Genomic DNA, 230686 nt, shown 5'->3' on the forward strand with positions numbered 1-230686 from the left:
TTGCCACAAGCTATTCCAACTGCTTGTCGTAGAGAATTCATTCAAAAAAGACTACAGGGAATCATCCATAGATTGTCTGCTCCGGACCCTGTTTAACAAACTGCTTGAGTCTTACTTTCAAGAGGAAATTAGTCCTCAGCACTATAATCTTTTAAAACTTCGGGCGGCCATCCACAACAATCCCAGCCACCCTTGGACAATATCGGAAATGGCTAAAATCATTAGCATCAGTCCGGGATACCTGCAGTTAATTTACAAGAAATTGTTTGGCCTCTCGTGTATGGATGATGTTATTCATAGTCGAATTCGCTTAGCCAAAGAATACCTCAGACATAATCTTTACACGGTTGCGGAGATTGCAGACCGGTGCGGTTACCGTAATGTGGAGCATTTCTCCAGGCAGTTCAAACAAATGACCGGTTCGTCGCCAAAGAGATTTCACAAACACACCGGCAGCTTAACTGCCGGCACAGCAGATTCCGATGAGATCAACCCTTGATTCCGGTCATCGTAATCCCCTGAACAAAATATTTTTGTCCGATGAAGAAGAGGATCAGCACAGGAATAACTGTGATCAGGGAAACCGCCATCAACATCTGTATTTGCGAGGAGCCAAAAGAATTCTGGAAGAACTGCAGACCGATAGCCAGCGTGAAATTCTCATCGCTGTTCAAATAAATTAGCGGAGACATATAGTCATTCCAGTGAAAGGTAATCGACATGAGACCCACCGTAATCAAAGCAGGTTTGATTGCCGGCAGCAGGATTTTGTAATAAATCTGGAAGGCATTTGCACCGTCAATATAGGCGGCTTCATCCAAATCTTTCGGGATCGTTTTGAAGAATTGTCGAAGAAGGAAAATGTTAAACGCGCCTCCCCCAAAAAAGGAGGGAATGATAAGAGGCATCAAGGTATCAAGCCAGCCAAGTTTGGTGAACAACAGGTAAGTAGGAACGAGAGTCACCTGACTGGGGAGCATCATGGTAGCAAGCACCATGGTAAACAACAATCCGCTGTATCTGGATTTAAATCGTGCAAATCCATAGGCTACAAATGAAGCGGAAAGAACCGTCCCAAGCGTTGCCAGCCCCGTTACAATTAAGGTATTCCATGTATAGCGTGTGAAATCCGCATACTGCCAGCCCTGAATGAAATTATCCCACGTAAAAGTTCCCGGAATGATTTTGGGAGGCAGCGTATAGGCTTCCGAGGGGATTTTAAAGGCGGTGGAAAGCATCCATATAAACGGAAAGATAAATACGATTGCAACGATCGTCAATACCACATAACTCAAGCTGACTCTGATCCGGTCGCCGGTTCTTTTACTTTTATAATAAGCCTCCATGGCTGCACCTCCCAAATTAGTTATCGTAATAAACCCAGTATCTGGAGGTCCGGTTTACGATTAGAGTGATGATCATAATAACGATGAATAATAACCAGGCCAAAGTTGAGGCGTAACCCATCTCGTTATATTTAAATCCGCTGTTATAGATATGCATCATGTACGTATAGGTGGAGTAACTTGGGCCGCCTTCGGTCAGGATGTAAGGTTGCATAAAGATTTGGAAACCACCGATGATCCCCATGACCAGATTAAAATAAAGCGTTGGCGTTATCAGGGGCAGGGTAATCCGCGTAATTTTAACTAAACTGCTCGCTCCATCCATTTCAGCGCTCTCATATAGGGCTTCCGGAATATCCTGCAGCCCCGCCAGTGTAATGATGATGGAATTTCCGATTGTCCAGACCCCCATAATAATAATTGCCGGCATTGCCCATTTGGCATCGCTTAACCAATTCGGTCCTGTAATGCCGAAGAGAGAAAGGAAATAGTTAACGAGCCCGAATTGAGCATTAAAAATCCAACCCCAAAGTAAAGTAACCGCAACGCCGGATGTGATATAAGGGATATAAAAGCTGGTCCGGAAAAAACCAACCCCTTTAATTTTTTGATTAAGCAGAAGAGCAATCAGAAAAGACAAGAGCAAACTGGCCGGAACGGAAACCACCACAAAATATAGCGTGTTCAGCAAAGAACGATAAAATAGCGGATCCTGTGTAAAGGCCCTGATGATATTATCTAAGCCAATAAATTGGCCTGAGCCGGTCATATCCATATTTGTGAAAACCAGAATGATGGAATAAGCCATGGGATATAAGGTGAATATTAAAAAACCCAAAAGCCATGGCGAGATAAAGAGGAAAAATGGTTTCTCCTCCCTTTTTTCAATGCTGTTGTTTCGAGCCTTCATTCTTTCGCCTCCATAAATGCCTCCATTTGAGACCGGATTATGATAGAAAGGGGGAAAGATCCCCCTCCCTTTTGTTAAACCGGGTGTTCGTTCTTCTATTATTTATTCTGATGGATGGAGTCGAGAGCGGCCTGGATTTGTGAAGTATAGGCTTTAGCCGCTTCCTCAGCCGATTTCCCCTGAACGGTGACCTGCTGCCAGGTTTGCTCGTAGAGATCCCCTGCCTTGGCAATGGAGCCCCCCCAGGGGAAGGTTATGGCATCCTGCAGCCCCGTTACAAAATCCACCATGGAGATATCTGTACCTTCAATTTTCAAATTGGCAAACGTACTTTCAGCCGATTCGTTCGCTGCAGGCAGGTTTACCTTACTGTACAAATCGCCTACCTCTTTATTCAGGGATACGGTTTTTATATAAGCCCAAGCAGCTTCTTTGTTTTTAGAATCCTTATTCATGGCGAAGCCGGTCTGAAATTTAATGTTGACGGTCTTTCCGGACGGGTCTTTCGGAGGCATCACGATTCCCCATTTAAAGTTTGATCCGATATTTTTGGCGATCGTCGAAGCTTCAAATACACCTAGCGGATACATAGCAGCTTTACCTGCGGCGAACATTTGGTCCATGGGCATGCTCTTGGCGGCTGCGTCATCCGGCATTGCCTTTGCGTTCACCAGGTCGCCAAACAATTGGTAACCCTTAAGGGTATTGGGATCATCCAAAGTCTGTTTGGTCCAATCCTCGTTATATGGCATCCCGCCGTATATAAAGGGAGCGAAGCTTTGCCAAATCCAATGGGACACAATACCGTAGACCCGATTTACTCCTTCACCCGAGGAGACCTGCTTGGCTGTTGCTGAGAAATCATCCCAAGTCCAGTCATTTGTTGGATATGGGATACCCGCCTTGTCAAAAATGTCTTTATTGTAAGCAATCATAAAATCCGAGGCTGTTGTCGGCATACCTTTGCGTGTACCGTCCGGATCTACATATCCTCCGTCAACTCCCTGCGTAAACAAAGCTTCGAGGTCTAATTGATCCTTTTCAATATAAGGATTTAAATCTTCGAACCATTTGGATCTTAACCCTTTCCAGTCTGGAGACATCATAATCACATCACCGGCATTTCCCGCAGCCAGAGCTGCATCCAGCTTAACATCGATGTTATCTGCCGGGAGCCAAACTTCATGCACCTTCACTTTAGGATAAAGCTTCTTGAAAATTTTGGTTGCTTCCTTCCGGGACTGGAGCTCCTCACCGCCGCCCCACCCGAATACGGTAAGGTCGCCAGAAATTTCTTGCCCCGGATTAGTACTTCCCGCAGGGTTTTCCTCCGCCTGATTACCGGTTCCACCACAAGCGGTGAGCGCTGTCATTAATATCCCGATGAATAGAATGGCTGAAAATCTTCTCATATTTATCCTCCTTTGTACTTAGGCCATGGCTAGTGTTGTAACCCGATGAATGACTTAAAATCCTGATTACATTCGAAAAAACTGAAGAGGGAATTACTGATCTATTCTTATTTAATACAAAGACACTATGACCTTCCCAAACCTGAATTCGTCACAAAATGGCAAGGTAAAATTCCAGACATCGCATATTAAAACACCACTCCTTCTGTTTTGTTAGCGTTTTCTTTCGTTATTTAAAAGTAAGGTTTCTGACTGTTTGATTCAATGACCTATCCTAAAGAATTATTGATCAATAGTCATATTCAAAAATTTGATATTCAGGACTGAAGTTAAACTCTTGCAAGAACGACGACTGAGTTCTCCGCTGTTTATGCCGGTTAGCATTTTCCATTGTTCTCACAATTCCCTGTTTTCCGATCTCAGCCAATCAGACACCCATGAGGAAAAATAATCTAATCATTGAGCTACTCTCTGTGAAGGAATGTTACTAAAGAAGCGAAACAAAAAAGGGACTCGATGCAATCATCGAATCCCTTTTCCCCAATATGGATTATTTGGAGGTAAGACTTACTTGTGCAGCCGATTGATCATTCCCTGTGTTTGTGGTGGTGTCTAATGAGGCTATCACAACAAAAAGTAGCCCGGCAGGCCGAACACCTGCTGGGCTACTTTTTCAAACGTTACAGCTCGGTTACGGTCACTCCCGGCGCCTGGTAATAATCCTCGGTTACATTGTTGAGCATGTTGCCTTTCAGCAAAATGCCAACCCCCGCAAAGAGACCGATCCCGTTCGTATTACCTTCGATTTGGTTATTCTCTATCTTCACGTTCTCGGGATTCCCTTGGCCGATATTGCCCGCTCCGGCATCTCCGTTGTCGTAATCAAGCCGTACTCCCCAATAGCTACTGGCAATATTATTGCGGATCACATTGCCACGGATCACTGTGCCAGGTCCGTTCAGCACTTTAATTCCTATTGCATCCGCAACTGTGGATGTGTTTTCAATAATATTGTTCTCGATTAACGTATCTGGCGTGCCCATAATTACCGAAATGCCGATTTGGCTGTTTTGGATCGTATTGTCATGAATATAATTTCCTTTGCCGGATTTGCTGTGGTTACTTGGTGCTGAACCTCCAGTATTGCCGAGTCCAATCCCGGCGCCTGCCAGTACATCCGTAATCACGTTGCCGGAAATTTCATTCAAATACTCCAGTTCACCATGGAGATCGATGGCATCCAGCTTCGTTCCGATAAATGTGTTGTTACGCAGTACGTTGTTGTGGGCCACAAACTGAATCAGTGCTCCATGTCTGAGATAAGGGCCCTCAAATGTACTATCCTCCACCACATTCCACAACGTATCATTTTCAAAGCCAAGCCGGTCTGTCTTGGCCGTCCCCTGAATGGAAATGCCGTAACCTGAACCTCCAGGCCCAAGATCGGTTGCATTGCGGAATGTTGCATGCCTCACAACCACATCACGGCTGTGCTCAATACGGATCGCCATGCGTTTGAATTTCTCCACAATCACGCCGTCTATGGTAATGTTGTAGGATGGTGTCTCCCCATGGTTAGCGATGTGAATCATGCTATCGGGCCCCCCTGCGGAGGGATTATTGGATTTGTGATCGGTCGTGTAGCTGCCGGACCAGGATGAAGTAACCGTCAGGTTGGTTACGAGGATATTATTCTCAGCCGATGCTTTCAGGACGGTGCTGCCCGTCACCTGATCCAGCGATGTCTTGAGCACAGTCCCTTGGCTGCTCTGGCCTCTCAGGTTAACCCCCGTCTTAAGCATTAGATTCGTCATTGCATCCGGTCCCGATAACAAATTGTACACACCGTCGGGCAAAAACACCTCATCCCCAACGTTTGCATCATCAATGGCGGCCTGTATAGCTGGGCGATCATCGCTTGCATTGTCCGCAGGATCTGCTCCGTAATCCCGCACATCAATGGTACGTCCGGTTACGACATTCGGAGAATGAACAGCATGTGGCGTTCCGTCCGTCTCTGTTAAACCTGGAGCACTGAATGCCACCGTCCCTTCAGGCGGCTCTGGCACGACGTATGGAATCAGGGCAACAGGCGTGCCTTCGCCTGCAAAAGGTGCATACAGATGGACGTCGGTTAAACTCGTATAGATGCTTGAATCGGAATTACCATGCCCGGTAATCCGCACATAACGTGCGGAAGTGTCCGGGATATTGAACGCCTGCATTTCCGTTGTATCCCCACTGCTTTCTCCGCTGAACACTTGTGCCCACTGCTCTCCGTCAACTGACGTTTCAATCTCAAAAAAAGTCTTCCGTACATCACCTTTATAAAATCCGATGCCCACATAACCGACTTGCTGTTCCTCGCCCAGATCATACGAGATCCACGGTCCTTCTCCAGCAGCTGACCAGCGTGTATAGCTGTTATTATCAATGGTGTTGGTTGCCAGATTACCATCGCTGCCGCTTGCGCCAACTGAAAGAACAGGCAGCGCTGACACAGGAACAGTTAAGGTGGTTATATCGGTTGTTAGGGCAGAGCTAACGTTACCAGCCTGGTCAATTGCCCTCACTTGAAAGGTATACGATGCTCCTGCTGCAAGCCCGTTGGCCCTGAATGACCGGTTCGCCTGTTCGGCCAACAACGTTCCTCCCTGATAGATCCGGTATGCAGCTACAGCCGTATCATCGCTTGCTGCAGGCCAACGCAGATCGGCAAAATCCGTTCCCCAGTTGCGAAGCTCCAGCATCGCATCCGGCTCCCATTCAGGCTCAGTCGAGTCGCCTTCCTCGGTTAAAGCAATGACCGCTAGCTGGGGTCTAGGATTGCTCGTTCCGTTGGCTTCCTTGGTGTACACGTTGACGGAGACACCTGTCGCTCCGGCATCGGCAAGCAAAAAAGCCACCTGCCCTGCATCCGGACGATTCTTCACATAATCGGTCACGTCAACTTCATAGACTGCCGGGCTTCCGCCGCGATCCGCCGTGACCTCGAATGCGCCAAGAAGTGCACTCTCGCTCAGACTCTTGACGGGGGCATTCTTCCAGGTCACGGAAGTTTCGCTCCACTCCGTTGCATCCAAGCCGTATAGAGACAACACCGTGTCCGTATTCGACGTGCCTTTCTTGGCAGCAATTCGCAGTCGGTACCGATCTCCTTCGCTTTCATTGCCAGTCATGTCATACTTGAAATATGCATATTTTGGGGTCGACGACGTGGAGGAAATGCTGAGCAATCCGGTACTGGAGCCCGTAGCCTGATTGAAATTCTGATCCGGCTTGCCACTGTCGATCGCTGCATCGTCGCTTGGCAGCTTGTTGGAGATCACCTTCTCCATCCATGTCGATCCTTCTTCCTCCTCAGACGGCGTGTCTTCCCGATTGCTTTTAAATATAATTGGCTCTGTCACGACTCTGTTTTTCACATGATCATCCAGGAATGCCCATGCCTCCGCATTGGCAGTCTCGGAAGCCGCCCCTGTAAATCCATGCCCTTGACCGGGTACGATTTTCAGATCCACAATCGGTACACCCGCGGATTGAAGCTGGCCCGCAAAAGTAATGCTGTCCGTATAGGGAATGGTGGCATCGGCATCGCCGTGCCTTATCCAGATTGGCGGATCATCCGGTGACGCATAGGTGCCCGGCATAGCCAATCTGGCCTGCTCAGGGACATCCAATGCACGATGTCCGCCTAGAAGAGCTGTGACGGAGCTGTAGTTATTGGCAAATGCAGTCGTAAAATCAGCAGGCCCGTACCAGTCGGCTACTGCCTGCACTTTGTCCGAATACTCCGGCCATCCGCCTGAACCTTCGAGATCAGGCACCTCTACCGTTGCGCCCGTATCCAGCTCTACCGTCTCGCCGGCAACCATATCCCCTGTGGTTCCAAGCAATGCAGCCAAGTGACCGCCTGCCGATGAGCCCCAGACTCCGATTCGACTCGGGTCGAGATTGTACTCAGCTGCATGGGCCCGCAAATAGCGGATGGCAAGCTTCACATCCTGAATCTGGGCAGGAAAAGGCGCCTCAGGCGTAAGTCGGTAGTCCAGAGACACGCCGATGTAACCGCGCTTGAGTACATAATTGCATATGGAGTTCAGTGCTTGCTTTCGGTCTCCATGATTCCAGCCACCTCCATGAATATAGACCATGACCGGCATCGGTTCGGATGCAGCTGTCTCTGGTACGGCAATGGAGGAATATATGGCCCGACTGCCAGCCGTACCGATCTCTACATCTTCATAGAGGCTCACCCCCTGTGGAGGCGTAAATTCCGTATTCTCTTCCCCCGGCGGCACAGGGGAAGAAGGAGGAGTTATGCCAGGAATCGCCTGACCATAAATGGCGACATTGTCGATGTACATGTTGGCCTGCATGACGTCTCCCGTCCGAAATCGAATTTTGACGGTACTGTTATTGTTCGCTTCCGAACCCAGCAACCAGCTTTTCAGCGTATTTCCTTCTTTGTTTTTCAGGTCCGGAGTACCTGGCGGGAGTTCAAACGTCTCCAGCGTCGTCCAGGAAGTCCCCCCATCCTTCGACCACTCGATAATGACACTTCCACTTATATAGGATGAAGCACGTGTGTAGTAGCTCAGCCGGATATTACCATATCCGGTCAGATCGAGCGGCAGTGCGAGATCATCGGTTCCATCGATCTTGATCATGTTGGGTAGCGATGGCGCGGTAGTCGAGGAGGACGTTTTGGCTTTGCTTCCTCCTTCTCCTTCCTGAAGCCATGGAGACCTCAGGGCAATTCCGCCAGTCGATCCGAAGTTATCCGGATCATCGAAGTTTTCCGCATAAATTTCCAGTTCAGGGCCCTCCGGATCCGGGATATCTCCTTCCAGCGTGGCGTTTAAGGCATGATGAGGAATCGTGTCCATGGCTGCATGAGCTTCATGCACAGGAACGACGGTACTGTTTATGAGCAAGACAGACATGGCAACAAGTACAACCCACTTCTTCCACGTTTTGAACAAGTCAATCACTTATATCCCCTCCATATTCACCTGACTCCCTGCACTGCTTCCATCCATCCTGCAAGCCTAACGACGCGGTAAGGACACCCCTTCGCCATTCTTGAATTTCTCCGTGGCTTCCTGAATGGCCTGATCGCCGCCTTTGGATTTCCATTCCTCGATCACTTTTGGCCAGTCGGAGATCGGTTCTTTGCCGTAAACCATCTTGATCATATGGGTCAGCAGTACCTGAGGAGGCGTATCCGAATTGGGTGCGATATCCGGATTCTGTACAAAGGCTTCCAAACGCGGATCAAAGGTGATGCCATCCCTGCCCTCTTTTGCCAAAACGGTATCGTAAATGTTCATCAGCTTCTTGCCTTCCTCGGTCAATGATAGGGAGCCTTTGTTGTACGTCGTATCCTGTACGAACCATAGAAACGACTGACGATAACGTTCCTCATCCACCCCGGCCGAATCAGTTGGAGCATTGTACGAAATCACCCCATTATCCTCCGTGTATGTCTCACCTTCTGTTCCGTACGTGAAGAACTTCTCTGCTTCATCCGATACCATCCAGTTAAAAAAACGAATGATGGAAGCCGGATCGGCGGCATCCTTATTAATGAAATAGGCACGTGTCACCGGTCCGTACAAGTAGTAACCACCCTTGCCGTCCGGACCAACAGGTGAAGGGATAATCTCGACTTCTGCATCCGGAACCGAAGCTTTGATCTGCTTCTCCCACTGAATGAGCTCGTTCGCGTTCATGGACCACATGCCAGCCTTACCGGAAAGGATCGTATTTTTGAATACCGTTGAATTGATGGTTGCAAACTCTTTGTTTATCAGTCCTTCGTCATACATGGTCTTGTACACGGTCAGCGCCTTCTGCATATTCTCGTTATCCATAAATTTAGGTACGATCTGATCGCCCTGCTGCTCCATCATCGATAGGAACTGCTGCACGTCATAGGCTCCAAAAAAGGTATCGGCATATTTGAAATCTTCACGCCCCATATAGGGATTTTCCACACCCAGCTTCTTGAAAGCGCGCAGAACCTCCAAGGTTTCCTCTACCGTAGTCGGCACGGGCAGGCCGGTTTGGTCCAGCAGATCTTTGCGAATCCAGGTAGCCCGGCGGGAAGGGTTGGATAGGTATTCAGGGATGGCATAAATATGGCCGTCATGGGTTACCTGATCCCAGGCTTCCTGAGGCACGGCCTTAAGCAAGTCTGGACCATACTGCTTGAGCAGATCATCCAGCGGCTGAAATACCCCGGCTTCAACAGAGCCTGCCATCTCCTTGCCGTTGATGCCACCGTCGCCCTGCACAACATCAGGAATATCGTTGGTCGCAAACATTTGGACCATTTTCTGCTCGTATTCCTTATGAGGCACCAGGACAATCTTCAGATCCGTATCGGTCATATCCTCCAGCTTTTTCACCCATTTGTCCTGGTTAATGTCTGGCGACTTCTCCACATAGGTGTAAGCCAACGTACGTAAAGATATAGAGAAACTGGTTTTGCCGTCTCCACCATTTTCACCGGATACCGTCCCGCTTCCTTTGCTGCATCCTGCCATGACGCTTGCCGCCAACAACAAGGCCATGCCTGAGGCCATCCACTTTTTCATGCTACCCCTCTTTTCATCCCGTTTTAGGTACCACCATGCAGTAAAGCGCTTTCACAATATCGATGTTAAAACATCCCCACCTTCTGCAACAATGGGGATGTTTTAGATCGAATTGCGTTTTCTTTAGGTTCAATACTAGTATGCCTTGGATACCTCAATCTTCTTGGTTACACCGTTATCCGTAAAATAGAGATGGATACCGTGATCCTGATCATCGATGAAATAAGGAACATATTTAGGCTCCTCGAGCCGATACGGCACAAGCAGCGTCACGATCCTGTGACTTGAAGCAGGCCGCGTTTCCGCACTTAGGTGATAATGTCTCGGCAGGCCTTCGTACTCCGCAGGGTCCACACCTGCGAATTGGTCCGTCTGGCTGAGTGACATCTCGCCGGACGACGTGTAGACAAACGTCCCCTCTAGCCCTGCCTTGCTTCCGTTCAATCTAAAATTTTGTCCTTTCAGCTGCAACGGATGCAGTGCGTGGAACAGCCATTGGACGCTGTCCGGCTTCTCCAGATCAATGTGGTCGACTATAACGAAGTATGACGATTGAAGAAAATGAATTTCTCGCACAACCCGCCGTACATGCGGTACAGTGTTAGCATAAGCATCAGTTGCTGCCGCACGTACATAGCCATCGCCGTTTCGCCAGTAGGCTTCTTCGATCTTTCCGGTTGCCGCCATGTTCAGCACTTTGTTGTTCTCGGCATATTGCCCGGTTCCACCAATCAGGATGTTATTTTTGGAGCGTGTCTGCCTGCGCCATTCCCGGTGAAAGGAACTGCCGTGGGCGATATAATAGCCGGTATCTGCCGCAAGCGGCTCACCGAACGCATGCAGTGTGAAGCTATTTTGATCCGCATGGCTATGGCTGATCGAGCCATACCGGCTCGACTTGAGCAGGAGCATGATATGCTCTTCCGGATCATCCATCCGGTGGTGCATGGCTACCCATCCTACATCACGAAACCACTTAACCGGCTCGATGTCTACAGGCGCTTCTTCCTGTACCCGAGGATAATTATGTCGGTATACCAGATCGTCAAAACGAAAATCCCACCAACCGTAGTTATAGAACGCCCCCTCTGTCCCAGGGTCCATGCGGCGTACATTTTCAAAATACCACTGGTACCAGCGGTTCCCTGTTACACCTGCAAACTGGCGAACAAGATAACCGGTCTTCAAGTTTACCGGGTCACCCAAGGTAGACTGATCTCCAAAGCTGGCCCGCCGGACATCCGGCGGATACACGTAAAGCGGGAAATCACCCGTACGCTGAAAGAATGGCCGGCGGAAGAAGTCGATGCCTGTGTAGCTTCGTAACAAATTCATGGCATCGGTTACATAAGCCATGCCTGTTGTCCAATACATCGGTCCTTCTGCCCACCCGCCATCACTTCCTCCCCACGGCGAGTATAGGCAGGCGTAGTAGTCAACCGCATAATCCAGCCAATCAGCAGCCTGCTGTTCTTCATGCAGCAAGGCAATACAGCAGGGTACAAGCACCGAAGACAATGAACGCACGGCGTGGCTATCGTAAGGGACGTGATGAATCTTGGAGCGAACCATCACATGCTGTGCCACCTGCTCTGTCCTGCGAAGCAAGCTGCGTCTCACCACATCGCGCTCCTCACTGTTCAACTCGTCATACAGCCAGTCGTAGCCCCAGGCCAGACCTACGGCGACCCGAAAGGCAGCCTCGTCGTTATAATCGCGTGATGTTGTACCTTCCGGATCCCAACCCGCGACATGCAGCAGCCAGGTTTTCCCCGCATCCAACAGCCTTCTGTCACCAAGCACACGTCCCGCAACACTGAGGTGCCGAATGGCATACAACACTTCCTGACAATCGATATACATTTGCCTCCATAGTGAGGCAACTCGCTTGTTCTCCGGGTAAGGCGTTGGTTCGCTGATCAGTTCGCGGGTGACCCAGGGCTCTACTGAATCGGAAAGAAATACATTCCAGCTGCAATAAGTTGGATCGGATGCAACGCTTTCTGATAGTTCATTCAATTTGCTCTCATCAAGCCATAGCCGAGGATGGGCAATATTCGTGGAGGCATAGCGCTGAACGCGGTCCGGGATCGGTGTCTCGGGTAATCCGGCTGGCACGGTGAATTGACGTACCTCACTCCACGACGTTCTTTCCCGAGTTTCATCCTTCATCGCATCCGATTCTACGGCCACTTCCTGCAGTACAGAGCGATCCAGAATCAATGCATAACGCCAGTAATACTCTCCTGGTACAAATACCCGATTCGGCGTAAAAAAATTATAGGGAAGCGGTGCAAATGTCATCGTTTCCTCTTCCTGAAATGTAGGCACGGTCGATACCTGCAGCATATACGCATTCTCATCCTCCTGCTGTGCCGCCATCCAGGTAAACCTCGGTGGATTCTCTCGGAGCATGGATTGTTCGTCAGGTGCATAATCCACATGGAACGGTCCACTCATCGGTTGATACAACGGTCTTTCTGCAGGCATCCGTTTAACTTCCATGGATAAGTTCACTCCTCTTTACTGATGGATGTGGTATTAACGCATGAACATTCCGCCATTGATCTCAATCGTTTCTCCGGTGATGAAGGAGCCCAGCTCGGAACAGAGGTACAATGCTGCTCCAGCCACATCATCCGGGTTGCCTTCCCGTCCGAGCGGTATGCTGCTTATGGTTGATGATCGTCCTTCTTCCGAAGTGAACGTCGCATGGAACGCCGTTTGGCCAATGAAGCCCGGTGACAGGGCATTAACCGTGACACCAGCAGGCGCCATTTCCTTGGCAAGACCTTTCGTGAGTGCAATGATTGCCGCCTTGGATGCTGCATACATCGCCGCACCCGGGCCCCCACCGTTATGGGCTGCTACCGAAGTCAGATTGATAATCCGGCCGCTTCCGATCGCTTTCATGCCTGGAATGACCGCTTTGGAGACAAATACCGCGCTCTTCAGATTGACGTCCATAATACGGCTGTATAGCTCCTCACTCATGGTTTCAATCGGACTTCGCTGCACCAGATGGCCCGCATTATTGACTAATAGCTCGACCGGACCCCCGAAGCGGTAAGTGATGTCACCGATCATAGCCTCAATGGCTTCCGTATCTGTCACGTCCGCCCGGAACGCTGCTGCTTCCCCGCCTGCAGCACGAATGGCGGCCACTACCTCCTCAGCACGTTCCATATTATTCAGTCCGTTCACCGCAACCTTGGCCCCGCAACGGGCCAATCCCCCGGCAATCGCTGCGCCAATGCCTCCACTTGAACCTGTCACCAGTGCAATTTTGTTCTGCAAATTGATATTCATGTATCATCTTCCTCTCTTAATTCGAGCTAGATTCGCTTGCTATGCTGATCCGCCGGAAGCGCCATCGTAATGATCGTTCCGACACCTTCCATACTCTCGATCATCAATCCATATGTTTCTCCAAACACCAGTTGTATACGTCGGTGGACATTCATTAGTCCGATACCTCCACGATGGTACACGTCATTTTGATCCTCGCCTGCAAGGCGGTTCAGTTCAAGACGGTAACGCAGCTTCTCCAGTCGTCCCTCACTTATCCCCTTGCCGTTATCCTGGATCATGACGAGAAAACGTCCTTCCACTCGCCTTGCATCAATGCGGATGAAGTGACCAGGTTTCATGCCCTGCGGAAAGGCATGTTGAATTACATTTTCCACAAGCGGCTGAAGTGTGAGTCGGACCATTTTCTCCAGCAGCAGATCCGGGGCAATGACCACCTCAACTTCGAGTTCCCGGTCCATGCGATGCTTCATGATCGAAAGGTAGGCCAGTACATGCTTCAGTTCATTTGCTACCGTAATTTCTTCCAGATTCGTCTGAATGGAATAACGGAGCATATGGGCCATGGATTCCACCATCTGCGTAATTTCTTCCGAATCCTGGACGACGGCATAACATTTGATCGTCTCCAGCGTGTTATACAGAAAATGTGGATTGATCTGCAGCTGAAGTGCCTGAAATTCGGCACGGTGCCGTTCCAGCGCCTCCTGCTGAAGCTCAATCTCCGATTTTTGCCGGCGCAGTTCAGACTCGTACACACGCTCAATCATGTCCGACAAGCGGCTGACCATCAGATTATAGCTGCGGATCAGCACACCGATTTCATCACGCCTTTCCTTCATCTCCACTTTGTTCCAGATTCCCTTCTCGGTCTGTCTCATTCCGTTCATCAGCACACGAATCGGCTCCACTTGTGATGCTCCAATCCGATAAGCCACCACAAGTGCTGCAAGCAAAGTCCCTGCCCCGACCCATAGCGTAGCTGAACGAATCGTCGCAATCGGTCGCTGAAGCTCTGCCAAGGGTACGGAAGCGACAAAGCGCCAGCCCGAATAGGCAGAGAGCTCAGAGATCAACAATCTTGTTGTGTCATTTGTATTCCATTCCAGCGATCCGGCAGACATATCCATAAGCTTGCTTACGATACCGGATGGCATGGCTGCCTTCGCTTCTGCCTCCCCTGGTGTGTATATGACGGTACCGTTCTGGTCCATCACATACTGATATCCGCCCTGACCAAGATCGAGTTCGCCCCAGATCTTGTCGAGATCAAGCACGTTAATCTCCATCGCCAGTACACCACTAGGTGTATAGGAAGATAACCCCCTGATCCGGCGTGCAATCGTAATCACGTTGGTACTCTGTTCACTTCGAATACTGCGGGTAAGCAATATTGAATCGCCATTTGCTGGCGTCAATGCCAGCAGCTCCTTATATTGAAGATCAGCATCCACATCCGGAATGCCTGTGGAATTCTGGTTGTCGTCAATGACAACACGCCCATTTTCCCCGATAACATACAGGAACTTGATTTGCGGGTATAACATAAAAACAGGGGGGAACACGTTTCTTTTAATTTGACGGCTGTACTCGTAGTAGGCATAACTATCCTCCGGCTTCATGTCCAGAAAATGCTTGACGCTCCCATTTGAGAGAATGGAGTAGGTCGCCCGGTCATAGTTTTGCAAATACAGGTCTGTCTGGTATGCCGTATTGCGCATCGTCTGTGCAATGTTTCCAGCAAGCTGGTCATTCATTTCGGTGGAGGCATAGGTGTAGGTAAACAAGCCAATGGCTGAGAGGGAAAGTGTTATGACTACTGCAAAATGAAAGAAAAGGCGGATCGACAGGCTTCGTTTCATCATCATTCAATGCCCAGTCGGCTGCGGTACTCGGACGGTGTCAGTCCGGTAATTTTCTTGAACGTCTTCGTAAAATGGGGATGATCCGCATACCCCACTTCGTAAGAGATATCCGTAATCCGGTTACCCGGCTGTTCGAGCATCCGCTTGGCCAGCTCCATTTTGCTGCGAATACGATACTGAATAAAGGTCTGACCTGTGGTCTGTTTGAACAATTGGCTGAAATAGGACGGATTAAGGCCAAGCTTGGCCGCAATCTCTTCAAGCGATACTTCGCGGCGCAAGTTTTCCTCCAAATAAGCTTTCGCTTCTTCTACGGGATGCTTCCTTTTACCGCTCCGCCGTTCCTTGATCCTGCTCATCAGCATTTCGATAGCATAGGCCAAGGATTCAAAATATTTATTGTGGGAAACGCTTACAAATATGTCGTGAGGCAAATTCAACGTTCCATTACCACGTGCATTCATTCGGGCAACGATTAGTTCCAGCATTTCCTGAAAAAGCTCTGCAGTCTGTTCAGGCATCAGGGAAAACGCCGGATACCGCCTGGACCAAGCTTCCAACAGTTCCTTCACATCCGGCAGTCTGAGCTCCCATATTGCACTTTCCAGACGCATCGCCCAATCATTCAGTTCTCTAACGGGTACAAGGGATAAGTTCGGCTTCTCCTCCTCTGTTGCCCGCAATTTAAGAAGAAGCTCATGGAGCTCCTGCCGGCCAACAGGCTTCAGCAAATACCGCTTCACACCATAATCCATACATGCTCTGGCATATTCGAAGTCCGAATAGCCTGAGACAACGATAATACGCATTGAACGGCCTTGCTCAGACAATCGTCTGCACAGCTCGATGCCATCCATCGTTGGCATCCGGATATCTGTAAACAGGATGTGCGGCTGAAATGCCTCTACCACCTGAAGGGCTTCCTCCCCATGCGCAGCCTGCCGAATCTCGCAGTCAAACAATCCTGCTTGCTTGATCATTTTTGCCAGGCCCATCCGTATCATCGGCTCATCATCCGTAATCAAGATTCTGAACATCGCCATCCTCCGTTCCGTCAGATCTGTGTGCTTCTCGTACTTAAGATTTGACGGAACCGACCATGATTCCTTTTACAAAATGGCGCTGTAGAAAAGGGTAAATGATGATAATCGGCAAGGTAGCGATAATAATGGTCGCCATTTTGATGCCTTCCGGAGAAGTATGCGCAAGGGTGCTGTAGACGGCGGAACCCGGATCAACGGATATATCGTCACTCTCAAACAGCTTCTTGAGCGTCACCTGAATCGGCCACCAGGCCGGATCATTCAGATAATACAGTGCAGTGGAATACGCATTCCAGTGGCCGACTGCATAGAAGATGCCGAGTGATGCCATAGCCGGTTTGGATAACGGAATGACAATGCGCCAGATAATGCCGAACTCCCCACATCCATCAATACGCGCAGCGTCAATCAGTTCACCAGGCAGTTGGGCGAAGAACGAGCGCATCACGAAGAAGTTAAAGGCATTGATGGCTCCCGGCACGATAAGAACCAGTGGATTGTTGACGAGATGGAGCTCCTTCATCAGAATAAAGTTTGGAATTAATGGTGCTGAGAACACAACCGTTACAAGGACGAACATAACAACCACGGAACGTCCCTTATACTCCGGGCGCGAGACCGGATAAGCCAGTGAGGCTGTTGCGGCGAGGTTGACCAGCGTACCCAACAGTGTAACGCCAACCGATACCGCGAAAGCCCGCCAGAATGAAGCATCCCCGAAGACATATTCATAGTTGATCCAGGTAAATGCAACAGGCCAGAAGCTAACCTCGCCTCCCATGATCGCTTCCGAACTGCTGAGTGATTGGGCTAGCACATTAATAAATGGCAGGATCATCGTTAACGAAAGCAGTGTAAGAAAAACGAGGTTTCCAATGCGGAAAATACGGTAGCGAACACTGGGGGTACGCATAGATCTCGCCTCCTAATACAGGCTTTCGCCAGTTGTTTTTTTGCTAATGAAATTACCAATTAAGATCAGCGCCAATCCGACGACAGACTTGAACAACCCGATGGCCGTTGTGTAGCTGTACTGCTGTGATAGAAGGCCAGCCTTGTAGATATACGTATCCAGAATTTCACCGGATTCCAGATTGAGCGGATTAAGAAATACGAACACACGCTCAAAGCCCAGGTCCAGAAACTTCCCGATGTGCAGCAGCAGCAGAATCATGATCGTTGGCAGCAATGAAGGCAGCGTAATCGACCAAATTTGTTTCAAGCGCCCAGCTCCATCCACCTCTGCAGCCTCATAAAGATCGGGATTGATGCCAGCAATGGCAGCCAGAAAAATAATCGTGCCATACCCTGAATCCCGCCAGATTCCCGAACCAATCAGAATGGATCGAATATATGAATCCTCGCCAAGGAAGTAGATCGGCTGAAAACCCAGGAATTCGAGCGCTTTGTTTACCACACCTGCATCCATGGAGAAAATGCCCATAAAAATGCCACTGATGACGACCCAGGATAAAAAGTGTGGCATATAGACGATGGTTTGAAGTGTTCGCTTGAACATGATCATCCGTACTTCGTTGAGCAGAATGGCCAGTATGATGGGGACAGGAAACGCAATCACAAGATCATATAATCCAAGCAGAAGTGTGTTATTAAGAATCCTCAAAAAGTCATAATGACTAAACATCTTCTGAAAGTGCTCCAGTCCTACCCAATCACTTCCCGTTATGCCTTTGAAAATGTTATAGTTCTGAAAAGCAATGAACGATCCGAACAGTGGCACGTATTTGAAGATAAAAAAATAAAGGATCCCCGGTACCGAGAGCAGATAAAGGATCCGGTACCGCCAGAGGTAACGCCCGGCATCACCGATTCGTGCGCTGATGCCGGATGACCTGTGAAGTCCGGTTGAACCTTGGCTGGACGGCACGATGTCCGCGGGCTTCACGTCTTTTCCCCTCCCTGTTTCTGTGAATGCATGCTTCTCAAATTGTCAGGAACATTCTCGTCCCATGGGATCTCGTTGAATGACACGGAAATATACTCCGGCTCGCGGTCGATAATACGCGAGAGCTCGCGCGTGAACACCTCGACGATCTCCTGCTTTTGCTCATCCGTCCTGCCTTCATACAATCTGATCGTAATCTCTGGCATCCGAGTTGGGCTCCCTTCGATATATAATGTAAACGCTTTAACAATTTCATCTTAGCGTTCCTGTGGAAGGTCAACAATGGACTGTTTTTTCGTTCACTTGTGTTTTTTTTAGGTTAGGATTGTAATAAATAATCAAAAAACCCCCTCTAGTTTCCAGTGTTGAGTTCATGGGAACATGACCTCTTATTCACCGTCTACTATGAGGGGATTAATGTAATCGGGTGTTTCTATTTGGAACCCCAGATCGATTGATTATTGGAACCGATCAGCGAGAATGTCATCACTTCGTTATGGCTGGACAACTCATTCTTCTGTTTAAAGAATATACCTTTGTACGTCACACCGTTAATGACCATCGTGCAGTAATACGTACCGGAAGTATTCGACCATGTACCGGTTACCGCACCGGATATCGTTCCGTTTGCATTCAGCGTGACGCTCTGGGTCGGAAGCATGCCTACGCCGCTAATGAATGCATCCAGCCCCATGTTTACGAACTGGTACGTTCCCGTCATGTCGCTTGCGCTATAACCCGTGGAAGAGATGCTGCTTCCCAAAAATTCGTACACGGCTGTCACCGGCCATTTGTCGGCATTCAGGAATTGCTGATGCGCACGAACCTCATGATACTCGGTTCCGTTATTGAAACGGGTATGATAGATCAGATACCTTGCGCCATCAGTATCGACAAATGCGGAGTTGTGTCCTCCCGATTTGTAACCAAGCGGTATACCCGACAGCGCATAGTTGCCGAACAGCTTCACGCCGCGACTTGACTGATCAACCGAAGCAGAGGCATATACGGCCTGATTGCCAGCAGCATCCGTATATGTTCCGTCAATCGTGGTGGAACGATACACGCGGATATGATAACCGCCCTCATTGGCCAGCCCACCGTACGTTACATACAGGTAGTAATAACCTGCATCCCTGTCATACACGATATAGGGAGCTTCTCCCGTTTTCCCATAACCTCCCGCGATGCGTTTACCAAAGTAACGGTCCGTATTGCCGCTGTCCGATCCCGGATAGATCGGCTGGCCCGTGTCCGGATTAATTTGAAGAATATAGATTCCTCCTGACCAGGATCCGTAACTCATCCACAGTTTGCCGGAACTGTCGTAGGTCAAGGTAGGATCGATGGCGTTGGGAAACAGTGTATTATTAAATCCGCCATTGCTCAGGAACCAGCCGCTTCGCGTGCCTGACAACGTTCCTTTGTCAATCAGCTCGGGAATATTGGTATTCTGGTACCATGTGTTCACGGTTTTTGTTCCAAGAGATGACGTGGTCGTGATCGGATTGCTTCCGCTTGTGAATCCCGAATAGATAATGGTATCGATGTACTCGTAAGGTCCCTTAACAGACTTGGACACACCAAAACCGATGGCTGAGCGAATATAGGTGGAAGAGGTGGAGTAATACAACATGTAAGCACCCTTGGAGCCGTCCGCCCATGTATATGAAGCATTGTAGATCGGCGATGCCGGAGCCCATAACGCGTGACCACCGGAGCTGTCCTGATCGTTATATCCGGCCCAGGCATAGGATACAGCCAGAGCGGATGTCAAGGCAGCACCCGAGCTTCGGGATGCATTGCCGGTTCCGCCTGCTTTGACCAGCTCCCATTTCTGCATCTCTCCGCCCCAGTAGTTCCATTGCTGTACATTGGCACCGGCAGTGGTGCTTCCGTCCGCCACATCCAGCGCACTGGTATATCCGGAAGCCTTGGTCAGGAAAGCAACCGAGCCATCCGCATTTTGCTGAATCCGGAACAACTGCATGGTACCACCCCAATACGCCCACTGCTCAATGAGAGCACCGTCGGCAGCCGATCCGCCATTGACGTCGATAGCGCTCTTGTAGGTCGAATTTCCGGTCAGCAGGTAATAGTCCCCGTTCCCGTAGTGCATAATTCTGAACTTCTGCGCGTCAGACCCGTTATAGGACCACTGCCGAATGCCTGTCCCATCAGCAGAAGAGCCATCGGTGACATCCAGGTATAGGTTGCTGTTTTTATTTTTGATGTAATAGTAGCCTTCAAAGGTAGAGGGTGCATATAAGGTACTGTTGGCATACCCCTGCGTTCCCTCGTAAGACCAGTTTCGGAGATCCGTGCTGCTGGCCTGAGCCAGATGCGAGCCGTAAATGTAATACTTGTTCGTGGACGAATCATAATAAATGGACGGGTCATGTACGGACACCCGGGTTGTATTCGAAGTTGTCGATGAACTTGCTGCCCCTAATGCATTTCCACTGCCTACGCTGACAGCCATAAGCACAAATACGAGCATCATTGCGCCAAGCTTGTTCCATAACTTGTACATACGCTGCATGATCGGATCGAACTCCCTTCATAGTGGCGTGATTATATAGCATTAATAATAATTTCTGTATCAATTGAGGTTGTGAAGCGCTTTCATATTTTAGATAAAAAAATAAATCCTCTCTCTTTCCCCCATCCATTGTTAGATGGAAGCAATCTTGTTACTTTATGAACGGATATATTAACCTCCTTTCACAATGCTAAGCTGCATAGCGATTCTGGATTCGAATACTACGCTACACCCATATTAAGGGGATTACATTGTCGAAGTAAGGGGAATAATGTCGTTTCTAAAAATAAATATATGTATTAATAAATTCGTGATTATATAATCTTTAATTTTACTCCCACTAATAAGAAGTCCTCCTCTTGAACTCTTGTCAGCACGTCACTTAGCTGAAAGTAGCAATGAACTTGATCCAAAAAAAAGTGGTGCTCCATGTTTAATGGAACACCACTTTTTTCATTCTATTTGCATTTAAGAATCTACTTCAACCCGCTGAAGAAAGGTCCGTGTGCGATCCAACTTTGGATTGCCAAAAATCTGTCCTGGCGGGCCCTCCTCAGCGATTTCGCCGTTATCCATGAAGAAAACCCGATCCGCAACATCACGGGCAAAACTCATCTCATGCGTGACGATCATCATCGTCATATTCTCCTGCGCCAGCTGCTTAATGACGCGCAGTACTTCCCCGGTTAACTCAGGATCGAGTGCTGATGTTGGCTCATCGAACAGCAGAATGTCTGGCTGCATCATCAATGCGCGGGCAATAGCCACACGCTGTTTCTGCCCGCCCGACAGATTCGCCGGATAGGCATCCGCCTTGTCGGACAGTCCCACCTTGCCGAGCAATTCCTGACTCCGCTGCCGGATGAGGCTTGAGCTTTCTTTTTTCAACGTCTTCGGTGCCAGTTCCAGATTCGCCCGTACGGTCAGATGCGGGAACAGATTAAAATGCTGAAACACCATGCCCATACGATCCGTGATCTTGCGAATTTCCGCAGCTCCGGCATAACGGCCATTGTCGGCCAGCGTCTGATCCTGAATACGAATCGTTCCACCGGAGATATCCTCCAGATGAATGAGACTGCGCAGCATCGTGCTTTTGCCTGAGCCTGACGGGCCGATCACAGCAATGACTTCACCCGGCGCCACATTGAAGGATACCTGCTTCAGTACATCGAGTGATCCAAAAGATTTTCTTAACTGATTTACTTCTATAATATGTGTCATATGCAGACAGTCCTTTAATTGATCAGATTTAATTTATTCAAATGAAAACCGCTTCTCCAATGCCTTGAACAGCAGTGTGAGCACCAATGTCATCAACAGGTACATGATCGCTGCGACGAAAAAAGGGACCAGCTGCAAATCCCGATTCACCGCGGCTTGGGCGTAGTAAAGCAATTCAGGAACCGCCACCGCATATAACAGAGCCGTATCCTTGATTAAAGTTATGGACTCATTCGCCGTTGCAGGCAATACCACCCGAATCATCTGTGGAATGATGACTTTGGTCATCGTTTGCCATTTCGTTAAACCAAGAACCTGTGCAGCTTCATGCTGCCCTTTGTCTATGGAGAGCAAACCACCTCTGAAGATTTCGGCAAAGTACGCCGCGTAGTTCAGAATAAAAGCAATGGCAGCGGCAACGAGCCGGTCAAATACCAGATACTCACCAATCACCGGAAGCAGTGGAAGACCAAAGCAGAAAAACAGGATCTGCAGCAACAACGGTGTTCCCCGCATAACATAGACGTACGTATGTGCAAGCCACGCGAGCGGTTTGAATCGGCTCCTCATGACCAGCGTAACAGCAAAACCAAGCGGTACAGACAGCACTATCGCGACCAAAAACAGAAAAATGGTCGTCTGCGCTCCCTCAAGCATAGGCTTCAAAATAGTAGAAATATAATCCCAACTCATGATTTTTGTCTCCTCTAATCTGTTAACCCCGCACTCCTTTGGAATCACTGCTCCAACAAGGAATACGGGGTCATATTTGTTTCCAATCGTATGTCAGGCGCTAACCTGTCTATTTCAACACTTTTTCTTCGCCCAGCCACTTGGTTGAGATCTCGGCAGCCGTTCCGTCTGTATTCAGCTCATCCAGTGCTTTTTGCAGCTGATCGAGCAACTCTTCATTTCCTTTTTTGATTCCAATACCATATTGTTCCGGTGCCAGGGATTCATCCAGCAATTTGAATGTCCCCTCTTCCTTGGACATGTAATATCTCGCAACCACTTCATCGATGATAACCGCATCCAGGCGCTTCGTCTTCAGATCCGTCAGTGCAAGCACGTTATCCTTGAATTCGGAAGCATTCACTTTATCCTTCAGGGGACTCGCTGCCAGCGCATCTGCCGCTGAGGACAGTGCCTGCAATCCCACATTTTTGCCATCCAGCTCATCCAGCTTCGTAATTGGGGAATCTGCCAAAGTAATCGCTACCTGACTGTTTTCCAGATATGGCTTCGTGAACAGCACTTTCTCCTTGCGCTCGTCCGTAATCGTATAACCATTCCAGATCATGTCGATCCGGCCGCTGTTCAGCTCTGATTCTTTGGAAGACCAGTCGATCGGCTGAAATGTGACTTCTTTACCCATCTTCTCCGCTGCGGCTCTGGCGTAATCAATATCAAAGCCTACAATTTCATTTTGTTCATCCCGGAAACCCATTGGAGCGAATTTATCATCAATCCCCACAATAATGGTGTTGTCGTCCTTGCTTCCCGAGCTGGAACAACCAGCTACCACGATCATGCATATGCTGATAAATAATAGTAATATCGCTTTTTTTCTCATCTCTCGTACCCCTCCATGTCTGTAACCAAAACCCAAACGCTTTAGTTCGTTACCACGTTATCAGAGACTTATAATAACATAGCATGGGAGAAGAGTCGAGTATCTTGTCCGTTTCCTTATATTTGATGCGCCTTAATTGTCAACAATTTGTGAACCTCAGGTTTCCTTAGGGGATACTTCATTTGCCTTTGTCGTTCGTCTCGTGGAGAAAAAATAATAAAACAAGGCCCCTCCAACTCATTGGAGTGGGCCCTGCATGGTTCACGTTCAACTTATCTTCTGACCATACTAAAATTACAGCTATTGCTGCACTTTCTCACGGTCTTTCCCTTTATCCGATTCACCCGCATTTTTGTTGGCGGCATCGCGATCCTGCTGCATTTCTTCCACCGTTTTCACTTTGAGACGTGCTGCACCTTCATATTCCTTGGTAGGAATGAGATTACCGGCAGCGAGTCTTGCTTCTGCGGCAGCAATCGCTTCACCATATTGCGGCAGCCACTGTGCCTGTGCAACCAGCATCTCGTCGACCATTTGCCAAATTTCTTTTGGATTACAAACGGCACCCACGAGCGGGTCCATCATGAATGCTTGACGAAGCAGCTTGTCGTCTCCGTTCACTGCCGCTTCAACGGCAAGCCGTTGTACAGAAATACTTACATTACACACCGCAGCCGGGCCAAGTGGCAGATCGCCGACATGCGGCATTGAAATGCCGTTGCGGTCCACATATCCCGGTGCTTCAATAATCGCATCATCCGGCAGATTGGAGATCACACCGTTATTAATGGTATTGAAGTGTCCGCGATATACGCGTCCTGTCTCGAGCCCTTCTATAATGTAGGAACCGTGCTCCTCGCCTCGTTTATCCGGAATGAATCTCATGGGTTCATCCTTCATCCAGTTCGGGAAATCGGTCTCAAACCAGTTTCTTCCCTCTGTACATACCCGCAGATATCCACCCGTCTCGCCATTAATCCAGTTGCCCAGATCAATCCAGTCCTTGATCTCTTCCGGACGCTTCCGGTACCAAGGTACATATTCACTCAGGTGACCGTTCGATTCCGTGCTGTAGTACCCGAAGCGGCGCAGCATGTCGATCCGCACTTTCTCGGTACGGCTGTATTCCGGATGTTTTTCAAAGGCTTCAAGCAAATCTCCCGTAAGGTCTTTCCCCTGATGAGAAGCCTGAATATACCAAGTCTGATGGTTAATGCCGGCACAGATAATATCCACTTCGCTCTTTTTCAGTCCAAAAGCTTCCGCAATCTGGTGGTGTCCATGCTGTACACCGTGACACAATCCGATGGTACGTACGCCCCCATACTTATTGCAAGCCCATGTCAACATGGCCATCGGGTTGGAGTAATTTAGCAGCAGCACGTCCGGTGCACTCTGTTCGCGAATATCTTTACAAATGTCCAGCATTTCGGCAATGCCGCGCTGTCCATACATAATGCCCCCTGCACACAACGTATCGCCGACACATTGATCCACTCCATATTTGAGGGGAATGTCCACATCCGTTGCGAATGCTTCCAGCCCCCCGACACGAATCGTACACAGTACATACTTCGCGTCCTTAAGCGCCTCTTTCCGGTCTGTGGTAGGCTGAATCTGAATATCCAATCCGTTCTCACGAATATCACGCTGGCACAGCTCTGTCACCATGTCCAGATTGTGCTGATTAATATCGCAGAACGCAATCTCTATGTTGTTAAACTCCGGTACCGTCAACAAGTCCCGCAGCAATCCCCGTGTAAAACCGATACTTCCTGCCCCGATAAATGCCACTTTAAACGACATTCACATTCCCTCCCGTAATCCGAAACGATATGCTTCGGTTAATGACCTCAATTCATGAAATCATTGTACCAACGGGGGTTCGGGAAGCGTTATCAAAATCATGACCTGTTCAAGTTGAGGTTGTCAGAAATCCTAACTTTTACGACCAGCTCCAGTCTTGACGTGCTTCAAAGGATAAATGTAATCGACTCATCCCTCCGGCGGGTACTGGCTGACATGCCGCTCCATCATGGACCGATACTCAACTGGAGTCCGGCTTGTATATTTTTTGAATAACATGTGGAAATATTGACGGCTGCCCACCCCCACATAATCGGAAATTTCCGAGATCGGGATATTCGTCTGCTGCAGCAGCATCTTGGCCTTCTCCATTCGAAGCATCGTAAGATAGTCGGTAGGTGTCCGCTCCGTGTGCTGACGAAAAATACGATGTAAATAGCCCGGATGCAAATTGACGGCTGCCGCGATATCCTTCATCTGAATGCTGCGGTCCATATTGTGATGCATGAATTCAATGGTTCGTTTTACATACAGCTCCGTCTGATCCAGCGCACTCCGGCTCATTTCTCCACGCAGACGCGCAACCCGGACCAGCAGCTGGATAAACAATGTACGGACTAGTGTCCCCTGTTCTGGTGACTTCAGATTCCGGGCTTCGCGATGATGTGACCGTTCATCTGGAGGAATGATTCTCACCGGAATAGCCGAACTGCCCTGCTCCATTAGACCACGTTGGTCCAGTTCGAGCACCAGACTCTTCATAATGTGATACACTTCTTCCGGGTCAGGCAGCACCAGATACGGCGAGGCATGAGTCAGAAAAATATCGACCTCTTCCTCTTCATTTGCGAGCTGACGAATGGAAGGTTGTCCAGGCGCCGAACCTGCAAAACCAAACTCCACATTGAGCATCCGGCAAGGCACGCCATCTTCGACCAGCAATCGATGCGGTACACCTGCATCCAGAAGAATGAACTGACCCTTTTTTAGTACAGCCTGCTCCGAACTCCCATCCGGCATCAGCACATCCACTCTGCACATCCCCGAAATAATATACATGATTTCAGTCGAATCATGTTCGTGATAAGCCATGCTGTAATTGTCCCATTGCTTATAATAGTACGCGTAAAAACGAGGCCCACAGTCCTCCGTTCGCAGCTCCTCCTGAAACAGGCTTCCCGTCCAACGCTTCGTGCTCATATCCATACCTCCATTGCTGCAGCAATCCTCACTTTTTATCATTGTAGCAATTCTGTAGGCTGTATTAAAACTACCAGAGATCAAAATACTGTATTAATCGATTAGATGTATATATAATTAGCTTATAATCTAATTGTTTTTCGATGTAGACACATACCATAAGGAGGTTTCATGTCATGAGTACCACTTTTCATCTGGTGAGGCATGGTTTAAAAGAAAGGCGCATCGGCGATGTCTCCCTCACTACTGAAGGGGCTTTGCAAGCCGAAGCAACAGCACTGCATTTTGCCAAGGCTGCCGTTCCTATTACCAAAATCGTGTCCAGCCCACTCCGAAGAGCAGTAGAAACCGCCGAAAAGATTGCCCATCTTACAGATTCCTTTGTCACCAAGGATTCCCGCCTGCGCGAACGTGCGAACTGGGGGGATTGTCCTGATCAGACTTTTGAAGAATTCATTGCGATGTGGGATCAATGTACGGCTAATCCGGAATACATCCCACCCGTGGGCGATTCGGCAAAGCAGGCTGGTAAGCGTCTGGCCTCCCTACTTACCGAATTGGCTCATAACGAGCCGGCAAACAGCAACATCATTCTAGTTACACATGGCGGACTTATTACCGATTTTCTGGTACAAACCTTTACCGAGCGTGAGCTTAACGTCTGGCATTCACATTTTATAGCCATGCAAAATCGTCTTATTCCCGAGTGTTCCATCACTACACTGATCCATGATAACGGAAACTACAAGATTGAAGCGCTCGCTTCGACAGATCATTTGAACTTATAGAAAGAATAGTAATGGTGTTGAAAAGAATCGTATGGTGCTGATGGTCTGATCAGATGAATTCCCACTCGAATGTAAAAAGGCTCTGGAACCCTTCATATGCAAAACGCATGAGGGTATTCCAGAGCTACTTCGAATAACAAAAATATTACTAGTTAATCGCCATTAATCACTTTCCACCCTTACCTGACTGGGGAGTGTAGAACTTGGGCAGTGTCACCTTCGACCAGTCGATATCCGACGCCATGTAGAAGGACGGATAGGACGGTTGGTTGTAGCCACTATTCTGTCCGGCAATGCCAACGCGATACATCGCATCATGCATCAGCGTGTACAGCTTCCGGTCTGTCTTCTCGGTACTCAGATAGATGCGGATTGCCGAGCTGTCCTCGGTTCTCACCAGCATCTCTTCCCTCCAGTCCCCGAAGATATCAGCCACAAGAGAAGGCGTGCCTTTGGTATGATTGTTGGTTAATGTTCCGGCAGCGGTGAGCAGCGTACCACGATTCCAATCCTTGATGGTTGGTGTGACATCAATGGCACCGTCCACAATCTGGGTGGTCATATCTGCTGCCCAGCGAATATTCATATTTGTGCCAGGCACCTTATCGCCTATTTTCTCACCACTGGCTGTCCACAATCCTACGGCCCAAGTCTCCAAACCTCGACGAGTTGGGTCTACATCCCCAACCATGCCGCGTCCGGTATCTTTCCCCGTGTATCCGCCATAGATCACTTCACCGGTCTTAGCATCCCGCAAGGAATATCCGTATGGGGCCCACGAACCGCCTTCATGAACCATGAAGATTTCAAGTCCCGGACGATCCGGATCAATATCCGCGACATGCAATGCGTCTCCATGTCCCAGACGGGCAATGGTTCCCGGTGCAGCACTCTCGTCTGGCATCAGGTCCGTTGAGCTGTACAGCACACTACCGTCATGGTCAATCGTTGCTGAACCGTAGATAATCTCCTGTTTGCCATCTCCATCAACATCAGCCACACTGAAATAATGCGCACCCTGAGTGGTAATGGAGCCGTACTGCGGATCTGTGCCATCTACACCGTGGGGTCCGTCATTAAACGGGTTTTTCATCGGAGTCCAGCCGCTGTCCACTTTCCATTCACGTTTGAGCTTTTTGCCATCCCAGTTGTACGCGACCATGGTGGAGCGAGTGTAGTATCCGCGTGCAAAGATCGCAGATGGCTTCTTGCCATCCAAATAGGCCACCCCTGCCAGAAAACGGTCTACCCGGTTACCCGGTTCGATACGCGCCATTGCATAATCGCCCCACATCAGACCGTCATCATGCCGTTCCGGCTCATAAGGAATCGTCTCCAGTTCTTTGCCTGATTTTCCTTCAAATACCGTTACATACTCAGGACCATTCAGGATGAAACCTTCGAACTTGCGAAGCTCATTCTTGTCACTGCGGCTTGGAGCGTAGACATCAATAAAGTAATCCGCCAGACTCTCGGCATCCTGCTGGGACAATGGATAAGTATACTTTTTCTCGATGCCAAAGGCTTCCTCCAGTGTAGCTGGCCAGTTTCCTTTTACGACCTCTTCATGTTTGTGCCAGTTCTTAAACATATCTACCACGTGATTATAGTACCCTTCAGCACTTAAACGGTAGTCATCTTCGTTGGAATATCCCGCTTTGCGATCCTCTTTTGGAAGCGTAATGAATTTTTCTGACGTCGCTTTGCCTTTTTGGTTATATTTAATGATCTTGGTACCTGGTGCGGTCTTGAACATCATCTCTGCCTTGCCATCCCCGTCAAAATCATAAACGAGCATCTGTGTATAATGAGCACCCGAACGGATGTTGACCCCGAGATCAATCCGATACAACAACTGTCCGTCCAGCGTGTAACAATCTACGTACGTTTTACCGGTATAGCCCTTTTGAGATACATCCTTGGCATTGGAAGGGTCCCATTTTACGAAAAATTCATACTGTCCATCACCGTCCACATCCCCTACGGTCATATCATTTGCGGAGTACGTATAGGCTTCTCCCGCAGGCGTAACGCCGTCAGCCGGTTTTTGCAGCGGAATATCCATGTAGCCGTTTGCCCACGGCTTGACGGAGCTGCTGCGTTTGCTTTCTTTTCCTTTATTGTTCACTGCAGCTACTTCATAGCGGGAAGACGATTTGCCTGCCGGATCAACATAATTCGTACTGTCTGTGACCGTTGCAATCTTTTTGCCGTCACGGTATACATTGAAGTTCGTTCCTGTCAGCCCTTTGTCACTGTAACCTGTTGCCTCATCCCCAAGGAGTCTCCAGCTTAGGAAAACACCTTCAGATGTTGATGCTGCCACCAGACCTCGATCCAGATATTCGAGCTGAATCCCTTTCAACGAACCGCCCCCCTTGTGTGATTGCAGGTTGGCCTCTGCTGCGCTGCTGCCATTTGAAGCGGCGGCTCCGCTTGTCCCCGCAGTTCCTGCTATAAGCAAAGCGACACTGAGTGCCGAAGATAGCACCTTGGCTGCAAGCGGCATGCGTGCCTTCCTGCGTTTCATTTGTACACGGGAAACCGATTCCTTATGTACCCGCACTGTTGTTCTCGAATTCATCAACCTTCACTCTCCTTGAGACAGAATAGGTGATGCTTATCTTGTTTTAAACAGATCGCCACATCCTAATGATTGCGCTTACAAAAATAAAAGAAGGTAACCTCCTTACCCGACTGCCAGAGCGCCGACCCCCTTTCATCCCTTTCTGAGCAGTATTATCTCACCCAACGGGTACTATTATAGACATCCTGTCTCCCATGACATAGGCAAATATCCGTTCAAAACGATCAATATTCAGTGTTTTATTAAGACTCATTTCAAAAATAAGTTCCCTATGTTCTACGAGCAACCGTTCGTTTACGAATCGTTCAGGTATGATCAAATCTTCGGTATTCCATGCCGTGAACCGCATTCGAGCCAAAGTCATCTCATAATAGATGGCTTGTTTGGTGCTGTTTTATATAAGAACAAACATCTCATGAGAGCTTTTAGCGGATATCCTCATTTTGACGTATGACTAATGGCTTAATTTTACAAATGTCGAGGTATTTTTTACAAATTGTTATGACTATGTGAGATTTTGGTGTGATAAAATATGGACGAACTTATGAATCAACTAATATTTGGGAGGGATTTGGTTGGGTAAAATAACACGCATGCGAGGAATATGGTTAAAATCACTCCTCGCATTGTCTATGGCTTTACCGCTTCAGGTCGGATTATGGAGTGGAAATGCTGCTGTTCATGCAGAGGGACCAACAGATCCGGCACCGTTCATCCAGGCGAAAGTGGTGAACGAAAATGCCGGCAAAAAGGTATTGTTCGACAACTCGCATGCACAGACGGCTGGAGCTGCAGACTGGGTTATCGACGGCGGATTCTCGGATTTCGGTAATGCACTCGCTAATGACGGGTATTATGTTAAAGAACTGCGCAAGACCACCCCTTTTACTTATGATGATCTCAAGGAGTATAACGTATTTGTTATCGCTGAACCTAACGTTCCGTTCAAAACGACAGAGCAGGCAGCAATGAAAGAATATGTAGAAAATGGCGGTAGCATCTTCTTCATTGGAGATCATTACAATGCCGATAGAAACAAGAACCGTTGGGACGGCTCAGAAGCATTCAACGGTTATCGCCGGGGTGCCTTTGAAGATCCAGCCAAGGGCATGAGTACTGACGAACGTAACTCTGAAGCAATGCAAAATGTAACCAGCACGGACTGGTTATCCGAAAACTTTGGTGTACGATTCCGCTATAACGCAATTGGCGACATCGATGCAAACATCATTGTACCGGCAGAGCAAGCCTTCGGAATCACTGAAGGGGTATCGGCCGTAGCCATGCATGCCGGTTCAACTCTCGCTATTACCGATCCGGAAAAAGCAAAAGGTATCGTCTACCTGCCAAAAACCAATGCAAAATGGAATAATGCGGTGGATCAAGGTGTATACAACGGCGGCGGGATCGAAGAAGGTCCATACGTAGCCGTATCCAAGCTGGGTGCAGGTAAGGCTGCCTTCATCGGTGACTCCTCTCCGGTAGAAGATGCATCGCCAAAATATTTGCGTGAAGAGACTGGCGCACGCAAAACAACATATGATGGTTTCAAAGAAGCTGACGATGCTGCGCTGCTCGTTAATACAGTGAACTGGCTCGCTACGCAAGAAAACTATACGGACCTGACCCAAGTAAACGGTCTGGAACTGGATAGCCCAACCGCATTGCTGGCATTCGAGGAACCAGCCGCTTCCACTGAGCCACAGGCTGAACCTTGGGCTGCACCAGCTGTAGGTTACAAATGGTATGACAGCTCCACCTTCAAGCCAGGTTCCTATGGCGGACCTGCTTCGAGTGCCAATGCTTCCTACAGCTTCGTGAAACAGGATACTCTGCCTAATGCAGAGGACTTCCAAGTTCGCGTTGTCGTGGAAAATATGCCTGCCAACACCACCGTATCCGGGTACAGTGCTGGAATCTATCTGACTGGCGGAACCCAGGTGGCCATGATTCAGAATGAAAATGGCACTTGGCCGACTTCATATGGCTACAGTTCCACGTTCAGCGTAACTTCCGACAGCAAAGGCCGGGCTATCAAGGATCTGAACGTTCGCATCAAGCCAGGAACATCCGGTGCGGCGAACTTGCGTCTTCGCTTGAACGGCAGCAACCTGATTACAAATGCCGTGACCATCGGCAACGTTCCAGCCGAGCAGCTTCCTGAAGAAGAAGGACCGATTCCTGCAGCAATTACGATTGCTGAAGCACGTACCAAAACAGCCGGAACAACCGTAACCGTTGAAGGTGTTGTGACTACGGAACCAGGAGCATTTGGCGGACAATCCTTCTACCTGCAGGATGAAACAGGCGGACTGTATGTCTTCCAAAGCACAAGCGGTTTCCATGCCGGAGACAAGGTTAAGGTTACAGCTGCTACGGCGCTGTACAATTCCGAATTTGAACTGACTGACATTGTTGCGATTGAGAAAACAGGAACGGCTGATATCCCTGCCCCAGTGGAGTCAACTACAGTGACGGATGACAATCAGGGACAACTGATCCAATTGAAAAATGTAACGGTTGAGAACATTGTCAGCGCAGCACCTGTCGGATCGTTTGAATTCGACGCTATCGCAGCGGACGGGACAAGCACTCATGTACGTGTCGATACACGCACAGGGGTAACTGAAACGAGCTTCCCTTATGCAGCAGGTGACAAAATCAATGTTACTGGTGTTGCAGCCATCTTCAAGGATGTATATCAATTGAAACCTAGAAACATGAATGATTTTGCTGCTGCAGAGGAAGAAGGCGGCGGTGAGCAGCCTTCGATTCCTTCAGCAGATGTACCGGGTAAACCGGTGCTTTCCTCCAACAATGGCCATACCAACGGTCTCCTTGAAGGATCCTATACCGTCACCATGAACCTCTGGTGGGGTGAAAACGCAACAAGCTACAAATTGTACGAAGACGGCGTGTTGATCGATACGCAAACGCTGACCAGTGCTTCTCCGCAAGCACAATCCGCTAAAACCAGCATCACTGGCAAAGCCAACGGTACCTATACGTATGTAGCCGAGCTGACGAATTCCAGTGGTTCCACTCGCAGTGAAGTGCTGACGGTTCAAGTGGCCAATGCCGCGCCAGGCAAAGCAGTCCTCTCCCAAGACAACTGGGATGGAGATGGCAACTATAAAGTCACCATGAATCTCTGGTGGGGTACGAACGCAACAGAATATCGCCTCTATGAGAATGATGTATTGGTCGATACCCAAACGTTGAACGCTGCAACACCATCTGCTCAAATCGCGGCAACAGACCTGTCCGGTCGTGCCAACGGAACGTATACGTACCGAGCTGAGCTGGTCAATGCAGCTGGTGTGACAAGCACCGAAACGATTACGGTTCAAGTATCCAAAGCACTGCCTTTGGCTAGCTAAGAGAATACAATAAAAACCGAAACCAACAGTAGCCTGAACACCAGGCAGCATGGTTTCGGTTTTTATTTTTTTTGTGAAAGTCAGGGCTGCATCAGTGTAATGAGTGCTCGAACAGGATTTGAATTGAAATGGAATAAAGATGCCTTGCACAATCCAAGATTTCTATGGTTTATACCAATTTCTTTCGAATGTACCCCGAGATCAGGTCAATGATCGTGATCATCACAATGATCCCCAGCAGGATAATCCCCACTCGCGGCCAGTTCCGCGTGCTAAGGGCAAAGATCAGTGGTGTACCGATCCCCCCTGCCCCGATTACACCCAGAATGGTTGCGGAACGTACATTAATCTCGAATCGATACAACGTATAGTTAAGGAATCCAGGCAGCACCTGTGGCAGTACAGCGAACCACAGCTGCTGCATACGAGTGGCTCCCGAAGCGAGCAGCGCTTCAGAAGGGCCATAATCGATATTTTCCACTTCGTCGGCGAACAGTTTACCCAGCATCCCGATGGAATGCAGTCCAAGTGCGAGTACACCCGCAAAGGAACCCGGTCCTACGGCCTTGATAAACAGCAAAGCCATAATGATTTCGGGAAAGGTACGAATGAAGCTCAGGACCATTTTCCCTGCACCCGAGATTCCGCGGAAGCGGCTCATGTTTCTGGCAGACCAGAAGGCAAAGGGAATACACAGGACAGCCGAAATGACAGTTCCCAGTATGGAGATCGCCAGTGTGTCCAGCAATCCTCGCAGCAGATCTTCACCTTCCGGTAAATAGACAAAGTCCCAATCCGGCGAGAATATCCCGGCCACAATGGCCTTCATAATCTGACCCGCTGTTTCCTTGAATCCAGTGAACGGTACACCCGCCAAAGCCCAGGCATACACCAGGATAAGCAGCAGAACAATGACCCAGCGAAGCGGATTTTTCCGAGGTTTGCGCCGGATGACGCTTGTTTCATTTTTCATCATAGCAATTTCTCCCGCAGCTTAGTACTTACATAATCGATGATCAGGACGATAGCAAGGGTAAAGAGAATGATCACACTCGTTTTGTCATACTCCAGGAATCCAAGCGTTGCTTCGTAATACAGTCCGATACCTCCCGCACCTACCAATCCAAGAATGGCAGCCGCGCGCACATTGATCTCAAAGGCATACAGGACATAGGACGTAAACTGCGCAGCCAGCTGTGGCACCACGCCATAGACGATCAGCTGAATCCGGTTCATGCCAACAGCCGTCATTGCTTCCAGCGGCCCCTGATCAATGGTTTCCAGCGTTTCATAGGTCAGCTTCGCAATCAATCCTACCGAGAATACGGCAAGCGCCAAAATACCAGGAATCGAACCCAGACCGAATACAGCGACAAACAGTGCGGCCAAGAGCAGATCAGGCACGGTACGAATCAGGTTCAGAACAAAACGGGCCGGGTAGTAAATCCAGCGGCTTGGCATCAGGTTTCCGGCACAGATGATCGAAACCGGAATGGCAATAATGGCACCGATGGTCGTACCGATCAGAGCCATACGAATGGTTTCCAGCATGCCCTGTACGATGTTATCGAAGTAGGTCCATCTGGGCGGAAACATGTCCTTCAGTAGATCCAGCATGTTCGGAAATCCTTCGATCAGCTCACTGAAGCTGGCATCGGTCTGTTTGGCACTAGCCCAGAGCAGCAGCAAAATGATAACCAGCGTGAGCAGATGTTTGGTGCGGCCGGGCGGTTTGGGACGATGAACGACCTGCCCCGGTCCGGAACCAGGCTCCTTCCCTGCTCCCGTCAACGGTTTATGAAGTGAAGCGTTGGCCTGCCCCTTCATACCAAAACTTCTCCCTGCTCGGTTACAGTCTGTTTGTCCAATAACTCATCTGCGAGGATCGGTCTGCCATAGATTTCCGCAAAGCGCTCATCCGTTGCCTCTGCCACAGGACCGTCAAACACGACTTCACCTGCACGCAAGCCAACAATGCGCGTGGCATACTCTCTTGCCAGATCAATAAAGTGAAGGTTAACGATCGTGGTTATGCCAAGATCCTGATTAATACGTTTCAGGTCATCCATAACTTGTTTGGTTGTGAGCGGGTCAAGTGAAGCGACCGGTTCGTCAGCCAGAATGATTTTTGCTTCCTGTGCGAGTACACGGGCAATCGCCACACGCTGCTGCTGTCCCCCGGACAGCTGATCTGCGCGGGAGTAGGCCTTCTCTGCAATGTTCACCCGTTCGAGCGCCTCAAATGCGAGTTCCGTATCTTCTTTGGGAAAACGACCCAGGATGGTACGCATTGTGGAATGATAACCTACGCGTCCTGCCAGAACGTTGCGGAGCACACTGGATCGTTTGACCAGGTTAAAACTTTGGAAGATCATGCCGATATCCCGGCGAATCATGCGCAATCGCTTGCCCTGCGCCTTCGTGATGGAACTGCCGTTGATCAAAATTTCTCCGTCACTGATATCGTGGAGACGATTAATGGAACGCAGCAGCGTGGATTTACCCGCACCGGACAATCCAACTACCGCAATAAATTCACCTTGTTCAAAGGTGAGATTGATATTATTCAGGCCCTTGGTGCCGTTAGCGTATGTTTTGGTTACATTGCGAAGCTCAATCATGGCATTAATCCTTCTTTCATTAATAGATTCCAATCCAAGACCTGCAGTAACGGGACAAGCCAGCGCAGCGTATATCACGCTGAACTGGCCTGTCCGCACTGCGAATACATCTGTTCCATACAATAAAAGCTAATGACAATCTGTTATTTCAAATGTCTACTTTGATCAAAAACTACTCGGTTTTTACTTTTTCGCCGTATTGACGAACGATTTCGAACTTGCTGTCATCGGACTCTACATAACCTTCGTGCGTGTAGATTTCTTTGATAATTTCATGGCCTTCCGGATCTTTACCGATGTCGATGAACGCTTGTTTGATTTTTGTTGTCCAGTCAACATTCATGTCTGTACGTACAGCGATCGTATCGTTAGGAATCGGCTCTGTGAACGCCAGTACACGTGTATCTTCGAATACGGTTGGATAGTCTTTGGAAACCGTGTTACGGGCATCTTGGAAAATGGCAGCTGCATCCACGTCACCGTTCAATACAGCAAAAACGCCTTGGTCATGACCTTTTACCGTTACAGGTGTTACATCTTTCAATGGATCAATGCCTCTGTCCAGCAACAGACCTGCCGGCCATACATAACCTGCGGAAGAAGTTACGTTTTGGTAGGCGATCTTTTTGCCTTTCAGTTCTTCAATGGATTGGATCGGCGAATCTTTTTTCACGATAAACATGGATTTATAGGAATCAGCCAATTCTTCAGTAGGAGCACCTGTCTCATCATTTACGCCAAAACGTTGTGCCTGCAGAATAACTTGTGCTGCACCTTTTTCTTTTGCCAATACATAAGCAGTTGGTGGCAGGAAACCTACGTCTACTTTATTGGAAGCCATCGCTTCAATAATCGTGTTGTAGTCAGTGGATACGCTGACTTTTACTGGAATGCCCAATTTGTCGCCCAGCAATTTCTCCAGTGGTTTCGCTTTGGCTTCAAGCGTGTCTGCATTCTGGGATGGAACGAACTGTACAGTCAACTCGGTTGGTACATAACCTTCGGCTGCTTTGTCTGTTTCTGCCGTATCGGTAGATGTACCGGAAGCATTAGAACTCGAATTCGCGTCGTTAGTCGAATTTGTTGTACTGCTAGACCCACAAGCACTTAGAAACAGAACCAAAATCAACAATGGTAAAAATAAAGCGGACTTCTTCAAACGAACACCCTCCAAAGAGTTTCTATTTTTCAATACTTGTCTACTATAATTGGCAAATATTTGCGCGATGTGAAGCGAAATTTGGAGTTTTGTAAAGTTTCCTGTCAGGCTGTCAGAGAGACTTTCATCTGTTAGAATAGGCTCATTATGGTTGAAGATATAGGTAGAGAGGCTGATCTTCACTCGTTATTCATAGGCAAAATAGCCTGTAATCCCTTATGTTTAAACTTATATATTAGAGGAGATTGTAAAATGACATCCATAACGAATACATCCAGCTTCGACATTTTGTTCACTAGCGATCTGCACGGGGCCATCCGTCCCATTCATTACAATACCAACGCCTACCGCCCGGCAGGGCTTGCTCTGCTGGCTTCCCTGATTCGCAAGGAACGTGAACGGTCACCCGAATTGATGCTGGTGGATAACGGGGATCTGCTGCAGGGTTCTCCTTTGGCCTCATATGCTGCTTCCTTTGTTACGAATAACGAAGAGCATCCCTTCATTACCGTTTTGAATGAACTCGGCTATGATGCTGCCGTGATGGGCAACCACGAGTTCAACTATGGGCAGGATCTGCTGTGTGGAGCAGTTGAAGCCTCCCACTTCCCATGGTTGTCTGCCAATATTGTAAGCAGCGAACAGCCGGATGTACCTGCGTATGGCCCTCCTTACCTCATCAAGACATTATCTTCGGGTGTTAAAGTAGCTCTGCTTGGTGCAACCACGCACTACATTCCGAACTGGGAGCATCCGAAAAATATAGAAGGTTTGCAGTTCGTTGACGCTCTGGAGACCATTCGAAGATGGGTGAGCTACATTCGCGAGCATGAGCAGCCAGACGTAATGGTGGTAAGCTATCATGGCGGGTTTGAGTGTGATCTGGAGACGGGTGAGCCTGCCGAGCGGTTAACCGGAGAAAACCAGGGCTATGCCATTTGTCGTGACATCGAAGGCATTGATGTACTTCTTACCGGACATCAGCATCGTCAGCTTACTGCGGAGATTCATGGCGTGACCGTCATTCAGCCAGGTTTCAGCGGCAGCGGTGCAGGCCACGTTTCCGTTCAGTTAGAGCAGCATTCGGAAGGAACGTGGAAGATTACCGGGAAAAATGCTCGTTTGCTGCTTCTGGATGAGAACAGTGAGGTACAGCCGGATGCTGTCGTCATGGATCTTACGGAAGACTTGGAAGCTGCGGCTCAGGCTTGGCTCGACCAACCGATTGGCGAGGTAGCCGGGGACTTGTCCATCAACGATGCCACTGCTCTGCGGCTCTCTGCACATCCCTTCATTGACTTTGTACATCAGGTACAGATGGAAGCGACCGGGGCTGAGCTTTCCAATACGGCACTGCTCAGTGAAGAAGCTCGTGGCTTCGGACCCCACATTACGGTTCGTGATGTGTTATCCAATTTTATCTATCCCAACACATTGACTGTATTGGAGCTAAGCGGTCAGGACATTCGGGATGCACTGGAGCAGACGGCACGTTACTTTGAGGTGGATGCTTCTGGCAAGGTGGTGGTCAATCCGGCTTACATGACACCGAAACCGCAGCATTATAACTATGACATGTGGGCAGGTATTGAATACGAGCTGGATATATCAGAGCCTGTAGGGAATCGTGTGATCCGGCTGGAACGTGAAGGTAAACCGCTTGAGATGACGGATACATATTCGGTGGTGATGAACAGTTATCGTGCGGCAGGTGGCGGAGACTACGCGATGTACCCTGACAAAAAGGTGCTGCACGAAGGCGCCACCGATATGGCGGCACTGGTAGAGGATTATATCCGCAGGCATCAGCCATTGAAGGTGGAGCAGGCGAATAATTGGAGAGTTATTGGCGGATAGTCAAAAGAGCAGAACCTTCGTATAGGAAGGTCCTGCTCTTTTTCTCATTAGTCTAGACCAGGGTAGAGGCAAGTGCGGCAAGCAAAAGAATGGCCACCCAAATCAGTATCAAATTTGCCATGACCAGCGCAGTCTTGAACTTGTAGTTCTTATAGAATGCCCAGCAGGTGAACGACGCCAGGACCGGGACCGGATAGGTAGCCAGTACCCCTGCGGCAATATACTCCAGTACATAATCGTTCGTATTGCTGCTGGCAAACATATAAAAGCTGATGAACAGCATATACGGATAGGCTACAAGTGTAACTAGATTAATCGCATTGATAAATAACAGCCAATTCGCCACGGTACGATTTTTCAAGACAAGGGACCTCCCGGAAAAACAATCTCATTCCAGTATATCCACTTGATTACAGATCGTCATGGATTAATTTTACATTACAAAAAGACTATGCCTCCGCTGTCAAGCTGCCAGCTTTCTCCCCGAGCGATACGAGCACACCACGTTCATCCGCAGAACGCATCTCCGCTTCAATGATTTCAAGACTGCCAACCGCACTCTCCGGTGTGCATACCGTTACAGGCTTCCCTTCTGCTACCGACCGGATAAAATAACGGATCTGGTGATAATATCCCGAGTCCGGGGAAAGATCGGCAACAAATCCTGGAGCGTCATTCGGATTCACTTTGAGCTCACCGTTTTCGAAAACGAGGTTTCCCTTCTCAAAATTCACACGATATGTCATCGAGAAACCATAATCCCCCTCCATCGTCCAATCCGCCTGTGCATTCAGCACCTTGCCGTCAGGGTATACATAATGGGTTGATACCGTGTCATAGCCGCTTCCCGGAATCACATTACGAGCGAGTGTGGAAACCTGATCCGGCTTGCCGAACAGCCAGTGGATGATGTCCGCATCATGAATGTGCATATCCAAGATGCAGCCACCGCTTTTGTCTCCATCCAAAAACCATGGTTGAGGCAAACCTGAACCACGGAAGAAATAGCCTGCCTTAACCGCTCCATAACGACCGTCTTCCACCACGGATTTCAGATAGTCATACGCAGGCCAGAAACGCAAGCACTGACCGATCATCAGTGTTTTCCCAGTCTGTTTGGCGGCATGTGCCATCTTCCACCCATCCGCTGAATTGCGTGCAACCGGCTTCTCACACAGCACATGAATGCCCTTTTCCAACATGGAGCATGTTAGCTCCGCATGCAGCGGCGTAGGCAATGTAATATCAATGATATCCATTTCCTCCTGCTCCACCATCACAGCGATATCATCGTACAGCCGATAAGGTGTAAGGTCATAGATCTCCTGCTCTGTCGCCATATTTCCGGCTGCCTTCCCATGCTTCAGTTCTTCTATTTTCAGATCACAGATGGCAACGAGTTCTACGGGCTCTCCCTCCGAAGCGAGGCGTACATAGTTATCAAAATGCATACGTCCCATAAATCCGAAACCAATCAAGCCCACTTTTAACATGCGTTTGCCTCCTAATATCAAAATAATAGAGTTTCTATTTATCGTTGTTATATGATTTTATTGAATGGATCTCTCCAGGATGGCATCCATCGCTCTCGATGTGTTATAGATAATCTGTTGCGAATGATGGGTGTATGGGGGAATCATCTCCGCCGTGACGTAATTGTCGTAACCGATGGCATGCAATGCTTCCATAACTGCAGGATAATTCACATCCCCAGCCAGCAGGTCCACAAAACCATGCAGTCCGCCAGCTTGCCGGCGATAGTCCTTAAAGTGTACCTTTTTGATTCGATGACCGAGAATACGAACCCACTGTTCCGGATAACCATTCTGCACCACATTGCCTACGTCAAAATAGGAACCTACATACTCGGACTGGAATGAATCGATGAACGTACGAAGTTCAAGCGGCGACACCAGAAACTTGTTCCATACGTTTTCAATGCCGATTGACACTCCGGCACTTTCGGCATACGGCAGCAGGTGGGCAATAGCTTCCTGGGCCCGCTCATAGGCCACCTCGTAATCGGTCACTTCGCTGTCAGGGATAAAATCAATCCCTACGGCACCGGGAATAACCAGGATCGTATCCACGCCAAATGCCGAAGCAAGTTCCAACTGTCTTTTGCACACATCCAGTGCTTTGGTACGGATCTCCGGATTGGCACTCGTCATCGGATAATCCCAGTATAATCCGGTCGCCAAGCCTGCAATTTCCAGCCCAGCCTCTTCAAGCCGTCCCTGGATATCGCGGACTTCCTGATCTGTGGCAGACAGGCTTAGCTCACCTTCCCCATTCAGCGAAAGCTCAATTCCATCGAAGCCAGCCTCCTTGGCTGTCTTAATACAATCTGCAATGGCCCAGTCCCCTGGAAACGACCAGATGTTAATCCCTTTTTTCATCTCAAACCCCTCCTCATCATATGCATTCCTGTGTTATCGTTTGGCATCGCGATGCTATACCAGTTAACAGAGGTGACTGAAATTACGAGATGGGATGCGAATAGAGCACACCCGGTTGCCTGATTATCCGTTTCTGCCTCCGTTCCACGGAAAGAGTGTTCAATCTACTTCAACTCCTTTTTTTGACTTAATCCGTGATGTTGTAACTATGGGTTGATCATGTGATAATACTTGTATTATAGATGAATCATTTTGGATTTTATTTAGAAGATCAAGAGATTATTTGTACAATTCCGTTTTGTTTTTTAAATGATCATGTCATTGAATTGCACAAGAGAGGAGCTGAGCCCGTGTCCCTCCCTCAAACGGATTATCCAGTAAAAAGAATCGCCAGTTACAGGGAATGGTCTCCCACTGTTCACTATGCGCAGTTCCAGACTCTCCCTCCAGGTAAGCTGCCAAGGCGGCGATTGTATGATTTTGAATTGTTATACGTCTGTGAGGGCGAAGCAGCAACCTACATGCACGATAAACGCTATACACTGAAGGCGGGACAGCTCATTATGCTGCCTTCCGGAGTCTATCATCAAAATGAAGCCGTATCCCATCCGAAGACACGTTTCATTGGCATTCACTTTGACTTTTTTAACGAATTGACCATACAGACCGAGGCGGATATGGTTGTAAACGAAGAGCATGTTCAGCCGCATAAATTTGCCGCGGAAGCCTGCGCAGAAGGGATGACACCATTATCCACAAATCCAGTCTATACTCCGTCCTCTGCTGCAGTTCAGCTGATGGAGCAGCTGGTTCATGAATTTACGACCCGTCCGCCAGGATATGAACTGATATGCAAAGCATTGATGCTGCAGCTGCTTACCTATCTGCTGCGTTCTCCGTACCTGATTTCGTTTCGCCATGTTTCAGTTCACGGAGACAATCTGCGCGAACTCATGAAACGGATCGAAGCCGCTCCTTCAGAGCCTTGGACCAATTCGGGAATAGCCAAACAATTGAATCTGAGCGTGGATCACATGGCCAAATTGTTCAAACAGATGGTCGGCATGCCCCCAAACGAATACATTCAATCCATCCGTCTGAGTGAAGCACGCAAATTGTTGCGGGAAACGGACTGTTCCATCGAGGTCGTTGGCATACGAAGTGGTTACCCGGACATTCATTATTTCAGCCGTACTTTCCGCAAACATGAAGGGATATCCCCTCGGGAGTACCGGAAATTATCCCGGATGCTATAAAAAAAGAGTTCCTTCATCCATGTACAGATTGATTATTTTTGGACCACCACTTCATGCTGATGATCCAATCATCCAGCAGCTGCTTGATATCGTGAACATCCCCATCTCTGGATCCTATTAAATAAAAAATGACTTCCATTATTGCTCAGAAAAACTGTGATGTTCCACTTGGAACAGCAAAAAGAGCAAGTACCCCGAACGCTTTCAAGGTTCAGGTACTTGCTCTTTTTTTACTATTGCGCTTTCTTGCGCAGCTGGCTGTAATACAATTCACTGTAGAAGCCGCCCTGCTCCAACAGCACATCATGCGAGCCTTGTTCCAGCAGCTGCCCATCCTTCAGCACCAGAATCCGGTCTGCCTGCCGAATCGTGTTCAGCCTGTGGGCAATGACGAAGCTGGTACGGCCCTGCATCAGCCGCTGCAACCCTTCCTGGATTTTGATCTCCGTAACGGTATCAATGCTGCTGGTCGCCTCATCCAATACAAGTATGGACGGATCAGCCAAAATGGCCCGGGCAATGGCGAGCAGCTGTTTCTGTCCCTGACTTATGCCGCTTCCGTCAGCCTGCAGCACTTTATCGTACCCATCCTTCATGCGCATGATGAACGAATGGGCATTGGCCAGCCTTGAAGCTTCTTCGACTTCCTCGTCTGTTGCATCCAGGCGGCCAAAACGAATATTCTCCCGAATCGTCCCTTGGAACAGGAATGAATCCTGAAGGACAAACGCCATGTGAGAACGCAGATTTTCACGACGAATGGTGGTAATATCGCGGCCATCCACGGTCAACATGCCCTCAGTCGGATCATAGAAGCGGGACAATAGCTGAATCAAGGTTGTTTTCCCGGCACCCGTCGGCCCGACCAGTGCAATCATCTCACCCGGTTTCGCCTCAAAGCTGATCTGATGTAATATATTGCGGCCCTCATCATATCCGAAGGAAACCTTATCGAAGCGCACCGCTCCCTCAACCTTTTCTAGAGATACCGCAGCCCCTTCATCCTTCGCTTCCTCATCCTCATCCAACACTTCGAAAACTCGCTCAGCCCCGGCAATCGCCGACAGCAGCGTATTCCACTGGTTCGCCAGGTCATTGAGCGGACGCGTGAACTGACGAGCATACTCCACAAAGATAATAATGACCCCAACAGTAACGGTACCCTGGATGGCCAAAATACCACCGATCCCTGCAACGATTGCAAAGCTCAGGTTATTCAATCCATTCATCAATTTGGGGATAAAACCGGAAATGGTCTGCGCCCAAAAACCGGATACCCGGATTCGGGTATTCCGCTCTTCGAATCCGCGAACCACCCGCTCCTCTTGGGAAAAGGCCTTGATAATTCGTTGTCCGGACAAGGTCTCCTCGATATACCCGTTAAGTTCACCCAGGTTACGCTGACGTTCTTTGAAGAGCGGTCCGGTTCTGCGTGTAATCCAGCGCATGCCAATCGCCATCAGCGGTACGACGATAAACGTCAGCAAGGTCAGCAATGGACTTAACCAGAGCATCACGCCAAACGTTCCCAGCAGCGTCAACACACTGGAGAAAATCTGAATGGCCGAGCTGTTCAGCGTCCCGCTGACATTCTCAATGTCATTGGTGACCCGGCTCATAATCTCCCCCTGCTGACGCTTGCCGAAGAAAGGAATTGGCAGCTTGTGCAGATGGGAGAACAGATCGTAACGCATCCGGAAAATGGTCTCCTGCGCGATTTCAATCATCCATATATTTTGCAGCCAGGAGGTGAGCGAGAACAGCACATACACTGCTGCGAGACCCAACAAAAACGTCATCCAGCTGGAGCTTGTCGCTTCTCCGTCCATATAATTGTCCACGGCCACGCCGACCATGTACGGACCAAGTAACGCCAGTGCGGAACTGGCGAATACCATCAGCAGTACCAGCGTCAGCTTCACTTTGCGGCGGGCCAGATACGTCCAGATCCGGCCCAGTGTGCCGGACCAGTTCTTGGCCCGTGCCTTCGGCTTGCGGCCTCCACCTGCTTTTAGCGCTTTGGGATCCAGTGGCGGTGGAGGCTGACGGAAAGGTTCAATGAACGCTTTGAACATGTGGTGTACCCTCCCCGTATTGTGATCCGTAGATTCGGCGATACAGCTCGGACGAATCCATCAGGTCTTCGTGTTTGCCTTGTCCAATCAATCGTCCATCATCCAGCAGCAGAATCAGATCCGCTGAGGTGGTTGAGCTGATCTTCTGGGTGATAATAAACGTTGTACAGGACAGCTCTTCCAGGGCGTCCAGCAACCTCGCTTCGGTCGCCACATCGAGTGCACTCGTGCTGTCATCCAAAATCAAAATACTCGGACGGCGAATCAATGCGCGTGCAATGGACAGACGCTGCTTCTGGCCGCCCGACAAGTTAACCCCTCGCTGGCCCAACTGAGTGTCATATCCATTCGGGAGTTTCTCAATCGTGTCATGAATCTGGGCACGCTTCGCGGCTTCCTTAATCTCCTCCAGCGTTGCATCTTCCCGTCCCCAGGCAATGTTATCTCTCACTGAACCCGTGAAAAGAACCACCTCCTGCGGTACATAACCGATTGCTCCTCGCAATGTGTGAATGGCCAGTTGATCTGCATTGGTACCATCAATGAACACCTTGCCCCGATCCTCGGTATACAGCCTTGGAATAAGCTGGACGAGTGAGGATTTACCTGAACCTGTCGCTCCCATAATGGCGATACGCTCTCCTTGCTTGGCGGAGAACGTGATATCCTCCAGGACCGTGATATCACTGTTTGGATAGCTGAACCCTACACCCTGAAATTCGACTGCACCCCGAACAGCTTTAGACCGTTTATTCTTCTCTCCAGACCCCGTATTGTGTGCTGAAGATGTCTCCTGAGCAGTCTCCGAGGTATCCACTGTATCAAACACTTCGTTAATCCGCTGCGCCGAAGCACTGGCTCTTGAGAATGTCACCAGAATCCAGGACAACGCAGACATGGCACCAATGGTGCGGAGCAAATAGTTGATGACCGCAACCACTTCACCGACGCTTGCATTGCCGGTGGAGATGTCGCGCCGTCCAAACCAGAGGACGGCGATGATGCAGCCATTCATCATGAGCAGCATGAATGGCATGGTCGTCTCCGTCAGGCGCAGCGCGGAGATCGTGCCCTTCATCAGCTTGCCGCTGAATCCGGCAAAGCGCTCAATCTCATGGCCCATCCGGACGAAGACCCGGATCAGCCGAATGCCTGTCAGATTTTCCTGGATGACTCCGTTGACGGCATCCAGTCTGCGCTGCACATTGCGGAACAGCAGCGCGGCCTTTTTAATCATCCAGATCACAAATACGAGCAGTACAGGGACCATTACCACGAGCAGCAGTCCCAACCTTGGATTCACGACCACGGCCATAATCATGCTTCCGATCACTACGAGCGGCACGCGGGTCATGAACCGCAGACTCATAAATACCGTATCCTGCACCTGGGTTACATCTCCGGTTAATCGGGTAATCAGCGATGACGTCGCAAAGCGGTTAAATACCGCATACGAGAGCGCTTGCACTTTGTCGTACAGCTTCTCCCGCAGATCGAATCCGAACCCCAGGCTCGCATGTGATGCAAAAAACGAACTGGCAATTCCGGCCGCAAATGCCACTACGGCACTGCCGACGAGAACACCGCCCCATAACCAAACGACGGACAGATCGCCTTGCTGGATCCCGTTGTCGATGATTTTGGAGATCAGGTAAGGCTGAGCCAGTTCCACCGCGAGCTCAATCAGCATCATGACCAGTGCTGCGATTGCGGCAACCCGATACTTCTTCAAGTAGTACAACAGCTTGATCATTACCATTCCTCCGGCCCGGAGCGCTTGATTACCGTGACTCATTTTTGTGTCTACGCAGCCAGCTCCGTTAGTCTCTTTCTTTAACTCTATGTAAAATTTCACGTACCCAATACGATTATTATATCGCATTTTACTCGTTCGAATCGTTAATATCTTCTTTCCTTTTCATTATTAACCTGAAATGGACAAGAGGATATCTATCCAGGACAAAAAAAGCCCGGGCAGCATGCCCAGACTTAATCATTAACTATATAAGATCCGGTGATAAATGCGACCACCCAGCTTCTCCAAATTGGTTCTGCACTCTTCGTTCTCGTGTAAATGTTTCCGCTCATCTTATATGGTTTGTAAAATCGGTTCCTCTCAAAACTGTTCAAGAACTGATCCGGAGAATCCATTCACTCCGATTTCTTAAAATCCGTCTGCTGCTGTTCATAGATTTCATAGAAATCGTCCCAGACCAGAACATTATCCTTTTCCTTGCTCCACCAGTCCTTGTACCATGTTTCAATCTCCGGTCCGCCGCCTTGTTCCCACTTCTGCTGTGCTTCCGCAGCAGCCTGTTCAACCGTGTACTTGCTGCCGCCAATGATGGAACGGGTGAAAATATCGTTGATGGCAGTCGTCACATTAGTGAGCTTCACCTGGAGCTCCTTGGGCAGCTGCGGCATATGTTCCGAATGAGTCACGCCCTCGCCCACCGGAAGATCCGTCATGTATACTTCCCGCGCTTCTTTGAAAAGGCGAAGCCCTTCCTTCTGGGACGGAATCTCCTCGCTGAACAGCATTTCAGTGTATCCGCATTTGCCTTCCTCCAGGCGACTGTACATCATGGCATAGTCCCCTGCCCAGCTGATCTCCTGCTTGTATTTCTCCTGATCCGAGATGCGCGGGCAGCCTTGATCATTCAGGGTGTAGTGTGTACCTTCAAATCCATTTTTGAAGGTTCGGCCCGTCTCTGTTTTGGTCAGAAAATCGATATATTGCATGACCGCTTCCGGATTTTTGGCGCGTGCATTCACGACCGCAGTCATCTGCACCGGATTGTTCCAGACCATCGTGTACTGTCCTACCGAAGTCGTTGGCAGAGCGATGACTTTTAATTTGGCCTCTGGAACATTCTGCATCAGCGTATCCAATTCCTTGGCCGCAAATCCCGTATAATCCGAAGTCATGGCGGCATACATGCCAATTTTGCCGTTCAGGAAATCCTGCTTCGCCTTGGCGCCGTCCTTGTCGGTCAAAAAGTCTTTATCCACCACGCCGGCTTCATACAAGGCACGTTTGAATGCGGTCGCTTCCTTCATGTGATTGGGGCCGACCACAATCTCCCCATCCTCCACGTTGACCCAGTTGGCGTTGAACATATAGCGGAACAGACCCGCCGTATCCCCGAACTGAAACCCGCCGATGCCATATGTATCATTCGCTCTGTTCCCATCAGGGTCATTTTCCGTGAAGGCCTTGGCCACCGCCAGCATCTCTTCCTCGCTCGTCGGTACCTCCAGATTCAGCTTCTCCAGCCAATCTTCCCGGATGAAAAAGCTCGTCAGCGGAAACACCTCGTTCATGCGGCCGACTTCATATAACTTGCCATCGCTTTTGATGCCAGCCTTCTTCAGCTGGGGGTATTTCTCCATTAGCGCTTTGTATTCCACGCTGGAGTTCTCGATCAGGTCATCCAGCGGCATCAGCTGTTTTTGATTAAACAGGGTATTACGGATGGGCGTTCCGAATTCGAAAATGACATCCGGCGCACTGCCTGAAGCAAATAGTACATTAAGCTTGGATTGGGATTCCCAGCGTGGAACAGCGGTATACTTCACATTGGCCGGACCGTTCTCATTGATCCACTTGGACCACATGTTGTCTTCGATCGTGCCCATGCCGCTCGGGACCGCCCCCCGATCATAGATCGTTGACGTAATATTCCCCCTGCCGCTTTCACCTTCAGCCTGCTCACTGCCGCCGCTTCCCCCTGTGCATCCTGCCAATATTCCGCCGATCAAGCCCAGAACGAGACCCGACTTCATCCATGCCTTCCTCGTAAACGCCATAGATAAGACCCTCTTTCTCTCCTGTAATATGAACCCACACGGTATAGCTCACAGCCATTCTTAACCTTTGATCGAACCAAGCATGACCCCTTTGACAAAGTACTTCTGCAAGAACGGATATACCGCCAAAATGGGAATGACCATCACGATAACCGCCGCTGCCCGGATGCCTTCCGGCGTCAGATTGGAGATCATCGTTGGATCGGTAAAATCCTGTACGTTCAGATTGGACATAATCATATTTTGGACCAGTACAGTCATGTTGTATTTGGACGTATCATTGATATAAATCATCACACTCATGAATGAATTCCAGTACCCCACACCGTAAAAGAGGGCAATCGTCGCCAGCAAAGGCTTGGATAATGGCAGCACAATTCGAAACAACAGCCCCAGCTCACCACAGCCGTCGATGCGTGCGGCCTCGTCCACTTCCCCAGGCAAATTTTCAAAATAGGACCGCATGATCAGCATGTTATACGTGCTCACCAATCCTGGCAGCCAGAGTGCCCCATAACTGTTCACAAGACCGAGATTCTGGACGACCAAGTAAGTCGGAATGAGTCCGCCGTTAAAAATCATCGTGAACACCATCGCCATCGTAAAAAAGCGGCGGTGGTAAAAATGCCTGCGTGACAGCGGATATGCCGCCATAATCGTCACCGCCATGCTCAGCCCTGTACCGATCAATGTGATCTCCACACTGTTCCAGAACGCATTCAGAATTGGCGTTCCCGTAATCAGGCTGTGGTAGGAAAACCAGGTGAAGTCAACCGGCCATAACCCCACGTTGCCGGAAACGACGGCTCTCGCATCACTGAATGACAAGGCAATGATATTCAGGAGGGGCAGGATACAGCTGACGGCAACCAATGTTAACAATACATAATTGATCAGATAAAAGACTTTTTCTCCTCTGGTTTTTCTCATGCTGTTCTCCCTCCCTACCACAGACCTTCGTTAAATCGGCGTGCGATATAATTCGCACAGAATATGAGAATAAATGCGACCAATGATTCGAACAATCCCATCGCCGTCGTCAGGCTGAACTGCGCTCCCTGAAGACCCGTGCGGTAAATATACGTACTGATGACATCCGCCACCTCGTTGACATTGGAATTCTGAAGCATATATACCTGGTCGAACCCAACCTCCATCACCCGTCCCATCGACAGAATGAGCAGCAGAATAATGGTGGAGCGTATGCCCGGAAGCGTTACATGCCAGATCTGCCGCAGCTTGCTCGCCCCGTCCATCTGTGCAGCCTCATACTGGCTCGGATCGATGGTCGTTAGTGCCGCCAGAAAAATAATGGCATTGAAGCCCATGTCCTTCCAGATTCCCGAGCCGACAAACACGGCAATCCATGAGCCCTTGTTGTACATAAACGGATAAGGCGCTCCCGTCCAGGCCTCGACCCAACGGTTTACGATTCCATTTTCCAAGGAGAAGACGGTCATGATCATCATCGCAATAATGACCCAGGAGAAGAAGTGCGGCATATAGACCACGGTCTGCACCGTCCGCTTGAAGGCCATGTTTCGCACCTCATTCAGCATAATGGCCAGGATGATCGGAATAGGAAAGCCTACGATGATGCTTAGCAAACTGAGAAACAAGGTGTTACGGATAATCTCCACCGTCCGTGGATCGCTAAACAGTGTCTGGAAATGCTGAAAGCCCACCCAGGGACTGTGCCAGAGCCCGTCGTAGAAGTTATAATCCTTGAAGGCCATGACCAGGCCTCCGATCGGTGCATAACGAAAGGTAAGGTAAAACAGAATGACCGGAATAAACATCAATATTAACGGAATATTGGTCTTGAACCTTCGCAGCCGCTGCTGCCGGAGCCGATGCTTGATTTCGCTGTCCGGCGGTTGTAATCCAGACGGCGTTCCTGCGGCCATTTCCCCCTTCATGTTCATCACTCCTCTCTGCCTGCTGATGTACTATAGTTGTATTTTAGATAAAAATGTAAGCGTAAACATTTGTTATTTAACGATTCTTTTTTAAATTTCTACGCAAAAATAACCCCACATGGTGGGGCCGTCCCTGGAAACGTGACGTTATAAAAAATAGACTTCTCTTTAACTTTGGCTACAAACCAGATAAAGGCTGCTGGCTATTCGCTGTTACTTCCATTCGGCTGCTTGCGGTATTCGCGGGGCGACAATCCTGTCATCTGTTTGAATACGGTTGTAAAGTAGCTGGAGTTATCGAACCCGGTCTGTTCCGCTATGTCCGCCATGCTCTGCCGGGTGCTGTGCAGCAGCAGCTTCGCCTTCTCGATCCGGCGTTTGCTGACATACTGGCTGAAGCCCTGTCCGGTCTCTTTTTTGAACAAATGGCTTAAGTAGTTGGGGGTCACATGAACATGGGCAGCCACGGCCTGGAGCGTGCAGCTTCTGGAATAGTTCATCTCAATATACTGAATGACACGTGTAATTACATGATCCTGCTGTTCCTGTGTGTGCCGCATCATCATGTCCACCCATTCTTCGCTTTTGCAGCGGGCCCAGGCAATGGCTTCAGAAACGGTATGAATCCAGAGCAGCGGATCTGGACCAAATTGGTCAATGCGACCCGACTCTTGCGGCTGCAGCTGCTGTATAAGCAGGTCCGTCATGACCTTCATGAGCACATGAATCTCGGCCTTGCATTGCGGCAATGGCATTCGGGAGGCTTCATCTAGCAATCCCTCCAGCCGAATTACCATCTCCCCGAATTGCTGGACCAGCAGCAGGGAAGTCAGTTCCTCGCGCAGTCTCTCGGTACGGTCCACCTGGCTGTATTGTTCCCTGATCCGGATGTCGGACTGTTTCCGGCGATACCGTTCGTGTGCCTTGCGCAGCACCTGACACGCTTCATCGAGGGAAAACGGCTTCAGCAAAAATTCAATCGCCCCATAACGGATGGCACGCTGTGCATATTCAAACTCACGATACCCGGTCAAAATGATAATCATGATGTCCTGTCCGCTCTCGTGTATGCGTTCGGCCAAGTCCAGGCCATCCATCACAGGCATGTTGATGTCCGTAATAATCAGATCAGGTGTACAGCTGTTCACTGCCTGTATTGCTTCTTCTCCGTCTGCAGCTTCACCAACGACCTCCCAGCCAAGGGGATTGTTGCGAACCAGATGAATCAATCCCTGACGAAATAACGCTTCATCATCTACCACGAGCATTCGTCCATTCACTGAACCTTCTCCTCTCTGCCATCCGAATTCCCAGGCACGATTCCCTCTCCGATCTGATATGGCAAATGAAGACGTACAAGCGTCCCCTGATTTACAGCCGAGTCGATCTGAACACCATAGGGTTCGCCGTGAATCAGCTCAATTCGTCTAAGTACACTTCTCATGCCAATGTGCTGACGCTCCTCATCCACATGCACCACCGGCGCCATAATGCGTTCAATGACCGATGTGTCCATGCCGCAGCCGTTATCTGAAATTTCGATGATGAGCATGTCCGGTTCGGCCTCATTTCCCGATTGCTGCGAAGCCCGAATCTCCAAGATGCGGTTATCCCTCTTGTCAGCAAAGGCATGAACAAAAACATTTTCCACGATGGGTTGGAGCAGCAAGCGGATCACCTGACAGCGAAGCAGTTCAGCAGGAACAGAAATTTCAATCGACAATGCTTCCTGATACCGGGCCTGCTGAATTTGCAGGTAATGATCAATTTGCGTCATCTCATCCTGAAGTGTCGTTAGTCGCTGCACCGGTTCCAACGTATATTGCAGCATCTCGGACAAGGCTGTCACCAGGCGAGCCGATTTCTCATCGCCCTGCATATAGAACTTCCAGAAAAACATGCTTAGTGTGTTATACAGAAAATGAGGGTTCAGCTGGGCTTGAATGGCCTTGAGCTCGGCTTCCTTTTCACTGAGTTCCCGCTCGTATACCTCATGAATCAGCGTATCGATCCGGGATGCCATCGCATTGAACCGTTCACCGATGAAGCCCAGTTCATCCTTGGTCTCAATTCGGACCCTTGTATCGAACCGCCCATCACGCACTCTTTTCATTGCGTTGACCAGGCTCGCCAGCGGACGCAGCAATCTGCCGCTGATGATGGTGATGATAAACCAAGAGCATAATACGCTGGCTGCCGCAGAGAACACGGCGACTTTTACGATGATCTTTCCCTTGTTCTGAATCTGAGCGAGTGATACCTTGCTGACCAGCGTGAAACGAGCCTTATCCGAGGTTTGTTTGGTATACAAATGGGTGGTTCCCTGCTCGTCCCTGATTTCGGTTGCTCCCATGCTCAGCTGTGCAAGCGGCGGCGGGTCTGCATCCTGATTATGAAATGCATATAGAAGCTCCCCATTCACATCAAACAGATACACAGCAACCTCATCATTCAGCCGTAGGTCTTTGAGATACGATTCGAACAGCGAGGTGTTAAACAGGATTAACATCACTCCGTATGTCTCCAGGTCAACAGAACGCATTAATCGTCCTGCCAGAATCCAATTGGATTGCTCTTCTTGCAGGAAGGCATCCGGTCCCAGGCGATTCCATACGTATTCGCCGCCCGTTCCTTCCAGCCTATGAACCATCTCTGCCAGATAGGAAGGATCCATCTGTTGAAATGAGCCGGCAAAGGCGCCAAGATTGAATATGTTTTCCTTCAGATCATAAATGCGGAGTCCCATAATCTCAGGTGCATCGAGCCGTACCTGGTACAGCTGATCATCCAATTCATCTTCCAGCTTCATCTGATCATAGGAAGAGATGCCTGCGGCCTGTGCCTTGATGGCATTTTTCACGGAAGGATTCAGTGTGATGTAATCCGTAACTTTGTACATGTCGTTTACCCGGGAATCGAGGCGTGCAAGGATCTGCTCAGCTGTAAGGCTATACTGCCGACTGACTTCTTCATTGAAAAGAGCAATATGTATGCGATACGTAATCAGTCCCGTAACTCCCGAAATCAATACCGTCGCTGCTGACAAAAACAAGACTAATTTCGTCCTGAATTTAAAGCGTTTACAAAAGTTGATCCACCACATCTTGTACACGCACCTCACCCATATTCCGTACCCGTCTTATCCCTAAAAACATATCACACCCCTGTGCAAAAAAACAGAAAAACCCTGACCCTTGTTTGCAGTGGTCAAAGTTTCTCACTTTCCTCTATTGTACATTTACAATCGATGTAATTCCTTCTGCAGATGCTCCCGGCGCTCTGCCACATAGGTACGGATCTTTTCCGGTTCACCGTGAAAGACATTCAGGGGCCACTTCATGTAAGGGTCTTGCTCCACTTCTTCACGAATCTGGCTGTGCAATCGATATACAACCGGCATAATCCGCTTCTCAGTAAAAGCGTTCGTCAGATGCTGCTGCATCATTCTCTTATACTGCTGACGAAAAAAGCGAAAGGCTAGCAACCGTCCTGTAAGTTTGTTATATCCCTGGATTCGAACAAGGTTAGGGTTCACTCTCGCTCCGTAACAGTTTCTTCCCCAGGTTCCCTCATAATCCCACGGCAAAATGGCATACTTCCGGGTCTTGATCTTCTCATACCAGGTGTAGTTTTGATGAAATCCATCGAAATTCCCTGTAAGTACAGCTCCACTCAGCCAGCGCAAATAGTTATCCGTATCGATTCTCGACTGCAAAAAGCGAAGCAAATCCTGTCTGGACTTCGTGTTCAGCTGCTGGATAAAGTTACGGAGCCTCGTGCGGTCCTCGTCCTTACCACGTATCAGAGTATATCCGGACAGTAGATCGGTGGCTGTTTCATCCGAGTCCGGATCAATCGCAAATCCTGCATGATCGTTCACTGCATAGAAAATGCTTCGAACGGGTATCTTTCGTTGCCGAAAAAAGAACGATTTAACACCTTCAATTCGCAAATAGACCCCTTTGAGCTGCCCGTTCAGATAAAGTATGCAGTGCTGTGTAGACGGAGCCGGGACACGAATGGATTCAAAAAAACGGAAAGAGAGCGCGTTGCGCAGCAGGGAGGGATCATCGTACTCAGCGTTAAAATGGAAAGTCCGGCTGGACGTTCGAATCTCAAATGATTTTTTGACATAGCCACGTGTGTGTCCTCCCCGGTATCGAATCCGGATTGGAAGCTGTTTGCCGTCCATCTGCATCGTTCCGTTCACAAACGTATCTGACCATATATTCGATGTTAACTGTTGATATTCGTTTTCGGACACAGTGATGTGGTAGACAGGTAAAGCCATTTCCATCCGCCTTTCGAAGACCTGTGAGATTGCCCGTAGGCTGTTACACCATCCTATGCAGAAGCACAACAGGCTGTAAGGGCAGATACACAGTTTTATTCATAACACCTACAAGTCAGGCCTTCCGGGATGTGGAGTAATCGTGCCATTAATCTATGAACATTGTCTTCTTCTCATAGATTATAGCCAAAATAGTATAGAAATGGTTGTCTGGCTAGTCCCTCTAGTAAGCATGTTACATATGATTAAACTACAGACAGACACGAATGACGAATGGAAGGGATCAACAAAACATCCGCCATTTTTGTCCATCTGAACTTATATCACGGAAGGGGAACAACACAATGTCTATGAACGGTCAGGGCATGAGAGGTTTGTTGGGAAGAGAGATCAGGATTAACCGGGGAGGCCCGGATGCCGTACAGGGCACATTGATGGACGTACGCTGGGACTATATGGCGGTGAACTGCAAGGAAGGTATTGTCTATGTCAATGAAACTCATGTCAAAAGCATAACAGACACAGGTCGTTCCGGCGGAAACAGAAACGCAGCCATGGGGAACCCTATTCCATCCAACACGTTTTTGGGCGTTATGCAAGCACTCCGCTTCCGTCGTGTTCAGATCAACCGGGGAGGTCCTGAAAAAGTCGAAGGCATCCTGGCCGATGCCAATCAGAACCAATTAATTATGACTTTGAAAAATCAGGAGATTGTCCGTATTCCCATGCAGCATGTGAAATCCGTATCCCTTGTACGCGGTGGTAACAACAATAATAACAGTAATAACAATAACAATAACTCTAACAACAACAACAACAACAATGGTAACAATACGAGCCAAGGCAACCAAGCTGCTCAAGGCAATCAGTCTCGCGGCAATCGTTCCCAAGGTAATCAGGCTGCTCAAGGTAATCAAGCTGCTCAGGGTAACCAATCCCGGGGGAATCGCTCCCAAGGCAATCAAGCTGCTCAGGGCAACCAATCACGCGGTAACCGTTCCCAGGGAGCTCAAGGCAATCGTTCGCGCGGCAATCAAGGCAATCAGTCCAAAGGAAACAAGTCTGGTGGCAACAAGTCTGGCGGTAACAAATCCGGCGGTAAAAAGAGATCTGAATGATCACGTAACAGCTTAGGTTATCAACCAGTTTAAAGGGGGGAATAATCATGTTGATCTTCGTTGCCATTGTCTTGATCGGTGCGCCTTTATACTGGATCGTTTTACCTGGAAGGCCCACTCCAACCCATGAACATTCGATTCAATCTCCACCAGGACTTCTCCCCCTGGGAGGTGAATCACAGTAAATGCCTGATTACCAGTTGTGGTTAACCTTCGGGGTATTTATGATCACTGTCATTTTCCTGATGTGGCGGCCTGGCGGATTAAACGAATCCATTCCTACTTCGCTAGGCGCCCTTCTTCTCGTTTTAACTGGCGTGAGCAGTTTCGCTCACATCGTTGGCATCTTCGGGATTGTTTCCGGCGCAGCCGTAACCATTCTCTCTACCATCGTTATGTCGATTATTCTTGATAGCATCGGTTTTTTTCGCTGGATTGCTATCAATATGATCGAAAAGGCACGAGGCTCCGGCTTTCGATTGTTCTGGCTGATTCTATTACTCTGTTTTCTCATGACGGTCTTCTTCAACAACGACGGCAGTATATTGATCACAACACCAATTATCCTGCGAATCTGCTCTATACTTCGCCTGAAAATGCATCAGCAGTTACCTTACCTGATTTCAGGGGCGCTTATCGCTACGGCTTCCAGCGCGCCAATTGGACTTAGTAATCTCGCCAATCTGATCGCTTTGCAAATGGTAGGATTGGACCTGAACACCTATACCCAGATGATGTTTGTACCATCGATGCTGGGAATTATTGTGATGACGGTACTGCTATTCTATTATTTTCGCAAAAGTATTCCCAAGGTTATTCATCATTTCCCTATATCCATGCAATCCACATCAGGTTCAGGGTATCACCCGCTTCAAACGGCAGATCAGGAGACGCAACCAACCGATAGTGCAAAGAAGGTGGACTGGTGGCTGTTTCGAGTCTGTATCGGAATTGTCGTATTTATTCGTGCAGGATACTTTCTCGCTGAGCAATGGGGTATTCGTATGGAAATTGTCGCGATCACCGGTGTTGTTCTTATGCTGGCTGTGCGTTGGTATCGCACCCGGACTGGACTTAAGGATGTAATCACTCAAACGCCCTGGCATATTCTACTTTTCGCCTTCAGCATTTATATTATTGTGGATAGTCTTCATCGGGCTGGAATGACAGCTGCTATCATTCAATGGATGCAACCTTTGGTAGAAGGCGGTAACGCCAGCCTCATTGCTGTATCAGGGCTAATGCTTACTCTATTATCCAATCTGTTCAATAACCTGCCTTCTGTGATGATCGGAACATTTGCAGTAACAGATCTTCAGTTAAGTGATACACAGCTGCATCTGGCCTATCTTGCCAACATTCTGGGAAGTGATATTGGAGCCTTACTGACACCTATAGGCACCCTAGCAACGTTGATCTGGATGTATATTTTAAAGACCCACCATGTTCGAGTCTCTTGGAAACAGTATATGAAAGTCACCTTTATTGTGATACCAATTAGTCTAATTGTCAGCCTATTTTCCCTATATATTTGGACTTCTATACTATATTGAGAGGAGGTATACTGTGAAATCCCCAACAATGTGGCTCGGAAAATCCATTGAACTGGAATTATCCGGCTGTAAATTTCCGATTCAGGGTGAGATTATTGATATGGGTCAGGACTTGATTGTGGTTTACGGACAACAGCGATTCACCTATGTGCCTCTTCACCACCTTCAATCCATGCATGTGAACAAAGCGGAGGATACTGGCTTCACTACCAACGTACCTGCGCCTGATCCCGAGATGGATCACAACAATATATCGTATCGCAAAATATTGATGAATGCCCGTGGAAGATTCAGTGAAATTTCGATAGGCGGACGTACGCTTCATGGTTATATTACGAATATTATGAACGACTACTTCATATTCTTCTCTCCCCTACATCATTCGGTCTACGTCTCCATCAATCATCTGAAATATATTATTCCTTCTCCGACAAACAGCACACCCTATTCCCTAAGTCAGCAGCATTTCCCTATTCAGCCTGCGTCCATGCCCCTTTCCCGTACACTGGAACAACAGCTTCAGAAAATGGTTGGTGAACTGGTCATCCTGAATCTCGGTGACAAACCATATCGGGCTGGATTGCTGAAGGCCGCAGACAACAACCTGCTCGAATTGGTCGAGGCAGAGGGCAATACCTTGATTATGCACACCGATCATGTTCAAACCATTCATCTGCCTTGAAATGGGGGAATTACGAGAAAAGGTCCATCCGCTTATCACAGATGGACCTTTCTTTATTTTGGTGATGATACTCGTGCAAGTCTATACATTGGCACGCTTCTTCTCTATTTTCCATAAGTCTGCTCCATGCGCTCTTCCTCATTGGTGGACAGCAAGATGTTAAGCAGCCCCATGGCATTATTGGCGTCTGTTCTCGCCGTTTGGTACATCTCGGCAAACGCTGCCTCGTCCTGCTCAGGGTCCATTGCTGCCAGCTTGCCCCATGATTTTCGGGCCTTGTCATAGAGCTGGCTTAAGGTGATGTCATATGGGTGCTGCGCAACCGGTGCCATGGATTCAAATTTGGCAGTTACTCTGAAGAAATCCATGGAGTCCTGAAATGATTGGCTGCTGTAATCCTTGTTATTCATGGCATCTTCAGTGATCAGCAGACCTTCACGCGAGATAAATAGCGTTTTGACCATCGCACGTTCCAGATTGGTGGCTTCCTCCCAGGTTATATAGGACACGTCAGGTGCCTGTACAGTCGTAAAAAAGGGAAATGCATCATCTATCAAACGCTGTGTATTGGCATGAATCGGCACCTCCGCAGTCATATCCACCACCGTATCGCTGTAATTGGCAACGTTGATATTTTTGGATCCTTCCTCACTCACCCGGCGAACCGGATGATCGTCCAGCGGGATGCGAATATAACCAAGCTTGTCTGCGTATTCATCCTGCAGCTCTTTCAAAGTAGACTCCGTGCCAGCCGAGGCTGGTTCCGCAGCGTTACTTTTACTCTCCCCTGGTGCTGCCGTTTCGGTCGCTGATGTTTCTGTGCTGCTAGTCGCTGCAGATTCCGTGCCCGCTTCCTGGACCGGCTCCTGGCTAGCGGCCTCCTTGGTTCCACCGCCACATGCGGTCAGAATCGCAGCCAAACTGAAAATTGCGGTAAACATCCGTATTGGTTGTGTCCATCTCATCGTAGAATCTTCCCCTTATCTTATATATGCACCTGAACTACATTAACCTCTTCAACTCAGGGCGAATAATCTTTTCCCATTCGGATAACATGCCATATTCACAGGTAAGCATTGGTCTACATTCTAACATAAGTTAAATTCTGGGTGTATACGCCAATGTACCCGTGTCCTCCAGCTTCCATTGGGCGCATATACTCCGACAAAAGTACAAAAAAACACCGTCATCCCTGAGGAATAACCGTGTTTAAATGCAGCTATTTAATACCTTTGGCCTTCGCTATGTGTTCTGCCCGAATCTGAGCTTCCGTGCAATTGGCTGCCGACAGCAGGGCATGGATAGCCTCAACATCCTGCTCCTTGTATAACGTTTCAGGAACTTCGACTTCAAGCTTTTCCGTTTTGCGCAGAATCGTTTCGACCAATTCATGATCATAAATCACCAGTTCATCTGAATTCACATACCGCACTGCAGGATCCACGCTGATTCGGCAGCGATTGGTGAAGGTCACCATCGAAATCAGGCGCATTCGCTTATAATCTCCGAGATGTGAATGAACGGCCTCAACATGGCCCCGATGCTGCATCAGAGGATTATACATCTTGATTCTGCTGGTGCTGACCGTCCAATTGGCTTCTCTGCGGCCTCCCCGAATCTCACCTGTCGTCAGGTTGCGGGTTTCAATGACGAAGATCCCCCGTGGGCCAATAACAACATGATCAATCTGGGAATAACCCGAACGGGACTTGGGATTGGGAACGAGCAGATCATTCAGGACTTTGTATTGTCCCGGGAGACGATGCAGCCGTTCTGCTGTGGTCGGTTCTTCCGGCTCGCTGTTCCAGGCTGATTCGTGTTTGGATTTTGATTTGGATTTGCGTCTGCTCCGCACCAGTCGTGCAGGGGCGGGGCCGGTTGCCGGCATCGCCGGGGCCGAAGCCGTTATTGAACTCGCAAGCTCTGGCTGTGTCTTGAACAGAGACAGGATTTTTTTGAACATGGGCAAGCTCCGTTCTAATATAGTGTGAGTTACAGGGGACCGTTGCGACAGTTGAACAACATCTTTGCACATCCATTATGTAAACTTCTATTACTTATGTCGGATAAAGCGGGGTGAAATTAAAGGGCGACAGGCCTAATTCCATTTTATAAACCAAATTATATGAGATTATTTAACCAATGCTGTGACTTTAGACGCATGTGATAGGCCCAAAATTAAAAAAACAGCGTATTCCCTTTCCACCTAAGAAAAAGAACACGCTGTCGCTTGCCACAAAAAATATTTATGCTTGAAGATAATACGTATAGAGCACCTGTGTGCCCTTCTCATCCAGACCGTTTCGGGATATTTCCTGATACAGGGATTCCGCCAGCGCCAGACCCGGCGTCTTCATGCCCATGGCTTTGGCCGATTCGAGGGCAATTCCCATGTCCTTGATAAAATGTTTTACATAGAATCCAGGCTCGAAATCACCCTTGATCATGCGCGGACCGAGATTGCTAAGCGACCAGCTTCCGGCTGCTCCGGTAGCGATGCTCTTCAGCACATTTTCCGCGTCCAGACCGGAACTCTTGGCATAGGCGAGTGCTTCGCATACGCCCATCATGCCGGATGCAATGGCGATCTGATTACACATTTTGGTATGCTGGCCTGAACCAGCCTTGCCCTGCAGCACAATGTTGGTGCCCATACAATCAAACAGCGGACGTACCGCTTCGAATGCTTCCGAGGTACCGCCAACCATAATGGACAACTTGCCATCCCGTGCGCCAATATCTCCACCCGATACCGGTGCATCCAACGCGTGCAGTCCTTTGGCCTCTGCAGCCTCGAAGATGCGAGCAGCCAGCATGGGGCTGGAGGTTGTCATATCAATCAGGGTTGAACCTGGCTTGGCGTTTGCCACAAGGCCGTCTTCACCAAGATAGATCTCCTCTACATCCTTCGGATACCCTACCATAGTGATGATGACATCACACTCCGCTGCAAGTTTGCCTGGTGTGTCATGCCATACGGCACCTTCATTCACCAATGCTTCCGCTTTGGCTGCCGTACGCGTATAAACATGCAGCGGGTAGCCCGCCTTCTGGATGTGACCTGCCATGCTTTTGCCCATAACGCCTGTACCGATAAAGCCAACTTTTGTCTCTCCAGGTGCCTTCGTCGTATTAGTCATCGTAGGTTTCCTCCTTGTATCTCTATGTTTTTGTGTCTTGGATCGCTATATCTGTATGTTATAGCTTTCGTACGCCGCCGTCTATCATTTGCATCAAATCTAGCGGACCGACATCCGATATTGATTAGGCGACATCTGAACGAAACGCTGAAATGCCCTGTTCAGATTGCGTTCGGAATACCCTACCTGTTCGGCAATTTCCGTAATGGTATAATCGGTGTCCTGCAGCAATTGCTTCGCTTTTTGCACCTTCAGATTCATTAAGTATTCGATAAAGGATACCCCCATCTCCTTCTTGAACAGCCTGCTCAGATAGGAAGGACTGACGTTCACCAGTTCAGCACAATCCGATAATGACTGCAATCCTTCGGGCCTGCTGCTCAGATGTTCACAGACCCGCTGGACGATCAGACGGGAAGAATTGGTGCGGAGATCCTGACTGGTTTCAATGCATAACGGAAACAGCACACCGATAAACCAGTCGTGCATTTCCTTCGATGTCTGATTCTCCTGAAGCTGATCGAACAGATTCCCACCCAGCCGTTCCAGCATGCCGGGACCCTTCGTTTCCATGGATTGAATGATCGCCGATAGCAGCATATGATACCCCTGGATCATGACAGTATAAGATTCGGAGGAACGAACTCTTTTGGAAAACCTGTGAAGCGCATCTTCCGCATGGGGAAGCATTCCATTCCATAGGGATTCAAGGATCTCCTCTTCCATCTCCCGGGGATACATAAAGACTGGATTACGCTGGGTGGCCAGAATATCTTCATAGAACAGAACATTCTCAGCATCGTCAAATAACCGATATTGCAGGGCGAGCTGAGCTTCGCGGAAAGACTCCGCTACGCCAGCAAGTTGACCGGGACGCCCCACGCCCACTGCAGCCGAAAAGGATAAATACTGGTCCAGGGCATGATGAATATCCTCAGCGTAACGACATACCCTCTGTCTTGCTTCAGAAGAAGGTATCTCCGGATCGAAGTGCAGTATGGCTACCGAGTCACTGTCATTTTTGTCCACGACATATCCCCTCAGGTCATGCTCTTGACTGAGCAGTTCATCCATGACATTTCTCAGCGCAAATACAATCACCGGACCTTCGCTGGGCAAAAATCGTTTTTTCTTGACCAGATTCTCGACTTTGACAACCAGCACCAGAAATTGCCCCTCTGTTGGCACATCATGTCTGGCGCATTCTTCATCCAGCCTGCTGCCGCTCCATGAACCGCTAAATTGCAGTAACTTCTGCAGAAAACGATCGCGCAGGTCGGGCTGTATGCCTTCGATATACCGATTCAGGGTCTCCGTCTGTTCATTAAGATAGCTGAGTGATGACCTGATATATTCAATTTCGTTTCCTTGCGGAGAAGATTCATGCCCGTTCCTGCGCAAGTTTTCCCCGTATCGCAGCAGCTGTTGGATGGGATTATAGGCCAGTCGTGAACTGAACCAGGTGAGCAGCATGCCTACCAGCACAAAGATGGATACCGAAACCAGGATTAATACCTTAATCCAGTTCAATTGGGCAATCATCTCCCGCTCAGGGAGCTGGGACACATATGTCCTCCCCATCGATGCACCGACGTATGCAACAAGTTCATTGCCGTGCTCACCCTTCAGCACCTCATGACCTGATCGTTCCCTGCCTTCTGCATACGCGACCTGCTGCAGCACCGCATCCTCCGATGCCATTTTGCCGATCTCGCCAGGCCCGTCTGTGTGCAAAATAATTTGCTGGTCTGCATTAAGAATGGCCAGAGACTGATCCTCCAGACTGACAGAATAGCTGCGGAGCAAACTCCGGAGCTCCTGTTCTTTCATCTGCAAGATAACTACTCCTCGCGGCTCCCCCTGGCCCATGACGGGCAGTTTCCTGACATAGGAGATGTAGCCTGCTTCTCCGGATTGAGGCAGGTACGCCCACCCTGCCGGTGTGTTCCCTTCAAGTGCAGCCTTCATATCCTGCTTCTCCTTGTAATCTGCGAGCGAAACCAATCCATAATAATGGGACAACACCATATCCGTTTTAGCGTCAAAATAAATCATTTCTTCAATTAAGTTATTGGTGTTTTTATGCAGTTGAAACAGATCAAGCAGATCCAGATGGAGAAAGTAATCACTCTCATAATGGGTGCTCCCCAGTGCATTTCGCATTAACGGACCACTGGCAAGCTGCATGGATTCATGCTCCATATTGGTTAGAATATTCTCCACCCTGTCTTTGAGCAAATTCAATGAGGCCATATTGTTATCCTGGAATTGTTCGGTCAATTTCATCATGGAGAAATGATAGTAAGCGCTTCCGGCAAGCACGACCGGAATGACCACCGACATGCACCCCAACCAGATCAGTCTTTTCAGATAACCATTTGTTGCGAACCAGCGGTCAAGCGCTGATTGGATGGTCTGCATCATGCGCCTCATGGAATCACCCCCGTCTGCTGCTGTCCTGCACTCATCTCGCAATAAACTATTCGGGTTCATTATATCAAGAGAGGTACCTGGATACACTCCCAAACGTCCAGCGTAGGCACGTTAATTTTCAGTTCACTTCCGATCATCTCTGTCTTCAGATGTACTCCAGCGATCAATGCTTCAGCTTCGCCGGCGGGACTGCCCTGCCCTGAGCGGACCGTGATAACCATATCATGTAACGGAAGTACGGATGACAAGGGTCTGCGCCCTGCTCCGTTTACCAGATGAATGAGCAGATTGTGATCCTTGCGGAAAACCGTCAGCTGTAATCCGGGTGCTTCAGTGATCGATACCAGAGCTCTGTCGTTCAGCTGCAAATCTACAGCATTGGCAAACAATCTGAAGTGGTCCTCCAATTTAAATTCCTGTATCAGGCTGCTGAGCGAAAAAGGGAAATATAATGTCTTCCCTGCTCCATACGTTCTCAGCAGCGCAAGTGGCAGCTCTGTCTGTTTTACGGCCAGTGATGCCCGTTCTGGAGGAGCTCCGACACTTTCCAATGGGGAAAATGGGGGGACCAGCGTAGCCAGGACCTGCACATCTGCATCGATAGGCTGACAATAGATGACCCTGCCGCGATGCGGTATTAATTCGGTCTCCTGCAGCTTCTGCTGCAGCGGGTTCACTTCATTGCCCGTAAGATGCCTTTGTTCAAACCGCAGATATGAAGCAACCAAATACTCGCTCTCCTGCATTTCCCCGGAAATACCAAACAGGTTCGTCAACACATATTCATTCTGGTTCTCATCCTTCGGCAGTTCGCCCTCTGCAATAATGCGGCCTCCCTGACTCACATAATCGTGGAGCAACTCGTCAAAATCGGACGAATACGCAAATCCTTCAGGCAAAAGGACAACCGGATAACGATGCAGGTTCATGCTGGCCATCTGTTCTGGCAAAATCACATCAAATGGAATATGTTTATGGATTAGTGCCTCAGCCAAGCCTTCTGCTGAACGATTGGCACTCCACATGATCGCCACCTGATTCACTGGCTTCGCCCCATCCATATAAGCAGCCAGCTTCGCCGCATCCCTGTTGACTTCCGTCACGGTACGCAAAATGCGCTTATCGGTAATCGTATCCGGGATTCCGGTTAATGAATGCCAGAGCTGGCCGCCATTGGCAGGGATCTGCGAGAGCCAGAACCGGTATTCGGCAGGCGGGAGCCCGGTGTGACGCCAATCCATGCCAGGACAAGAGTGCACGATCCCGAACGGATCAGGACGGCCTGGAATGGACCGCCCCACCTTAATACTGAGTGCTGGCTGCCAAAACTCCGGGATGCGAGTGTGACCAAGCGACAAGACGTCCTGCGGTTCAGTACAAAGCATGTCGGTGATAGAGACTCGTTTCTCCAGATTATCCCGATGCAGATTATAGTACAGAATCATCGGCACTTCGGGCCGAACCGCCTTGATTACCTCATACATCCGGCCTAGATTATCATCGAAACAGCGGGCTGCAAAATCAGATGCCATCTCTGCAGAAGTTTCCGGCAGCGCTGTGCCATATATGTCCTTATATTTCTTTTGACACTTGGAGCATTGGCAAAATACATATCCAGGTGCGTTGAAAAAGACACCATCAATTTCATACCGTTCCAGCGCTTCACGGATTACAGGAACAGCCAGTTCTTCGTTACGGTAACCACTATTAGTGCAGGTCGACATCAGAAGAGGCCAAGCCCCTGGACGGGTAGCGCCTATAATATCCGGCTGGCCTCCTTCTCTGCGCACAAACCACTGGGGTTTCTGCAAATAGACCGAATCCTCTGCCTTGCTGAAATCAAAGCGGGCAATAAAGCGAATCCCCCGCTGATGACAGCTCCGGATCATGTCCCGCAGCAGATCGCTGCCGCGGGGCAAGTATTCATTGTGCACATGAAATGCCACATCGGATCGGTACCAGGCGTAGATTCCGCCCACATTAAACACCATCGCATTGGCACCCATCTCCAGCATTTGATCCGCAAGACGTTCGGGATCAATCTTCCCGGTGTCCTTTACCTGCATGTTCGGTTGAATGATACGCAGTGGCTGCTGCCACCAGGGACGCTGTTCCTTATCATTGGGGTTTGGAGTTTTCATCGCTTCTCCTCTACTTGTTTATTGTTGATTAAATTGCTCATAGGCTTTGGCCATTTCCTGATATGCCTGCTTAATGTCTGGCTGGCTGTTCAATTTGTCCACGTAGGCCTTGAATTCTTCTACACTGATCTGTCCTACAATCGTTCTCGTCATCATGGAACTGTACTCGTCTCCGTATTTGGGCCACGTCTCTCTCCAGGCTTCTGAGGTAATCACCCGATAAAAGTCGATCTTTCCAATCTCGTCGAAGTTCTCCACTTCCTTGATTTTGGCATCATTATAAGCTTTGTCGCCGGAAGCACTAATGACCTTGCCCCATTTGGCATACGCGAGCACTCCCGCCCCTTTGCTGGTTGTGTTGACTTCTTTGACACCCTGCTCGGTCAGCACTTTCTGTCCATCCTTCTCCGTATAGTGCGTGCCTTCAATTCCATAGTAGGCAAAGTCCGTCATCTCCTGAGAAGCGGTCATGTCAAAATACTTCAGAAGCTGCTTCACCTTTTCCTCTGGCACCTTCTTCGAAATATAGAAACCGCCCGCAACTCCGGTCTCCAGTCCGACCGCTGCATCCCCATGGGGACCCGTCAGTGACAAGTTCAGAATTTTGGCATCCGGCTGCCCGGATTGTTTCATGGCCTGCTCCCATTCATGATCCCACCAGATCGGACGTCCGTAGGATGCGGCCCGGTTGGTCTTGAACAGTTCCTCCGCCTGACTCTCTTTCATGACGGCATACTCCTTGGACAGCAGCCCATCCGCATACAGTTCGCGGAACCACTCGACCATCTCCACATATTGTGGTGTTAAACCGGGGCTCATGAGCCCGCCATCGTTATCATAGGTCGGGTTATACGCCCCGAATCCGGCCTGGAACATGGCTGGTGGATTGTTGACGAACAACAAGCCGACCGTATCCTTTTTGCCATTGCCATCCATATCACTGTCCACAATTTTCTTCAGGGCCTCTCTATATTCCTCGAATGTCTTGGGAATGGGCAGATTCAGCTGCTTCAGCCAATCCTCCCGAATTTTCAGTCCTCCATCAACTCGGGAACGGGAGCGTGGAACGGCGTAAATCCCCCCATCCACTGACAGGTACTTGAGAGCATCGGGCGCGAGGTTCTCCTTCAGGTTCGGATATTCACTGAGATCTCCAAGAAAAGGAGTCAGGTCCCAAAAAGCACCATTTTTAATCGCGGTAATCAGGGTTGGGCGAATCTGATTCTGGTAGGCCACCACTTCCGGCAGATCGCCCGAGGCGAGCAGCAAATCCAGCTTTGTATCCAGATCTCCCGAAGGGACCCATTCAATATCGAGCTTGGCGTTGGTACGCTTCTCCCATTCGGTCCAGTATTCATTGTTCATATCGGGAATTTCATTGTACAAGCCTGCAAACATCTTGATATCCAGCGGCTGATCGCCACCCGACTCCCCGCTATTTGTGCTGCCTGTGGTCTCACCGGAACCGCTGTTTCCCGTACATGCTGCCAGCATGGTTACTGCCAAGAACATGCACAGCCATGTCGTCCATCGTTTGTTGATCTTGTTCATTCGCTGTCATCTCCCTTTTCGTCAGAAATATGGTAAGCGTTTGCATTTATACATAGGCAATAACCCAACTTCATTAGTAGTCAGCCTTTGACCGAACCAATCATGACACCTTTGGCAAAATGCTTCTGCAAAAATGGATACACGATCAGAATTGGTACCATTGCGAGTACGATCGATGCCATTCGAATGGTCTCCTGCGGCACTACACTTTCATCACTTGCTCCTGCCTGTGCTACGGCAACTGAATTGGAATCGATAACCAGCGTCTTGATAAGCAGCTGCAGTGTCCATTTGCTCGAATCGGACAAATAGATTAAGGCATTGAAATACGCATTCCAGTGTCCTACTGCAAAAAATAGTGTAAACGTAGCGATCGCCGGCATGGATAACGGTACAATAATCCGGAAGAACGCTGTGAGATCACTGCATCCATCAATCTGTGCCGCGTCCTCCAGTTCAGAAGGAAGGGATTCCAGGAAACTTTTGATCACAATTAGGCTCCAGGCATTCGTCAGTCCAGGCAGAATCATGGACCAGTACGAATTAAGCAGACCTAGCTCTTTAACGAGCAAGTAATTCGGTATAATCCCCGCACTGAACACCAATGTGAAAATCACCAATCCCATAATCCACTTATGCCCGGGCAACGATCGCTTCGTTAAGCCGTAAGCCATGGTGAAGGATACGATAATATTCAGTATGGTACCTACGATGGTAATAAACAACGTGCTTTTAAAGGCGTTGATAAAACTGTTGGTCGATAAAATATATCGATAGGACTCCAGCGACCATTTCTCCGGAAACAAATAAAACTTGAGCGGCACATACACCTTCGGATCCGTAAACGACACACTGAATACATACAAAAACGGGAATATGCATGCCAGCGAGATCAAAGCAACCAGACTGTAATTGACCCAGTCAAAGAGCGTCAGCCCCTTTTTCTGCACAACAAAGCTCATAACCTATCCTCCTGTTCAGGAAAGAACAACAACCCTCCAAGTTTAATAAATCCCTTCATGTCCGAGTCTTCTTACAATTTTGTTGGCCGCCACAATCAGGAACAATCCGACCAGCCCCTTGAACAGCCCCACGGTAACCCCAATGCTAATCTTGCCTTGTAATATGCCATACGTGTAGGAATACGTATCAAACACCTCTCCAACCGAGCGAACCAGCGGATTCATCATCAGCAGGATTTGTTCAAAACCCGTATCGGCCATGCTTCCCAGGCGCAGGATCAACAAAATGATAATGGTCGGGCGGATGGCGGGAAGCGTAATATGCCATATCTGCCGGAAACGTCCGGCCCCGTCGACAACGGCAGCCTCATACCGCTGAGGATCCACTCCCGCCATCGCTGCGAGGAAAATAATCGTTCCCCAGCCGGCTTCCTTCCACATGCTCTGAGCGGTGAGCAGCCCCCAGAAATAATTCGGTTCCGATAGAAATGAAATCGTGTCCTTACCGCTCTGTGCAATCAGCTTGTTCACGATGCCGACATCCGTCGAGAGCAGGAAAAACGTCATACTGGCAACGACGACCCATGACAGAAAATGAGGTAGATATACAATGGATTGATTGATTCGTTTAAACGTCTCATGCCGAATTTCGTTTAACATCAAGGCAAGCAGGATCGGCAGCGGAAAATGGAACACCAGCGCGATCAGATTAATGGCAAGTGTATTGCGCAGCATGATGTAGAAGTTGGAGCTGGCAAACAGTTCATTAAAATGCTTGAATCCCACCCATTCACTTCCCGTAAACCCGAGGAACGGATTGTAATCCTGAAATGCCAGCAGCAGTCCCCAGAGAGGTACGATCTTGAACAGTAGAAAATACAGCAGCCCCGGCAAAATAAGCAAATAGATCATACGGTGTTTGTACATTCGTGACAGCAGACTGCCCGATTGCAGCTTGCCCGTCGCACGGTTCACCGTCGTTATCTGGGGTTTCATCGGTTTATGTCACCTCTTTCTTCAGGGCAGGGTCCATCTCGATCACAATTGCTTCATAGCGCTTTAGCCTGGGAATGCTTAGAGTTACTTTGTTTCCCTCGACATTTATTGGAATGGCCTCCGATGAACACAATGAGTAGGCACGAGCAGGTGTCCCCATCGTGTTCAGCTCAATGATTTGGTCAAATAGCGGTATCGCTTCCATGTATGTTGTTCCATTGAAGCCGGACAAGTTCAGGAGCTGGAGAAGCACATGCCCTTGGTCCGTCCGATTCAGAAACAGCTCCGTACTGACAGGCAGCTCTGTCTTCAACAGACTCTCCCCGGTCAACCGAGTCAGAATATCCGTCACGGCATGTTTGTGATCTTCGAAACCGTGTCTGTAATACAGAACACCCGGATTCCACGTGTAATATGCGGCTGTACCACCATTTGCCGGGTTGGAGATCCCCAGTCCGTAACTTTCGCCCACTCGGTGTCCATACGCCCGTTCCGGCGGACCGAAAGATGCTGGTTCAATATAAGGCATACAGCACTCTATTTTGGAGGGATCAAATTGCACATGTGCAAAACCGCCGCTAACCGTGATCCATTCCCGCTCCTTCAAACTGGGAAAGCGATCTGCATCCGACACTTGGAGGTATGCTGCGGGAAGCATGTCGAGATCTCCTGTATGAACTGCTCCAAACCAGCCAGACAACGCTTCTGCATCATCGCGTAAGGCATTTCCCGTAGCAAGCAGAGCAACTCCTTGCTTGAGCAAGTCGCCCAGCGTTTCTTTGGTGTCTGGTTGGGGTCTTTGCAAACCGGGCAGGATGACCGCCTTCACCGCAGCCAGCTTATGCCTCATGGCTGTTATCTGATCTTCAACGATGACATCGAACAGCACATGAGACTCTTTTAACATTTTGAACAGTCCCAAATATTCGGTCCCCGCTTCAGCAGCCCTCGGTTTAATCAAGATCACTTCAGCCATTGAAGCGAGACTTCCATAGATATGTTCGTGTGCTGCATGATATCGGAAAATCTCCTGGGCTGCCGCAAAGTTCTTTCGATCGGGGTATCCCTCGAACGCACCAATAATGCAGAAGTCGAGCCCGGATCCACTGGCGATATTTTGATATAACCTTACTTCTGTCTCATAGGGTGAGACACCCGTGAATCGATAGGTCAGATCTATCGCATTGATGCTGCAATTGCTGACGATTTTATCGTCCCAGCTGCTCACCACAGAGGCTACATTCTCTGAAGCGGAATACAGCCATAAAGGCAAACTGCGGATTAGCGAAGTGTTCGACTCCTTGCGAATAATATCCACCTTGTGCGGGTGGTAGGTGCTTATGGCTATATCCGGCCAGCGGGACTTCACCCTGTGATGGATTTTGCTCAAGATCTCTCGAGAGGTTAACTCCTGAAAATGAAGATACGCTGTATGCAATTCATGCTCCGGACCGGTATAGTCCAGCAATTCAGCTCCGCAGACCTTCTGGAAACGACGCCTGCAATTCTCACAATAACAAGGTCCATAGTGGTTCCCGCTGTAATCCCAGTGCTGGTAACCGAACATATTGAAGAAAATGCCATCAACCGGATACTTCTCTAGCACTTCTGTAATCGACTCGATGGACTTCTCCTGCTGATACTCCCCGTTCAGGCACGTATGCACAATCCCGTAGTAATTCACTTCCTGTCCGTTACGGTCACGATAAAACCATTCCGGATGTGCCTCAAACAGCGATTCGTGCGCTTTGCTGAAATCGAAGCGGGCAATAAACTTCATTCCAAGCTTATGGCTCTTCAAGATCGCCTCTTGCAGCAAATCGGTATGAAGATAAGGCGTGACATATTGATGCTCCAATGCAGATGGATAAAAGGCAAAAATTCCTCCTGCATTCATCATTAGCACATTGGCTTGGAATTCTTGAAGCTCCTTCATCAACAGGTCCACATTCATGTCCGCATCCATCTCGCGGAGATTGTTTTGAATCAGGCGAAGCCGGTTTGATGACCACCAGTTCATTCGCATCGTCCTCCTCTTGTCTGCGATGTACCTTAACGGTATACCTTGGATGACAGGCACAGTAGGGACATTTTTTGCAGATGTAAAGCAGGAAATATATGTCCGTTCTACCCGGGAAGATGTGCAGCCTTGTGGCAAACACCCCGGAAAGGTAGACAAAAATTGTCCGATCGCCATGATATGAAAGGTTTTGCTTCAAAAATAGATCAAGAGGAATCGAAATCCCATATGCTGTACAAGCTAACGGAAACTTCCTTGGACGGAAAGGAGGATTCCCATGAGCCGTGAAAAGGGTGAAATCACGATATGGCTTTCCTTTTCCATCATTTTGCTCAGTGCCGGACTCGTATGCCATGTTCTGTCTATACCGGCGATTCTGGATCAGGCAGGCAGAGACGGCTGGTTATCCGTCGCGGCTGCTGCGCCTTTCTTCATGCTGTTTCTATGTATGATGTTCGTGATCATTCGCCGGGTGAGGGGACAGCGTTTGACGGACTGGATTACACGGGAATTCGGCATCGTCCCTTCCTGGATCTTCCGTATTTCCGCATCTCTTCTGCTGTTTGCACTCGGGACACATACCTTATATGAGACAACGAGCTGGACGGTGTCCACTTATCTGCAATTCACCCCAACATACGTGCTCGCAGGAGGTGGAGTGTTAGTTGCTGCTTGGTCGGCTGCCAAAGGAATCCGGTCCATTGCCATGACTTCAAGTATCCTGCTCCCTTTCGTGATTTTGCTGGGATACTTCGTGATGTCAGCCAACATGAAATACAAGGACTATGGCCAGCTGTTCCCGATCATGGAATATGGTGCCGGTCCCGTTCTGAAAGGCATGATTTATTCGCTCGCAGGACTGATGGAGATCTGGATATTGATGCTCTTTCAGCATAAAGTCAAAAGCAAAATTCGCTGGTGGCACGTTCTGCTCCTCGGACTATTCATGATTACAATGGCGATAGGCCCTACTCTGGGAGCTATTGTTGAATTCGGTCCCGAGGAAGCGGCCAAGCAGCGAAACAGTCCCTACGAACAATGGAAGCTGGTCAATATCGGGAAATTGTTCCAGCACGTGGATTTCCTATCCATCTATCAATGGCTGAGCGGCTCTTTTGCCAGAGTGGCTATTTCCATCTATCTCATTGTGGATCTGCTCGATTTTCGCAGACCCCGAAAGAGATATATTGCCGTTTTGTCCGTCGCATTCATCATGTGCTTCGTGGCCGTACAGTGGTGGCGAATTGACTATGTCGAATATTATGTAAATCATATTCAGTTTCCCGTGATGCTCGCCTACGTGTCCGTTGTCACTATTCTGTTGACCCTGGCCGCAATCATACATAAAAAAGACAAGGAGGCTCCTGCCCATGCCGATCACAACCAGACCCAAGAAGGACCTTCATCCGGATGAGTCTTTTCGTATCAACGAGCATAACCTGACGACCTTTTTTGCCGGATCAGACGATGTTATCATCAGCAGCCATATGATCGGGGAGTCTCCTGTACAGATCATCATCGTGTATTGCAGTGGTATGGTGGACAGCAAATCAATCTATGATATTATTCTTCCCGAATTGACGCGGGCCTACGAGAGTACTCACTTTGTTCGTACATCCGATATTGAGAGATCCATCACCCTTCAATGGACCCGCATGGATTTGCAGGATAAGGCTCTGGGAACGAGACTGATGTCCCTGCGGGTATTTGAGGGGCATATGCTCATCTGCATCCCTTCCCTGCAGACGATGTGGAGCATGGATATTTCCAATATCCCTACCCGTACGCCAGAAGAATCCACGACTGAAGTATCTATCCGCGGAGCCCGGGACGGCTTTATCGAACGGTTGTCCGTCAATATCACGTTAATTCGCACACGTCTGCGTACAGCCGATTTGGCCTGCAATATTGAATTAATCGGTTCACGTTCGGTGACCAAAGTAGCGCTGATGTATATCAAAAATATTGCGAACCCCGATCTGATCGATGATGTCAAGAATCGGCTGCGCAAAATTGATACGGAACGAATCCTGACTGCGAATGAACTGGAAGAATTGCTGTCGCCATCAAAAGTTACCCTATTTCCGGTAACCCATTACACGGGCAGGCCCGATTTTGCTGCGGAATGTCTACAGAACGGTCGCTTCGTCCTCATCGTGGATGGCAATCCAAGCGTCATCATTGGCCCGGTAAATCTGTTTCTGCTTCTCAAATCACCTGAGGATGCCAGCTTTCCATTTCTTCCGGTGAATATGGGCCGCATGCTGCGCTTTATCGGACTATTGGTAACCATTTTTCTGCCTGGCTTCTATATTGCCCTTACTTCATTTCATATGGACCAGCTGCCTTTCCCGCTGGTTGCCACGATCTCGGTTGGACGAATGGGGCTGCCTATGGAATCTGGAGTAGAGATGTTTCTCATTATGCTTCTGATGGAGTTGTTCCGGGAGGCAGGTGTACGTCTTCCCAGTGCCATCGGTCAGACGCTGACCGTCGTGGGAGGATTGATTATCGGGGATTCAGCCATTCGTGCGGGCATGGTCTCCCCGCTCATGATTGTCGTCATTGCCGTAACGGTCGTCGCCGGGGCAACGATCGTGAATCAGGTCATGACGAGTTCGGTTCTGATTTTGCGCTTTTTCTGTTATGTATTGGGAGCATCCCTTGGTATATACGGGTTCATTCTGTCCATTATCCTGTTCCTGATCTATCTGACCGATCTGAAGTCGTTCGGCATCCCTTATCTGACCCCGCTGAGTCCGCTGAATTTCAAACAAGCTCTCGCTTCCATGTTCAAGCTGCCGAAGGGCTGGATGAAACGCAGACCCGTGTATCTCGAAACACAGAAGCCACGCAAAGAAGGTAATGATCGATGAAACGGCAGATCCGCCGATGGTCGTTAGGACTGCTCAGTCTTGCTCTGTGTATCGTGACCAGCGGGTGCTGGAGTGCCTATGAGATCCAGCAGGTGGACTATGCCAAAGCGATCGGCGTCGATTATAAGGACGGGATGTATCACGTGTACGTGCAGACCATGGACTTTGCCAGTGTAGCCAAAAGTGAGAGCTCAACCAAAAATGAGGAACCTCCTCCCATATGGGTTGGACATGCAGCGGGCAAAACATTGAACCTGGCTATAAATGAACTGTTCAGGAGTGCCCAGCTCCATATTGCCTGGGGACATGTGACGGCGATCGTTATGGCCGAAAGCGTTCTGACAAGCAATCATATCAAGGGTGTGTTTGATATGCTCGGACGCTTCCCGGAATCCAGATATACAACCTGGGTGTATGGCACTCGTGAACCTTTGGAAAATATAATGAGTGCCACGTCCATATACAATATGTCGCCGCTGGACAGCATTTTGCATAACCCGCTTCCCAGCTTTCTGGAGGAGTCGCTCTTTCCTCCGGTGCTCAGCTTCAAGCTGATTGCCACCCATAACGACCCGTCCACAACAACCTATCTGCCATGTATTGCCCTGAACAAGGATCATTGGTCCCAGAACCAAAAGAATCATGAACTGTTTGTGATCGACGGCGCTTTTTTCGAAAGAACCGGGAATAACTTTGAATATTTGCCCCGCACTAAACTTCCAGGATACCACTGGCTGCTCAAAGATCTGCGGCGCGCACCACTGGCTATTGAAAATGAAGGAACCATCTATGGCGTCCTCAGTGTGGGCTTGCCCAACCTCAAGATTGAGCCTGTCGTTCAAGGAAATGAAGTTCGTTTCAACATTGATGCCAAATACCTGACAGCCTTGTATGAATACCTCAACCCGATCTCCTATGATGAGATGGTCCAATTTAGTGAGAAGACGCTACGGGATCAGATCCTGCAAACGTACCGTCAGGGGCTGAAACGTGGAGTCGATATCTATGGCCTTCAGGAAAAGCTATATCGCAAAAATCCGAGCCTGTGGCGCAAGCTTTCCAACAATGGCTCCAAGATGATCCTTACGGAGGATTCAATCCAGCAGCTGAAAATTAAGATTACCATTCCTTATACGGGTAAATTCCGCAGGAAAGTGTAGCAAGAGCAGCAAAATCCCCTTGTTTGGCTGAAGCCGGACAAGGGGATTGTTGTTTAATACTCGGATTATTTTCAGGTATGGAAGATAAAGAAAGACTCATTGAATGCTATTCCGCACCCTCTGTTCCAGAAGCCAGCCGATCAATGTAGAAAATGACAGCCCAAACAGCAGGATTGGAACGTTATAAAAAAGTGTATTCGTGTACTGGTTCAACCAGCCAAAACGGTATACTGCTGAATCTGGATCATTCGTGAAACCATGAAGCTGTATGCGTAAATTCCCGATCATTTGCAGCTCCAGGAAGACAGACAGTACACACAGCAGGATGGCAACGAGGGTCACCATTACGTGTACTTTCCCACTCCTGTACTGGCGCTGATCCTACAACCACCATTTGGACAGCGATACTGTCCAGATACACAGGATTACAAAGGTCAGAAGGGATGGAAAGAGAACCAGAACTCCCGGATTACCGTTGCCCGAAACTCCTTTGCCAGGTTCATGCTGAAATGTTAACCCCTGTACGGCAAAGATCATAATTACATTCCAGAGCAGGAAAATGAAATATGGTTTGTTGATACGTTTTATGCGGTTTATAAGCATCCCTCCCTAACGTTGAAACGCTATGTATATTAAGACTACCGTAAAAATGGCACCTCAGATAGCGCTGTTCCTAAGTAACTTACCAATATCCAGGCCGCAAACCATAACAGAGGCAGCTGCATGATCCAGTAAGGAAAGATGTATCTTTTCGCATGATAAGATGCCCAGCCCGAAATCAAGGCTGCAATTACACCGATGGGATACGTCATCAGCAGTGTACCTTCCAGACGGCTTGCGACCTCGTATTCGGGAGGTGTCGGTGCAGCGAGCGACATTCCCATGGCAAAAGCGATCAACGGCCAGAGCAGCAACGTCAAACCGTATAATAAAGTGAATATCATAATGTACAAAAAACTTCTTTCTTTGCTTCTGCTTATATCCTTACTCTGCAATCTTACATCTCTCCTATGCGCACTAATTGATCTAAGAAGAAGGCAAACAGCTGCCCTCTCCTATCTCACTTTTATTCAAATAATCCATGATCCGCAAACGCGTGGTCAGAATAAGCGCCTGGGGAATGAGAACAAAGACAATATAGATGATGACGATTAACCATAAATGTACCGCAAAATGCTCCGCACCGAAAGACGGCTTCGGACGCTCAATGAAATACCACCAGCACGGGATAGCCACAAACCAGGTCAGTCCGGTCGAAATAAACATCTCCTCAATCCCGCTCCACAGAAAGCAAAATAGAGCAACAAAGATAATGGGAACTGCCCACGAATCCAATATTGGCCCCCAGCTCTGATAGATGAAAATAATGGCGGGATACAGCAGAATAAAGCTCCAGCGCCAGATCGGGTTGTTGTAGATGTGCATTGCTCCTCCTTATTGACGCGAGGTAAAAATGATTAAATACGCCTTACTTCGTTAGATATGGACCGAAAAAAACTTATCGAACACGTTGTTCAACCGCTAGATATAGGTCCATTTGGAATAATTACCTTTTATTCAAATAAATTTATTATAAATCAAGATCACATAGACGAAAATGCAGGTCTGCAAAAATAAGCTAATAGTCTGCAATTTCAACCTTATAAATTTAATTAATACAAAGTCAACATGGGCTGTTACTACCCAGAATTTTTGGGGATATGCGTAATTTTTAGTAAAAAAGTGAAACAATCAGGCATGATTTTGATAGCTGTAGCTCATACTACCTTCAGGAAAATATTGAAGGAGTGACAATATGAGCTTGAAAAGCATCATTGCAGTCGGTGCAATCCTGACCTGTTCATCTTTACTATGGGGATGTGGGAATAACGGGAATAACGCAAACCAGGCATCACAGCAAAATGAACCAGAGGTCCAAACTGAAAACTGGAATGATCCAAAACGACTGGAAGCTTCCCACTTGGAGGCGCTTGAGCGTATGGAGAAAGATCATATTCACCGGATGGTCTCGTTGAGTGCGAATACCGACGGGGATCAGGTGATGACCACGCTCGAACGATCCAGCCAAAAGCTTGAGGAAATGAGGCCCCTCGCTGAAATGCTTCAACACGAAGGACATCCGGCGTTGCTGCAGCGAATTCAGGAAATGTCCGGTGATATCGAAGGATCTAAAACGGTTCTGACTCAAATGAAGAACAACCCAGGAAACGGAAAAATCAAGACCCAGTCTTCCAAAACCGATGCATTGCATCACATTAGCAGTTTCCGCGAATATCATCAGTTTATGCAAGGACAGGTCCAAACTTTAGACGGTAAGCATTAGCAAGTGTCGCACTAACATAAGTCTAACTCAAAGAATCGTTAAGGTCGGAATACTCAAATCCGATTACTAGCGGTTCTTTTTTTTCCTATATAATTCCAATTAAACTTATAATATGTTATATAAGAATGGTTTACATCGTTGTTATTTGAGATGGAGTGATTGAATTTTGAAAAGGAAATTTCTTTTCTTGATAGGCTTAGGATTTATTATTTCCCTATTAGGAGGGTGTATGTCTGCTCATGAGAAAACCATTCTTGCTGAAGCAGAACAATTTGCTCATAACTATATATTAGAACAATATGGTATAGAGGTTGTCTTTACTGAGCACAAGTTTACTCCCATTGATCTGGATAAGTCCGTAGGAATACATGGTTATGTCAAAGAGAACGATGATCAAAAGGTATTTGTACTTGTAGAAAACTATACAGAAAGCCCAGCAAGTGAGCCTTGCCTATTTTAAAGAGAACTATGAAGTGGACGTTCAGTTCACAGATCACAAATTCCTTCCAGCCGATCTAAGTCATAATGTTAGTTTGAGCGGACATATAGAAAATAATAAAGAAACAGAGATCACGATTCTCGTCAATTATGACACTTTTGAAGTAAAGAATGCCATTGTGCCCAAAGAGCTTCTTGACCTAAAGAAGTAAACTCTTCAACCTCATTCCACCCACAGCGACACCCATATGAACATGCTAAATAACAAAACTGGTGTAAGCGCCCCTGTACCTAAAATAATCCAAAGTGTTGCCGGCCTTACATTTTCGCAGTAGGTATTGAACTTACGCATTCGTTCTTTTTGCCACTTAGCGAACTTGAGCTGCCTGATCATGCGTTTCAAAACTCTTTGCCGCTCCTCGCCTTCTTCTACATCTTCCAGCGCACGCCGCAGCTCTTCATATAAGCGCTCCTCTTCCTGCTCAGACACTATGGTTGTAGTCATTCTCCATATCCCCCCATGAGAAAATTTCAATAACATTCTGATGCATGTTCAATACATCAACACTTAGTCCCTCAATTTGAAAGCACTACCTTATCAACACGGTAGCAACCTTCAAAGTTTTACTTTTTATAGAGAATTGAACATAGCAAAAAGCGGCCCTCTCCCATGACCCACGTCAAGATGAAGAACCGCTATGCATGAATGAACTAATATTTATTCGTACCGGGCAAATGATTGCCTCGAATTATTGCAAAGTGACTGTCTTAACCCACCTAACCGATCAACGAATTCAGGCACACTGCACCTTGTGCACGCACGTTAACCACAATAATCGGCGTCTCGAGCATGCCATGCATCCAGGACATATACTCCTCCACTTTTTCGTTAGGAAGGATCGTCAGAATAACTCCGGCAAACCCACCACCGTGTATGCGGCAGGCGCCATCGCCAAGGTTTTGCAGATAATTTTCGGTCAGTGCCAGTGCGATCCCAATCTCCTGTTCCTTCACAGAACCGCTCTGATATACATTCTGGAGCCATTTCCAGGAAGAGTTACCGGACGCCGTAATCAGGTTCAGGAAATCCGCAAAACGTCCATCCCGCAGCGCCTGCACCTGACCATCCACCCGATTGTTTTCCTCCAGGAAATGAAGCGCACGCAGCACCGCACGATCTCCCGCAGCTTCACGGACTTTCTTGAGATTGGCATAAATCGCCTCTGCCGTAATTTCCCGAACATATTCTTTGCCCAGTGCTTGAGCAACCGCTCTCATCTCATAAGGCACAGCAGCGTAATCTTCGGTCAGATCCGCGTGGTTTCCACCTGTGTTTACAATGACCAGTGAGTAGCCGTTCTGTTGGAAATCCCATTGGACAGGCTCAATGACAGGCTCAGCCGGGTTTTCAAAATCAATCGCAATCAGACCACCATACGCACAAGCCATCTGATCCAGCAGACCGGACGGTTTGTTCCAATATTGATTCTCTGCATACTGACCAATCTTGGACATGACCACGACATCCAGCGATCCATCATTGTAGAAATGATTCAAAATCGTACAAATCAGCATCTCGAATGACGCCGACGAACTTAAGCCAGATGCCGAGAACACGTTACTGGAGATGTACGCCTGAAAGCCGCCTACCTTATATCCAAATTCTCCGAATCCCGCAGCCATACCGCGAATCAACGCCGTAGTTCCGTCGTCTTCCGACTTAGGCGTCAGATCCGTGAGATCGATTACATATTTCTTGTCATAGCCTTCCGAATAAAAGGTAATTACCGACTCCGTGGTTGGTGCAGCCACCGCAATTGTATCCAGTGTAATGCTGCCCGCTAGCACCTTGCCATGGTTATGATCCGTATGGTTACCACCAATCTCACTGCGTCCGGCTGCGCTAAACAACTTGCTGCTCTCCTGCGCACCAAAGTACTCTTCAAATGTTGCGTTCAGCTTCGTGTAACGTGCAGTCTGTTCCTCGACCTGCTGCTGTCCGTACATTTGGGCAAGCAATGCTTGGCCTTCCGTGGACTGAATCAGTTGTACTGGTTGTGTAGTCATCTCTACTCCTCCTATGGGTATGTAGCTTTATTTTTCTGCTGTGATTGAGGCTGTATGGCCAATGTTTCATGCCTTATTTCTATCCCATTATCTCAGCTTCGCTCCGGAAAAGGTAGGGTAGAATTGAAAGTTTGTAAGCGTTTTTTGAAATGACTGGATGTGTCATGCAACGGGGTTATCCTTTTCCATTTTCAACAGGTTCAACTTCAATCTGATCAACTATAAATTCGTTCTTGTCATGGTCATATGCGTAGGTCACATTAAAATCACACACATATGTGGGAGATATGCCGACAGATCCAGAGAGATGCAATTGAATTTTCTGATTCTCCAGCCGGTAGATCGTTACACCACCAAAACCAAGCTCATCTTGATCGTAATCCGGAGCTGGATCGAAATCATAATAGAAGTTATATGCTTGTCCTTGTGCTTTAACTGCAATCGCTAACGTACCATCTCCTTTTTTCGCAACATGCGATTCAATGTGATCAGCTACAATCTCTTCGTACCTCTGTACTTTAATTTCGGAGAAGTCATCAGCGTTCACGACATGGATTTCGTAATTATTCAAGCCAGTCCCTCTTCCAGTCTGGATGATTACTACAGCTTCTTCCTTATCGTCCCCCGTAAGATCCGTATAAAATACCTGCGGGTCCGTTCCCATATCCCCAAGATAGTACCAAACAAAGTCTTTGGTATTTCCATTTATCTCTAGAGTGAATTTATGAGGTGTATTTTTTGCTCCCTTATTATCATAAAGTTGTACTTGTTCACCCTCCGAAGATCCGAGCCAATTTAATGTTGGATCCGTCTCTTGCTTGGGCTGAGTTGTTACCTGCTTGGTGGTAGACTCGATCTGTTTTTGCGGAACAACGTCAGATGGAACTGAGTCACATCCTGCAAGTAAAACTGCACCCAATAGTAGCCACACACCTATTTCCTTTTTCAATGCCAATCTCCCCTTTCATCTCCTGTTGCAGGGTTCCGATCCAGAACCAAATGGATTATACTACAAAGATATCCATTTTTGGTGTCAAATCGGTTTCGATATCGTATATCCCCGCTATATCATATTTTGAGAGGATGGGCCTTGAATTTGTACAAGTATATTCGTAGTTTATTGCTTTTCATTATTTTAATTGCAGTACTTACTGGTTGCGGAGGATTATCCAAAAAAGAGAGTGAAGCGTACTATCAAAAAGCGATTCCTATTGGACAAGAATATTTCCAAACGTATTATGATGAAGATGTCATATTCACGGATTACGATATTAATCTACCTATGTCATCCTCAATTGTATTGTATGGTCATGTTAAAGACGATTCACAAACTTCACTCTCCCTTTCGCTAAACCTGCCATCTATGGAAGTTAGGTCGGCTAGTGGTCCAGGTGAATTTATTGACAAACGTAAGAGTGAGGAAGAAGTGAACTCACAGAGAGAGTGAAACTTCATCACGCATCACAAATAAAACACAAGCTGCCCGATGTCATTCCATCTGAATTTCACGAGCGGCTTTATTTTGATTCACTCAGCTCTTCTCACCTTGACTGTTACGTAAGGTGATACTTGATAATGAAATCAAGCTTACAAGAAGGAGAGATTACAATGAAAATTACCGCATTACGTTCGGATAAAATCTATGAAAAGATTATCAATGCTGCACCAGATGAGAAATTAGAGCTATATCGGCAAGAAATGATGGGTCCATTTATGACGAAGTGGAACATTCAACAGATCCCCTTTCGATCAAGTGAGCCCCACGGCTTTGACGTCATCACGATGAATAACTTTATAAATATCGCTCCTGCGAACATTACGGCTGAGATCAGCGAACCGCTCACAGCCATTTCATCTGAAGCATTTTGGCAAGAATGCGATGAAGCTGTGACGACAAGTCTATCCACCTTTAAGGATAACGGGATTGAACTTTCGGTTTCAGAATATTTATATACTATTTTATTAGGAGATCAGAACAGCCCAACGTTACAGATGAATGAAGGCATATGTGGGGATGGTGGAATTCCTGGCTATATTATTTCGAACCTGATCCCAGGTACGTATACTTTACCTCGTATCCAATCCGTGTTAGCCCATGAGTGCAATCATAACGTGAGATATCAATTTATTCAGTGGGACTCGTATGTTACGCTAGGAGAAATGGTCGTTAGTGAGGGGCTCGCGGAGAGCTTCGCAACGTCCCTGTATGGAGAAGAGTTATTAGGGCCCTGGGTGGCCAAAACGAATATGGAAACCCTAAATACGATCATTAAACCGAAAATGAAGGACCAACTGCATGTTACAGGCTTTGAGCAAATTAATCCATATCTTTATGGCGATGAACTTGCGAGCATGCAAAACTTTGCTCCCGTAGGGATGCCCTATGCTGCTGGCTATGCCTGCGGCTATCATTTAATTCAATATTATTTGAACAAAACAGGCAAACATATCACCGAAGCAACTATCACTCCGGCAAGTGACATCCTTGCTGAAACAAAGGACTTTTGGAATGAAGAAACCCTATTTCACCGTTAAAGACATCATTCAGATTACGGGCGTCACCAAACGCGCCTTACATTATTATGATAGAACCAATCTGCTGAAGCCAAGTAAAGTCGAAGATAACGGATATCGGTTTTACGATCAGGAAGCACTGGGGAATCTGCAAACAATTCTATTGTTCAAGGAAATGAACTTTTCATTGAAGGACATTGCAGCCATGATGAAACTTTCCAAGCACGAGCAGAAGGAGATCTTAAGAGCACATCGAAGTACACTCGTGCAACGAAAACAAAAACTCGAAACCATCATCGACCAATTGGATGAATATGTGGATGGCACGGATATCGTTTATCTCAACATGTTTGACGACTCCCCCATCCTGTCCATTCAAGAACAATATGAGTCTGAGGCGAAGCTCGTCTATGGGGATACGGACAAGTATCGGGACTTCGAAGCCAATGTGAACCAGCTTTCTGCAGAAGAGCAACAACAAGCATATCAGCGTTTCTCGGTAAAGATGGAACAGGTATTTAGTGAGCTGGCTAAACATCAGGATTCGTCTCCTGCTTCTGTTAAGGTGCAACATTTAATTCGTGAATGGAAAATCTGCCTTGAGACATTTATGGTCTGTGACGCTGAAATTTTGACCTGTATCGCAGAAGTGTATACGACGGATCGCCGCTATGCTGGTTATTTCGCTCAGTTTGGCGATGAGGACTTTTTGAGATTTTTGTATGAAGCTATTATGGTTTTTATTAAGGATGGGGAAAAATAAGACTTTCTCTTATTGAGGGATACGAGGAGAAGTAGCATCAAAAGATCGATTGTGATAAAAAGCAGATAGACCGTACTTCCGGAATACAGCATGCATTAAGAATACGGTTTATCAATAATTACTTATTAAAATAGGTACTCGCAATTTCGGTTAATTCATCGTTTCCGAGTTCTATATTGGTGAGGTAGTACACAAAGAAGTCATTAATATCATCTTCTTAAAATAAACTCAAATACTTGAATGCAGTCCATAAAATATCATCTTCTGAATAACGATCATCATTCAGCCTTCTTTTTGCGAACTGAATGATTTCCTTCGTATACGTTCCAAAATTAGCCCCTATTAATGCATTCAAGACAAAATGGATCTTATCTTCATTGTCACTCTCCAAAATACTTGTAATCTCAAAAGCTTCGAGTTCTTCTAAGTAGAATCTCGATTCACTTGCTTGAATAAACATTAACATATGAGTGGTCTTTTGCTGTCCAGTAGTGTTACCAGGAGTAATCCGTTCAACTACCCATGTATTACCTTGTTCAACAGGAGCATTTGGTGTACGAGTATGCCACCTGGTTTCATACTTATAATATCAATCAGACCAATTAAAACTCGTGGGCTTCTTCCTCTGTTTCCTCTGGTAACCCCGTCCCGAACTCCGCTTCTTCCATCTCCGTAATTCGCTGGATCATCTCTGGGTTTTTCTGGTGATACTTTCGGTACTCTTCTTCATACAACGCAATCGAATCCGGGTTCACCGGTAATGTCGTCTCATGGTAAAAGCTCTGCATGAACTTGTCCAAGGCCATCTGGAACGTATACGGCTCCGCCTCGGCATTCATCGCGAGATTCCATTCATACCCCGTCTTCAGCGCCGTAAATGAAAAATTCGACGAGCCGACGATCAGCAGTCCTTCCCCGTTGTCATGATCGAACAAATAAGCTTTTGGATGAAAAGAAGTGCCCATACTTCGCCACAGCCGTGTCTCAATTCGCGGATCAACCTCACACAGCGCCCGCAGTCCTTCCGGCTGCGTGATATACAGATAGTCTCCAGCGAGCATCCGCACCTCGGCTCCGCGTTCTGCCGCCTGCTTCAAATGCGGTGCAAGCAGCTTCACCCCAGACTGCATAATAAATGACGTCATAATATAAATCCCGGACGCATGCTGCATCCGGGTGATCAGTTCATCTGCCAGGTTATCTGTAATGAGCTTAACGTTAAGCTTCATCGACATCGATCAGATACACCCGCTCCTGGAATCCGCCACGCGCCTCGGCTTTGTCCGCCCGAAGCTTATCAAGCTGTGCCGCATTCGCTCCGTGTACCTCCGCCAGCGCCCGGATCACTTCCAGCATGTCGGCGAGTTCCTCCAGCGCTTCCTGATCGTTCGCTGCACTTATGTACTCATCCGACTCTTCACGCAGCTTCGTTCTTAGTTCTTGCTTATACTCCTCCGGGTCCAGAATGCGTGTCCGGCATTCCTTACCACTGGATGTGATGATATGCGGAATCTTGTCCCGTACCAATTTGTTGTATGTAGGCATGTGGATAACATCCTTTCTAAGTGGGAGTCTTCGAGTCTCACGCCAGAATCTCCCTTTTTGCCATTATACCATTTGCCATGGATGGAGATAGGTAGATTATGTAAAGCAGTGGATCGGATGAAGAAATAGAAAAAGCCCGTAATTACTCAAATAGGAGTTGAAATGGGCTTATTCAAAAATTTGTGATACTTATATAGAATTCGGGTTCACATAACACCAATCAGATTGATTTGAAGTTTTCAGAGCTTTCTCCAGGTAAGACAATGTATAGACCCAGTCTTCCTCCATCCATACCACCATCTGTGGGTGTCTCGTAAGAAAATGATACAGAAAGGTTAGCGTGACCTCTTCATTTTGATATACTTCATCGATAATGAGCGTGTTAAAATATATCTGCCCAGCATCACTCCATTCCAATTCTCTGTATTGATGTGGAGCAGGTTCATCATATACATCGACTCTGATCGTATTATTTATCTCACCATGATCTGACTCTTGTTGGTCTGAGAGCGAAATGCCTAGGGCGCAATGTTTCATGTTCTGTTCTGAATCTATATCTTGGATCCCAAAAACTAAATTTAACTTTGCTTCCAAACAAACTTGTTGTATATCTCTAACCAAACGATCTATGGGGATATTGCTGTTCTCTTCTACCAATACAAAAGCTGATGCCATTATTTAAGTACCTCCCTTAAATCTTCCAACGAGTTAACCACTTTGGCGCCCTTGCTCCTGATATAATCCAGTTTTTCAGATGCAATTCGACCCGTATTTTCTAGCGGTGCGTCAATATACAAAACAACTTCCTTCTTATTATAATTAAAAAATTCTTTATTATTTTTATCTACTAGTCTATCGATTTGGTCTATTTTTACTGCTCCCGCTGACTTTTTCACTTCAATAATTTGCGAGTTCGTAACAACATCCAAATCCGTAACTCTTAATTTATTATCCACATTTTTAACTTCCACTCCAAATCCAGTTACACCAACATGGCGATCTACAAATTCACCAACTTTCCCTTCCACAACTTTCCCTGTGTCTCGGCTGTTTTTTGCAGCTTCTATAGCATTAGGTATATTTTTTGGATTCTGCTCTACCCAAAAGATTTTGTTTCCAGTATCGTTTGTATATTGAACTTCTAATCCTTTGTTCGTTTTGCTGAGCATTGGGTTATCGTGAGATAGTCTGTTCTGAATTTGACCAGGCTTTACTCCCCTGTCTTTTGGTAATTTAAATCCCTCTTTCGGAACTTTATAGCCCCTATTATACATACCCGTAAAAGCCATCACGATCTTTCCGAGTTGAATACTAGCGATAGAGACTCCTGCTTGCCATGCAGGTACAGACGAACCGGTGATCGGATGGTGACCAGCCTCAAATGCTTTAATCTGTTCATCGTATATATCCGTACCACTAGGTTCAGGTTGCTTGGGTCCAGCTTTCATTTCCTCGTAGTTACCACCATTTTTCCAATACTCAGCAAATTCCTTCTGACCAGTCATTCCATTTCCCGCTTCACTGGCAGGCATATAAACACCAAATAACGGATTGTACACCATTCGTTGTTGCTCTTCCGAGTTATCTGTATCATGATTCACCATCGTACCAGCAGCAATCTGCCCAGCAACTGCTCCCAAGCTCACCTGATTCTGATCCACTTGTTGGAACCTCTCGGCAATGGCCCTGAGATCCTGAGAGGACTTCACCATACTCTCCAGCGCTCGATCCAGTACAGAACGAGACTGCTGAAAATCATAGAAAAACCGTACTTGTGTTGCTCCCGTCCACTGAGACTGGATGAATCCAATCCGAGCAGTCAGGTCATTTCGTATATCTTCCAACTGCTGTCTCCCCTGCTCAATCTGTCTAGATACATGTAACACCTGCTCCGATGTCACTTTAATTCAACCCATATTATTCTCCGCCATTTAAAATAGAATTCCACCATGTTAGTAGAAGTTTATTGTGTAGACATCCTTCCATATTCCTGATTTATCCTTTGTTAGAATAAATAATCATCATTCTTTACTACCCAAGTCCCATAGATTAAAATATTTTTCAATGATAAATGCGAGGGTGTGAATCCAATTGCTTACTTATATCCGTAACGGCTTGATTTTTATTGTTTTAGTCACTCTACTAACTGCTTGTGGGGGGCTATCAGATAAAGAAGAGCAGGAGTATTATCAAAAAGCAATCCCTATCGGTCAAGACTACTTTAGAAAATATTACGACGCTGAAGTTGAATTCACTGAATTTTATATCAATGTACCTATGTCCTCAACTATGGTCTTAAAAGGTCACCTTAAACAAGATCCTTATACTAAGGTTTCTCTTTATTACTATTTCCCTTCTCTCGAAGTTAAGTCAGAAAGTGGACCTGAGGATTTCATAAAGAAACGAAAAAGTGAAGAAGAGATTAACTCGCAGTGATTTTGCAAATCGTACATATTTATAGTTAAAAGCCGCTTTTGATTCAGTCCATCTGAATTCAAAAGCAGCTTTTTTATATTACCTTATTGTCCCCCGCTCAAAATGCACATGCAGCCGATATAGACATACCTCCTTTGTCCAACGGTATAATAGAGCCCGTTCTTCCGCATCCTGCACCTGTAGGTTCAGTGAGAATACCCCATTCTCAAAACTCGTCATACTGCCCTTCGCCTTACTCCACATAGACATTGGCATTTCGATAATCAATTTCTCTATTCTAGCTGCCGTCTTCTCGTTCCACTCCCAGAGCGCAAGCTTGTCTTTATCCGAAAAGTCCTTCCGTTTCCGGTACTCCTTCTCCGTTAAATAAGTATGGAAGAACTCCGCCATCTCACCTAGCGTGATTGGGTCCATCCAGTGTGCCTCGCCTCGCTCCAACATGTACAGCAGCACGATCATCTTGTAGCTTTTGTTCATCGCCGTCTTCTCTACATCCCGCAGCCATGCTTCGTGACGGACCAACGTATCTCCCTCCATCGAAGAAAGCAGCTCCGCCCAATAAAGAAATCCGACATATGAGCCAAACTCGGTCCGATACCCGATACTCTTGGAACGTCCCATGAGATGAAGCTCCAGATAAGTCGGAATACGGCCTAAGTCACGTTTCACATCCAGAAAATCCTGATGCAGCTTCTCGCGGCGCGGCAGTCGTTTGCGGCTCAGTTCCTGAAGCAGGTTCACCACCTGGGTCTCCAGATGAATCCCGCAGTTGTCTGGAACTTCTGGCACTGCCGAATCTCTGTCTTTCCCGGTCCCCTCCAACTCCCCGCGTACATCCAGCAGACTCAGTTTCACATCCGCATTCCTGTAGTTTCCGATCAGGTCGATGATGACACAATGTGATTTGCCTTCCGCCAGTCGCAGACCACGCCCCACCTGCTGGGTGAATACCGTGAGCGACTCGGTTGGACGAACGAACAACAGTGTGTCCACACGTGGGATATCCGTACCTTCGTTAAATAGATCCACCGTCAGCACAACCTTCAGGTCACCCTCATCAAGCTGCCGAATTGCTTCCTCTCGGGACATCTCCGATGTCCGCGAATGCAGACTGAGGACCTTCACCCCCCTGACCGCGAAAATACGCAGCCAAATAATCCGCTTGCCGGATCGACGAGCAAAAGCCAATGACACGTGTCTGCTTATGCTGCAGCCAGGCCAAATAGATTTTTTCCACATGTTCCTCATGCAGCTGAACCGCCATGAGCTGTTCTTCATCATATTTGGTACCGATCCAGCGAATCTGCGAATAATCCGTGTCATCGAATACACCGTAATATTGGAATGGAGCGAGCCATCCTCGCCGGATCGCATCAGACGGGTATCCGATATTATTCGAGATATTCAGGATTTAGAATTTACATTGAACATACGTATAATAGTGTTCATGGTTTGGAAGAAGTAGGCACTCACTTATTAGATACCTCAATCCAATACACCGTGCAGTATGAAGGTGCAGATAGTAAATGGCACGGATATATCGCTGGTTATGATAAGGGTAGTTGGGACCTAGGTACGTATAACAATGTTCAAGCAAACGGAGAAAGCCATGCAACAAATACGCAGATGGGTCCGTTTAGATTTACGAGTGTATCTTATAAAAATTCAAGTGGAGTTTGGACTGTAAATGACACAGCTCCAACCGCTCAAAGCCCTTATTCAGTCAGTAAGACATGTAATGCAAATTTCCGAGTCTATGGGCCATAAATTTAATCTTTAATAAGGAGGATAAAATAAATGAGAAATAAAAAGTGGTTTCTTGTCGCAGCAGCAGTTATCGTCCTAAGCGGGGCGTTTTACATTAACTCTATTTCCGCTGAAAGTCCTACCCATTTAATCCAAGATCACCTTGTCAAGGAAGGGGTGGCTATTTCTAAAATTAGCACCCAAGAGAAGAATTTAAAATTGGAAACAAAATCAACTTCTACTTCTGGAGAAGCAACCATAGACGATATTAAAGCCATCCGAAAAATCCGAAATGAAGTAAGAAGTGGTGCTAATGGAACCTCACAAATAAAAAATGTTGATCTCACGATTACAGGGGAAAATGGCCAAAATATCTACAATGGTGTTTCTAATGACATTACTCGAATACCAGACTTCTCATCCAAAATTGTAGGAACGCTCGATTCTGAATCAGCCCAGAACGCTATATATAGTGAACTAAAGGCAAACGGTGTAACTGTGGAATCGACAAAAGTTACAGATAACGAACTGGGTGGAAAGCTGGCCTCCATCGTCCTTACAACGGAAATCCCAGAGGTGAACAGTCTCGTTCCTAAAATTGAGCAATGGATCACAGCGCTTAATGATTCTGATGGTATTGGAGTTTCTCAATATGAACTGACCATTAATGATAAAAGTAATAATTCAACGTTGTTATATTTGACAACCGATTTAGTGTATCGTGACTTTTATTGGTGGCAGTCCCCAGCTCTTGGCGATGAAGTATGGACAAAAACTAAACCGGAAAGTCAAGAATCAGCTGCTAGTAAAGACAAAGTTCCGGCGACACTTGAAGAAGGGATAACTGCTGGGCCTTCTGAAGCAGATAACAATGGATATGAAGGGCCTCAATTCAAAAATTAAAAAGCTGTATTTATATGTGTACTCTCGTCTAACCAAAGCAGTTCCTTTTGAAATTCAGCGGGGATCTGCTTTGGTTTCTATCAAACAATACACTTATTCGCCACCGCCACCATCTTCGCAGGCATCTCTTCCCGCAACCGCCACACAAAGCTCATCGGTTTGTTTCCCTCATGACTTACATAATCTGCTTCGCCCAAGAATACAAACGGAGACGTATAGTTATGCTCCTCCTTATATTCACGGACAAAAAGGACAATTCGATTACCTCTATCTCTGTGATGAATATATCGCTGCGCAGTAGCCGTATTTTCAGACACCCGGCTTTGGGTCTGCCAATGAAAGAGAACCTCATTAATCGCATAATCCTCATACAATGTGGATGGTGAGAAATCCTTATCCGATTTGTTCAGCGTAATGAAGAAGATATCCGTCTGTTCATCTGCAAAATACTTCACGCCTTCACGGAAGGCAGGTGATTGTTGAGCATTCCAGTAACCAAAGGCGGCGAGCACTTGGTCGATGGAATACATACAGTGGATATCCAGTGGACAAGTGTATGGGAACAAATTTGCTTTATCCACAAATCTCAGATGTGCCAGATTATATTTGAAAATATCCACAAGCTCTGCCCGGAATGCCTCACAAGACAGCACACGCTGCACACCGTCTTCGATACTGTTCAGTCCCAGCTTCTCAGGTGCAGCCCGATGGAAGGTGTAATAGAACATGATCAACATGCGACGTTCATCAGCGGTCGTGGGTTCTTTCCCTTTTTCAATATAGTCGATCAGGAACGTCAGCCAGCTTCGGGAGTTGATCGTCAGCACAGATGGAATTCTGCGGATATATTCCTCTTGCTCATTCTCGATAGACTCTGTCAATCCGGCTTCGGCCAACAGGCCGCGGAAATATCGTTTCCCTGAACGTCCACCATAGAACTCATATAGTGTCATCCCGTGATGTTCCACAAAATGAGCTAAGGTCAGCGGCAATCCCGTGTCTTGCTGGAACGTTTGCAGCTTCTGGATCAACTGTCTGCGATTACGACTCATTTGCTTCAGGTTGCGCATGATGTATTCCTTCGCTTGCTTTTCCAATTGAATGAAGGTGCCGCGAGGTAGATTTGAAAATCCGTTCTCGACGTAGTGCGAGATGGAATGTTTGGTAGCGCCGATCAAGGCGCGGAATTTATCCTGGAACCTATACTCCTGATGCGCTTGCCCGATGAAGTCGAGCACGGTCAGGCACTCTTTCCCATCCGCCATCCGTAGTCCACGGCCCAACTGTTGCAGGAATACGGTCAGACTCTCGGTAGGACGCAGGAACAGGATGGTGTTCACTTCAGGGATATCCACGCCCTCATTGTACAGATCCACGACAAAGATCATGCGCAGTTCCCCGTTTACCAGCTGCCCTTTCACAGAATGGCGCTCCTGTTCTTTCGACCCGCCATGCAGGGCCATGGATGGAATGCCCGCTTCGTTGAAGATTTTTGCCATATACAGCGCATGATCCACACCAACGCAGAACCCGAGTCCCTTCACTTCCTCCAGATCAGTTACGTATTTGTTTAGACTTTGGATAATCTGGTGGGCACGGATTTTGTTATGGGTATAGAGCTTCTCCAGTTCGTTCAGGTCGTAGCCTTTGCGCGACCATTTTACCTGGGATAGATCCACGGTATCGGTTACGCCGAAATATTGAAACGGGCTCAGCAGCTTCCGATCAATCGCGTCTGTCAGACGGATCTCGGCTGCAATCGTATGATCGAAGTAGGCGGTAATGTCTTTGCCATCCATCCGTTCCGGGGTTGCGGTTAATCCGAGCAGGATTTTCGGTTCGTAATGGGACAAGAACTTCTGGTAGGATGGCGCCGCCGCATGGTGGAATTCATCCACAATGATGTAATCGTAAAAATCCCGACTTGTGATCTCCGTCAGCTTCATGGAGTTAAGGCTCTGAATGCTAATAAACAGATGGTCCAGCGCCTCAGCCTGATGGTTGCCCACATGCAGCTCGCCAAAGTTCATATCCTTCAGGATGTATCGGAACGTGTCCCGACTTTGTTTCAATATTTCTTCCCGATGGGCGACAAAAAGGATCTTTACTCCCGTGTGACTTGCCAGGAACCGCTTGTAGTCGAAGGCTGAGATAACCGTTTTGCCAACGCCTGTGGCAGCAACGATCAGGTTACGGGTTCGTCCATACAGCGTACGCTCGGCGTGCAGCTGTTCCAGCACTTCCTTTTGATAATCGAAAGGCTGGATGTCGAGGTGAAACTGGTTGGATTGATCTTTTTTACGATTCAGAGCCGCCTTTAACTGTGCCTCATGTTCCTCATCCTCAGCCACATATCGCGTGAATTTGCGGTCATTCCAGTAGCTCTCGAAGGTCGCTTCAATCTTGCGAAGCACGTCGAGTGAATCCTTCTCCGTCACCTTGAGATTCCACTCCATACCACTTGTCAGTGCAGGGTTGGATAGGTTGGAAGAGCCGACATAAGCGGTAGTGAATCCGGTATCGCGGTGGAAAATGTACGTTTTGGCGTGCAGCCGTGTCACTTTGGTATCATACGAAATCTGGATCTCTGTGTTAGGTAATTTGCTGAGTTCGGTAATGGCCTTGAGGTCGGTCGCTTCCATATAAGTCGTCGTGATGATTCGCAGCTTCCCGCCACCAGATGTAAATTGCTGAAGTTGTTCCAAGAGTAGGCGAAGCCCACTGAATTTGATAAAAGACACGAGCCAGTCGATCCGGTCTGCTGTAACGATCTCTTTTTGCAACTCCAAAAGCATACTCGGCTCAGACTTTGCCCCAGTAAATAATGAGCTTTGAGCGATAGGCGTATCTGGGCGAATGATTTTAGAATCCCGTACGGCTCGAATATTGTTCAGCTTGGAATATATATGGGTCAGCACCTCCCCTTGCTCATCCAACTGCAATTCGTTATATTCTTCTTCCCCCAGCGTCTCTTTTAACGTAGCGATAATTTTATTACATGTACGGATCTGTGCAAGTACTGCTGTACTATCTTCGGTTTGTTCTCTCACAATCTTCAGAGCTCGGCGGGTCACCGCAGCCAAATACGTAGAAAGCAGCTTACGTGCTTCCTCTGCATCCAGCTTCTCAGTCCCAATGTTATACACATCCGGATCTAGTGCCGAAATCTCCTGCCTGGTGATTGTGTTGATAAGCTGTTCATATATGCCTTGTTTCATGGAAATACCTCGTGGGTGTAGGATGGTTGTGGATATTCTGTATGTACAGGTTAGAGCTACATCATGTTTCTACTATATTATCGTCCAACGTGTGGAAGATTTCATTAAGTGTTTTGAATTCATTGAAAAAAGCACATCTACTCTTTTCTTGGTAGATGTGCTTACTTAATTTCATTTCGAATATGTCCTAAAGTTTAGTCTTTCTTCATTTTGAATTTCAGTTACTCATTTAGATATCGTTAGGGTTTATACCGGAAATTCATTTAGAAAGACAAACAGAAATTTAAACAACATTTGTTGTCATTACAGTCCTCGACACCACTGTTTTGAAATTTCTGAAGAATCCCAATTATAATTAACAAGTTTATATGGATAAGGTTCATCAGCAATTCTAAAACATTGTTGCCTGTCGTGACTATGATATAACACCCTGATGCCATCAATTAGCTACCAAAAAGCGTATAATTGATACTTTTAAGAATTTCGCTGTATTGGTCTTCGAGCAATTCAAGATATTTTCCGTTAAAGGTGTAATTTCCATCTCTATAGAAAAATATCTCTTCTCCTGATGTATGATAAAATAACCCATCTACTTTGAGAGATTCTAAGATAGAAAAAGAAACTTCGTACATCGTTTTATAACAAAGTTCAAATTGTTCGTTATTCTCTAACTCATAAGATATTGTTTGTTCATAAACAAAGTCCTCTTCTTGAAACATAGTTTCATAAGTAGCCGCCGGATGATTGGGTGGAAAATTATTTTCATAAACACTTATTCTCAGACCATTGGCTAGAGCAAATTCATCAATTGACAATGATTTTTGTTGTTTGTTTGTATAACGAAATTCAAGATTTTTACTTCCTAATAATTCTTTTAACCATAACGCCTCTTCTTTTCCATTAACCTTTAGAGAATATTCCATGGACTTTTCTCTCCTGAATATGCAAATCCTCAAACTATTGAAATTGAATTGTACAGCGCATCAATAACAAGATTTCTATTCAGCTTTGAAACTCCTCTCAATATAATGACAGTTAAGAAGTTTTAAGCTTTCTTTAGTAATATACTTGATTTGATACTCATCTAAATCATTATTTACAAGCAAGACATTGTTGGTTCTCTTCATTATTGGAAAGGATCTATCATCTAGCAAAAGTACATCGCCTTCCACAACAGATAACAATTGCCCCACTGTTTCAATCAATTTCAACCAACTTGTATCAAAGGTCTGTGAGAACAGTTGAATATTGATTCGCATATTTGTATTTACGCTATAATATTTCAGATTCATCTCGTGGTATTCTTCCATTTCACCATCTTCATCATCCAAATCAATATCAATTGTTAAATATTCTGATTCAATGTAAACATATTGATACCCTAATTTATGCTGCAATTTTTCGACTTTGACTTCCTTACCTATAACTTCTTTCATTATTTCAAAAATAATATTACCTATTTTTTCTGCCTCAGAGCTATTATTTATAAATAGTTCGTAGTCCACCTTCTACTACCTCCCAAAAACTTTTGTGATTTTCCCATCCTTAATCATAGTTAGCTCATCCAAGTGCTTTAAGTTTGCTTGTGGATTTGTCTGCCTCAAAATAGTTTCCAGGAGTTCATCTATTTTCTCCGAAGGGTAATCATCCAGGTTCAGCACAATTCTTTGCGCCTGATTTTTCGTTTTGTTTTTTATTTTCGCACAAATACTATCAATTGGAGTATCAGTATCAGGTGAATAACAATCAAAAACTCTTCCTTCAATTATAAAATCTGGATTTTTTCCTTTTTTGATACCATAACCATTCCCGCCAACAACTTCATCTAACATTTCTATATCATAACCCTGTTCTGCGAGTAAATTAGCAGATTCATTTTGCCTAACATTTCCTCGTCCACCTTCAACATTAGCATAATTTCCTTTAGGGATTCCCCCTAGTGGTAGAGAAGGTTCTATTAGGTTATTCCTACTGTAACTGCCTGCCCCCCCAGTTCCCTTTCCTGCCTCCGGCTTACTTCCACCCGATCCTCCCAGATCGCTATGCTTGTTCTCAACAGTCCTAAACGCTTTGCCAAAGAAAGCATAGGCCAATACCTGACCTGCCATCGATCCGCTGTAATAACCCAGTCCATCCTGATCGACCTGTTTTTTCTGCTCTTCTACAAATTGCTCGACATCAGATCTTGCCGTTCCCGTTCCCCAATATGCATCCCAAGCAAACTTAATGCCTCGCCCTGCATCGACAACTTTGCCAAGAGTCATCGCATAGGCAACACTAGCCACCGTGCCGAACGGATCATAAAAGAGCGCCTCGGCCGTCTGCCCCATTCCGTTTACCGTTTCTCCAACTGAACCATCCGCAAGCCCCTTAGCAAAGGTTGGTTTAAGCTCCTCGGGAATATAGAGCGCAACCTCGCCTGAACCATCTGTCGTCCTGAAATTTTTGGCTACAAAGGTAAACTCATTCTGTATTTTATCCAAGAGACCCAATGTCGTAGGGAAAACTTCTTTTACTTGCATGAAGTCCCAAAAAAATCGTTCTCCTGTTACGCCAGACCAATCGGATTGTAAGAGATAGATCGACTTTTCAAGTTCCCAGACCATCCGCTCGAGTTCCTGTTTCTTTTGCTGAACGAACCTCGCCTTTTCATCTAATACATCGGGATGAACCTCAATTCGCTGCATTCCTCTTCACCGCCAACTTGACCGTAGTATATATACCTAAATTTTAACAAGTCGGAAGGGGTATTGGAATCAAACGAGGGATTCATTTTCTCTAAGGTTATACGGTAGTCGAGCAACATTCTATAGAATGTAATTTTCGCATTAGTGCACACCTTGAATTCCTCGAATTGAAATGATCTTAGACGAATCCATTGTGGGAACAAAGGCGACAGCCCCATCACGGTCTTCACCTGATATTATCATGCCAATGACCACCATCTCTTGAGTTGATATTTTTATCCAAGATAACAACTCCTGTTCTTGTCCCACGTAAATATTCCCTGGTATCCACATCGATGTTGTTATCTCGTCGTACGTTTGGTTCATATCTTCCGTATGTATGACAGAAAAAGAATACTCTCGCACTGTAGGCAACTCCTCCTCCCTCACAAACAACTCGGAGGCAGGACAATGAACTACTTCCTCACTCAATGTAGCAGGGATCAAATTTCCAAGTTTGTACGCATATTTAGCCTCAGGTGCAGCCTGAATCACCCCTCCATTGTTAATCAGTTTAACTTGAAGTCCACTTCTGAAGCCCACATAGTCTCCTAAAATGAGACCATCCTTGTTATGAACCGTTATTGTTGACGGGATCACTCGGTTTCCACGCAATCGAACAGGCTTATCTTCTCTTTCAATTAATATAAATGACAAGTTCCCCTCTCCATTTCTTCTTTATTGTAAGTATCTTCTGTTCTAAGCACCCCTCTACGATCGCCCACCAATACTATGTTCCCTTACCGGTTAATCCTAGTCTATCTAGCAGACTTCCACTAGTAATATTTATTTTCAGACGATAGTCACCATTGGGGCAGATCACTGCCGGAGGTAGTCCCTGCTCTACTGTTTGATAAGCTAATATTTCTCCACAAAGAGGACAATGCACTACCTCTCCTTTTATTACTCGATTTAATATCTCTACATCTGTCATCTTACTATCCAAAGTTCTCCCTCCCTTCCTAAAGATACATATCTGGATAGAGTGTTTTTACATCATAAATATTTGCACGTACTTTATATGATTAATTTTATCTTTCTATTGGTTAATTCATGCACAGTGTCAGAATTTTTCAAATTCCAGCTATAATTACACTCCAACTAGAGTGATTGTCTTACCTTGGATAAACAAGGAGAGAGTATCGCTTGTTTTTTCAGTGCGAACATCGACGTTTGTTATTATTTCCTCCTTTTCAAATGCAACAAAGGAGATTATATCAACATAAATCCTCACTTGTTTAATATTTAGGCTCTCATTATCAATCTCTATCTCAATCCTTTTTATGTCTTCGTCAGAACGCAAAATCTCTCTTAAACTATAGACATTTTTATTTTCTTGAACTTCCTTATCCATTTTCCTACCTAATAAGCTTAAGAGAACTTGATAATTCGGTTCGCCGACTTTAAATATATTAATCAACTTAATAATTAGTTCACTTAGAGAAATGCTTCTTAATTCCTGTTCCATCCTATCTCTTGAATCATCTAGAAACCAAGACTCCAACTCCACTACAGTATCATCTATAATCCCAGAAACATATGGCTTGGTATAAAGGAAATCTTTATTCATTTTTCAACCAACCTTCTTGAAATTTCCCATACCTTCTTATCAATTAAAACCCTCCAAACTTTTAAACTGGTTAATATATATTATAATCCAAAAAAAAGCCAAAACCTCATTTCCAGAAAGGAGCCTGTCCACTTGAACAAAAGAAGTATCATCATAGCTATAATCATAGGCCTTATTGTATTCATTCTCCCCTTCATACTGTACTTTGCAGTTGAAGTGTCTGATGAATCAGCACCTCCGGAAAGCACTCACTCTCCATATACACTGGAACTGAAAAAGAGTTAATTCATGATCACCATGAGTTAACTCTTTCTTGTTGTCTATTCCAAGGCTTTTCAAATGCATATAAAAATTTGATACATGCTCCACAGGATTTTCCTATCTACAATTTTAATATATGTAGCCATCAACCTGCGGGAGATACACTCAGACATCTACGAATGGACTGAATGTACCCCAGGTGGTACCACTCATGGTAGAGTGTACGCGGAATCACTTCACCGATCGTACTCATGCCAAGTTCGCTTTCTCGCAGCAAAGGCTCTTCCAAACGACCCGCAAATTTGCTCTTCAATTGGTCCGGCTGCACCCTTAAGCGCTCCATCAATTCCGTCCAGGTTGGGGGTGCAGTATCCCATGTTGCCGGGCTTGTCCCGTAACCGAAGAACTTTGCATAGTCAGGGGGAACTTCCGACTCGTCAGCAATGAGATAATGAAACCACATATCCTGGTCCAGAATGATGTGTCCCACATTCCACAGGATGGAGTTATTGAATCCCTTCGGTACGTCATGAACCTGTGCTTCATCCATAGAGTCACACACGTGCAGCGTAAATTGCCTCACATCCTGCAGTTGATTCCATAGTACATCTTCATTAAAATTCATGGTTCGCCTCCTTATTTTCACAGAAATATTCAGCCATTCAAATATCATAGTGTCATTCTTGTTTTCAATATATAGGAATTTTATCATTTCTTTGTAACTACTTCACTCCCCTGAACGTTTACAAAGATAGAAATGTGGTTGACCCCAAATCCCACACGAAAAAGAGGCGAATCTCATGCGCTGGCTGAAGCCATCTGATCATAAAGTGGTACAAGAACAATTCCCCTTAACGCTTGATTCCCGTGTAAAAAGTAAACCTGCTCGTAGATTGGCGCCTGGCGGTCGCTTCTACTTGTTTAACCACAATCCTATTGACCGGGCTGGGCCACGGCTCCATATCATATGCAGCAACAAATTCGGTGCCATTCGGCCGTACATCTACTGTCCTTACCACACCAACAGCCACAGAAAACAAACTTCACTATACCGCTGTGGAAGGTGCTTATTATTATACAATCGCACTGCGAAGTGACGGTTCCGTATGGGCTTGGGGTCGCAATATGTTCGGAGAGCTTGGTGTCAGTGAAGAAATTCGCTACCGCCATACGTCCAGTCCGATTCGTATTCCGGGGCTTGAGCATGTTACGAACATCTCAGTCTCCGGCAGTGGCAATAATGCAGCCGTTCAGGCGGATGGAACCGTCTGGGAATGGGGTGCTGGTAAACTCCCCTACAAAGTCGAAGGCATCACCTCTGCGAAGGATGTGGTGGCCGGTTCTTTCAACATCGCCCTTCTCCAGAACGGTACGGTCATGTCATGGCAGCGCCCAGGGGCTCAAGCAATCAACTCTGAAGTTGTTCACCGTCCACAGGCAATAAGCGGATTAAAAGATATCATCCAGGTAGGATCAACTGGCCAACAAGGATATGCCTTGAAGAAGGATGGCTCCGTATGGACATGGGACGAATCAAACCAACCTGGCAAATCCCCGTCCAAACCAACCAAGTTAAAGGGTCTGTCCAACATTTCCTCAATCACTAGGTCAGATACGTCCCTGCTTGCACTGGATCAGAACGGGAAAGTCTGGGGCCTGGACGAAAAAGGCAAACCACTTACTTTCCATCACGACCTCAACGTAAAGAAGCTGGACGGAAATTCATACTATACACTCTTGTTAACTACTTCTGGAGACGTGTATAGCTACGGGCGAACCGTGACAGGTAAAGAAGGCAAAGTAAATCATTTGTCCGGTATCACTGATGTTTCGGCAGGGTATTATCATAGCCTTGCGCTTTCCGCTGATGGAACTGTCTGGGGTTGGGGAGGTGACAAGTATCAGGAGGCTGGGGCACCTGCAACGTCATCTGGAGGCATGGTTTACAAACCCGTTCAGGCCAAGCTCGGCACCGATGTGTATATTAACGATGAATTGTTCCAGTCCATGTATTCAGCTGTCCAGACCTCAAATACCGTCCAAGTTCCCGTCAAAGCCATAGCTGCAGCAATTGATGCAACATTTGAAGTTCACATGGCGAACGGTTTAATTGAAGGTTATACGTTAAAATATGAGGATCATACCCTCACAATCCGTCCAAACGAGACGAAGGCAATCGTGAAATCTGCGACATCCTCTGCAGCTCAATCCATCTCACTACCAGAACCGATAAGCAATTATTCGGGTGCGAAGACCGTGCCCTTTGAAGTATTTGAGGCCTTGGGGTTGGATGTGAAATGGGATGTGCAAAAAAGGATGTTAACGATTAAAAGTGTTAAATAGCAACGTGAAATTGAGATTTCACGAATTTCCAGGAGGATTACTTTAATGTGGTTTAAAAAAATGATAAGTGCAGGGATGGCCCTATCTGTCCTGCTGCTGCCTACAAATACTCTTGATGCAGAACGTTTTGTACCCGCTGAACCGCTACCTAAGATCGTCAACGCTGCAGAAGCTCCCATGAAGTCAGATCCGAATGCTCTTCTCATTCTTCAGACTCATCATGAAGGCCGTTCAGCATACACCGGAAGCTTCACGATGGTTGCAGACAATGGAACACTTGCAGACATCATCATCGAAAATCATAGTGACCACCCCATGTATATGAACCTGTATGTTGACGATTACAGTGAGCCTATGGAGACCACGATCAGCAAAAATAGTGAGAAAACCGTCAATCTCCTTGCTTTACAGGACACTGATGTCAAGGTGTATATCTACAGCAGAATAGGTCATGACATGGACCTCTCCATACGTGCAGAACAATTCCGCTAAACATTAATCTCTCGAATATCTTACATACCAAAATCCCCTTCACGCGTGAGGTACAGGTTCACTTGAACATGAACCCTGCACCACCTTGAAGGGGATATATTCTAACTTTATTTCATTCTTACTTTAAAGCCTACTCCTTTAATATCACTTACTTCTCAAACCGGAACCAGCCAAAGTCAAACTGACTTCCAGGCAGGAAGATAAAGGTCACCTTCTGCTCGCCTGATACCTGCTCAAGCTCAAACACCCGCTCCTCATATCCCTCGGACTGCGTGAACTCAACCAACTGGTTGCTCTGTCCTCCTTCACCTGCGAAGCGAATATGGATCGTGTTTATATCAATCGGTGAACGGCCATAGATAACGAGCTTCGAGGTACCTTCTGCTGTAAAGTCCATATTTTCAAACTCCAGCGATACGTTATTTCCGATACCCTCGACATAGTCTTCTTGGATTGTAAACGTGTCGCCGTAGAGATGATCGCATGATGCCGCTGTGTTCTGCTCGAACGCACGACTCTGACGCTCGAACGAGAAGCCTTTGATATGAATCTTCTGCTTTGTTACAAAGCAGATCGACGTAATCCCGCTGAGTCGCTTGGACAGTTGGTACGTTTCCTCCTGATATACATTCCATCTGGATTCTTTGTCATACACCACATCTGCAAGCATTGTGCTTCCCTCTTCATCCGGCATCCCTTCCCAGATCTGAATGAAGTACTCCTCACTGGACAATGCAAAGATCGGAATCGTAATCGTATCAGAGCCGTACGGCCCGAAGTCGATATTGCGGAACCCGACATGCGTTTCGCCATCGCGACTTGTCGCTACACCGCGTTCATTACCGTTACCGACATCACCTTTGGTGTAATCGTAAAGTCCGCCAGTAATGAAGCCGTACGGATCTTTATAGGCTGTTCCCAGACCCGCTGCTTTGAACTCAAGCTGCGAGATCAGCTTTGTTTTATCCGTACCATTACTGCTCGTTGCCCGAAGACGGAATTCGCCATCGCCCAGCGCTGACACGCGTGCTTCCAGACCATTTGCTTCGACCTTGGCAATGTTGGACTCAATGCCGGCATCGTTCACAACGGCCCACTCAATGTCACGGTAGGAGGTGTTCTCAGGATACAGTTTGGCGGTAACCACCATTTCCTGGGTCGACGGATCGAATGCCTGCCCCGCTTTGCTAATAATCTCGATTTTCCGCAAAGGAATCTCCTGCGCGCGTCCAGTGAGCACCGGACGTTCCTCGTTCTTCGTCAACGCGGTTTGTCCCTGAATTGCAACGGATGCGGACGTACTCCCTACTTCGCCATCCACTGCCTTCGCTTCGAACTCACCCACTGCACTTTCCAATCCTTCGGAGGTCACCTCAATCCGGATCGTTCCCGGTTCGGTTGTTGCCCCGATAATCGCCATCAGCTTGCCGCTGAACAATCTTCTGCTGAGCCCTTTGTATGGATCGTAATCCGTACTGTCCCCGTTATCCAGACCGAGCAGACGCCCAGCACCTGTCACATTGACGTGTACACGGTTGTTTGCATTTTGCACAAGATTGCCAGCTTCATCTTCCACTTGGATCTCCACGAAAATAAGATCGGTACCGTTCGCTTGCAGTTGACCCTTATCGGCCTGCAGACGAACCTTCTTCGCATCCGTATAGGATCTTTGCACATCGGTTGCAATCACGCTGCCGTTTTCATCATAAGCGATCGCTTTAAGTTCACCCTCTTCATACGGCACTTTCCACCAGCCGACCAGTTGGGTACCGTTCGCATGATCAATATCATACGTTCCGATTGTCTTGCCGTTCAGCTGCAATTCAATCTTCGGCGCATTACTGCACACGCGTACATCGATCAGCTGACCAGGGCTGAAATCCCAGTAAGGGAACAGATGCACCATTGGACTCTTTTTGTAATCGGTCCAGGCCGCTTGGTAGATATAGTAGGAATCTTTCGGGAACGTTGCGGTATCCAGCTGTCCAAAATAGGAATTCTTCGTATGATATGGCGTCGGCTCTCCGATATAGTCGAACCCGGTCCACAGGAATTGCCCCAGTGAATACGGTCGATCCCGCTCAGCCAAAATACAGTATTCTGCCGACTTCGCGCCCCAGCTTGTCGTACTGTTCCCCAGTGCGGAGCACTGCTCGTCATCATCTGCCAGGATGGATTGTTCAAACGGGAAGTGGTAGATCCCCCGACTCTGTACAACCGAAGAAGTCTCACTGCCATAGATGATCCAGTCCGGATGCTCTTCGTGGTGCTTATCGTAATACTTTTCCGCGTAGTTATAGCCAGCCAGCTTCACGATATCAGCGCACTTTTGCGCATTTTCCCAAGGCATATAGTTCGAACCGATGGTTACGCCTGCATTGCCTTTTGGATCGAATTCCAGTACATAATCCATCAGCATCCGGGTGACTTCCTGTCCCCGCTCATCTGCGTGGGTATCATAGATTTCATTTCCGATACTCCACATGACCAGACTTGGATGGTTGCGGTCCCGCTTCACCCAGCTCTTCACGTCGGTGTGTGCCCATTCAGGGAAAAATCTCGCATAATCATAAGGGGTCTTGGATCTTTCCCACATATCGAAGGCTTCCGAAACGATCAGCATGCCCATCTCATCCGCGAGCTCCATGAACTCCTTGGCAGGCATATTGTGCGCAGTCCGGATGGCGTTAACGCCCATCTCCCGCAGCAGATTGAATCTTCTGCGAAGTGCCGTCAGGTTAAAAGCCGCACCGAGCGCGCCCAGATCATGGTGTTCACACACACCATTCATTTTCATTTTGACCCCGTTCAGGTGGAACCCTTCATTCGCATCCAGCTTGATGTCCCTGAAGCCGATACGTTGGGATACCGACTCGATGGTCTGCACGTTTTGGTCCGAATCCGTCAATTGCAGCTCTGTTACCAGTTCATACAGGTTCGGTTCATCCGTGCTCCACAGTTTCGGGTTCTCCACCACGAGCTGTTGACTGTCCGTTACTGCATTCTCATCTCCAGCAGCTGCCGTAACCTCCGCTTTGTTGGAAGCAATGACCTGACCCTCATACCGGATCGTATGCACAAGCTGTGCGTTCTGATCAAGGTTCAGCTCCGTATCCAATTCAACCTGCCAGCCCGATGGCTGCTGCTTAATCGAGACATAGATGCCATCGGTCACGATGTGATTACGGTCTCTCGTTTTGAGCCATACATTACGATAGATCCCGGCCCCAGAATACCACCTGCTGTTGGGACTTTGGTGAACCACTTTCACGACTATCTCATTATCGCCTTCCACTAATGCATTCGTGATTTCATGTTCAAACGCGGAATATCCGTACTTCCATTCTCCTACCAGTTGGCCGTTCACATATACGGAAGAGTCCATGTAAACGCCGTCAAAACAAAGCAGAAGCTGCTGCTCATCCTTCGTATACGGGAATGTTTTGCGATACCATCCAATGCTGTCCTCGTACAGGTCGAGTGTATTGTAGATCAGCCAATCATGGGGAAGTTCCACAGGTTCAAAAGCCAGCCCCCCAGCTTCCGTAACATCCAGTTTACTTTTCGCAAATTGCCATCCATCATTAAAAAGCTTTTTCTGGTTCATCGCTATTCTCACTTTCTGCGTGATTTGTGATTACGGTTACAAAAGAATAAAGATCCGCACCGATAACCTTTTCGGAATATGTGCGGCGAGACATTAACACTCCATCCGATTATACCATCTGACCGATCCTATGTACGGCAATTTCATGCATATTTTGGTGAGAATATATGAACAATCCACACCAGTGATTCTCCTCTTGGGATGGTATGACCACTGCTCTTCTTCGGCTGAGAGTTCATATTTGAACACATGGATATTCCTTTATACCTATTTTTAATATCTTTAAGGTCAGTCTTAGGATTCAAATTCAGGAAACAAAGAAGATATCCATGATTCTGTAAATCAATTCCTGTAATATCTTGTAGGTCTATGTTAGATTATCCATTGGAATAAAATCACATCTATAGATAGGGGACATGGAACATGAAGAAGAGATCTTGGGTTTTATCAATCATTATGAGTTTTGTTTTGCTGGGCGGGGTATTCGCTCCTGCAGGTTCCTATGCAGCTGCGGCGGAAGACTCTACCACTACATATTCGGAAGAAGGTTACTCGGAAGTTGACACAACGGAAGAAGAGCCTGTACTTTCGGCTGACGAGCAAGATTTCCTGGATTACATGGATGCCCTCGTGGAGACGACAGTTTATGAGAAGAAAGCTCTGGATGCCATTGGTGGCAGCACGTATGTGACATCTTCCAATCGCAAGTCCATCTTCCTGAAATTGAACAATACTGCGGTTCCCAACTACACCAAGTATGTATCCATGCTGAAACAGATCAAACCGGAAAACGCAGAACTGAAAAAAATTCATGCCAAACTGGTTAAAGGAAGCTACGCTCAGCTTGAAGGATACCTGTTGTTCAAAAAATCCGTTTCCAAAACGAAAGTAAACAGCGCGGTTCTTAAGCAAGGTAATGCCAAAATTGCAACAGGCATCAAAGGCATTGAGCAGTACAACAAAGAAATCAAAGCTTATGCGAAAGCACTCGGCTACGATCTGTAAAATAGCAACAAATATTATCCCTAGACGAAATCACCCGGACATGAACATAAAAAAACACCTCTTTTTCAATTTTAAATAAATTGAGAATTCAGGAAAAAAAAGTGTTTTCTTTTTCCGGGATAATTCGTATAATAGCCGTATAATCAAAAGGCTATGCTGCCGAAAGGTACAACCTCGTGAACAATGGAGGTTGTGCCTTTTTTGCGTTTTTATGGCCGCATGTCATCTGAATTTCATCTGACAAGGAGTGATTCAACATGATTCTTGAAGCCATTTACCACCGTCCCAAAATGAACTGGTCCTATGCCTACGACCGCTCCACGATGCACCTGCGTCTTCGTTCCAAACGCGGTGATCTGGATGCGGTGATTGCCATCACCGGGGATAAGTATGCGTGGGAGCAGACCGTCACCCATACGCCCATGCGTATCTTCGCCCGGGATGAACTATTCGATTATTGGGAAGTCGAAACCCAACCTCCTTACCGAAGACTCCGTTACGGCTTCCAGCTGATCGAGGGAGAGAACACTGTCTGGATGACGGAACGGGGATTCGAGAACGCCCTGCCCGATCATCCACTGGAATTTTTTGATTTTCCGTTTATGAACCCGGTCGACATTTTCGAACCGCCTGCCTGGGTCAAGGATGCTGTGTTTTATCAGATCTTTCCCGAGCGCTATGCGATTGGCGACCCATCCATCAGTCCGAAAAACGCCGAGCCCTGGGGAGGAGAACCAACGCCAGTGAATTTCTTCGGCGGCGACCTGCAGGGTGTCCTTGATCATCTGGATCACCTGAGCCAGCTTGGCGTAAATGCCATCTATTTCTGTCCTCTGTTCGAGGCCACCACGAATCATAAGTACAATACAGCCGACTATATGAAAGTTGACCCACATTTCGGAACGAATGAACAACTGAAAGAACTGGTGGATGCGTGTCATCAGCGCGGCATACGTGTTGTTCTGGATGCGGTATTCAATCATTCCGGAAGAGAGTTTCCTCCTTTTGCTGACGTACTCGCAAACGGAGCAGCTTCCCCTTATGCTGACTGGTTCTACGTGAGGGATTGGCCGCCGCGCATCGAGGATGGCATACCCACCTACGACACCTTTGCATTTGAACCGCTCATGCCGAAGCTGAACACGGAGCTTCCCGAGGTTAAGGCTTATCTGCTGGAAGTGGCACGTTACTGGATTGAGGAGATGGATATCGACGGATGGCGACTGGATGTAGCGAATGAAGTGGATCATCAGTTCTGGCGTGAATTCCGTCAGACGGTAAAATCCATTAAACCTGACGCCTACCTGCTCGGCGAGATCTGGCATGATTCCATCATGTGGCTTCAGGGGGACCAGTTTGATGCGGTAATGAATTATCCGTTCACCAATTCGGTTCTGGACTATGTCGTTCATGGCAAACTCGACGGACTGGGCTTCGCCAATGAGATCGGTAAACTGCTCGCAGCCTATTCCCGGCCAGTGACCGAAGCTGCCTTCAATCTGCTGGGCAGCCATGATACGCCAAGACTGCTGACCTTGTGTGACGGGGATGTACGCAAGATGAAGCTTGCCGTTATGCTGCTGCTCACGTATCCTGGCGCACCTTGCATCTATTACGGGGATGAAGTCGGGCTGGATGGTGGGTATGATCCGGGCTGTCGCAAGTGTATGGAATGGGATGAAAGCAAACAGAACCGTGAGCTATTGGACTTCTTCACCCAGACGATCGCCCTGCGGAAAAAACACCCTGCACTACGAAGCACCGAACTGAAGATTCTTCATGCCGAAGCCGGAGATCCGTGCATTGCACTGGAACGAGTGGATTCGGGTACAGGCGAGCGTTTCCTCATTGTACTGAACGCCGGCGAAGAGTCATCCAGCATTGACTTGCCTCTGACCAATCAGAGCGTCTGGCGCGACTTGTTTACATCCAATTCTATAGCAGCCAAGCAGAACAAACTGTCCCTGGAGCTGGAAGCATACAGCTTCTCCCTCTTGCAGCTCGATGTGAAACAGCCTGCGGAGGCCTGACAGAGCTTCTTCCTCAAAGACAACACCATGAAGCATTAATGTAGGTTATGTGTACATCACGCAACCGCCATTGGCTAACCAGCGTATCAATTTTGTCGATGCGTCACTGCATCTCCTCCCTTTCCACCAAAAAAGCGGGCTGGACGCTGAGCACGTTCAGACCGCTTTCATAATAGATAGTCCACAGGAAACTAGAAAAAAAATGCTCCTAAAAAAGTTATTGACATAAGATCCAATATTTCTTACGATAACCTTGTGATCATAACTCGAGGGCCATGCTTTTAAACCCCAGTGGTTTAGGACAACCCCGGTAACTCCCGAAGGAGGTACCGGGGTTGTTGGCGTGTCAAAGGAGGGAAGTCTACAACTCACTGAATATCATTTTTTTATAATTGAAAGCGCTATTATTCAGAGCCAGATTAGTTGTTTTATTGAAAACTACTACATTCACGAAGGGTGGATTACCATGTTTCAAATGGCCAAACGCGTTCTCCTCAGTACCACGCTAACCCTCAGCCTGCTTGCCGGCAGCGCATTGCCTTTCCTACCAGCTTCCGCGATCTATGCCGATCCGGATACCGCTGTCACCAACAAGCAGAATTTCAGTACCGATGTTATTTATCAAGTTTTCACCGACCGCTTCCTGGATGGTGACCCCTCCAATAACCCTACCGGAGCCGCCTATGATGCCACCTGCAGCAACCTGAAGCTGTATTGCGGAGGCGACTGGCAGGGATTGATCAACAAAATCAATGACAACTATTTCAGCGATTTGGGCGTCACGGCCCTGTGGATCTCCCAACCTGTGGAAAACATCTTCGCTACCATCAACTACAGCGGCGTAACGAACACAGCCTATCACGGCTATTGGGCAAGGGATTTCAAAAAGACCAATCCGTATTTCGGGACCATGACCGATTTTCAAAATCTGATTACGACCGCTCATGCAAAAGGCATCAAAATCATTATTGATTTTGCACCAAACCATACTTCCCCTGCCATGGAAACCGATACTTCATTTGCCGAGAATGGCAAGCTGTACGATAACGGCAACCTGGTTGGCGGGTACACCAATGATACGAACGGCTATTTCCACCATAATGGCGGCTCTGATTTCTCCACGCTTGAGAATGGCATCTACAAAAACCTCTACGATCTGGCCGATCTGAATCACAATAACAGCACGATCGATACATACTTCAAAGACGCAATCAAGCTGTGGCTTGATATGGGTGTGGACGGCATCCGGGTCGATGCAGTGAAGCACATGCCTCAGGGCTGGCAAAAAAACTGGATGTCATCCATTTATGCGCACCAACCGGTGTTTACCTTCGGTGAGTGGTTCCTGGGATCGGCTGCACCGGATGCGGATAACACGGAATTTGCCAACGAATCCGGCATGAGCCTGCTCGACTTCCGTTTCAACTCGGCCGTCCGCAACGTGTTCCGTGACAACACGTCCAACATGTACGCGCTGGATTCCATGATTACCGCTACGGCAGCTGACTACAACCAGGTCAATGACCAGGTCACATTTATCGATAACCATGATATGGATCGTTTCAAAACAAGTGCAGTAAACAACCGCCGTCTGGAACAGGCTCTTGCCTTCACATTGACCTCACGCGGTGTGCCTGCCATCTATTATGGTACCGAGCAGTATCTGACAGGGAATGGAGACCCTGACAACCGGGGCAAAATGCCTTCCTTCTCCAAATCGACTACCGCTTTCAATGTGATCAGCAAGCTCGCACCCCTGCGCAAAACCAATCCAGCCATTGCCTACGGTTCCACTCAGCAGCGCTGGATCAACAACGACGTATATATCTATGAGCGCAAATTTGGCAGCAGTGTAGCCGTCGTTGCCGTCAACCGCAATCTCACAACTTCAGCGAACATCACGAACCTGAGTACTTCGCTTCCAACAGGTACTTATAACGATGTACTGGGCGGCGCACTTAATGGCAGCAACATCACTTCCAGCGGAGGCAGTGTCTCTTCCTTCACGCTGGCGGCAGGAGCTACGGCAGTCTGGGAGTATACCTCCAGCGAAACAACACCGAGCATTGGACATGTGGGTCCTGTAATGGGTAAACCAGGTAATGTGGTTACCATTGATGGACGCGGATTTGGTTCCACCAAAGGCACCGTTTACTTCGGTACAACAGCTGTTACAGGCTCGGCCATCACATCCTGGGAAGATACTCAAATCAAAGTCACCATTCCTGCTGTAGCAGCGGGTGATTACGCAGTCAAAGTGGCTGCAAATGGTGTAAACAGCAATGCCTACAACGATTTCACCATTCTTAGCGGTGATCAGGTGTCCGTACGTTTCGTGATTAACAATGCCACCACTGCTCTGGGTGAGAATATCTACCTGACAGGAAATGTGGGAGAACTGGGGAACTGGACCACAGGTGCAGCAGCTATTGGGCCAGCCTTCAATCAGGTCATTCATGCCTACCCGACATGGTATTATGATGTAAGCGTGCCAGCGGGTAAACAGCTGGAGTTCAAATTCTTCAAGAAGAACGGCGCCACCATTACATGGGAAGGTGGTTCCAATCACACCTTTACCACACCAACCAGTGGAACAGCCACAGTAACCGTGAACTGGCAATAAGTTATTTCATAGCCATTAATCAAGCCCGGAGCCACGTGCTCCGGGTTTTGCTGTATAACGATAAGTCCGGATCGTCGATCAGAATGAGTTACACGGACAGTTAGTGCAGCAGGGGCAATATTGGAGGGGCTTACAGCCCACACAGGCTAACCATAATCAATGTACCCATAAGCCACGAAACACTTTAACTCAGTGGAATAGAATCAATGCAAAATCAGGCACTTCCGCTGCAATGCCAGTCGACGAGAGACATGACATCACGGAAGTGCCTGAATGAGTGACCGTTATTATGGCGGCTGACTATGCTGTTAATGGCACGACATTATCCTTTGGATGCACCGGTAGTGAGTCCTTGAACAAGGAAACGCTGCAAGAATACAAAGAGCAATGTAATTGGAATTGCAATCAGTACGGCCCCTGCAGCAAACATCGTAAAGTTACTGTCCTGGTACCGGTTAACCAGGTCCCACATGCCTACCGCAAGCGTCCAGTTTTCCTTCGTCCGCAAAACAAGCCGGGCGAAGATAAAATCCATCCACGCGCCAGTAAAGCTGGTAAGCGCCACATAGGTCAGCATCGGTTTGGATAGTGGCAAAATGATGCTGGTAAATACCCGCAAATGACTTGCGCCATCAATGCGTGCTGCTTCATCCAGACTGCGCGGAATCGTATCGAAGAACCCTTTTACGATAAATCCGCCCAGTACTGCCCCCGAAGAATATACAAGGATCAGCGCGGCATGGGTGTCGAGCAATTTGATCTGCAGCAAAATGATATAGATCGCGATCATGCTCATAAAGCTTGGAAACATGCCGAGAATCAGCATGGTGGAGAGAATTGTTTGCCGTCCCCGAAACCGGAAACGGGAGAGTGCATACATGCCGAGTGTTACCATAAGGGTTGAGAAGATCATGGTGAAAAAGGCGATTTTGAGCGTGTTCAGATACCACCTGCCATACATGAACGATGGATTATTGAACAATTCGCCATAATGGGACAGAGTGAAAGCTTCCGGCCATAAGCGCTCGCTGTACAGCGCCGCCCCCGGTCGCAGAGAAGAGAGAAAGATCCACAACACCGGATAAATGGAGACAACGGCGATGATAATCAACAACACATAACTGAGAGTTAGGCGCATCGGGTTATTGCGTTTCTTCATTGAATCATGTCCTCCTCCTTAAACGATTTGGAGCGGCGGAAATTCCAGATGGAAAACGACGCAATAATGATGAAGATGATGATGCCTACGGCTGAAGCCATATTGAATTTGTTGTTGTCCAGCGTGAGCTTGTAAAGCCAGGTCACCAGCAGGTCTGTTGCCCCTGCATACTGGTAGTCGCCGCGCAGAGGATTCCCGTTGGTCAGCAGGAAGATAACATTGAAGTTGTTGAAGTTTCCTGCAAACTGCATAATCAGCACCGGAGTTGTTGCAAAAAGAATGAATGGCATCGTGATGATCCGGAATTTCTGGAATGCGGATGCTCCGTCCACTTCAGCGGCCTCGTACAGATCACGCGGAATTGCCGTCAAGACGCCAAGGATCAGCACCATGCTGACCGGAATACCGATCCACATGTTAACCACGATAACGGTAACCTTGGCCCAGAACGGATCGGTCAACCAGGGCAGCCCCTCCAGACCAAAAGCTCTCATATACGTATTGATTGGACCGAATTGGCCATTGAACAGGTTCCGCATGAGCAGCAAGGAAATGATCTGTGGTATGGCATAAGGGAGAATGAAGATCGTCCGCCACAGCTTTTTGAACCGGATGCCTCGCTGCTCGATCAGCAGCGCCACAAGCACTCCGCCAAAATAAGTAGTTACCGTGGCCAAAATCGCCCATATCACTGTCCACGTTAATACACCAAAAAAGGTATGACTCCATGATTTGAGCTGAATCAGATCACTGAATGTCTTAAAACCAACCCAATCCACAAGTTTGGCTGGCGGAATATGATCCGGTGCCGAATAGTTGGTAAACGCGAGGGTGATCGTAAACAGGATCGGCATGATCGTGAAGAAAAGAACCCCCAAAGCCGGAATGGACAAAAACAGATAAGGGAAATTTTTGTCCATCATGTTTCTGAGCGAAGCTGCCGCTCCCAGTGTTTTCTTCCCTTCCTCCCTCGCGAGTCCTGTGTAATACGCATCACGGATATTCAGGATATAAATCAGAATAAACACAAAAAACACCAGTAGTACGATAATTCCATCTAACAATAAAAAGATCGAATGGTCGCCCCGTTGAAGCACCGTGGACCCATTCACTTTGACAAAGCGCTGCGTATTTTCCCCCAGTGTCCATATTCCCCATACGGCCTGTGACAGGCGGGGAAGCAGGTACGCAAGCCCTGCCCCCTCCAGTAACAGTAGACAAATCCCCTTGATCCATTGCCGATTGTACAATTGTCCAAGACCTTGCAGTATGATCGAACATATGGCCGCTGTCATCCGGTACTGTTTTTCCCTATTGGGCCTAACAGACACCGGGACATGCTGTTGTTTCATTCGCTCTCTCCTCCCCACCTTCTCCAAACCTGGTGCTTCATCCGTTTATTGAACCGTTGCCAGACTTTCCTGGATCTGCTTCACTGCGTTATCCAGCGATGCCTTCACATCCTTGCCGCCATCCCATATATCGGTAACAGCTGATGTGATCGGGCCCCAGACGCTGTCCATTGCGGGAAGCGAAGGCATTGGCGTCGAATTGTTGAATTGCTCAAGGAAGGCCTTGTTGATCGGATCCTCCTGTACCTTCGGATCGGCTGCCACGTTGGTGTTGGCTGGAAGTGTACCGTTCATTTCAAAGTTGGCCATCTGGGCTTCTTCGTTGGAGAGGAAGGCTGCAAAGAGTTTGGCCGCATTCGGGTATTGGGTAAATGCATTCACATAATAGGCTTTGACTCCGGAGAACGAAGTCATCGGTTTGCCATCGATCGCAGGGAGTGGTGCAACGCCAAAGTCAATGCCCGCATTGCGATAATCGGCAATGGTCCAAGGACCGTTGATGTCCATTGCCAGCTTTCCACTGGAGAACAGTCCTTTTTTGATATCATAATTCACGTCACCCATCTTGAGCGGCAGCACTTCCGACTTCAGCGTCTGTAAGAACTCTCCACCCTTCTGAGCTCCTTCATTGTTCAGACCGAGATCTTCGCTATTCATTCCGTTATCCCCGAAAATATAACCACCCTGTGAAGCCAGGAACGCATAATTGTAATAGAACTGCTGCAATTCCCACATCAGGGCATATTGGTTGGACTTCACGTCATTAAAGGTTTTGGCGAAGCTGACAATCTCTTCAAAGTTCTTCGGCGCTTCAGGATAAAGCGCCTTGTTATAAAAGAGGGCGTACGTTTCCACGCTGTACGGATATCCGTATAAGATGTCCTTAAACGTTACGGCCTTCAGTGCATTTTCGCTGGTGTTCGCTACTGTCTCCGCTTCAAAAATATCATTCGGCAAAATGAGACCAGCCTCTGAAGCGCTTCCAATTTTGTCATGCGGGAACACAACAACATCCGCTGCCAGGCCTGCCGGGCCATCCGTAGTCAGTTTGGTTACCTGATCTGTTGGAGGCAGCTCCTCCATTTTGACGGTTACCCCATACTTTTCTTCAAACTTCTTGGCTCTCTCTTCCACAAAACTCTGTTGGTTCTTGTCTTCCCAGATAACCAGGGTAGCGCCTTCTTCTGGCTGGAGGTTCTCAGCTGTCAGCTGTACAACCTCCTCTGCATTCTCGCCCCCCGTCCCCGTCGTCGGAGAGGTGCTTCCGCCTCCAGCAGAGCACGCGGCCAGTGTAAAGGCCATCATAACGGACAATGTTGCCCCTTGCCATTTTCTCATGTAAAATGTCCCCTTCCCTCTGTTTGGTTCAAAATCTTGCGCTTTTCTCCCTTGGGTCTGCATGTGATGACAGGTTTTGCAATCCATATTCGCTTTGGTACAAACGTTTGCTCAGATGGACGACAAGTCTACTTCAAAGTTATGTATTCAGGGGGAAATACTCTCGGATGTAAGCCAAAACCACTTATGTAAGCGCTATAACAACAATCACATCATACAATATGAGACTTTCTTTGCACAAACGTTTGCACAAGCCATATTGGCTCAATTTCACCCATTTTTCTTGTTCTAGATCCAGTAACTTCCTGTTTCCTTGTTCTGACTCTTTCTTCCTTATTTTTACTTCCGATGCATCCCGTATGCTGCAGTTTGCAATTGATTTATCGAATCTGTTGGATTACCATAGGAGAATGTTGAAATGATTGATCAGAAGGGATTTTTTACATGATTACTATCAAAGATATTGCCAAATTGGCGGGTGTCTCCCCTTCTACAGTTTCACGGGTGATCTCCAACCATCCCAGAATTAGCACCGAGACGTCTCTCAAAGTGAAGCAAATCATGAAAGAGCTGAATTATCATCCCAATATCATGGCCAAGAGCCTGGTGTCCAAAACGACTCAAACCCTTGGCATCATGCTTCCACGCCCTGCAGAAGAGTTGTTTCAGAATTACTTTTTTGGAGAACTGCTGCGGGGAATCATTACGCACGCCACCCGCATGAATTATGAATTGCTGCTGACCACCGAAACGTCTTCAGACAACGAATTGCACGCGATTTCACGCCTGGTTCATGGACGAAGAGTGGATGGCATTCTGCTGCTCGGCTCCAAACGGGACGATCCGATCATCTCCTTTTTGGAAGAGGAAAAGTTTCCTTTCGTGCTGATCGGGCGCAGCGAGGCTCATCCGAACGCACCCATGGTTGATAACGATAATGTGCAGACCGCTTATGATGCGACCCAGCATTTAATCGCCCAGGGGCATACCCGAATCGGATTTGTCAGCGGCCCACCCGATATTACGTTATCGCATGATCGCATGCGAGGGTACGAAAAAGCGCTTGCTGAAGCGGGCCTGCACGCGAATAACGACTGGATTGTGGAAGGCGAGTTTCTACAGGAGAGCGGATTTCGGGCCATGTCGCTGTTCATGGCCTTGCCGGACAGACCTACTGCGATCGTTGTCATTGATGACAATGTTGCCTTCGGGGTGCTGAGAGCTCTTGCCGAACTTGGTTACCGTGTGCCGGAAGACATCAGCGTCGTTAGCTTTAACAACATCGCCTTATCTGAACTGGCTTCTCCACCGCTAAGCTCTATTGATATTGGAACCTACCAGCTCGGTTATACTGCAGTTCAGGTTCTGCTCAAAATTTTGAACAGGGAAGCACTGCCTCAAAATCCGGTCATTATTCCGCATCGTCTGATTGTGCGCGAATCTTCTCTCTTTTCGAAGTCTAAGCCGGCATCCGTTTAAACCATTTTTGAAGCTCGATGTATCAATGCAAACGTTTGTCCTACATGGACCAAGATGCTGCAATTAGAGGTCTCTGGCAGAAAAAAAGAAGCCGCACACATGCGGCTTCCTGTTTACATACCGTAATTCCTATTTCATTCCGTTCACTGATTAATAAGAGTTCCAGCCTGAATCGGCCTCGATCACAGTTCCGTTCACGAAGCTGGACTCGTCCGATCCGAGGAACAGGGCTACCTTGGCAATCTCTTCGCTTGTCCCTATGCGCGGGTTAATCGCCATGCCCAGCTGCTGTCTGGACGCACCGAATTGGCTGATCCCTGCCATGGAGGAACTGATATTCGTTGCTACCCCACCCGGAGCGATGGCGTTGCAGCGAATGCCCTGCCCTGCATACATAAACCCTGTATTTTTGGTAAGTCCGACTACAGCATGTTTGGACGCCGTATATGCCGCTCCCGCACGGCCACCATGCAATCCGCCAGCCGAAGCAACGTTAACGATGACGCCGTTTTGCTTCTCCAGGAAGATCGGCAGCACTTTGCGCGTTGTACGCATTACACTTGTGGTATTAACTGCAAAGAGTCGCTCCCACTTCTCATCCGTTACCTCAGCAGCCGGCTCCATGCCGTCCATAATCCCAGCATTGTTCACCAGGATGTCTACGGTTCCGTACGTGCTGACCGTTGTATCAATCAGGTTTTGCACATCTTCCTCTTTGGCCACATTGGCCAGAACCACGATGGCTTCTCCACCTTGGGCTTTGATCTCATTAACAACCGTCTGTGCGGATTCTTCGTTGATATCGGATACAACCACTTTCGCACCCTCTTGTGCATACAACGTGGCGATTGCTTTCCCCATACCTGAACCTGCGCCTGTAACCACAGCTACTTTATCTTGAAGTTTCATCTCATGTATCCTCCTTTGTGTATTCGTTTACAATAAGTTAACAAACAAATGTTCATTAACTCCTATCCTTAGTATAATAAGTCATAGCGTTTCACTTCAATCAGTAAAAGCTTGTCCAGTTGTACGTTAAACAACACTTATAAGCCTGAATGTACTTTAACTATTAAAGTGAACTATATAACATTTACACGGAACGGAGAGGACAGAAATAACCTGAAGAAGCGAAGCTAAAAGCTTTCTGAAAGAAAGCTTCTTCGGAAGCATATGCCGCCTTTATCCCCGTATTTACCATTTATAAAAGGAATCAAAAAATCTGGGGATAACAGCGATCGGAAGGTTGTTCTGTCATCGAAGTGGCCAAATTGTAAATATTCTTTAGTTAAACATATATAGCGAGGAGAAAAATAGATGTCTGAAATTCCGAATTCCATGGATCGAAGAATCAAGAAATCAAAAGCTGCACTGAAGGATGCACTCATCCATTTGATGCAAAAACATGCCTTTAAGGAAATATCCATTACGGATATTGTACAGAGAGCTGATCTGAACCGGGGTACTTTCTACAGACATTACCAGTACAAGGAAGACCTTTTCAACGAAATCATCGATGATGTGATACAGGATCTGGTGACTTCTTTTCGCAAACCCTATCAGGGTATGAAAGAGTTCGAGGTTGGTCTGATGCCTTCTTCGGCCATCACCATATTTGAGCATGTGCACCAGCACGCACAATTCTACACGCTGGTTGTGAAATCAGAGGCTTCTTCCAACTTTCAGCGCATGATCTGTGATGTTCTTCGGGATCTCTCCTTACAGGATCTGAATCACATCTTCCCGCAGCACATTAACCCTGAATTGCTGGCAAGCTACCAGTCTCACGCGATATTCGGCATGATCTTGGAGTGGATCAGACAGGATTTCAAGCACAGCCCCGCCTACATGGCCGAGGAGTTGTTCAAGATCATTCATTACAGGCCTGACAACGTCGTGTTGAAAGACTGAAAATTAAAATCGCTATACTTTTCCCTATAGTATGGTGATCGAGAGGAATTTCAAGAAAGCTTTTTCCACCAAAATGATGTAAATACATTCCTGTAATTTCTGGTATTTATATGTTAGGTTATCCAATGGAATAAAAACTAAAGGAGGATGACATTACAATTGAAGAAGTCGTGGATTATATCATTGATTACCAGTTTTGTTTTGATTGCCGGAGTGCTTCTCTCTCCAGCTGCTTCTGCCAATGCAGTCAATGCAGCAACCTCTACATATTCAGATCAGAGTTATGAAGAATTTAAAGAGTACACTACTCAGTTATTTGCTCTTGAAACTTATGAGGCCAAAGCCTTTACCGCTTTGGAAAGCATCGACACCCAGGTAACTTCAACGAATCGCAAGTCCATGTATCTTAAACTTACAAATACGGTGATCCCCAATTATACGAAATTGGTATCCAAGGCAAAACAAATCAAGCCTACCAACCCGAAAATCAAGAAAATCCACGCCATATTTATCAAGGCAAGCTACACTCAGCTCGAGGGGTACCTCCTGTACCAAAAGGCAGTATCCAAGAACAAAGTGAATTACACGTTACTAAAACAGGGTAATGCAAAAGTAAACACCGCTGGTGTTCTAATGGACCAATGCGAAGAACAGTTATACGCTTATGCAAGAAGTTTGGGGTATGGCAGCTAGTACCTATCTCAATAGAAACCCAGAAAAGCGACCATTCCCCATAATTAATGGAGAACGGTCGCTTTTTCTAATTATAAATAAAGATAACGATCTGATACGTATTTATTTCTCTCTTTGATTAGAGCCCCAGCTTCTGCCCTTTCTCCAAACGCTGGATCTGATGCTCTCCGGTGTCCGCAAGCTCACGGAACTGGTTAATCGTTTCCCGCATTCGCGGTAGTGCCTCCTGCTTATATACACTAATGGAATCTAATGCGGACAGTACATCCGTGAAGGCCTGCTTCATCGTATCAACCGATATGCTGGCATCATACGCCTGCTTTTGGATGGCAATCCCCTGATCCTTGAGCATTTTGGACGTGCCTGCGATCAGGTCATTGGTCGTCTGATTAAGCAGCTCGATCTTCTGCAATACAATCTTTTGGTTATATAATGCACTCGCTACAGTAACGGCAATTTTCAGTGCCGAAATGGTTACATTCTTCGCCCGATCTACCCCTCGAATCAGTTCCTTGTTGTTGCGGATGACGACTTCAATCGCCATAATGCCCTGCTGGTTCACGACCAGCATCTGCTGCAGATCCATCACGCGCTGACGCAGCGGGAACAGAACCTCTTCTGTGATAAAACGGACCTTCTCCGGGTCCTCATTCCGCACCTTGGCGGCCTCGATCTGTCCGTCAATCGACTCATCCATAAGCACGCCAAGCTGGATTTCTTTTTGCAGCCGTTTGGTCAGTTCCCGCAGGGTCTGCTGCTCAATCTCCAGCGTTGTATTGTCGTTGCGCAATGTGGCTCTTCCTTTGTCCAGGGAAGTTACGATGTCAGCGATGACCGCATCGGCCTTCTGATATTTGAGAAAATAGGCCCGCAGCGGATTGAACAATTTGCCGAGGAATCCGGTCTTGGCGAAGTCGACCACGCTCGGGTCGAGATCCTTCAGTTGCATGTGCAGCTCGGTCAACCCTTTGGCGACCTGACCGCCTTCGTCTCCGGTCTTGGACAGATGTCCAACAGAGACTTGAAGCAGCGCGTTTTTCTCCGAAGAGGATCTCATCGTGTTCATGCCAAAGCCTTCAATGGATTGCAAAATCTCCTTGCGTTTATCCAGCGACTCCAAATCCAGCGACATGATCATCTCCACGTTGGCGTTTGCCACTTGCTGCAGCTCTGCCACCTCGGCCGGTACGGGCTTCACCTCTTCCTCTATGACCTTCTGAATCTCCTTCTGGCTGGGTATCTCCATCGAAAACGACATCCAAACTCCCCCTTAAATTTACATCTGCACGTTAAACAGGTTTCCGATCTTGTATACGACATCGTCGGTATCGGCGTTGATGCTGGCCGCTTCGTTAATGCTGGAGATGCTCTCCAAAGCCTTAATGTCTGCGTTGTATCCGATCGTGTAGATCGGCACTTGATAGGTCTCTACCAGTTCACGAATATCCTTCAGTGTATGTCCTTCGTTGGTCTCTCCATCACTCAGTACAAAAATCAGCGGCTTCACGTTCGGATCAGCAGCCATATAGTCCTCCAGCATCTTCATGGCTACAATGATTCCATCAAAGGTCGCCGTACCGCCGCCTGCTTGCAAACTATCGACGGAACCTACGAACATGGACTGTTGGTTGGTATCATACTTGGCAATCGGCAGGTTCACGGTTACGCCACTGGAATAGGAAACGAGGCCAATGCTGTTGTCTGTGCCCAGATATTTCTGACCTTTGCGGAGGGATTCTTTCAGTCGGTTCAGTGGCTCCCCATCCATGCTTCCGGATACGTCGGTCACGAATACAGCCGCGATCGGTTTGCTGCCGTTCTTTTTCTCTTTCCATACTTTCTGTGCGGATAATAACGTGCCACCATCGACGGTCGCCAGCTCGGACTTGTAGTCCTGCAAACCGTTAAATCCAAACTCTTCAGCCGACTGTTGATATTTCGCCTGGGTGACGAATTCCGCGAACTTTTGGATGATCTCCTGTTTGTTTTGCGGCAGCTGCCCCAGTGCATACAGCGGACTGTCATGCCTTACGCCAAATGGTGTAAAGACATATCCGCTTTTCAGATCAGCGGTGTTAACATACGTTTGGTATTCGAGCACAAAGGCGTCCAGTCGACCTGATTTCGCCGCTTCACGCATCTGAATGGTTGTGGAAGCCGTAAACGGTACGTTAGCCTGAAATTTCTCGAAGCCTTCAACCGCTTTCTCCCCCAGCGGATTGGAGCTATCGTACGTATTCAGTGCCGTCACAAGAAAGTTAAGTCCTGTGGAGCTGGCAAACGGATCGGTATACCCCATTGCGAGTTCATTATTGGCGATCGCTTCGGTGACCGTTTTTACATTGACGGAGCCGTACGTGTCAACGAGCGAATCATATTTTGCTTTGGAAATAACAATTCCGGGGACATTCCCCACCAGGCGTTCGGATACCTTTTCGGTCTTCACACCGCTTGCGGCAACCATCTCGCCCCACAGTTCATTGGAAGGTGTGTATGCATCAGGCACGTATTTGCCGGACTTGATGTAATCGGCAGCCGTACCGGAAGCGATATTGCGGATTTTTACCGATACGGGTTGACCGCCCACTGTAATGTTCGCCTTGTTGAATTCTTCACTGACCTCGGTTAACCAGCCGTCTGCCCCGGTGCCCGATTTCTCGATGGACGAGAAAATTTCGACATACTCATTCGTCGTATTCTCAACGGTAATCGGGAACTTGGAGATGTCCGGCAGGGAATCTGCCACATCAACCGGATCCAGATCAATCTGTCCCTTCACAGGTTCAGCCGATGCCGGTGCAATGTCAGCATACAACTTGCCCAACTCTTTGCCTGCGTTCTCCGTTGTCACCTGTGTACTGGATTTACCGAAGTTCGATGTCAACGTAATGCCTGCATAGACCAGGCCGAACACGAGCACCAGCATCACAATGGATATGAAAAAAAACTTCCCCTTCTTCGCCATAGAAGCAACCCCTCACTGTCTGTATAATTTGGTGTGCTTAATTAACTGATCAATGTCCTGCATGCAGGGCATCTGTTCGATATCCCCGGCTTCAAAACTGTCCAGACGTGATATTTCCAGCAGCAGCTGGTCGAGTTTGAGCAGTATTTCTTCATTGGTATGGAGCGAGTCTTTCACATAAGATAGATAGTCGTTATATACTTTGGTTTTTTCCTGGAATAGTTTTGGTGGAATCTTGGAGGATTTGGATTTCATCAGGGCGGCGTATTCGGCTTCATCGAATACATGGAGTCTGTTCAGCACGCTTCGAATGTTGAGATACAGCAGCTTCTCCACTTCAAGCGTTACGGAGGCAAATTTCTTGTAGCTCAGCTCCCCCGGATCGAACCGCTGGTTCAGCACGTTCAGGAGCGTTTCTTTCTTTTTCTTCATCCGGCTTAATTGGGACAATCCCAGCGTAATATCTTCTTCAAGCACTTTAATGCGCCTATAAAAGGAGAGTGCTTCCACATAATCTTCATGGGTTTCGATCTGCTTGACGGGCAAGACCACGGGCTGTTTAAACAGCAGGGTGTAACTTCCATAAAAGAGAGCCATCACACTCCCGAACAGAAGGGTTACGGACAACGCGGTTGCAAATGCCCCACCACTGAAGCCAAGTCCAATGAATCCAGGCGAAAACAAAAGAACATTGATGACGACAACGCCGAAGATCAGGCCCAGCCATTTTATGTACTTGGTCATCGTATATGATCTGACCTCCTTTCTCGCTATATGATGGACCTAGTGTATATATTTTCCATCAAATATATCCTTCATTGTACATGATGTTGTCTTATTCAGGTCGATGAATGTGGATATTCATAATATACGTGGCGCAGGCTCATCCCATTTCATATCCATGGACACGTGGACAAATTTTGTAATCTCATGACAGCGGGTACAATTCGGACGAAGAAAAAACTCGGAATTATCCTGTAACGGAAAAAGAAAGATTTACAGGTAATACGTGGAAGCCGAAGCTGCGTGTCATTTTTTATATAGGACTGGCTGGAAAAAGCGTACAAAAATACCCCGACGCAGGGCGCCGGAGTATTTCTATTTTCACTTCTATTCCAGTCTGAACAGCTGCTGAAAAGGGATCGCCAGTTCCGGGAACAGCTTCGATTGAATCGTCTGATCTTCCGTATACAATCTACGATCCTGATAGCTTCCATCCTCTAGCGTATAAACATGTACAGTCTGGTTGCCAGGATCGACAATCCAGTATTCATGTACGCCATATTTCTGATACAAATTAAATTTCTCATTAAAATCCTTCAAGGCAGTCGAAGGAGACAATACTTCTATAATCAAAGACGGTGCACCGTGACAGCCATTTTTGGAGATTTGGTCCTTGGAACAAATGATGGACAGATCTGGTTGTACAACATGATCTGGTGTATCGTATTGTTCATTTTCGCTAAAATACACATCGAAGGGTGCAACAAACACATAGCATTTTTGGTTCTGCAAAAAAGTTCGCAAGGAGAAATGCAGCTCGCCCACTATAAATTGGTGCATGGAAGTCGGTGTCGAGGATATATTATAGGCTTTGCCGTTAATGAGTTCCCATGCTCCTTCCCAGGTCAGCCAATCCTGAAAGCTATAGATACCTTTGTTATCCGGTTTTGCCACACATTCAACCTCCCTGATCCCTAATCGACTTTGTCCTCATTATGCCCTTGTGTTTGCTGATTTCCATGCGCTGCCGATTTATGAGATCTGGGATTTCGGCTTGCTTCGGGTTGTACGCACCTCTACGACTTTTCCTGCACAACCACGATCACCAATGGCCTGAAATGTTACTGTCACACTGTCTTTACCGGAGGTAACCGTCTCAGGAATATCATAGGTCTCATAAAACACTTCACCGATCTTGTTCATATGAATTCGCTGCTCGCCGACTACGGTTCCATCCACCACAATGTTGAACTCTCTGGCATATCTCGTTCCTTCGCGTTCAAATGGTGAATGATCCCCGCCCCAATAGCCAACGCACAAAATATTCGTACCTGAACTTTCCACGGCCAGTTGGTAGCTGAAATACGCTCCGCTGACGCCAAAGGCTTCACGCCACATATGCAGCCTGTTGCGGCTGTCCGTGTATGAACCGTTATGGTGTTCTGCACGGCAGTTGCTGTCCAGATGATGACCGATCTCGTCCTGCTGACCATCCGGCTGTACCCTGTCGATGGTGATATCGTTCAGTTCTTTCTCCAGCGCATCACCTTCATCGTTAAACGGCCAGTATACCGTGTAAAACTCATGATGCACATCGTAAAACGGGATCAGCTTCACGGGTTCGCCCGTGGACGTGACATCCTTGCTAAGTTCAAACGTTAATGTACCCGCATCCACGACTCTGATCCATTCCCGGACATCCTCCTGCTCCGTCCAAATCACGGGTACCGGGGCCGTCTTCGGATTCAGGGCCGTCTCGTCCACAATGGTATCCTCCGGCAGTCCTTCGCTTCCCAGTGCCCCTGCCAGCACGATGGGACCATACAGGAACGCTACCTTGTACGTATCATCCCTGGACGTGTACTGTCGCAGCGACATCGGCAGGGTGATCGTGACGACATCCCCGGCAGACCATGTGCGCTGGATGGAGAGATAGCCGGGTTCCATCCGAGTATACGGATGTGCCGTATCCCCGTTGACGGTTGCCGTCATTGGCTCCTGCAGCCATGAAGGCACGCGTAGTTTTAGATTGGCCGAGGCATGGCCTCCGGTGATCGTCAGGTTTACTTTTTCCGAATAAGGGAAATCGGTTTCGAGCTTCAGGGATAGTCCCTGTGACGTCCAGTCCAGCTGGGATGCAATATACAGGTTCACGTACAGGTCCTGTTCATCCTCATAATAGATCGCCTCCGTGTATTTGCCGGGATTCTCCATCCCGGAGCCTGTGCAGCACCACCATGCGGTATCATGTGTCCCGTAGATTTTGTAATGGCCCTGCAGCGTGGAAGCAAAATACGTTTTGTTGCCTGTATCGGGGTCCTGTGTCCCCAGGATGTGATTATAGATGGCGTTTTCATAATAGTCCATGTAGGCGCTGTCCGGGTTCCAGGCAAACAGCTGTTTCGTCAGATGCATCATGTTGTGGGTACAGCAGCTCTCTCCGGTTTTGATGCCGAGACTCTCCATGCCCTTCGCTTCATAATGTTCCGAGATGCTTGTGGCACCAAACACATAGGAGCGGTGATGAATCGTTGTGTCCCAGAAAAACTCCGCTGCCGTCCGGTAACTCTTATGGGAATGATCTTGGTTATAGATTTCGGCCGCGCCGATTACTTTTGGAATTTGGGTATTGGCGTGTTTGCCTTGAAGGTCGTCCTGCTTATGTTCCAATGGCTCAAGGATCATTTGGTGGGTGAACCGGTTGGCCATATCGAGATAAACGGATTGACCCGTTATGCCGTACAAATGAGCGAACACTTCGTTCATGCCGCCATGCTCACACTGGAGCATCGTCTGTACCTGTTCCTCTGTCATGCCACTCATGCCCTCCACTGCCCAATCCGCGAACCGGATAACCACGTCAAGAGCAAGCTGATTACCCGTAAGTTTGTAAGCATCAATAAGACCACGATAGATTTTGTGCACACTGTACCATGGAACCCAGAATCCATTGATATCAAAACTGCCAATACGCTCGGCCCGAAATGCCGCATCAAAGGCTTCCTCGGTCAGACCGCCGATATATCCGCTGCCTGTCGCCTGCTGAATTCCTGCAAGTTCGGTGACGGCGTAATCCAGTGTTTGCTTGAGCTTCTCATTGCCTGTCGCCTGGTAAGTTACAGCAAGAGCAGACAGATAATGTCCCAGAGAGTGCCCACTGATTGTCCGCGCTTCCCAGCCCGCATACCGTTCCTTCTTCGCGGGTAAACCGTGTGCCTCGTAACATGGAGCCAGGAACCGATCGATATCCAGTGATGACAGGTACCGTTCTCCTACCTCTTGAGATGTTTGAAAAACCCCGTTTAACAAATGCACGTGTTCGGGACCCAGAAATCCCTTTTTCGTTTCAATCATGGTTCATACTCCTCCTCATTATGTAGTAATTATTCCGTTTCCAGGTGTAGTTATAGTCGCATATGAAAGGGTAAAATCCGTGTTACAATCCTTATGCCGCATGACTTCAAATTCATATAAACCCTTGAATATCCACATATTATCAAATAAAATACAACTACATCAGACTCATAATCCAAGAAAAGGTGGATAAATCCGTCCTATGCAAAAGCCACTCGAATATTATCTGTGCGGCAAGTTCATATCGGAAGGCAATTGGACACATATGAAACGGATCATGCCTGTGCATGAGATCATTCTCATGCTGGAAGGTGAGATGTATATTGCGGAGGAAGAGGAGCAGTATGTCATCCGTCAGAATGACCTGCTGTTTCTGAGGGCTGGGCGTATCCATTATGGTTACCAGGTTAGCGATGCTCCCGTCAGCTTTTACTGGGTTCATTATGACACGATTGCCGAAGGATTCGACCGTTATCCCACTCATGCGACCATCCAGGTACCGTCAACGGCCAATCAGCTGTTCAAGCAGCTGCTGCATGTCTCATCGTTTTCCCCGGAAGAGGCAGATGCAGCACTTCTGCTGCTGTTAAAAGAGCTGGAGCGCAACACGGAGGCAGATTACCGGACCCATAACGCAATCGTTGACCACATCTGCAAGTGGGTGGATATTCATCTCCATACGGATATCACGGTAGGCAAGATTGCGGAGCATTTCAGTTTTAACAAGGACTATATCTCCAAAATGGTGAAACGCGAAAAAGGCATCGGCCTAAAAACGTACATTCTCACCGAGCGGATCAATCGTGCCAAACAGCTGCTGCTCAATACCAATGCCAGTGTAAAGGAAATTGCAGGGCAATGCGGATTCTCGGATTACAAACTGTTCCTGCGCATGTTCAAGCAGTACGAAGGCAATACGCCAACCGAATATCGCAACAACCTGTATTCCACTCAACTCAACCGCTCTTGAAGCACGGATTGTACAAAAATTAGAACATTCGCTATGGCTAACTCATAGAAATTAGTGAATACTCCATAGAAAGTTTTAATTAATCCAATTCATGTAGACATGATAAGATGTAAAATAACTATATTTTATATCCACCCCATTCCAGAAGGAGAAATTAAGATGACGACAACGGCAGTCACGGTTCATCCCGCTTCAGAGGCTGATCATGAACAGATTGTACATATACTCGTTGCAAGTTACGCCGAGTACAAGGATACGTTCCAAGATCAGGAACGATGGGAAGCTTATGTGAAAGACATGAAGGAATCGTTGGACAATCCCTATCTCGCACAATTATGGGTCGCCAAAGTAGACGATCAGGTTGTAGGGACTGTGCAATTATTCGAAACGGCACACAAGGCATATCCAAATTTTGAACTCCCTATTGATTATCCATTTATTCGCCTGTTGGGCGTGGATCCGAAATGGAGGGGTCATGGCATTGCCCGAGAGCTCCTTCGTCAATGTGTGGAATCTGCCAAAGACATGGGCAAAAACACCGTATATCTGTATACGGGCGGACAAATGGTCAATGCCATCCGCTTATATGAGCGTTTTGGCTTTGTTGAAGATGCAGAATTCAGTACAACCAACAACGGTGGCAATGCCATTTGTTATCGTTATGATGCATAATTCATCTGGGAATTGTGACATGAGGGGCATAACCGCAGGAAAATGAACAAACGAGGATATGAGTTTCTGCACATATAATCTTAAATACAGAACAGGCCGCTCATTACGAGCGGCCTGTTCATTGAAATCTACTCATTCAAAATGTGCTTATTCCGCGCCGATTTCCACCAAAATTTTCGCATGGCTCTTGTCGCTCATCAGCAGCTCAAGTCCTTCTTCCACGATGTTATCTAGCTTGATCTTTTTGGTGATGACCTGTTTCACATCGAGCACTCCTTCGGCAATCAGAGAGATCACTTCAGGGAAAATGTGGCGATATGCCAGGGTGGCCGTCAGATTCGCTTCCTTCACCAGAAGGTCGAAGAAGTTCACCTGCAGCGGGTTAGGGATGGCTGCAATGACTACTACTTCCCCACCTTTTTTGACCACAGCCACGGCGCTGTCCATTGTAGGTTGCACCCCTGCCGCTTCATAGGCAACATCAATTCCGCCAGATTGCTGCAAAATGACTTCTGTTGCATTTACTTTGGCACTGTTCACCGGAATGGCTCCCAATTTGGCTGCCAGGTTCAGACGTTCCTCAAACACGTCAACTGCATAGATCGTAGAAGCTCCTGCCGCTTTGGCAGATAGAATCGTCAGCAGCCCGATTGGACCTGCACCATACACGGCCACCTTCTGTCCCACTTTCAGTTTGCTGTGACGAACGGCATGGAACGCCACGGCTGTAGGCTCGACAAGTGCACCTTCTTCAAAAGAAACGTTGTCTGGCAATGGGTGGACCATATACGCCTCAACAACAACATATTCGGCAAAGCCACCATCACCGTTCAATCCAACGAATCCGAATTCAGTACACTGATTATAGCGTCCCTGGATACAGTATTCGCATTTGCCACAATGATACAATGGCTCTACAACGACACGGTCCCCAACGCTGATACCGCTTACATCACTTCCCAATTCACTAACCGTTCCGGCAAACTCGTGTCCGAGTGTCAATGGTGCCTTCTGACCTGAGAGCGGATGATTTTCGCCTTCCTGAATCCCTACACCGTGGTGATAAGCATGCAAGTCACTGCCGCAGATCCCGGCATATTCCACTTTAATTTTGACTTGTCCCGACCCAGCAACCGGAATTTCACGTTCTTCCACTCGAACATCTTTATGGCCGTACCATACTGCTGCTTTCATGAAATTCATCCCCTTTAGTTAAGCTTATAAAATAGCTCGTCTATATATTATATCGCCGTTCACGTATTATTCATATTTATAGATACTAATGTTAATATTAGTAGAACTAATGCTAAAACGGAGATGAACCCATGAATCTGGAACAGCTTGAATATGTCGTTGAAATTGCCAAAACCCAATCCTTCTCCGCCGCCTCGGAGCACCTGCATGTTACTCAATCGGCCATCAGTCAATCTATCCACCGTCTTGAAAAGGAGCTTGGCCTGACTCTGTTCGAACGCTCACGACAGGGGACTCACCCTACACTGGAAGGTAAACAGTTCATTGCCAAGGCGCTGGACATTTTGCAGCGGGTCGATGAATTGAAATCACTCAATGCGGAAGCCTCCTGCCTGACAGGCGACCTGCATGTAGCTACCTTTCCCAGTGTCATGCATTACCTTGTCCAAACTACTGCCGATATGAAACGGGAGCATCCCCGGCTGAACATCTCGATTGAAGAGAAAGGTTCCATGGAGATTATCGAAGATATCCGGAACAACAAGGCACACCTTGGTTTCATTGCCATCTACACGAAACAGCTGCGTGAATTCGACGGACTGCATTTCAGCCCGATGTATTCCGGCAAACTGGTTGTGGGCACCCACCATCAGTCCGATCTGGCCAAGCTTAACCGGGTGACTCCAGATCAACTGAAGGAGCATCCTCTCGCGCTCTACCGGGATGGATTCATAGAAGATTTTATTCAGGATTTTACGTATGATTATGGAGCATTGTCCATTCTCTTCAAGACCAACAACTCGGAAGCGATCAACACGGTGCTTCGAAACAATATAGCAGCCAGCATCGGTCACGACTTCTCCTTCTATCAAAATTCGTTATGGAAGGAAGGTCTGGTGAAGATGGTAGAGATTGCCTCCATCGACCAGCCCAAGATGCAAATCGGCTTCGTACAAACCGAGTCCAAGGAGGTCGCCGCAGCCGCAGAGCGGTTTGCCCAGAAGTTCAGGCAGGCGATTGAGCTGGATTACTTAAAGAATTAAGGGTTTTCTTGAAAACTGCTACAACATCCATGCCCATCAAAAAAAAGTACGCCATACGCTGGGGATGTCTCTTCACATCCTGTCTCCAGCAGCCTGGGTACCTTCTCGTTCGTAACATATCTTTACTTTTACTTTTCTAACGGCCTCGCTCATCTCATTCGTTTGATGCCCCAGCAAAATGGAAGTCGGGCCACTTCTTGGAACTATCCGTCTAATGGTGGCCCTGTTTTGCCTTCAGCGTCGTCCACTTATCTTCGTGCTGCTCTGTGCTTTTTTGTTTCCAAATCAGCCTGTCTTACAGGGATGGGCAATCGGCTTTCTTTGTTAATCAACGCCAAAGTCACTTCTGTAGAGGTATCGAGATCGATCCCGTTACCGCAGGAAACAAAGATTGGTTTGACCTGCTGCTGCGTTCGAAGTGCACGCCCATAGATTTCACCGTCAATCACAATATCCGTAAATGCCCCCGATTCGCTAGCTGGCATCTCATAGTCCGTGTCCTGAATTCGGAGATAGCTTTTGGCGATGCCGATGGTAGGCTTGTTGAGGTAAAACGAAGCATGTGTGGCTATTCCCATATGCCGCGGGTGCAGATATCCGTTACCGTCAAACATGACTAAATCGGGATCGTTCTCCAGTTGGTTGAAGGTATCCAAAATGAGCGGCAGTTCTCTGAATGACAGGTATCCTGCAATGTACGGTACCTTGGTCTCATTCTGCAAGGACTTCGTCTCCACGATCTCATGGGTGGTATAATCCACTACACAAATACAGCACACGGCCCGTGTGCGTCCCTCTTCCTCCCAATACGCCAAGTCTACTCCTGCCACGAGATGGATGTCTTCTTTTTTGAAGCTGTTTTGCAAGTTTATACGTTCTACCAGCTCCCGCTGAATCTGATCAAAGGTTTCTTCGTTGAATGGTTCAGGGAGTAAAATGTTAAGTTGATTCATTGGGGCACCTCTTTCTCTAGAGAGAACCTGATCATCTACCATTCTAACTCTTCGAGTAAATTTATAATCATTTTTTGATCAAATTCACTCAGCGATTGATAACTAGATAGCTTAGAAGGTGCTTTTCCTAATTTAATTAGAGTAGCTATTGCCAGATCTCCCACCTTATAATAGCCTAATAACTTATCTGAAGATCCTCTTTTGGACGATAACTCCTCCAACTTTTCCTTTATACCTTTTGTGTCCAATTTTTCTTTGCCTATATAAGTCATTACATGATACAAGACTATTGGATTTTCTTCATTTAATAATAGTTGCAACTCTTCAATTGAACATTTTCCTTCTTCGATTTTTTTTATCAAGTTCATTTTAATTACCCCATCTTATTTATTTTAAGTGACTCGTTAATGTCTTTCTTTCTCGCAAATAGTTTTCAAACAGAGCATTTGCAATATCATTCCGCCCTAATTCTTCAGCTATTTTTATTTCTCTCATGTATGCATTCAATTCCATTTTAACACGATTCAAAGTTTGGAAATGATAGCTCATTCCCGGAAATCCCTTGTTCATATCGTCTAGGTAATGTGTATATTCATGTACAAGTGCCCCTATCGAAGCATCTTCATTTATAATTAATTGTCCAGGTCCCCCTCTTTTTGGGGAATATGCCATATCCTCGCCCCTATGAATAACTTCGACACCATTTGATTCCAAGTTATCAATAATTTCTTTCCATTTTTCAGGGTGGGATTCTCTTCCAGGACCAAGAACTTCTTTTAACGGATCATCTGTATCTTTTCTGAACATATCTTTATCATTGTCTGTTCTCTTGCCAATCTCCCTCTCCTTCTCCGCAAACTCGGAAATTCTTGAGGACTCTCGCGCCTTTTTACTCTCAGCAATGTTTTCCAAAACTCGCATGCGGGGATCTTGAAAGCCATTAAATCCGCCCGTCATTTGTCCTGTACCCGGTGGACGTGTGAACGCATTTATTTTCACACCGCCTCCTGATGAAGTCAGCAGATTATGTGGTTTGATTAGAGAAGAAGCATACCCTGTTCCAACCACCAACCCTCCCATGCCAATCATATTCGCCCAGTGCTCACTGGACCAGGCATTGGTTGGCATCGTAGCCTCCCGAATCGTGCCATGAATACCGAATGTTAACCAGTTCGCTGTATCATTTGGGGAGTCAAATGCTTTATTGGCCCTGTCTACATATCCTTGAACCAAACCACTCGGAATACCGAACGTCCAGTAATCCAGGAATCCCCCTACACTATCATAACGTTTTTGATATCGATCGTCGGCAGATTGCATAAATGCATGGCCCAACTCGGCCAAGCTGTCAGCTGATTTTTGGAATGCATTACGGTTGTCCGCTGCAGGAGCCCTGCATTCATCCGGTGGTGGTGGAACACATCTCGAGTCATAAGATTGCACTGCTTGCTGATCTGCAAGTCTGAATTTTTCAGCATGCCCTTCGAGTTCTTTGGAAATCGACAGAGATAAGGAAACGAAGTTATCCATTACCTTTTGCGCAACCACAAAATCAACATAAAACTTTTCCTTCGTGCTTCCATCCCACTGTCTTTCGATTTCGAATAAATGTTGTTTCAAGATACTGTTCATTTGAAAAACCTGGCTCTGTGCAACTGCAAACTGTTTTGAAACAGATAACAACTGGTCAGGAGTTACTTTTATCGTTGTCATATCATACCTCGTCCGAATATGTATTTCGTTGTTATATGAATATTCGTAGAATTAGAATATGTATAAATCCCACATGAACATATGGCCTTTTATTATAAAGAGTTCGTGGACGATTTCGTAGCGTCTGTTGGTTTATTTATCTAGTTCATTTTACCCCCAATATATCCCAAATGTAACAGATTCCACTCCGAGCTCTCCTTTGCACATAAAAAAACATCCCGGCATAAATGCCGAGATGTTTGGTCCATTTTGAGGTACATACCTCCACTGTTCAGTTATACTTCTGCAAACCTTAAACTTCCTGTCCTTTCGACTTTCTGAACCGGATCAAGGACCAGATGATCAACACGGCAAGCACACCGAGGCAGATACTGATGCTGAACCGATTGCCTTCATCGAACACGAACATTACAGCAATCACACTAAGAGCCAGCACCACCGCTCCGGTTACGTAAGGGAAGCCCCATACTTTGAATGTCGGTTTGACCGGATATCTCTTCCGCAGTTTCAGCTGCGAAGTGGCGATACAGATCCATACAAGCATAACCACGAACCCAGGCACCGCCAGCAATATGCGGAACAATTGATCCTGAGCGAACAGTCCCAGCATGGAACCTCCGAGCAAAATGACGGAGCAAACCAGTAACGTATTCACCGGGCTGCCGCTACGATTCGTTCGGGACAGCGCCTTAGGCGCTTCACCGCCCACCGCCATCGAATGCAGCATTCGGGATGCACCGTAAATGCCCGAATTCGCAGCAGAGAGAACCGCTGTCACCAAAATAAAGTTCATAATATGCGCCGCACCGGGTAGTCCTGTGGAAGCCAGCACCTGCACAAACGGACTGCTCTCTGGTCCAAGCTCATTCCATGGAATCAGACCGCAGATGATGAGAATGGGCAGCGTGAAGAACAAAATGATTCTTAACATGAAATTGCCTACAATTTTGGGCATCACCTTGTCCGCATTTTCCGTCTCGGTTAGCGTGAGACCAATGAGCTCCGAGCCTCCATACGAGAACATGACAACCAGCAGCGCGGAGAAGATCGATGACCATCCATTCGGAAGGAACCCCCCGGCTTGCGTGTAATTTTGCAGATAAGGAGTGTTATCACTTGGAATAATGCCAAAGATCAAAGCAGCACCCAGGATGATAAAAATAATGATCATGGCGATTTTGATGCCTGCCAGCCAAAACTCAAACTCTCCGAACACCCCCACACTTAGCAGGTTAACGAGTATAATAAATGCTGCACACGCCAGACTCAGCATCCATAGCGGCACTTCCGAGAACCAATATTGCAAAAAGCTCCCCGCAGCGATTACCTCAATGACACACACGGATAACCACAGGAAGCAGTACATCCATCCCATCACAAAGGATACCCTGCTGCCGAAGGCTTCCTGCACGAAGTCTTTCATGTTTTTGTTTTTGTATACGGTGGCCATCTCCGCCATTGCAGCCATCACGACGAGCAGTAATAGTCCGGCAAAAATGTACGTTAGGATCACTCCCGGACCTGCAAGTCCAATCGTTTCGGCACTGCCTTTGAAAATTCCTGTACCAATGACACCACCCATGGCCATGAAGCTGATGTGTCTTGGTTTAAGCTTTTTCTGTAATGTTCCTTCTGTCTGAGCCAATTCAAGTCCTCCTGATGTCAACAACGTCTGTAATCTTCTCTCAAGCTTTTATAACATAATTTCCAGTATACCCTATTGTTCATGCCTCAGCACAGAAGTTCCTTATGGCAAATTCATTCAATTCATGCGGCCACGTCAAAAAACCAGAATCCTGTGAAGGCAGAATCCTGGTTGATTACCCTTTTGAAAACGAAATTGAAACTACTAGGGGATTAACCGAGCGGTGATAACTCCTTCGTCATAAACGCACTGTTCGGGTCCAATATATAATCTGCAAAAGGCTCGCAATATTCAAATCCAAAATCTTCATACATCTTGCGTGCCGGGATAAATGAATCCATCGATCCGGTCTCCAGGCTGATCCGCTTGTACCCCCGGCTTCTGGCAACCTCAATAATGTGTGTCAGGATTTGTCTCGCTACGCCTTTTCGTAGATGAGCCTTAACCGTACGCATCGATTTCAATTCTCCATGCTCGGCATTTAGTTCCTTCATGGCTCCGCATCCCAGCAGTTCATCACCTTCCCATGCACACCAGAATGTAATCTCGGGTTTCTTCAATCCATCCAGATCCAGCGCATGAATGCTTTCCGGCGGCGAGTCTGCTGCCATCCCAAGCAAATGTTCGGCAATCAATCCTTTAACCTGAGCCCCACTCAAATCATCCACTCTGATCTCCATAACAACCACTCCCGCCAACAATTTTGGTATATTCCATCACTGAATTTAAACCTATAATTTCATATTACTACTGTGGCAAGTTTGCTGACAATAGATTCCGGAAACCCAATGAAAAGTGCATTGTGATCCCCTGAATTTTCCAGTATGATGAGGCTATCTGATTCCAAAGGGGCGAGACCAACATGACACTAACAACGGACAACCTGTTTTATAGCAAACGACTAAAAATGACACCGCCACGCGCTGAAGACGTGCAAACGATGCTGCAATGGAATGAAGATCCGGAGTATCTCCGAAATGTGGATACCGATATCGCCGTCCCCTATTCAGAGAAACAATTGGAAGACGAGGGCGAAACAAAAAACAAAGAAGTGTACTTCAGGCTCAGGACGCATAAAGATGATACACTGATCGGTTTTGTTGTCATTCACAGCATTGAATGGAACAACCGCTGCGGACAGCTTGCCATTGGCATCGGACTTGCCGAACATCGCAACAAAGGGTATGGAACGGAAGCGTTGAATCTGATTTTGCGATATGCGTTCCATGAACTGAATCTGGATCGTGTGGGACTGGACGTCATTTCGTATAATGCAAAAGGTATTCGTGCCTATGAGAAAGCCGGCTTTCAACTGGAAGGACGTGCACGCTCAGCAGTTTACCGTGATGGACGGCGTTATGACTGCCTGATGATGGGCATTCTGAAGCCGGAATGGGAAGCACTCAATTTAACAAATGTGGAGGGAACAGTATGACCTTGAATGCAGAAGTTACAGATTTTATGGAACAAATCTCAATCCCATGGCAAGTTGACGTTGTAAGACAATTGCGGCAGCTGGTGCATGATTCCATCCCGGACGTGCAGGAGCGCATGCAGTACAAGAAGCCACACTTTCTGAAAAACGGCAAATATGCCGCGGTCATCTCTCCTTCCAAGCAGGCCGTGTCCTTCACCATTTTTAATGCAACCGGACTGGAACTGCCAGACGGCATATTCGAAGGCCCGGAGGAACGCAAAACGATTAAAATCAAAGAAAAGGATACTCCGGATTACAAATGGCTGGCCGGTCTCCTGACACAGGCATCTGCAGAATTGTAGAAGGATGCACAATTGGGGGCTGTAATTGATCAGATCTAGTGAGCGAGAACTAATTCCTGCACGTGAGCGTCAGCTTGATTCTTCTTAATTCCCGCTGACGTTCACGGCCAATTAGGGATATCCCAATGAAGTCACACAGGAATTACATGGGTTAGATGTGTTAGATGTTTCTTTGAGCCGCTCTATCAAAATAAAATTGATTTGAATGATTTGGGTTGTTAATTGGTTCTAATTCGGAGAACAACATAGGAAAATGGCAGGATATATCCTGGCTCTACTTGTGCAGTGCATCCCCTCATGTGAAAGAACACGCCACAACGTGACGTGCTCTCCGTAATTCTGTATACCTTATCTTAGGCAAAAACCTACTTAGTGATGCCCCAGCTGGTCCTTTGTAAACTCATAAAAGGCCATCGCATCTTCACTGCTGGCAAAGCCCGCTTGAGCCATTCTGTCACTGCCTCCACCTTTGCCTTGGTAGGCTCCGAGATTGCCTTTGAAGAACGGTCCACAAGACCACTCAGGTGGCTGCCCGTTCTGTGCCAGAACGACCTTGGCTTCCGAGATGCTGGCAAAAAGCACAATCCCCTCATGTTCCTCCGTCAGTTTGGTCGCCAGGCTCTGCATATCCTTGAGGGATTTGTCCTCAAACACCTGGGCAATGACCAGGCCTTCCCGTGCTGACAACAATTCCTGTGCATAGTAGGTATCATTGGTGGCTTTGACCGCACTCAGCTCAGACAGAAGCTGTTTCTGATCAGTTTCCATTTTCTCGATGCGATCGAGCAGTTCTTCCCTGCTGGTTTTTAATTTCACCGAAATCCCGTTTAACACGTGCTGCGCTGCTGTAAATTCGTTTAATGCTCTGAATCCGCATTTAAAATAGATGCGCGTGCTTCCCTTTACCTTTTCGGTTTTCAGCAGCTTAATCATGCCGATCTCCCCAGTTGCGGCTACATGTGTGCCGCCGCAAGCGTTGTATTCCACACCCTCCATCTCGACAATGCGAATGTCCTCGGTTACGGAAGGCTGTTTCACAAGTGGCAGACGTGCTGCTTCTTCAGCAGTGACCCAAGAGCTGCTGATGCGGGCATTCCGGTAAATTTGGCGGTTGGCCTCTTGCTCGATGGCTGCCAGTTGATTCGGTCCCAGTTCAGCTGCGGCTACATCAATCGTGGCATATTCAGTGCCCAGATGAAAACTGAGGGTCATCGCATCAGCCAGCTTCAATGTGATGGCTGACAATAAGTGCTGCCCTGTGTGGTGCTGCATGTGATCGAACCTGCGCTCCCAGTCAATCTCACAGTGCACATCCTTCTGCTCAGGTACCTGCTCGACCTTATGCCATACCTCGCCATCTTCGATGTTTACGTCAAGTACGGCAACGCCTCCGATTCGGCCCAAATCACACGGTTGTCCTCCCCCATGCGGATAAAAAGCCGTCTCCGCGAGCGTGATATAGATGCCATCTTCCTTATCTACTCTGCCTGTAATCTGTGTATGCCACTCCCGTGTGTACGCGGAGTCATAGTATAACTTTTGTGTCATTGAATAATCCCGATCCCTTCTTCATTCAATTTGGTCGTTGCTTTAGCATTTCACCGAATGGAACTTCACACTCTGTTCCGGGTACATTCCTTATCCTGTTCTCCAGATTACACTATTTGACATAACCAAGCCAAATCTCTGCTCTACCGCTACAGCTTCTTAAACCAAAAAGACCGCTCTGTAAACCAAGTTACAGAGCGGTCTTCCTTACTTATATCCACGTTTAACGAAACCTTGGATATGAAATGAACTTTAAGATTACACTGAACGTATAATTTACACTAGAGCGCAGCGGACAGAAAGAATCTGGAGAAGCGGAGCGTTCGCCTAAAAGCTTTCTGCAAGAAGCTACATCGAAAGCATACGCTATTCACTGGATTTCTCCCATCAAGGGAGATCAAGGAAATCCAGGGATAACAGTGATCGGAAGATTTTCTGTCCGAGGAGTTCTCTGGTGTTATCATCGATTAGATGTGTAATCCCCCCGTTCATTTTATAGCTGTTTCGATTAAACCATATTCCAGAAGAGAACTGTATTCGCCACCGTAATCATCGTGAACAGGAACGTATTCACCAGGGCGGCAACCCACACGTTATTGGTTTTCTCAAACAATTTGCGTGCATATACAGCTGCAATGACAAGGCACGGAATCAGTGCGAACAGCAGAATCGCATTCAACGCTTGCCCAGGGTACATGGCTACACCTGTGGTGAAATCCAATCCATATTGAAGGGCCATCCAGAGAACCAGTCCGCCAACGTTCAACACGATGGACAGGAACATGCCTCCTCGTTTCCCGCGTGTATTGGCGTTCAGTGCAACGGTACTTACGAAGAAGTACACCAGGAAAAACGGTACATAACGCAAGGCAGTAATGAAATGATCACTCTCGAACGTCCGTACGGCAAACGTCCAGATCCGGAAATCCGTTCCGAAGATCGCCTGCACGACAAACAGCAGAGTGTAACCAATCACAACAGCAAGAACCGCAGTGACCAGACTGGCAATAATCGTTACGATATTCAGGCTAATGCCATAATCGCTGAAACGAGTGCCTGCATCTTTTTTGGAGAAGTAATGGAAGGCAAATGTTACTAGAATCATAATTAGCGCCGATACCAGAGCCCAGTACACGATCTGGTTTGTTGTTGGTTCATTGAAGTACGAACTTGTAGCCACAATGTTATCCGAGTAATTGAATATAAGCCACATGACCAGAGATACAACCGCCAGAAGCACGCTGCCCACGGCCATATTTTTCAGTCGTCCACTAGTTTTGTAATCATTTTTCTTACTGCTAGACATAATGAATCCAACAATAGCCCCAAGCACACTCACAATCAGTAGAATGAGGGCAATGATACGAAGCACATTCAATCCGTTTGATTCTTTGTCCATCAGAGTCGGGAACAAAATTGCCGGGATCAGGGTGCTGAAAGCGATGGCGATCCAATAGATCGTCTTCTGTACACCACCAACTGCAGCGGATACCGTTGCAATCTCGCCGCTGATGGCGTTACGCAAGAACGGCAGTCTAAGCATTAACGTAACCAATGGAACGATCATCAGGAAGAAACCGATGAGAGCCACGAAATTGAAGGCTTCCTTCGCCCACCAGATCTGATTGCCGGAATCCAGATTCACATGGGTCTGATTTGGAGAAGTTACGCCTTCGAATGCATGCGCATAGAAGTCGATCAGATGTCCTGTTGTTGTCCCGGAGAAATGATTCCATGGGTGTGTCTGATTCGGTGTAAACATAATATGTTCACCTGTTTGGGATGGTCGTACAACCGTACCTTCCACGGTCAAGTCACCCGATTCTACCGGGATAAACTTGCCTGTCTCCCCTCTTGCCGCATCTGGTGCAAGTCCCAGGAAGGCTTTACCCGAAGCTGTTGCTGCGAAGTCTTTGCGCGTTACCGTGCCTTGTACTTTTTTCTCCTCATCCGTTTTCTCTTCATCGGATTTGTTGAAGAAAAACTCGTCGTATTGACCTGCGATCATGCCCACTGTCCGGCTGCCATAGGCTGCCTGAAGCTGATCCTGCGGTGCAACTGCAGCTGCATAAGAGTAGTCTGATCCAACAGAGATCCCCGCATGAATCATGCGATATCCAGTTTGCAGGGCACTCATTTCGTCCATGTACATGGATAACAAGGTAGAGAATCCACCCATGGAATGACCGCTGACGGCTACATACGCGTTGCCTTGGTCATCTTTTTTGGTGAAGTCCTGTTCATAGATATACTTTGCTGCGTCAAACTGAGAGTATATCCAAAATGTACTGAACCGATCCTCAACCGAAAATTCTCCACTCCAGCGTGAATCTCCGTGATCATACATGTCCAGTGCGAGCACAATATAACCGCGTCTCGACATTTCAATTGCTGGTGCATCCTGCATTTCCTTGGTGTTCAAATAACCATGGGTCGTAATAATGACAGGTCGTTTGTCATCAGCACCCGCGCCTTTAGGCATGTACAGCAACCCCGACAAGGTACCGTGATCGGCCTCGAATTTAATTTCTTTAACTTTAACGGAATAAAAAGATGTGTTGAACATTCCGGCAAACAAGCTGCCGAAGATGACCAAGACGAGTGATAAAACCAGCAACCCCTGCGGTTTTTTCAAGAATGATGTGACTGCTCTCATAATAACTCCTTTATCGATATGAAATGTTAATCATGTAAGTGAGCATTTTGCATAAATCCAATAAGCGACTTCCAGTCTTCAATATATAGATCGAAATGGTCCTATTCGTCTATATATTGCACCCCGGAGCGAGCGGAATCGAATTATGCAAAATGCTGATGTAAACGGACGGGCCTATGATCCTGAATCTCTGATAATGTAACTTTACACATGTAAAAATAGACTTAAGTATGGTTAAAAAAGGCACACATAAAGACGCCGGACATCCGGCGTCATTACCTGTGTCGCTTGCTGCGTATAGTGTTTAGCTTTTGCTTTAGCTGTAATTATCTTTTTATCTATTCCATCTAGTTTTTGCTTGTGCTGTATCTATTTCATCGACTCGGAGAGTTCTGTGAAAATAACCCCGAGTGCATAGGCACCGGCGTCAGGATATCCCAGACTGCGATCCCCAACCGTGCCCGCGCGGCCCATGCGTGCCACGATATCTTCAGTTTTTTTCGCGCCTTCAACTGCAGCTTCCGCTCCTTTGGCAAACGCTGTTTTGAAGTCATCACCAGAGCTTGCACTTTGTGTCCAGGAATCTGCACACGGAACGAGTGCGTCGATCAAAGTTTTGTCACCTACAACCGCGCCGCGTCCGAAGGAGCGCTCACCCGTGGATTGAATGCCCTGCACCGCTGCTTGCATCATCTCGGCAAAATCAGCAACACTCAGCTGCTGTTTATTACCTACTGCCTTGCCGGCTGCGCGGAATGCCGAACCCCAGATCGGACCGGAGGCACCGCCGCAATACTCCATAATTACGAGTGAGCAGGCATCCAGGAATGAACCGATGTCCTTCTTCTCTTCGCTGATGATATGGTTCCATTCGCGTTTCAGCTGACGGAAGCCCTTCGCCACACTCATGCCGAAGTCACCATCGCCTGCATGAGAATCCAGCTCACAGAACGGCACCTCGTTCTTGATAATGATCTCACCCATCTTATCGATCAGATAGACGATGTTATCCAGAGAGAATTGGTTGTTGTTGATTACCGCAGACGTTGCAGGTGTCTCCACTTCATAGGAAACCGGTGCATCTTCATTGACTACAGCTTCAAGAGCTTCGGAATAAGCTGCTTGCGCTACTGGAGGACCGGATACTTTGAACGCCGGTGTATCACTTTCCTTGAACAACAGGGACTTCAGCTCATCATCCAGCTTCAGGATTGTCAGGGATGCGCCGGCCATATCGATGCTGGTCATGTAATTCCCAACAAAAGTCGTGGCTACATGAAGACCCGACTGGCCTGCAAGCTCACGCTGAACTGAATTGTTGAGCAGATATAATTCCTGAAGCGGAGTTGCCCCAAAACCATTCACCAGGACCGCAATCTCGGCGGATGCGTCACCATCCAGTTTCATATCGGCAAGCAGTGCTTCAACCATGCGGCCCGCCAACTCATCGGCAGAAACGATCTTCTCACGGCGAATGCCCGGCTCACCATGGATTCCCACGCCGAACTCCATCTCATCGTCCGCAATTTCGAATGTTGGTGTACCTTTGGCAGGCACGGTGCAGGACGTAAATCCGAATCCGATGCTTCGTACGTTCTGAGCTGCTTTTTCAGCAACGGACTTCACTTCTGCCAGACTGCGGCCTTCTTCAGCTGCAGCTCCGGCAATCTTGTGAACCAGTACCGTTCCCGCAACGCCGCGGCGTCCAACCGTATACAGGCTGTCTTGTACCGCAATGTCATCCTCAACCCGTACATACTGTACGTCGATACCGTCTTCTTCCGCCAGATGTGCAGCGTTCTTGAAGTTCATCATGTCACCACTGTAGTTCTTGATGATCAAGAGTGTGCCTTTGCTGCTGGCCGTTGCCTTAATTGCCTGGTACACCTGGATCTGGGAAGGAGATGCGAATACATCTCCACATACCGCAGCATCCAGCATGCCTTTCCCTACATAACCTGCATGAGCCGGTTCATGACCACTACCGCCGCCGCTGATGAGGCTGACTTTGTCAGCATTAATCTCTCTGCGTTTGATGACTTTATACTTTTTCAAAAACTCCAGCTCCGGGTGCGCCAGCGCAATCCCGTTGCACATTTCCATCACGACATTTTCAGCCTGATTGATGATTTTCTTCATTATTTTGCCTCCCGGCGTGCCTTGTATTCTCGTCCCATACGGTCAGCCGCTGCAATGGCAGCAGCCACTTCAGGTACGGTGATTGGAAACGGCATGGCGTGAATGGATTCCTCCGGAATACAAGCGATCTCAGCCACTTTGAGCAGCTCTTCTTGCGTAATGGTATCTACACCGATATCCGCCAAGCTTACAGGCAGTCCCACGGCGAGGCAGAAGTCCATGACTTCATGCAGCTCTTCAGTTGGTGCATTTTCAAGGACGAGCTGTGCAATCGTACCGAATGATACTTTTTCACCATGGAAGAAGTGGTGTGTACCCTCCAGAACAGTCAATCCGTTGTGAATTGCATGTGCTGCGGCCAGACCGCCACTTTCAAATCCAAGACCCGACAACAGAATGTTGGTCTCAACGATGTTTTCCAGCGCTTGAGTTACGACGTTGCTGTCGCTGGCTACTTTTGCTTTTGCTCCGTCAGTCAGCAGCATTTCATAACACAATTTTGCCAGGGCTAGTGCTGCATTCGTGCCAACAGCAGATGGAGTATACCCTTCGCGGGAACCCATTGGTAGACTCGCATTTACACGAGAATAGGATTTCGCTGTTGCTCTTGCTTCGAAGTATGTAGAGAGCGCATCTCCCATACCGGATACGAGGAAACGTGTTGGTGCGTTGGCGATTACCGTTGTGTCCACGAGAACGACACTTGGGCTTTGTTTGAAATAAGCGTAGTCATCAAAAGCGCCTTCCGGTGTGTACAATACCGCCGAGTGACTAGTAGGAGCATCTGTCGCTGCAATCGTCGGACAAATGATCAATGCTTCACCTTCCGCTACGCATTTGGCTGCGTCGATGGCTTTACCACCACCAAGACCAATCGTGCACGTACATCCTTTTTCCTTCGCAATTTCCTGCAGACGAGCAACTTCCTGACGGGAGCATTCCCCTCTAAAACCGCTTTCAACAAAAGTAATATTGAATTTCTCAGCTGTTGCATCAAGCTTCGCTTTTACCCGCTGTACATCATCCGGATGTGCAATCAACAATGCGGAATCTCCAAAGGATTTCACAAAGTAACCGAGGTTCAACAATTCATCTTCGCCTTGTACGTATTTGGTCGGGCTGATAAATGCTTTTCTCATAATGATATATGCCTCCTATAGCGTAGTTAGTATGGTGTTTGGTGATAATGCATCAAATTTTAATTGCTCACAATTAATCTAAATATATATCAAGGATGCTCGCGAAACAGTGGACTTTGATAACAAATTATTATAATTTACAATCGTAATTTTTTGCTTTTTGCTGAATTCATGGTATCTTATTGTCATTGGACCGTTGAAGGTTGACATGATCTTACATTACCCGTTCGACCATCATTTTAATATGTATAAATTGCTAACTTTTTACGGCTCAGAGCCGGCAGTCAGGTTCATATGGAGGTTCCACCCAATGATTAAAGAATATTTGCACATCAATAAAATTCTCGACCTAAATAAATGGAAGCGTCTACAGGATTCGCTCGCCACCGTAACCAAACTTGCCATCCTGACGGTCGACTACAAAGGCATTCCGGTGACCAGCCACAGCAGCTGTCAGGCATTTTGCCAAAATGTACGCAAAGATCCCGAACTGCTTCCCTACTGCCAAAAATGTGATTCGCGGGGCGGCCTGGAAGCGGTTCGGTTGAATGAACCCTATGTATACTTGTGTCATTTCAATATTATTGATATCGCCATTCCCATCACGATTGATGGCAAGTACATTGGTGCCGTCTTGGCAGGGCAGGTTAAACTGGCCGATCCGACCAAAGGCAGTGATTTGGAGCAGATCGTTTCTTCCAAAAACGTACCCCTGCATGAAGCCAAGCTACAGGAATTACAGGATGATTATGATCAATTGCCGATAATGACCTACGAAGAGATCGTTAAAATCTCGAATATGCTGTCCCTATTATGTAATTATATTGTAGAGGAAGCACTCAACAAGAATTTGCTCGTGGAGATGTTTGAAAAAGCTTCGGGGTCTCAGGAATCCGTCAATCTGTCCACGATTCTGCCTGGCTATTCCATCAGGAACATCGAATCCATCAAAAAAGAGATGACCAATGCCATTGCGGATGCCTATCTCAAAAGCAGCCCCAGCGACAATGCATGTACCAGTCCGGCACTGCAGCCAGCTTTTGAATACATTCACAGCCACAAGAGTGAGCAGGTCACACTGAAACAAATGGCAGAACTGTGCCACCTTAGTCCAAGTTATTTCAGCAGACTGTTCTCCAAAGAGACAGGGGAAAATTTTACGACTTATCTGGCCAAGCTCAAAATTAAGTGGGCCAAACAATTGCTGGAGGTTACCGACATGCCGATATCACAGATCAGTGATGAGCTGGGTTTTAATGAATCGGGATATTTTATTAAAATTTTCAAGAAATTCGAAGAAATCACACCAGCCCTATATCGCAAATACATTCAAGAGCAATCTGTCACCTGAACTCATTCATCTGTTCCTGAACCCAGATCGCAGACTCAGCCAGAATTTCCATCAATCCATTAAAATGCTTCGCTACCTCCTGAAGAGGGATTTCTCCTGAATAATCGTGGATAAGCATCAGGACTTTACCCGAATTCCGTTCCAGAAAGGCAATGCTCCCTTCACCAAAGCCGCCAATCGGGAACGGGTTCAGATTTTCAGGCAGGTCATATTCCTTCTCGTACTCACGGTACGCTTCCACAAATGCGGGGTAGGCCCAGTCCAATTCTTTAACTGAATACAGAGCAGGACCACCGAAGTTGCATGCCCCATATTCAAGCAAGAGATCCCGGTATTGAGCGGGGAGCCTTACGTCATACTTTTGCTCAAAATCAGCGATAGCCTGCTCCGATTCCGGAATGCAGCTTCTCCCCATATTCGTCTGGTAAGCCTGATCCAACAAATCACGAACTTGCTCCAATCCCTTCAATTCCACTGAAATTCCTCCTCTATAATTGAGATAAAGCCAGTTAAATAGTATGGATGTGAGAAAATAGTGTGCTCATCACAGGTTTTCAACGTAAATGACTTCGGCGGGAACCAAGGTACCGTTGTGCTCCCTGAATTCAACTTCAATCGAACCTGTAAATGTACCCGGAGAAACTTGCACCGGCATCTCAGCAATCAGCTTGTTTTCCTGAACACGATACCTCAGAATATTGCCCACAACTGCCTGCTCAAACCACATTCCTGCGTCTTCAATAGGATAGGAATAGGCATACTCATTACCTGCAATATTTAACGTATATTCAACAGTTGCTGTGTGCTCCTTATACATGGAATACAACGCATTTTTAGCCTTGGTTACCGCGTCCCCAACGGGAATTTCAGTCCAATCATCCTTTAAGACATGAACGGCTGAAGCCCGCGTCCCAGAGCCCTTCCCTGTGGTAAGAATAATAATTGCTTCGTCCTGACCTTTACCATCGATATTGCCCGTTGCGACCTCTGGGTAAAAGGCTGGTTCACTAATGTTTTCCCACGGAAAAGATTTCGTTCGGTTATTCCACGAGACGGTAATCCCAGAGTACATTCCTTGAACAGGTTGGGTTGATGTGTTCAATGTAATCTCGTGATGATTTTCTTTGATCTCAGCCAACACCGTTTGATCTTGATTCGGAACCGAAAAGGAACCAGATAAAGCAATTAACACTGCACTTAATAGTTTGGGTATGAACCACATCCTCATGATCAAACCTTTCTTTACTATAAATAGAAATTGAATTTCGTATCTCACTATTAATAACAGTGCTCAACCCCATCTAGTTTTTTAGATTAAGTCTTTTTAACCAAAGATAAATAAGCAGCCCCCAAGATGGGGGCTGCAATAGATGATTCATAAGCCAATTAAGGCGTTTGCTGGTTGTAATATTGATAAGTTCCTTTTGGATAAAGATTCCACTCGCCCGGCAAGTTATATGTGAGTGAGGAGCTGTGGACCGCGCTCTTGCGAATAATCGTTCCGCCACTCGACAGAATTTCCGATTGACCATTCGGATCTCCCAGGACATCCATGATTTGACCGTCTTTCTTCAGGATGATGGCCGTCAATTTAGAACCCGGAACATTCAGAATAAGTTCACTATTGTAATAGGAAGTTGGGATGAGATCAAAAAAATCATAAAATGCATGGTCTATAGAATTAACGTAATTCAGATCCTTTATTTGGTCCAAAGGTACGCCATCAAATATTTTATAGGTTTCACTGGTTGTTTGGTTCGTTGCCGGATTGTAATGCTTGACTTCAAGCGAGAAGCCTACGAACTTTTGACTTGTGCCGAAATAAGGATTCATGATTTGAATCGTTTTGTTGTGATCTCCTCCGTCAATATACTGGCTGAAGAAAGCGTTAGAATTGGTCTGAGCCAATACTGAAACCCGAATTAATACCGCTTTATAGTTAGCTCCAACAATCCAGTAATCCATGTTCATTGGAGAAGCATTCCAAACTTTCCCGTTCATGGCCGTAGGTCCCGTTAAGGTCTGTGCCGGTGTCGCCCAATATTGCTGCAGGTTCGAGTCAGTCGGGAAGTAGGCACTGAGGTCCACTGTAACGCTGGGTACTCCTTGTTTCGTATTTACCGGAATAAACCCATTATCAACCAGGGAAACGGCAACAACATTCAAGTCATATGTCGTCCGATTGCCGTGGCTATCATTAGCCGTTATGGTAACTACAGCCGCCCCTGCATGCCCTGCCGTTCCAGGAGACAACGTAATCGTACTGCCATCCACAGTGACCTGAGCAGCAACCGGATCGCTTGAAACGGCCGAATAAGTCATTGCATCGCCTTCCGGATCGCTAAACAATTGGGAGGCATCATAACTCCGTTCATCTGTATAACCCGGACTTAGCAACTGGGTCTGAATGGCTGCCACTACCTCTGGAGCAGCGTTCGAAGTTTGAGCTTTGGGCATGACTGTAAGATTAATGGTTTTTGCAGCAGAACCTCCCTTGGCATCTGATGCCGTAACGTTAATGACCACACTACCACCTGTCAAAGGCGTTATCGTTAATGTACTGCCGTCAACAACAGCGGTGGCAACTTGATCATCCGTTACTACCGATGAAAACGCCAACAGATCTTGATCCGGGTCCGAAAAATATTGCGTCAATTCGATATCTTTTGCCGAGTCTCCTACCTCCAAAGTTTGGTCCGGTATATCCATTCCCACAGGATCTTGATTGGGTACCGGCGTTGGATCTGGCGTCGGTGTTGGATCCGGTGTCGGCGTTGGATCCGGCGTCGGTGTTGGATCTGGCGTCGGCGTTGGGTCTGGTGTCGGTGTTGGGTCCGGTGCCGGTGTTGGATCTGGCGTCGGTGTTGGATCCGGTGCCGGTGTTGGATCTGGCGTCGGCGTTGGATCTGGCGTCGGTGTTGGATCTGGCGTCGGTGTTGGATCCGGTGCCGGTGTTGGATCTGGTGTCGGTGTTGGATCTGGCGTCGGTGTTGGATCCGGTGCCGGTGTTGGATCTGGTGTCGGCGTTGGATCTGGTGTCGGCGTTGGATCTGGTGTCGGCGTTGGATCTGGTGTCGGCGTTGGATCTGGCGTCGGTGTTGGATCCGGTACTGGTGTAGCAGGAGCCTCCACTACAGTGACATTAAAAGAGGTGCTTGCCAGATGTCCTTTTCCATCGCTGGCACGAAGCGTTACTACTGCACTACCTTCAGCGACAGCGGTAAGGGTTAAGCTGTTGCCGCTCAATGTTGTCTTAACCACATTTCTATTCGAGGTTTGTGCGCCAATGGTAAGCTTATCGTTGTCCGGATCACTAAATAGTCCTGTTACATCGACAATAACTCCATCTGAGATCGTGATAGTTTGGTCCTCCAAAACACGAGTTGCTACTGGTGCCTGGTTGACTGTGGGTGCTGGCGTTGATGACGCTGGAGCTGACGGCGTTTCCGATGCTGGAGTTACCCCACTTACAGCAGACGCCAATACGTTTGTACCTAAAGAAACACTTTCAACCTTAGTACTGTCCCCTACAGCTACTGTGGCATCTGAATTATTAACCTTCAGCTGCTGAATGCTGCCTGTGAGGTTAATCGAAACGTCACCCGAGCCGTTGACCTGAACTTCATTAATATTGGCGTTCCCGGCAAGGGTAACGTTTTGGCTTCCTTCCAGCTCTAGTGTGCCAATGTTTCCCGATAGTGCGACGTTTGCAGCCCCATCCTGAAGGCTAACTTGTTCAACTGAAGCAGAATCGCCGAAGGTAAGCGATGCATCCGAATGGAGGGACATTTTATCGATCGTGGTGCTGCCTGTCGCTTCGACGTGCACGTCCTGCTTGTTCACTTCCACCTGGCCAAGATAGGCATCCTCAAAGACAACGGTATTGCTGTCTCCGCCATAAACCCTCGTTTGTCCAGTTACGTTCAAATCCTTTGAGGAAAAATCGTGAGAAAGTTTTGAAGAAATCTCAAAGTCACCATGTACCTCTAAATTTGAAACAGAAATATAATCGCCAGAAATTTTCAGATCTCCATCCAGCGTTGCCCCACTGCCATCCAGCACAAGGTTTCCGCTAAACTCAGCTTGTCCATCCTTAGGTGCAGAACCGGTTGCAGTAATTTCAAGCGAAGTTATGCTGCTGATAGTCCGGCCTTCGGCTAGAAATTTGATTTTCGCACCATCCAGCACTTTCGCATTGCTAGGATCAAGGAGGCTTTTCACCCGATTGGAAAGCGAATAGGTAATGCCGTTGATTTGTACGCTTCCATTGTTAATTCGCTGCAGCGTTGCTGCACGATCTTCCGGGAAAAAGGAATTTAACAAAATACCTGCAAGTACCTGTCTTTGCACCGGTTGATCGGCATTCAATATCTCCGATTCGCTAAAAACACCTTCTGCAAGTGAAAGGTTCAGGGCATCCCAAGCCCATGGCGCAGCCGATTCCAATTTACCGTTATTCAATTGATTTTCTTCTCCGGATGCTTTCCACTGAACGGCCCGGCTTAACACTACAGCTAATTCCTGATACGTTATGGCAGCTTTAGGGCGGAACTGGCCCTGGTTGCTGCCGGTCATTAAACCGGCCTGCTGTACCGCTGCAATAGAAGAAGCGGCCCAATTGGTTTGTTTTACGTCCGAGAATTCTGATGTTGTGGCATTAACTGTCGGCAGCTGAAGTGCTCTAGTCAAAATTACGGCCATATCCTGCCGGGTAATACTGTCATACGGTCGAAACTTGCCATCCGGGTCACCCACCAGCAGTCCTTGCTGCACCGCCTGTTTGATTTCAACCTGCCGATCCGAAGAGACTTTTGCCAAATCGCTCAGTGTCTGACTCGTAGCCGCATAACTGACCGTCGAAAAAGGAGAAACGGACGCGGTCATTAAGACCGCGGCCAAGAAATATTTTATGCTTGCTGACTTGTCCATTGATAATTCCTCTCCTTATTCGTAACTTCCAAGTCCGTCCATGGTATCTACAGGGTAAATATCCCATTCCGACTCTTGATAAGCGGCGGCACCTCTTGTGATGCCTGCTTTTCTGCGCATGGTTTGTTGTGGGTACAACGTTGAGGAATCCAGTGGAATTCCATTTATGAAAAAAACAACCTCAAGCGGCTCCGTTCCGTCAGGATCAAAATTCATGTCGGTAACAGCATAGTATACTTCTGCCTCTATGTTCGATTCTAAGCCACTATTCCAGTCAGCAATTACACGCCCCCCGTGTGCAGGGATTGAAAAGGATTCGTCCAAAACAATTTCATCCCCTCCTATCGTCAGTCTTACATGTGAGATTGGTGAATCCGTTGGATTATAAAGCTCGATTGCTTGAATATCCTCATCGCTTCCCCAAACCATCTCTGAAATAAAAGGAGCTGCCTGCTCAACTGCCGGCTTCACCGTAACTTGAATTGCCGTTTCCTTCTGCGACTTTCCATCGCTAGCGGTAATCTTAAATTCCGCTGTACCTGCTGCAATCGGGGTAATGGTCAACAAATCTCCCGAATCTTCCGGAACTGTCGCAATCGCTGGAGTCAAGTTTTCAATCGAATAAGTGAGTACATCATCTGCATCCTCATCTGTAAACAGCCCGGTTAGACTCAGGTTGCCAGCTTCACCTACCGTAAACTCAGGCGCAGTCCAAGCCTCGTTAACGACCGGAGCATGGTTGATCTGTTCCAGAGCAGGAATGGCTACGGAGACTGTATCACCTGGCGCTTGTGTTTTGGATGGAGTATAAATATCTGCTGCATCCAGCTCAAGCTCAAATCCTGTAATCGGGAGGTTAGCATTTTCACCAAGCGTAATTTCAAACTCATTCCCATAAAGTGGATTGACCGGAATGTAAGAAGTAGCTGTTAATTGCGCTCCTTCTCCGAAGCTGTGCCCGGATTGCTGCGCGGCCGCTTCAAGCGCTGCCATAGTTAGCCCCTTAGCCTCGGCGGCATTGCCAGTCCCAGACATTTCGTCATACGAATCAAACTTTTTAATGTAGTTGTTGAATTTGGCCTTAATAACGTCACCAGAATCATACACAGAAGGATCATTTCCGTAATTCTGCGATTGAACAACCTCGGTAACCGCTGGAATCATTCGGTCTATGGTGAAATATGCGGTTGTCTCGTTTCCACCCTTATCTGTTACGACAAGTTTATAGTTACCGTCCATTGAGATCGTATTGCCCAGGCGGTAGTCTGTCGACTGGAACTCATAAACCGGGGACTGATAGTTCAAACCATCAGAACTTGTTCTCCACAAAACTGCTGTAGCGATGTCTTTGTCATCCGATCTTGGAGTATACGGAGCATTAAAATAAGATTGCTGTTCCGGCGTTTTTGCCGAAAGGCCTGTGATCAGAGGTGCAGGATCGGAAATATCGATATCTGTGACTGTGGTTGTTGGCAAACCATGCACGCCTTTGTTATCTGTAGGCGTAACTTCGAAAATAATTTTATGTCCACTGTCTTCGGCTGTCAGCGTATAGTCCTTCTCATTAGCACCAATAATCAAAGTTTGATTGCTGACACCGTCGTTATCCACCCTATACCACTTAAAAGTCGTTTCACCTTCCACATCTTCGTCCTGATCATCATAGGTGTAACTTCCCGAAAGAGTCTCCCCAGCTTCCAGCTTGCTGCCGGAGATCAGAACACTTGAAGCTACTGGAGGATGATCTTCCGGAGCAGGCGTTGGGTCTGGTGTTGGCTCCGGTGTCGGCGTCGGTGTTGGGTCTGGTGTTGGTTCCGGTATCGGCGCCGGTGTTGGGTCTGGTGTTGGGTCTGGTGTTGGCTCCGGTGTCGGTGTCGGCGTTGGGTCTGGTGTTGGCTCCGGTGTCGGCGTCGGCGTTGGGTCTGGTGTTGGCTCCGGTGTCGGTGTCGGCGTTGGGTCTGGTGTTGATGGTCCTGATGAACCTGAACCTGAATTTGAAGTGCTTGTCCCTGTAGACGTGGATGGTTCCGTTGTCGAAGGCGCATTGCGAATGATCTGTGATAGTACTCCGCCCTCTGGAAGGATTACTTTCTCTGTCTTCACACTCGCAGGTAATTGAATTAACGATTTCACGTCTTTCAGTACAATCTGTTTCCACATTCCACTTCCCTGAACCGTTACTTTGTCGGTGGTATCGACAGTTACTTCATCAACATCACCTTCGATGGTTAATGCACTTGCTCCAGATTTCAAAACAACTTGGGACAAGATATCAGCTTTCAAAATCACATGATCTGCCGAGACAGAAATTACACCCGAATAGGACGAACCCTTCAGATCCAAAGTCATGGGATGAGCAGCTGTACCCGCCTGTTTAATTTGGATTTCCGATAAAGAGGATAGATTCCGTGTGCGTGAATCATAAGTAACCACAGCATTCTGTAATGCTTCTTTGTTTCCTTCATTCAAAATGCCTAACAGTTCCTCCCCAATTACAAAAGGGCGCCCATCGATATATGCAATATCTCCATCCAATTCGGTTAAGGAAGCGGTCCGCTCCCCTGCCTGAAACACATCCACCAGGATCTCCGCAATATCTTGCCGTTCAACCAAAGCCTGGGATTCGAATCTGCCTTTATTGGATTCCAGTAAACCGAGCTTTAGTGCAGTCTGCACCTGTTCTTTGGCCCAATTACTCACCAGGGATTCATCTGAGATCGTCTGTTGCTGACCTCCCTTGATTCCTTGTGTGCCCGTAACTCTTACCAATATGGAAGCAAGCTCTTCCCGGCGAATTGGATCATTCGCCCGAAAATTCCCCAAAGTATCGCCAGTCATCCAGCCCGCTTTACGAATAGCATTTATATAAGGAGCTGCCCAGTCTGTGCTTTTAAGGCCAGCATCCATTGATTCTTCAAGGGGTAACTGTGATGCTTTGGCCAGCAATACAGCCATCTCTCTCCGGGTCAAATACTGGCGTGGATGGAATGAGCCATCCGGATAGCCCGAGATTAAACCTTGCTTTACTGCCTCTTGCACGGCTTGCAGAGAAGTGGAACGAATATCGGTTTCATCTGTAAAAACAGACGTTATTTGGTTTGCTCCTCCTGTTTGGTCTTCTGCTGCATTGACGTTCTGATTCCCCCACAGCATTCCGATGACCGTGACGGTAAGCAGCATCTTTTTCCAGTCGTGATTCATTGTCCGTTCCTCCCCAAAAAACTTCCTTTTCGACCCATATACTAGCAAGGAACTCTGAACGGATTCTGAACAAAATGATTAACAAAATAACCATTTAAAAGGAGATTATTAATGATGATTCGACGATTACTTCTGTTAACATTGATTTAGGCCAACGCATACAAAAAACTCAGAAAACTCTAGTGAATTAAGTGCAAATAAGTATCGTAATAATGCAAATAATATGTACTTTTATAAAATGTATTCACCTCAAAATTCACGTCGATTTCTTTTTGAAAATAACGTGTCTCTGTCGTAGAATTCGTTATAATGAAATGAACTTGGCGAGATTTGTAAGTTTATGCAATCATCCTCTTGGAAAATAGAAGATAATTATGGAAAACGGGGTTGTACGCAGGCGTTGAACTGTGTAAGTCTAGTTAAGGAATAATAGGAATTATTCAGGAGGTGTTGTTTATGTCTGACCATTCACAATTGGTAGATTGGGTTCGCAGGCTGATGAATGCCGAAGGGACCGAAGCGGAACTGGATGACATACTAACTGAGCTGCAGCTGCAGGTCCCTCATGCGGAGATCAGTAATTTGATTTTTTGGGATAATCGAGACCTGACGCCTGAGCAGATTGTAGAAGAAGCGCTAGCTGCTCGCCCCATTCAGCTTCCGTCCCAATCCTAGTTCTTCAGGAGGTGAACGATCGGCTATGTCTGATATGAATTCAATAACAATGAACAGCCTGATTTTGATGCTTTCAGCGGGGAAGAAAAATTACAGGCTCGATTTTGGCTCTTCCGCGAAGCGGGTACTACAATTGAATCAAGGAAGTGATAGCCAATGAATAAACATGATGATCCTTCTTCCCGAGAACATGAAGCTTATGAGAACACAGATCAGTCCAATGCAGAATCCGGAGAACACGCCGTAAAGCCTGTCTACCTGACCCAAGGTGAGATTAATGCATTACAGAAGGCAATCATGTTCCTTAAATTTGAATGCGAAGAGACCGACTCTCTGCTCTACGCGGGTAGCCCACTGCTGAACAGCGTATTGGAAAAGGTGCGGGATGCGAATGCCTTTGCAGAGTACGCCAAAGACTTCCACTCCCGCCCGAATGCACATGCAGAGGCATTTATGCGAGCCAAGCTTGAACGTTCCTACGAGGAAGAATTAGCTCCACACGAACGTACAGAAGAACTAAAAGCCGAAATTCTCAGTTCCTGCATGTATCCTTTCCCAGTGAAATAAATAACGATTATCGTTTTGGGGATACACATTATTGAAGTGGTTGTTTAGCTAAACTGTTGCCGTGGTAGTTAAACTCATACCACCCTTCTTCCAAATTTTCGTTATAATGTAAGCATTACACCGGGAAACGGAGGCGAATTATGGAGACCGAAGGTTTACGCAACGTTGAACAACTAGCCTTAAAGAAGCACAAGATCTACAAACAAAGCTTGATCCGGTACCTTGCACGCTCCATGCTGGCCAGCATGTTTATCGGATTTGGGGTAATCGTGGCGTTTAAGACAGGAAATTTCTTTTATATGGAGCAGTCCCCATTTACATACCCCATGGCAGCACTTACGTTTGGAGCAGCCATTATCCTGATTGCCTACGGCGGGGGTGACCTCTTCACCGGGAATACGTTTTATTACACGTACGCTGCACTCAGGAAGAAGCTGCGCTGGTTCGAAGTGGTGAAGCTGTGGATTGCCAGTTACAGCGGAAACCTGATGGGCGCTGCGGTCTTTGCTCTATTAATCTATCTGACAGGGTTATTTGACTCATCTCAGGTCAACGGGTTTCTGCTAAGTGTGGTGGAGCACAAGATGGAGGCTCCGGCGATGCAGCTCTTTTTCCGGGGAATTTTGTGTAACTGGCTCGTATGCCTTGCGTTCTTCGTGCCGATGTTCATGAAGGAGAACGGGGCCAAAATGTTTGCCATGATGCTCTTTGTCTTCTGCTTTTTCATCTCGGGGTATGAGCACAGCGTAGCCAATATGTGTACGTTCGCGATTGCGCTTGTGTTGAACCATCCGGGAACGATTTCGTTTGGCGGAGTCATCCATAACCTGGTTCCGGTAACCCTCGGCAATTTGGTGGGAGGCGTGCTGTTGATGGGCTTCATGTATTATGCGGTGAACAAACCATTCCTTGATGATGAAACACATTAATTCGTATAGCAAAATCCCCCGCGACCACTCATTTCAAGATGTTGGCTGCGGGGGTTTCCTATTTCAACTCCAGATGTAATAGGGGAAAAGGATTGCCTGAACCATCCAGTTCCGATCTTCCGGTCTGCACAAATCCCATTCGGGCATAAAACCGGACAGCTCCCTCATTTTGCTCATTCACATCCACTTTGAGATCATTACCCTTAAGATAAATGACATGCGTAATTAGCATCCGTCCGAGACCTTGTCCATGCTTGTCCCCGTCCACGAATAACATCTCAATGTGCTTGCCGTCCATCCAATAAAACCATTCGGCTCATCCGCTGAGTCCACCGCTTCCCATATTTCCATGTCTGCCAAGGCTTCGCTCACCACACTCCTATAGAAAACGATATCCTTTTCGGCCAGAAACGTATGGGTCGCCCTTACAGCACGTTCCCAGATGGAAACCAGCTTGGCATGATTCTGCTCCCGGTACGGTATGATCCTCATCTTAACTTTCCCCTCCCAGATAAAGACTATTATATGAGCATTATACTTAAATCCAACTACACGTCTTTCAAAAATATATTAGATCCCACTCAATCAATTCGTCTATACGTTGGTAGATCAGAGCGTTTCTTCCTTTCCATATGTCGCCGGGAGCAATAGAATATAATCGAATAATGCGAAACGCCTGAAGGCAGAATTGGATCTCAGATCGAGTTAATCTATCGTTCGTTTATCCTCTCTCAGCTATTCGCGGCGATCTCCGGCTTCCAACGAAACGTGACTGCAGATTGAGATGGCAGAGTGTATTGAAACGTCTTTCCTTCCATGACGACATGAAAGGCAGCATCTTCGTTCCCCGTGTTAGCCGCAACCAGCACCATGGTTCCATCCGGATTGCGAAAAGCTACGTTTTTCAGTTCCTCCGATTCTTGGGTAGACTCCACTCTTAAGGCTCCCGGACGTACATAACGACTAACATGACCAAGCGCATAATACTCCACATTGCGGGTCACGTCCCCATTCTCCGGATTGATCGTCACCACTCCCCGGCAGTTCGCACAGCCACCATTCGTAGGTCCGCCTTGCGGATCGAGCGCGATATTCCAGAGCAGTATGCTTTTGGCCCAGTTTCGCGGAGCACCGATCATCAGATTGGACATCTGCCAGCTTAGATTTTCGCCAAAATCAGGACTCCATTCCCCACCGCTGCATTCGGTAAAATAGATATTTTTATCCGGAAAGCGATCATGCACTTCCGACATGGAGGCTGGATCCCCTTCATAACAATGGAAGGCTGAGCCATCCGTATATTGTGCAGCCGCTTCGTCGCCAAGCACACTGCTTATATATTCTACAGCCTGATCCCAATTATGATCATACGCAATGATTCGTGTATCCAGTCCTGCCTCTTGCATGGCCGGCCCAAGATAATCACGGATAAACATGGCCTGTTCTGCGGCTCCCATACTCATGCTCGGATAGTTGGGCGTGGTGAACTCCGGTTCGTTCTGCAAGGTCATTCCATAGACTGGAATACCTTGGGCCTGATAGGCTTGGATATACTTTACGAAATAGCGTGCGTACGCTTCATACACCTGAGGATTGCTGTAATCCAAATACCAGCCATTCGTTGTCTTCTCGCCATATTTCATCCAGGCTGGAGCGGTCCAGGGTGTGCCCATAACCTTGATACCCGGCTTTAATCCAACGATCTGTCCCAACATATCCACAACTTCCTGGTCTTTGTCGATCGAAAAATGATTCATATCATAATCGGTACCGGATTCGATATCATTATACGTATAACTTGAAGGCTGACCGGATGCATCCACCGAATAATCGGAGGCACCAATGGTATGACGCACCATATCCAAATTCAAGCCTTCTGTTGTATACAACTCCTTCAGCAATTGTTCTCTTTGCTCTGGCGGAAGCTGGTTGATTAGATGGGTGGATGAACCTGTCATGGCAGCACCGAACCCATCCATGGTCTGATACGTTTGGGACGGATCAATGGTTATGGTGTAATCTACTTCGGAATCGGAATCATTCGCTTCCGATGTAATCCAGGGGAGCGGCTGCTGCGGTTCCAGCAAATGCTGCTGATCTCCGGTTGTCAGCCATACTTCAGCTGTTGCTGGTTTCTTCTCTAATGGTGGCGGGATCGCGTCCTCTTCGGTGCGGTTTGTCATCCACCATCCGCCGAAGCCAGCTACAATGCATACAGCGAGCAACAGGATAATCCATCCTGTTTTCTTCTCACTCCATCGCGAGCTCATCTCATGTCACGCTCCTCTCCAAGTGTGGAAAAAGCCGCGGCCATTCGGCCACGACTTTTTGCTTCTTCCTTTTATTTACCGGACTTACTTCCGATATTCACGCTGCCTGTCAGACGAATGTCATCTGATGCACTACCGACATAAACAGATACTTTACCTTTAGGCATTACCCATTCATTCGACTTTTCATCCCAGTAGGACAGTGCGCTGCGATCGAGTTTAATGTTGACGCGCTGCTGCTTGCCAGCTTTCAGATCGACCTTGGCCCAGCCAGCGAGTTGTTTTTCCGGAGTTTCCACTTTGGTTGGCAGGTTGCCTACATAAACCTGTACCACTTCTGCACCGGATACTTTACCCGTGTTGCGCAGGTTCAGGGATACTTCTACCGTTGCGTTGTCCCCTTTTCCTGTATTTTTCACATGCAGATTGCGGTAGTTAAAGTTTGTGTAGGACAATCCGTGTCCAAATGCGTACGCCGGTGTCATGCCTTCTTTGTCATATCCTTTGTAGCCTACAAAGATACCCTCGGAGTAACTACCCACACCATTCACACCCGGGAATTGTTCCGCAGTGGATACCGGTGTTTGTGAATCGTCAGATGGGAACGTCACCGGCAATTTACCGGATGGATTCACATCACCGAACAGAACACGTGCCACAGCGTTACCTTGTTCCTGACCTGCATACCAAGCCTGAACGATGGATGGTACTTCTTTCTGCCAGGAGTCCATTTCAACGGCGCGACCACTCATTTGTACAACGATCGTTTTTGGATTGGCTGCCGCTACCTCGCGAATCAGCTGCTCCTGGTTATTTGGCAGTTCCAGATCGGAACGGTCTACATAACCTTCACTGTCATACGTACGTGTCACAACAACCGCGACATCTGATTTTTTTGCCAGATCGACTGCTTTTTGCATTTTGGCATCCACAGCATCTTCAGGAGCTTCCCAGCCGAAACGAACTTGGGCTCCCATGTCATTACTGGATTGTACCGGGAAATCTGTACGATATTCAATCCGAATGTTGTGAGACTCGCCTTCTTTAAGTGTAATTTCTTTCTTTGTAGTGCTCAGTGTCGTACCTTGATTGTCTACCAGCAGCTGGTCATCCACGTACAATTTAGCAGAACCCAGACTGGTTAGAGACAGTTTGTAATCACCTGTTTTCGGTGCCTTAATGGAACCTGTCCAGCGGGCGGACATTTTGCCATTGAACTCCGTAGGCGTCGTTGGAAGCTTGGATGACTGTGCATTGAAGCCTTCATAGTTGTAAAATCCAAGATTCATGTTGACCTGATTATCTGTACGAACCAGAGAAGGATTGCCTTCCATATCTTTGTTTGTCCAGTATTCGGCACGCAATCCGTTTTTCGCATTGTCTGAACCACTTTCGTTAGCACCCGCTGGAGACAAGAGCGTGGATGGTACCGCGGACGGTCCGTTAAACGCATCTCCTGCCGAGATCGGATCGGTTCCGGCAGCATATTGCACATCTACACCGTTTCCTGCACGGTTACGAATCCCTTCAAGCGGGCTCACCGTATAGGTCGGATTAACAAGACTGCTACCACCACCGGCTGCGGATGCGGTATCCGCATCGGGTCCGATTACTGCAATGGACTTCAGATTTTTGCTCGACAGTGGCAGCATGTTGTCATTATTTTGCAAGAGAACCATGCTCTCTTCCGCAAACTCACGTGCTTTAGCCCCATCTGCCTTCGCATTGATTTGTGTATTGGTTACAGGGTTGTCGAACAGCCCTTTCTCGAACATTTGAAGCAAAATCCGTCTGACCTTTTCATCAATGGTTTGTTCGCTGACTTCACCTTTGTTTACGGCTTCAAGCAGCTTGCTTCCCCATTTGCCATATGGTTCACCCGGTGTTTCAAGATCGAGACCCGCGTTCGCGGATTCCACTGTACTGAAGTTGGCACCGTAGTCACTCATGACGAACCCTTCGAAGCCGAACTGGTCCTTGAGGACATCGGTCAGCATCTCCTTGTTCTCACAAGCATATGTACCGTTCACCTGGTTAAATGAACACATCGCGGAACCGAGATCCGCTTTTTCAACCATGGCTTGGAATGGACGTGCATAGACTTCCTGAATGGCACGCTCACTGGCTGTAGCATTGGTGGTGAAACGCTCTGTTTCCTGATTGTTCAAGATGTAGTGTTTCGCCGTTGCAATCACCGGGTTGCTTTGAATCCCGTTGACATACGCTGCACCCATGCCGGAAGCCAGCAGCGGATCTTCACCCAGGGATTCGAAGTTACGGGAACCCCACGGGGTACGTGCGATATCCAGACCAGGGCCCAGTACTACATTATGTGTTGTGTCATGGGCTTCCTTCCCGATCAGATCGCCGTATTGCTTGGCAAGATCAGTATCCCAGGATGCTGCCAGCGCAATTGGTGCAGGCAGTGCTGTGGACTTTTTGTCCTGAACATCCGGGTTAGCCACACGTACCCCTGCAGGTCCATCTGCCATCTGTAATGCCGGAATGCCGAGGCGCTCCAATCCATCATTATAGAAACCATAATAGTTATTTACTTTACCGGTAACGAATCCGACTTTCTCCTCCAGCGTCATTGCTTTGAGCAGCAGTTCGGTACGTTCCTCCGCAGATAAGGACTTGTTCATCCATGGGCGATCTGCCCCGGATTCCGCTTCTGCGGCAAAGGCGTGTAGCGGCATCGCCGCAACCGCCACGATGATTAACAGCATAAACCATCGTTTGAGGAAAATCAGGTTGAGTCTTCTGTTCATGTTTGTAAGCTCTCCTTCTCTCTTGATCATTTTTCTCGTATGCACATTGAATACATGTATACAAGGGAATGCAAACTGGCTTGTCCCAGCCCTTCAAGCATTCAGGCAGCCCTGCACATCACTGCGAAAGTACAGCTCAATTAGCGAGCGAGCAATTTCGCTTCCTTACGATAGCTGACCTGCTGGCAGATTGCATCCCCCTAAATTTGGCAAAAGGGCCGAATGAAGTGAACTAGTTCTTAGGCATTATGTCCAGATGAATTCGGATAACAATATATGAAAACGAATCAATTACATTTTTGTAACGTAAATTATACAAAACATTCACTTTTAAAAACAGTCGATATGTCCCACGTCCTCCTTAACAATTTATTCTATTAATTATCAGAATAAGGAAACCCTCTCGATTCTCTGGGCCCAAAGTCTATTTGAAACCGGATGCACTGTACACTTCCATTCCACCCGGAAAATAAAAAGCAACCGAAGTCCCTTTTAACAGGTACTCCGGCTGCTATTTCTCCACTAACTCCGTTCATATCTCATGGGATTTTCCGATTTCAAACGCATTGGACGAATCGTTACAGCAGCCGTCTTGAAGCCTGGCATACGGCAGTACGGGTCCAGATCGGGTCTGGTCGCCCGATTGACGTTCTGAATACCACCCCAGTGCATCGGTACAAACAGCGTATCTTCCCGAATATTTTCCTTGATGCGGGCACGAACATTAAAGCTGCCATGTACAGATTGAATCTCTACCCACTCACCATCCATAATTCGATTACGAGCAGCCGTAGCCGGATGGAGTTCAACGAAATTCTCCAATTCACGGGCTTCCAGAGTTGGACTGCGGTGGGTCTGCACGCCGGTAAGATAGTGCGGAAGCACACGGCCATTGGTCAGAATCAGAGGGAATTCGCGGGATACATCTTGCCAACCTGGGCTCAATTCGCTTGTAAACGCAGCCTTGCCGTCATCATGAGCGAACCGCTCACCGAACAGCAGACCTTCCCCCGCATCTTCCAGAGAAGAGCAGGGCCAATAGATCCCTTTTTCCCTTCGCAGACGTTCATAGGTCATTCCGTAGTAATCAGCAATCCCGCCCCGGCTTGCCATTCTCAGTTCGTTAAAGATCTCCTCTGCACAACCATATTGAAAATAGGGAGCTTTGCCGAGTCCGTCAGCAATGGAGCATAGAATATCCCAATCATGGCGTGCTTCTCCCGGTGCCGGTCTGCCCTGTTCACGCAAAAGAACCCGGCCCTCCAGATTGGTCAGCGTACCTTCGTTCTCCAGATAAGCCGTGACCGGGAGTACCACATCGGCCATTTTTGCCGTTTCGGACAGAAACATATCTGCCACGACCAGAAACTCCAGCTTGCGGAGTCCCTCTTCTACCAAACGTACATTGGGATTGGATACGACCGGATTGGAGCCCATCACAAGCAGGGAACGAATCTCCTGCTCATGGACCCTTTCCATCATTTCGTAGGCGGATACGCCTTTTCCCGGCAAGCTTTCAGGCTCCACTCCCCAGACTGCTGCTACATATGCACGGTCCTGCTCATTCTCTATGGAGCGATATCCCGGCAGCTGATCCGCCTTCTGTCCATGCTCTCTTCCGCCCTGTCCGTTTCCCTGTCCAGTGATTGCGCCGTAGCCGCAGCCTGGCTTGCCGATTTTCCCGGTTGCCAATACCAAATTAAGAAAATGCCGGACAGCGAGATGTCCATCCGTTTGCTGCTCCACTCCACGTGCAGTCATTATCATGCCTGTCTCAGCCTGACCATAGGCCATTGCAGCCTGGCGGATCAGAGACAAGTCCACCCCGCATTGTACTGCGGCATCTTCCAGATCAATCTTACTCAGTGCATTCTGCAAATCCTCGTACCCATGGGTTCTGGCCCCGATAAACTGCTCGTTCACCAGTCCGGCTTCCATAATTATTTTCAGCATGATGTTCGCAAGCAGTGCATCCATTCCCGGCTTGACCTGCAAATGAAGATCAGCCATCGCTGCAGTGGCCGTCTTGCGTGGATCAATAACAATAATGTAAGCCCCGTTCTCCTTCGCCTGATTGAAATATGGCAGCAGGGTTGGCTGGCACTCCGCCACGTTGGTCCCTGCGAGCACAATACATTGAGCCCGCGGGATATCGGACAATCGAAACGTCAATCCGCGGTCCATACCGAACACTTTACTTCCGGCAGATGCGGCGGCAGACATACAGAACCGTCCATTATAATCAATGTATCGTGTGCCTAAAGCAACTCTTGCAAATTTACCAAGCAAGTAGGCCGTCTCATTGGTCAGAGAACCTCCACCATATACTCCAATTGTATCTGCTCCGTATCGATCTCGAAGGCTGGCAAAGCGTTTCGTAATCAGCTGAATGGCTTCAGGCCATGAACACGGTACCAGCTCACCATCCCGACGAATGAGTGGCTGCAGGAGTCGCTGTCCACTGAGTGCATGTTGATGCGCATTCATGCCTTTGACACACAATCTTCCCTGTGAAGCCTCATTCGGTACGCCTTCAACCGTGTACATGGCACGGCGCTCACCAGCAATTGGTCCAGCAACTTCTTCGACGGTCATTTTGCACTGCACGCTGCAATAAGGACATTGTGTCTCCCGTACATACAGCTTCGAAGCAGCCGAACCGTACTCAGCTGACGATTTCATTTCCATCCCCGCCTTTCAATCAAGTAAAAGTCACTTCGCCCACTTCTCTGCCCACCAGCTCATGCTGGAATTGTTCATCCAATAAAATCTCGCGGATCGACATGAATCCTAATCGCTCTACCCATGCCCAGAGGGGTTCATCATACCAGGCCGTCCGGCGATACCACTCCATACATGCCGAGATGAGCCGTTCCGCATCTTCTTCCATCTCGGCAAGTCCAAGGAGCCCCCCCTCCTTCACCGGATGCGCCGCATGACCACCCACGTAAATTTCCCAGCCTGCAGGAGATTGCTGCAAGCCGATATCCTGCACGATCGGGCTTACCCAGGAACCTGCTCCAGCTGACACGGCCACCCTCACGGGAGAAGGCATGTCTATACCTCTCCACCTGAGTTGAAGCTGCTCTGCCAACGATTTGAACTTCAGCTCATCCGTATGGACTTCGATACCCGTATAGGTACCCGGAAGTTTATCGTTCCACGTCACAGCCTGATCAGGCTGCTGCACATTCATCCACCTTCTGGATATCAGCACATAATAACGAAGTGCAGGTCGGCAGATGTGGCAGCCTTCTTCTGTTTTCCAGTCCAGCCTTTGCATGATCCTTTTCGTTTCATCACTCTTATTGATTTCACGTACATGATCTGCTGAAGATTCAAGCAGACAGCTATCTCCAGAGGACATCGGATCCAAGGCTTCTTTTAGCGAGTCATGACCCAGGTCCGTACAGCTGCAAACAGGCCATTCTAAGGACTTCACTGCTCCTGCTGCTGTCACCGCTCCGTTTGCATCACCGCCGTTTTTCTTGAGGTTCAGGGTATGCTTCACCAATGCTGCGACCATAGGGCGACATCCGCCGCAGGAACCGGAGGCTTTGGTATGTTCCTTGACCTGTTCTGCCGTTTGCAGCCCCTTTTCCTGAATGGCTCTCATAATCGCCACCTTGTTTACATTGTTACAGGCACATACGGTCTCCTGTTCAGGCAATGCCGCTGCAGCCATCTCTGCAGGATCCGGGCCATCTTCACGTGGAGCCAGCTCAGTAACTTCAGCCCCCCGTTGAACAAGACCCAGTAAGCTTGTGCTCTCCGTTGTATCCCCGAACAGGATCGCCCCACTTACTTTCCCATCCTTCATTAATACTTTTTTGTACGTTCCGCGAATGCCATCAAGCATCTGTACAGCCGTCTGCATTCCGTCTCCGCTAATATGGCCGGCCGAGAACACATCAACACCTGACACCTTCAGCTGGGAGTATGGAATGGAACCTCTGTACTCCGTTGTCTCCTGTCCGCACAACCAGCGTGCGAGAACCTTGCCCTGTTCATATAAGGGAGCAACAAGTCCATAACTGATTCCCCGATGTTCAGCACATTCCCCAACGGCGTACACATCCGGCACACTCGTACGCATATAGTCGTCAACCACAATAGCCCGATTGGTCCTGATTCCGCTCCGCCTGGCCACATCAACATGGGGACGAATGCCCACGGCGACAACGACAACCTGAGCTTCAAGCTTTGAACCATCCGTAAAAAGAAGTCCCTGAGCCTGTGATCGGCCAACAATTTTCTGTGTGTTTTTGGCTAATAGGAACGACATGCCCTGCGCTTCCAATTCTCGCTGAAGCATCGTTGCTGCCTGCATATCCAATTGACGATTCATAATGTAGGGTGCGTTATGCACGACTACGGCTTCCATACCCAAATGCAGCAACCCACGCGCAGCTTCCAATCCAAGCAATCCACCACCGATGACGGCTGCCTTACGATGCTCCTTGGAATAATCGGACATGCGCGTGCAGTCGTCTATGGTCCGGAAGGACATCACCCTCTCTTTGTCCACACCCGGAATGGGCGGAATAAAAGGAGCGGACCCGGTTGCCAAAATCAGAAGGTCGTAAGATTCTTTTATCCCGGATACCGTTTCAATGGTTTTGGCCTGCGTATCGATCTTGTGGACCATCTCTCCCGTACACAGCCGAATGCCATGCTGCTCATACCAGGCCCAATCGTTAATGATAATGTCCTGTAACGCATGCTCTCCCTGCAGCACTTTCGATAACATGATCCGATTGTAGTTGGGCCGCGGTTCATCTCCATAGATGACAATCTCATAGGTATCCGAAGAAAGCGCAATAATCTCTTCCACACACCTAACACCTGCCATGCCATTTCCGATAACGACCAGTTTCTTCTTACTCATGGGCTGCCCCCTGTCTCTGTTACATGTCGATTTGAAAATAAACAGAAAAATCCCTTCTCCATTTATTAGGAAAAGGGCACCGTTGCCTCCGGAATTCACACGCCTTTGTGTGAGTTCATATTAAATTCAGATTACGGCAATCCTCATTGCATGTCAATAAAATTAACACGGAAAACATGAATTTATGTTTCCGAACAATTCATTTCAAAATTTATGTTATTTTTATTGACATAAATAAATTCTCTTTTTATAATTTGAATCAAAATCACAGTGCTGTGATCAAATCAGGTGCGGGAACACAATGACGTGTCCTGCCTGTCGGCAATGAGGCCGCAAATCGTTCAACATCTGGACGAATTGCGGCCTTTTTCTGCCTAAACATGCACATAGACAGGTTAAGATTATTCTATTGGATGAGGAGCGATGCTGAATGATGGAGAGCAAAAGTTTTTGGAAGAGCGGGCATAAGCCCAGCCTCTTCGGGGCATTTCTGTATTTTGACATCAGTTTTATGATCTGGGGCATGCTTGGCCCGCTCGCGGTTGTGATTGCAATGGACTACCCGATGACCCCATTGGAAAAAGCCAATTTGGTGGCACTGCCCATCCTTGGCGGCTCCATTCTTAGACTCGTTCTTGGCTTTATGTCCGATTATATCGGTCCAAAGCTAACGGCTCAGATTGGTATGGGAGTAACGCTTGTTCCTCTATTACTGGGCTGGCTGTGGGTGGACTCGCTAAGCCAATTGTACGTGGTTGCTCTTCTGCTCGGTGTTGCCGGCGCCTCGTTTGCCGCTGCTCTTCCCCTGGCGGGACAATGGTATCCCAAGGAGCATCAGGGACTTGCCATGGGGATCGCCGGAGCAGGTAATAGCGGAACAGTGCTTGCTACTCTGTTTGCCAATCGGCTGGCTACTCATTTTGGCAGCTGGGAAGTTGTATTCGGGCTTGCCATCATTCCAATCGTGGTCGTGTTCATCCTGTTCTCCCTCTTTGCCCGTAACAGTCCCAACCGACCAGCACCGAAGAAGCTGTCTGAATACGGCACATTGCTGAAACAAAGAGATGCCTGGGTGTTCTGTGCATTTTATTGTGTGACCTTTGGCGGTTTTGTCGGGTTGTGTAACTACCTGACCATCTTTTTTAACACCCAGTATGGCCTGTCCCCCGTTCGTGCCGCCGATATCACAACCTTTTGCGTCATAGCGGGCAGCTTCTTCCGACCTGTCGGAGGTTACTTGGCAGACAAAATCGGGGGTACACGCATGCTGACATTTCTTTATACAGGTGCCTGCATCATGCTTGTAGGCGTGTCTTTCCTCCCTCCCCTTCCTGTTGTCGTTGTCATGTTATTCTTGGGCATGATGTGTCTTGGGGCCGGTAATGGTTCCGTGTTCCAGCTGGTTCCACAACGATTCGGCAATGAGATCGGTCTGATGACCGGGATTGTTGGCGCGGCTGGAGGCTTAGGCGGATATGCACTTCCGCTGATTCTGGGTCAACTGTACAGCTCCTACCAATCCTATACACCAGGATTCGTTATCCTCAGTCTTATCGCTGCCGCATCCATGCTGCTGGTACTGATTATGCAGTCCAAATGGCGCGGCCAATGGCTGAAAAAATCCTTCACAAGCAAAACGGAATCCACATCCCTCACTTCATAAACGATATGCGTGACCAACATCATAACCTGAAAAGAGAACAGCACAGCCCGTCGGCTGCTGCTGTTCTCTTTTTTTGTCAGGATGAATATTTACGAAAGACAACGACGGCATTGTGCCCGCCAAAACCAAAAGAATTGGACATGCCAACCTGCACTTCAGCCTCTCTCGCTTCATTTGGCACGTAATCCAGATCACACTCCAGGTCCTGCTGCTCCTGATTAATCGTCGGTGGAATGAGTCCATGCTGCAAACTCTGGATCAGTGAGATGGCCTCCGCTCCACCAGCAGCTCCTAACATGTGTCCTGTCATTGACTTGTTAGCCGTTACCGGAATGCGATAAGCAGCTTCACCAAAAAGTTGTTTAATCGCTCTGGTCTCCGAGAGATCTCCCGCTTCGGTACTGGTCGCATGGGCATTGATCAAATCCACCTCATGGGGCTGAAGCTTCGCATCAGCCAGCGCAGCTCTCATGGCGAGATATGCTCCGCGTCCTTCCGGATGGGTCGCAACCATATGATATGCGTCTGAACTGGCTCCATACCCAACAATCTCGGCGAGGATCTGAGCATTTCTGGCCCGTGCGTGAGCCAGTGATTCCACGACCACAATCCCTGCCCCTTCTGCCATAACAAATCCGTCCCTCCCTGCGTCAAAGGGTCGACTCGCCGTTTCATAGGTTTCATTTCTTGTCGATAATGCAGTAGCATTACCGAAGCTCGCCAGAGAAACTTCAGTGATGGCAGCTTCTGTACCTCCGGCAAAAATCACATCGGCGCCTCCGTCACGGATGAGCCGATATGCTTCCCCTATGGCAGTATTGCCAATGGAACAGGCAGTCACAGGTGAAAGGGTTGGTCCCCAGCATCCGAACTTCATGCTCACCATGGCAGCTGCCATATTGGAAATCATCATGGGCACAAGGGTTGGACTGACCCGGCCAGGTCCACGTTCTGACAGCAGCTTTCCTTGCTCCATCAGTGTTTGAATGCCGCCAATGCCGGATCCAATGTATACCCCTACTCGCTCCCTGTCCAGCTTCTCCATATCCAGACCCGAATGCACGAGGGCATCGTCAGCTGCTGCTACAGCGAATTGGCAAAATCGATCCATACGGCGTGCTTCCTTGCGTCCGAAACGCCCCTCCCCGTCAAAATCCCGGACGACACCGGCCATTTTTGTTTTATATAAAGTTGTGTCAAAAGCATCAATACGTGTTACGCCTGATTTCCCTTGCACAAGCCCGTTCCAAAATGCATCTACATCATTACCCAATGGTGAGACGATCCCCATTCCTGTAATAACAACCCGTTCTCGTTCCATATTCCAATCATCCTCCTTGGACATTTCTTGCTTGCGACTGAACTTCTGCATTTATATTGGCACGTGCAATATCCTATTACAAGTTGTCAATTATAATAGTATAATGACTACCATGATAAATGAGGTTGAGGTGGAATGAGATGAACCAAGATGTCCGGCTTCAGGCATTATCCGTATTTCTGAAAACACAACGTGCCAAAATTGCCCCGGCGGCGGTGGGATTGCCAGAAGGCACCCGGCGCAGAACACCGGGCTTGAGAAGAGAAGAAGTAGCGCAATTGGCGGGTGTAAGCACGACATGGTACACCTGGCTTGAACAGGGGAGGGATATTCAGGTATCCCATTCGGTACTCGATAACATTGCTTCCGCCCTCAAGTTGACCTCGGATGAACGAAAGTACTTGTTCTCTCTCGCCATGGAGCATTATTCAGAGCTCCATATCCGTGAGGAAGAACCTTATCAGCTTCACCCTTCTTTGCAAAAGATACTGCAGGAGCTCCAGAATTGTCCCACCATCATTTCGGACCGTCGCTGTTACATCGTTGGCTGGAACGACGCAGCCCGCCACGTCTTCATCGATTTTGAGCAGATTCCTGCCGAACAGCGAAACATGATCAGTCTATTATTTGAACGGAAGGAATTCCGAAGACTTGCGGTAAACTGGGAGGATTTTGTTCTCGGATACCTTGCGATCTTCCGTGCTTATTACGGTCAATATGTAGATGATGAATGGTACAATTTATTTCTAAACGAAATGATGGATCGATATCCGGAATTCCATTCCCTGTGGAAACAAAGCAGTGTAAGCAGCGCCCCGGATGTTCTGATCGAATTCAGACATTCCCGAGCAGGCAAAATGTTGTTCGACCTCACCTCATTACAGGTTCAGGGAAGTACAGATCTGCGATGCAGCATATATACACCTGCACAGGATACAGCAACCGAGCGGAAACTGATGCGCCTTATGGAACGGGAGAAGGAACGTCACTCCAATCCTAACGTTTAAGCATTACAACATGTATAATCAACAACAAAAAAGATCCGGGCGGGTTCCGCTCGGATCTTCTTATTGATCAGTCAGTCCTTTTGAATCAGGTACTGATCACTTTATTCACATTAATCTTTATTTAAACGCCGGAATGGCAATGTCAGCATACTTCTCTTCAAAGAACGCCTTCACTTCAGGTCCTGCCATACGTTTCGCCAGCTTCTGAATCGCTTCGGAATCCTTGTTGTCCTCACGTGCAACCAGGGTGATGGCAAAATGGGAATCATCCTTCTCCGTGAATAGTGCATCCTTCTTCGGTGTAAGTCCCAGCGGGCTTGCATACGCTGGTGTCATGGCAACCAGATCCGCATCATCCAGCATGCGGGCCAGCATCAGCAGATCTACTTCCTGGAACTTGAAGTTTTTTGGATTCTCGGTGATGTCTGATTGTGTTGCATTGAAACCGGCGCCTTCTTTCAGCTTGATCAGACCGTTCTGTTCCATCATGACCAGGGAACGTCCAATGTTGGACGGGTCGTTGGCAATAGCCACCGTTGCTCCTTCAGGCAGTTCATCGATGGATTTATACTTTTTGGAATAAGCGCCATAGATCGCGTTGTAAATCGGCTGTACAGCGACCAGATTAGCGTTATTTGCTTCGTTGAATTGGTTCATGTAAGGTACATGCTGGAAGAAGTTTGCATCCACTTCCTTATCCGCCAGTGCAGTGTTCGGTTGAACGTTATCGGAAAGAACAACTACTTCCAGATTAACCCCATCTTCTTTCAGCAAAGGTTTCACAATATCAAGCACATCTGTCATTGGCGGAATCAATGTAGCTACTTTCAAGTTGACTTCCTGTGTGGTTTGGCTGCCTTCATTGCTTCCTTCCGCAGCAGGTGTTTCGTCTTTTTTACCACACGCGGCTACAACCAGCATTACTGCCAGCAGCATAAGTACCATTTTTGCTTTCATCTGTGTTTAACCCCTTCATCATGTAATCTGTAATGTGATACTGAATTCTTCTCATCTGTAAACCCTGTGTTTCATCATGACCTCCGGTCGAGCCAGCGGGACAGTCTGCTTCCGGTAAACTGGATCATCTGTACCAGAATGATCATAACAATGATCGTAAATACCATGAGATCTGTCTCAAATCGCTGATATCCGTACCGAATGGCAAAATCACCAACGCCTCCACCGCCCACTATACCCATCACCGTGGAATAGGAGATAAAGCTGATCGTTGCTGTGGTCAGTCCCAATACGAGACCTGAACGTGCTTCCACATACAAAAATTTCACCACAAGCTGCATCGTCGATGCACCCATGGATGATGCAGCCTCAACCACACCTTTGGGCACGTCGAGCAGAGCCTGCTCCACCAATCTCGCATAATAGGCAATGGCAATGACCGACAGTGGCACGGCTGCCGCTAGCGTGCCCATCGCCGTTCCCACGATCATTCGTGTGAACGGAATCATGAATACAACGAGCAGCAAAAACGGGAACGAACGAATGATATTTACGAGGCTCCCTAAAATAGTGAACAGGGGCCGGTTCTGATACCGCTGCCCTCTTCTGAACAGATACAGCAGGGTGCCTAGCGGAAGGCCGATCAGAACAGCTGCCGCGATCGAGATTCCAACCATGACAAAGGTCTCTCCGATGGCCTGCCATATTTCATGCTGATATTTCAACACGGATTCAGGTATCATCATTCATTGCCCTCCACTCCCGCCGTCGCCGCTTCTTCACCAGTGAGCAGGGATGTCAGCAAATCGGGCTGTGGTGCGGGAATGCTGCGAACTTCGGCTTCTGTCAGCGTCCGGACAATACGTCCTTCCTTCATAACAGAAATCCGGTGGCAGAGTCTTCGCGCAACCTCCATCTCATGTGTAACCAGCACAATAGTTACGCCCAGCGTCTCATTGACGTGACGCAGCACGTCCAGAATACCATTCGTCGTCTGTGGGTCGAGCGAAGATGTCGGTTCATCGCAGAGCAGTACATCGGGCCGGCTCGCAAGAGCCCTTGCGATCGCCACACGCTGCTTCTGTCCGCCACTTAACTGGGCAGGATATTGCTTCGCCTTATCCTCTAAACCCACAAACTTCAGCACCTCAAGTCCACGTTCTTCCCGTTCTCTCCGGGATACACCCGCCAGTTCAAGAGGCATGCACACATTGCCGCTAACCGTCCGGTTGCTCACCAGATTGAAATGCTGAAAGATCATGCCAATGGATCGGCGCGCCTGACGAAGACTGCGTTCGTTCATTCGTGTCAGGTGCTGTCCACCAACGGTTACTTCACCCGTATCCGGTTTTTCGAGCCCATTAAACATGCGAAGAAGCGTAGATTTCCCTGCACCACTGGAGCCGATGATACCGTGAATCTCCCCCTGTCCCACTTCAAGCGAGACAGAGCTTAACGCCTCGAATCCCTGATCGGCCCGGGACCCGCGTTCGTTATAACGCTTGCTTACGCCATATAATGAAATCATGGAGAATCCTCCTGCGATTAATCGTGCATGGTTCTTCGAGAACACATGAAAGAAAGCCCGCACAGCCGATAACCGGAGCGCGAGCAATCCTGTTCATTTATAATAATGCAACATTCGTTGTGAGACAAGCCTTAACGAGAGATATCTGTGTTTAATTCCTCTGCATTATATAAGCTAAATCGTCCGTTCGACGAACCGATGTATACTTCATCCCCTACCCGATTCATGGTTCCATTCTTGGCGTCCCTGTCCCGGTGTTCCGGTGATCCCATGACTACGTCATGCACGCGACCAATGAGCGTACCATCCTCTTTGTTCATGACCAGCAGGTCCTCACCCATGGGTAACAGCAGTTGATCGTCAATCAACAGGTAACTTCCCTGGTTAGTGGGGTACTTCAAGGAGGAGATGGTGTTTTGTGCATCCCAGCGCGTCTCCCCTGTATGATAATCCAGCGCAGCCGGGTAACCGTTTTTGATCACAAATAATTGATCACCTTCCACTAGTCCCCGTTCAACTTTATCGTTCAATGTCCACCTTTTTTTGTTGTTCTTGGCATCATACAGTGTAGTTGTAAAATCGAAATAGTCTCCATAGTGATCGCCTTTCTTGTTCTCCCGGATCAGCAGCATACCATCATTCAACACTTCGAAACGCTGCCCGTTCCTGGCCGGAAAGTGAGCGAGCTTCTTGCCTGAAGTCAGATCGACTAACACCCACTGATCCCCGAGCAGCATCCAACGTTCAGACAGTGCCTCCGTGAACGGATCAAGACGGGTTATTCCGTCGAAATACGGATCATTCTCGATATAATCCACAGTGGGTTTCCCTACCTTGATGCTCCATACCGTCCGACCTGAAAGCCGGTCGGCTGCAACCAGCTGATTTTTCTCCCAGTACATGACATACGGGTCATCTGCCGTCTGATTGAACAATTGGTATCCGGCACTCAGCTTTCGTGTCCATAGTGTTTTACCATTAGAGCTGTTAAGCACCGTTATTCGTCCCTGACTGGAGCCTTCCTTAACCGGACTATCCACTACCACGACATTCTTCGCAGCTGTAATCCCACGAAGTGACAGTTTGGAGCCCGGCTTGTACTCCCATATCACTTTCCCATCCGATAGTTTAATGTGACGTATGCGGTCCTTGTATTCCTTATCTCCCGGAGCATAAGACGTATAGAGGGTTACACCCTCGCGCTTGGTATCCGTATATGCTTGGAGTGCCCCGAATCCTGCGTGTATTTCCCACAAATTTTTCCCGGTACTCCGATCAAGGGCGTACACGGATTTATCATAATGCATGCCGCTAAATCCGCCGTCGTCTCCTTTCATCAGAAGCACATCCTCTGTTGCTGCTTGCAGAAAGGGATAATTCAATTCTCCCTGATTGGTCCATGTTGGTTTCCAGGGAAAAGTTGAAGGCAGCGTTTTGCCGAGAATTTTGGTTGTGAATTGATAGTCGTCAGAACGGCTGAAATGCCAATCGGAAGGTACGACATTGTTTCGATCATCCAGCGTTAGGTTCCAGCGTGTTTGCATCAGTCTGCCAGCCTTGTTGAATGTCACCAGAAACTGTGCATCTTCCCGTTCATATCGCCAGGTCTGTCCAATGCTCATGGAATAATTGGTTTCATTCAGATTCTGGGAATTCTCTTTCCAATCCGGTTCGCCAAGCCATTGTGCGACTTGTTTGGAGGTTGTGGTTTTGCTGAGCATAATATCCGTCAGATGACGCACATCTGTTGTAGACATGGAAGCTTGATCCCCAAACCAGGCGTCAGCTACATGGGCACGCTGCTGTACATCTTTCGCCTTAACCCAGAGTATTGCCGGACGATATACATTCGACTCTTTGTTCCAGATATGCGGAGCAATCGATATTCCATACCAGTCCTTCGTCTTTGCAACGATTAGGGCATGATCCGTTAGAACATCATCAGAAGCCCAGCTTGTCTGGCTCCCAGGATACAGATACAACTTACTGCCTGCTCGGAGTGTAAAATTTTGCGGAGTGGACCTTTTCAGGGTTTTGCTCTCTTTGGATGCATACCATGCAGGTACCCAGTGATCCCCTCGACTGTCATCCTTGAACCTGAGCCATTCTCCCCGAACAGTGTGCACTTTTATTTTTTCTTCACTGGACGTATAGTACTGTATTCTCATCAGATCAACGGGAACGCTATTATCAACCGTTTGGGCATACAAAGGCAGGCCTTTCCCCAATGTTACGGTTTCCCCAACTTTATAGGTTACTTGTGCCGCTAAGGCTTGAGTAACTGAGCCTGAGGCCTTCCCTTCACCTGCGGATACGTTTAAATCTAGCACCAAGTATCCCGTAACCATCAGAGCGGCTACGCCGGTCATGCTAATCCATTGGTAACCCCTCTTGCGCCAGTTCCCGCCTGTCTTCACGTCTGTTCACTCCATCCGTTTGAAGTTATTTCCATTAAAGACGGTTTGAAGAAGAAAAAGTTACTACCTCTGCGAAAAATATCTCCTGTCCACTATCACCTAACATCCAACATTGCCGGGTAATAAGGGAAGGCCCAGCCTAACGTATAAGCTATGGTAAGAAACGCGATAAAATATAATACAAACCATAGATCCGCCCGGGAATACCCGATCCGGATGTAATACGTCCGGCTTGCGCCATCTGCGAACCCTTTTGCCTCCATGGCAATTGCCATCCGCTCTGCCCGCCGAATGCTCTGCGCGAGCAGGGGAATGGCATAACGCTTCAATGTTCCGTATACGTTCCAGTGCGAGACACGCTGCTGCGTGCCGCGAATACGGATCGCATAACGCAGCGTCTGGAACTCATCCAGCAAGATCGGAATCATGCGCATTGCGGCCAGAAAGCTATAGGCATACTTGGGTGGAAGCCGCCATTGCTGCATGAGGGAGTAGAATAAACGAACCGGGCGGGTAGTTAGACCAAACAATAGCCCCGCAGCCGCCATACTCAGAGATCGAAATCCCAGGTGCAGTCCACGATAGAAGCTCTCTTCCGTGATATGTATCAATCCAAATTCATACCATGTTGTCTTACCTTTACCAAACATCATCATGCCTGTAGAGGTGGAGATAAATATCAATATAAACGGCGATGCATACAGGAGCAATCGGTACCAAGGGTGACCCGTCCAGCATAGTAACAGAAGCATCACAACAGCTACATTAACCATAACGTTCAGATTGTGAATGAGGATAACCAAGACAAACATCAGTGTCAGAAAAATAACTTTAAGGCCCGGGTTCACGGCGTGCAGCCAGGTTTCACGGTGAGGAAACGACAGCTGCATGCGCAACCCTCCCCTCGTTTACAGTCCACACTTTAGTACAATATCTGTTTACGATCTCCTGATCATGTGTAACCATGACAATGGCCGTCCCCTCACGTCGCAGACGCTCCAGCTGCCCCAGCATGGCAAACGTATTGCGTGCATCCTGCCCGAATGTGGGCTCATCCAGCAGCAATATCCGCTGTTTCCGAACCATAGCAGAGGCTACGCTCAGACGGCGTTTCTGTCCCATCGACAATTGATACGGATGCCGCCCGGATAGCTCTCCCAGTCCAAATTGCTCCAGCATATCCTGGGTCCGAGCACGCCGCTCTTCCGAAGTAAACTCTCCGCCGAGCAATGAAAATTCCACCTCATCAAAAACCGAATTCGTAACAAACTGAAACTCCGGATTCTGAAACACGAATGCGATGCGGTCAGCCAGCTCTCTGGTCTTGCCTGGGTGCTGTCCCTCCACACGGTAATGACCCGTCATTTTCAGGATATTCATCAGGGAAAGCAATAATGAACTTTTTCCGGCGCCATTGGCTCCAACGATCCCTACCCAATCTCCGTGAAACACTTCAGCCCGATCGATCTGTACAACCGGGCTCTTCCCGCGCCATCCGGTGAATTGCTTCAATTCCAGTGCAGGCTGGAGCGAACCAGGTGCCTTGGAATCATCCTTCTCGGCATCCGCACGAACGAAGGGCGGATATGTGAGATCCTTTTCAGAAATAGGTGTCTTTTCTTCCATCCTACCAGCTCCACGTTCTTCCCAGACACCCGGATACCAAATGCCGTACTCTCTGAGCATATTCCGTTCATTGGCAAACACTTGATTCGCCGGACCATCCGCCACAATCTTCCCCTCGGGCGACAGTACGATGATTCGGTCAACCACATCCACAACCTCACTAATCTTATGTTCCACGATAATGAGCGTCTTGTTCCGTGCGATCTGCTTCACCGTATCCCATACCTGAGTTGTTCCTTCATCATCCAGCAGTGCCGTTGGTTCATCCAGAAACAGAACATCCGGCTCCATGGCAAGGATCGAGGCGATGGCAAGGCGCTGTTTCATACCCTGGGACATGGATTGAATCAATACACGATGATGTTCAAAAGAAAGCCCTACCTGCTCCAGAACATGCTGGATTAGTCCCGGCATCTGTTCCCGTGGGATATTCTGGTTTTCGAGTACAAAGGCAATCTCTTCATCCGTATAGGACATGCAGAACTGGGTATCCGGGTCCTGAAAGACAATACCCGACTGGGTTGGTACCTGGATCTCATCACATTTCATCGGTATCTCTACAGACCGCGGAATGAGGCCGCTCAAAATTTGCAGCAGCGTTGACTTGCCTGAGCCGCTTGGCCCGAGCAGCAGCACTTTTTCCCCTTTACGCACAGAGAGAGACAAGCCCTGGAATACCAGGTCCTGCTCTCCCGGGAACTTGCATCTAAGATTGGTGACACCTACCGCCTGCGAATTCCCTTCTCCGTTCATTTAGTCCAATGCCTCATAATCCTGCTTGGAGACAGGTCTCAAAGACCGAGTGACGCCTGTGAGTTCCAGTGCTTTGGCAAGATAATAAGCAAACACACCGGCAATCAGGATGCTTCCAATGAAGCGGAAACCGATAAACAGCGTATAGTTCCACGCGGAGAGTGAATCAATATAACCGTATTGATAGTCCAGCAAAAGAGAGGCTGCTGCTGCCCCGATGGCGGCAAGACAGGTAACGAACAGGTTCGTTTTCCGGTACAAAAACGCGGCGAAGAAGATTTCTGCTCCAAGGCCTTGCAGCAGACCGTACACCAAAGTAGACATCCCCCATTCACTTCCTAGAAAAGCACTCACGGTTGAAGCCGCGACTTCAGCCAGAATGGCCACCCCAGGTTTGCGAATGATGATATAGGCGAACGTGCCCGCCATAAACCACATGCCATAAATCATCTGTTCCGCGTGAACGCCGAAAGGCTTCATCAGATCATACGTCGGTCCCCATATTTTGTAGATGACTCCGAATACAACCGCGATTACAATGGTCACCAAAATATCGGTTAATTTTAATTTGTTGCTGCGTACTGCTGTTGACATGTTCTCTACTTCCTTCCTCTGTTCCCCTCGGGTTATAGAATGAAAACAAAAAAGCCTCCCCGGTTCCGGGCAGACCATACGTATAGTGTACAATCATCACGATTCGAGCCATGCAGAATAAGATCGAAGCGGGTCCTTTCACCAGCAAGCATACTCCCGCTCGCAATCAGAGATGATCCGTTCCAATTTTTCATACAAGATACTCATCATGAATCCATGTTCTCTACGCTGGCATTACCCAGATCAGATATACGGTCAGCGGCACAAGGCCGCAATCTCAGCCCAACTTCATTGAGCTCCCGGTTCACTTTATTTCATTGCTACTAATGTACACCACATGGGTATTTGTGGCAATAACATATAAGTTAGACAAGGTTTCACACTGAAAAAATCAGTTTAAAGAAAAGATGCCAATTCCATTAATATGAAACATTTAGGAGATATTGGTCGTCTATATACGGGAAAGGGGATTGATGATATGAATACATTCAACACAACTTGGCAGCAAAAAAAGTGGAAATTGATCCTTGCCGCTTCGATCGTTACCGCAGGTACGGCACCTGCACTGCTGTCATCCACTGTAGTGGAAGCGGCAGCGGTACACCAGCCAGCAGCTTATATTAACAATGTTCCTGCTGAATATGATGTGGTTATCCGCCAGGGGGTTACTTATGTTGCGCTCACTGAACTGAAGTTTCTGGGTGACTATACTTTCGGATATAACAACCAAACGAAACAAATTAGCATCCGTACAGAAAATGACAATTATGTGCTCTTCCCAAACAGTAAAAACATAAAGAAAAACGGACAGGCTGCAACGCTGTCATCTGCTCCGATTCTGGTAAATGGAAAAGCGATGCTTCCACTTCGTGCAATCAGTAAAGCCTTCGGTGCACAGGTTCGATGGAACCAGGCCGCCAAGGAAGCTTATATATATACGCCAAGTGAATCGGTGACCCGGGATTACGGCAGTTCAGATCTGACCATTGCACGTGAAGCTGCACTCAGTCTTCCGCGTTTTTCGGAATTAAAACAGACACGCCTTGAAATCCGTAATCCACTGGGTCCTGTCGACTCCTCTATGACTTACATTTTTGAAAAAGGACAGAAGGACCGCTTTTTTGTCATAGAAGATAATGATCTGATCAGTTATTACGAAATTAAAAATGGAGCCGCCCTGCTGAAATGGCAGGCAAACGTGGGAAGTGCTGCCGGAACAATTGGAGATCTGTTCTTTATCAAAACCAAAGCTGTAGCTGAAGCAGGGAAGCGACCATCCGTAGCTGGTCAAACTCTCGTATCGTTCCAATACTCTCGCATGCTCGAAGAGACTTCCTATGAGGTCATGAATAAGTCTGGCTCCATTGATTCGGGTTCCACTGCACCGCAAAAAGACAAAATCATCGTTGCCGTTCCAGAAGAAAACTAACTACTACTGAGAAATCTCAGAGACATGCAACTTTTTTCAAAATCTTTTCATCCCATCCTGTGGGTAGGACAAAAAGGCATCCTTGGGGGTGCCTTTTTGCTACTTTTACAAAGAGGAAGTCTGAACAAGAGCCAACTGTATCCTCTTTACCTCCTGTTGACATGCTATCCTCAATATTGCGTATTCCCCGATTGGCTTGTTTTGCCTGAAGCAAATCCCTTGAACAGCGTAGGCACTTTGGAGTAACGGGTATTCGTAATTTTGCCCACTGTAGAACTGCTGTCTGTGCGCAAAATGGAATCTTTTACATTGGAGATGTTTGAGCTGTCCACGTTCATCGTTACCGCGTAGGAGGTTCCCCCATTTTGGCGTACCAGCTTGCCGATATCATCAGCTCGGAAGTTTTTAATGTTAATGGTCCCCGACGCATTCATTTGAAATACCTTGTCGTAGGCTTTGTACGCTGCCCCGCCTGTAATATTGACAGTCCCCGCAGATTTAAGCGTAAATGCATCTTCACCAACATCATTCCAGGTCACATTCTGAATATTACAGTTGCCATAACAATGCACACCATCGGCTGCCGGTGCTTCGATGACTACATTTTTCAGTGTAGCCCCTGCCTCCAGCCGGAAAATGGGCTTCTGGTTCTCGGCCTGACTACCATCTCCCAATGTGTTCGGATCTGCGGCTACACTTTTTCCTTTACCATCATAAGTCTCGCCCTTCTTGACGATAATCGTTGTCTTTACAATTTCGGGAGCAGCAGACACGGGTAATGCACCAAATACGGAAGCGACCAGACCTGCGGACAACAGCAACGTTAACATTTTTTTCATGCGTAAATCCTCCCTTATTCAGATGAATTGGTGTTCAATCCAGCTTGTCTTCCCGGAACCCCAGAGGTGCACCTCTGCCCTGGAACCTATCCTGATCCTACCAAAAAAGGAGTGTAACGATAATAATCATTAGATTAGGTGTATCCATTGCGGCTTGCTGTCTGCTGTCTCGGCATTCTCAGCTAACCGCCTCTACATGAGATGTGCTGATCTCAACTTCGGGTGTGCTCTATTTACAGCCTTCAACCCGAAAAAATTGCACTGAAAATAAAAAAAAGATCATGTTATCTGTCTCCAGACAACATGATCTCGGGTAAGGTCAAAAGACCATCCAACTTTAACTAAGCTCCAAACCGCTGGCGATAGCCGCATTTCCGGCAAAGTTCCTCTACGGCTTCACGCTTGGAGAAACCATAAACCAGATTGTTCGCCCGCTCGCCTTCGACAATCTCCGAGAATGACTTCTCATGGACGTTACCGAGATTAATGACACCTTCCCCATCGAGGCAGCACGGAACAACCGTTCCATCCACCAGTACGGCAGCCTGATTGCGCAGCGCATGGCAGAAGCCTTTGCCATCATCCTCCGGTGCATCCAGACTTGGCCACTGGAACTCGTGGTCCTGATTGAGATAGACATTCGGCGCAATTTTGACGCCGCTGCCTGGAACCACCTTTTCCTCAATGCGGAAATCCAGGTTGAACTCGCGCTCCAGTACCTCCAGGGTTTCCCGGTTGCGATTCATCTGGGCATTCGTAAAATTATCCTGCGTCAGGTTCCAGAGTCGGAACGAGATAATTACATTGTGTTTCACAGCTTCCCGGGCAAAGGACAAAATGTTGCTCAAGTACCCCTCACGGTCCGTTGACCCTTCGTGCCCATCGAAGCTGTGCAGCGAAAAGTTCATTTGCCGCAAGGCCGGTTTGCCAAGCAGCTTGTGCTGGGTCTTGGGCAGCAGCGTACCGTTCGTTGTAATGTTAACTTTGAATCCCTTCTCGTGCGCGGAATCCAGTAACAGATCAATTTTGGGATGAAGTAACGGCTCCCCTTTGACATGCAAATAAATATGTTTGGTATGTGGTTTAATCTGATCCAATATATTGTTGAAGACTTCAGGATCAATGAATCCTTTGGCACGTTTGGTCTGTGGACAGAAGCTGCATGCCAGGTTACATATGCTTGTAATTTCAATATATACTTTTTTGAACGTTTTCAACTCGGGGTCCCCATTCTGCTTAGGAGGGAGAACAGTCCCACCCTCATTTGTAATCCGGCTCATATGCGCCTTTACCATTATATCGGGTTAGGAAGCCAAGGTAAATCGACCAGCCTGTTAATTTCCTTTTCTCCTCGAATCCATTAATTACGTTCACCTATAGATTCTTTCAATCGAAGTATAGGATGTATTGATTGTCCGGGTTATTGTGGTTGCCGAAACGCAATGCTAGAATCTAAACAATTTAAAACCAAGTTAAAACGTAAGAATAATAAGCTATGAGGAGAGTGTATTCATGATTACTGTTAAGGCACCTGCAGTATATGTACACGAAGCTAACATTCTTGAGCAAAGTGGTCCACGGATTGCACAGCTTGGGCAGCATGTTCTGATCATCGCCGGTGAGTCTGCATTAAAAGCCGTAAAGCCTTACCTTCTTCCTTCACTGGAGGAGCATAAGATCAAGTTCCATGTGCAATTGTTTTACGGTGAGGTTACGATAGGCCAGATTGATACTTTTACGCAGCAAGCTTTCGATCTGGATGTTGATCTGATTATCGGCGTCGGTGGTGGTAAAGTGCTCGATCTGTCCAAAGCGGTGGCCGAGCAAGCCCAATTGCCCATTGTAACGGTCCCAACGATTGCTGCAACCTGCGCTGCCTGGTCTGCCTTAACCGTGCTCTATGATGAACAGGGCCAATCTGCAGGATATCGTCCGCTGCGCCGTTCGCCTAATCTTGTTCTGGCTGATCCTCATATTCTGGCGAGTGCACCAAGACGGTATTTGGCCGCTGGGATCGGTGACACACTCGTAAAATGGCATGAGTTCGCCGTTAATCTAAGTGGCAACGCCACCAGCCTCACTCTCCGAAACAGTGTCAGCACTGCCAAGCTTGCACTCGATATTCTCGAAGCGCACGCCATCGATGTCTATGAATCCACTGATACAACCGGTAGTACACCTCAATTCCGTGATGTTGCCGACGCCATTATTGTGCTCGCAGGCCTTGTAGGCAGCATTAGCGATGGATCACTTCATGCCGCAATTGCTCATGGGCTACATGATAGCCTCACCAAATTACCCGAAACACACGCTTCACTGCATGGAGAAAAGGTAGCCTTTGGACTTTTCACCCAGTGGATCCTTGAAGGTAAAGCAGGGGATGAGCTTCAGGAGCTGACCACTCTGTTACATAAGCTGAATCTGCCTATCACTCTTGCCCAACTCGGCATACAACAACAGCCTCAGGAAGCTGCTGCGCACATTGCAGCAGGACTACAGCTGCGGGAAGGCAGTGCGGCACATCTCTCCTTCGGAGTTAGCACGGCGCAGGTAACCGAAGCCATCCTTCAGGCAGACCGCATCGGCCAAACATTCATAGAATCCAGTCAGTCTAGTGAAAGCAGTACATACACCAAGGAGGTTTCCTCCCTATGATCCGTCCAAACCGCCAGTATACTCTTCCCTTAACTGCCTTTCTGAGCGCGCTTCTGTTGTTGCTGATTTCCGGCTGCTCTGCCGGAACTGATAATCAGGCCGCCGGTACAGGCACAAAACCGACAGTAGCATCAGCTGCTTCGAATAAAGACGTTACTATTCGGGTTGGTCAGACCGGATGGGGCAATCTCGAATTGGGGCTAAAAGCCGCCGGACTCGATGACACCCCCTATAAAGTCACTTATAACGTATTTCAGGGAGGTAACCTGATCCTCGAAGCGATGGCTCCAAATCAATTGGACTTTGGTGTGACCAGTGAAATTCCGCCCATTTTTGCATCTCAGGCTGCCAATGGTGGAAACTTCAAAATTATTGCGGTACAACAAGGCAGCACCTTAAATCAGGAGGTCGTTGTTCCCAAAGGTTCTTCTATCAAATCAGTTGCTGACCTGAAAGGCAAGAAAGTTGCTTTCGTAAAAAATACAACAGCCCACTATTTCCTGCTCAAAATGCTGGAGGAAGCCGGACTAACCTGGAGTGACATCAGTCCGGTCGAACTTTCAACAGCCGACGGACTCAGCGCCCTGATTAGCGGGAAAGTGGATGCCCTTGCCAGTTACGGCAATGCCATCATCTCCGCACATCAGAATGAAGCAACAACGCTCGCCAGCGCCAAAGATATCCTGTCAGGCAGCTTCCTTGTAGCCGCGTCCGATCAGGCTATTGCAAATGCGGAACAGAAAGAGGCCCTAGCCGATTATCTGGAGCGAATCAACAAATTCAATGATTGGGCTCGTGCCAATAAGGATGCGTGGGCTCAAATTACAGCAGATAATACCCACCAGCCGGTGGAACAAGCCCTTAAGACCTACACGGATGGAGAAGCACAACGCCCATCACGTATTGTTGCCATTTCTGATGAGGCCATCAAGTCCGAACAGGACGTAGCAGATACGTTTCAGCAAGCGGGAATTTTTGGGCAGGCAGTCGATGTGAGCACATTCTGGAGTGATGCACTTCAAGATCAACTTCCAGCTCCAGGTAGTCAATAACGAAGGAAGCAAGGAGGTAGGCATAACGTGCGGTCCAAAACCTTTAACCGGGCATGGTTTAACCAGTTCATTCCTTTTGTTGTACCACTACTCATTCTGGCTCTGTGGCAATGGCTGACTGCATCCGGAGTTGTTGCAGCCAATATTTTGCCCCGTCCCGCTCAAGTACTGGAGGCCTTCATTCGTCTGCTTGGTAACGGTGAACTACTGAACAATATCAGTATTAGCGCCAGACGAGCTTTGGGAGGATTCCTCATTGGTGGGGGTCTGGGTTTTCTGCTGGGAGTGCTGAACGGCATCTCCTCCCTTGCGGAAAAGATCGCCGACTCCTCGGTACAGATGATCCGTAACATTCCGCATCTGTCCTTGATCCCCCTCGTTATTGTGTGGTTCGGGATCGGTGAAGAAGCAAAATTATTTCTCGTTTCCCTGGGTGTATTCTTTCCGGTATATCTGAATACGTTCCACGGCATACGATCGGTCGATCCCGGTCTGATTGAAATGGGCAAAGTATATGGCCTCAGCCGTTGGTCCCTTTATAAAGACATTATCCTACCTGGTGCACTGCCTTCCATTCTCGTGGGTATTCGTTATGCACTTGGCATTATGTGGCTGACCCTTATCGTAGCCGAGACGGTTGCGGCGGATGCGGGGATTGGCTACATGGCGATGAATGCGCGGGAATTCATGCAGATGGATGTAATCGTCTTAAGCATTCTGCTATATGCCCTGCTGGGCAAGCTGTCCGATACCATCGCCAAATGGCTGGAACGGCGCTGGCTGCGCTGGAACCCGGCTCTATCCCGCAAGTAAAGCCAAAGGAGCGTGAATTGATCCATGAGCACAAGTCAGATCAGTCCTTTTCTTCAAGTAGATAGGGTTCAGAAATCGTATGATCAGCGGACAATTCTATCCGACATCAATGTCAATGTAAGACAAGGGGAATTTGTAGCCATCGTTGGACGAAGTGGTTGTGGCAAAAGCACTTTGCTGCGTCTGATCGCCGGGCTGGAATCCCCCTCTTCCGGAAGCGTTATGCTGGGCAACAGAAAGCTTGGCAGTACAGCACCAGAGACACGGTTTCTGTTTCAGGAAGCCCGACTGCTGCCTTGGAAATCCGTGCTCGACAATGTACGGCTGGGAATCCCCGACAAGAACAAGGAAGATGCACGCCAGTCGCTTCGCAATGTAGGACTTGGAGAGCGTGAAGGTGACTGGCCGGGGGTATTATCTGGCGGACAAAAACAACGTGTTGCCTTGGCACGGGCACTCGCAAGTCATCCGCGTTTACTGCTGCTGGATGAACCGCTGGGTGCATTGGATGCTTTGACCCGAATTGAGATGCAGCAATTAATCGAACGCTTGTGGGTAGAAGAAGATCTGACTGTCATTCTGGTCACTCATGATGTCAGTGAGGCGGTTGCGCTGGCTGACAGGGTGCTGTTAATCGAGGATGGTCATATAACGATGGATACCCGAATTACGCTGGAGCGTCCACGTGTTCGGGACAGCGGGTTTGCTCATTTTGAAAATCTTATTTTAAATCGCTTGTTGACTCCTCCACAAGAGACACCACAGCAGATAGCCCAGAAACAGATATCATTCTCGATCTAATTCCACTGGAAAGAAGGTATGATTATGCAATCCCTCTCAACCGTTCCCTCTCCTCCTGTTAAAGATCTGTTAAATCAAATTCCGGCTTATACACCTGCCAAATCCATGGAACAGATCCGGCGGGAATTGGGACTGGAAAGTGTAGATCGACTTGCAGCGAACGAGAATCCGTTTGGCTCTTCTCCCCTGGCAGCGGAAGCAGTCAGATCGCTGAGCTCCGATCTTCTGGCTCAATACCCCGACGGTTCCAGCCAACTGCTGCGTGACAAACTTGCGGAACGTCTGGGTGTGCGTACCTCCCAACTGGTATTTGGCAGTGGATCATTCGAGCTCCTAACCCTTACCGCCCAAGCCTATCTTAATCCCGGCGAGGAATCACTCATTCCGGTCCCCTCCTTTAATTGGTATAAGGGCGCTACGCTGCTGGCAGGCGGGGTTATTCATGAAGTGCCTTTGGTCAACCATTCACTGGACCTGGAGCAATTCCGGCAGCGGATCAATGCTTCTACCCGAATCATCTGGCTGTGCAATCCGAATAATCCAACCGGAACCATTTTCACGGCAGATGCCCTGCTTGGTTTACTCGAACATGTGCCCTCCCATGTCGTGGTTGTCCTGGACGAAGCGTATTATGAATTTGCGGAAAGTGAAGATTATCCTGATACGGTTAAGCTGCTGGAGCAGTATAATAATCTGATTATTTTGCGAACCTTCTCCAAAATATATGGACTTGCCGGCCTGCGAATTGGATATGGCATCGGGAATGAAAGCATCATTGAAGGCATTAACCGGGTCAAGCTGCCCATCAGTTTGACAGCCACCTCCCAAGCCGCTGCTTCAGCCAGCCTGGATGATCATGAATTTGTTTCTCATTGCCTGCACTACAATCGTCAGGGACGGGAAACGTTAATGCAGTCCTTTGATCATTGGAAGTTACCCTACATCCCTTCCGAAACGAATTTCATGATGGTGGATCTGTTGCAGGATAGTGGACCGATTACCAAAGAATTGTTAAACAGAGGCATCTCTGTCCGCGGCGGTGCCGAATTCGGCATGCCTACCTGGCTTCGGATTACAATTGGCACACCTGAACAGATTGCCCGTCTGATCGGTGAGCTTGATTCACTGTTACATTCAAACAATTAGAATAGGTCACTTTCCTAACTTCTTTACGCACACTTCTTTTAAGCCGCCCTCTTTACATCTCGCGTGAATGTGATATATGCTGTGTACACAACTGCATATCTTGAACGATTGCACTAGGGGAGCCTTGCGGCTGAGACGAATAAATGTATTCGGACCCTTTGAACCTGATCTGGATCATACCAGCGGAGGGAAGTGGAGCGGACTTTTAGTTAACGGATTTTTTTCATATTCATATGAACATGAATGTCGGTTGAACTTAACAGGCCCACTCATTTCTCCGGAAATGGGCGGGCTTTTTCGCATTTACTTACATACAGATCGCAAACAACGTGCATTTCCGTTCAGGCAGTTTTTATTCCAAGGGGGTCCAGGAACCAAATGAGCAACGATGTACAGATTGACAACATGACCTTTACTTTTCCGGATCAGAGACATTCCCCCGTCCTCTCCAATGTGTCGATGTGTGTAAAAAAGGGAGAGTTCGTCTCGCTGATCGGCTCCAGCGGGTCGGGCAAGAGCACACTCTTCAAGCTGCTGGCAGGCTTGCTTGAACCGACAGACGGCACGATCGAAATTGCTGGGGTGCCGCCTGGACAGCGACTTGGGCGAGTCGCCTACATGCCGCAAAAGGATTTGCTGTTATCCTGGCGGACGGTTATGGAGAACTGCCTGCTTCCCTCGGAGCTTGCCCCGAGGAAGCAGGACAAGGTAAAGCTGCGAGCTGACATTATGGCCGGACTCGACAGATTCGGCTTATCCGGCTATGAGCATGCCTACCCGGACAAACTGTCCGGCGGCATGAAGCAGCGGGTCGCCCTGCTGCGCACCTTGCTGACAGGAGGACAGCTGATGCTGCTGGACGAACCCTTTGGCGCGCTCGATGCCATGACCAAGCGGGAGATGCATCGCTGGCTACTTGAATTGTGGGAAAGCCTCGGCAAAACGGTGCTGTTCATCACGCATGATATCGAAGAAGCCCTGTTATTAAGTGACCGGATTGTCCTTCTGACTCCTGGCGGTCGGCAGCTGCTGGACATCACGGTGCCTCTGCCCCGTCCGAGACATTCGGGCATGGTCTACGATCCGGATCTTATTCAGATGCGACAACGGTTGGAGGAACAACTACATGCGAAGCTTTAACGTCAGCAAATGGTTTGCCCGCTATGGCCTGTTCGCTGCGCTTCTCCTCCTGATGCTGGTCGGCTGGGAATGCATCGTGCGATTAGGCTGGGTCCCTTCCTTCATTATCCCTGCACCTACATCGATAGTGAGTTCTCTAGTTGAGCATCGGCATCTGCTCCTGGGAACCCATCTGCCTGCCACATTGATGGAGGTGGCAGTTGGCTTCGGCTTGTCCATCGTTGCCGGAAGCGCTCTGGCAGCGGGCATGCACCTCAGCCGTTCGATTGAAAAGGCGCTGTATCCCTTCATTGTGATCAGCCAGACGATTCCACTCATTGCCCTGTCCCCCGTATTCATTCTATGGTTTGGCTACGCACTCTGGAGCAAAGTGGCTGTGGTGTTTCTGATCGCTTTCTTTCCGATTGTGGTCAGCACCTATGATGGTCTCCGTCAAGGCGACCCGGAACAGCGCGAACTGCTGATGACCATGGGAGCACGCAAGTGGGATCTGTTCCGCAAGCTTCAGGTACCTCTTGCGCTGCCCTCTTTCTTTTCGGGATTGAAGATGTCGGTGGTGTACTGCGTGGTTGGCGCAACCATTGGCGAATGGCTCGGAGGCAGTAAAGGTCTTGGTTATTTCAGCCGCAGAATGTCCAGCAACATGAATACCGATGCAATGTTTGCCTCCATTCTGCTGTTATCCTTGCTGGGCATCGGTCTGTTCGTGCTTATTGCCTGGCTAGAGCGAACCCTTGGATTGAAGCCGAATGCAGACCATGCAGGCAGAGGAAAGTCGATGAAAAGGCAATCGCAATGAGATAACAAGTGCTGCTCCTTCCTGTCGATCTCTTTGACACATATCAGCGATTGGAACTAAACAAAAATGAACGAAACGAGGCCCATTTATCCATGAGAAAAAAGAAACTCTTTCACATCCTGCTTCCTGCCCTCATCTGTTTACTGTTGATCGTCAGCGGTTGTGGCAATACAGGTGACAACCCATCATCGTCCGATTCCATTCCTCAGGCACAGGGCAAAGATTCAACAACAACCGGATCGTCGTCTGGTGACCATGATTCATTGTCCATCATGCTCGACTGGTATCCGAACGCAGTCCATTCCTTTATATACGCAGCACAGGAAAAGGGATATTTTGCAGACCAAGGTCTCGATGTGGACATTCAGATGCCTGCCGATACGAATGATGCGCTCAAACTTGTTGCTGCTGGCAAAGTGGACCTGGCGCTGAGCTATCAGCCGCAAATTTTGCTAGCCCGTGGAGAAGGCATTCCCGTACGTTCCATTGCTGCTGTCGTTCGGCATCCACTCGTTCATCTGCTGACGGAAACGGACGGCAACGTGAACTCGCCCAAAGATCTTGAAGGACTGACGGTAGGGTATTCCTCCGTTCCCCTATATGAAGCCATGGTGCGTACGATGATTAGTCAGGATGGCGGCGATCCGGACCGCATGAATTTGGTGGATGTCGGTTTTGATCTGATCCCTTCGCTGGCCTCCGGTCAGGCCGATGCGATCATGGGTGGTTTTATCAATCATGAACAGTTGATTCTGGAGAAAGAAGGTCATCCCGTTAAGTCGATTAATCCAGTCGATTACGGCGTGCCGGATTACTACGAACTCGTTCTCACGGCAAGCGACGAGGGAATCGAGGCGAAGAAGGATCAGCTCACCCGCTTCGTCAAAGCAATCCAGGAAGGTCAGAACTATGTGACGGAGCATCCGGAAGAAGCATTGAACATCCTGCTCGCACACGAAAATGAGACGTCCCCGCTGGATCGGGAAATTGAAACAAAAAGTCTGGACATTCTGCTTCCGCTCATGACCGAAGAAGGTACCCCGTTTGGCTGGCAGGAGTCTTCCTCCTGGGAAAACGTGCGGAAGTGGCTGGTACAGCGTGAATTGGTTCCGGATTCGATACAGTCCGAGGATGCGTTTATCAACTTGCAGGAGGAGTAAGAAGTACAGTTGCTGCTATAAAAATAATGGCTTATCAGGAGGGAATTTTATATGTCATATCTGGCACGTGTTCGTACTCATAATCCACTTGTTCACAATATCACCAACATCGTGGTCGCTCCCTTTACAGCCAACGGTTTGCTTGCACTCGGTGCCTCTCCCTTCATGGCCTATGCGCATGAAGAGGTAGCCGATGTCGCCAAAATGTCCGGAGCGGTAGTGCTTAACATTGGCACACTGGATAACAAGGTGGTTCAAGCCATACGCCTCGCCGGACAATCGGCCAATGCCCATCATGTACCTGTTGTACTCGACCCGGTAGGAGCTGGCGCTACGGCCTATCGCACGGATACGGTTCAGATGCTCGTACGTGAGCTTCGACTTACCGTACTGCGGGGTAACGTGGCGGAGGTCGCCAATGTCATAGGCGAGAACTGGAGCATCAAGGGTGTCGATGCAGGCCAAGGCGAAGGTGACCGCACCGGGATCGCCGAGCGGGCAGCGCAGAAACTCGGCTGTGTAGTTGTTATCACCGGACATGAGGATGTCATTACGGATGGGCAGACCACGTTCCTGACGCAAAATGGACATGCCCTGCTTACCCAGGTCACTGGCGCAGGATGTCTGCTCAGCTCTATCATAGGTGCCTTTGCTGCGATTGCTCCGTCAGGAGAAGAATTGCTCGGCAGCGTTGTCGAAGCACTCGCCTTCTATGGCGTTGCGGCAGAGATTGCGGCAGAGCGCACATCCAGTCTTGGGCCAGGCAGTTTCCAGATCGAACTGTTAAACCAGCTTGCGTTGGTAACCCCGGAATTGCTTGCGCAGCGGGCTCGGGTACGCCAGGTTGGCGGTGATGCAGGATGAGTATGGCACAGGCACTCACAATTGCCGGGTCGGATAATGGCGGCGGGGCGGGCATTCAGGCAGATCTGAAAACTTTTCAGGAACTAGGTGCTTACGGCTTGTCTGTCATTACGGCTGTTACAGCACAGAATACGCTTGGCGTTCAGGGGGTATATCCGGTTCCCTTGGAAGGTATCGCCCGGCAGCTCGATTCCACGGGTGAAGACTTTCAGCCTGGGGCGGTAAAGACAGGCATGCTCTTCAGTGCAGAGACCATTCGTTTGGTGTCCGAGAAATGGCGGCAATTCGGCTGGTCCAATCTGGTCATTGATCCGGTTATGGTTGCGAAAGGCGGTGCCCCGCTGCTTCAGCAGGAGGCGGTGCGGGCGCTCATCACGGAGCTGCTTCCCCATGCACTGATTACGACGCCAAATATACCGGAAGCGGAGCTGCTTACCGGGATAAGCATCCGGAATCTGGCGGAACGTGAAGAAGCCGCCAAGCAGATCGTGCACATGGGCTCTGCGTATGCTTTGGTCAAAGGTGGTCATGCTGAGGGTAACGGGATGATCGTGGATGTGCTCTACGACGGCACGTCCTTTCATTATCTGGAGAACGTGCGGATTGTAACACGCCACACCCATGGGACGGGCTGTACCTATTCCGCCGCCATCACGGCCGAACTGGCCAAGGGTTCGTCTGTACTGGCAGCCGTAACAACCGCGCGAGCATTTATTCAGGCAGCCATTGAGGATGAACTCGGGATTGGGGCCGGTCACGGGCCGACGAATCATTTTGCGTATCAGCGCAGACAGCGGGGTGAGCAGTGATGCGCAGATGGGATGCAGAAGCGGTACGCCGTGCGATGCAGGTGTACTTGGTGATGGGCAGCGTAAACACTTTGCTGAACCCGGTGGAGGTGCTGCGCCAGGCCATCGCTGGCGGCATCACGCTGTTCCAGTTCCGCGAGAAGGGAACTGGTGCACTTACAGGCGAAGCCCGCATCTCGCTTGCGATGCGTCTTCGCGAGGTGTGCAGCCAGCACGGCATTCCGTTCATCGTGAACGATGATGTGGAGCTGGCTGTGGCGGTAGAGGCCGACGGCATGCATGTCGGCCAGGACGATGCGGACGCGGCGCTGGTACGCGCCCGCATCGGAGCGGGGCGGATGCTTGGCGTATCCGCCCACTCCGCGGAGGAAGCCCGCCGTGCCGTGCAGGCGGGCGCCGACTATCTTGGCGTCGGGCCCATGTACCCGACGCGGTCCAAGGCGGATGCCCACGCTGTGCTGGGCCCCGCCGGGGTGGCGGAACTGCGCGCCGCAGGCATCGCAGTTCCGGTGGTCGGTATCGGCGGCATTACGCCCGATACCACGGCCGCCGTGATGGCGGCTGGAGCCGACGGCGTAGCCGTCATCTCCGCCATCGCGGGCGCGGCCGATGTGCGCGCAGCGGCTGCGCAGTTCGCTGAGGCGGTGCTCGGGATGCAGGCGTAAGCCCTGCCCTCCCTGCACCGCCTCCCCCTTTTCACGCTGAGGCGACGATGTTCATCCTGATTGGCAACCCTCATGAATTTTTCAAAGCCCCTCTTTTCTATCCGGGATGCAAGCCGTATGGCTCGCATCTTTTTTTACATGATTACCTGTTGACTCTCACGTAACGTGACGCTGTACAATCGGTGGTGTAAGGAGGTATTCCACATGGCCATGAAAGTAAAAGAAGTTGCCGAACTTGCCTCGATCAGTGTGCGCACACTGCATCATTATGACGAGATCGGATTATTGACACCGGACGAAGTCACTTCCGCCGGTTATCGATTGTATTCAGATGCCAATCTGGAAATGCTGCAGCAAATTTTGTTTTTCAAAGAGCTCGATTTTTCCTTGAAGGATATCAAAAGCATTATCACCAACCCCTCCTTTGACCGGGAGGAAGCACTAAATATGCACCGCCGTATTTTATTGGAGAAGCGCCAGCGCCTCGACCAAATGATCGCCACGATTGATAGAAGCGTCCTGCACATGAGAGGAGAGATTCATATGACTACAAAAGAACAGTTCGAAGGATTCGACTTCAGTGAAAATCCGTATGAACAGGAAGCAAGAGAACGCTGGGGAGACCAGGCTGTGGATGAAGCGAACCGGAAACTTCAGAGCAAATCTCCCAGGGAACAGAAGGCTCTGTCCGATGAAATGAACAAAATCTATACCCGCTTGGCAAAACTTCGCCATACAGACCCAGCCTCTGATGAGGCTCAAGAGGGGATTACCGAATGGTATACCTATCTGAACAACATGGGCAGCTATTCTCCGGAGGCCTTCAGAGGACTCGGACAGATGTATGTGGATGACGAGCGCTTTACCCGTAATATAGATCAATTTGGTGAAGGCTTGGCCTTGTTCATGAGGGATGCGATGGCAGTCTTTGCCGACCGCAAGAGCTAATGGTTCCCTCATTAAATTCGATTCCACTCCAACTGCAAAGAAGGGACGTACGCCATTAGGCGTCACGTCCCTTCTCCTGTATCTCAGCCGCAATGTGATCGACCCCTTCCGGTCTTTCACTCTGAGTACATTTTAAGTTTTATAACCAGCAGCCATATTGCACTGTTCCCGTTACTAGACTCCGACTCTGTTTACGCCCTTGGCGCATGGTCCGATGACGATGCTGGTGATGCCAGGCTGGTCTTCGCCATCCGTCCCGGAATCTGCCAAGCGGATACCATTGCCAGTACGATGAACAACAGATCAACCGGCTCACTGAAGTAGTCCGTAATGGTTGCGAAGAATTCACTGATGATCTCACCATCGAACGCCAGCTCCATCATTCCGATATCACCGAACAGCTGGGATGTAAAATAGATAACCGTAAGATATTTGCCCAGCAAAATGCCGAGAAGTGCAAAAATGACAGCTATGATTTTATGTACCGTTGCAATCCGTTTGTTGGAGAACAAAACCACTGCGTACCCCGTAAGTGCCCCAATCAGGATCGCGACAAGCCCAACCTCATATTCGGTCGATGCTGCGATTGCTGCCCACACGGCTCCCCCTACAATTGCTGCAATTAACCCGCCGATGATCGGCAGGCCAATCTTGATTCCTTGTTTCTCTTCCACGTGTCTTTCCCTCCTGAGTCATGCATATGCTAATTTTCCAGAATTCACCTTTCTTATGAAACCACAAAATGTGCTTTCTTTCAACAAATTTCTGCTTTTTTTCTGAAAATTAAGAGAAAGGCATTGGGGCAATTCCACATCATTTATATGCAACACAAAAATCCCCTCCACCAGCCTTAAGCTGAAGGAAGGGATCTATGAATTACATCATTTAAAGCGAAAACTCCGGTTACTCTTACACTTGCGATGCGTTGGAAGGTTGAATGACTGCAGCAATTTGGGCCAGAATGGCATCTACGGAAGCTGGATCGTGCACATCATATTCATCAATGTTCAAACGAAGTACGGGGCAAGCCGTGAATTGATTAATCCAAACCGAATAGCGCTCGTGCATATGTTCCCAATAGGAACGATCCGTTTGGATTTCCATCTCGCGTCCGCGTTCCGTAATCCGATTCAAAATGGACGGCAAACTGCCTTCCAGATAGATCAATACATCCGGATGCGGGAAATACGGTGTCATCACCATCGCTTCAAACAAACTGCTGTAGGTTTCAAAATCTGTGGCCGACATCGTGCCTTGATCTGCATGCATTTGCGCAAAAATACCTGTATCTTCATAAATGGAACGATCCTGTACGAATCCCCCGCCCAGCTCAAATATTTTCTTCTGTTCCTTAAAGCGCTCCGCCAGGAAGTAGATTTGCAAATGGAAGCTCCAACGCTCGAAATCATGGTAGAACTTCTCCAAATATGGATTATGATCGACCTGTTCCAGAGAGGTCTTGAAATTCAAACGCTGTGCAAGTGCTGCCGTTAACGTAGATTTCCCCACGCCAACCGTACCTGCTACCGTAATTAATGCATTCGCCGGAATGCCATAGTTATTCATGTGATATACTCCTTTATCTGGTTAACAATCTGTCTGAAATGTTCAGGATGCTCTACAAAATCCAACTGCTCTGCATCCACTTTAATAATCGTAGGCGGGTTGGCGCTTTCTGCCAAGTAAGACATGCCTGTCTTGTAATCCGCAATCAGTTGTTCCATATATGCCGGATCCATGTCCTGCTCAAAGGAACGTCCACGTTTGTTAATGCGGTACATTAACGTATCAAGCTCCGCTTCAATATATAACACCAAATTGGGTTTGGGCAGATCATCGGTTAACAGATGGTAGATCTGACGGTACTTATCCCGTTTGGTTCCTTTCAGGGTACGTTCGGCAAAAATCATATTTTTGTAGATATGATAATCCGATATGACGGGCGTATTTTGTTTAATATAGTGTAGACCTGTGTCTTCCAACTGCTTGAACCGGTTGCATAGAAAAAACATTTCAAGCTGGAAGCTCCACTCGTCAATATTTTGATAGAAGGAAGCCAGAAAGGGATTCTCTTCTACAATTTCCTTCACCAGCGGAAGGTTCAATTCCTTGGAAAGCATCGTTGCCAGCGTGGTTTTCCCCGCTCCAATCGCACCCTCCACCGCAATAAACGGGGCTGATTTCATCGTGTTCCTGCTCCTCCTTGACCTCATGCGTGTTTCCGTTTCTGTATAGACCTCACCTATTGTATCACAGCTTCGCGGAGTCGATGGCCAGTATTTTATGTATATAAATGAATTTTCACCTATAGCCCGAAACATCATATAAATGGTAAAATACCCCTTTGTTAACCAACTTGTTTTTATATTACATGCCGAAGGAGATTACACCTTGATGAGTTTGCTCAAAAAGTCTATGAAACTGCCCATGATGATTGTTCTGTCCATTCCACTCGTAGTGAGCGGGTGCAGCTCGCCTTCCAGTAGTGCGATATCCCCTTCTGCCGAATCGTCAAAAACCCCTTTGGACTCTTCTACAGAGACGATTAAAGCTGCCACACATTCTGGGGAAGAGCATACTTTATTATCGGATAATAAAGAAATTCAGGTCTCTGTCCCTTCCAATTGGAAGAAGTATTCCAACAAAAACGTAGAAATGTTGTTTACAGCATCGGATCAACAGGAAAATAGCGGGCTGTCCATCACCCGGGTTTCCAAATCTGACTTGGCCGCAGGATCAACTCTCGAAGATGCCTTCAATATTTTCAATGATCCCTTTTCCACAGGCTTGGAGCCCGGGCCTGATACGGATACATACAAGCTCAACATGGATTCCAAAACAGCCTCTGTCATAGAATCCAAAGGAAGTCTTAATGGTAAAGAGGTTTATTACTTGAATGCTGCCTTGGAAACAGACAATCATTTCTATCGGATCTTCCTGTTTCACCCCGACGGCTCGGCCAGCGTGGATCATGATACTTTTGTACGCATTGCGCAGTCGGTCAAGATCCTTAATGATGAAATGACAACGGAAGATCCCGGACGTTCATCTATCGTAAAAAAAACGTTAACCAGCGAGGATGGTTATGTCCAGATTCGAATTCCTTCCAACTGGTCAACCAGCCTGAGCCTAGTGCCTGACGCGGATCTGCAGGCCTCTTTCGTCAACAATGAGGATTATATGGCTGTTCTGCATGAGGCGAAGGAAGATGTGGGAGCTGACATCACCCTGCAGGATTATTACGATCTCATCATGGAGAATAACGTGAATCCGGAGGGGAATGCATCCATTTCAGAACGGGTACCTGTGACCATCAATGGAATGACTGGATGGCAGGTTGAAGTGCGAACGGAAGTAGAACGAATGAAGATCGGTTATGTATATACTTTTTTGGAATCGGCAACTCACTTCTCACAGGTTATTTTCTGGACATTTGAGAGCCGATTTGACCAGGCTAAGGATGATTACAAGGAATACACCGAAACCTACAGTGAAAGCCAATAGTTTACAAAGTACCTCTCCCCGTATGACTCGTTCATACTTGGAGAGGCTTTTTTATAGTCTCCGCAGAGCCATGCTATTTTAACAATTCAATTAAAATATGAAAAATACGAAAATAAACTGAAAGTTTTAGTGCTAAAGCATCATTTTATTTTCATTACTAACATTCATATGACTTTATTACGATATATTCCATGAATACTACATGTCTGGAGGTCCTAGAAGAGTCTGGAATGATTCGCATATACGAATAGATCAAAATTAGCTAGAAAAAGGAGAGAAACAAGTTGTTCGCTAAGATCCGATGGAGTACCATGCCTTTCTTTGCCAAAAACCTCGTTATATCTTTCGGTAGCATTATGTTGATTGGAATCATCCTGATTACAGCAGGATATCAGCTGCAAAAAAACGTGCTCAGTCAGCAACTTTATGATCAGGCAAAAATTACAACCCAGAAATGGTCTGACGATCTGGATTCCGGCAGAGTGCTCGAAGCTATGAATGAGAAAAGCTATGACGGGCCTGTACAGAAAGAACTGCGGGACTACCTGGATTCCATTCATGTATTGTATCCCAACATTGCCCAGGCTTACATCTTCGGAACCGAACTGGAGGAAGGCAACCAAACGTCCATCATCGCCATTCCGACCAACCTGGTCCAGCCTTTCGAGGAAGGCAACCTGACCGCAGGCTCGATGTACACACTCCCCCCAGAAAATGCCCAAGCAACGGTAGATATGAAGAACGATGGGCAGCCATCTTTAAGCAGCTTTTATACCGATGAGTACGGTACCTGGACAACGCTTGTATATCCGATCAGAAATGCGGAGGGCCATACGTACGCAGCACTTTACTTTGATGTCGATGCAAGCGCTATTCCCAAAGGACTTCATAAGCTTATTACATACAGCAGTATGTTTCTTGTAGGCTTCCTGCTTCTGTTTATGATCCTTCAATATGTCCTATTGAAAAAAACGCTAACTCCGATTCGCAACCTGATGAAAGGTATCGATGTTGCCAGCTCGGGGAACCTGGATGTATCCATCCAGACAGGACGGGATGATCTGGGGATCATTAATCAGAAATTCAATACGATGATTGAACGATTCAATGATACGATGTCCAAAGTCCAAATGACATCACATCACCTGTCCAATTCATCCAAGAAATTATTAGAAATCTCAGCAAATAACAATGGTAATATTCAAATCATCAGCACGAATATCCGGGATATCTCACTCGGCCTTCGCTCTCAGGATCAGGCATCCGTTGAGAATGCGCGTGCCATGACGGAAATGTCCACCGTTGTTCAAACGATCGCAAGCAGTTCCTCTGAGGTAGCCGATGAAGCGCTGAGTATGGAACAGCGTTCCCATTCCGGTCATGAGATTATGCTGCAAGTCATTGAGCAAATGAACCTGATTTCGGGTGCTGTAAAACACACATCCGAGTCCATCCGATCTTTGGAGAATCGTTCCAACGAAATTAGCGGCATTGTAAATATCATTACGGACATTGCCGGTCAGACCAATCTGCTGGCATTGAATGCTTCCATCGAAGCAGCCCGCGTGGGTGAAGAAGGAAAAGGGTTTGCCGTTGTGGCGGGAGAAGTACGCAAGCTGGCAGAACAATCACAGGAATCGGCTAAGCAGATCCGCTCGTTAATTGACGAGATTCAGCGGGATATCATGCAATCGGCGGAAGCTATGCAGCTTGGTTCCCGTGAAGTGGAAAAAGGCTCCCAAGTTACCAGGGAGACAGGCGAATTCTTCGGGGATATTCTGACTGCCACGAACAAAGTAGCGAGCCAAATTCAGGACATCTCCAGCTCTACAGAGGAAATTTCCGCCAGCACACAAGAGATGTCTGCAACGGCGGATGAACTGTCCGCGAGTGTTAGCAAGGCAGCGAACAGCAGTAAACAGATTGAACAGTCGATTGCTGAACAGGAAGCTTCCATGGCTTCCATTGTCAGTGCTTCGGACGAACTCTCTGCGGTATCGAAGCAGCTGCAGGAACTGATCTCATTCTTCAAAGTTAAACAAGTGAATTAACCGATTCAAAATGGCATCTCACAAAAAAAGATCTTCCCTGTTTCCGGGGAAGATTTCTTTTTTATCATATCTTGGTCCCATTCACTGGGATTTGTCACTTGAAGTTTCGGTATCGTCTTTCTTCTTCGTGCCTTTGCTTTTATAAGGCTTTGGGGCACTTTTCGCCCGGTTGGCACTGGCTTGCCAGCGATTCCAGCCCTTTTTGCCGGTACCGCGTCCTGTGCCGCCCTTACCCTTTGCTTTACTCATTTTATCACTCCAATAATCCTGTATATGCTTAAAAATGACCGTCCTCGGTACCTTTTATCGTAACCCAGCCCATAGTATTCACTTCCAGCATTTCTTATTATAACAAAAATCGGTGCCTTTACGTCCTTCCCGCCAAATTACATTTCAGACTTCGCTTGCCCTGCCGGCTTAACCTCTCTTAGAACCCGAAGAGATAACAGGAAACAGACGGCCAGAACGGCAGCAGCCGAAACGTAAGGATAGTTAATATTTACATCAAACAAGGCTCCAGCGACAATTGGACCTGCGATATTACCCAAGCTCGTATAGGCGGAGTTCAATCCGGCAACAAACCCCTGCTGTTCCTCTGCCAGCTTGGACATCTGAGTGCTGATTGCAGGACGCAATATATCCATCCCCAGAAATACGATGAAGGTTACAACCAGGATGAGCCAGTACGTGTGCACAAATAGCGTGAGCAGCACAAACACCGCTACGAAGAGCAGACAGATTGAAATCACTTTCTTTTCGCCAAATCGGTTGAGCAGCCAGCCGATCAGGGATACTTGCACCACTGCACCCGCAATGGAACCAAACGTAATAATGAATGCAATATCTTTGGTAGTAAAACCGAATTTGTGATCCACAAACAGAGAAAATACGGTTTCATAGTTGGCCAGGCCAAATGCCATGACAAATACGATAATAAGACTGAAGAAGTACGGCTCCCGGTACGAATTCAGCAGCTGGGATACCATCCCCGGCGTTTTGCCCTTTGTTGTACCTGCAGCAGGTTTACTTGCTTCACCTGTACTTCGTGTCGATTCCGGCAAAATAATCAGGGTGATGATGGCTGCCAGCAATCCGGCAACCCCTGCCGCATAGAACGGAATCCGAATGCCGAAGTCCGCGATATATCCGCCGATTCCCGGTCCAATGATGAATCCGGTCGTAATGGCCGCATTAATCAGTCCCATGCCCTTGCCGCGCTCTTCTTCCGTAGTGATATCTGCGGTATAGGCCATAATCGATGGGAAGATCATCGCTGCACCGATCCCGCCCAGCATCCGGGCTGCGAAGAGCAGCACTGGCGCATTGACTGCACCAAACATAAACTCTGATACGGCAAAGATCAGCATGCCGCCTACAATAATTTTTTTACGGCCAAATGCATCAGACCACCTGCCCGCAACCGGAGAAAACAGAAACTGGGTAAAGGAGAATGCTGCTACCAGCAAACCAACCGTGAACCCAGTGATATGCAGTAGATCCATATACGCAGGCATGATTGGTACCACCAACCCAATACCTGTAAACACGAGAAAAATATTAAACATTAATAGCAGGAGTGCGCCCCTGTTTCTTGTCAGTAATGCCATGATTGAATCCTCCGTAAATTGTCAAAATGTTGCTTCTTATAGCTAAAACAACCCTTTTGTTTCTTAGTAATTTTTCAATCTCAATCCTTGCTTTTGGCGATCCCGTGCAGAAATACATTCGCCGCCTGGCGGTACAACGCCACAGCCTCCTCGGGCTTCATCCCGCGAGATAACTGGCTGAGTCCAATAATGGTACTTTCCAAAATCAGCGCCAGGTGATCAACATTGTCTTCCTTGAACTCTCCACTCTCAATGCCCTGCTGCACCAATTGTCTATTGAATTGAATATGCCGCTCAAACATCAATGCGATTCGTTCCTCAATATCGTTCTCTTTCTTTTCGCCGGTGAAGAATTCATCAGCTGCCTTGGTCAGCGGATGGTTCATGTCATCCAGGACAAGCTGTTCCGTTAGTCCATAGATCTTCTCGGTAGAGGTCTTGTACAGATGTTCCTTGGAAGCCCAGTTCTCTTCCCACTCCCGATCCCACTCATCAATCAGATAGAGAAACAGTCCTTCCTTGCTTTTAAAATGGTAATAAATATTCCCCTTGCTGCTGCCTGTGGCAGCCACAATATCTTCAATGGATGTGGCTTTATAGCCTTTTTGTACAAAAAGGGCTCTGGAGGCATCCGCAAGTTTCTTCTTGGTCTGCTCGGTTTGAAGTTGCTTTTTGTTCATATCATTTCACTCTCTCTCTTGCATACTGAACATTCGTTCTGTATTTTAACAGATCGCTGGAAATTAAGCAATACAAAAGGAGAATAAGGCCAACTACCTATTCTCCTTATTGATCTTATTTTATTTTTTTGCCCTGGCCGTGCAGTATTTTCAGCTGACCATTCTCATAACCGACTTGGTAAGTCACCTTATATTTCGTGGTCACATATTCGCCGTCCTTGCGCTCATCCGCTGTAATGGTCGCCGTGACTTCCAACTCATCATTCCCTTGATCAGTGGAAGAAATTCCGCTAATGGTCACGTAGCTTGTATTCAGGTATCCTTCCCGGAAATTGGCATAACTTGTACCGCTCTGCCATTCACTGCCCAGCAGTGCATAAGCGGTAACATAATCACTTTGGTTCAGGCTCAGATAGAAATTGGTCACCAACCCCTCTGCCTCGGCAGAAATACCACTTGTCCCGGTGTTACCACCTGTCGTCTGAACCACCGTTGTAGCGTTTGGCTTCTCGGACCATGCCTGCACCCGCTTCAGCACACTGGTGATCGGAATACTGAAACCAATGCCACCCTCCTGCTCCACGACAGCTGAATTAATGCCGAGCACTTCGCCCGTCTCCGCATGGATTAACGGTCCACCACTGTTGCCATGGGTAATCGGAGCCGAGATCTGATACAGATTACTGTAAATGTACGGTGGGATCTCGAAGCTGCGGCCCACACCGCTAATAATGCCTGTCGTCACTGTGTTCTCCAGCCCCAGTGGACTGCCCAGTGCCAACACCTCGTCTCCGGTCTCTGCTTTAGCTTTGGCGATGGTAAGTGGTGTAAGCTTTTTTAGATCCGGAACTCTGACGACAGCCACATCTGTCTCTTCCCCGATTCCAATTACCGTCCCTTTGTATTCCTCATGATTAAGTGTACGGACCGTCACTTCTTTTGAACCTTCCACCACATGCGCATTGGTGATGACGTCACCCTTCTCATTGTAGAGAAAACCGGAACCCAATCCACTGCTGCTTTCAATCGTAACCACTTTCTTCTGGCTTTCCTCAATAATCTGTTTGCGCGTCTTCTTCACCTTGGTACCGGTAGCCGTCTTCGCTGCCGTCGTTTCCGTTTCCTTTGCAGCCACTACAGCCAGTCTGGGCCCACCCTGCAGCTGATCCTCCGAATGCTGATGTATCCAGAACACGCCTCCTGCCCCGGCACCAATAATGATGGCACAGGATATGATCGTACTCCATGTTCGTTTGCTCATTCCAACCTGTCCTCCTATTCCAGATACCACGTTGCATTCACAACAGAGACTTGCGCTTCCTCGTACACACCATAATAGTAGGTTTCAAAAAAGCCTTCTTCGCCAACTTCCAGCCAGCTCGGATATACATCGACATAGGTCTGCCCCAGATAGGTGCCATCTGTACCATAGATATCGACCATAATCGTAACGGATGAGATCGGTCTCGTCGCATTGTTCACGATTGAACCACTGATGTACAGGTCACCATAGTTATCGAGTGCTGCATCCACGTTCACGACGCTTACGGCAGCCGTCCGGTTTTTCAAATCTTCTTCCGCGGCTTGCTGCTCAGCCAGCTGGATTCGTTCAGCTTCCGCTTTCTCAAACGCTTTTTTCTCACTCAGCACCCGCTCACGATATGCTGTCAGTTTGTCATCCTCCGGCGCATAGGACAGCCCCTGATCTACGGTTAACAGAGCAGCGGCAAAATCTTTTTTCTTCACTTGCTGCTCTGCTTGTTTGTAACTAATCCCCGCCAACTTGTCGGTAATTTGTTTCTGGACGGCCTGTGCCTCGTTACCTTTCAGCTTCGACACCGTATCCAGTTTCTCGGCCAGGGCCTCTACCGTTGTCAAACTATCAATTTCTTTCTTCACCTTCAGTACGGCAAGTGTAACCTTCCTGTTACTTAACGCCATGCGTACCTTGGCAAAAACGGGTTCCTCTCGCTCTTTCAGTTCTTTCGCAACCGCTTGAATGGTTTTATCCCCTGCGGACAGTTTGCCTGTCTTCAGACTCGCAGCAGCCTCGTTTAACTGATTCATCAGATTGAAGGCTTTCGCCGTAATTTGACGATCCTGCACCAGTGCATCGTAATTCGGTCGTTTGGCAATGGCTGCGTCCAGCAGCTGCAGGGCTTCTGTATATTCCCCGTCCAGTGCAGCCTTTTCGGCCTGTTGATGCAGTGACTGTACCTCTGCATTCATACTGCTCTCCTGGTTGTAGTAATACGTCAGTAGAGCGCCCATCACCGCTGCCAGCAGCAGCGGGATGATCCAGCTGAAGGCTCGGCCCGGGCCCTTGTTGTTCGGCTTAGGCGCAGGCTGCTGCCTCGATAACGAATGGGCTGTGTCTCCCGTTCCCGTTTCCAGACCAACTGCCGTTTCGGCCCAGATCTGTTCCTCTGTAGTGCTTGCATCTTTTAGTTTCGTTCTACACTTTCTGCATGTGCTGTCCCCTGGACTGCTTTTGGTCCCACATACGTGACAATACACCTTGATCCCTCCATCAAAAAGAACGTATGTATGTTTGCTGTTTTTACACGAATCGACATTTATCATATAGCAAAAAGGTAAAATACACCATATGTTATCCGGATATAAATGGTTCCTTTCCATGGCATGTGTGTGAATGTGCAGTTTTATATAAATAGGACAAAAAAAACCTCCCTACTATATAGTAGGAAGGTGCTGACTATCCATTCATGTTCTACTCTACTCTTGAGCCGGAAAGCTGCTCAGGTCCATATAGGAAACTTCCCAGAGGTGATCATCGGGATCCTGAAAACTCCATCCATACATGAATCCATGATCCTGTGGATCATTGTATGGCTTAGCGCCGGCATCCAGGGCGGCTTGTACGATGGTATCCACCTCTTCGCGGCTATCTACCGATAAGGCTACAATAACTTCCGCCGTATTCGCCGAATTCGAGATTTCCTTGTTAATAAAGGATTGAAACCGTTCCTCCACCAGCAACATGGCATAGATATTATCCCCAATGATCATGCAGGTAGCAGACTCGTCTGTAAAATTCGCATCGAACTCAAATCCTACTTTGGTAAAAAACTCAACCGACTTCTTCAAATCCTTAACGGGTAAATTGACAAAAATCTGCTTGGCGCGAACAGCCACCATCGACCACCTCAATCCAATAGAGTAGATTCTACCACAAAATAACATTCCGGACAGGGCCTGTCAATGCAAAAGATTTTACGGTGTAGACTCCAGCTGCTTCAGGAAAGGCTTGAGCTTATCCACCACATAATGGCTGCCCCCCCGGCCGTTCACGCCTTCAATGACCGCCGAAATTAGGAAGCTGGGGGACTGCGTGTCGAACACGACAACGAATCCGTTCTCCAGTCCCTGTTCACCCTTCTTCGCCTTCAGCTCGGCTGTTCCCGTCTTGGCTGCCAAATCCCCCGGAAGCGAGTTCAACGCATGAGCCGTTCCTCCCGAACGGGAAACAACCTGGCCAAGTGCATCCTTAACCGTATTCGCAGCATCCGGGGTGATGACAACCTCTGGCTCGGAGGTTTCCTTTCCCTCGATCAGAACAGGCTTCACCATTTTTCCTTCATTAATAAAAGGAGTGAACGACGACGCCAGATGAATCGGCGACATCAGCATTTCTCCCTGCCCATAGGATGTGTCTGCAAGCAGCACCTCGGAAGCCAGGTCCAAATTCGCTTCGTTGGCATACTGGCTCGGCTTCAAATATAATTCGTCCAGGCCAAAGTTATCTCCAAAACCAAACTTCTGTATGCCCTCAATAAACCGTTTGCTGCCCATCTCCAGTGCCTCCTGGGCAAAATAAATGTTATCCGAATAGACAAGTGCATCAACCATATTTACCGGGGTTAGACTCTTCACCCGCTTTACGTAGTAACCGCCCCAACTCTCATCCTTGCGCCACTGCAGACCGGATATATCATGGGTTTTATCCGCTGTTGTAACCTTCTCCATTAATCCCGCTGCTGCCGTAATCGCTTTGAAGGTTGAACCTGGTGCATATCGGTTGGTGAATCGGTTGATAAATGGAAGCTGTTCATCCGCAGAATACGCATCCCATTCCGCTTGAGTGAGTCCCGTAACCATTTTGTTCGGATTGTAGGCGGGTGCACTGGCCAGGGCCAGCAGGTTGCCATCGACCGGATTCATGAGCACTGCTGCTCCGGCATCTCCGCCACTCGATAACGCCTTATACAGCTCCGACTGTGTTTCCGCGCTGATGGTTAACCGTACTTTTTGTCCGTTTACCGCATCCTTGCGTATGAGCTCCGAGAGGACTTTGCCGGATTCATCCGTGATTTCGATTAAGCCTCCGCGCTCCCCTCGAAGCTGCTTCTCCAGCGACTGCTCCAGCCCCGCTCTTCCGATCCAATCTTCAGCACGGTAATATCCTTCCTCATCCTTCTCCAGATCTTCCTGAGTGACCTTGCGCACATAGCCAATCAGATGTGCAGCCGATTCACCGAGCGGATAGTAGCGGATTTCCTTGGACTGTAACTTTACTCCACTTAATTGTTCAGGAATGTCAGACTCCTCTGTTGAACCAATGGGGACAAAATACTCCGGCTTCACCCATTTTTGCGACAGGGCATTGTTGATGACATCTTCTGACACCTTGTAATGCTTCGCTACTTGGGCAATCATGGCCTCCGGATGTTCACCAAGCTTCTCGGGCACAATGCCCCACTCGTTTACCGTGCCCTTGGTAGCAAGCGGCAAACCGTCCCGATCCACAATATCTCCACGTTCCGGCATAAGTGTCCTCACTCTGACTTTGCTTCCTTTAATCATGTCACTCAGGATCATCGAAGGCTGCCAGTTAATCCGCCACACTTTGCTGCCGTCTTCCGTTTCCAGCCGGACAAGCTTCAGTGTCTGTGTCTCGTTCACTTCTCCAAGGAAGGTCGTTAACTGCAGGTTGTAATCCACTTCATAGGCATCCGGATTCTGTTCAGGCTTGGCTGTGTTTTGCTCTCCGCTGCCCTTGTTTCCTGCTGCACTGCTATCTGCCGTCGCCTCAGACACTTTCGGCTTCACTTCTGCCTTAATCGCCGATACCTCCATGCCCGAATAGATGGCACTATACTTTTCGATAAACTGTTCCCGGTCCATGCCGGACTCATCCAGCGAAGCAGGCGTCATCAACGTATACAGCTGATCAAATTCCTGCTTCTGCAAATGCTCTATGTATTGATCCACGGTTGCCTCTGGCTTCGCTTCCTCTGCTTTGCTGTTCTGCATGTATAAATATGCCCCGATTCCGCCAGCAAACAGAAGGGGGAGAAGTCCATATATGATTTTGCGTTTTGATTTTTTCATGGTCAGATCACCTCTAATATATACTATAGATTTCCAGAGCCCCTGAAACAATGGAACAAATCTGACGAATTTATCATTAAAAATAGCCGAATGCTCACATAATATGTTTAAATAAGGAGAGTGAAATTACAGGCAAAGGAGCCCGATGATGGAAATCAGCTATTTTTTACTCCCCAAAGACGAAGTGGCTTATATCAAGTCCTCCGCTTCCATGAAGGAAGCGCTCGAACAGCTTGAAGCACAGCATTATACCGCCATTCCCGTGATTGACCAGGACGGAAAATATGTTGCTACCCTGTCCGAAGGCGATTTGTTATGGAAAATGCGGAGCACCCCCGGACTGACTTTTGATAACATGGATCAGGTTCAGGTGCATGAAATTAGCAACCGGGTATATAATGAATGCGTCTTCATCAAAGCAGAAATGGAGGATATGCTGACACTGGCAGCGGACCAGAATTTTGTTCCTGTTGTGGACGTGGACCGCGTCTTTCTTGGCATTATCCGGCGCAAGGATATTATTGAGTATTACACACGTAACATTTCTGATTAATTCAATAACGAAAGCCACCTGCAGTTTTCCCTGCAGATGGATGAAAAAAAGGCGAGCACTCTTTGCTCGCTTTTTTTGCTGCCCATATTCTCCTTTTTCTTCCATACACTCTCTTCTCTCAACTCGTTCTCACGCTATTTTAGTGTAAGAAAACAATAAACATATTGCGCATTATTCGACAAATAACTACAATAATTATCATCATACGACATAATTAAGGAGATAAGTCGTGTTTTTACAGCCCTTACGCCGCAAGGGTCCTACGGTTTTTTTCAGAATTTGTTCAGAATGCTTTAGTACAATGAGCACATCTTTTTTTTATTTAGTGCAGATCCATTTCAGTAACATCAGAGAGAGGTATTCCATTGAATTATTTAAGTACACGCAACAAGATTTTGGTCACGGCTACGGTGATCATGTCTTGTATTTACGTCATTTGGCGTACGTTCTTCACGATTCCTTTCGGCCATGGCCCTCTCGCCGTGACCGCCGGTCTTGCCCTCCTTATTGTCGAACTCATCGGCATGTTCGAACTGGCCGTCCACTTTTACAATATGACCCGGCTTGAATATCCAGAGCTTCCAGTGGTAGACAAGACGTTATATCCGGATGTGGATGTCTTTATTGCGACCTACAATGAACCAACATCCCTTCTCTTCAAAACGATTAACGGCTGTCTTAACATGGATTATCCAGACCGTTCCAAAGTACATATCCATCTGTGTGACGATTCCAATCGTCCCGAGATGCGGGAGCTGGCCGCCCATCTGGGCATCAACTACCTGACGCGGACAGAACACAAACACGCTAAGGCTGGTAATTTAAACAACGCCATGAAGCATACTTCTTCCCCCTGATCGTCACCTTTGATGCCGACATGATTCCGAAGCATGATTTTCTGACGTCCTGTGTTCCGTATTTTCTGACAGGAGAAAAGATCGGTTTCGTGCAGACACCGCAAAGTTTCTACAATCCCGATCAATTCCAGTACAACCTCTACTCCGAGAACCGGATTCCGAATGAGCAGGATTATTTCTACCGTGACGTACAGGTGGGACGCAACAAATCCAATTCCGTGATCTACGGCGGGACCAATACCGTTCTCTCCAGACAGGCACTGGAAGACGTAGGGGGCTTCTATACAGGTTCCATTACAGAGGACTTTGCAACAGGCATTGAAATGCAGAGCAAAGGGTATCGCTGCTTCGCAACCAACAAGGTACTGGCATCCGGGCTTGCTCCTGGCGATCTGAAGAGCCTCATCAAGCAGCGTCAGCGCTGGGCACGCGGTTGTATTCAGACCGGCAAGAAGATGAACCTCCTGTTCAAGAGAGGCCTGAGTTTTGCTCAAAAATTAAACTATATCTCTTCGATTACCTATTGGTATTCCGGACTGAAGAGATTGCTGTATATCATGTCACCCATTCTGTTTGCCGTCTTCGGCATTCTTGTCGTGAAATGTACGATACTTGAAATTTTGATTTTTTGGCTGCCGATGTATTTACTGACCAATACCTGTCTGCGCATGCTGTCAGGCAATATTCGAACCACCAAATGGACCAATGTCTATGAAACCATTCTGTTCCCGTCCCTGCTGCCAGCCGTCATTCTGGAGACGCTTGGCATCACCATGAACAAATTCGTCGTGACCCGCAAAGATGGTGCGCAAAATGATGACCGGAACTATCAGATCAAACAGATGATTCCCCATCTCATCCTGGCCGTGCTGTCCATCATCGGTATTGTAAACTGCATTCACTGGACGTTCAGTCAGGGCACGATCGGTTTCCTTGTGGTGCTGTACTGGCTGTTGATTAACTTCTACAACATCATGATGTCCATCTTCTTCCTCGCCGGGCGCAAAGTATTCCGCAACCACGAGCGTTCACTCGCTTCTGTGGACTGCACGATTACGACCGAAGGCGAGACGATCTCCTGCCTTACGCATGATCTGTCGGAAGGCGGAATATCCGTGATGCTGGATAAGCCGAAATACATTCCGAGTGATGTTGAGGTCAGCATCAGGCTGGTTAACGATCGATATGCGAGTGAATTTACAGGCAAGGTCGCTCACGTGGCATCCATCGGCAATCGCTGGAAGTATGCTTTTATCGTCAAGGAAATGACAGAAGAGCAGCAGCGGCAGCTGCTTCATATTATCTATGACCGCGAGCCTACGCTTCCTCAGAAGCTGGACAAGGATATCAGTACGTTTGAAGACATTCGCCTGAATTTTGTACGCAGAGGGCAGAGTGAGTTCATGTCCAACCGGAAGCTGGCACGTATTCCGTTGAATCGTACGGTGAACACATCCAAGCATGGAGCAGTTACCCTGCTCGATTTTAACTATGAATATGTTCTGCTGGAGACGTCCCGCCATGATCTGGCCTATGAGATGAAACTCCCCCTTGCCGAGGACCTGACACTGGACTGTATATGGGTGCAGTCCCTGCGCAACAAACGCGGAAATCTCTACCGGGTAACCAACATCGGGGACATTGTACGCAACCACCAAATGGAGGCCCTGGAGGCTTTGCTTACACAGTGGAATAGTGAGCAGCGGCAGCCTGGCCGTCCAAACGTCACAGCGAAAGACAAACACTTCTCGGACGATGAACTCAACGAGATGGCTTATTTATAGAGCGGAGGCAAGCAACACATGATCAAGAAGTGGAAACAACTGACACTTGTCGCCAGTCTCGCCGCATTATGGAGCCTGCTTCCGGTGCAGGCTGTTCAAGCCGAACAGCTTAATCTGAGCGGGAATACCATCCGTGCATGGAATAACGGGACCCAAGTGGACGCCAGTGTCGACAAATCCGGAAGCCTGCAGATCATCACCTCTACGCAGGGACTCCAAAAAGGCTATTATTCCGCCTACGTCTATGAACTGCGGAACAGGGACTGGTCAGGCTACGGTGAATTGACCTTCTCCATCCGCAATGAATCGGATCAGACTTTACCCTTAAATGTTGTATTTACCCGAGCAGATCAGAGTTCCGTTACGGTATCGGACGATCGAAATGTCATTGTCGTTCCGAAGGCAACCAAGGAGGCAGCATTGGTTCACCCTGTTGCAGGTCTGATCAAACTGGAGCCGGGATTTGTCGGACAGATCCGCATCCCCTTTTCCAGTCTGATGGTTCAGGACAAGGCCAAAATGACAGGCCAGGTGAAGCTGAGCAAAATCACCGGCTGGGGCATTACGACGACGACCACCGAGAATGCCAAACTGAACTTCCGGGTCGGAAACATCAAGCCTGTATCCCAAAAGCAAGCCGCTGTGGAGAATGAATTAACCACACTTCAGATCACGGGAGACGAGCGGATTGTAAAGCCGGAAGCGGGTGAATCCATTGCGCAATATGAAGTCCTAGCCGCTTCAAGCAAAGGGTTACCCAATGCTTCCTTTCAACTGGACAATCCCGTGCAAGGGGCTTCCATCACACCAGATGGCTTGCTTACGCTCCAGACTGGGGTTCAACCTGAAAGTCTCACCATCCGTGCACTCGTGAATGGAAAATGGAACCTGACCTACACCGTTATGCTGGACCGCTCAACGTCCATAAGCGTGCAGGAGAAGGATGGAACTACACGCTCCATCCCGTCACCTGATCAGGTAACCAAGGTGTTAACCCCCTCCAATCCGCTAATGAAGCCATGGGTGGAATGGCTTATCCGCATTGTCCTGACGACAGCCGGAATCATTACGCTTGCTGCCTACTGGCTGTGGAGAAAAGACCGGCACACACCCCGTGCCCAAAAAAGGCGTGCCCGCCGTGCTCAGCGCCGGGCGAGACGTCCATTCAGGATGTAAGGCTGAACTCCGGCAGGCTGGATCACATCCCTGGATGCAGGTACAGCCTGTCTTTCTTTAGCCTGGATACATGCTGCATTCTTATATGATCCTCAAGGAGGAAAGGCAGTGCTCTTTTCCAGTGTAGTCTTTTTATTTTACTTTCTGCCGCTTGTTCTGGGGCTCTATTACGTACTGAAATTCTCGGTTACGCTCAAAAACGTGCTGCTGCTTGTAGCAAGTTTATTCTTCTATGCTTGGGGTGAACCCTGGTTCGTCCTGATCATGCTGGCCTCGATCTGTTTCAACTATGTCTTCGCTCTGCTCGTGGACAAGTTCAGGGAACGGCGCAATGCAGCCTACACCATCATTACGATGATGCTGATCGTCAACCTCGGTATGCTGTTTGTGTTCAAATACCTGGCCTTTGCGCTGCGCATTGTGAACGAGAATACGGGCTTCGGACTCAGCATTCCGAACATCGCCCTGCCGCTGGGCATCTCATTCTTCACCTTCCACGGAATTTCCTACGTGATTGACGTTTATCGTGGACACGGTGCTGTTCAGAAAAATCTCTTTTACGTTGCATTGTATATCTCCTTCTTCCCCCAGCTCGTTGCCGGACCGATTCTGCGGTACAACACGATTGCGGATCAGATGGTGAATCGCAAAGAGAGCTGGGACAAGTTCGCGGTAGGCTGCTGCAGATTCATTGTGGGCTTGGGCAAAAAGGTGCTGTTATCCAACAGCATGGCTATTGTTGCGGATCACATTTTCAGCATGGGAGGCACATACGAAGTGTCCTCCAGTTTGGCGTGGCTTGGGGCGATTGCCTATACACTGCAGATTTATTTTGACTTCTCGGGGTATTCCGACATGGCCATTGGTCTGGCATTGATGTTCGGCTTCAAGTTTGAAGAGAACTTCAGATATCCGTACATCTCCAGATCCATCACCGAATTCTGGCGCCGCTGGCACATCTCGCTCGGTACCTGGTTCAAGGAATATGTGTACTTCCCGCTGGGCGGTTCCCGTGTCACCAACAAGGATAAAATGATTCGCAACCTGCTGATCGTCTGGGGACTTACCGGCGTATGGCATGGTGCGGAGTGGACATTCGTGGTGTGGGGATTAATTAACTTCGCGTTCATCGCGCTGGAGAAAATCTTCAGCTTTGACAAAGGAACACGTTTCATCCCGCTGCGGCATCTCTACGCCATGTTTATTGTTGTGATTGGCTGGGTCATCTTCCGTTCTCCGGATCTCCTGCAGGCAGGTCACTATCTGGGCAATATGTTTGGGCTGTACGGCAATGGATTCTGGAGCGATACGACCTGGATGTTCCTCAAGGAATATGCATTCTTCTTCATTCTGGGCATTCTGTTCTGCATGCCGATCGCCACCCGGATGAACAAATTGATGGTCGATGGCGCCCGTTTCCGCAAACCGCTGGAGCTGGTTTATCCCCTGACAATCATTCTATTGTTCCTGGTCTGTGTATCGTATCTGGTCAAAGGTACATACAATCCATTTATCTATTTTAATTTCTGAGAGAAGGCACATAAGCATGCACAACTTTCTTGCCAAAAAGAGAATCACCGCTTTCCTCTTCATTCTCGTGCTGGTGACGCTCTCTGTTCTAAATATGATTCAGTCCTTCGGTCCGATCAAACAAACGCTGGCATCCGGAGATTATGATATCTCTGAAACCAAAGGACTGATCCATCAGCTGGATGCGGACATCAATGAACATGTCTTCGAAAAATTCGGCTTCGTGGAGGCCTATGGATACTTGCAGTCCCTCATGTGGAAAAACGAGGAGAACAACTTCGAGGTTGTGAAAGACATGGAGGGCAAGCTGCACTATACCTACTTCGCCACCGGGCCAACGTATACGAAAGACCTGTCAGACCGGGTTGCTGCGCTTGGAGCGAATCTGGATCCTCAAACCAAGCTGACCTACGTCATGACTCCGGACAAATACGTACGTGGATATACGACCTTCCCGGACGGCATTCCCTACAACTATAACAATGAAACTGCCGACGGCTTTCTTGCCAATCTGAAGCAGGATGGGATCGATACACTCGACCTGCGTGAAGGCTTGCTGGAGAGCGGCATTCCGGCGAAGGATCTGTTTTTTACAACGGACCATCACTGGAAAATCAAGACGGCATTCTGGGCCTTCGGCCAGCTGGTGAATCATCTGGATGGCATGTACGCCAAGCCGTTGGACCCGGATCATTATTATACGGATATCCATAACTATAATGTGATTCCATATGAGGGCATCTTTATCGGATCCCAGGGCCGCAAAGCCGGTAAATACTTCGCGGGTGCAGATGACTTCGACCTGATCTACCCGAAATTCAAGACGAACTATTCGTTCTACTTCAAGACAGGCGAGACGGAAGCTGCACTGAACGGGCGCTTCGAGGATGCGCTGCTCACCACGTATCCGCTCAATGTGCAAGGAGCTACCTATGATCTGACCGCAGATAAGTATTTCACGTACCTGTACGGGAATCAGGGCATTGTTCATGTCGTGAACAAGGACAATCCGGACGGACTGAAAGTCATGTTCATCAAGGACTCGCTCGCCGTACCGATGATCTCCTTCCTATCCACTGTTGTGTCCGAGATTTACGTGATTGATCCGAGGTATTACACCGAGGACATAATGGATTTTGCCAGCAACACCGAGTTGGATCACGTCTTTGTGTCGATATCACCACAGGATCTTGTAGAAGAATTTTTCCCTTATGGAGCGAAAGATTAAGTCGGTGAACAATCATACGATGCCACTACGGTTGTAGAACAATCTTCCGATCACTGTTATCCCCGGATTTCCTTGATTGTTGTATAAAGGAAGAAATCCGGTGATAAAGGTGAACGCTTCGCTTCTTCAGATTACTTCTACCCCCTCCGTTCCAGTATGATTTTGAAAAATAAAAGGGTAACCCCTAGCCAATAATGATCTGGCAGGCGGGATACCCTTATCTTTTTTTGTAATCCAGTAAAATCAATTTCGTTCACGCTTCATCTTCTGTTCCTTGTAATAGTGCAACACGTCAGGCGGGCTGCCCTGGAAAGCACGTTCTTTGCCGTACTCATAGGCGCGGTGCAGGTAAGAATACGCCTCATCATACTGCTCCAGTCTCATGCAGACGGTGCCCAGCTCAATGAGCGGACCCGAATCGATATCCGACCCACGGGTTTGCAGTGATATTTCTGCCCAGGGCTTCGCCAGCGCATACTGTCCCAACTCCATATGTGCATTCGCATGACAGGAAGCAATCCAGCTGGCTATTTCCCAGTCCGTCTTCGGCTCTGGCAGCATTCCCCATGCCTGATCATAATAGATCAGTGCCTGTTCATGCTGCTGCGTTTCGTCCAGAACGTTGCCTGCCTCAACCGTTTCAATAATCTGTTTCTCCAGTTCGGGATGTTCCGGTGTCAATTCCTTCATAACGCCTTCTCCTCATTCAGTTCGAAGTACCACTCCAGAAATGTATTGAAATCAGGCCATTGCGGGCTGCTCTCTCCGCTCAAGAAGCGTTCAATCGACTCCCCAAGCTCCACCAGCACCACTTCACCGGTTTGCCGGTTATAGAAAAATCCTCCCTCCCCTTCAAAGCTGTCCAGCGGTATGTAAGCTTCAGGCAATCCCAGCGTGAGCTGAGCCACCGTCATGTCTTCCAAATACACGGTATTTTCCATAACCCAGCAGATCTGATAAATCTCCTGATGCCTGCTGTAAAAGGTGGGGCCATCATCTGCATGCAGATAAAACTGTGCAAAATCCGACTGAAGGTCAATATTTAGTTTCTGTAATGCTTCTTCATACTCCTTGGGCACATCTTCATGCCACCAGCCTTGGTCCTGGCAATGTTCAATCACTTTACTCGATAACATATGAATCCTCCTAATGAACTAAATAGGTTTAACCGGTATCCACACTTGAGATGGTTCACCTTGACCCCTGTACACTTCGAGCTCCGGAATTCCCGCAACCGACCAGCCTGAAACCGACCCGTTATTTAACGCTATTAAACGATCTTCAATTCCGTCTGCCAATGCATCCTGCCACATCTTCGGAATATCTCTCAAATTCTCGCCATTTACACAGGAAAACGCCCGTTTGATACCTACAATAGAAGAGCTCGCTGCAAGGTCACTTTATCCTTCACATTCATAGGATGCTCTCCTCACAAAATGAACTGAATTATTCAGGCAGCTTAACCTGGAATCAACCAACTGAGAATAACAACTGATCGAAACGCGCTTCTTCATGCAGCATATACAAAAAGGTATTCTCTTCCGCTCACGCGTTGCGCATCAGCTCCTGGAGCGAATGTTCCATATCGTTATACCTCCGCTGTGTACTACAGATACTGTATCAAAAGTGCAGGACGATTGGAAATGATCACATCATGTTCCACAACATAAAAAGAAGCCCGCAGAATCTGCGGACCTGATTTTGCAATAACGTAATGTTCCCTCATATTTTTCTATTAAGAAAAAACCTCGCGATTGCGGAACGTACGATATGTGCCAAATAAAATTACTATAGTAACTACAGCCATGATGATCAGATACAAATTCAAATAGGACAGCTCCAGCCCAAATATGGAATAGCTAGCCGGAGTTTGAAAAAGCCTCGTTACCCGCATCATGGTACTGAATGAAAAGTCCTCAATCCACTTGGCCCATCCCGGGTTAAAGTTCAACACATCAAATGCCAGATAAGGCACGCCTACAATCGCAACATTAATGACTATGGCTGCAAACGACGTTGAACTAAGCGCAGAGACGCATAACACAATGCATCCAAAGACCATGCTGCCTGCCAGATGAGTGACAAACTGTACTCCATAATACTGAACTGCCGATAACCGATAAGGGGTGAACTCATAGTCAAAGCCCCGAAAATACATCCCGACACTCTGAATAGGTGTACCTGCCCCACCCAAATTTCCAAACCTTAACCAGTAAATCAGCAAGTTGACACTTGTAAATAAGATGACGCATAGCACCACATATCCCATGGAAGCCATCAATTTAGCTGATACGATTTGGCTTTTCCCACGTTTGCTGCTGCGCAGTAATGCTGCCGTTCCCAATCTATATTCCTCTGCAAATACGGGTGCCAGTCCCAGCAGAATCATGATCATCATAAAGAGCACTCCAAATTGATCAATGTATTCCAACAGATAGCCCCATGGTTTATTATAGTGAATTTCCGAGACGGTTACGGTTCGTTCCATGGCCTTCCCGCTATCATCATATCTGGTGTAGTTCTTGATGGATTCCGGCGAAAATATGGAGATCTCATAAAATACACCATATCGATTCTGATTCTCTTCTTCACTGTAACCCTCGCTTTGCATCTGATCCTGCGCTGCCTGAACCTTCTCCTCCGTAATGGCTCCTTCATAGGGCTTGTAATATGATGTACCGTTCAATGGCCCGGAATGTCCGAGACAGGCGTATAAAACAAGAAGCACAAGCAGCCCGGCGAGTGCCAGATAAACGCTTTTACGTGTCATCATTTTAATAAATTCGAACTGGGTCAACCGAATCACGATGTGGCCTCCTCATCAAAATAGTGCATATATACGTCTTCAAGTCGAGGTGGCTCTGGTATAGCTTGTGGGACAGGCCGTTCTTTCGCCAAGATTCTAGCTACAATGCCATCAGGCTGATAGGACAAGCCACTTATCTTGAAATGAGAGGTAAGTTCAGCAAGCTGCTGCTCCGTTAACGTTGCCGTCCAAACGCTGCCTCTCATATTGTTCATGATTTCTTCCGGCGTGTTCCGAGTGATCAGTTGACCTTCGTTCATCAGAATCATTTCCTTGCACGAGAATTCCAGGTCAGAGATAATATGCGTTGATAACAGTACAATCCGGTCTCTTCCCAACTCGCCGATAATGTTGCGAAAGCGAATACGTTCCTTGGGGTCAAGGCCAGCCGTAGGTTCGTCGAGAACTAGAATTTGCGGATCATTCAGCAAGGCTTGTGCAATTCCGAGCCTCTGCCTCATGCCTCCAGAGAACGTACGAATTTTATGCTGTGCCTGCTGTTCCAGATCAACCATTCGTAATGTCTCCTGCACACGAACAGCGGCTTGAGTCACACCCAACCCTTTCAACGAACACATGTACATGAGAAATTTATGAGCACTGAAACGATTATAAAATCCAAAGCGCTGCGGCATATAGCCCAATAAACCGCGATAACCGTCTCCCATCTGTTCAATGGATTGTCCATCCAACATAATTTGTCCCGACGTTGGCCTGGAGATGTCTACAAGCATGCGAAGCAATGTTGTTTTGCCCGCTCCATTCGGACCGAGCAGACCGTAAACGCCACCGCTGGACAGTTCCAGCGAGAACGATTTTACAGCCCACTTGTTTCTGTACTTCTTGGATACGTTATCCATGGTCAATATCAAAGGAATAACCTCTTTCCGTTTGAGATGTATATTTTCGCGTCATCTGACCGATCTGACTGATCAACAGAATCACTCCGCATAATGCGAGTGCAATAAGAACTGGCGTCTGGATCGATTGCACCAGGGTAATGAATTGTGGATTGCTTAATACAAGCCATAAGAGTCCAAACCATACGACCAAGAAAATACTAACAGCTGTCCCACCCCGGACACGCATAGCCAGCCACAAACTAGCCCCTGCCGCAATTATTAGCTGCGTATACCATAGACCGATGGCACCCCATGAAATGGAACCTCCTGCTCCCCCGGATACCGCCAGCATAAGAAGCACCACAAATGCCATATTTGCCGCGAGCACAACGATCAAACGGGTGAGCATCAGCTGCTGTGCCGTAATTTTACAGGTCAACTCGATTTCCATCAGTCCCAAATCCCGACCTTTGAATACTTCCAACAGTCCGAGAACAAAGGGGACAGGTACCAGTACAAGCCCACTCATGTACGGGTTTATGGTGCTGCGGGTTCCCAACCAGAATCCGCACAACAAAAGCAATGCACATACCAGCCAGTACGATTTGTGGAAAATCATCACCTCACCCCAAACGAGCTGGAACAATTCTTTTAGTGACCTCCCAGGGGATTGTTGTAGATGATCGCTCATCTGTCCCGGCATGTGTGCCTCCAGTGCCCTGATCGTCTGATCGATCTCTATCTCGGATGGAAACTCAACCACATAGTCATCTAAATAAGGGGCAATCTCGGTGTACTCCTCCATCTCCAATTCAGCAATATGCTTCCTTTTATCTTGGCTTCCTGTACGTTTCATCACGCTCACCTCCCACAATGATCTCCTTTAATTTCGTTATGCCCAACCGTATGCGTGATTTCACCGTCGATTCGTTGGTTCCCGTCAGTTCGGCAACTTCCCTGATCTTCAGTCCATTGTAATAGTTCAGAATGACTGCGTTCCGCTGCTGTTCAGGCAAACTCAGTACCGCCTGCCTGACCTGGTCGTTCTGAAGCCGTTTATAGAAGATGTTCCACACATTCTGGTGCTCACTGGCAGGGAGCGCCTCTTCCGTTAACTCACTAACTCTGTTTTGCTGTTTGAATTCGCGTCCCCGAAAATAATCCATGCAATGGTTCACTGCAATCTTCAGCAGCCAGTGACTGAATTTCCCGTTTTCCCGATAGCCACCAAGAGACTTCATCATTTTCACGAATACCTCTTGGGTTAGATCATAAGCAGTGTGATAGTCTCCCGTTTTCCGGTACACATAAGCAAATATCGAATGATAATGCCGCTTCACCAATACTTCCATCGCAGCTCGGCTGCCTTTACGAATCTCATGAATCAACTCTTCATCATCCAACGCTCCCTCACCCCCTCAATTCAATTAACGATAACTTGATCATAAAAGATCAAAAATGTTTATTACATTTATTTGCATCAAGCAAAATTAGCCAAATGCCCATATTCCCGATATTGCTATATGCCTAGTGATCTCATGTCGTATTTATCACATCTTTTCCTTATCTCTAGTGAAACTTTCGCCTGCCTCTTTCGTCTAATTACTGATTAACAACAAAGGAGATGACTATGCGAATAACCTGCAGTCCAGCCTATGCTGGAAAGATGATTGGATCGATTGATCTACAGCCATCCAAGTTTAGTAAGGGAATCTCAGGCAATAGCCAAATTACCGACCATGTTGATCCTGGGCTTGTTGCTATTCCCTATGTGGAAGACCCGGCTTTCGGATCTCATTTTGATGGGATGAAGATCATGAAGGGAACCTATAAGGAAGAATTTCACATGAGCTACGATGTGGAATTTACGATTGATGTGGATAAAAAGGGGTACATCACGCAATTTGAACATACCTTTCCGTTGGAACGCTATATCGATCTGGTGAAGACCCAGTCCTATAAAGTCATCAAGACCAATTGGCGCGGACAAGCATTTCATGTGATGACTTACAGCTACCCGGAGGAAGTAATTAACCCGAACAATGTCATTTTCAGATGTAATGATGCAGAAGATGTATTTGTCGTAGCCGACCTTGCTCCTTACCGTGTTGATGGTGTCGCAGTACAGCCGAACAATCTTTATCTTCACCTTCGTGCATTGATCTCAGCCAGAGATGATCTCTATCCGATTGATTATATGTGTGAGCCAGATTTTGATCTGAGTCTGGACTAAACACGACAATACATAAATGGAAAGAGCACAGGACTTCCTTTTACGGAAATAGCCTGTGCTCTTTTGGGGATCGATTTTAAATAATCGCCTGACCAAATCCTTGCGCCACTTCGTTCATCCTTTCAGCAAGCCTTGATCTCAGACCGCTCATCCAATCCGGCTCATGCGCCCAATGTTCTGATGTCGACCGGAGTATACGTACGTATCCGTACAGATTGGCAAAGCGCCGGCAAGCCGGAAACATCGATTCCATATCATAGTGTTCTCCTGCTTCCGCCCAGTACCCCTGGATAAACATTTGCTTCCTCTGTTCCCATTGCTCCGGCTTCGTTTCCTCACGCAAACTGTCCAGACTCTGCTCCACATCCATCGCGTACCAATGATACATGGCATCATCGAAGTCAATGGCGTAACAGGACTGACTTTCCGCATCATAGAACACATTATCCAGCTCAAAATCGTAGTGAATGAATCCGAAATTTTGTTTCGTTACAGGCCAGGTCGACAGATGTGTACGGAGCATTTCCACTTCATGAACAGCAGCAGTCTCATCTGGAAAGCCCCTCAATCCCTCCTCCATCCAGTCCAGCACATCGGTATAACTCCAGCGTTTCGCCCCCAGCGGCGTATATTCACGAGCCAGATGATGCAGCTTGCCCAGCGCCTGACCATAGTTGTACAGGACCTGATCATTTAGATCTGTACTGCCAAGCTGCATACCGGGTACCCGCTTGAATACAGAGGCATAATACATGCCCCATGGTGTTTGGACCTCCAAGAGCTCTGTACCTGCGTTAGAAGGTACTGCCTCCATCGCTCCATATTGGCACTGATGAAGATAGCTGAGCACTTCCAGCTCAGCGCTGAGATTGGTTTTATCTTTTTCCGGGGCTGGGGCAAAGCGAAGCATTCTGATCTCTCCCTGATCCCTGAACGGATACACGGCGTTTGAAGATATACGATAATACCGGAACATATCCAGCGACTCGGGGTCGTAACTCCAGTTTTTCAAAATCATCTCGGCGAGATCGCTATTGTGAAATAAATATTTTAATTTTAGCATGGGCAGTTCTCCTTTTCGGCCATTTAGTGCAGAACTCATTTAGATTCCGAACGGCTGTTTTTGCGCGCAAAAAGCCGCAGGCTATGCCTGCGGCTTAAAAATTTCGTGATGCATGAGTCATTTGCGAAATGCATGAGCAAACAAACCTCATCAACACCAGAAAATGAGCAGTTATATCCCTATATCCCGGCAGACTTCAAATCGCCATCCGAAGCAGTTTTCACCTCGTTCTGTCTCCATCTGTCTACCGCATCTATTCAGTTCATCATCACCTTAATTGTAGTCAGACATTGCATCATCTTAGCCCGTCGTTTCATGACGCTCACTCCCTTCGGGAATCAAGTTATTTCCATATTACTCCATTCCAACACTGTATGCAATCGTTATTAGGACTGGATAACAGCCATTCGTTCCACCGTTTCCGTGTTCTCCTTGTACCAGACCATGACGACATCTCCTTCTTTCAGATCAGACACCTGGATTGTTGTCGAATTGGTGTTTTGGCTGGTGTTCCCCCGTCCTCCCATTGCCATACCTTCAGTGATGCTAACATCAGCATCTAGGGTCAACTTCATTTCAACGCCGGTTTCATTCATCTCCATGCTCCCCCCGGGAGCGCCCCCTTGCTGACCCAGATTATCGGAGTTCTGTGATGAGTTGTCCTTAAACTCAAGCAATTCCACAGTGACTGTATTCCCGTCGATGGAGATAATTCTGCCTGTAAGATCGGCATTCATCATGCCACCCCTTTCACTCGGTCCCCCTGTTCGGCCGTTCATGCCTGTGCCCCCGCCTCTCGGTGTCCCTCCGTTCATATCAGCGCCACCGTTCATCATCCCACCACCATTCATGCCTTGCGCAGAACCGGTATTGGTAATGGTTTGGGCTGTAATCACATCACAGGCAGCGAGCAGAACAGAACAGCCCATCAGTAAGATCAGAACAGATGTGAAATAGTTATTTTTTCGCATAGGATCACCCTTTTCTCAGGGATGGTCGTCCCCAACCGAGTTTTCTGTGGAACATCATCTCATACACATCTTTGAATCCCATATAGGACAACACAATAAGCAACGGATATACAGGATAGATATAGCGTGATTTGATCTCCCATAAGATATAGAAACCGATAAATCCGAGAACCACCAGAATCAACGAGACTTCATCATATCGTTTAGCGCGAATCCCACAGATCAACCGGATGAAAATAAAACAGTACATCATAAAATTCATCACATATACTACCCAAAGCACACCCGTTCGATAGACAGAATCCCCTTGGAACATGTCTGTTACCCCATTGGTATAACTGTAGGAGCCTGCGATTCCGCCTGCTCTTCCTCTCCCCATACCAGAGGCGCTTTCATTGCCAATTCCGTATCGATCCATCTGGTACGTCCCTTCGGTCCAGGTCCATATGATCTTTTTGTAATACATTTGGACCAGATCACTTACACTCGCTTCCGACAGCTTGGATTCAATTTCCTGCTTAAAGAGTTCTGTGCTATCGGCTTTATTGTAATTGGCCTGCCTCTGATAAATTTGGTAGCTCTCCATATTGTCCCAGAATCCGAATCGTTCAAGGTTAATCCCCATGTTCAGCCACATATAGACGGGTGCCGAATTCTCACCGACCGGTTCGCTTACCGCACCTGTGGATTGCAGCACTGCATTTTGGGTCCAACCCGGGACATTAAACAGGATAGCCAGTACGGCAATGGAGCCCAGCACCTTCTTGAAGCCGATCCCCCGCATATTCAGCAGGATGTACAGGATTGCGGCAATCAGCACAATGGCGCCGATACTGCGGAAGTAGTTTCCGATCGCGAGAAAAATGGCAGCAAGAAGAATGGCCTTCCAGGATTTTTCACGCACAAACCGAAGCAAAAAGTATAAACAGGATGTCAGAAATGCCGTTGCAATCACATCGTTGTAAATCAGGTTGTTCAAGAATAAGGAAGGCAAGTACGTCGCTGCAAAAATTAAAACGCCGTAATCCCGTTCCTTAGATTTGGGGTTCAGCTGCTTATAAATGAGATAAATCATAAAGGTTGTAACCGTTGAAAATAAAATATTAAACAGCTTGATCACCAGATAGTTATCCGGGAACAGGTACAGCAGTGTTTTTAAATACAACACGATGGAAAAGTTAAACGGGAACATGTGAAGATATCCACCCGTTTCGAACGAGGAATAATCCTGATCATAGAGCATGCTCATGGCAAGAGAAACCACCGTCTGTGAGTCGTCGGTCGGCACTCTTGGAAACACAAAGATGATTCCGATCTGAATCGCCATGGAACACAGCAGAACCAGCGGAACGACTACTTTTGGACTGAACTTGTTCAATCTCAGGCAAAGCCTGTAGAGTACGATACCCGTTAAAAGAAGCAGGATGATGACCGGAAGGAAAATGCCCCATTGCTGTGTTCCCAGGATGGGATTGTCTCCATAGAGGCCATAATTGTACTGCGCCCGCACAAACAAAGATGAAACGATAAACAAACCAACAAAGAAAACAAGAATGAGATAAAGCGTCTTATGGATCACCTTAGACATGCCAAAACTCCTTTTCGAGTACAGGATTCGAAAACAGTATAATGGCTTTAACTGAAAAATCGCTGAATTCGCGTGCAGCCTAAGGTGTCTCTGTGAGATTTTAATAAAACACAAAAAAGACCGTCTTCGAAGAAAATCGGTCTTACAAAATATGCTTAATCAATGTAGCAATAGATTAGGCTTAAATAGGGTCGGTCGGCTACCTCGTTACGAAAGGAGGGATGCCTTGTGACAGTGTTTTAAGCAATTATGCTGATGCTTACCTTCGGTTTTCTGATTGTTGCTATTCTGTCCAATTCACACAAATAGACCGCCCTCTTCGCAAAAGGTAGCGGTCTATTTGTTTTCCTAATGCTGAAGCCCACCGCCCTTAAAAGCGGCTATTGCTCGGTGAGTCGTGTTACCAGCACGGCTCTCTTTGCATTTTACGTATAATCTCCCCTTATTTTAAAATACTCTAATCTCAGATGTCACATGAAGAGAGCACTAAATACGGTACATTACCTTATACTCTTCCACATATAGAACCTCAATACAATTGGACCAGTTTAGGATCGAACCGACAAAATCTTGAATGTCCAATCCCGGCATTTCATATGTATCTGCTGTGTTCACCGTACCGGTTGCGTCCTCGATCAAGGTAACTTTGAATCCCTCATGTTCGGCGGTGATCGCTGTAAACAGGCAGCAATATTCTGTATTAAATCCAACGATAAACACTTGCTCAACCTGATGTTCATGGAGCCAAGTTTTTAGCTTCGGATTACTGAAAGCACTCGGTTTGCTCTTCTCCAAGACTGGATGCCGACCGGTATCCACCGCAATCTCCAGACCCGCAGCATTCTTATAAAAGAGTGACGATCCTTCGTGAATGTAGTCCACATGCTTCATATAAATGATTGGCTCATTCCACTGTTCAAAATCAGCGATCACCGCTTCAATCTTGTCCACCTGGACTTTGACATCCCTGAGCGATGTAATTCCATATTGTACATCCAATACGATCAAAGCTTTATTCATAGCCACTTCCCCTACTTCATAATATCAAGAGTCTATTCCTCCAACGCAACGCTGACTACTTCTTTCGTTTCTTTTCCACTGCCTTCTCCACATTTTCCTTCACCCGAAATGCAACGATTCGGCGGATGAGTTCTTCCGGCAATGGTTGACCCAGGGGAAACTGTACTGAACCCTTGGCTCCTTTGTAAACGGAGAGTTCCTTCCGAAATGCCTCGATTCCGCTGGGAGCAGGATAGAATCCAATGTGATTCTTGTATGCGGCAAAATGAACCAGATTCCCATGCAAGGCATACGTTGGCATCTGGTAGCTGATTTTCTCCTCCGCATTCGGTGCAGACTCGTGAATAATCTGTCTCAATGCCTGCAGTCTTACTTGTACATCTGGAGTAAACCCCGAGATATACTCATCCACCAGTACAGAATAATGGTTACCCTCAGCCATCTTGGACTCCTTCCACCACGGGTGCATCGAGCAGGGCCGTGGTACGGATATAATTTTTACAACGTCATGGCACGGCCATTGCGCATCAGGTAATCTTCCTTCACTTTGTAATCCGGCATGATGCTGCCGACACGTCGCCAGAAGGAACGATCATGGTTCATATGATGAATGTGGCACAGCTCATGAATGATGACATAATCAATGACCTCCAGTGGTGCCATCGCCAGACGATAGTTGAATGTGAGCTTTTTGTCCCAGCTGCAGCTGCCCCACTTGGTGGCTGATTCCACAATGTCTACTGTCTTCGGCTTCACCTTTAGCTCCTGTTGATAGCGACCGATGCGTTCACCAATAACCCTTTTACACTCGGCAAAATAAAACTTCTTCAGATTCGCCCGCAGCTCCTTTTCCACAAGTCCTTCTACCTCAATTAATTCATGCAGGGCATGCTCCTTGCCAAAGAGCAAAAATGTCCCCTTGCCTTCCTTCTCGTACGCCTTGGCCTGGGGTCCTTCCAAGGCCTGCTGCATGAGGGCCGATTTCTTCAAAATAACCTCACCGTGCTGCTCTACAAGCTGCTTAATCATCTCTTCGCTCGTACCATTAGGCGCCTTAATGGTAACCATGTAGGGCAGGTCCATTGTGATCGATACTTTCTTGCGTTTACCATATACCATATGACATTGAATGACGTGTTCGTTTAATTTGATCGTTAACATGCTGTGCTCCGCTTCTTTCAAGTTCTCAATTCAATACGATTGTATACCATCGCGAGCTCATCTGCACAACAATTAGATATTTAATTAAGTATTATTGTATTTTTATTCATTTATATGTATTATTATTTGTTAAATCTCAACTTTAATCTTTGATATGAAATACGGAAGTAGAGCAGGGGCCAAATCGATTCTGAAGAAGCGTAGCGTTCGCTTTTATTCCCAGATTCCCCCCTTTTAAAAAGGGAATAAAAAAAGAATCTGGGAATAACAGCGATCGGAAGAATGATTCGTAACCGGAACGGCTACTTCACAACATTTTAAGCAACTAAATAACGTGATAGAAATGGAGGATACCGCCATGAATCCTATGACTGAAGCTGACCACAAAACCATTGAGGAGCTATCCCTCAATCACTGGCAGCCCTTATCCACCCTGCTCTACGATGGCTGGGTTCTGCGTTTTGCCAATGGATATACGAAGCGTGCCAACTCCATACAGCCCATCCATTATTCAACCCAGGACGTGCATGCCAAGATTGATGAGTGTGAACGAATCTATGCTTCCAATCAGCTCAGTACGATTTTTAAAATCACGCCTTTTATTCAGCCGGATCATCTGGACCAGCTCTTGCAGGACAAAGGTTATGTCATTGTGGACCACTCCAGCATTCAGACCCGCAGTCTGGAACATTTACAGGAACCGAAACACTCTTTCGTACAAATCGACGAGCAGTTGACAGAGGAGTGGCTGGACCACTTTTGCCGGCTGAACCAGGTGAATAACCTGCAACGGAGAACCATGACACAGATGCTGTCCAACATCCGCACATGCAAGGCCCTCATCTCGCTCTCCGTCGACGGGCAAGTCGTTGCCTGTGGGCTCGGCGTTGTGGAACGCGGCTATATCGGCTTGTACGACATTATTACAGATGTGAACTATCGCAACCGCGGACTCGCTGAACAGATGATTCTGCATCTCCTCCATTGGGGAAAAAGACAGGGTGCCACATCCAGTTACTTGCAGGTGGTAGCGAATAACCGACCCGCATTAAGACTTTATGCCAAGCTCGGTTACTCGGAGGTCTATAGGTATTGGTACAGGGTCAAAGAATTCAACCAAGTCTGAGCATCAACTGCTCCAGATTTTATTCATCAGCCATACATATACGCACAGTGATATCACATCACAAAAAATGCCTTCCTTATATAATAAGAAAGGCATTTTTCTGTAATTAGCTCGTTTTTAGCACACTGTTCAAGCTGTTCAATATTCATCGTAATCTGCTCAACCTTTTACAAAGGAAGCTTCACCAGTACCTCGTATTTCAACTCAGCTCGAACATCCTTGATGATGTCACCCTCAATCAATTGACCGTTAACATACACTTCGGTCTCACGTACAGACGCATCCCGCTGCATCTTCACATGCAGCTCGGCCCCGCGGAACAATCGCGTCACCGATGCTTCGTTCCAATCCGCAGGCAATTGCGGGCGAACGAGCAATCCTTCGGCGTGCCCCTGCAAGCCAAACAGTCCATCAATCAGGCAGCGGTACACCCAAGGTACTGTTCCTGTATTGAACAGATGGCTGGAGCGGCCTGCTGTACGTGGAAATTGTCTGTACGCCCCGCGATAATAATTCGGGATAAATACAGGTAACTGGCCCCGCTGGAGGATATCATCTGCATCCGGACCGGGAATCATTTTACGCAGGAGACGATAGGCGTTCTCCTTTTCTCCCACCAAATACAGTGCATAGATGTAGAACGCAGCAGCATGGTTGTAAACTGCCCCATTTTCGGCGCTGCCCGGATGTTTCTGCGTGACCCGGCCCACATCCTCCCGCATGGCCGTGAAGGACGGTGCCAGCTTTTCCACACCATATGGCGTCTCCAATTGTTCCTCTACAGCCCGAATCAGCTTCTCCCGCTTCTCTTCGTCTGCCGCACCACTCATCAGTGCCCAACCCTGAGGATTAATAAAGATACGTCCCTCCTGATCCTTGCTGATTCCGAAAACGACGTTATCGTCCGTAATTCCGCGAGCATACCACTCGCCATCCCACAGATACTCATTCGCTATGGCATTGGTCCGATCTGCTTCCTCTCGGAATTGCTGCGCTGCTGCGGGATGCCCCGCCTGCTCGGAAATATCAGCCCATACCTTGAACGCATAAGCTGTCGCGATCGTCAGCCAACCCGAAACCCCTTTGCCCTTGTACCCCACCATGTTCATCGGGTCACACCAATCACCCTGATTAATGTAATTAAGGCCACGATGGTCCCGATCCTGAATTAACCAGCGCATGGCAAGATTCATATGCTCCAGGACTGAGGCTTTTTCCTCACTGTCGGCAAATGCAACCTGCTCCTCCAAAATGCTGTAATCATTCGTTTCATCCAGATACGTACTCATACAGACAGGTAGCCAGATACAGTGATCCGTATGAGGAACCTGGTTAATGTATTTGAGTTCCGCATCCGGGTGCAAAATGATTCCATCTGGCATTGCGCCGCTTGCATGCTGCTGTGCCAGGGCGGTCAGGAATGCTTCACGCGCAATCTGTGGCCGAATATAACTCATGCCCATGTTATCCTGCAGATAGTTCCGGGTCTGCGGATCGGTCGTCAGCCGGTTCGTTTTGCCGTGGTAATACATTTGACGTGGCAGCCAGTGGTTCACAAAATTATTCAGTCCGTCATCCGGTGTCTGGATCTGAATGTTCCCCTGTCCTTCTGCAACGTAAGCTGCATATTCCTGTTCGGCCAAGGCAAAGCCATCTAATCCTTCAGTATTCTGTTTAATAAAATACCGCTGCCGGATGAGTTCGATCTCTTCCTCATCATGAGCAGGGCCAAAAATAAACCGATACTCCTGCTCCTCTCCCGCCTCCAATTCCAATCTGTACTGAAGAACAGCCACAGGTGTCTCGTATCTCGCATCCCCACCCTCTAAGGCGTCCAGCTGCAAAGCAGACGGGGCGTGTAGGCCACCTTCGCCTTCGAAATGCTCATGATTCACTTCCCATGAAGCAGGCTTACGATCGGCAAGCAGATAGGTTTTGTCACTGTAATTTTTGATCTTGGCATAATCCTGATACTTCTGATACGGCGTGACCGACGAACAAACAATACCCTGCAGATCCTCCACGTACGTACCCGACTGGTTCATCCATGACATATATCCAACCGTGAAATACGGATAGATGCTCAGCTTGCGTTTATGGGAAGAGAGGTTCTTCACCTTCACCTGCCACAGCTCCATGGCATCCTCCTTAGGCAGACGCAGGCTCATCTCAATAGAGATGTCATCGCTTACAACATTCCAGCGAATATCATGTTTCCCGACGGCAAATGTATAACTGTCCGCTTGTTTTCGTACCGGCTCATACGGAGCCGAGAAAATTTCACCATTTACTTCATCTTTGATGTAAACAAATCGTCCCGGATGATGGGCATAGTACGGCTGCTCCGGCTGCATGAATGTCTTGGCCTCCAGATTTGGCGCATGCGAGTACTTGGCAGGCTCCGGCTGCATGAATTGGGCTACAGCATATCCCCGGCAATTCATATGGATCATCATCTTTTCGTTCCAGAGGAATCCTGATGCCTTGGGCATACTTGTGGGACTTGTCAGTTCGTAGTATTCATTATCCTTCGTTGCTCTGATCATCACTGAACCTCTCTTTCGGGTTATGGAGTTGGAATGACAGAAAACGTTTTAGTAACTTGTATACAACTTCATTCATTATAACACGGGAACGCTTACAGTCACGGATTAATGTTCAACTTCGTCTGAATTAAATGGCTCGGCTCATAAACATCGCAAAATATTCTTTTTAAAATAAACCTCTGCTAAAGGGGATCGACTTAACAAAAAAAGAGCTGAATTCTCAGCTCTTATTGCGCTCCATTTGTTTTTCAATTCCCAGCCTGTCGATCTGAATCCAATATTCTGCAATCCTCTCATTCTGCACGCGATAAACGGCACTGGCAATTTCAATCACTGGCAGATTGGTCGGTGTATATCCATCCACTTCCCCAATATGGGTACCCGCTTGTCTCCAGCGTACATACACTTTATCGCCATGTGCAATCAGTTCCTGAATCTCAAGTGAAAACTCGCCATAAGCTTGAAGCATTTCTCTCACATGATCCGCATAATTGGAAGGCGTCCTGCTTACGGTCACTTCCTCTTCCGATATCACCTGATGGGCCAGTACCTGCTCCGCCATTAATGTATCTGCATAATCAAGATTCCGACCTGATCGCACTTCTTCAAAAAAAGTTCGGACAATCTGCTCTGGTGTCATTCACTCCACTCCATTCACATTGAATTTCTCTTTAACCTCGATGACATTAAAAAGTACATCTTTCATTATTTTATCATCCATTTCATGCTGGGATTTCCTTCCTGTTCTACTGTTCTATAGGACTATCAACCCTCTTCGTATGCCTTGACAATGAGACTATATAACCATAAACTAGCAAAAGGTATTAGGAAATTAATAGGAGGTTTTGCTGATAAGAGGATCGACGATAGTTTTTATCCATAATTGAATATGTCTGATTCATCAAGAAAAACAGGAAAGCGGTGTACCATGAAACGTCTGTATTTTATATTGTTTGCACTTACCGTGCTGCTGGCTGGATGTCAGAGCAGTAACGAGGAAACGATTTCAACGGAGGATACTGTAAAAGAAGGCTCTACCATATTAAGTTTGAAACAGAAATACGGCTCTGAATCGAACCCATCGATCATGCCGATGTATAACGTAGCTCAAGACGAAGAATTCAAGTTTACATTCAAAGCTGATCTGAAAAATAGCCGTCTGCAAGCAAGTGATATGATTAGCGTACATACCGATATTAAAGCACTCGAAGCTAGTAAAGTTTACGCCATACCAGAAATCAACGACAACAGTGTTTCCATCAAGCCTCTTGGGTGGGGCGTATTAAGCTCAAATTCAATGAAGAACAAGAATCAAAGCACTTGGGGCGGTGCCCCAATCTATTACATTCGGATTAACTATGATCTCGATGCAGACCAATTGACACCGCTCGACAAACCCATGATCATCCCATTCACAGTGAAGTCCGAAGTGCCTGTCCCCCATCTCAAATATGAGATCGACAAGAATAAACGATTTAAACTCACTTGGGACAAAGTAGATGGCGCCACAGAATACAAAATTTATAATCGTGCTGATCGAACCGTAATTTTTGAAACGAACAACATCCCCCTGCAAGGCGCAGAGAAAGCCTACAATGGAAGTAATCCTCTGGTTATAGCGACTACAACCGAGACGTCCTTCGATGATTTCAATGGAGATGGAAAAGGCGGCCTTGGTGTTATCAATGAACTAATGACATCCTATCAAAATCATGGCATGAAGGGTGAATATTACGTCACCGCTGTTAGTGGGGACAAGGAATCGAATTTCAGTAATGGTGTTGCCACTGCTCCACTCTCTGACCAGTTGCCAATGGCATTGACAGAACAACTATATATGAAGAAATTAAAAAACGTGAATGAACTGCCCAAAGCAACGAATATTGAACATATTGACGGTTCATTATTACAGGGAAGGATTGTCTATGATACCGCGAATGTAGAGATTTCGGAGTTTAACGAAACGAACATTCCGTTTCACATCAAAGGAACTGCTCTTACCAGTTATGTACGGGTAGAGTCTGTAACCACAGACGATTTGGCAAAACTGGAAAACCAAACGGTTGCGGAATCCAGTAACGGATTGATCGAACCGAAGAACGATACGCCTTACGTCCCTGCACCTGATGTGCCTACGGTCATCAACAACAGTGATGCTCCTGTATCGGATTCTGCGGCCGAATCCTCACCTGCTGAGCCCACCAACTCTGCACCAGCACAAGAAGACGAGACTGAAAATGCACCGTCGGAAGATAGAAATGAACCAGTTTCAACGCCTGAACCTGGTGAAGAAAACCTTGTGGACGAGCAGAAGTCCAATACACAGCAAAAGGTTGAAGAGGGTAATCAGGAAACGGTTCCTGAACCGGCTGCAGGTGATGAACTTATCAATGCGGATTCCGCATTAGAAGAAGTGTTGGCCAAAAACATGATTGCTGCCCAAGACAAGATCTCTTTGAAAGCTTTTCCTGAAGCCCAAAATTTCACGACGCTCTCGGATGTTGTACTGAAAGTAATGTATCAGAATCCATTGGTTCTGGGTGTGGAAGGCTTCGAATACAACTACGGCACATTGACGCTTTCGATTCATTATAATGAATCCCCTGAAGCCATCCAAAAGAAACAGGATGAGATTATTGCCAAAGCAAACGAAGTTGTTGCTTCCATTATCAAGGATGGCATGAACGAGGATGAGAAACGCAAAGCGATTTATGATTACCTGAACGATAATGCGAAGTATGATGATGCCGCGCTGGAAAGTGCGGAGCAGAACAACTTCAAAACCACCGATCCACAATATAATGACTCATTCACCACCTACGGCATTCTGGTCAAAGGTGTTGGTGTATGTGCCAGCTATGCTTCTGTATACAAACTGCTCTCCGATCTGTCCGGACTGGAAAGCATTGTTGTCACCGGAACTTCCAGTGGTGTCCCTCATGCGTGGAACAAGGTCAAAATTGGAAGTGAATGGTTGCATGTGGATGCCACCAATAATCTAACCAACTCCGGTATCCCTTACTTCCTGTACAATGCAAACGATGAAACGGCTGCAAGTCAGGAAACGGTAGCGGATAAAGATTATTGGCTCGATTCCGAACTTACTTTGTTTAATGGCGAAAGTGATGCAAACGACTATTATGTGCAAAACGATCTTGAAGTCGCTTCGCTAAGTGAATACAAAACGAAGGCTGAAAGTGAACTGAGAAACGGTGAGAAGCAGGTTATTCTAAGATTTGCCTCGCCCGTTAACTCGGATGAACTGATGACAGCAGCAGGCGAAGCCCTTGCTGCGGTGGATGAAGCCCTTTTGAACACGGCACAATTGGCTACACTGGGCAGTTACGCAATTCTGGAGCCGAATCCGGAACAAAACTAATGCCCTAAAAAGAATAAAGAACTCCATCTCCCATGAACAGGGGATGGAGTTCTTGGTTTAACCGACTATTTCAATCATGGATGCCTGTTATCTCATGTTTACGGACTAACTGTACCGCCATTGGCATTCAATGTCTCGCCGCTCACATAGCTGGATTCCTGACTTGCCAGGAATACAAACGCAGGTGCCATCTCGGCAGGCTGCCCTGCCCGACCAAGTGGTGTATTGGAGCCAAAACTAGCAAGCTTCTCCACGGGTTGTCCGCCTACGATCTGAAGCGGTGTCCATACCGGACCTGGCGCAACGACATTCACACGGATGCCTTTGCTGCCGACCTGCTGGGCGAGTGCTTTGCTGAACGTGTTGATGGCTGCCTTCGTCGTTGCATAGTCCAGCAGAATTGGCGAAGGACTGTACGCCTGAATGGAGGACGTATTGATGATGGAGCTGCCTGGTTTCATATGTTTTATAGCCGCTTTGCAGAGCCAGAACAGAGAATACACATTCGTCTTAAA

General features: G+C 47.8%; 191 protein-coding genes, 2 pseudogenes and 2 riboswitches (2 of these 195 cut by a window edge). Of the genes and pseudogenes, 64 read left to right on the plus strand and 129 right to left on the minus strand.

The features are described from left to right. A protein-coding gene (locus AB3N00_RS12950; RefSeq protein WP_413034875.1) for a helix-turn-helix transcriptional regulator crosses the window boundary here: on the plus strand, window positions 1-499 show its 3' portion. It extends 308 nt beyond the left edge of the window; only the last 499 of its 807 coding nucleotides appear in the window; its start codon lies beyond the left edge, outside the window; the stop codon is at window positions 497-499. Here AB3N00_RS12950 and AB3N00_RS12955 read toward each other — a convergent pair. The 18 genes from AB3N00_RS12955 to AB3N00_RS13040 all read right to left on the minus strand — a co-directional run bounded on the left by AB3N00_RS12955 (window position 489) and on the right by AB3N00_RS13040 (window position 26738). Further along, window positions 489-1346, minus strand: coding sequence for a carbohydrate ABC transporter permease (locus AB3N00_RS12955; RefSeq protein ID WP_413034876.1), 858 nt, complete (start codon window positions 1344-1346; stop codon window positions 489-491). The genes AB3N00_RS12950 and AB3N00_RS12955 overlap by 11 nt on opposite strands. 16 nt (window positions 1347-1362) lie before the next feature. Then, a complete protein-coding gene (locus AB3N00_RS12960; protein ID WP_413034877.1) occupies window positions 1363-2256 on the minus strand; it encodes a carbohydrate ABC transporter permease in 894 nt (297 codons plus the stop codon). A 98-nt stretch (window positions 2257-2354) separates the two neighbouring features. Continuing rightward, window positions 2355-3668, minus strand: coding sequence for an ABC transporter substrate-binding protein (locus AB3N00_RS12965; protein WP_413034878.1), 1314 nt, complete (start codon window positions 3666-3668; stop codon window positions 2355-2357). A 680-nt stretch (window positions 3669-4348) separates the two neighbouring features. Then, entirely contained in the window at window positions 4349-8662 is a 4314-nt protein-coding gene (locus AB3N00_RS12970; protein WP_413034879.1) for an alpha/beta hydrolase fold domain-containing protein, read from the minus strand. A gap of 57 nt (window positions 8663-8719) precedes the next feature. After that, window positions 8720-10270 carry an extracellular solute-binding protein gene (locus AB3N00_RS12975; protein WP_413034880.1) on the minus strand — a complete coding sequence of 517 codons (1551 nt, stop codon included), beginning with the start codon at window positions 10268-10270 and terminating at the stop codon, window positions 8720-8722. A gap of 135 nt (window positions 10271-10405) precedes the next feature. Next, window positions 10406-12775 carry a DUF4962 domain-containing protein gene (locus tag AB3N00_RS12980; protein ID WP_413034881.1) on the minus strand — a complete coding sequence of 790 codons (2370 nt, stop codon included), beginning with the start codon at window positions 12773-12775 and terminating at the stop codon, window positions 10406-10408. A gap of 36 nt (window positions 12776-12811) precedes the next feature. Further along, window positions 12812-13579 (minus strand): glucose 1-dehydrogenase, encoded by a 768-nt coding sequence (locus tag AB3N00_RS12985; RefSeq protein WP_413034882.1) that lies wholly within the window; start codon window positions 13577-13579, stop codon window positions 12812-12814. Window positions 13580-13605: 26 nt separating this feature from the next. Continuing rightward, complete coding sequence (locus AB3N00_RS12990; protein WP_413034883.1) at window positions 13606-15447, minus strand: histidine kinase; 1842 nt, start codon at window positions 15445-15447, stop codon at window positions 13606-13608. Then, window positions 15444-16481, minus strand: coding sequence for a response regulator transcription factor (locus AB3N00_RS12995; protein WP_413034884.1), 1038 nt, complete (start codon window positions 16479-16481; stop codon window positions 15444-15446). Before AB3N00_RS12995 ends, AB3N00_RS12990 begins: the two co-directional genes overlap by 4 nt. Window positions 16482-16521: 40 nt before the next feature. Next, on the minus strand, window positions 16522-17400 hold the full coding sequence (locus tag AB3N00_RS13000; protein ID WP_413034885.1) for a carbohydrate ABC transporter permease: 879 nt from the start codon (window positions 17398-17400) through the stop codon (window positions 16522-16524). Between the two features lie 12 nt (window positions 17401-17412). Further along, on the minus strand, window positions 17413-18330 hold the full coding sequence (locus AB3N00_RS13005) for an ABC transporter permease (protein WP_413035271.1): 918 nt from the start codon (window positions 18328-18330) through the stop codon (window positions 17413-17415). Window positions 18331-18389: 59 nt separating this feature from the next. Continuing rightward, window positions 18390-18599, minus strand: a complete 210-nt coding sequence (locus AB3N00_RS13010) for a tautomerase family protein (RefSeq protein ID WP_413034886.1) — start codon at window positions 18597-18599, stop codon at window positions 18390-18392. A 227-nt stretch (window positions 18600-18826) separates the two neighbouring features. Continuing rightward, window positions 18827-20935, minus strand: a complete 2109-nt coding sequence (locus AB3N00_RS13015) for an RICIN domain-containing protein (protein WP_413034887.1) — start codon at window positions 20933-20935, stop codon at window positions 18827-18829. 468 nt (window positions 20936-21403) lie between these two features. Continuing rightward, a complete protein-coding gene (locus tag AB3N00_RS13020; protein WP_413034888.1) occupies window positions 21404-22159 on the minus strand; it encodes an amino acid ABC transporter ATP-binding protein in 756 nt (251 codons plus the stop codon). Window positions 22160-22192: 33 nt separating this feature from the next. Then, the gene (locus AB3N00_RS13025) at window positions 22193-22852 is read right to left on the minus strand and encodes an amino acid ABC transporter permease (RefSeq protein WP_413034889.1); all 660 of its coding nucleotides are present in this window, start codon (window positions 22850-22852) and stop codon (window positions 22193-22195) included. 109 nt (window positions 22853-22961) lie between these two features. Continuing rightward, window positions 22962-23732 (minus strand): amino acid ABC transporter substrate-binding protein, encoded by a 771-nt coding sequence (locus AB3N00_RS13030; RefSeq protein ID WP_413034890.1) that lies wholly within the window; start codon window positions 23730-23732, stop codon window positions 22962-22964. A 300-nt stretch (window positions 23733-24032) separates the two neighbouring features. Then, on the minus strand, window positions 24033-25538 hold the full coding sequence (locus AB3N00_RS13035; RefSeq protein WP_413034891.1) for an alpha-glucosidase/alpha-galactosidase: 1506 nt from the start codon (window positions 25536-25538) through the stop codon (window positions 24033-24035). 189 nt (window positions 25539-25727) lie between these two features. After that, window positions 25728-26738 carry an AraC family transcriptional regulator gene (locus tag AB3N00_RS13040; RefSeq protein ID WP_413034892.1) on the minus strand — a complete coding sequence of 337 codons (1011 nt, stop codon included), beginning with the start codon at window positions 26736-26738 and terminating at the stop codon, window positions 25728-25730. Between the two features lie 176 nt (window positions 26739-26914). Between AB3N00_RS13040 and AB3N00_RS13045 the strand changes: the two genes are divergently transcribed. Then, window positions 26915-27526: a histidine phosphatase family protein gene (locus tag AB3N00_RS13045; protein ID WP_413034893.1), complete on the plus strand. Its 612-nt coding sequence runs from the start codon at window positions 26915-26917 to the stop codon at window positions 27524-27526. A 166-nt stretch (window positions 27527-27692) separates the two neighbouring features. On the opposite strand, the gene AB3N00_RS13050 is transcribed toward AB3N00_RS13045, so the two are convergent. Further along, window positions 27693-30035, minus strand: coding sequence for a rhamnogalacturonan lyase (locus AB3N00_RS13050; protein WP_413035272.1), 2343 nt, complete (start codon window positions 30033-30035; stop codon window positions 27693-27695). 653 nt (window positions 30036-30688) lie between these two features. Here AB3N00_RS13050 and AB3N00_RS13055 point away from each other — a divergent pair. After that, window positions 30689-33493: a chitinase N-terminal domain-containing protein gene (locus tag AB3N00_RS13055; RefSeq protein WP_413034894.1), complete on the plus strand. Its 2805-nt coding sequence runs from the start codon at window positions 30689-30691 to the stop codon at window positions 33491-33493. Between the two features lie 169 nt (window positions 33494-33662). Here the strand turns inward: AB3N00_RS13055 and phnE (AB3N00_RS13060) are convergent, their stop codons facing one another. The 4 genes from phnE (AB3N00_RS13060) to AB3N00_RS13075 form a co-directional block, all read right to left on the minus strand. Next, on the minus strand, window positions 33663-34469 hold the full coding sequence (phnE, locus tag AB3N00_RS13060) for a phosphonate ABC transporter, permease protein PhnE (protein WP_413034895.1): 807 nt from the start codon (window positions 34467-34469) through the stop codon (window positions 33663-33665). Then, the gene (gene phnE / locus AB3N00_RS13065) at window positions 34466-35320 is read right to left on the minus strand and encodes a phosphonate ABC transporter, permease protein PhnE (protein ID WP_413034896.1); all 855 of its coding nucleotides are present in this window, start codon (window positions 35318-35320) and stop codon (window positions 34466-34468) included. Before phnE (AB3N00_RS13065) ends, phnE (AB3N00_RS13060) begins: the two co-directional genes overlap by 4 nt. Beyond that, the gene (gene phnC, locus AB3N00_RS13070; protein ID WP_413035273.1) at window positions 35317-36114 is read right to left on the minus strand and encodes a phosphonate ABC transporter ATP-binding protein; all 798 of its coding nucleotides are present in this window, start codon (window positions 36112-36114) and stop codon (window positions 35317-35319) included. Before phnC ends, phnE (AB3N00_RS13065) begins: the two co-directional genes overlap by 4 nt. Window positions 36115-36286: 172 nt before the next feature. Beyond that, on the minus strand, window positions 36287-37273 hold the full coding sequence (locus AB3N00_RS13075) for a phosphate/phosphite/phosphonate ABC transporter substrate-binding protein (protein WP_413034897.1): 987 nt from the start codon (window positions 37271-37273) through the stop codon (window positions 36287-36289). A 252-nt stretch (window positions 37274-37525) separates the two neighbouring features. Between AB3N00_RS13075 and AB3N00_RS13080 the strand changes: the two genes are divergently transcribed. Beyond that, window positions 37526-39130 (plus strand): bifunctional metallophosphatase/5'-nucleotidase, encoded by a 1605-nt coding sequence (locus AB3N00_RS13080; RefSeq protein ID WP_413034898.1) that lies wholly within the window; start codon window positions 37526-37528, stop codon window positions 39128-39130. 52 nt (window positions 39131-39182) lie between these two features. On the opposite strand, the gene AB3N00_RS13085 is transcribed toward AB3N00_RS13080, so the two are convergent. The 3 genes from AB3N00_RS13085 to AB3N00_RS13095 all read right to left on the minus strand — a co-directional run bounded on the left by AB3N00_RS13085 (window position 39183) and on the right by AB3N00_RS13095 (window position 41529). After that, a complete protein-coding gene (locus AB3N00_RS13085) occupies window positions 39183-39491 on the minus strand; it encodes a hypothetical protein (RefSeq protein ID WP_413034899.1) in 309 nt (102 codons plus the stop codon). Between the two features lie 88 nt (window positions 39492-39579). Beyond that, entirely contained in the window at window positions 39580-40623 is a 1044-nt protein-coding gene (locus AB3N00_RS13090) for a Gfo/Idh/MocA family protein (RefSeq protein ID WP_413034900.1), read from the minus strand. Window positions 40624-40680: 57 nt separating this feature from the next. After that, window positions 40681-41529, minus strand: a complete 849-nt coding sequence (locus AB3N00_RS13095) for a sugar phosphate isomerase/epimerase family protein (protein WP_413034901.1) — start codon at window positions 41527-41529, stop codon at window positions 40681-40683. Window positions 41530-41879: 350 nt separating this feature from the next. Here AB3N00_RS13095 and AB3N00_RS13100 point away from each other — a divergent pair, with 350 nt between their 5' ends. Next, complete coding sequence (locus tag AB3N00_RS13100) at window positions 41880-42785, plus strand: helix-turn-helix domain-containing protein (RefSeq protein WP_413034902.1); 906 nt, start codon at window positions 41880-41882, stop codon at window positions 42783-42785. A gap of 233 nt (window positions 42786-43018) precedes the next feature. On the opposite strand, the gene AB3N00_RS13105 is transcribed toward AB3N00_RS13100, so the two are convergent. The 8 genes from AB3N00_RS13105 to AB3N00_RS13140 all read right to left on the minus strand — a co-directional run bounded on the left by AB3N00_RS13105 (window position 43019) and on the right by AB3N00_RS13140 (window position 54853). After that, entirely contained in the window at window positions 43019-44860 is a 1842-nt protein-coding gene (locus AB3N00_RS13105) for an ABC transporter ATP-binding protein (RefSeq protein WP_413034903.1), read from the minus strand. Next, window positions 44841-46613 (minus strand): ABC transporter ATP-binding protein, encoded by a 1773-nt coding sequence (locus AB3N00_RS13110; protein ID WP_413035274.1) that lies wholly within the window; start codon window positions 46611-46613, stop codon window positions 44841-44843. The genes AB3N00_RS13105 and AB3N00_RS13110 overlap by 20 nt, the downstream gene beginning before the upstream one ends. Before the next feature lie 398 nt (window positions 46614-47011). Then, window positions 47012-48670 (minus strand): extracellular solute-binding protein, encoded by a 1659-nt coding sequence (locus AB3N00_RS13115; RefSeq protein ID WP_413034904.1) that lies wholly within the window; start codon window positions 48668-48670, stop codon window positions 47012-47014. Between the two features lie 60 nt (window positions 48671-48730). Beyond that, entirely contained in the window at window positions 48731-49600 is an 870-nt protein-coding gene (locus AB3N00_RS13120; protein ID WP_413034905.1) for a carbohydrate ABC transporter permease, read from the minus strand. A gap of 14 nt (window positions 49601-49614) precedes the next feature. After that, window positions 49615-50589 carry an ABC transporter permease gene (locus AB3N00_RS13125; RefSeq protein ID WP_413034906.1) on the minus strand — a complete coding sequence of 325 codons (975 nt, stop codon included), beginning with the start codon at window positions 50587-50589 and terminating at the stop codon, window positions 49615-49617. A 203-nt stretch (window positions 50590-50792) separates the two neighbouring features. After that, window positions 50793-51869, minus strand: a complete 1077-nt coding sequence (locus tag AB3N00_RS13130) for a response regulator (RefSeq protein WP_413034907.1) — start codon at window positions 51867-51869, stop codon at window positions 50793-50795. Beyond that, complete coding sequence (locus AB3N00_RS13135) at window positions 51866-53641, minus strand: cache domain-containing sensor histidine kinase (protein WP_413034908.1); 1776 nt, start codon at window positions 53639-53641, stop codon at window positions 51866-51868. The genes AB3N00_RS13130 and AB3N00_RS13135 overlap by 4 nt, the downstream gene beginning before the upstream one ends. A 186-nt stretch (window positions 53642-53827) precedes the next feature. After that, window positions 53828-54853 (minus strand): CotH kinase family protein, encoded by a 1026-nt coding sequence (locus AB3N00_RS13140; RefSeq protein WP_413034909.1) that lies wholly within the window; start codon window positions 54851-54853, stop codon window positions 53828-53830. Between the two features lie 371 nt (window positions 54854-55224). Here AB3N00_RS13140 and AB3N00_RS13145 point away from each other — a divergent pair, with 371 nt between their 5' ends. Genes AB3N00_RS13145 through AB3N00_RS13160 form a run of 4 tightly spaced genes read left to right on the plus strand, consistent with a single transcriptional unit; the run spans window position 55225 to window position 58233 of the window. After that, window positions 55225-55998: a hypothetical protein gene (locus tag AB3N00_RS13145; RefSeq protein ID WP_413034910.1), complete on the plus strand. Its 774-nt coding sequence runs from the start codon at window positions 55225-55227 to the stop codon at window positions 55996-55998. 47 nt (window positions 55999-56045) lie between these two features. After that, window positions 56046-56183 carry a hypothetical protein gene (locus tag AB3N00_RS13150; RefSeq protein ID WP_413034911.1) on the plus strand — a complete coding sequence of 46 codons (138 nt, stop codon included), beginning with the start codon at window positions 56046-56048 and terminating at the stop codon, window positions 56181-56183. Beyond that, window positions 56184-57551, plus strand: coding sequence for an arsenic transporter (locus AB3N00_RS13155; protein WP_413034912.1), 1368 nt, complete (start codon window positions 56184-56186; stop codon window positions 57549-57551). It abuts the gene before it with no gap. Between the two features lie 13 nt (window positions 57552-57564). Then, entirely contained in the window at window positions 57565-58233 is a 669-nt protein-coding gene (locus tag AB3N00_RS13160) for a DUF2642 domain-containing protein (protein ID WP_413034913.1), read from the plus strand. 104 nt (window positions 58234-58337) lie between these two features. Here AB3N00_RS13160 and AB3N00_RS13165 read toward each other — a convergent pair whose 3' ends face one another. The 9 genes from AB3N00_RS13165 to AB3N00_RS13205 all read right to left on the minus strand — a co-directional run bounded on the left by AB3N00_RS13165 (window position 58338) and on the right by AB3N00_RS13205 (window position 71476). Further along, on the minus strand, window positions 58338-59198 hold the full coding sequence (locus AB3N00_RS13165; protein ID WP_413034914.1) for a hypothetical protein: 861 nt from the start codon (window positions 59196-59198) through the stop codon (window positions 58338-58340). A 254-nt stretch (window positions 59199-59452) separates the two neighbouring features. Beyond that, entirely contained in the window at window positions 59453-60196 is a 744-nt protein-coding gene (locus AB3N00_RS13170) for a nuclease-related domain-containing protein (RefSeq protein ID WP_413034915.1), read from the minus strand. Window positions 60197-60479: 283 nt separating this feature from the next. Then, on the minus strand, window positions 60480-61373 hold the full coding sequence (locus AB3N00_RS13175) for an NAD(P)-dependent oxidoreductase (protein ID WP_413034916.1): 894 nt from the start codon (window positions 61371-61373) through the stop codon (window positions 60480-60482). Between the two features lie 99 nt (window positions 61374-61472). Then, window positions 61473-63806, minus strand: coding sequence for a helix-turn-helix domain-containing protein (locus AB3N00_RS13180; RefSeq protein ID WP_413034917.1), 2334 nt, complete (start codon window positions 63804-63806; stop codon window positions 61473-61475). A 59-nt stretch (window positions 63807-63865) separates the two neighbouring features. Next, the gene (locus tag AB3N00_RS13185; RefSeq protein WP_413034918.1) at window positions 63866-65947 is read right to left on the minus strand and encodes a family 10 glycosylhydrolase; all 2082 of its coding nucleotides are present in this window, start codon (window positions 65945-65947) and stop codon (window positions 63866-63868) included. A gap of 18 nt (window positions 65948-65965) precedes the next feature. Then, window positions 65966-67498, minus strand: a complete 1533-nt coding sequence (locus tag AB3N00_RS13190) for an extracellular solute-binding protein (RefSeq protein WP_413034919.1) — start codon at window positions 67496-67498, stop codon at window positions 65966-65968. A gap of 80 nt (window positions 67499-67578) precedes the next feature. Beyond that, the gene (locus AB3N00_RS13195; protein WP_413034920.1) at window positions 67579-68460 is read right to left on the minus strand and encodes a carbohydrate ABC transporter permease; all 882 of its coding nucleotides are present in this window, start codon (window positions 68458-68460) and stop codon (window positions 67579-67581) included. A gap of 42 nt (window positions 68461-68502) precedes the next feature. After that, complete coding sequence (locus AB3N00_RS13200; protein ID WP_095288712.1) at window positions 68503-69456, minus strand: ABC transporter permease; 954 nt, start codon at window positions 69454-69456, stop codon at window positions 68503-68505. A 4-nt stretch (window positions 69457-69460) separates the two neighbouring features. Continuing rightward, on the minus strand, window positions 69461-71476 hold the full coding sequence (locus tag AB3N00_RS13205; protein WP_413034921.1) for a family 10 glycosylhydrolase: 2016 nt from the start codon (window positions 71474-71476) through the stop codon (window positions 69461-69463). Between the two features lie 277 nt (window positions 71477-71753). On the opposite strand from AB3N00_RS13205, the gene AB3N00_RS13210 reads away from it, so the two are divergent. Genes AB3N00_RS13210 through AB3N00_RS13220 form a run of 3 tightly spaced genes read left to right on the plus strand, consistent with a single transcriptional unit; the run spans window position 71754 to window position 75512 of the window. Next, a complete protein-coding gene (locus tag AB3N00_RS13210) occupies window positions 71754-72890 on the plus strand; it encodes a GerAB/ArcD/ProY family transporter (protein WP_413034922.1) in 1137 nt (378 codons plus the stop codon). After that, window positions 72847-74352, plus strand: coding sequence for a spore germination protein (locus tag AB3N00_RS13215; RefSeq protein WP_413034923.1), 1506 nt, complete (start codon window positions 72847-72849; stop codon window positions 74350-74352). The genes AB3N00_RS13210 and AB3N00_RS13215 overlap by 44 nt, the downstream gene beginning before the upstream one ends. Beyond that, entirely contained in the window at window positions 74349-75512 is a 1164-nt protein-coding gene (locus AB3N00_RS13220; protein WP_413034924.1) for a Ger(x)C family spore germination protein, read from the plus strand. Before AB3N00_RS13215 ends, AB3N00_RS13220 begins: the two co-directional genes overlap by 4 nt. 96 nt (window positions 75513-75608) lie before the next feature. Here the strand turns inward: AB3N00_RS13220 and AB3N00_RS13225 are convergent, their stop codons facing one another. The 3 genes from AB3N00_RS13225 to AB3N00_RS13235 all read right to left on the minus strand — a co-directional run bounded on the left by AB3N00_RS13225 (window position 75609) and on the right by AB3N00_RS13235 (window position 76937). After that, the gene (locus AB3N00_RS13225; protein ID WP_413034925.1) at window positions 75609-75857 is read right to left on the minus strand and encodes a hypothetical protein; all 249 of its coding nucleotides are present in this window, start codon (window positions 75855-75857) and stop codon (window positions 75609-75611) included. A 293-nt stretch (window positions 75858-76150) separates the two neighbouring features. Beyond that, a complete protein-coding gene (locus AB3N00_RS13230; protein ID WP_413034926.1) occupies window positions 76151-76456 on the minus strand; it encodes a hypothetical protein in 306 nt (101 codons plus the stop codon). 82 nt (window positions 76457-76538) lie between these two features. Next, on the minus strand, window positions 76539-76937 hold the full coding sequence (locus AB3N00_RS13235; protein ID WP_413034927.1) for a hypothetical protein: 399 nt from the start codon (window positions 76935-76937) through the stop codon (window positions 76539-76541). 370 nt (window positions 76938-77307) lie between these two features. Between AB3N00_RS13235 and AB3N00_RS13240 the strand changes: the two genes are divergently transcribed. Both AB3N00_RS13240 and AB3N00_RS13245 read left to right on the plus strand, forming a co-directional pair. Then, window positions 77308-77835 (plus strand): hypothetical protein, encoded by a 528-nt coding sequence (locus tag AB3N00_RS13240; protein WP_413034928.1) that lies wholly within the window; start codon window positions 77308-77310, stop codon window positions 77833-77835. A 229-nt stretch (window positions 77836-78064) separates the two neighbouring features. Continuing rightward, window positions 78065-78295: a hypothetical protein gene (locus AB3N00_RS13245; protein WP_413034929.1), complete on the plus strand. Its 231-nt coding sequence runs from the start codon at window positions 78065-78067 to the stop codon at window positions 78293-78295. A gap of 201 nt (window positions 78296-78496) precedes the next feature. Here the strand turns inward: AB3N00_RS13245 and AB3N00_RS13250 are convergent, their stop codons facing one another. The 3 genes from AB3N00_RS13250 to AB3N00_RS13260 all read right to left on the minus strand — a co-directional run bounded on the left by AB3N00_RS13250 (window position 78497) and on the right by AB3N00_RS13260 (window position 81289). Beyond that, entirely contained in the window at window positions 78497-78778 is a 282-nt protein-coding gene (locus AB3N00_RS13250; protein WP_413034930.1) for a hypothetical protein, read from the minus strand. A gap of 272 nt (window positions 78779-79050) precedes the next feature. Next, the gene (locus AB3N00_RS13255; RefSeq protein ID WP_413034931.1) at window positions 79051-80340 is read right to left on the minus strand and encodes a galactokinase; all 1290 of its coding nucleotides are present in this window, start codon (window positions 80338-80340) and stop codon (window positions 79051-79053) included. 175 nt (window positions 80341-80515) lie between these two features. Then, the gene (locus AB3N00_RS13260; RefSeq protein ID WP_413034932.1) at window positions 80516-81289 is read right to left on the minus strand and encodes a hypothetical protein; all 774 of its coding nucleotides are present in this window, start codon (window positions 81287-81289) and stop codon (window positions 80516-80518) included. A gap of 141 nt (window positions 81290-81430) precedes the next feature. On the opposite strand from AB3N00_RS13260, the gene AB3N00_RS13265 reads away from it, so the two are divergent. The 3 genes from AB3N00_RS13265 (at window position 81431) to AB3N00_RS13275 (ending at window position 83617) form a co-directional block, all read left to right on the plus strand. Next, window positions 81431-81787: a hypothetical protein gene (locus tag AB3N00_RS13265; RefSeq protein ID WP_413034933.1), complete on the plus strand. Its 357-nt coding sequence runs from the start codon at window positions 81431-81433 to the stop codon at window positions 81785-81787. Window positions 81788-81948: 161 nt separating this feature from the next. Beyond that, window positions 81949-82875 (plus strand): DUF2268 domain-containing protein, encoded by a 927-nt coding sequence (locus tag AB3N00_RS13270; RefSeq protein WP_413034934.1) that lies wholly within the window; start codon window positions 81949-81951, stop codon window positions 82873-82875. Beyond that, window positions 82850-83617, plus strand: coding sequence for a MerR family transcriptional regulator (locus tag AB3N00_RS13275; protein WP_413034935.1), 768 nt, complete (start codon window positions 82850-82852; stop codon window positions 83615-83617). The genes AB3N00_RS13270 and AB3N00_RS13275 overlap by 26 nt, the downstream gene beginning before the upstream one ends. A gap of 217 nt (window positions 83618-83834) precedes the next feature. Here AB3N00_RS13275 and AB3N00_RS13280 read toward each other — a convergent pair whose 3' ends face one another. The 5 genes from AB3N00_RS13280 to AB3N00_RS13300 all read right to left on the minus strand — a co-directional run bounded on the left by AB3N00_RS13280 (window position 83835) and on the right by AB3N00_RS13300 (window position 87063). After that, a complete protein-coding gene (locus AB3N00_RS13280; RefSeq protein ID WP_413034936.1) occupies window positions 83835-84077 on the minus strand; it encodes a hypothetical protein in 243 nt (80 codons plus the stop codon). Between the two features lie 142 nt (window positions 84078-84219). Next, window positions 84220-84846, minus strand: coding sequence for a phospholipase D-like domain-containing protein (locus AB3N00_RS13285; RefSeq protein ID WP_413034937.1), 627 nt, complete (start codon window positions 84844-84846; stop codon window positions 84220-84222). Beyond that, window positions 84836-85162 (minus strand): phosphoribosyl-ATP pyrophosphohydrolase, encoded by a 327-nt coding sequence (locus AB3N00_RS13290; protein ID WP_413034938.1) that lies wholly within the window; start codon window positions 85160-85162, stop codon window positions 84836-84838. Before AB3N00_RS13290 ends, AB3N00_RS13285 begins: the two co-directional genes overlap by 11 nt. A gap of 189 nt (window positions 85163-85351) precedes the next feature. Next, complete coding sequence (locus AB3N00_RS13295; RefSeq protein WP_413034939.1) at window positions 85352-85837, minus strand: hypothetical protein; 486 nt, start codon at window positions 85835-85837, stop codon at window positions 85352-85354. Next, entirely contained in the window at window positions 85837-87063 is a 1227-nt protein-coding gene (locus tag AB3N00_RS13300; protein WP_413034940.1) for a WXG100 family type VII secretion target, read from the minus strand. Before AB3N00_RS13300 ends, AB3N00_RS13295 begins: the two co-directional genes overlap by 1 nt. A gap of 190 nt (window positions 87064-87253) precedes the next feature. Here AB3N00_RS13300 and AB3N00_RS13305 point away from each other — a divergent pair, with 190 nt between their 5' ends. Continuing rightward, window positions 87254-87598, plus strand: coding sequence for a hypothetical protein (locus tag AB3N00_RS13305; protein ID WP_413034941.1), 345 nt, complete (start codon window positions 87254-87256; stop codon window positions 87596-87598). Window positions 87599-87676: 78 nt separating this feature from the next. Here the strand turns inward: AB3N00_RS13305 and AB3N00_RS13310 are convergent, their stop codons facing one another. Then, window positions 87677-88687 carry a helicase-related protein gene (locus AB3N00_RS13310; protein WP_413034942.1) on the minus strand — a complete coding sequence of 337 codons (1011 nt, stop codon included), beginning with the start codon at window positions 88685-88687 and terminating at the stop codon, window positions 87677-87679. Beyond that, a complete protein-coding gene (locus AB3N00_RS13315; RefSeq protein WP_413034943.1) occupies window positions 88656-88862 on the minus strand; it encodes a hypothetical protein in 207 nt (68 codons plus the stop codon). Before AB3N00_RS13315 ends, AB3N00_RS13310 begins: the two co-directional genes overlap by 32 nt. Here AB3N00_RS13315 and AB3N00_RS13320 point away from each other — a divergent pair. Further along, window positions 88845-89063: a hypothetical protein gene (locus tag AB3N00_RS13320; protein WP_413034944.1), complete on the plus strand. Its 219-nt coding sequence runs from the start codon at window positions 88845-88847 to the stop codon at window positions 89061-89063. The genes AB3N00_RS13315 and AB3N00_RS13320 overlap by 18 nt on opposite strands. 332 nt (window positions 89064-89395) lie before the next feature. Beyond that, a complete protein-coding gene (locus tag AB3N00_RS13325; RefSeq protein WP_413034945.1) occupies window positions 89396-90247 on the plus strand; it encodes a hypothetical protein in 852 nt (283 codons plus the stop codon). 80 nt (window positions 90248-90327) lie between these two features. Here AB3N00_RS13325 and AB3N00_RS13330 read toward each other — a convergent pair whose 3' ends face one another. From AB3N00_RS13330 to AB3N00_RS13365, 8 genes are all read right to left on the minus strand, one after another. After that, the gene (locus AB3N00_RS13330) at window positions 90328-93465 is read right to left on the minus strand and encodes a DUF3427 domain-containing protein (RefSeq protein ID WP_413034946.1); all 3138 of its coding nucleotides are present in this window, start codon (window positions 93463-93465) and stop codon (window positions 90328-90330) included. Between the two features lie 443 nt (window positions 93466-93908). After that, on the minus strand, window positions 93909-94388 hold the full coding sequence (locus AB3N00_RS13335) for a hypothetical protein (protein ID WP_413034947.1): 480 nt from the start codon (window positions 94386-94388) through the stop codon (window positions 93909-93911). Between the two features lie 75 nt (window positions 94389-94463). After that, a complete protein-coding gene (locus tag AB3N00_RS13340) occupies window positions 94464-94970 on the minus strand; it encodes a hypothetical protein (protein ID WP_413034948.1) in 507 nt (168 codons plus the stop codon). A gap of 6 nt (window positions 94971-94976) precedes the next feature. Beyond that, window positions 94977-96152 (minus strand): WXG100 family type VII secretion target, encoded by a 1176-nt coding sequence (locus AB3N00_RS13345; RefSeq protein ID WP_413034949.1) that lies wholly within the window; start codon window positions 96150-96152, stop codon window positions 94977-94979. Between the two features lie 141 nt (window positions 96153-96293). Next, window positions 96294-96848, minus strand: a complete 555-nt coding sequence (locus AB3N00_RS13350; protein WP_413034950.1) for a hypothetical protein — start codon at window positions 96846-96848, stop codon at window positions 96294-96296. A 73-nt stretch (window positions 96849-96921) separates the two neighbouring features. Further along, window positions 96922-97137, minus strand: a complete 216-nt coding sequence (locus AB3N00_RS13355) for a hypothetical protein (RefSeq protein ID WP_413034951.1) — start codon at window positions 97135-97137, stop codon at window positions 96922-96924. Window positions 97138-97281: 144 nt separating this feature from the next. Continuing rightward, on the minus strand, window positions 97282-97761 hold the full coding sequence (locus AB3N00_RS13360) for a hypothetical protein (RefSeq protein WP_413034952.1): 480 nt from the start codon (window positions 97759-97761) through the stop codon (window positions 97282-97284). Between the two features lie 406 nt (window positions 97762-98167). Continuing rightward, on the minus strand, window positions 98168-98647 hold the full coding sequence (locus AB3N00_RS13365; protein WP_413034953.1) for a DinB family protein: 480 nt from the start codon (window positions 98645-98647) through the stop codon (window positions 98168-98170). A 311-nt stretch (window positions 98648-98958) separates the two neighbouring features. Between AB3N00_RS13365 and AB3N00_RS13370 the strand changes: the two genes are divergently transcribed. After that, window positions 98959-100365 (plus strand): stalk domain-containing protein, encoded by a 1407-nt coding sequence (locus AB3N00_RS13370; RefSeq protein ID WP_413034954.1) that lies wholly within the window; start codon window positions 98959-98961, stop codon window positions 100363-100365. Window positions 100366-100410: 45 nt separating this feature from the next. Continuing rightward, window positions 100411-100857, plus strand: a complete 447-nt coding sequence (locus tag AB3N00_RS13375; RefSeq protein WP_413034955.1) for a hypothetical protein — start codon at window positions 100411-100413, stop codon at window positions 100855-100857. A 148-nt stretch (window positions 100858-101005) separates the two neighbouring features. Here AB3N00_RS13375 and AB3N00_RS13380 read toward each other — a convergent pair whose 3' ends face one another. Then, on the minus strand, window positions 101006-104464 hold the full coding sequence (locus tag AB3N00_RS13380; RefSeq protein WP_413034956.1) for a glycoside hydrolase family 2 TIM barrel-domain containing protein: 3459 nt from the start codon (window positions 104462-104464) through the stop codon (window positions 101006-101008). 423 nt (window positions 104465-104887) lie between these two features. Here AB3N00_RS13380 and AB3N00_RS13385 point away from each other — a divergent pair, with 423 nt between their 5' ends. The 3 genes from AB3N00_RS13385 to AB3N00_RS13395 all read left to right on the plus strand — a co-directional run bounded on the left by AB3N00_RS13385 (window position 104888) and on the right by AB3N00_RS13395 (window position 110122). After that, a complete protein-coding gene (locus AB3N00_RS13385; protein WP_413034957.1) occupies window positions 104888-105469 on the plus strand; it encodes a hypothetical protein in 582 nt (193 codons plus the stop codon). Window positions 105470-105726: 257 nt separating this feature from the next. Then, entirely contained in the window at window positions 105727-107499 is a 1773-nt protein-coding gene (locus tag AB3N00_RS13390; RefSeq protein ID WP_413034958.1) for an alpha-glycosidase, read from the plus strand. Between the two features lie 475 nt (window positions 107500-107974). Continuing rightward, window positions 107975-110122 (plus strand): alpha-amylase family glycosyl hydrolase, encoded by a 2148-nt coding sequence (locus AB3N00_RS13395; RefSeq protein WP_413035275.1) that lies wholly within the window; start codon window positions 107975-107977, stop codon window positions 110120-110122. 322 nt (window positions 110123-110444) lie between these two features. On the opposite strand, the gene AB3N00_RS13400 is transcribed toward AB3N00_RS13395, so the two are convergent. Genes AB3N00_RS13400 through AB3N00_RS13410 form a run of 3 tightly spaced genes read right to left on the minus strand, consistent with a single transcriptional unit; the run spans window position 110445 to window position 113971 of the window. Further along, entirely contained in the window at window positions 110445-111281 is an 837-nt protein-coding gene (locus tag AB3N00_RS13400; protein ID WP_413034959.1) for a sugar ABC transporter permease, read from the minus strand. Continuing rightward, entirely contained in the window at window positions 111278-112633 is a 1356-nt protein-coding gene (locus tag AB3N00_RS13405; protein ID WP_413034960.1) for an ABC transporter permease subunit, read from the minus strand. The genes AB3N00_RS13400 and AB3N00_RS13405 overlap by 4 nt, the downstream gene beginning before the upstream one ends. Before the next feature lie 45 nt (window positions 112634-112678). After that, window positions 112679-113971 (minus strand): extracellular solute-binding protein, encoded by a 1293-nt coding sequence (locus AB3N00_RS13410; protein ID WP_413034961.1) that lies wholly within the window; start codon window positions 113969-113971, stop codon window positions 112679-112681. Window positions 113972-114415: 444 nt separating this feature from the next. Between AB3N00_RS13410 and AB3N00_RS13415 the strand changes: the two genes are divergently transcribed. Next, window positions 114416-115450 (plus strand): LacI family DNA-binding transcriptional regulator, encoded by a 1035-nt coding sequence (locus AB3N00_RS13415; RefSeq protein ID WP_413034962.1) that lies wholly within the window; start codon window positions 114416-114418, stop codon window positions 115448-115450. A gap of 150 nt (window positions 115451-115600) precedes the next feature. On the opposite strand, the gene AB3N00_RS13420 is transcribed toward AB3N00_RS13415, so the two are convergent. Continuing rightward, on the minus strand, window positions 115601-116359 hold the full coding sequence (locus tag AB3N00_RS13420; RefSeq protein ID WP_413034963.1) for an SDR family oxidoreductase: 759 nt from the start codon (window positions 116357-116359) through the stop codon (window positions 115601-115603). Between the two features lie 408 nt (window positions 116360-116767). On the opposite strand from AB3N00_RS13420, the gene AB3N00_RS13425 reads away from it, so the two are divergent. Together AB3N00_RS13425 and AB3N00_RS13430 are read left to right on the plus strand one after the other, a co-directional pair. Continuing rightward, window positions 116768-117361, plus strand: a complete 594-nt coding sequence (locus AB3N00_RS13425; protein WP_413034964.1) for a TetR/AcrR family transcriptional regulator — start codon at window positions 116768-116770, stop codon at window positions 117359-117361. Window positions 117362-117520: 159 nt separating this feature from the next. After that, on the plus strand, window positions 117521-118054 hold the full coding sequence (locus tag AB3N00_RS13430; protein ID WP_413034965.1) for a hypothetical protein: 534 nt from the start codon (window positions 117521-117523) through the stop codon (window positions 118052-118054). A gap of 118 nt (window positions 118055-118172) precedes the next feature. On the opposite strand, the gene AB3N00_RS13435 is transcribed toward AB3N00_RS13430, so the two are convergent. The 5 genes from AB3N00_RS13435 to AB3N00_RS13455 all read right to left on the minus strand — a co-directional run bounded on the left by AB3N00_RS13435 (window position 118173) and on the right by AB3N00_RS13455 (window position 125096). Next, window positions 118173-119312, minus strand: coding sequence for a toxic anion resistance protein (locus AB3N00_RS13435; RefSeq protein ID WP_413034966.1), 1140 nt, complete (start codon window positions 119310-119312; stop codon window positions 118173-118175). Window positions 119313-119330: 18 nt separating this feature from the next. Then, entirely contained in the window at window positions 119331-121019 is a 1689-nt protein-coding gene (locus AB3N00_RS13440; protein WP_413034967.1) for a VWA domain-containing protein, read from the minus strand. 12 nt (window positions 121020-121031) lie between these two features. Next, entirely contained in the window at window positions 121032-121763 is a 732-nt protein-coding gene (locus tag AB3N00_RS13445) for an NfeD family protein (protein ID WP_413034968.1), read from the minus strand. A gap of 366 nt (window positions 121764-122129) precedes the next feature. Then, entirely contained in the window at window positions 122130-122696 is a 567-nt protein-coding gene (locus AB3N00_RS13450; RefSeq protein WP_413034969.1) for a Uma2 family endonuclease, read from the minus strand. A gap of 78 nt (window positions 122697-122774) precedes the next feature. After that, window positions 122775-125096, minus strand: a complete 2322-nt coding sequence (locus tag AB3N00_RS13455; RefSeq protein WP_413034970.1) for a beta-L-arabinofuranosidase domain-containing protein — start codon at window positions 125094-125096, stop codon at window positions 122775-122777. A gap of 202 nt (window positions 125097-125298) precedes the next feature. Between AB3N00_RS13455 and AB3N00_RS13460 the strand changes: the two genes are divergently transcribed. Further along, entirely contained in the window at window positions 125299-126066 is a 768-nt protein-coding gene (locus AB3N00_RS13460; RefSeq protein WP_413034971.1) for an AraC family transcriptional regulator, read from the plus strand. Window positions 126067-126225: 159 nt separating this feature from the next. Then, complete coding sequence (locus tag AB3N00_RS13465) at window positions 126226-126738, plus strand: GNAT family N-acetyltransferase (RefSeq protein ID WP_413034972.1); 513 nt, start codon at window positions 126226-126228, stop codon at window positions 126736-126738. A 147-nt stretch (window positions 126739-126885) separates the two neighbouring features. On the opposite strand, the gene AB3N00_RS13470 is transcribed toward AB3N00_RS13465, so the two are convergent. Then, window positions 126886-127932 (minus strand): 2,3-butanediol dehydrogenase, encoded by a 1047-nt coding sequence (locus AB3N00_RS13470; protein WP_413034973.1) that lies wholly within the window; start codon window positions 127930-127932, stop codon window positions 126886-126888. Window positions 127933-128063: 131 nt separating this feature from the next. Here AB3N00_RS13470 and AB3N00_RS13475 point away from each other — a divergent pair, with 131 nt between their 5' ends. Continuing rightward, entirely contained in the window at window positions 128064-128975 is a 912-nt protein-coding gene (locus AB3N00_RS13475) for a LysR family transcriptional regulator (protein WP_413034974.1), read from the plus strand. A gap of 248 nt (window positions 128976-129223) precedes the next feature. Here AB3N00_RS13475 and AB3N00_RS13480 read toward each other — a convergent pair whose 3' ends face one another. The 5 genes from AB3N00_RS13480 to AB3N00_RS13500 form a co-directional block, all read right to left on the minus strand. Further along, complete coding sequence (locus AB3N00_RS13480) at window positions 129224-129928, minus strand: endonuclease V (RefSeq protein ID WP_413034975.1); 705 nt, start codon at window positions 129926-129928, stop codon at window positions 129224-129226. 35 nt (window positions 129929-129963) lie between these two features. Beyond that, entirely contained in the window at window positions 129964-130296 is a 333-nt protein-coding gene (locus tag AB3N00_RS13485) for a hypothetical protein (protein WP_413034976.1), read from the minus strand. 19 nt (window positions 130297-130315) lie between these two features. Continuing rightward, window positions 130316-131641 (minus strand): WXG100 family type VII secretion target, encoded by a 1326-nt coding sequence (locus AB3N00_RS13490; RefSeq protein WP_413034977.1) that lies wholly within the window; start codon window positions 131639-131641, stop codon window positions 130316-130318. 292 nt (window positions 131642-131933) lie between these two features. Further along, window positions 131934-133286, minus strand: a complete 1353-nt coding sequence (locus tag AB3N00_RS13495) for an amino acid permease (RefSeq protein WP_413034978.1) — start codon at window positions 133284-133286, stop codon at window positions 131934-131936. Between the two features lie 212 nt (window positions 133287-133498). Beyond that, complete coding sequence (locus AB3N00_RS13500; RefSeq protein WP_413034979.1) at window positions 133499-133966, minus strand: GNAT family N-acetyltransferase; 468 nt, start codon at window positions 133964-133966, stop codon at window positions 133499-133501. Window positions 133967-134148: 182 nt separating this feature from the next. Here AB3N00_RS13500 and AB3N00_RS13505 point away from each other — a divergent pair, with 182 nt between their 5' ends. Then, window positions 134149-134721, plus strand: a complete 573-nt coding sequence (locus tag AB3N00_RS13505) for a GNAT family N-acetyltransferase (protein WP_413034980.1) — start codon at window positions 134149-134151, stop codon at window positions 134719-134721. A gap of 2 nt (window positions 134722-134723) precedes the next feature. Further along, window positions 134724-135065, plus strand: coding sequence for a DUF1801 domain-containing protein (locus tag AB3N00_RS13510; protein ID WP_413035276.1), 342 nt, complete (start codon window positions 134724-134726; stop codon window positions 135063-135065). A gap of 369 nt (window positions 135066-135434) precedes the next feature. Here the strand turns inward: AB3N00_RS13510 and AB3N00_RS13515 are convergent, their stop codons facing one another. From AB3N00_RS13515 to AB3N00_RS13530, 4 genes are all read right to left on the minus strand, one after another. Beyond that, entirely contained in the window at window positions 135435-136613 is a 1179-nt protein-coding gene (locus AB3N00_RS13515; protein WP_413034981.1) for an alanyl-tRNA editing protein, read from the minus strand. Window positions 136614-137121: 508 nt separating this feature from the next. Further along, on the minus strand, window positions 137122-139248 hold the full coding sequence (locus tag AB3N00_RS13520; protein ID WP_413034982.1) for an alpha/beta hydrolase family protein: 2127 nt from the start codon (window positions 139246-139248) through the stop codon (window positions 137122-137124). A 390-nt stretch (window positions 139249-139638) separates the two neighbouring features. Next, a complete protein-coding gene (gene dhaK / locus AB3N00_RS13525) occupies window positions 139639-141408 on the minus strand; it encodes a dihydroxyacetone kinase subunit DhaK (protein ID WP_413034983.1) in 1770 nt (589 codons plus the stop codon). Further along, complete coding sequence (locus tag AB3N00_RS13530) at window positions 141408-142547, minus strand: glycerol dehydrogenase (RefSeq protein ID WP_413034984.1); 1140 nt, start codon at window positions 142545-142547, stop codon at window positions 141408-141410. The genes dhaK and AB3N00_RS13530 overlap by 1 nt, the downstream gene beginning before the upstream one ends. Window positions 142548-142857: 310 nt before the next feature. Here AB3N00_RS13530 and AB3N00_RS13535 point away from each other — a divergent pair, with 310 nt between their 5' ends. After that, complete coding sequence (locus AB3N00_RS13535; protein ID WP_413034985.1) at window positions 142858-143898, plus strand: PocR ligand-binding domain-containing protein; 1041 nt, start codon at window positions 142858-142860, stop codon at window positions 143896-143898. Here AB3N00_RS13535 and AB3N00_RS13540 read toward each other — a convergent pair. From AB3N00_RS13540 to AB3N00_RS13555, 4 genes are all read right to left on the minus strand, one after another. Then, window positions 143891-144373, minus strand: a complete 483-nt coding sequence (locus AB3N00_RS13540) for an SMI1/KNR4 family protein (RefSeq protein WP_413034986.1) — start codon at window positions 144371-144373, stop codon at window positions 143891-143893. The two genes, AB3N00_RS13535 and AB3N00_RS13540, sit on opposite strands and share 8 nt — an antisense overlap. 69 nt (window positions 144374-144442) lie before the next feature. Beyond that, a complete protein-coding gene (locus AB3N00_RS13545) occupies window positions 144443-145174 on the minus strand; it encodes a hypothetical protein (protein WP_413034987.1) in 732 nt (243 codons plus the stop codon). A 110-nt stretch (window positions 145175-145284) separates the two neighbouring features. Continuing rightward, a complete protein-coding gene (locus AB3N00_RS13550; protein ID WP_413034988.1) occupies window positions 145285-148827 on the minus strand; it encodes an S-layer homology domain-containing protein in 3543 nt (1180 codons plus the stop codon). 15 nt (window positions 148828-148842) lie between these two features. Next, window positions 148843-152028, minus strand: coding sequence for an S-layer homology domain-containing protein (locus AB3N00_RS13555; protein WP_413034989.1), 3186 nt, complete (start codon window positions 152026-152028; stop codon window positions 148843-148845). A gap of 456 nt (window positions 152029-152484) precedes the next feature. Here AB3N00_RS13555 and AB3N00_RS13560 point away from each other — a divergent pair, with 456 nt between their 5' ends. From AB3N00_RS13560 to AB3N00_RS13570, 3 genes are all read left to right on the plus strand, one after another. After that, complete coding sequence (locus AB3N00_RS13560; protein WP_413034990.1) at window positions 152485-152703, plus strand: hypothetical protein; 219 nt, start codon at window positions 152485-152487, stop codon at window positions 152701-152703. A 156-nt stretch (window positions 152704-152859) separates the two neighbouring features. After that, window positions 152860-153270 (plus strand): hypothetical protein, encoded by a 411-nt coding sequence (locus AB3N00_RS13565; protein ID WP_413034991.1) that lies wholly within the window; start codon window positions 152860-152862, stop codon window positions 153268-153270. 140 nt (window positions 153271-153410) lie between these two features. Then, entirely contained in the window at window positions 153411-154199 is a 789-nt protein-coding gene (locus tag AB3N00_RS13570; RefSeq protein ID WP_095361044.1) for a formate/nitrite transporter family protein, read from the plus strand. A 58-nt stretch (window positions 154200-154257) separates the two neighbouring features. Here the strand turns inward: AB3N00_RS13570 and AB3N00_RS13575 are convergent. From AB3N00_RS13575 to AB3N00_RS13595, 5 genes and pseudogenes are all read right to left on the minus strand, one after another. Next, window positions 154258-154691 (minus strand): annotated as a pseudogene (locus tag AB3N00_RS13575) (acetyltransferase). Window positions 154692-154930: 239 nt separating this feature from the next. Then, the gene (locus AB3N00_RS13580; protein WP_413034992.1) at window positions 154931-156469 is read right to left on the minus strand and encodes a glycoside hydrolase family 30 protein; all 1539 of its coding nucleotides are present in this window, start codon (window positions 156467-156469) and stop codon (window positions 154931-154933) included. A gap of 71 nt (window positions 156470-156540) precedes the next feature. Beyond that, window positions 156541-159240: a glycoside hydrolase family 3 C-terminal domain-containing protein gene (locus AB3N00_RS13585; protein WP_413034993.1), complete on the minus strand. Its 2700-nt coding sequence runs from the start codon at window positions 159238-159240 to the stop codon at window positions 156541-156543. A gap of 522 nt (window positions 159241-159762) precedes the next feature. Further along, a complete protein-coding gene (gene nasC / locus AB3N00_RS13590; protein WP_413034994.1) occupies window positions 159763-161922 on the minus strand; it encodes an assimilatory nitrate reductase catalytic subunit NasC in 2160 nt (719 codons plus the stop codon). 19 nt (window positions 161923-161941) lie between these two features. Beyond that, window positions 161942-164128 carry an FAD-dependent oxidoreductase gene (locus AB3N00_RS13595; protein WP_413034995.1) on the minus strand — a complete coding sequence of 729 codons (2187 nt, stop codon included), beginning with the start codon at window positions 164126-164128 and terminating at the stop codon, window positions 161942-161944. 433 nt (window positions 164129-164561) lie between these two features. Between AB3N00_RS13595 and AB3N00_RS13600 the strand changes: the two genes are divergently transcribed. After that, window positions 164562-165791: a nitrate/nitrite transporter gene (locus AB3N00_RS13600; protein ID WP_413035277.1), complete on the plus strand. Its 1230-nt coding sequence runs from the start codon at window positions 164562-164564 to the stop codon at window positions 165789-165791. A gap of 76 nt (window positions 165792-165867) precedes the next feature. On the opposite strand, the gene fabF is transcribed toward AB3N00_RS13600, so the two are convergent. After that, window positions 165868-167163: a beta-ketoacyl-ACP synthase II gene (fabF, locus tag AB3N00_RS13605; RefSeq protein ID WP_413034996.1), complete on the minus strand. Its 1296-nt coding sequence runs from the start codon at window positions 167161-167163 to the stop codon at window positions 165868-165870. Window positions 167164-167252: 89 nt separating this feature from the next. On the opposite strand from fabF, the gene AB3N00_RS13610 reads away from it, so the two are divergent. Further along, window positions 167253-168119 carry a helix-turn-helix transcriptional regulator gene (locus AB3N00_RS13610; protein ID WP_413034997.1) on the plus strand — a complete coding sequence of 289 codons (867 nt, stop codon included), beginning with the start codon at window positions 167253-167255 and terminating at the stop codon, window positions 168117-168119. 117 nt (window positions 168120-168236) lie between these two features. Here the strand turns inward: AB3N00_RS13610 and AB3N00_RS13615 are convergent, their stop codons facing one another. The 7 genes from AB3N00_RS13615 to AB3N00_RS13645 all read right to left on the minus strand — a co-directional run bounded on the left by AB3N00_RS13615 (window position 168237) and on the right by AB3N00_RS13645 (window position 175994). Next, a complete protein-coding gene (locus AB3N00_RS13615; protein WP_413034998.1) occupies window positions 168237-169076 on the minus strand; it encodes a MetQ/NlpA family ABC transporter substrate-binding protein in 840 nt (279 codons plus the stop codon). Window positions 169077-169150: 74 nt separating this feature from the next. Continuing rightward, window positions 169151-169822, minus strand: coding sequence for a methionine ABC transporter permease (locus AB3N00_RS13620; RefSeq protein WP_413034999.1), 672 nt, complete (start codon window positions 169820-169822; stop codon window positions 169151-169153). Beyond that, entirely contained in the window at window positions 169819-170604 is a 786-nt protein-coding gene (locus AB3N00_RS13625; RefSeq protein ID WP_413035000.1) for a methionine ABC transporter ATP-binding protein, read from the minus strand. The genes AB3N00_RS13620 and AB3N00_RS13625 overlap by 4 nt, the downstream gene beginning before the upstream one ends. Window positions 170605-170735: 131 nt before the next feature. Beyond that, window positions 170736-173021 (minus strand): PQQ-binding-like beta-propeller repeat protein, encoded by a 2286-nt coding sequence (locus AB3N00_RS13630; RefSeq protein WP_413035001.1) that lies wholly within the window; start codon window positions 173019-173021, stop codon window positions 170736-170738. A 95-nt stretch (window positions 173022-173116) separates the two neighbouring features. After that, window positions 173117-173911 (minus strand): energy-coupling factor transporter transmembrane component T family protein, encoded by a 795-nt coding sequence (locus AB3N00_RS13635; RefSeq protein WP_413035002.1) that lies wholly within the window; start codon window positions 173909-173911, stop codon window positions 173117-173119. Further along, the gene (locus tag AB3N00_RS13640; RefSeq protein WP_413035003.1) at window positions 173886-175400 is read right to left on the minus strand and encodes an ABC transporter ATP-binding protein; all 1515 of its coding nucleotides are present in this window, start codon (window positions 175398-175400) and stop codon (window positions 173886-173888) included. Before AB3N00_RS13640 ends, AB3N00_RS13635 begins: the two co-directional genes overlap by 26 nt. Further along, window positions 175401-175994: an ECF transporter S component gene (locus AB3N00_RS13645; RefSeq protein ID WP_175397727.1), complete on the minus strand. Its 594-nt coding sequence runs from the start codon at window positions 175992-175994 to the stop codon at window positions 175401-175403. Window positions 175995-176198: 204 nt separating this feature from the next. After that, window positions 176199-176307: riboswitch (TPP riboswitch) on the minus strand. Window positions 176308-176472: 165 nt separating this feature from the next. On the opposite strand from AB3N00_RS13645, the gene AB3N00_RS13650 reads away from it, so the two are divergent. Next, entirely contained in the window at window positions 176473-177423 is a 951-nt protein-coding gene (locus AB3N00_RS13650) for a copper amine oxidase N-terminal domain-containing protein (protein ID WP_413035004.1), read from the plus strand. A 170-nt stretch (window positions 177424-177593) separates the two neighbouring features. Here the strand turns inward: AB3N00_RS13650 and AB3N00_RS13655 are convergent, their stop codons facing one another. Together AB3N00_RS13655 and AB3N00_RS13660 are read right to left on the minus strand one after the other, a co-directional pair. Then, window positions 177594-178262, minus strand: a complete 669-nt coding sequence (locus tag AB3N00_RS13655) for a pectate lyase (protein WP_413035005.1) — start codon at window positions 178260-178262, stop codon at window positions 177594-177596. A gap of 341 nt (window positions 178263-178603) precedes the next feature. After that, window positions 178604-179479: a radical SAM/SPASM domain-containing protein gene (locus AB3N00_RS13660; protein ID WP_413035278.1), complete on the minus strand. Its 876-nt coding sequence runs from the start codon at window positions 179477-179479 to the stop codon at window positions 178604-178606. A 295-nt stretch (window positions 179480-179774) separates the two neighbouring features. On the opposite strand from AB3N00_RS13660, the gene AB3N00_RS13665 reads away from it, so the two are divergent. The 12 genes from AB3N00_RS13665 to AB3N00_RS13720 all read left to right on the plus strand — a co-directional run bounded on the left by AB3N00_RS13665 (window position 179775) and on the right by AB3N00_RS13720 (window position 191114). Continuing rightward, window positions 179775-180917, plus strand: coding sequence for an iron-containing alcohol dehydrogenase family protein (locus tag AB3N00_RS13665; protein ID WP_127538419.1), 1143 nt, complete (start codon window positions 179775-179777; stop codon window positions 180915-180917). Further along, window positions 180914-181969 (plus strand): ABC transporter substrate-binding protein, encoded by a 1056-nt coding sequence (locus AB3N00_RS13670; RefSeq protein ID WP_413035006.1) that lies wholly within the window; start codon window positions 180914-180916, stop codon window positions 181967-181969. Before AB3N00_RS13665 ends, AB3N00_RS13670 begins: the two co-directional genes overlap by 4 nt. A 27-nt stretch (window positions 181970-181996) precedes the next feature. Continuing rightward, entirely contained in the window at window positions 181997-182782 is a 786-nt protein-coding gene (locus tag AB3N00_RS13675) for an ABC transporter permease subunit (RefSeq protein WP_113056161.1), read from the plus strand. 24 nt (window positions 182783-182806) lie between these two features. Then, window positions 182807-183583 (plus strand): ATP-binding cassette domain-containing protein, encoded by a 777-nt coding sequence (locus AB3N00_RS13680; protein WP_127538417.1) that lies wholly within the window; start codon window positions 182807-182809, stop codon window positions 183581-183583. Window positions 183584-183607: 24 nt separating this feature from the next. Next, entirely contained in the window at window positions 183608-184729 is a 1122-nt protein-coding gene (hisC, locus tag AB3N00_RS13685; protein ID WP_413035007.1) for a histidinol-phosphate transaminase, read from the plus strand. Window positions 184730-184834: 105 nt separating this feature from the next. Beyond that, window positions 184835-184937: riboswitch (TPP riboswitch) on the plus strand. A gap of 170 nt (window positions 184938-185107) precedes the next feature. Next, window positions 185108-185869, plus strand: coding sequence for an ABC transporter ATP-binding protein (locus AB3N00_RS13690; protein WP_413035008.1), 762 nt, complete (start codon window positions 185108-185110; stop codon window positions 185867-185869). Then, window positions 185856-186668 (plus strand): ABC transporter permease, encoded by an 813-nt coding sequence (locus tag AB3N00_RS13695; protein ID WP_413035009.1) that lies wholly within the window; start codon window positions 185856-185858, stop codon window positions 186666-186668. The genes AB3N00_RS13690 and AB3N00_RS13695 overlap by 14 nt, the downstream gene beginning before the upstream one ends. A gap of 92 nt (window positions 186669-186760) precedes the next feature. Next, window positions 186761-187828, plus strand: a complete 1068-nt coding sequence (locus tag AB3N00_RS13700; RefSeq protein ID WP_413035010.1) for an ABC transporter substrate-binding protein — start codon at window positions 186761-186763, stop codon at window positions 187826-187828. A 51-nt stretch (window positions 187829-187879) separates the two neighbouring features. Beyond that, window positions 187880-188692, plus strand: coding sequence for a hydroxyethylthiazole kinase (gene thiM / locus AB3N00_RS13705; protein ID WP_413035011.1), 813 nt, complete (start codon window positions 187880-187882; stop codon window positions 188690-188692). After that, the gene (gene thiD, locus AB3N00_RS13710; RefSeq protein ID WP_413035012.1) at window positions 188689-189501 is read left to right on the plus strand and encodes a bifunctional hydroxymethylpyrimidine kinase/phosphomethylpyrimidine kinase; all 813 of its coding nucleotides are present in this window, start codon (window positions 188689-188691) and stop codon (window positions 189499-189501) included. The genes thiM and thiD overlap by 4 nt, the downstream gene beginning before the upstream one ends. Further along, complete coding sequence (gene thiE / locus AB3N00_RS13715; RefSeq protein ID WP_413035013.1) at window positions 189501-190166, plus strand: thiamine phosphate synthase; 666 nt, start codon at window positions 189501-189503, stop codon at window positions 190164-190166. The genes thiD and thiE overlap by 1 nt, the downstream gene beginning before the upstream one ends. Before the next feature lie 204 nt (window positions 190167-190370). Continuing rightward, window positions 190371-191114, plus strand: a complete 744-nt coding sequence (locus AB3N00_RS13720; RefSeq protein WP_413035014.1) for a MerR family transcriptional regulator — start codon at window positions 190371-190373, stop codon at window positions 191112-191114. Between the two features lie 191 nt (window positions 191115-191305). On the opposite strand, the gene AB3N00_RS13725 is transcribed toward AB3N00_RS13720, so the two are convergent. The 3 genes from AB3N00_RS13725 to AB3N00_RS13735 all read right to left on the minus strand — a co-directional run bounded on the left by AB3N00_RS13725 (window position 191306) and on the right by AB3N00_RS13735 (window position 193300). After that, entirely contained in the window at window positions 191306-191788 is a 483-nt protein-coding gene (locus tag AB3N00_RS13725; RefSeq protein ID WP_413035015.1) for a hypothetical protein, read from the minus strand. A 235-nt stretch (window positions 191789-192023) separates the two neighbouring features. Then, window positions 192024-192680, minus strand: a complete 657-nt coding sequence (locus AB3N00_RS13730; RefSeq protein WP_413035016.1) for a deoxynucleoside kinase — start codon at window positions 192678-192680, stop codon at window positions 192024-192026. Continuing rightward, window positions 192677-193300 carry a deoxynucleoside kinase gene (locus tag AB3N00_RS13735; RefSeq protein ID WP_413035017.1) on the minus strand — a complete coding sequence of 208 codons (624 nt, stop codon included), beginning with the start codon at window positions 193298-193300 and terminating at the stop codon, window positions 192677-192679. Before AB3N00_RS13735 ends, AB3N00_RS13730 begins: the two co-directional genes overlap by 4 nt. A 208-nt stretch (window positions 193301-193508) precedes the next feature. Between AB3N00_RS13735 and AB3N00_RS13740 the strand changes: the two genes are divergently transcribed. Continuing rightward, window positions 193509-194618 carry a hypothetical protein gene (locus AB3N00_RS13740; protein WP_413035018.1) on the plus strand — a complete coding sequence of 370 codons (1110 nt, stop codon included), beginning with the start codon at window positions 193509-193511 and terminating at the stop codon, window positions 194616-194618. 311 nt (window positions 194619-194929) lie between these two features. Further along, window positions 194930-196669, plus strand: coding sequence for a methyl-accepting chemotaxis protein (locus AB3N00_RS13745; protein ID WP_413035279.1), 1740 nt, complete (start codon window positions 194930-194932; stop codon window positions 196667-196669). 81 nt (window positions 196670-196750) lie between these two features. On the opposite strand, the gene AB3N00_RS13750 is transcribed toward AB3N00_RS13745, so the two are convergent. The 7 genes from AB3N00_RS13750 to AB3N00_RS13780 all read right to left on the minus strand — a co-directional run bounded on the left by AB3N00_RS13750 (window position 196751) and on the right by AB3N00_RS13780 (window position 204308). Continuing rightward, complete coding sequence (locus AB3N00_RS13750; RefSeq protein WP_413035019.1) at window positions 196751-196918, minus strand: DUF3934 family protein; 168 nt, start codon at window positions 196916-196918, stop codon at window positions 196751-196753. 137 nt (window positions 196919-197055) lie between these two features. Beyond that, complete coding sequence (locus tag AB3N00_RS13755; RefSeq protein ID WP_413035020.1) at window positions 197056-198276, minus strand: MFS transporter; 1221 nt, start codon at window positions 198274-198276, stop codon at window positions 197056-197058. A gap of 80 nt (window positions 198277-198356) precedes the next feature. Beyond that, complete coding sequence (locus tag AB3N00_RS13760; protein WP_413035021.1) at window positions 198357-198956, minus strand: TetR/AcrR family transcriptional regulator; 600 nt, start codon at window positions 198954-198956, stop codon at window positions 198357-198359. Window positions 198957-199071: 115 nt separating this feature from the next. Next, window positions 199072-200217, minus strand: coding sequence for a S1C family serine protease (locus tag AB3N00_RS13765; protein ID WP_413035022.1), 1146 nt, complete (start codon window positions 200215-200217; stop codon window positions 199072-199074). Between the two features lie 14 nt (window positions 200218-200231). Beyond that, entirely contained in the window at window positions 200232-201473 is a 1242-nt protein-coding gene (locus AB3N00_RS13770; RefSeq protein WP_413035023.1) for an FxLYD domain-containing protein, read from the minus strand. Between the two features lie 219 nt (window positions 201474-201692). After that, a complete protein-coding gene (locus AB3N00_RS13775) occupies window positions 201693-202112 on the minus strand; it encodes a VOC family protein (RefSeq protein WP_413035280.1) in 420 nt (139 codons plus the stop codon). A 78-nt stretch (window positions 202113-202190) separates the two neighbouring features. Continuing rightward, complete coding sequence (locus tag AB3N00_RS13780; protein ID WP_413035024.1) at window positions 202191-204308, minus strand: penicillin-binding transpeptidase domain-containing protein; 2118 nt, start codon at window positions 204306-204308, stop codon at window positions 202191-202193. A 148-nt stretch (window positions 204309-204456) separates the two neighbouring features. Between AB3N00_RS13780 and AB3N00_RS13785 the strand changes: the two genes are divergently transcribed. The 6 genes from AB3N00_RS13785 to AB3N00_RS13810 all read left to right on the plus strand — a co-directional run bounded on the left by AB3N00_RS13785 (window position 204457) and on the right by AB3N00_RS13810 (window position 211436). After that, window positions 204457-204861, plus strand: a complete 405-nt coding sequence (locus tag AB3N00_RS13785; protein WP_095288594.1) for a CBS domain-containing protein — start codon at window positions 204457-204459, stop codon at window positions 204859-204861. 365 nt (window positions 204862-205226) lie between these two features. Then, window positions 205227-205718 carry a glycosyltransferase gene (locus AB3N00_RS13790; protein ID WP_413035025.1) on the plus strand — a complete coding sequence of 164 codons (492 nt, stop codon included), beginning with the start codon at window positions 205227-205229 and terminating at the stop codon, window positions 205716-205718. Further along, entirely contained in the window at window positions 205718-207502 is a 1785-nt protein-coding gene (locus AB3N00_RS13795) for a glycosyltransferase family 2 protein (protein WP_413035281.1), read from the plus strand. Before AB3N00_RS13790 ends, AB3N00_RS13795 begins: the two co-directional genes overlap by 1 nt. An 18-nt stretch (window positions 207503-207520) precedes the next feature. After that, the gene (locus AB3N00_RS13800) at window positions 207521-208678 is read left to right on the plus strand and encodes a hypothetical protein (protein WP_413035026.1); all 1158 of its coding nucleotides are present in this window, start codon (window positions 207521-207523) and stop codon (window positions 208676-208678) included. 108 nt (window positions 208679-208786) lie between these two features. Continuing rightward, window positions 208787-210208, plus strand: a complete 1422-nt coding sequence (locus AB3N00_RS13805; protein WP_413035027.1) for an MBOAT family O-acyltransferase — start codon at window positions 208787-208789, stop codon at window positions 210206-210208. Between the two features lie 16 nt (window positions 210209-210224). Continuing rightward, on the plus strand, window positions 210225-211436 hold the full coding sequence (locus AB3N00_RS13810; RefSeq protein WP_413035028.1) for an alginate O-acetyltransferase AlgX-related protein: 1212 nt from the start codon (window positions 210225-210227) through the stop codon (window positions 211434-211436). A gap of 243 nt (window positions 211437-211679) precedes the next feature. On the opposite strand, the gene AB3N00_RS13815 is transcribed toward AB3N00_RS13810, so the two are convergent. The 7 genes from AB3N00_RS13815 to AB3N00_RS13845 all read right to left on the minus strand — a co-directional run bounded on the left by AB3N00_RS13815 (window position 211680) and on the right by AB3N00_RS13845 (window position 216487). Next, a complete protein-coding gene (locus AB3N00_RS13815; RefSeq protein ID WP_413035029.1) occupies window positions 211680-212126 on the minus strand; it encodes a hypothetical protein in 447 nt (148 codons plus the stop codon). Then, window positions 212123-212572, minus strand: a complete 450-nt coding sequence (locus AB3N00_RS13820; RefSeq protein WP_413035030.1) for an SMI1/KNR4 family protein — start codon at window positions 212570-212572, stop codon at window positions 212123-212125. Before AB3N00_RS13820 ends, AB3N00_RS13815 begins: the two co-directional genes overlap by 4 nt. A gap of 18 nt (window positions 212573-212590) precedes the next feature. Then, window positions 212591-212767, minus strand: coding sequence for a hypothetical protein (locus tag AB3N00_RS13825; RefSeq protein ID WP_413035031.1), 177 nt, complete (start codon window positions 212765-212767; stop codon window positions 212591-212593). Between the two features lie 404 nt (window positions 212768-213171). Next, window positions 213172-214242, minus strand: a complete 1071-nt coding sequence (locus AB3N00_RS13830) for a hypothetical protein (protein ID WP_413035032.1) — start codon at window positions 214240-214242, stop codon at window positions 213172-213174. Then, the gene (locus AB3N00_RS13835; RefSeq protein WP_413035033.1) at window positions 214239-215114 is read right to left on the minus strand and encodes an ABC transporter ATP-binding protein; all 876 of its coding nucleotides are present in this window, start codon (window positions 215112-215114) and stop codon (window positions 214239-214241) included. Before AB3N00_RS13835 ends, AB3N00_RS13830 begins: the two co-directional genes overlap by 4 nt. After that, the gene (locus tag AB3N00_RS13840; RefSeq protein WP_413035034.1) at window positions 215095-215940 is read right to left on the minus strand and encodes a hypothetical protein; all 846 of its coding nucleotides are present in this window, start codon (window positions 215938-215940) and stop codon (window positions 215095-215097) included. The genes AB3N00_RS13835 and AB3N00_RS13840 overlap by 20 nt, the downstream gene beginning before the upstream one ends. Further along, window positions 215915-216487, minus strand: a complete 573-nt coding sequence (locus AB3N00_RS13845) for an RNA polymerase sigma factor (RefSeq protein WP_413035035.1) — start codon at window positions 216485-216487, stop codon at window positions 215915-215917. Before AB3N00_RS13845 ends, AB3N00_RS13840 begins: the two co-directional genes overlap by 26 nt. A 227-nt stretch (window positions 216488-216714) precedes the next feature. Here AB3N00_RS13845 and AB3N00_RS13850 point away from each other — a divergent pair, with 227 nt between their 5' ends. Then, a complete protein-coding gene (locus AB3N00_RS13850; RefSeq protein WP_413035036.1) occupies window positions 216715-217317 on the plus strand; it encodes a hypothetical protein in 603 nt (200 codons plus the stop codon). Window positions 217318-217393: 76 nt separating this feature from the next. On the opposite strand, the gene AB3N00_RS13855 is transcribed toward AB3N00_RS13850, so the two are convergent. From AB3N00_RS13855 to AB3N00_RS13865, 3 genes are all read right to left on the minus strand, one after another. Beyond that, complete coding sequence (locus tag AB3N00_RS13855) at window positions 217394-218380, minus strand: phosphotransferase enzyme family protein (protein WP_413035037.1); 987 nt, start codon at window positions 218378-218380, stop codon at window positions 217394-217396. Window positions 218381-218766: 386 nt separating this feature from the next. Next, window positions 218767-219351 carry a hypothetical protein gene (locus AB3N00_RS13860; RefSeq protein ID WP_413035038.1) on the minus strand — a complete coding sequence of 195 codons (585 nt, stop codon included), beginning with the start codon at window positions 219349-219351 and terminating at the stop codon, window positions 218767-218769. Window positions 219352-219355: 4 nt separating this feature from the next. Then, window positions 219356-220939, minus strand: coding sequence for a glycosyltransferase family 39 protein (locus AB3N00_RS13865; protein ID WP_413035039.1), 1584 nt, complete (start codon window positions 220937-220939; stop codon window positions 219356-219358). 243 nt (window positions 220940-221182) lie between these two features. On the opposite strand from AB3N00_RS13865, the pseudogene AB3N00_RS13870 reads away from it, so the two are divergent. Next, window positions 221183-221248: pseudogene (locus tag AB3N00_RS13870) on the plus strand (putative holin-like toxin); the annotation flags it as partial. A gap of 177 nt (window positions 221249-221425) precedes the next feature. Here the strand turns inward: AB3N00_RS13870 and AB3N00_RS13875 are convergent. Genes AB3N00_RS13875 through AB3N00_RS13885 form a run of 3 tightly spaced genes read right to left on the minus strand, consistent with a single transcriptional unit; the run spans window position 221426 to window position 223120 of the window. Further along, window positions 221426-221959 (minus strand): isochorismatase family protein, encoded by a 534-nt coding sequence (locus AB3N00_RS13875; RefSeq protein ID WP_175397764.1) that lies wholly within the window; start codon window positions 221957-221959, stop codon window positions 221426-221428. 55 nt (window positions 221960-222014) lie between these two features. Beyond that, entirely contained in the window at window positions 222015-222401 is a 387-nt protein-coding gene (locus AB3N00_RS13880; protein WP_413035040.1) for an iron chaperone, read from the minus strand. Window positions 222402-222457: 56 nt separating this feature from the next. Continuing rightward, on the minus strand, window positions 222458-223120 hold the full coding sequence (locus tag AB3N00_RS13885) for a M48 family metallopeptidase (protein WP_413035041.1): 663 nt from the start codon (window positions 223118-223120) through the stop codon (window positions 222458-222460). A gap of 358 nt (window positions 223121-223478) precedes the next feature. Between AB3N00_RS13885 and AB3N00_RS13890 the strand changes: the two genes are divergently transcribed. Next, a complete protein-coding gene (locus AB3N00_RS13890; protein ID WP_413035042.1) occupies window positions 223479-224246 on the plus strand; it encodes a GNAT family N-acetyltransferase in 768 nt (255 codons plus the stop codon). Between the two features lie 167 nt (window positions 224247-224413). Here AB3N00_RS13890 and AB3N00_RS13895 read toward each other — a convergent pair whose 3' ends face one another. Both AB3N00_RS13895 and AB3N00_RS13900 read right to left on the minus strand, forming a co-directional pair. Continuing rightward, window positions 224414-226792 (minus strand): GH36-type glycosyl hydrolase domain-containing protein, encoded by a 2379-nt coding sequence (locus AB3N00_RS13895; RefSeq protein WP_413035043.1) that lies wholly within the window; start codon window positions 226790-226792, stop codon window positions 224414-224416. 220 nt (window positions 226793-227012) lie between these two features. Further along, complete coding sequence (locus tag AB3N00_RS13900; protein WP_413035044.1) at window positions 227013-227432, minus strand: ester cyclase; 420 nt, start codon at window positions 227430-227432, stop codon at window positions 227013-227015. A gap of 288 nt (window positions 227433-227720) precedes the next feature. Between AB3N00_RS13900 and AB3N00_RS13905 the strand changes: the two genes are divergently transcribed. Beyond that, complete coding sequence (locus tag AB3N00_RS13905; RefSeq protein WP_413035045.1) at window positions 227721-230171, plus strand: transglutaminase domain-containing protein; 2451 nt, start codon at window positions 227721-227723, stop codon at window positions 230169-230171. Between the two features lie 98 nt (window positions 230172-230269). Here the strand turns inward: AB3N00_RS13905 and AB3N00_RS13910 are convergent, their stop codons facing one another. Then, on the minus strand, window positions 230270-230686 hold the end of the coding sequence (locus AB3N00_RS13910) for an SDR family oxidoreductase (protein WP_175397771.1). Its footprint extends 486 nt past the window's final position; only the last 417 of its 903 coding nucleotides appear in the window; its start codon lies beyond the right edge, outside the window; its stop codon occupies window positions 230270-230272.

The organism is Paenibacillus xylanilyticus, from assembly GCF_047246825.1.
Classification (GTDB): Bacteria; Bacillota; Bacilli; order Paenibacillales; family Paenibacillaceae; genus Paenibacillus; species Paenibacillus xylanilyticus_B.

Bases quoted from the DNA above. Each gene is read 5' to 3' on its own strand.
- AB3N00_RS12955 (WP_413034876.1), bottom strand. From the start codon at position 1,346: ATGGAGGCTTATTATAAAAGTAAAAGAACCGGCGACCGGATCAGAGTC.
- AB3N00_RS12960 (WP_413034877.1), bottom strand. From the start codon at position 2,256: ATGAAGGCTCGAAACAACAGCATTGAAAAAAGGGAGGAGAAACCATTT.
- AB3N00_RS12965 (WP_413034878.1), bottom strand. From the start codon at position 3,668: ATGAGAAGATTTTCAGCCATTCTATTCATCGGGATATTAATGACAGCG.
- AB3N00_RS12975 (WP_413034880.1), bottom strand. From the start codon at position 10,270: ATGAAAAAGTGGATGGCCTCAGGCATGGCCTTGTTGTTGGCGGCAAGC.
- AB3N00_RS12980 (WP_413034881.1), bottom strand. From the start codon at position 12,775: ATGGAAGTTAAACGGATGCCTGCAGAAAGACCGTTGTATCAACCGATG.
- AB3N00_RS12985 (WP_413034882.1), bottom strand. From the start codon at position 13,579: ATGAATATCAATTTGCAGAACAAAATTGCACTGGTGACAGGTTCAAGT.
- AB3N00_RS12990 (WP_413034883.1), bottom strand. From the start codon at position 15,447: ATGATGATGAAACGAAGCCTGTCGATCCGCCTTTTCTTTCATTTTGCA.
- AB3N00_RS12995 (WP_413034884.1), bottom strand. From the start codon at position 16,481: ATGTTCAGAATCTTGATTACGGATGATGAGCCGATGATACGGATGGGC.
- AB3N00_RS13000 (WP_413034885.1), bottom strand. From the start codon at position 17,400: ATGCGTACCCCCAGTGTTCGCTACCGTATTTTCCGCATTGGAAACCTC.
- AB3N00_RS13010 (WP_413034886.1), bottom strand. From the start codon at position 18,599: ATGCCAGAGATTACGATCAGATTGTATGAAGGCAGGACGGATGAGCAA.
- AB3N00_RS13015 (WP_413034887.1), bottom strand. From the start codon at position 20,935: ATGCAGCGTATGTACAAGTTATGGAACAAGCTTGGCGCAATGATGCTC.
- AB3N00_RS13020 (WP_413034888.1), bottom strand. From the start codon at position 22,159: ATGACACATATTATAGAAGTAAATCAGTTAAGAAAATCTTTTGGATCA.
- AB3N00_RS13025 (WP_413034889.1), bottom strand. From the start codon at position 22,852: ATGAGTTGGGATTATATTTCTACTATTTTGAAGCCTATGCTTGAGGGA.
- AB3N00_RS13030 (WP_413034890.1), bottom strand. From the start codon at position 23,732: ATGAGAAAAAAAGCGATATTACTATTATTTATCAGCATATGCATGATC.
- AB3N00_RS13035 (WP_413034891.1), bottom strand. From the start codon at position 25,538: ATGTCGTTTAAAGTGGCATTTATCGGGGCAGGAAGTATCGGTTTTACA.
- AB3N00_RS13040 (WP_413034892.1), bottom strand. From the start codon at position 26,738: ATGAGCACGAAGCGTTGGACGGGAAGCCTGTTTCAGGAGGAGCTGCGA.
- AB3N00_RS13045 (WP_413034893.1), top strand. From the start codon at position 26,915: ATGAGTACCACTTTTCATCTGGTGAGGCATGGTTTAAAAGAAAGGCGC.
- AB3N00_RS13050 (WP_413035272.1), bottom strand. From the start codon at position 30,035: ATGCCGCTTGCAGCCAAGGTGCTATCTTCGGCACTCAGTGTCGCTTTG.
- phnE (WP_413034895.1), bottom strand. From the start codon at position 34,469: ATGATGAAAAATGAAACAAGCGTCATCCGGCGCAAACCTCGGAAAAAT.
- phnE (WP_413034896.1), bottom strand. From the start codon at position 35,320: ATGAAGGGGCAGGCCAACGCTTCACTTCATAAACCGTTGACGGGAGCA.
- phnC (WP_413035273.1), bottom strand. From the start codon at position 36,114: ATGATTGAGCTTCGCAATGTAACCAAAACATACGCTAACGGCACCAAG.
- AB3N00_RS13080 (WP_413034898.1), top strand. From the start codon at position 37,526: ATGACATCCATAACGAATACATCCAGCTTCGACATTTTGTTCACTAGC.
- AB3N00_RS13090 (WP_413034900.1), bottom strand. From the start codon at position 40,623: ATGTTAAAAGTGGGCTTGATTGGTTTCGGATTTATGGGACGTATGCAT.
- AB3N00_RS13095 (WP_413034901.1), bottom strand. From the start codon at position 41,529: ATGAAAAAAGGGATTAACATCTGGTCGTTTCCAGGGGACTGGGCCATT.
- AB3N00_RS13105 (WP_413034903.1), bottom strand. From the start codon at position 44,860: ATGTTCAAAGCGTTCATTGAACCTTTCCGTCAGCCTCCACCGCCACTG.
- AB3N00_RS13110 (WP_413035274.1), bottom strand. From the start codon at position 46,613: ATGATCAAGCTGTTGTACTACTTGAAGAAGTATCGGGTTGCCGCAATC.
- AB3N00_RS13115 (WP_413034904.1), bottom strand. From the start codon at position 48,670: ATGGCGTTTACGAGGAAGGCATGGATGAAGTCGGGTCTCGTTCTGGGC.
- AB3N00_RS13120 (WP_413034905.1), bottom strand. From the start codon at position 49,600: ATGAGAAAAACCAGAGGAGAAAAAGTCTTTTATCTGATCAATTATGTA.
- AB3N00_RS13125 (WP_413034906.1), bottom strand. From the start codon at position 50,589: ATGAAGGGGGAAATGGCCGCAGGAACGCCGTCTGGATTACAACCGCCG.
- AB3N00_RS13145 (WP_413034910.1), top strand. From the start codon at position 55,225: ATGTCTATGAACGGTCAGGGCATGAGAGGTTTGTTGGGAAGAGAGATC.
- AB3N00_RS13150 (WP_413034911.1), top strand. From the start codon at position 56,046: ATGTTGATCTTCGTTGCCATTGTCTTGATCGGTGCGCCTTTATACTGG.
- AB3N00_RS13155 (WP_413034912.1), top strand. From the start codon at position 56,184: ATGCCTGATTACCAGTTGTGGTTAACCTTCGGGGTATTTATGATCACT.
- AB3N00_RS13165 (WP_413034914.1), bottom strand. From the start codon at position 59,198: ATGAGATGGACACAACCAATACGGATGTTTACCGCAATTTTCAGTTTG.
- AB3N00_RS13170 (WP_413034915.1), bottom strand. From the start codon at position 60,196: ATGTTCAAAAAAATCCTGTCTCTGTTCAAGACACAGCCAGAGCTTGCG.
- AB3N00_RS13175 (WP_413034916.1), bottom strand. From the start codon at position 61,373: ATGACTAATACGACGAAGGCACCTGGAGAGACAAAAGTTGGCTTTATC.
- AB3N00_RS13180 (WP_413034917.1), bottom strand. From the start codon at position 63,806: ATGAGGCGCATGATGCAGACCATCCAATCAGCGCTTGACCGCTGGTTC.
- AB3N00_RS13185 (WP_413034918.1), bottom strand. From the start codon at position 65,947: ATGAAAACTCCAAACCCCAATGATAAGGAACAGCGTCCCTGGTGGCAG.
- AB3N00_RS13190 (WP_413034919.1), bottom strand. From the start codon at position 67,498: ATGAACAAGATCAACAAACGATGGACGACATGGCTGTGCATGTTCTTG.
- AB3N00_RS13195 (WP_413034920.1), bottom strand. From the start codon at position 68,460: ATGAGCTTTGTTGTGCAGAAAAAGGGGCTGACGCTCTTTGACTGGGTC.
- AB3N00_RS13200 (WP_095288712.1), bottom strand. From the start codon at position 69,456: ATGAAACCCCAGATAACGACGGTGAACCGTGCGACGGGCAAGCTGCAA.
- AB3N00_RS13205 (WP_413034921.1), bottom strand. From the start codon at position 71,476: ATGAACTGGTGGTCATCAAACCGGCTTCGCCTGATTCAAAACAATCTC.
- AB3N00_RS13210 (WP_413034922.1), top strand. From the start codon at position 71,754: ATGAGCCGTGAAAAGGGTGAAATCACGATATGGCTTTCCTTTTCCATC.
- AB3N00_RS13215 (WP_413034923.1), top strand. From the start codon at position 72,847: ATGCCGATCACAACCAGACCCAAGAAGGACCTTCATCCGGATGAGTCT.
- AB3N00_RS13220 (WP_413034924.1), top strand. From the start codon at position 74,349: ATGAAACGGCAGATCCGCCGATGGTCGTTAGGACTGCTCAGTCTTGCT.
- AB3N00_RS13225 (WP_413034925.1), bottom strand. From the start codon at position 75,857: ATGGTGACCCTCGTTGCCATCCTGCTGTGTGTACTGTCTGTCTTCCTG.
- AB3N00_RS13230 (WP_413034926.1), bottom strand. From the start codon at position 76,456: ATGATATTCACTTTATTATACGGTTTGACGTTGCTGCTCTGGCCGTTG.
- AB3N00_RS13235 (WP_413034927.1), bottom strand. From the start codon at position 76,937: ATGCACATCTACAACAACCCGATCTGGCGCTGGAGCTTTATTCTGCTG.
- AB3N00_RS13240 (WP_413034928.1), top strand. From the start codon at position 77,308: ATGAGCTTGAAAAGCATCATTGCAGTCGGTGCAATCCTGACCTGTTCA.
- AB3N00_RS13245 (WP_413034929.1), top strand. From the start codon at position 78,065: ATGTCTGCTCATGAGAAAACCATTCTTGCTGAAGCAGAACAATTTGCT.
- AB3N00_RS13250 (WP_413034930.1), bottom strand. From the start codon at position 78,778: ATGACTACAACCATAGTGTCTGAGCAGGAAGAGGAGCGCTTATATGAA.
- AB3N00_RS13255 (WP_413034931.1), bottom strand. From the start codon at position 80,340: ATGACTACACAACCAGTACAACTGATTCAGTCCACGGAAGGCCAAGCA.
- AB3N00_RS13270 (WP_413034934.1), top strand. From the start codon at position 81,949: ATGAAAATTACCGCATTACGTTCGGATAAAATCTATGAAAAGATTATC.
- AB3N00_RS13275 (WP_413034935.1), top strand. From the start codon at position 82,850: ATGAAGAAACCCTATTTCACCGTTAAAGACATCATTCAGATTACGGGC.
- AB3N00_RS13280 (WP_413034936.1), bottom strand. From the start codon at position 84,077: ATGTTTATTCAAGCAAGTGAATCGAGATTCTACTTAGAAGAACTCGAA.
- AB3N00_RS13285 (WP_413034937.1), bottom strand. From the start codon at position 84,846: ATGAAGCTTAACGTTAAGCTCATTACAGATAACCTGGCAGATGAACTG.
- AB3N00_RS13290 (WP_413034938.1), bottom strand. From the start codon at position 85,162: ATGCCTACATACAACAAATTGGTACGGGACAAGATTCCGCATATCATC.
- AB3N00_RS13295 (WP_413034939.1), bottom strand. From the start codon at position 85,837: ATGGCATCAGCTTTTGTATTGGTAGAAGAGAACAGCAATATCCCCATA.
- AB3N00_RS13310 (WP_413034942.1), bottom strand. From the start codon at position 88,687: ATGTCCCGAGAGGAAGCAATTCGGCAGCTTGATGAGGGTGACCTGAAG.
- AB3N00_RS13320 (WP_413034944.1), top strand. From the start codon at position 88,845: ATGCAGCTGAACCGCCATGAGCTGTTCTTCATCATATTTGGTACCGAT.
- AB3N00_RS13315 (WP_413034943.1), bottom strand. From the start codon at position 88,862: ATGGCGGTTCAGCTGCATGAGGAACATGTGGAAAAAATCTATTTGGCC.
- AB3N00_RS13325 (WP_413034945.1), top strand. From the start codon at position 89,396: ATGAGAAATAAAAAGTGGTTTCTTGTCGCAGCAGCAGTTATCGTCCTA.
- AB3N00_RS13330 (WP_413034946.1), bottom strand. From the start codon at position 93,465: ATGAAACAAGGCATATATGAACAGCTTATCAACACAATCACCAGGCAG.
- AB3N00_RS13335 (WP_413034947.1), bottom strand. From the start codon at position 94,388: ATGGAATATTCTCTAAAGGTTAATGGAAAAGAAGAGGCGTTATGGTTA.
- AB3N00_RS13345 (WP_413034949.1), bottom strand. From the start codon at position 96,152: ATGCAGCGAATTGAGGTTCATCCCGATGTATTAGATGAAAAGGCGAGG.
- AB3N00_RS13360 (WP_413034952.1), bottom strand. From the start codon at position 97,761: ATGAATAAAGATTTCCTTTATACCAAGCCATATGTTTCTGGGATTATA.
- AB3N00_RS13365 (WP_413034953.1), bottom strand. From the start codon at position 98,647: ATGAATTTTAATGAAGATGTACTATGGAATCAACTGCAGGATGTGAGG.
- AB3N00_RS13375 (WP_413034955.1), top strand. From the start codon at position 100,411: ATGTGGTTTAAAAAAATGATAAGTGCAGGGATGGCCCTATCTGTCCTG.
- AB3N00_RS13380 (WP_413034956.1), bottom strand. From the start codon at position 104,464: ATGAACCAGAAAAAGCTTTTTAATGATGGATGGCAATTTGCGAAAAGT.
- AB3N00_RS13385 (WP_413034957.1), top strand. From the start codon at position 104,888: ATGAAGAAGAGATCTTGGGTTTTATCAATCATTATGAGTTTTGTTTTG.
- AB3N00_RS13390 (WP_413034958.1), top strand. From the start codon at position 105,727: ATGATTCTTGAAGCCATTTACCACCGTCCCAAAATGAACTGGTCCTAT.
- AB3N00_RS13395 (WP_413035275.1), top strand. From the start codon at position 107,975: ATGGCCAAACGCGTTCTCCTCAGTACCACGCTAACCCTCAGCCTGCTT.
- AB3N00_RS13400 (WP_413034959.1), bottom strand. From the start codon at position 111,281: ATGAAGAAACGCAATAACCCGATGCGCCTAACTCTCAGTTATGTGTTG.
- AB3N00_RS13405 (WP_413034960.1), bottom strand. From the start codon at position 112,633: ATGAAACAACAGCATGTCCCGGTGTCTGTTAGGCCCAATAGGGAAAAA.
- AB3N00_RS13410 (WP_413034961.1), bottom strand. From the start codon at position 113,971: ATGAGAAAATGGCAAGGGGCAACATTGTCCGTTATGATGGCCTTTACA.
- AB3N00_RS13415 (WP_413034962.1), top strand. From the start codon at position 114,416: ATGATTACTATCAAAGATATTGCCAAATTGGCGGGTGTCTCCCCTTCT.
- AB3N00_RS13420 (WP_413034963.1), bottom strand. From the start codon at position 116,359: ATGAAACTTCAAGATAAAGTAGCTGTGGTTACAGGCGCAGGTTCAGGT.
- AB3N00_RS13425 (WP_413034964.1), top strand. From the start codon at position 116,768: ATGTCTGAAATTCCGAATTCCATGGATCGAAGAATCAAGAAATCAAAA.
- AB3N00_RS13435 (WP_413034966.1), bottom strand. From the start codon at position 119,312: ATGTCGTTTTCGATGGAGATACCCAGCCAGAAGGAGATTCAGAAGGTC.
- AB3N00_RS13440 (WP_413034967.1), bottom strand. From the start codon at position 121,019: ATGGCGAAGAAGGGGAAGTTTTTTTTCATATCCATTGTGATGCTGGTG.
- AB3N00_RS13445 (WP_413034968.1), bottom strand. From the start codon at position 121,763: ATGACCAAGTACATAAAATGGCTGGGCCTGATCTTCGGCGTTGTCGTC.
- AB3N00_RS13455 (WP_413034970.1), bottom strand. From the start codon at position 125,096: ATGATTGAAACGAAAAAGGGATTTCTGGGTCCCGAACACGTGCATTTG.
- AB3N00_RS13460 (WP_413034971.1), top strand. From the start codon at position 125,299: ATGCAAAAGCCACTCGAATATTATCTGTGCGGCAAGTTCATATCGGAA.
- AB3N00_RS13465 (WP_413034972.1), top strand. From the start codon at position 126,226: ATGACGACAACGGCAGTCACGGTTCATCCCGCTTCAGAGGCTGATCAT.
- AB3N00_RS13470 (WP_413034973.1), bottom strand. From the start codon at position 127,932: ATGAAAGCAGCAGTATGGTACGGCCATAAAGATGTTCGAGTGGAAGAA.
- AB3N00_RS13475 (WP_413034974.1), top strand. From the start codon at position 128,064: ATGAATCTGGAACAGCTTGAATATGTCGTTGAAATTGCCAAAACCCAA.
- AB3N00_RS13480 (WP_413034975.1), bottom strand. From the start codon at position 129,928: ATGAATCAACTTAACATTTTACTCCCTGAACCATTCAACGAAGAAACC.
- AB3N00_RS13485 (WP_413034976.1), bottom strand. From the start codon at position 130,296: ATGAACTTGATAAAAAAAATCGAAGAAGGAAAATGTTCAATTGAAGAG.
- AB3N00_RS13490 (WP_413034977.1), bottom strand. From the start codon at position 131,641: ATGACAACGATAAAAGTAACTCCTGACCAGTTGTTATCTGTTTCAAAA.
- AB3N00_RS13500 (WP_413034979.1), bottom strand. From the start codon at position 133,966: ATGGAGATCAGAGTGGATGATTTGAGTGGGGCTCAGGTTAAAGGATTG.
- AB3N00_RS13505 (WP_413034980.1), top strand. From the start codon at position 134,149: ATGACACTAACAACGGACAACCTGTTTTATAGCAAACGACTAAAAATG.
- AB3N00_RS13515 (WP_413034981.1), bottom strand. From the start codon at position 136,613: ATGACACAAAAGTTATACTATGACTCCGCGTACACACGGGAGTGGCAT.
- dhaK (WP_413034983.1), bottom strand. From the start codon at position 141,408: ATGAAGAAAATCATCAATCAGGCTGAAAATGTCGTGATGGAAATGTGC.
- AB3N00_RS13530 (WP_413034984.1), bottom strand. From the start codon at position 142,547: ATGAGAAAAGCATTTATCAGCCCGACCAAATACGTACAAGGCGAAGAT.
- AB3N00_RS13535 (WP_413034985.1), top strand. From the start codon at position 142,858: ATGATTAAAGAATATTTGCACATCAATAAAATTCTCGACCTAAATAAA.
- AB3N00_RS13550 (WP_413034988.1), bottom strand. From the start codon at position 148,827: ATGGACAAGTCAGCAAGCATAAAATATTTCTTGGCCGCGGTCTTAATG.
- AB3N00_RS13555 (WP_413034989.1), bottom strand. From the start codon at position 152,028: ATGAATCACGACTGGAAAAAGATGCTGCTTACCGTCACGGTCATCGGA.
- AB3N00_RS13560 (WP_413034990.1), top strand. From the start codon at position 152,485: ATGTCTGACCATTCACAATTGGTAGATTGGGTTCGCAGGCTGATGAAT.
- AB3N00_RS13565 (WP_413034991.1), top strand. From the start codon at position 152,860: ATGAATAAACATGATGATCCTTCTTCCCGAGAACATGAAGCTTATGAG.
- AB3N00_RS13570 (WP_095361044.1), top strand. From the start codon at position 153,411: ATGGAGACCGAAGGTTTACGCAACGTTGAACAACTAGCCTTAAAGAAG.
- AB3N00_RS13580 (WP_413034992.1), bottom strand. From the start codon at position 156,469: ATGAGCTCGCGATGGAGTGAGAAGAAAACAGGATGGATTATCCTGTTG.
- AB3N00_RS13585 (WP_413034993.1), bottom strand. From the start codon at position 159,240: ATGAACAGAAGACTCAACCTGATTTTCCTCAAACGATGGTTTATGCTG.
- nasC (WP_413034994.1), bottom strand. From the start codon at position 161,922: ATGAAATCGTCAGCTGAGTACGGTTCGGCTGCTTCGAAGCTGTATGTA.
- AB3N00_RS13595 (WP_413034995.1), bottom strand. From the start codon at position 164,128: ATGAGTAAGAAGAAACTGGTCGTTATCGGAAATGGCATGGCAGGTGTT.
- AB3N00_RS13600 (WP_413035277.1), top strand. From the start codon at position 164,562: ATGGAGAGCAAAAGTTTTTGGAAGAGCGGGCATAAGCCCAGCCTCTTC.
- fabF (WP_413034996.1), bottom strand. From the start codon at position 167,163: ATGCAGAAGTTCAGTCGCAAGCAAGAAATGTCCAAGGAGGATGATTGG.
- AB3N00_RS13610 (WP_413034997.1), top strand. From the start codon at position 167,253: ATGAACCAAGATGTCCGGCTTCAGGCATTATCCGTATTTCTGAAAACA.
- AB3N00_RS13615 (WP_413034998.1), bottom strand. From the start codon at position 169,076: ATGAAAGCAAAAATGGTACTTATGCTGCTGGCAGTAATGCTGGTTGTA.
- AB3N00_RS13620 (WP_413034999.1), bottom strand. From the start codon at position 169,822: ATGATGATACCTGAATCCGTGTTGAAATATCAGCATGAAATATGGCAG.
- AB3N00_RS13625 (WP_413035000.1), bottom strand. From the start codon at position 170,604: ATGATTTCATTATATGGCGTAAGCAAGCGTTATAACGAACGCGGGTCC.
- AB3N00_RS13635 (WP_413035002.1), bottom strand. From the start codon at position 173,911: ATGCAGCTGTCGTTTCCTCACCGTGAAACCTGGCTGCACGCCGTGAAC.
- AB3N00_RS13640 (WP_413035003.1), bottom strand. From the start codon at position 175,400: ATGAACGGAGAAGGGAATTCGCAGGCGGTAGGTGTCACCAATCTTAGA.
- AB3N00_RS13645 (WP_175397727.1), bottom strand. From the start codon at position 175,994: ATGTCAACAGCAGTACGCAGCAACAAATTAAAATTAACCGATATTTTG.
- AB3N00_RS13650 (WP_413035004.1), top strand. From the start codon at position 176,473: ATGAATACATTCAACACAACTTGGCAGCAAAAAAAGTGGAAATTGATC.
- AB3N00_RS13655 (WP_413035005.1), bottom strand. From the start codon at position 178,262: ATGAAAAAAATGTTAACGTTGCTGTTGTCCGCAGGTCTGGTCGCTTCC.
- AB3N00_RS13665 (WP_127538419.1), top strand. From the start codon at position 179,775: ATGATTACTGTTAAGGCACCTGCAGTATATGTACACGAAGCTAACATT.
- AB3N00_RS13670 (WP_413035006.1), top strand. From the start codon at position 180,914: ATGATCCGTCCAAACCGCCAGTATACTCTTCCCTTAACTGCCTTTCTG.
- AB3N00_RS13680 (WP_127538417.1), top strand. From the start codon at position 182,807: ATGAGCACAAGTCAGATCAGTCCTTTTCTTCAAGTAGATAGGGTTCAG.
- hisC (WP_413035007.1), top strand. From the start codon at position 183,608: ATGCAATCCCTCTCAACCGTTCCCTCTCCTCCTGTTAAAGATCTGTTA.
- AB3N00_RS13690 (WP_413035008.1), top strand. From the start codon at position 185,108: ATGAGCAACGATGTACAGATTGACAACATGACCTTTACTTTTCCGGAT.
- AB3N00_RS13695 (WP_413035009.1), top strand. From the start codon at position 185,856: ATGCGAAGCTTTAACGTCAGCAAATGGTTTGCCCGCTATGGCCTGTTC.
- AB3N00_RS13700 (WP_413035010.1), top strand. From the start codon at position 186,761: ATGAGAAAAAAGAAACTCTTTCACATCCTGCTTCCTGCCCTCATCTGT.
- thiM (WP_413035011.1), top strand. From the start codon at position 187,880: ATGTCATATCTGGCACGTGTTCGTACTCATAATCCACTTGTTCACAAT.
- thiD (WP_413035012.1), top strand. From the start codon at position 188,689: ATGAGTATGGCACAGGCACTCACAATTGCCGGGTCGGATAATGGCGGC.
- thiE (WP_413035013.1), top strand. From the start codon at position 189,501: ATGCGCAGATGGGATGCAGAAGCGGTACGCCGTGCGATGCAGGTGTAC.
- AB3N00_RS13720 (WP_413035014.1), top strand. From the start codon at position 190,371: ATGGCCATGAAAGTAAAAGAAGTTGCCGAACTTGCCTCGATCAGTGTG.
- AB3N00_RS13730 (WP_413035016.1), bottom strand. From the start codon at position 192,680: ATGAATAACTATGGCATTCCGGCGAATGCATTAATTACGGTAGCAGGT.
- AB3N00_RS13735 (WP_413035017.1), bottom strand. From the start codon at position 193,300: ATGAAATCAGCCCCGTTTATTGCGGTGGAGGGTGCGATTGGAGCGGGG.
- AB3N00_RS13740 (WP_413035018.1), top strand. From the start codon at position 193,509: ATGAGTTTGCTCAAAAAGTCTATGAAACTGCCCATGATGATTGTTCTG.
- AB3N00_RS13745 (WP_413035279.1), top strand. From the start codon at position 194,930: ATGCCTTTCTTTGCCAAAAACCTCGTTATATCTTTCGGTAGCATTATG.
- AB3N00_RS13750 (WP_413035019.1), bottom strand. From the start codon at position 196,918: ATGAGTAAAGCAAAGGGTAAGGGCGGCACAGGACGCGGTACCGGCAAA.
- AB3N00_RS13755 (WP_413035020.1), bottom strand. From the start codon at position 198,276: ATGGCATTACTGACAAGAAACAGGGGCGCACTCCTGCTATTAATGTTT.
- AB3N00_RS13760 (WP_413035021.1), bottom strand. From the start codon at position 198,956: ATGAACAAAAAGCAACTTCAAACCGAGCAGACCAAGAAGAAACTTGCG.
- AB3N00_RS13765 (WP_413035022.1), bottom strand. From the start codon at position 200,217: ATGAGCAAACGAACATGGAGTACGATCATATCCTGTGCCATCATTATT.
- AB3N00_RS13780 (WP_413035024.1), bottom strand. From the start codon at position 204,308: ATGAAAAAATCAAAACGCAAAATCATATATGGACTTCTCCCCCTTCTG.
- AB3N00_RS13785 (WP_095288594.1), top strand. From the start codon at position 204,457: ATGGAAATCAGCTATTTTTTACTCCCCAAAGACGAAGTGGCTTATATC.
- AB3N00_RS13800 (WP_413035026.1), top strand. From the start codon at position 207,521: ATGATCAAGAAGTGGAAACAACTGACACTTGTCGCCAGTCTCGCCGCA.
- AB3N00_RS13810 (WP_413035028.1), top strand. From the start codon at position 210,225: ATGCACAACTTTCTTGCCAAAAAGAGAATCACCGCTTTCCTCTTCATT.
- AB3N00_RS13815 (WP_413035029.1), bottom strand. From the start codon at position 212,126: ATGAAGGAATTGACACCGGAACATCCCGAACTGGAGAAACAGATTATT.
- AB3N00_RS13820 (WP_413035030.1), bottom strand. From the start codon at position 212,572: ATGTTATCGAGTAAAGTGATTGAACATTGCCAGGACCAAGGCTGGTGG.
- AB3N00_RS13840 (WP_413035034.1), bottom strand. From the start codon at position 215,940: ATGAAACGTACAGGAAGCCAAGATAAAAGGAAGCATATTGCTGAATTG.
- AB3N00_RS13850 (WP_413035036.1), top strand. From the start codon at position 216,715: ATGCGAATAACCTGCAGTCCAGCCTATGCTGGAAAGATGATTGGATCG.
- AB3N00_RS13855 (WP_413035037.1), bottom strand. From the start codon at position 218,380: ATGCTAAAATTAAAATATTTATTTCACAATAGCGATCTCGCCGAGATG.
- AB3N00_RS13860 (WP_413035038.1), bottom strand. From the start codon at position 219,351: ATGCGAAAAAATAACTATTTCACATCTGTTCTGATCTTACTGATGGGC.
- AB3N00_RS13865 (WP_413035039.1), bottom strand. From the start codon at position 220,939: ATGTCTAAGGTGATCCATAAGACGCTTTATCTCATTCTTGTTTTCTTT.
- AB3N00_RS13875 (WP_175397764.1), bottom strand. From the start codon at position 221,959: ATGAATAAAGCTTTGATCGTATTGGATGTACAATATGGAATTACATCG.
- AB3N00_RS13880 (WP_413035040.1), bottom strand. From the start codon at position 222,401: ATGGCTGAGGGTAACCATTATTCTGTACTGGTGGATGAGTATATCTCG.
- AB3N00_RS13885 (WP_413035041.1), bottom strand. From the start codon at position 223,120: ATGTTAACGATCAAATTAAACGAACACGTCATTCAATGTCATATGGTA.
- AB3N00_RS13890 (WP_413035042.1), top strand. From the start codon at position 223,479: ATGAATCCTATGACTGAAGCTGACCACAAAACCATTGAGGAGCTATCC.
- AB3N00_RS13895 (WP_413035043.1), bottom strand. From the start codon at position 226,792: ATGATCAGAGCAACGAAGGATAATGAATACTACGAACTGACAAGTCCC.
- AB3N00_RS13900 (WP_413035044.1), bottom strand. From the start codon at position 227,432: ATGACACCAGAGCAGATTGTCCGAACTTTTTTTGAAGAAGTGCGATCA.
- AB3N00_RS13905 (WP_413035045.1), top strand. From the start codon at position 227,721: ATGAAACGTCTGTATTTTATATTGTTTGCACTTACCGTGCTGCTGGCT.